The sequence below is a fragment of the Candidatus Bathyarchaeia archaeon genome, from assembly GCA_035935655.1.
Classification (GTDB): domain Archaea; phylum Thermoproteota; class Bathyarchaeia; order 40CM-2-53-6; family 40CM-2-53-6; genus 40CM-2-53-6.
Window position 1 is genome coordinate 171,811 of the sequence record DASYWW010000062.1, and the last position, 165,206, is coordinate 337,016.

182 protein-coding genes and 6 tRNA genes (1 of these 188 running past the window's edge) are annotated in these 165,206 nt (G+C 51.7%); 95 read left to right on the forward strand and 93 right to left on the reverse strand.

Features of this window, described 5'->3' with window-relative positions; all coding sequences use genetic code 11:
* Positions 1-507, forward strand: partial view of a Dyp-type peroxidase gene (locus tag VGS11_12685; protein ID HEV2120945.1) — the 3' portion only. It extends 450 nt beyond the left edge of the window; the window shows 507 of its 957 coding nt (coding positions 451-957); its start codon lies beyond the left edge, outside the window; its stop codon occupies positions 505-507.
* On the opposite strand, the gene VGS11_12690 is transcribed toward VGS11_12685, so the two are convergent.
* From VGS11_12690 to VGS11_12730, 9 genes are all read right to left on the reverse strand, one after another.
* The gene (locus tag VGS11_12690; protein ID HEV2120946.1) at positions 504-785 is read right to left on the reverse strand and encodes a DUF2277 domain-containing protein; all 282 of its coding nucleotides are present in this window, start codon (positions 783-785) and stop codon (positions 504-506) included. The two genes, VGS11_12685 and VGS11_12690, sit on opposite strands and share 4 nt — an antisense overlap.
* A gap of 95 nt (positions 786-880) precedes the next feature.
* Positions 881-1,270, reverse strand: coding sequence for a hypothetical protein (locus VGS11_12695; GenBank protein ID HEV2120947.1), 390 nt, complete (start codon positions 1,268-1,270; stop codon positions 881-883).
* Entirely contained in the window at positions 1,270-1,899 is a 630-nt protein-coding gene (locus VGS11_12700; GenBank protein HEV2120948.1) for a hypothetical protein, read from the reverse strand. The genes VGS11_12695 and VGS11_12700 overlap by 1 nt, the downstream gene beginning before the upstream one ends.
* Before the next feature lie 27 nt (positions 1,900-1,926).
* Entirely contained in the window at positions 1,927-2,706 is a 780-nt protein-coding gene (locus VGS11_12705) for a hypothetical protein (protein HEV2120949.1), read from the reverse strand.
* A gap of 114 nt (positions 2,707-2,820) precedes the next feature.
* Positions 2,821-3,627, reverse strand: a complete 807-nt coding sequence (locus VGS11_12710; protein HEV2120950.1) for an alpha/beta hydrolase — start codon at positions 3,625-3,627, stop codon at positions 2,821-2,823.
* A gap of 174 nt (positions 3,628-3,801) precedes the next feature.
* Entirely contained in the window at positions 3,802-4,659 is an 858-nt protein-coding gene (gene nadC, locus VGS11_12715; GenBank protein HEV2120951.1) for a carboxylating nicotinate-nucleotide diphosphorylase, read from the reverse strand.
* Positions 4,660-4,789: 130 nt separating this feature from the next.
* Positions 4,790-5,200 carry a hypothetical protein gene (locus VGS11_12720; protein ID HEV2120952.1) on the reverse strand — a complete coding sequence of 137 codons (411 nt, stop codon included), beginning with the start codon at positions 5,198-5,200 and terminating at the stop codon, positions 4,790-4,792.
* A 38-nt stretch (positions 5,201-5,238) separates the two neighbouring features.
* Positions 5,239-5,685, reverse strand: coding sequence for a cobalamin B12-binding domain-containing protein (locus tag VGS11_12725; protein ID HEV2120953.1), 447 nt, complete (start codon positions 5,683-5,685; stop codon positions 5,239-5,241).
* Positions 5,686-6,035: 350 nt separating this feature from the next.
* Complete coding sequence (locus VGS11_12730; protein ID HEV2120954.1) at positions 6,036-7,094, reverse strand: HoxN/HupN/NixA family nickel/cobalt transporter; 1,059 nt, start codon at positions 7,092-7,094, stop codon at positions 6,036-6,038.
* A 150-nt stretch (positions 7,095-7,244) separates the two neighbouring features.
* Between VGS11_12730 and VGS11_12735 the strand changes: the two genes are divergently transcribed.
* Both VGS11_12735 and VGS11_12740 read left to right on the forward strand, forming a co-directional pair.
* Positions 7,245-7,664: a CopG family ribbon-helix-helix protein gene (locus VGS11_12735; GenBank protein ID HEV2120955.1), complete on the forward strand. Its 420-nt coding sequence runs from the start codon at positions 7,245-7,247 to the stop codon at positions 7,662-7,664.
* 89 nt (positions 7,665-7,753) lie between these two features.
* Entirely contained in the window at positions 7,754-8,299 is a 546-nt protein-coding gene (locus VGS11_12740; GenBank protein HEV2120956.1) for a dihydrofolate reductase family protein, read from the forward strand.
* Positions 8,300-8,333: 34 nt separating this feature from the next.
* Here the strand turns inward: VGS11_12740 and VGS11_12745 are convergent, their stop codons facing one another.
* Both VGS11_12745 and VGS11_12750 read right to left on the reverse strand, forming a co-directional pair.
* Positions 8,334-9,113: a PHP domain-containing protein gene (locus VGS11_12745; GenBank protein HEV2120957.1), complete on the reverse strand. Its 780-nt coding sequence runs from the start codon at positions 9,111-9,113 to the stop codon at positions 8,334-8,336.
* A 53-nt stretch (positions 9,114-9,166) separates the two neighbouring features.
* Positions 9,167-9,823, reverse strand: a complete 657-nt coding sequence (locus tag VGS11_12750) for a class I SAM-dependent methyltransferase (GenBank protein ID HEV2120958.1) — start codon at positions 9,821-9,823, stop codon at positions 9,167-9,169.
* A 66-nt stretch (positions 9,824-9,889) separates the two neighbouring features.
* Between VGS11_12750 and VGS11_12755 the strand changes: the two genes are divergently transcribed.
* From VGS11_12755 to VGS11_12775, 5 genes are all read left to right on the forward strand, one after another.
* Positions 9,890-10,945, forward strand: coding sequence for a hypothetical protein (locus VGS11_12755; protein HEV2120959.1), 1,056 nt, complete (start codon positions 9,890-9,892; stop codon positions 10,943-10,945).
* Positions 10,946-11,071: 126 nt separating this feature from the next.
* Positions 11,072-11,995 carry an ABC transporter ATP-binding protein gene (locus VGS11_12760; GenBank protein ID HEV2120960.1) on the forward strand — a complete coding sequence of 308 codons (924 nt, stop codon included), beginning with the start codon at positions 11,072-11,074 and terminating at the stop codon, positions 11,993-11,995.
* Positions 11,992-13,449: an ABC transporter permease subunit gene (locus tag VGS11_12765; protein ID HEV2120961.1), complete on the forward strand. Its 1,458-nt coding sequence runs from the start codon at positions 11,992-11,994 to the stop codon at positions 13,447-13,449. Before VGS11_12760 ends, VGS11_12765 begins: the two co-directional genes overlap by 4 nt.
* Before the next feature lie 144 nt (positions 13,450-13,593).
* Positions 13,594-13,800 (forward strand): metal-sensing transcriptional repressor, encoded by a 207-nt coding sequence (locus VGS11_12770; GenBank protein HEV2120962.1) that lies wholly within the window; start codon positions 13,594-13,596, stop codon positions 13,798-13,800.
* A complete protein-coding gene (locus VGS11_12775) occupies positions 13,797-15,689 on the forward strand; it encodes a cation-translocating P-type ATPase (protein HEV2120963.1) in 1,893 nt (630 codons plus the stop codon). Before VGS11_12770 ends, VGS11_12775 begins: the two co-directional genes overlap by 4 nt.
* 47 nt (positions 15,690-15,736) lie before the next feature.
* Here VGS11_12775 and VGS11_12780 read toward each other — a convergent pair whose 3' ends face one another.
* Positions 15,737-16,531 (reverse strand): SDR family oxidoreductase, encoded by a 795-nt coding sequence (locus tag VGS11_12780; protein ID HEV2120964.1) that lies wholly within the window; start codon positions 16,529-16,531, stop codon positions 15,737-15,739.
* Between the two features lie 58 nt (positions 16,532-16,589).
* Here VGS11_12780 and VGS11_12785 point away from each other — a divergent pair, with 58 nt between their 5' ends.
* A complete protein-coding gene (locus tag VGS11_12785) occupies positions 16,590-17,345 on the forward strand; it encodes an arylamine N-acetyltransferase (protein ID HEV2120965.1) in 756 nt (251 codons plus the stop codon).
* Positions 17,346-17,351: 6 nt separating this feature from the next.
* On the opposite strand, the gene VGS11_12790 is transcribed toward VGS11_12785, so the two are convergent.
* Positions 17,352-18,842, reverse strand: a complete 1,491-nt coding sequence (locus VGS11_12790) for a carboxypeptidase M32 (protein ID HEV2120966.1) — start codon at positions 18,840-18,842, stop codon at positions 17,352-17,354.
* Positions 18,843-19,027: 185 nt separating this feature from the next.
* Here VGS11_12790 and VGS11_12795 point away from each other — a divergent pair, with 185 nt between their 5' ends.
* A complete protein-coding gene (locus tag VGS11_12795) occupies positions 19,028-19,342 on the forward strand; it encodes a non-heme iron oxygenase ferredoxin subunit (GenBank protein ID HEV2120967.1) in 315 nt (104 codons plus the stop codon).
* Positions 19,343-19,369: 27 nt separating this feature from the next.
* Here VGS11_12795 and VGS11_12800 read toward each other — a convergent pair whose 3' ends face one another.
* The 4 genes from VGS11_12800 to VGS11_12815 all read right to left on the reverse strand — a co-directional run bounded on the left by VGS11_12800 (position 19,370) and on the right by VGS11_12815 (position 23,307).
* Complete coding sequence (locus tag VGS11_12800) at positions 19,370-20,041, reverse strand: DUF996 domain-containing protein (protein ID HEV2120968.1); 672 nt, start codon at positions 20,039-20,041, stop codon at positions 19,370-19,372.
* A gap of 61 nt (positions 20,042-20,102) precedes the next feature.
* Positions 20,103-21,221 carry an ABC transporter permease gene (locus VGS11_12805; protein ID HEV2120969.1) on the reverse strand — a complete coding sequence of 373 codons (1,119 nt, stop codon included), beginning with the start codon at positions 21,219-21,221 and terminating at the stop codon, positions 20,103-20,105.
* Between the two features lie 2 nt (positions 21,222-21,223).
* On the reverse strand, positions 21,224-22,183 hold the full coding sequence (locus tag VGS11_12810; GenBank protein HEV2120970.1) for an ABC transporter ATP-binding protein: 960 nt from the start codon (positions 22,181-22,183) through the stop codon (positions 21,224-21,226).
* Between the two features lie 254 nt (positions 22,184-22,437).
* Positions 22,438-23,307 (reverse strand): SDR family oxidoreductase, encoded by an 870-nt coding sequence (locus VGS11_12815; protein HEV2120971.1) that lies wholly within the window; start codon positions 23,305-23,307, stop codon positions 22,438-22,440.
* Positions 23,308-23,394: 87 nt separating this feature from the next.
* Here VGS11_12815 and VGS11_12820 point away from each other — a divergent pair, with 87 nt between their 5' ends.
* Positions 23,395-24,000, forward strand: coding sequence for a TetR/AcrR family transcriptional regulator (locus tag VGS11_12820; GenBank protein HEV2120972.1), 606 nt, complete (start codon positions 23,395-23,397; stop codon positions 23,998-24,000).
* 7 nt (positions 24,001-24,007) lie between these two features.
* Here the strand turns inward: VGS11_12820 and VGS11_12825 are convergent, their stop codons facing one another.
* Positions 24,008-24,412: a hypothetical protein gene (locus VGS11_12825; protein ID HEV2120973.1), complete on the reverse strand. Its 405-nt coding sequence runs from the start codon at positions 24,410-24,412 to the stop codon at positions 24,008-24,010.
* Between the two features lie 135 nt (positions 24,413-24,547).
* On the opposite strand from VGS11_12825, the gene VGS11_12830 reads away from it, so the two are divergent.
* Both VGS11_12830 and VGS11_12835 read left to right on the forward strand, forming a co-directional pair.
* Entirely contained in the window at positions 24,548-25,552 is a 1,005-nt protein-coding gene (locus VGS11_12830; GenBank protein HEV2120974.1) for an alkaline phosphatase family protein, read from the forward strand.
* Between the two features lie 77 nt (positions 25,553-25,629).
* On the forward strand, positions 25,630-26,259 hold the full coding sequence (locus tag VGS11_12835; protein HEV2120975.1) for a DUF1326 domain-containing protein: 630 nt from the start codon (positions 25,630-25,632) through the stop codon (positions 26,257-26,259).
* A gap of 48 nt (positions 26,260-26,307) precedes the next feature.
* Here the strand turns inward: VGS11_12835 and VGS11_12840 are convergent, their stop codons facing one another.
* On the reverse strand, positions 26,308-26,913 hold the full coding sequence (locus tag VGS11_12840; GenBank protein HEV2120976.1) for a DUF1326 domain-containing protein: 606 nt from the start codon (positions 26,911-26,913) through the stop codon (positions 26,308-26,310).
* A gap of 172 nt (positions 26,914-27,085) precedes the next feature.
* Between VGS11_12840 and VGS11_12845 the strand changes: the two genes are divergently transcribed.
* Positions 27,086-27,772, forward strand: coding sequence for a DUF2182 domain-containing protein (locus VGS11_12845; protein ID HEV2120977.1), 687 nt, complete (start codon positions 27,086-27,088; stop codon positions 27,770-27,772).
* A 67-nt stretch (positions 27,773-27,839) separates the two neighbouring features.
* Here VGS11_12845 and VGS11_12850 read toward each other — a convergent pair whose 3' ends face one another.
* Positions 27,840-28,280: a cupredoxin domain-containing protein gene (locus tag VGS11_12850; protein HEV2120978.1), complete on the reverse strand. Its 441-nt coding sequence runs from the start codon at positions 28,278-28,280 to the stop codon at positions 27,840-27,842.
* Positions 28,281-28,437: 157 nt separating this feature from the next.
* Between VGS11_12850 and VGS11_12855 the strand changes: the two genes are divergently transcribed.
* Entirely contained in the window at positions 28,438-29,061 is a 624-nt protein-coding gene (locus VGS11_12855; protein ID HEV2120979.1) for a glycosyltransferase family A protein, read from the forward strand.
* A gap of 20 nt (positions 29,062-29,081) precedes the next feature.
* Positions 29,082-30,755: an acetolactate synthase large subunit gene (locus tag VGS11_12860; protein ID HEV2120980.1), complete on the forward strand. Its 1,674-nt coding sequence runs from the start codon at positions 29,082-29,084 to the stop codon at positions 30,753-30,755.
* Between the two features lie 53 nt (positions 30,756-30,808).
* Here VGS11_12860 and VGS11_12865 read toward each other — a convergent pair whose 3' ends face one another.
* Entirely contained in the window at positions 30,809-31,003 is a 195-nt protein-coding gene (locus tag VGS11_12865; GenBank protein ID HEV2120981.1) for a hypothetical protein, read from the reverse strand.
* A 171-nt stretch (positions 31,004-31,174) separates the two neighbouring features.
* On the opposite strand from VGS11_12865, the gene VGS11_12870 reads away from it, so the two are divergent.
* Positions 31,175-32,359, forward strand: a complete 1,185-nt coding sequence (locus tag VGS11_12870; GenBank protein HEV2120982.1) for a PLP-dependent aspartate aminotransferase family protein — start codon at positions 31,175-31,177, stop codon at positions 32,357-32,359.
* A gap of 12 nt (positions 32,360-32,371) precedes the next feature.
* On the opposite strand, the gene VGS11_12875 is transcribed toward VGS11_12870, so the two are convergent.
* Together VGS11_12875 and VGS11_12880 are read right to left on the reverse strand one after the other, a co-directional pair.
* On the reverse strand, positions 32,372-32,854 hold the full coding sequence (locus tag VGS11_12875; protein HEV2120983.1) for a GNAT family N-acetyltransferase: 483 nt from the start codon (positions 32,852-32,854) through the stop codon (positions 32,372-32,374).
* Positions 32,855-32,977: 123 nt separating this feature from the next.
* On the reverse strand, positions 32,978-33,145 hold the full coding sequence (locus VGS11_12880) for a hypothetical protein (GenBank protein HEV2120984.1): 168 nt from the start codon (positions 33,143-33,145) through the stop codon (positions 32,978-32,980).
* Between the two features lie 126 nt (positions 33,146-33,271).
* On the opposite strand from VGS11_12880, the gene VGS11_12885 reads away from it, so the two are divergent.
* Together VGS11_12885 and VGS11_12890 are read left to right on the forward strand one after the other, a co-directional pair.
* Positions 33,272-33,973 (forward strand): AsnC family transcriptional regulator, encoded by a 702-nt coding sequence (locus VGS11_12885; protein HEV2120985.1) that lies wholly within the window; start codon positions 33,272-33,274, stop codon positions 33,971-33,973.
* 15 nt (positions 33,974-33,988) lie between these two features.
* Complete coding sequence (locus tag VGS11_12890) at positions 33,989-34,177, forward strand: hypothetical protein (protein HEV2120986.1); 189 nt, start codon at positions 33,989-33,991, stop codon at positions 34,175-34,177.
* Positions 34,178-34,283: 106 nt separating this feature from the next.
* Here VGS11_12890 and VGS11_12895 read toward each other — a convergent pair whose 3' ends face one another.
* Together VGS11_12895 and VGS11_12900 are read right to left on the reverse strand one after the other, a co-directional pair.
* A complete protein-coding gene (locus VGS11_12895) occupies positions 34,284-35,540 on the reverse strand; it encodes an MFS transporter (GenBank protein ID HEV2120987.1) in 1,257 nt (418 codons plus the stop codon).
* Positions 35,541-35,764: 224 nt separating this feature from the next.
* Positions 35,765-36,748 (reverse strand): hypothetical protein, encoded by a 984-nt coding sequence (locus VGS11_12900; protein HEV2120988.1) that lies wholly within the window; start codon positions 36,746-36,748, stop codon positions 35,765-35,767.
* A 203-nt stretch (positions 36,749-36,951) separates the two neighbouring features.
* Between VGS11_12900 and VGS11_12905 the strand changes: the two genes are divergently transcribed.
* A complete protein-coding gene (locus VGS11_12905; GenBank protein HEV2120989.1) occupies positions 36,952-37,977 on the forward strand; it encodes a winged helix DNA-binding domain-containing protein in 1,026 nt (341 codons plus the stop codon).
* 52 nt (positions 37,978-38,029) lie between these two features.
* On the opposite strand, the gene VGS11_12910 is transcribed toward VGS11_12905, so the two are convergent.
* Complete coding sequence (locus VGS11_12910) at positions 38,030-40,822, reverse strand: AAA family ATPase (protein HEV2120990.1); 2,793 nt, start codon at positions 40,820-40,822, stop codon at positions 38,030-38,032.
* A gap of 166 nt (positions 40,823-40,988) precedes the next feature.
* On the opposite strand from VGS11_12910, the gene VGS11_12915 reads away from it, so the two are divergent.
* Both VGS11_12915 and VGS11_12920 read left to right on the forward strand, forming a co-directional pair.
* Complete coding sequence (locus VGS11_12915) at positions 40,989-42,266, forward strand: aconitase/3-isopropylmalate dehydratase large subunit family protein (GenBank protein ID HEV2120991.1); 1,278 nt, start codon at positions 40,989-40,991, stop codon at positions 42,264-42,266.
* Positions 42,263-42,814, forward strand: a complete 552-nt coding sequence (locus VGS11_12920; GenBank protein ID HEV2120992.1) for a 3-isopropylmalate dehydratase small subunit — start codon at positions 42,263-42,265, stop codon at positions 42,812-42,814. The genes VGS11_12915 and VGS11_12920 overlap by 4 nt, the downstream gene beginning before the upstream one ends.
* 25 nt (positions 42,815-42,839) lie before the next feature.
* On the opposite strand, the gene VGS11_12925 is transcribed toward VGS11_12920, so the two are convergent.
* Positions 42,840-43,433 carry an isochorismatase family protein gene (locus tag VGS11_12925; protein ID HEV2120993.1) on the reverse strand — a complete coding sequence of 198 codons (594 nt, stop codon included), beginning with the start codon at positions 43,431-43,433 and terminating at the stop codon, positions 42,840-42,842.
* A gap of 69 nt (positions 43,434-43,502) precedes the next feature.
* Here VGS11_12925 and VGS11_12930 point away from each other — a divergent pair, with 69 nt between their 5' ends.
* The 3 genes from VGS11_12930 (at position 43,503) to VGS11_12940 (ending at position 47,507) form a co-directional block, all read left to right on the forward strand.
* Complete coding sequence (locus tag VGS11_12930) at positions 43,503-44,453, forward strand: site-specific DNA-methyltransferase (protein ID HEV2120994.1); 951 nt, start codon at positions 43,503-43,505, stop codon at positions 44,451-44,453.
* A gap of 53 nt (positions 44,454-44,506) precedes the next feature.
* A complete protein-coding gene (locus VGS11_12935; protein HEV2120995.1) occupies positions 44,507-45,796 on the forward strand; it encodes an MFS transporter in 1,290 nt (429 codons plus the stop codon).
* Positions 45,797-45,974: 178 nt separating this feature from the next.
* Positions 45,975-47,507, forward strand: a complete 1,533-nt coding sequence (locus VGS11_12940) for an LPXTG cell wall anchor domain-containing protein (GenBank protein ID HEV2120996.1) — start codon at positions 45,975-45,977, stop codon at positions 47,505-47,507.
* Positions 47,508-47,522: 15 nt separating this feature from the next.
* On the opposite strand, the gene VGS11_12945 is transcribed toward VGS11_12940, so the two are convergent.
* On the reverse strand, positions 47,523-48,749 hold the full coding sequence (locus VGS11_12945; protein HEV2120997.1) for an NAD(P)/FAD-dependent oxidoreductase: 1,227 nt from the start codon (positions 48,747-48,749) through the stop codon (positions 47,523-47,525).
* Between the two features lie 76 nt (positions 48,750-48,825).
* Here VGS11_12945 and VGS11_12950 point away from each other — a divergent pair, with 76 nt between their 5' ends.
* From VGS11_12950 to VGS11_12980, 7 genes are all read left to right on the forward strand, one after another.
* Positions 48,826-49,464 (forward strand): isochorismatase family cysteine hydrolase, encoded by a 639-nt coding sequence (locus VGS11_12950; GenBank protein HEV2120998.1) that lies wholly within the window; start codon positions 48,826-48,828, stop codon positions 49,462-49,464.
* Positions 49,433-50,440 carry a nucleoside hydrolase gene (locus tag VGS11_12955; protein ID HEV2120999.1) on the forward strand — a complete coding sequence of 336 codons (1,008 nt, stop codon included), beginning with the start codon at positions 49,433-49,435 and terminating at the stop codon, positions 50,438-50,440. The genes VGS11_12950 and VGS11_12955 overlap by 32 nt, the downstream gene beginning before the upstream one ends.
* A 72-nt stretch (positions 50,441-50,512) precedes the next feature.
* Positions 50,513-50,863: a VOC family protein gene (locus VGS11_12960; protein HEV2121000.1), complete on the forward strand. Its 351-nt coding sequence runs from the start codon at positions 50,513-50,515 to the stop codon at positions 50,861-50,863.
* 223 nt (positions 50,864-51,086) lie between these two features.
* Complete coding sequence (locus tag VGS11_12965) at positions 51,087-51,980, forward strand: hypothetical protein (GenBank protein HEV2121001.1); 894 nt, start codon at positions 51,087-51,089, stop codon at positions 51,978-51,980.
* A gap of 268 nt (positions 51,981-52,248) precedes the next feature.
* Positions 52,249-52,650 (forward strand): DUF4064 domain-containing protein, encoded by a 402-nt coding sequence (locus VGS11_12970; protein ID HEV2121002.1) that lies wholly within the window; start codon positions 52,249-52,251, stop codon positions 52,648-52,650.
* A gap of 144 nt (positions 52,651-52,794) precedes the next feature.
* Entirely contained in the window at positions 52,795-53,301 is a 507-nt protein-coding gene (locus tag VGS11_12975) for a zinc ribbon domain-containing protein (GenBank protein HEV2121003.1), read from the forward strand.
* A gap of 138 nt (positions 53,302-53,439) precedes the next feature.
* Positions 53,440-54,075 carry a zinc ribbon domain-containing protein gene (locus tag VGS11_12980; GenBank protein ID HEV2121004.1) on the forward strand — a complete coding sequence of 212 codons (636 nt, stop codon included), beginning with the start codon at positions 53,440-53,442 and terminating at the stop codon, positions 54,073-54,075.
* Here VGS11_12980 and VGS11_12985 read toward each other — a convergent pair.
* From VGS11_12985 to VGS11_12995, 3 genes are read right to left on the reverse strand one after another with little or no spacing between them, the layout of a single operon-like run.
* Positions 54,053-54,652: an NUDIX hydrolase gene (locus VGS11_12985; protein HEV2121005.1), complete on the reverse strand. Its 600-nt coding sequence runs from the start codon at positions 54,650-54,652 to the stop codon at positions 54,053-54,055. The two genes, VGS11_12980 and VGS11_12985, sit on opposite strands and share 23 nt — an antisense overlap.
* 10 nt (positions 54,653-54,662) lie before the next feature.
* Positions 54,663-55,301 carry a GNAT family N-acetyltransferase gene (locus VGS11_12990; protein ID HEV2121006.1) on the reverse strand — a complete coding sequence of 213 codons (639 nt, stop codon included), beginning with the start codon at positions 55,299-55,301 and terminating at the stop codon, positions 54,663-54,665.
* 2 nt (positions 55,302-55,303) lie between these two features.
* Entirely contained in the window at positions 55,304-57,082 is a 1,779-nt protein-coding gene (locus VGS11_12995; GenBank protein ID HEV2121007.1) for a methylmalonyl-CoA mutase family protein, read from the reverse strand.
* Between the two features lie 90 nt (positions 57,083-57,172).
* Here VGS11_12995 and meaB point away from each other — a divergent pair, with 90 nt between their 5' ends.
* Together meaB and VGS11_13005 are read left to right on the forward strand one after the other, a co-directional pair.
* A complete protein-coding gene (gene meaB / locus VGS11_13000; GenBank protein ID HEV2121008.1) occupies positions 57,173-58,123 on the forward strand; it encodes a methylmalonyl Co-A mutase-associated GTPase MeaB in 951 nt (316 codons plus the stop codon).
* Entirely contained in the window at positions 58,120-59,700 is a 1,581-nt protein-coding gene (locus tag VGS11_13005; GenBank protein HEV2121009.1) for a methylmalonyl-CoA mutase family protein, read from the forward strand. Before meaB ends, VGS11_13005 begins: the two co-directional genes overlap by 4 nt.
* A 284-nt stretch (positions 59,701-59,984) precedes the next feature.
* Here VGS11_13005 and VGS11_13010 read toward each other — a convergent pair whose 3' ends face one another.
* The 3 genes from VGS11_13010 to VGS11_13020 all read right to left on the reverse strand — a co-directional run bounded on the left by VGS11_13010 (position 59,985) and on the right by VGS11_13020 (position 62,219).
* A complete protein-coding gene (locus VGS11_13010) occupies positions 59,985-60,254 on the reverse strand; it encodes a hypothetical protein (GenBank protein ID HEV2121010.1) in 270 nt (89 codons plus the stop codon).
* Positions 60,255-60,401: 147 nt separating this feature from the next.
* Entirely contained in the window at positions 60,402-61,382 is a 981-nt protein-coding gene (locus VGS11_13015; GenBank protein HEV2121011.1) for a GNAT family N-acetyltransferase, read from the reverse strand.
* Between the two features lie 54 nt (positions 61,383-61,436).
* On the reverse strand, positions 61,437-62,219 hold the full coding sequence (locus VGS11_13020; GenBank protein HEV2121012.1) for an MBL fold metallo-hydrolase: 783 nt from the start codon (positions 62,217-62,219) through the stop codon (positions 61,437-61,439).
* 240 nt (positions 62,220-62,459) lie between these two features.
* Here VGS11_13020 and VGS11_13025 point away from each other — a divergent pair, with 240 nt between their 5' ends.
* On the forward strand, positions 62,460-62,996 hold the full coding sequence (locus tag VGS11_13025; protein ID HEV2121013.1) for a hypothetical protein: 537 nt from the start codon (positions 62,460-62,462) through the stop codon (positions 62,994-62,996).
* 44 nt (positions 62,997-63,040) lie between these two features.
* Here VGS11_13025 and VGS11_13030 read toward each other — a convergent pair whose 3' ends face one another.
* The 3 genes from VGS11_13030 to VGS11_13040 form a co-directional block, all read right to left on the reverse strand.
* Positions 63,041-63,262: a hypothetical protein gene (locus VGS11_13030; GenBank protein ID HEV2121014.1), complete on the reverse strand. Its 222-nt coding sequence runs from the start codon at positions 63,260-63,262 to the stop codon at positions 63,041-63,043.
* A gap of 181 nt (positions 63,263-63,443) precedes the next feature.
* Positions 63,444-64,271: a hypothetical protein gene (locus VGS11_13035; GenBank protein HEV2121015.1), complete on the reverse strand. Its 828-nt coding sequence runs from the start codon at positions 64,269-64,271 to the stop codon at positions 63,444-63,446.
* A 12-nt stretch (positions 64,272-64,283) separates the two neighbouring features.
* Positions 64,284-64,703, reverse strand: a complete 420-nt coding sequence (locus tag VGS11_13040) for a PaaI family thioesterase (GenBank protein ID HEV2121016.1) — start codon at positions 64,701-64,703, stop codon at positions 64,284-64,286.
* Between the two features lie 95 nt (positions 64,704-64,798).
* Here VGS11_13040 and VGS11_13045 point away from each other — a divergent pair, with 95 nt between their 5' ends.
* Positions 64,799-65,122 carry a hypothetical protein gene (locus tag VGS11_13045; GenBank protein ID HEV2121017.1) on the forward strand — a complete coding sequence of 108 codons (324 nt, stop codon included), beginning with the start codon at positions 64,799-64,801 and terminating at the stop codon, positions 65,120-65,122.
* On the opposite strand, the gene VGS11_13050 is transcribed toward VGS11_13045, so the two are convergent.
* From VGS11_13050 to VGS11_13065, 4 genes are all read right to left on the reverse strand, one after another.
* Positions 65,106-66,605, reverse strand: a complete 1,500-nt coding sequence (locus tag VGS11_13050; protein ID HEV2121018.1) for an APC family permease — start codon at positions 66,603-66,605, stop codon at positions 65,106-65,108. The two genes, VGS11_13045 and VGS11_13050, sit on opposite strands and share 17 nt — an antisense overlap.
* A gap of 81 nt (positions 66,606-66,686) precedes the next feature.
* Positions 66,687-67,454: a mechanosensitive ion channel domain-containing protein gene (locus VGS11_13055; GenBank protein HEV2121019.1), complete on the reverse strand. Its 768-nt coding sequence runs from the start codon at positions 67,452-67,454 to the stop codon at positions 66,687-66,689.
* Positions 67,455-67,487: 33 nt separating this feature from the next.
* Complete coding sequence (locus VGS11_13060) at positions 67,488-68,159, reverse strand: TrkA family potassium uptake protein (GenBank protein HEV2121020.1); 672 nt, start codon at positions 68,157-68,159, stop codon at positions 67,488-67,490.
* A gap of 349 nt (positions 68,160-68,508) precedes the next feature.
* Positions 68,509-68,862 carry a hypothetical protein gene (locus VGS11_13065; GenBank protein ID HEV2121021.1) on the reverse strand — a complete coding sequence of 118 codons (354 nt, stop codon included), beginning with the start codon at positions 68,860-68,862 and terminating at the stop codon, positions 68,509-68,511.
* A gap of 271 nt (positions 68,863-69,133) precedes the next feature.
* On the opposite strand from VGS11_13065, the gene VGS11_13070 reads away from it, so the two are divergent.
* Complete coding sequence (locus VGS11_13070; protein HEV2121022.1) at positions 69,134-69,547, forward strand: GNAT family N-acetyltransferase; 414 nt, start codon at positions 69,134-69,136, stop codon at positions 69,545-69,547.
* A gap of 2 nt (positions 69,548-69,549) precedes the next feature.
* On the opposite strand, the gene VGS11_13075 is transcribed toward VGS11_13070, so the two are convergent.
* On the reverse strand, positions 69,550-70,713 hold the full coding sequence (locus VGS11_13075; GenBank protein HEV2121023.1) for an acyl-CoA dehydrogenase family protein: 1,164 nt from the start codon (positions 70,711-70,713) through the stop codon (positions 69,550-69,552).
* A gap of 146 nt (positions 70,714-70,859) precedes the next feature.
* On the opposite strand from VGS11_13075, the gene VGS11_13080 reads away from it, so the two are divergent.
* The 5 genes from VGS11_13080 to VGS11_13100 all read left to right on the forward strand — a co-directional run bounded on the left by VGS11_13080 (position 70,860) and on the right by VGS11_13100 (position 76,185).
* The gene (locus VGS11_13080) at positions 70,860-72,494 is read left to right on the forward strand and encodes a carboxypeptidase-like regulatory domain-containing protein (GenBank protein HEV2121024.1); all 1,635 of its coding nucleotides are present in this window, start codon (positions 70,860-70,862) and stop codon (positions 72,492-72,494) included.
* A 69-nt stretch (positions 72,495-72,563) separates the two neighbouring features.
* Positions 72,564-73,715 carry an acetyl-CoA acetyltransferase gene (locus VGS11_13085; GenBank protein HEV2121025.1) on the forward strand — a complete coding sequence of 384 codons (1,152 nt, stop codon included), beginning with the start codon at positions 72,564-72,566 and terminating at the stop codon, positions 73,713-73,715.
* A gap of 7 nt (positions 73,716-73,722) precedes the next feature.
* A complete protein-coding gene (locus VGS11_13090) occupies positions 73,723-74,889 on the forward strand; it encodes a thiolase domain-containing protein (GenBank protein ID HEV2121026.1) in 1,167 nt (388 codons plus the stop codon).
* Between the two features lie 15 nt (positions 74,890-74,904).
* Complete coding sequence (locus VGS11_13095) at positions 74,905-75,420, forward strand: Zn-ribbon domain-containing OB-fold protein (GenBank protein HEV2121027.1); 516 nt, start codon at positions 74,905-74,907, stop codon at positions 75,418-75,420.
* A 3-nt stretch (positions 75,421-75,423) separates the two neighbouring features.
* The gene (locus VGS11_13100) at positions 75,424-76,185 is read left to right on the forward strand and encodes a Zn-ribbon domain-containing OB-fold protein (protein ID HEV2121028.1); all 762 of its coding nucleotides are present in this window, start codon (positions 75,424-75,426) and stop codon (positions 76,183-76,185) included.
* A gap of 87 nt (positions 76,186-76,272) precedes the next feature.
* Here VGS11_13100 and VGS11_13105 read toward each other — a convergent pair whose 3' ends face one another.
* Together VGS11_13105 and VGS11_13110 are read right to left on the reverse strand one after the other, a co-directional pair.
* Positions 76,273-77,418, reverse strand: a complete 1,146-nt coding sequence (locus VGS11_13105; protein ID HEV2121029.1) for an FAD/NAD(P)-binding oxidoreductase — start codon at positions 77,416-77,418, stop codon at positions 76,273-76,275.
* 126 nt (positions 77,419-77,544) lie between these two features.
* Positions 77,545-77,757 carry a hypothetical protein gene (locus VGS11_13110; protein ID HEV2121030.1) on the reverse strand — a complete coding sequence of 71 codons (213 nt, stop codon included), beginning with the start codon at positions 77,755-77,757 and terminating at the stop codon, positions 77,545-77,547.
* 147 nt (positions 77,758-77,904) lie between these two features.
* On the opposite strand from VGS11_13110, the gene VGS11_13115 reads away from it, so the two are divergent.
* A complete protein-coding gene (locus tag VGS11_13115) occupies positions 77,905-78,750 on the forward strand; it encodes a DMT family transporter (protein HEV2121031.1) in 846 nt (281 codons plus the stop codon).
* 10 nt (positions 78,751-78,760) lie between these two features.
* Here VGS11_13115 and VGS11_13120 read toward each other — a convergent pair whose 3' ends face one another.
* Positions 78,761-79,459 (reverse strand): hypothetical protein, encoded by a 699-nt coding sequence (locus VGS11_13120; GenBank protein HEV2121032.1) that lies wholly within the window; start codon positions 79,457-79,459, stop codon positions 78,761-78,763.
* A 249-nt stretch (positions 79,460-79,708) separates the two neighbouring features.
* Between VGS11_13120 and VGS11_13125 the strand changes: the two genes are divergently transcribed.
* The 3 genes from VGS11_13125 to dnaJ are packed head-to-tail and all read left to right on the forward strand — an operon-like array spanning position 79,709 to position 83,332.
* Complete coding sequence (locus tag VGS11_13125) at positions 79,709-80,323, forward strand: nucleotide exchange factor GrpE (protein ID HEV2121033.1); 615 nt, start codon at positions 79,709-79,711, stop codon at positions 80,321-80,323.
* Positions 80,316-82,196, forward strand: coding sequence for a molecular chaperone DnaK (dnaK, locus tag VGS11_13130; GenBank protein HEV2121034.1), 1,881 nt, complete (start codon positions 80,316-80,318; stop codon positions 82,194-82,196). Before VGS11_13125 ends, dnaK begins: the two co-directional genes overlap by 8 nt.
* A gap of 20 nt (positions 82,197-82,216) precedes the next feature.
* Positions 82,217-83,332 (forward strand): molecular chaperone DnaJ, encoded by a 1,116-nt coding sequence (dnaJ, locus tag VGS11_13135; GenBank protein ID HEV2121035.1) that lies wholly within the window; start codon positions 82,217-82,219, stop codon positions 83,330-83,332.
* A gap of 6 nt (positions 83,333-83,338) precedes the next feature.
* On the opposite strand, the gene VGS11_13140 is transcribed toward dnaJ, so the two are convergent.
* From VGS11_13140 to ileS, 4 genes are all read right to left on the reverse strand, one after another.
* Complete coding sequence (locus VGS11_13140) at positions 83,339-83,839, reverse strand: hypothetical protein (GenBank protein ID HEV2121036.1); 501 nt, start codon at positions 83,837-83,839, stop codon at positions 83,339-83,341.
* A 322-nt stretch (positions 83,840-84,161) separates the two neighbouring features.
* On the reverse strand, positions 84,162-84,533 hold the full coding sequence (locus VGS11_13145; GenBank protein ID HEV2121037.1) for a hypothetical protein: 372 nt from the start codon (positions 84,531-84,533) through the stop codon (positions 84,162-84,164).
* Between the two features lie 104 nt (positions 84,534-84,637).
* Complete coding sequence (locus VGS11_13150; GenBank protein HEV2121038.1) at positions 84,638-85,747, reverse strand: ATP-NAD kinase family protein; 1,110 nt, start codon at positions 85,745-85,747, stop codon at positions 84,638-84,640.
* Between the two features lie 11 nt (positions 85,748-85,758).
* A complete protein-coding gene (gene ileS, locus VGS11_13155) occupies positions 85,759-88,968 on the reverse strand; it encodes an isoleucine--tRNA ligase (protein HEV2121039.1) in 3,210 nt (1,069 codons plus the stop codon).
* Positions 88,969-89,080: 112 nt separating this feature from the next.
* On the opposite strand from ileS, the gene VGS11_13160 reads away from it, so the two are divergent.
* From VGS11_13160 to VGS11_13190, 7 genes are all read left to right on the forward strand, one after another.
* Complete coding sequence (locus tag VGS11_13160; GenBank protein HEV2121040.1) at positions 89,081-89,536, forward strand: HIT family protein; 456 nt, start codon at positions 89,081-89,083, stop codon at positions 89,534-89,536.
* Positions 89,537-89,638: 102 nt separating this feature from the next.
* Positions 89,639-91,426, forward strand: coding sequence for a hypothetical protein (locus VGS11_13165; GenBank protein HEV2121041.1), 1,788 nt, complete (start codon positions 89,639-89,641; stop codon positions 91,424-91,426).
* 113 nt (positions 91,427-91,539) lie between these two features.
* Positions 91,540-93,252 carry a succinate dehydrogenase/fumarate reductase flavoprotein subunit gene (locus tag VGS11_13170; GenBank protein HEV2121042.1) on the forward strand — a complete coding sequence of 571 codons (1,713 nt, stop codon included), beginning with the start codon at positions 91,540-91,542 and terminating at the stop codon, positions 93,250-93,252.
* Complete coding sequence (sdhB, locus tag VGS11_13175; protein ID HEV2121043.1) at positions 93,252-94,001, forward strand: succinate dehydrogenase iron-sulfur subunit; 750 nt, start codon at positions 93,252-93,254, stop codon at positions 93,999-94,001. Before VGS11_13170 ends, sdhB begins: the two co-directional genes overlap by 1 nt.
* Before the next feature lie 2 nt (positions 94,002-94,003).
* Positions 94,004-94,399 (forward strand): fumarate reductase subunit C, encoded by a 396-nt coding sequence (locus tag VGS11_13180; GenBank protein HEV2121044.1) that lies wholly within the window; start codon positions 94,004-94,006, stop codon positions 94,397-94,399.
* A gap of 8 nt (positions 94,400-94,407) precedes the next feature.
* Positions 94,408-94,785 carry a hypothetical protein gene (locus VGS11_13185; protein ID HEV2121045.1) on the forward strand — a complete coding sequence of 126 codons (378 nt, stop codon included), beginning with the start codon at positions 94,408-94,410 and terminating at the stop codon, positions 94,783-94,785.
* 60 nt (positions 94,786-94,845) lie between these two features.
* Positions 94,846-95,208, forward strand: coding sequence for a carboxymuconolactone decarboxylase family protein (locus VGS11_13190; protein HEV2121046.1), 363 nt, complete (start codon positions 94,846-94,848; stop codon positions 95,206-95,208).
* Between the two features lie 10 nt (positions 95,209-95,218).
* On the opposite strand, the gene VGS11_13195 is transcribed toward VGS11_13190, so the two are convergent.
* Positions 95,219-95,689, reverse strand: coding sequence for a DNA polymerase ligase N-terminal domain-containing protein (locus VGS11_13195; protein ID HEV2121047.1), 471 nt, complete (start codon positions 95,687-95,689; stop codon positions 95,219-95,221).
* A 40-nt stretch (positions 95,690-95,729) separates the two neighbouring features.
* Between VGS11_13195 and VGS11_13200 the strand changes: the two genes are divergently transcribed.
* Positions 95,730-96,917: a cupredoxin domain-containing protein gene (locus tag VGS11_13200; GenBank protein HEV2121048.1), complete on the forward strand. Its 1,188-nt coding sequence runs from the start codon at positions 95,730-95,732 to the stop codon at positions 96,915-96,917.
* 6 nt (positions 96,918-96,923) lie between these two features.
* On the opposite strand, the gene VGS11_13205 is transcribed toward VGS11_13200, so the two are convergent.
* Both VGS11_13205 and VGS11_13210 read right to left on the reverse strand, forming a co-directional pair.
* Complete coding sequence (locus VGS11_13205) at positions 96,924-97,553, reverse strand: DUF5658 family protein (protein HEV2121049.1); 630 nt, start codon at positions 97,551-97,553, stop codon at positions 96,924-96,926.
* A complete protein-coding gene (locus VGS11_13210) occupies positions 97,550-98,794 on the reverse strand; it encodes a cation:proton antiporter (GenBank protein ID HEV2121050.1) in 1,245 nt (414 codons plus the stop codon). Before VGS11_13210 ends, VGS11_13205 begins: the two co-directional genes overlap by 4 nt.
* Before the next feature lie 570 nt (positions 98,795-99,364).
* On the opposite strand from VGS11_13210, the gene VGS11_13215 reads away from it, so the two are divergent.
* Complete coding sequence (locus VGS11_13215; protein HEV2121051.1) at positions 99,365-100,306, forward strand: hypothetical protein; 942 nt, start codon at positions 99,365-99,367, stop codon at positions 100,304-100,306.
* Positions 100,307-100,350: 44 nt separating this feature from the next.
* On the opposite strand, the gene VGS11_13220 is transcribed toward VGS11_13215, so the two are convergent.
* Both VGS11_13220 and VGS11_13225 read right to left on the reverse strand, forming a co-directional pair.
* Positions 100,351-102,183, reverse strand: a complete 1,833-nt coding sequence (locus tag VGS11_13220) for an MEDS domain-containing protein (protein HEV2121052.1) — start codon at positions 102,181-102,183, stop codon at positions 100,351-100,353.
* 190 nt (positions 102,184-102,373) lie between these two features.
* On the reverse strand, positions 102,374-103,315 hold the full coding sequence (locus VGS11_13225; protein ID HEV2121053.1) for a TFIIB-type zinc ribbon-containing protein: 942 nt from the start codon (positions 103,313-103,315) through the stop codon (positions 102,374-102,376).
* Positions 103,316-103,438: 123 nt separating this feature from the next.
* Between VGS11_13225 and VGS11_13230 the strand changes: the two genes are divergently transcribed.
* Positions 103,439-103,810: a hypothetical protein gene (locus VGS11_13230; GenBank protein ID HEV2121054.1), complete on the forward strand. Its 372-nt coding sequence runs from the start codon at positions 103,439-103,441 to the stop codon at positions 103,808-103,810.
* Between the two features lie 38 nt (positions 103,811-103,848).
* On the opposite strand, the gene solA is transcribed toward VGS11_13230, so the two are convergent.
* Together solA and VGS11_13240 are read right to left on the reverse strand one after the other, a co-directional pair.
* Positions 103,849-105,012: an N-methyl-L-tryptophan oxidase gene (gene solA, locus VGS11_13235; GenBank protein ID HEV2121055.1), complete on the reverse strand. Its 1,164-nt coding sequence runs from the start codon at positions 105,010-105,012 to the stop codon at positions 103,849-103,851.
* Between the two features lie 84 nt (positions 105,013-105,096).
* The gene (locus tag VGS11_13240) at positions 105,097-105,459 is read right to left on the reverse strand and encodes a DUF1428 family protein (GenBank protein ID HEV2121056.1); all 363 of its coding nucleotides are present in this window, start codon (positions 105,457-105,459) and stop codon (positions 105,097-105,099) included.
* A gap of 79 nt (positions 105,460-105,538) precedes the next feature.
* Between VGS11_13240 and VGS11_13245 the strand changes: the two genes are divergently transcribed.
* Positions 105,539-106,771: an aminotransferase class I/II-fold pyridoxal phosphate-dependent enzyme gene (locus tag VGS11_13245; protein HEV2121057.1), complete on the forward strand. Its 1,233-nt coding sequence runs from the start codon at positions 105,539-105,541 to the stop codon at positions 106,769-106,771.
* A gap of 80 nt (positions 106,772-106,851) precedes the next feature.
* Positions 106,852-107,250: a VOC family protein gene (locus VGS11_13250; protein HEV2121058.1), complete on the forward strand. Its 399-nt coding sequence runs from the start codon at positions 106,852-106,854 to the stop codon at positions 107,248-107,250.
* An 8-nt stretch (positions 107,251-107,258) separates the two neighbouring features.
* Here the strand turns inward: VGS11_13250 and VGS11_13255 are convergent.
* Positions 107,259-107,377 (reverse strand) — tRNA-Val (locus VGS11_13255).
* A 123-nt stretch (positions 107,378-107,500) separates the two neighbouring features.
* Between VGS11_13255 and ilvE the strand changes: the two genes are divergently transcribed.
* The 4 genes from ilvE to VGS11_13275 all read left to right on the forward strand — a co-directional run bounded on the left by ilvE (position 107,501) and on the right by VGS11_13275 (position 111,153).
* On the forward strand, positions 107,501-108,427 hold the full coding sequence (gene ilvE / locus VGS11_13260) for a branched-chain-amino-acid transaminase (protein HEV2121059.1): 927 nt from the start codon (positions 107,501-107,503) through the stop codon (positions 108,425-108,427).
* 87 nt (positions 108,428-108,514) lie between these two features.
* Positions 108,515-109,510 carry an ATP-binding cassette domain-containing protein gene (locus VGS11_13265; protein ID HEV2121060.1) on the forward strand — a complete coding sequence of 332 codons (996 nt, stop codon included), beginning with the start codon at positions 108,515-108,517 and terminating at the stop codon, positions 109,508-109,510.
* Positions 109,503-110,333 (forward strand): ABC transporter permease, encoded by an 831-nt coding sequence (locus VGS11_13270; GenBank protein ID HEV2121061.1) that lies wholly within the window; start codon positions 109,503-109,505, stop codon positions 110,331-110,333. Before VGS11_13265 ends, VGS11_13270 begins: the two co-directional genes overlap by 8 nt.
* Complete coding sequence (locus VGS11_13275) at positions 110,311-111,153, forward strand: ABC transporter permease (protein ID HEV2121062.1); 843 nt, start codon at positions 110,311-110,313, stop codon at positions 111,151-111,153. Before VGS11_13270 ends, VGS11_13275 begins: the two co-directional genes overlap by 23 nt.
* On the opposite strand, the gene VGS11_13280 is transcribed toward VGS11_13275, so the two are convergent.
* Both VGS11_13280 and VGS11_13285 read right to left on the reverse strand, forming a co-directional pair.
* Positions 111,101-111,571, reverse strand: a complete 471-nt coding sequence (locus tag VGS11_13280) for a hypothetical protein (GenBank protein ID HEV2121063.1) — start codon at positions 111,569-111,571, stop codon at positions 111,101-111,103. The genes VGS11_13275 and VGS11_13280 overlap by 53 nt on opposite strands.
* A 3-nt stretch (positions 111,572-111,574) precedes the next feature.
* Positions 111,575-112,045 carry a hypothetical protein gene (locus VGS11_13285; protein HEV2121064.1) on the reverse strand — a complete coding sequence of 157 codons (471 nt, stop codon included), beginning with the start codon at positions 112,043-112,045 and terminating at the stop codon, positions 111,575-111,577.
* Positions 112,046-112,159: 114 nt separating this feature from the next.
* Between VGS11_13285 and VGS11_13290 the strand changes: the two genes are divergently transcribed.
* On the forward strand, positions 112,160-112,870 hold the full coding sequence (locus tag VGS11_13290; GenBank protein HEV2121065.1) for an HAD family hydrolase: 711 nt from the start codon (positions 112,160-112,162) through the stop codon (positions 112,868-112,870).
* Here VGS11_13290 and VGS11_13295 read toward each other — a convergent pair.
* The 3 genes from VGS11_13295 to VGS11_13305 are packed head-to-tail and all read right to left on the reverse strand — an operon-like array spanning position 112,865 to position 115,595.
* Positions 112,865-113,311 (reverse strand): NUDIX domain-containing protein, encoded by a 447-nt coding sequence (locus VGS11_13295; protein ID HEV2121066.1) that lies wholly within the window; start codon positions 113,309-113,311, stop codon positions 112,865-112,867. The genes VGS11_13290 and VGS11_13295 overlap by 6 nt on opposite strands.
* A gap of 35 nt (positions 113,312-113,346) precedes the next feature.
* Positions 113,347-114,156 (reverse strand): hypothetical protein, encoded by an 810-nt coding sequence (locus tag VGS11_13300; GenBank protein ID HEV2121067.1) that lies wholly within the window; start codon positions 114,154-114,156, stop codon positions 113,347-113,349.
* Between the two features lie 32 nt (positions 114,157-114,188).
* Positions 114,189-115,595, reverse strand: a complete 1,407-nt coding sequence (locus VGS11_13305) for a class II fumarate hydratase (protein ID HEV2121068.1) — start codon at positions 115,593-115,595, stop codon at positions 114,189-114,191.
* Positions 115,596-115,977: 382 nt separating this feature from the next.
* On the opposite strand from VGS11_13305, the gene VGS11_13310 reads away from it, so the two are divergent.
* Both VGS11_13310 and VGS11_13315 read left to right on the forward strand, forming a co-directional pair.
* Positions 115,978-116,889, forward strand: a complete 912-nt coding sequence (locus VGS11_13310; protein HEV2121069.1) for a fumarylacetoacetate hydrolase family protein — start codon at positions 115,978-115,980, stop codon at positions 116,887-116,889.
* A gap of 73 nt (positions 116,890-116,962) precedes the next feature.
* Positions 116,963-117,080 (forward strand) — tRNA-Lys (locus tag VGS11_13315).
* Positions 117,081-117,112: 32 nt separating this feature from the next.
* Here the strand turns inward: VGS11_13315 and VGS11_13320 are convergent.
* From VGS11_13320 to VGS11_13335, 4 genes are all read right to left on the reverse strand, one after another.
* On the reverse strand, positions 117,113-117,721 hold the full coding sequence (locus VGS11_13320) for a TATA-box-binding protein (protein ID HEV2121070.1): 609 nt from the start codon (positions 117,719-117,721) through the stop codon (positions 117,113-117,115).
* 177 nt (positions 117,722-117,898) lie between these two features.
* Positions 117,899-118,231: a Rieske 2Fe-2S domain-containing protein gene (locus tag VGS11_13325; protein HEV2121071.1), complete on the reverse strand. Its 333-nt coding sequence runs from the start codon at positions 118,229-118,231 to the stop codon at positions 117,899-117,901.
* Entirely contained in the window at positions 118,224-118,886 is a 663-nt protein-coding gene (locus VGS11_13330; GenBank protein HEV2121072.1) for a hypothetical protein, read from the reverse strand. Before VGS11_13330 ends, VGS11_13325 begins: the two co-directional genes overlap by 8 nt.
* Positions 118,887-118,990: 104 nt before the next feature.
* Positions 118,991-120,721: a M3 family oligoendopeptidase gene (locus VGS11_13335; protein HEV2121073.1), complete on the reverse strand. Its 1,731-nt coding sequence runs from the start codon at positions 120,719-120,721 to the stop codon at positions 118,991-118,993.
* A gap of 157 nt (positions 120,722-120,878) precedes the next feature.
* On the opposite strand from VGS11_13335, the gene VGS11_13340 reads away from it, so the two are divergent.
* Together VGS11_13340 and VGS11_13345 are read left to right on the forward strand one after the other, a co-directional pair.
* On the forward strand, positions 120,879-121,202 hold the full coding sequence (locus tag VGS11_13340) for a cupin domain-containing protein (GenBank protein ID HEV2121074.1): 324 nt from the start codon (positions 120,879-120,881) through the stop codon (positions 121,200-121,202).
* Between the two features lie 22 nt (positions 121,203-121,224).
* Positions 121,225-121,923: an alpha/beta family hydrolase gene (locus VGS11_13345; protein HEV2121075.1), complete on the forward strand. Its 699-nt coding sequence runs from the start codon at positions 121,225-121,227 to the stop codon at positions 121,921-121,923.
* Between the two features lie 228 nt (positions 121,924-122,151).
* Here VGS11_13345 and VGS11_13350 read toward each other — a convergent pair whose 3' ends face one another.
* Entirely contained in the window at positions 122,152-122,535 is a 384-nt protein-coding gene (locus VGS11_13350; protein HEV2121076.1) for a hypothetical protein, read from the reverse strand.
* Positions 122,536-122,731: 196 nt separating this feature from the next.
* Between VGS11_13350 and VGS11_13355 the strand changes: the two genes are divergently transcribed.
* The 3 genes from VGS11_13355 (at position 122,732) to VGS11_13365 (ending at position 123,853) form a co-directional block, all read left to right on the forward strand.
* Positions 122,732-122,854 (forward strand) — tRNA-Asp (locus VGS11_13355).
* A gap of 291 nt (positions 122,855-123,145) precedes the next feature.
* Positions 123,146-123,610, forward strand: a complete 465-nt coding sequence (locus tag VGS11_13360) for a hypothetical protein (GenBank protein ID HEV2121077.1) — start codon at positions 123,146-123,148, stop codon at positions 123,608-123,610.
* 30 nt (positions 123,611-123,640) lie between these two features.
* Positions 123,641-123,853, forward strand: a tRNA-Tyr gene (locus VGS11_13365).
* Positions 123,854-123,877: 24 nt separating this feature from the next.
* On the opposite strand, the gene VGS11_13370 is transcribed toward VGS11_13365, so the two are convergent.
* Both VGS11_13370 and VGS11_13375 read right to left on the reverse strand, forming a co-directional pair.
* Positions 123,878-124,228 (reverse strand): hypothetical protein, encoded by a 351-nt coding sequence (locus tag VGS11_13370; GenBank protein HEV2121078.1) that lies wholly within the window; start codon positions 124,226-124,228, stop codon positions 123,878-123,880.
* Positions 124,229-124,388: 160 nt separating this feature from the next.
* Positions 124,389-124,805: a pyridoxamine 5'-phosphate oxidase family protein gene (locus tag VGS11_13375; protein ID HEV2121079.1), complete on the reverse strand. Its 417-nt coding sequence runs from the start codon at positions 124,803-124,805 to the stop codon at positions 124,389-124,391.
* A 227-nt stretch (positions 124,806-125,032) separates the two neighbouring features.
* On the opposite strand from VGS11_13375, the gene VGS11_13380 reads away from it, so the two are divergent.
* Positions 125,033-126,682, forward strand: coding sequence for a hypothetical protein (locus tag VGS11_13380; protein ID HEV2121080.1), 1,650 nt, complete (start codon positions 125,033-125,035; stop codon positions 126,680-126,682).
* Between the two features lie 122 nt (positions 126,683-126,804).
* On the opposite strand, the gene VGS11_13385 is transcribed toward VGS11_13380, so the two are convergent.
* Both VGS11_13385 and VGS11_13390 read right to left on the reverse strand, forming a co-directional pair.
* Positions 126,805-126,895: transfer RNA gene (locus VGS11_13385), tRNA-Arg, on the reverse strand.
* A 190-nt stretch (positions 126,896-127,085) separates the two neighbouring features.
* On the reverse strand, positions 127,086-127,310 hold the full coding sequence (locus VGS11_13390) for a hypothetical protein (GenBank protein ID HEV2121081.1): 225 nt from the start codon (positions 127,308-127,310) through the stop codon (positions 127,086-127,088).
* A gap of 79 nt (positions 127,311-127,389) precedes the next feature.
* Between VGS11_13390 and VGS11_13395 the strand changes: the two genes are divergently transcribed.
* The gene (locus VGS11_13395) at positions 127,390-127,818 is read left to right on the forward strand and encodes a hypothetical protein (protein HEV2121082.1); all 429 of its coding nucleotides are present in this window, start codon (positions 127,390-127,392) and stop codon (positions 127,816-127,818) included.
* A gap of 299 nt (positions 127,819-128,117) precedes the next feature.
* Here the strand turns inward: VGS11_13395 and hisS are convergent, their stop codons facing one another.
* Together hisS and VGS11_13405 are read right to left on the reverse strand one after the other, a co-directional pair.
* Positions 128,118-129,434: a histidine--tRNA ligase gene (hisS, locus tag VGS11_13400; protein HEV2121083.1), complete on the reverse strand. Its 1,317-nt coding sequence runs from the start codon at positions 129,432-129,434 to the stop codon at positions 128,118-128,120.
* Between the two features lie 25 nt (positions 129,435-129,459).
* Positions 129,460-129,978 (reverse strand): hypothetical protein, encoded by a 519-nt coding sequence (locus tag VGS11_13405; protein HEV2121084.1) that lies wholly within the window; start codon positions 129,976-129,978, stop codon positions 129,460-129,462.
* A gap of 100 nt (positions 129,979-130,078) precedes the next feature.
* On the opposite strand from VGS11_13405, the gene mtnA reads away from it, so the two are divergent.
* Positions 130,079-131,125: an S-methyl-5-thioribose-1-phosphate isomerase gene (gene mtnA, locus VGS11_13410; GenBank protein HEV2121085.1), complete on the forward strand. Its 1,047-nt coding sequence runs from the start codon at positions 130,079-130,081 to the stop codon at positions 131,123-131,125.
* A 253-nt stretch (positions 131,126-131,378) separates the two neighbouring features.
* Here mtnA and VGS11_13415 read toward each other — a convergent pair whose 3' ends face one another.
* Both VGS11_13415 and dcd read right to left on the reverse strand, forming a co-directional pair.
* Entirely contained in the window at positions 131,379-132,188 is an 810-nt protein-coding gene (locus VGS11_13415; protein ID HEV2121086.1) for a phosphoribosyltransferase family protein, read from the reverse strand.
* A gap of 1 nt (position 132,189) precedes the next feature.
* Complete coding sequence (dcd, locus tag VGS11_13420; GenBank protein ID HEV2121087.1) at positions 132,190-132,672, reverse strand: dCTP deaminase; 483 nt, start codon at positions 132,670-132,672, stop codon at positions 132,190-132,192.
* Between the two features lie 54 nt (positions 132,673-132,726).
* Between dcd and VGS11_13425 the strand changes: the two genes are divergently transcribed.
* Positions 132,727-133,386 carry a DNA-3-methyladenine glycosylase 2 family protein gene (locus VGS11_13425; protein HEV2121088.1) on the forward strand — a complete coding sequence of 220 codons (660 nt, stop codon included), beginning with the start codon at positions 132,727-132,729 and terminating at the stop codon, positions 133,384-133,386.
* 39 nt (positions 133,387-133,425) lie between these two features.
* Here the strand turns inward: VGS11_13425 and VGS11_13430 are convergent, their stop codons facing one another.
* The 3 genes from VGS11_13430 to VGS11_13440 form a co-directional block, all read right to left on the reverse strand.
* The gene (locus VGS11_13430; GenBank protein HEV2121089.1) at positions 133,426-134,010 is read right to left on the reverse strand and encodes a GNAT family protein; all 585 of its coding nucleotides are present in this window, start codon (positions 134,008-134,010) and stop codon (positions 133,426-133,428) included.
* Positions 134,011-134,023: 13 nt separating this feature from the next.
* Entirely contained in the window at positions 134,024-134,575 is a 552-nt protein-coding gene (locus VGS11_13435; protein ID HEV2121090.1) for a thioredoxin family protein, read from the reverse strand.
* Between the two features lie 64 nt (positions 134,576-134,639).
* On the reverse strand, positions 134,640-135,179 hold the full coding sequence (locus VGS11_13440; GenBank protein HEV2121091.1) for a glycosyltransferase: 540 nt from the start codon (positions 135,177-135,179) through the stop codon (positions 134,640-134,642).
* 112 nt (positions 135,180-135,291) lie between these two features.
* Here VGS11_13440 and VGS11_13445 point away from each other — a divergent pair, with 112 nt between their 5' ends.
* Together VGS11_13445 and VGS11_13450 are read left to right on the forward strand one after the other, a co-directional pair.
* Positions 135,292-136,008 carry an alpha/beta family hydrolase gene (locus VGS11_13445; GenBank protein ID HEV2121092.1) on the forward strand — a complete coding sequence of 239 codons (717 nt, stop codon included), beginning with the start codon at positions 135,292-135,294 and terminating at the stop codon, positions 136,006-136,008.
* A gap of 95 nt (positions 136,009-136,103) precedes the next feature.
* On the forward strand, positions 136,104-136,658 hold the full coding sequence (locus tag VGS11_13450) for an Lrp/AsnC ligand binding domain-containing protein (GenBank protein ID HEV2121093.1): 555 nt from the start codon (positions 136,104-136,106) through the stop codon (positions 136,656-136,658).
* Between the two features lie 57 nt (positions 136,659-136,715).
* Here VGS11_13450 and VGS11_13455 read toward each other — a convergent pair whose 3' ends face one another.
* The 3 genes from VGS11_13455 to VGS11_13465 form a co-directional block, all read right to left on the reverse strand.
* The gene (locus VGS11_13455; protein ID HEV2121094.1) at positions 136,716-137,729 is read right to left on the reverse strand and encodes a hypothetical protein; all 1,014 of its coding nucleotides are present in this window, start codon (positions 137,727-137,729) and stop codon (positions 136,716-136,718) included.
* A 64-nt stretch (positions 137,730-137,793) separates the two neighbouring features.
* Positions 137,794-138,258: a hypothetical protein gene (locus tag VGS11_13460; protein HEV2121095.1), complete on the reverse strand. Its 465-nt coding sequence runs from the start codon at positions 138,256-138,258 to the stop codon at positions 137,794-137,796.
* A 56-nt stretch (positions 138,259-138,314) separates the two neighbouring features.
* Complete coding sequence (locus VGS11_13465; GenBank protein ID HEV2121096.1) at positions 138,315-138,827, reverse strand: DUF3237 family protein; 513 nt, start codon at positions 138,825-138,827, stop codon at positions 138,315-138,317.
* A 143-nt stretch (positions 138,828-138,970) separates the two neighbouring features.
* Between VGS11_13465 and VGS11_13470 the strand changes: the two genes are divergently transcribed.
* On the forward strand, positions 138,971-139,861 hold the full coding sequence (locus VGS11_13470) for a hypothetical protein (GenBank protein ID HEV2121097.1): 891 nt from the start codon (positions 138,971-138,973) through the stop codon (positions 139,859-139,861).
* A 14-nt stretch (positions 139,862-139,875) separates the two neighbouring features.
* On the opposite strand, the gene VGS11_13475 is transcribed toward VGS11_13470, so the two are convergent.
* Positions 139,876-139,978, reverse strand: a tRNA-Arg gene (locus VGS11_13475).
* A gap of 132 nt (positions 139,979-140,110) precedes the next feature.
* Between VGS11_13475 and VGS11_13480 the strand changes: the two genes are divergently transcribed.
* Positions 140,111-141,259: a cation:proton antiporter gene (locus tag VGS11_13480; GenBank protein HEV2121098.1), complete on the forward strand. Its 1,149-nt coding sequence runs from the start codon at positions 140,111-140,113 to the stop codon at positions 141,257-141,259.
* A gap of 63 nt (positions 141,260-141,322) precedes the next feature.
* On the opposite strand, the gene VGS11_13485 is transcribed toward VGS11_13480, so the two are convergent.
* Complete coding sequence (locus tag VGS11_13485; protein ID HEV2121099.1) at positions 141,323-142,708, reverse strand: hydroxymethylglutaryl-CoA synthase; 1,386 nt, start codon at positions 142,706-142,708, stop codon at positions 141,323-141,325.
* A 239-nt stretch (positions 142,709-142,947) separates the two neighbouring features.
* Here VGS11_13485 and VGS11_13490 point away from each other — a divergent pair, with 239 nt between their 5' ends.
* The 3 genes from VGS11_13490 to VGS11_13500 are packed head-to-tail and all read left to right on the forward strand — an operon-like array spanning position 142,948 to position 144,488.
* Positions 142,948-143,349 carry a DoxX family protein gene (locus VGS11_13490; GenBank protein HEV2121100.1) on the forward strand — a complete coding sequence of 134 codons (402 nt, stop codon included), beginning with the start codon at positions 142,948-142,950 and terminating at the stop codon, positions 143,347-143,349.
* Between the two features lie 12 nt (positions 143,350-143,361).
* The gene (locus tag VGS11_13495; protein ID HEV2121101.1) at positions 143,362-144,165 is read left to right on the forward strand and encodes a DUF5781 family protein; all 804 of its coding nucleotides are present in this window, start codon (positions 143,362-143,364) and stop codon (positions 144,163-144,165) included.
* 32 nt (positions 144,166-144,197) lie between these two features.
* Positions 144,198-144,488 carry a stress response translation initiation inhibitor YciH gene (locus VGS11_13500; protein ID HEV2121102.1) on the forward strand — a complete coding sequence of 97 codons (291 nt, stop codon included), beginning with the start codon at positions 144,198-144,200 and terminating at the stop codon, positions 144,486-144,488.
* Positions 144,489-144,540: 52 nt separating this feature from the next.
* Here VGS11_13500 and VGS11_13505 read toward each other — a convergent pair whose 3' ends face one another.
* Positions 144,541-144,993 carry a plastocyanin/azurin family copper-binding protein gene (locus VGS11_13505; GenBank protein ID HEV2121103.1) on the reverse strand — a complete coding sequence of 151 codons (453 nt, stop codon included), beginning with the start codon at positions 144,991-144,993 and terminating at the stop codon, positions 144,541-144,543.
* Between the two features lie 113 nt (positions 144,994-145,106).
* Positions 145,107-145,559 (reverse strand): plastocyanin/azurin family copper-binding protein, encoded by a 453-nt coding sequence (locus VGS11_13510; GenBank protein ID HEV2121104.1) that lies wholly within the window; start codon positions 145,557-145,559, stop codon positions 145,107-145,109.
* 124 nt (positions 145,560-145,683) lie between these two features.
* Here VGS11_13510 and VGS11_13515 point away from each other — a divergent pair, with 124 nt between their 5' ends.
* The 7 genes from VGS11_13515 to VGS11_13545 all read left to right on the forward strand — a co-directional run bounded on the left by VGS11_13515 (position 145,684) and on the right by VGS11_13545 (position 154,414).
* A complete protein-coding gene (locus tag VGS11_13515) occupies positions 145,684-146,517 on the forward strand; it encodes a gluconate 2-dehydrogenase subunit 3 family protein (GenBank protein HEV2121105.1) in 834 nt (277 codons plus the stop codon).
* Between the two features lie 2 nt (positions 146,518-146,519).
* Positions 146,520-148,412, forward strand: a complete 1,893-nt coding sequence (locus VGS11_13520; GenBank protein ID HEV2121106.1) for a GMC oxidoreductase — start codon at positions 146,520-146,522, stop codon at positions 148,410-148,412.
* A gap of 34 nt (positions 148,413-148,446) precedes the next feature.
* Complete coding sequence (locus VGS11_13525; GenBank protein ID HEV2121107.1) at positions 148,447-149,055, forward strand: hypothetical protein; 609 nt, start codon at positions 148,447-148,449, stop codon at positions 149,053-149,055.
* An 11-nt stretch (positions 149,056-149,066) separates the two neighbouring features.
* The gene (locus VGS11_13530) at positions 149,067-150,659 is read left to right on the forward strand and encodes a TCP-1/cpn60 chaperonin family protein (GenBank protein HEV2121108.1); all 1,593 of its coding nucleotides are present in this window, start codon (positions 149,067-149,069) and stop codon (positions 150,657-150,659) included.
* Positions 150,660-150,724: 65 nt separating this feature from the next.
* A complete protein-coding gene (locus tag VGS11_13535) occupies positions 150,725-151,210 on the forward strand; it encodes a DUF488 domain-containing protein (protein HEV2121109.1) in 486 nt (161 codons plus the stop codon).
* A 290-nt stretch (positions 151,211-151,500) separates the two neighbouring features.
* Positions 151,501-153,432 carry a 2-oxoacid:ferredoxin oxidoreductase subunit alpha gene (locus VGS11_13540; protein HEV2121110.1) on the forward strand — a complete coding sequence of 644 codons (1,932 nt, stop codon included), beginning with the start codon at positions 151,501-151,503 and terminating at the stop codon, positions 153,430-153,432.
* Positions 153,422-154,414, forward strand: coding sequence for a 2-oxoacid:ferredoxin oxidoreductase subunit beta (locus tag VGS11_13545; GenBank protein ID HEV2121111.1), 993 nt, complete (start codon positions 153,422-153,424; stop codon positions 154,412-154,414). Before VGS11_13540 ends, VGS11_13545 begins: the two co-directional genes overlap by 11 nt.
* A gap of 91 nt (positions 154,415-154,505) precedes the next feature.
* Here VGS11_13545 and VGS11_13550 read toward each other — a convergent pair whose 3' ends face one another.
* Positions 154,506-154,688, reverse strand: coding sequence for a hypothetical protein (locus tag VGS11_13550; protein HEV2121112.1), 183 nt, complete (start codon positions 154,686-154,688; stop codon positions 154,506-154,508).
* Positions 154,689-154,724: 36 nt separating this feature from the next.
* On the reverse strand, positions 154,725-155,042 hold the full coding sequence (locus VGS11_13555; GenBank protein ID HEV2121113.1) for a hypothetical protein: 318 nt from the start codon (positions 155,040-155,042) through the stop codon (positions 154,725-154,727).
* A 533-nt stretch (positions 155,043-155,575) separates the two neighbouring features.
* Between VGS11_13555 and VGS11_13560 the strand changes: the two genes are divergently transcribed.
* Positions 155,576-156,358: an ATPase domain-containing protein gene (locus VGS11_13560; protein ID HEV2121114.1), complete on the forward strand. Its 783-nt coding sequence runs from the start codon at positions 155,576-155,578 to the stop codon at positions 156,356-156,358.
* Positions 156,355-157,137 carry a pyridoxamine 5'-phosphate oxidase family protein gene (locus tag VGS11_13565; protein HEV2121115.1) on the forward strand — a complete coding sequence of 261 codons (783 nt, stop codon included), beginning with the start codon at positions 156,355-156,357 and terminating at the stop codon, positions 157,135-157,137. Before VGS11_13560 ends, VGS11_13565 begins: the two co-directional genes overlap by 4 nt.
* Here VGS11_13565 and VGS11_13570 read toward each other — a convergent pair.
* Genes VGS11_13570 through VGS11_13580 form a run of 3 tightly spaced genes read right to left on the reverse strand, consistent with a single transcriptional unit; the run spans position 157,118 to position 159,095 of the window.
* Positions 157,118-157,870, reverse strand: a complete 753-nt coding sequence (locus VGS11_13570) for a hypothetical protein (GenBank protein ID HEV2121116.1) — start codon at positions 157,868-157,870, stop codon at positions 157,118-157,120. The two genes, VGS11_13565 and VGS11_13570, sit on opposite strands and share 20 nt — an antisense overlap.
* Positions 157,860-158,588, reverse strand: a complete 729-nt coding sequence (locus VGS11_13575) for an RAD55 family ATPase (protein ID HEV2121117.1) — start codon at positions 158,586-158,588, stop codon at positions 157,860-157,862. Before VGS11_13575 ends, VGS11_13570 begins: the two co-directional genes overlap by 11 nt.
* A 21-nt stretch (positions 158,589-158,609) precedes the next feature.
* The gene (locus VGS11_13580) at positions 158,610-159,095 is read right to left on the reverse strand and encodes a helix-turn-helix domain-containing protein (GenBank protein ID HEV2121118.1); all 486 of its coding nucleotides are present in this window, start codon (positions 159,093-159,095) and stop codon (positions 158,610-158,612) included.
* A 70-nt stretch (positions 159,096-159,165) separates the two neighbouring features.
* On the opposite strand from VGS11_13580, the gene VGS11_13585 reads away from it, so the two are divergent.
* Complete coding sequence (locus VGS11_13585) at positions 159,166-160,767, forward strand: MFS transporter (GenBank protein ID HEV2121119.1); 1,602 nt, start codon at positions 159,166-159,168, stop codon at positions 160,765-160,767.
* A 231-nt stretch (positions 160,768-160,998) separates the two neighbouring features.
* On the opposite strand, the gene VGS11_13590 is transcribed toward VGS11_13585, so the two are convergent.
* Complete coding sequence (locus VGS11_13590; protein ID HEV2121120.1) at positions 160,999-161,649, reverse strand: lactate utilization protein; 651 nt, start codon at positions 161,647-161,649, stop codon at positions 160,999-161,001.
* Between the two features lie 248 nt (positions 161,650-161,897).
* Here VGS11_13590 and VGS11_13595 point away from each other — a divergent pair, with 248 nt between their 5' ends.
* Positions 161,898-162,404, forward strand: a complete 507-nt coding sequence (locus VGS11_13595; protein HEV2121121.1) for a nuclear transport factor 2 family protein — start codon at positions 161,898-161,900, stop codon at positions 162,402-162,404.
* Between the two features lie 39 nt (positions 162,405-162,443).
* On the opposite strand, the gene VGS11_13600 is transcribed toward VGS11_13595, so the two are convergent.
* Positions 162,444-162,860, reverse strand: coding sequence for a helix-turn-helix domain-containing protein (locus tag VGS11_13600; protein ID HEV2121122.1), 417 nt, complete (start codon positions 162,858-162,860; stop codon positions 162,444-162,446).
* Between the two features lie 65 nt (positions 162,861-162,925).
* On the opposite strand from VGS11_13600, the gene VGS11_13605 reads away from it, so the two are divergent.
* From VGS11_13605 to VGS11_13615, 3 genes are read left to right on the forward strand one after another with little or no spacing between them, the layout of a single operon-like run.
* Complete coding sequence (locus VGS11_13605; protein HEV2121123.1) at positions 162,926-163,387, forward strand: ester cyclase; 462 nt, start codon at positions 162,926-162,928, stop codon at positions 163,385-163,387.
* Positions 163,388-163,429: 42 nt separating this feature from the next.
* Positions 163,430-164,086: a hydrolase gene (locus VGS11_13610; GenBank protein HEV2121124.1), complete on the forward strand. Its 657-nt coding sequence runs from the start codon at positions 163,430-163,432 to the stop codon at positions 164,084-164,086.
* A 39-nt stretch (positions 164,087-164,125) separates the two neighbouring features.
* A complete protein-coding gene (locus VGS11_13615) occupies positions 164,126-164,518 on the forward strand; it encodes a nuclear transport factor 2 family protein (protein ID HEV2121125.1) in 393 nt (130 codons plus the stop codon).
* A 6-nt stretch (positions 164,519-164,524) separates the two neighbouring features.
* On the opposite strand, the gene VGS11_13620 is transcribed toward VGS11_13615, so the two are convergent.
* On the reverse strand, positions 164,525-165,206 hold a 682-nt coding region (locus tag VGS11_13620; GenBank protein ID HEV2121126.1), incomplete at its 5' end, for a CDGSH iron-sulfur domain-containing protein.

Consider the following 165,206-nt stretch of genomic DNA (forward strand, 5'->3'; position numbering starts at 1 on the left):
CTCATCGGCTTCGTCGACGGGACAGAGAATCCTAAGGGCCAAGAAGCTATTGATGCGACCCTGATCACAAGCGAGGATCCTGGATTCGCCGGGGGAAGCTATGTGATCATTCAGAAGTATCTCCATGATCTGGCCCGCTGGAACGCATTACCGACAGAAAAACAGGAAAACATTGTTGGACGCACAAAGCTGAATGACGTGGAATTGGACGATAAGACCAAGCCAACCTACGCGCACAACGCGCTGACCAAGATAGTTGTGGATGGGAAGGAGGTTAAGATTCTGCGGGACAACATGCCCTTTGGTCATGCCGGTCAGAAAGAATTTGGGACCTATTTCATAGGCTACAGCCGTTCACCTCGGACGATAGAGGAGATGCTTCAGAACATGTTCGTCGGCAAGCCGCAAGGCAACTATGATCGATTATTGGATTTTAGCCGGGCGGTCACGGGGAACCTCTTCTTCGTTCCATCAGCGACATTTCTAGAGAATGTCGAGTCCGACTAGGCTGGCGCGTTCGTAGCAAACCTGGTTGCATAGCGAGCTTTTGCTTTGGCAATCTCCAGTTCTCTGTTTCTCGGTTGTGCGTTCGTTTCAAGCGATCTAAGAAGTTGGTTTGATGCGTGCGCGATCTCGTCGACCGCGGCACGAAATGAGCGCTCATTTGCTTTTGACGGTTGTCTAAACCCGCTGATTTTTCGGACGAACTGTAAGGAAGCATCCCGAATCTCCGCGTCTGTTGCGGGAGGTTTGAAGTTGAAGAGCGGTCTGATATTTCTGCACATTCTCAAAGCCTCAAGGATCTAGTAGGTTCTAGCCGTGTTTTTAGCATAGCTATCCGTTCGATGTCGATTTTCTCCCCAAGACACGGTAGGGATGTTTAGTGCTTCTTGAGGGAACCGGCCGGTTCAAAGAGCTCGCACAGTCGCTCGCTGCCACATCCGCTGATGATGAGGCGCTCCTTCGCATTGTTTAGGAGCTTCTGGGTCCAGTTCACATCTCCACCGTCTACAAGCTCATGCTCCCCACCCTTGGAAGGAGTTGCGAAGATCTTGAAACACAACTGACCATAATACCCGCTGCCTTGCTTCCGATCCTGGTCGATTCCAATTCTGACTCTCTTGTTAACAGCCTGAAGCTTCACAACCACTTCTGATTGAACCATCGGTCGCGGCACCTTGGACCCGAAGTCAGAAACAGCAACCCGGAGAACAGTCTTTGTGCCCAAAACCCGTCTCAGTGCCCTAAGATAGAATCCAATATGGAGCACTAGAGTCTCGGTCTCGAACCCGAGATTCCCTGAATCGCGACCCGCACTGCAAAGGGTGAAGACTCTGAAGTGTTGTCTAGTACCGGGCCAACGCCAAATTTCTGGCCTCTCAAGAGGCGATGGCTCGACGCCAGATGAACTGAATCGGCTTTACCTGAAGAAAAGTTCCTGCGCTCGCGGCGTCGGACCGCACACTCAAGCGCGAGCACGTTTGTCGAATCAGCAACAACCTCAGTATTCCGAATCGTCGAAACGGTCCAGTCCTGGCTGATATGGGATAGCACGGAGACTGTTCCCAGTGGGCATACCGGTGAGAGTTCGATGGGCTGGAAAGACTTCGGCAGCAGTGAGAACGCAACGCGATCCCATTCCAGAAGGCGTGGTGGACTAGTAGCAGACGGCCGTGTGAACCTGTTTGAAACATGATCCTCAAGCACTGCCCTGGCCTCTCGCTTCTTCGCCCTGCGGCCGTGGACCTCCAGAAGCAGCGATTGAAGGTCGGTAGGAGCTATACGATTTGCGAGAATGTTCGCTAAGTTAGGGACCCCTGCTTCCCTCTCGATCCTCTCTATGATCAGGCTTTTCCGAGCAGGGTCAGGAGACGACGGATCCTCAGGCGAAGTTGGCATAGCTGAGATCGGGGAACTGCTAGGTCATTAATTGTTGACACCACGAACCCGAGATGAGACGAGGTAGGGCCCGGCCCTCACAAAGGCTTCATCTCGCAACGATTCTTCCTTGATCATTTCCATATCGGCACTCCACTGGAACCATTTGCCGATTTGATCCTCACGGGCGAGAACGCACGCATCGATCGTCTTCTCGAGGAGTCTCGCCAGCGCTTCGTTGTACGGGAGGCTGGCGCGACTTATTTTCCTACCAGTTCTCTTCTCCCATGTCTGCCAGATGTTCGCGTGCAGGTGTGTCTCTGGTTGAGGATCTTCAACGCCGATTATCATTGCATAGCTCTCTAGGTTGCTAAGTGATCGATGAAATCTTGAATTGTTCTGTTTTCCTTCCAGTCTTAGCTTCTTTCTCAATTGGTCAGTCCGGATAGACCCTTCGGCTCCGATCGCTTCTAGAAGTTTTAGTTCGAGCTCTGAGAATGTCTTCTGCTTTACTGCGGGATCCTGGTAGTGCGTCACTATTGGACTAAGAATCGGCCACAGCTCATCATTTACGAAGGTCTTGGTTCCCCTGAAAATCCTGGTAGCAAGAAAATCCTCTCTACCTTCAATCTCCCTAGAAACCCGGGCTACAGGTTCGCCGGATATCTTGATTGACCACCAATCATTCCATCCGGTGAATCCTTTCGCGGAGGGTTTCCAGGGTCTGCCTAGTATCGCGCCGATGAAGCTTGGAAGCTCGTTTCCTCCAAGCGCCGAGACAAGGCCCCTATTGTGGATGAACTCGTAGATGTCATCTTTGGTTTTCAATCTGAGAGATGGTTTTAGCCGGTGTTCTCGATTCCGGATTTTCTCTGCTTTCTCTATCAGCTGTTTCGCGTTCGATTCAGAAACACTATCCTAGAACGATTTTCTTCAGGTCTGCTATTTCTTTGGTCCTCTGAGCCAGCCTTTGACGCCTAACTCCTTCGCTTTCGAAGACCGTTCGGGTCCTGTCTCTTTCACCCCTAGAAATCGTCGGGTCTCGATTAGAAAGTCCTTCCACGCTGGCTCGTCCTCCAGCAACAGGTGATTCTTGCTCTCCAACGGGATGAAGTGGGCTCCGCGAATCAATGTTGCTAGGTCTCTTCCATCCTCGAACCGGTTTACCAGGTCGCCTCGCGTGTGGACGACTAGTGTTGGGGTTGACACTTTGTCGAGCTGGTCGAGGACGTCGATCTGGGCGAACTCTATCAGGTAGCGCACTGCGTTTTCTGGCGACGTGGATTTTCGCTGCAACTCGTTGAACCAGTTTGCCTGCTCGGCCGTCCCTCCTGGAACGAATAAAGATGTAAACAGTTGACGGTAGGTCGGGTCGTCCTTTCCCCAACCCATCTTCATCAGCGTCACCATGGCCTTTCCCTCTTCCTGTTCGGCAGGCGACGTATGGATTTTCGACCAGCCCAACGCACTCGCACCGTATAGAATCAGATGACTCACCCTCTGAGGATGGCGTGCAGCGTAGGCGATGCTGACAGCGCCTCCCTGAGACATCCCCAGCAATGCGAATTTGTCAAGGCCCGCGGAATCCACAACCGTTTCCAGGTCATGCACCCAATCCTGAAAGTTAGAACTCTTGACCTCGCGGTCGGATAGCCCACACCCCCGATCATCATAACGGACCAATTCACTGTATTTTGACAGCTCCCTGATCCAGTGACGAAATATTGGACTTTCCAAGTCGAACTGCAAGTGCCCGAGCCAGTTCGCAGCCTTGACCAGCGGAGGCCCATGACCTATTGTGGAGTATGCAAGTCTGACACCGTCCCTTGTAGTGCAGAATCTAATCTTCTGTTCCAGACGAACTATCCCGTTCCGGTATTATTTGTCCAGACGGTTTAAGATTGCTAATCGATGTGTCCCAGGCTATCTCTTGACCGAGTGAAGCTCCATACTCATATCAATCGCCTCCGCGGAATTTGTTATCGATCCAACCGAAATCACATCCACGCCCGTCTTCACATAGCCAGCAAGATTCTCTCGAGTAATGCCCCCAGACACTTCGACCAGAATCTGTTCTCGCAGCTTCTTCATCTCTAACAAATCCACTGATTTCTTCACCTCCTGCGGTGTCATGTTGTCCAGCAGGACAATGTCAGCTCCGGCTGAAGCTGCTTCAACTGCCTGCCGAGGGCTGGTTGCCTCAACTTCTATTTTCTTGGTGAAACTCACCTTCGCCTTAGCTTTCTTGACAGACTCGGTTATAGAACCAGCCAGCGCCAGATGGTTGTCCTTGATCAAGACAGCGTCGTCAAGCCTTAGGCGATGAGTATCGCCGCCCCCAAGCTCGACCGCTCTCTTCTCAAAGTACCTTAGACCTGGGAGGGTCTTTCGGGTACAAGCTATTCTAGCAGACCGACGATTCATCTTGACAATTCTCACGAGTTCTTCGGTTGCGGTTGCAACTCCAGACATGTGACATAGCAGGTTCACCATGGTCCGCTCTACCTTTAGCAAGTCGACTCCACGACCACTAGTTTCTAGGACAACAGTCCCGATGGGCACTTCCTGGCCATCGCGTACCTTTGGTTTGCCTTCGCAGCCCACAAGTTTCAGCAAGGTGACGGATTCGGCGAGTCCAGCCACAATGGCTCGTTCCTTACAAACCACCTGTCCAATCGCCATCGTCGCTGGATCAACGACAGAGTCTGTGGTGATGTCCCCGTAGCCAACATCCTCATCGAGAAACTCTCGGAGCTTGCGTTCAACTATCAAGTCGGACAAGTCTCACGTTGAGCGGTCAGGTTTCTCCCTAACTTAAGCATGCAAGGTCCCGTGATCGCAGGTTCTGGAATATTCCGCTCGATAATTACCAGCCTGGCTGTCTGAGTCGTAGACTCGATTTCCACGTCTGCTACGCCTCGGCCTCTATTTCTCCACGATGGACCTCATGGCCGCACGAACCTAGAAAGAGGTCCAGGCCGTCTGGCAAGGCGTCATTCCGGTACGGGCTCACGTGGACGAACACGACCTCGTGATGGTCGACAGGGCATTCGGCCTTGATGAGATTCTTTGCCTTGCTTCTGGGTCTCTGCCTCGAAACTGGGTCCAGTCTCGCCGAAAGTTTCTCGATTTTTAGGCCAAGCATTCCAGCGTAGAGACCCCCGATGCAAAAAATTCCGCTTCCAGCAAGCAATCCAACTACCCCTACCATACCCAACGCGTCGCTCGATGTCATCGCAAAATAGAGAGCCACCACCGGCGCGATCACTGCAACGCCAATAATGGCCTTGCCCATGACCGAGAGAAAGCCCATTTCTTTCAAGCTCTATCGAGATAGCTTCAGATAGAAAGGTTTTGACCCTATCTCTTCTTTTTCGACTCTCTCTCGCTCACAACTGTCTCAACATGCTCTATGATTGTCTTGAGAGGCGTCCCCGGCCCGAAATTGCCAGTAATACCCTGTTTCTCAAGCAACGGCTTATCCTCGTCAGGAATTATGCCTCCCCCCACCAATAGAATGTCGTCTCCGCCCTTCTCACGTATCAGCTTGGCGACCTTCGGGAAAGCAGTCATATGAGCACCGTTTAGGAGGCTCATCGCGACAACATCAACATCCTCGTCAATCGCCATCTGCGCAACCTGTTCGGGTGTTGCTAGAAAGCCGGTGTAGATGACTTCCATGCCCGCGTCTCGGAACGCTCGCGTTAGAATCAGGGCACCTCTATCGTGGCCGTCTAGTCCCGGCTTTGCCACAAGGATGCGAATCTTCTTGTTAGATGTCGAGGTCGGTTTTTTCTGCGAGGGCATCGGAGCGTTCTGGTTCTTCCGAAAGAGTCCTTTCGCTAATAAGGACTATCGGAATTGGTTTCGGTTGTCAGGGGTGGGAGTAGATGTGTCGCTCAACTCTTCGAACGAATTTGAGAAACCCGATCGCTAGGATTACCGAGCTTATTATGACCGTTAGGGTTCCGGTCAACTGCAGTACTGTTCCAGCGTTTCCGCACATGCCTGATGAACAAGAGAAACTGATAACGGAGACAGCAGTCTGGAAAACCCATCCCACGGCAAGACCGAGGAATCCGATGATTATGATGTTTGAATCACGCGATTAAGTCAAGACGGGCATTTGTAGACTGTCTTAGGGCTCCCTGGAGGCCTTAGTTGTATAGCTCGTCGTATCTCTTGTACTTCCAATACGCCATCGATGCAACCCATGATACTATGAAGATGCCGATTATTCCGAAGCCCATCGTCTCAAAATCAAGCGTCCCCAGCGATTTCCAGAATGGACCGGTCAGCTTCAGCTCGTTGGAGAGGACTTGGAGGAGTTCGACTCCGCCGATCGCAAAGGCAACTGCGACAGATATGATCGTCACGGTAAGATTGTAGTATATTTTGCGAATCGGTCTGAGGAAGGCCCAGCCATACGCGGTGAGCATAGTAATCCCATCGGTCATGTCGACGAGAACCATTCCGCAGGTGAACATGAAGGGAAGAACTAGGATCATCCAGAGAGGAACGGCCGCTGAGACCCCAACACCCACGCTGATCGCTATCAGCGCAATCTCGCTCGCCGTGTCAAAACCAAGCCCGAACAAGACCCCGATAGGGTAGATCTGCCAGGGTTCGCGGACGATTTTGAAGAGTCCTTTGAAGTAGCGGTTTAGGAATCCCCTGTTCTCTAGGAGACTGTCAAGCTCCGACTCGTTCATCTTACCCTGTTTCAGGGTCTTGAAAACTCGGTAGATCCCGAGAACAATAACGACGTTGATTAGTCCGATGAGAAAGAGGAATATTCCGGAGACTGTTGTTCCTATTATTGCGCCACTGGTTCGAAGCGCAGGAATCTGATCTCTCACCGCGTTGGTGGCAAGAATGAGGGAGACGATAAGACCGACGACCACTGTCGAGTGGCCGAGCGAGAACCACATCCCAATTGTAAGGGGACGCTTGCCCTCTTGGAGGAGTTTCCTTGTCGTGTTGTCGATAGCGACAATGTGGTCGGCGTCAACCCCGTGACGTAGGCCGAAGGTGAAGGCGAGGACTCCGAGACCCGCCAGCAATGCTGACAATTGGCCGATGATAATTGAGGCTGCGAGCCCAGCGAGAGTGGCAACGCCTAAGGCGGAGTATATGACGGATATTTTGATCTTCTCGGCTGTTGAGAGTCCGAGCTTTGAGTGATCTAACTGGAGTTCAGTCAATTCAGAAGACATGTCTCCCAAGAGCCTTGTGGCTCTCAGCGGATATTGACAGGATGTCTCGACCTGACCCTTCCGTTTGGTAATATAAAGTCTTAAGTTGGTAATACTTTTAGCCAACGCTGTCCGGTTGAGTAATACTCTGAGGCTGATCGTGAATTGGTATTGAATGATGAGGGAGTTACTAGGATTAGCATGTCTCTTCCGCCTGAGCTTCTCGAAGCCTTCGACAAGGCCTCCGAGCACAGCGGCTACCGGGACAGATCCAAGGCGTTGCAGGCGGCGATGCGGTCTTTCATATCAGATTTTGAGACAGGCGTCCCGGCGGGACACATTGTCGGTTCCATTGTCATGGTGTACAATCATGAGACGCATGGTGCTGACGAGGGTATCACAGAGACGTCCCATCATCATCGACAATCCATCCTCTCTTCACTCCACGCTCACATCGACGCAGCACACTGCCTATGCGCCCTGCTCGTCCGCGGCAAAGCTCAAGACGTCACTCGACTGGAGGGAGAGCTGAAGCGGCAGAAAGGAATCATGCAGGTAAAATCATCCTATCTCAAGACAGAATCAGTCTAGGATCTAGAGTTGCCGTTTGTGCAGCGACGCGAATCAGTGGTTGAAAGCTGCAAAGGGTTATTGAACCAGCTACGACCGGGGCGGTAAATATGAGAAGAGTAATCGTTTCAGAGTTCGTGACTCTTGACGGGGTCGCGGAAGAGCCTGGTAAGTGGTCCTTCCCGTTCTGGAATGACGAAATTGGCAAATTCAAGTTCGATGAGCTTTTTTCGAGCGATGCTCTTCTGCTGGGACGATTGACCTACCAGGGTTTTGCAGCAGCCTGGCCGAAGATGAATGACGAGGCGGGCTACGGTCACAGAATGAACAGCTTTCCGAAGCATGTGGTGTCGAGAACCCTGGAGATGCTTGACTGGAACAATTCACACCTGATTAAGGGAAACATCGAGAAGGAAGTATCCAAGCTGAAGCAACAGCCAGGCCAGGACCTCTTGATCTTCGGCAGCGGTCAGCTAGTAAGTGAGTTGATGCAACATGATCTGATCGACGAGTATCGGTTCCTTGTCTACCCGATCATTCTGGGAAACGGAAAACGGTTCTTCAGGGATGCCAATAAAGCAACCCTCAAACTCGTAGAGACAAAGACGTTCAGTTCCGGAGTCGTTCTGCTCCGCTACCAGGCCAGCAAGAAATAATCTCTCCCTGGGCCATGGATGTTTGAAAGTCGCATTATGTAGATACGCTGCTCGCGAACATTTGCAGCTTGAACTCCTCGACGATGCCTAGAGCGGCTTCCATATTTCTGAACACATCTTTGGGATGATGAGCGTCTGAGCCAAGGCTGACCCTGCAACCAGCCGTCGAACATGCCTGCGCAAGTGTGCGGACGAGTTGCGGAGCGTACCCTATGTCGTTTCCGTTCAGCTCAAGCGCCTTGTTCCTCCTCCTTGCCGTTCTTGCGAGATCTACCAATAGATCATCAATCTCAGGAGGAGGGTTCACTTTTCCCCTTGCCAATCTGACAGGGTGCGAGAGCACATTGAAGGGGACGAAGTCGCTCTCTAACGCCATATTTTCCAGTCTGAGATATTCGCTCCATCGCTTGCGTCCCAGTATCGTATCAAACACGCCCAACGCTCTCTCAATGTCTGTCCGGTCATCGAACTCGTGGACCGAGCAGAGCAGAATGCTCCATTTTTCCTGTCCGACAAAATCTCCCACTTGCTTCTCGAAACGTGGGGAAAAATCGATCTCAAGCCCGCGATTGATCTTCATGTTCCAATCTTCATGGTCATCGACCTTCCTGAACTCATCAGTGTACTCTTTCAGGTCGTTGAACATCCTCCCGGTCGAGTGTATGGACCCGAACTTGATGGATTCTCTGAGCTCTCTGAACTGTGAGACGTGTTCCGTGATAGAATATTCACTAAGGTCCCTCGCCTTTGCGGCCGAAACCATGTCCACTATGTTCGCAAGAAGAATGTGGCTGTGATTGTCGACTCTCGTCATCTACGGCGCCATCGTGATTCGAGTGGGCCCGGTCCTTGAAAGCATAGCTGGGATCAAGCGGGAATTCTTGTAGCGGAAGTTAGGTATGCTTTCCCGCCACTGTTGTGAAATCGCGTGGCGAACAATGCGTCCCGAATGAAGTTGATTTTGAAGAGCGGCGAGAACGTCGCTTCGATCTCCCCTCTCGCAACTCTTCTCGGTCCGCCCCAGTTAGTGGGCTCTTTTTCGCTGAAACAAAGCATGAAGTATCTTCCTCTCGGAGCTAGAACCCTGGCTATCTCCCGGGCGTAAACGGGCCTCTCAATATCGTTGAATGTGTGGAAGAGTCCAGAATCAGTAACGTTGTCGAAGAGACCGTCTTTGAAATCTAGCGAGAGCACGTTCCCCGTTCGAAAGTCGACTTTCAACCCTCTCTCCGTAGCCTTCGCCTTTGCCGCGGCAATCGCGCGGTTTGACAGATCAACTCCGACAACTGAGAACCCGTTCTCCGCCAGATAGAGTGCATTCTCCCCAGTTCCACAACCAACATCGAGAACCCCGCCCTTGTTCAGTTCCCTGACTCGCACAAGTTCTACGAAGGCCGGTTGCGGACGGCCTACGTCCCATGGTGGAACGGTCTTGTAGGCGTCCTCCCAAGAACTCACCGATTTTCGGACTCGTGGATCGATGCCGAATTCAAGAACGTTGCGGAGATGGAGACGAGCCGACATGGGATCGTTAGCTCCGAATTGCAAAAAGGCTCTTTAGATGATATGCAATGCTTTTCATGAGCCCAATTGGAACAGCTTCAGAAAGAGACCCTAGTCTCGCCGACCGTTTCAAAATGGTTGCTGGAGAGCGAACCTTCGAGTCAATACTTCACACTCAGAGAGTTGATGGGACGCGACAAGCAAGACTCCTCCGTTCGAAAGGCTAGAGATAGGATCGGTCGAGAAGGATGGGCTGCGAAGATTTTCGCGAAACAGAAGGAGAACACCTACTGGGAGAACAAGGAAACCTGCTACGTTCCCAAGTTCAGCTCCACAGGATGGCAGCTAGCGGTTCTCGCTGACCTGGGAGTATCATCGGAGGATTCTCGGTTCGCAAATGCTGTGGAGCACTTTTTCGATCTTCACAACGTTGAGACTGGTGGATTCTCTATGCGTCCTAGGAGCCAGAAACCGTTCGAGCCTCATGTCTGCAATACTGGCAACATGGTTTGGGCCCTCGCGAAAGCGGGATATGCAAAGGATGAGAGGGTTCAGAAGGCGATGAGCTGGCTTATGTCCAAGCAGCTATCAGACTCGGCCTGGAACTGTGCCCCATCAGGCAAGCACGGATCCTTCCTCGCCACTGTTGAGCCTATGTGGGCTCTCTCCGAGATGATAAGGCAAGAGCCGAGAGAAGAGTGGAAACAGGCCGCCGTCAAGTCGTCCGAGTTCGTTCTCAAACACAAGATCTACAAGTCCGACAGGGATGATTCCGTTGTCCTCTTCGACTTTCTAAAGATCCACTATCCCACTCACTACTGCTATGACTTTCTTCACGGATTACGAGTCCTTACAGAGTTAGGAGTTCCGAAGGATGAAAGAATGGATGATGCTCTAAGATTATTGCGCGCAAAGCAACTGGTAGATGGGAAATGGCCACTGGAGGCGGTGTACCGTGGCTGGCGTCAATCGCAGCCTATGCATGGAACGGAGACGGTATCAAGACCTGAGGAGCGAGAGCTTGTAACTGAGGGGTGGGGAATTGATCGGACCTTGCAATTGGAAGAGGCAGGTAAGCCTAGCAAGTGGGTGACGCTTCAAGCATTGCTGATTCTGAAACGACTGGGCCTGCTTGAGTCGTGATCATGACCATCCGGTGGTAGAGCTAGCTTAGCCCTAGCTTGGGCTCCCGGTCTTGTTGTGAACGGTGTTTACTGTTATATTGAGACGTAGCGTAACAGAGTTAGGATTGTGTCAAGGTAGAGGACCTTGTTTGAAATAAAAGCGGCCACGAAAATCTTCTCGGCCAAACAGGGTCCAGCCATAGACGCGGTCAGCTTCGACGTTAAGAATGGTGAGATTGTCGGGTTCGTAGGGCTAAACGGGGCCGGAAAGACAACGACCATCAGAATCGCGGTCGGAGTCTCTCTTCCGACTTCCGGGACTGTTCTGATAGATGGTCACGATATTACTCAGGAGAAGCCTGAGGCTTCTAGGAGCATCGGATGGGTCCCGGAGATTCCGAACTTCGAGCCCAACGCGAAGGCGTGGAAACTGATGCGATATTTGGCCGGGTTCTACGGAATGGACGGAAGAGAAGCAACCAAGGAATCGAAGGAACTCCTCGCCTCAGTAGGACTTTCAGGCTTCGAGAACCGTAAGTTTCGAACATATTCTCAGGGGATGAAGAAGAGATTCGCCCTAGCCGCTTCAATGCTATCGAACCCACAGAACTTCCTCTTCGACGAGGTCCTCAACGGTCTCGACCCTGAGGGAATACAATTCTTCCGACAACTCATGATGGGACAAAAGAAGGTCAACAAAGCCATCCTGTTATCTTCCCACATTCTCACCGAGGTTGAGAACCTCGCTGACAGGGTCGTCTTCATCCACAAAGGGAAGATTGCCAAAACCGCAACCCGCGACGAGCTGGCTTCGTACGCTGCGAAGGGCACAATACTCAGAATACAACTCCAAAATGTCACCGACGAGGCCGTTTCCTATCTCAAGACATTAGGAACAGTCCAATTGGATGGCAACGCGATCGTTCTATCAGATTTCCAAGGAGATTCGGCTCAAGTCAATAGTGAGCTGGTCAAGAGGGGCTTCCAAGTTCGGGAGATCAAGCACGAAAGAACTGGGCTGGAGGAGTACTTTTTCGATATCATTCGAGGGACTGACGCAGGAAAATGATGATACGGCCGTTCTTCTACGACTTTAGACGGACGATAACTAGCAAATCAGTATTAATCCTAACTGGAATTATTCTTCTCATAAGTCTCGCGATCATCCCGTTTACCGCTCCCGTTGTATCATCCTTTGGCGGTTCGTCCAGTCCCGACATTCTTTACTATCGCGACCCCGGCGCTTACCACTTCATAGTATTCTCCTCCGATCAGTATGGTCAGCCAGTCCAAGGAACCCAGATATCGATGAAACTCTCCGGCGCGCAGACCTATGCCAATTCAAGCACGACAAACTCCCAGGGTTACGCGTTCATCACTCTTAGTGCTCCAAATGGAACATATTACTGGACAGTGAATGCGAGTAGAGGAGGAGGCTCATCCTCACTTAGCACATACCTGTACTCCTCTCCCGTGGTTGGACAGCCGCAGTTCCAATACACATCCTGGATCTCAACTGTGCAGGACAAGGCGAACGCGTCAAAAGCGGACATTCGGACATTCTACGCAGGGCTCTACGGCGCCAAACCAACAGGCTACAGCATCCGGTACAAAATCCCAACCACACCACCGCCTCTAACATACAAGGACGACAGTCCCTACACCGCGGCTCAAATGGATCTTCTCGGCAACCTGACTGACTACCGTCAGGTCTTCGACCCCACAATCCCTAATGGGCTCCCCCAAAACACCGATGTCTGGTTCGAACTATTTGCTCCAAACGGAACCGCCATCGCTGGAACGCAGATGCCAGTCTTTGAGCTGACACGACAACAATTCCGTCCTCAAGCGACAAACGTTGCATCCTTTTTTTTCTCCACAATCTTGAGCTTCTTCATGCCTCTAGCAGCGATCCTTGGAGCCTACTCTTCCTACGGTAAGGATCGTCTCACTGGCGTGCTGGAATCTGTGTTGGCTCGGCCTATCAGCAGGCGCGGACTCGCAATCTCAAGGTTTCTCTCGACTCTGACCGCGCTCGCAGTCGCGGCCATAGCCTCAGTTGGAATAGTAGACCTCCTGCTAAACCAGGTCTTAGGATCAGCTCTACCCCAAGACTACGCTCTGGCCATAATCTCTGGACTAGTAGTGGAGGTGGCTGCTTTCACCGGTCTGATCTTTCTACTATCCCACCTCGTCAAATCGACAGGGCTTCTGCTAGGGATCAGTATCGTGCTCTTTGTCATCTTGGACTTTTTCTGGAGTCTAATAGTCTTCTTGCTGACGCTTCTCCTCGGAGGAACTTCAGGATCGGCCGTAGCATTGGAAGCGACGCTTATCTCCTATTACGCTAATCCAGCACAATTTCTGCAGCTCATCAACGTGTACGTCTTCCAATCGTCCTCCGGAATCGGGTTCCAATCATCAAACTACGGAGTGACACTCCCGGCTATCGTTCTGGACGGGTTTTTGTGGGCTATCCTGCCCTTCCTAGCGTTCCTCTACCTTGCTGTCAAACGAGACTAGACGAGTCTGTCCATAGGATGTTGTAGACAAGTTTCGGTTGACGCAACGCAAATTGAGTATAAATACATCCCCTCCCAAGGGTCTGGTATGTCGCGACATAAGCGGCCCGAAGTCGAGAGCAGACTCTCATGAATTGAAGGTCATGTGCGAGCCATCAGGAAGATGGTACAGAATGATCGCAGCTATCCCGAGATCGTCCATCAAGTTGCAGCAGTGCGAGCCTCTTTGGATGGAGTTGTCGAAGTTATCGTTGACGACCTCGTAGAAGACTGCGTAGCAAGTGCTCGCAAAGGTGGGTCCGTCAGGGAAACAGTCCTCGAGCTTCAACAAGTAGTCGCAAGCAGCCGATGAGCACCTCCAAACTCGAGCTTCCGGTAGTCAGCGGAGTCCAGGAGTCGAGTTCCATAGAATCTCGCCCGAAGAATAGGAAAGACGAAATCCGTCTCGTTCTGATGGGGATTGCAGCACTCGTCAGCTACCTAGGACTCTTGCACGGTATTACTCCAATCGATATTGTAGCGATCGGAGCGAGTCTGATTGGAGGGTATCCAGTGTTCATGGAAACCTTCCGCACTCTCCGCCATCGTTCCATAAACATGGAAGTATCCATGACCGTGGCGATTGCCGCCTCTCTACTAGTAGGCCAGTTCACGGCCGCGGTTGTAGTGACCTTCTTCGTTCTTCTCTCAGAATTCATAGAATCCTACGCTGTCGACAAGGGAAGAGCAACAATCCTCAAACTGGAAAAGTCCATTCCGAGAAGAGCCCTGGTCAGACGGAACGGAGCCGAAGTCGAAACCGACGTAGAGACAATCCAATCAGGTGAGGTCGTGATTGTTCGAGACGGAGAACGGATCCCGGTCGACGGAGCAATAGTCAGAGGCTCAGGGTTTGTCAATCAATCAGCCATAACTGGAGAAGCTCTATCCGTCGAGAAGACTAATGGCAGTCGAGTGTTCGCAGGCAGCGTTGACGAGTCCGGCGTCCTCGAGGTGCAAACAGACAAAGTCGGAAATGAGACAGTGTTCGGCCAGATTATCAAACTGGTCGAGGAGGCTGAGAGCCGAAAAGCCCCGATCCAAAAACTATCCGACAAGCTCGCGACCTGGCTAGTCGAGTTCACCATCGCCTTCTCAATAATCACGTTCATCGTAACTCGAAATCTGATCTCAGCAATCTCCGTCATCGTAGTTGCAGGTGCCTGCGGTGTCGCAGCCGGAACCCCGCTTGCAATCGTAGCGGCCATGGGGGGACTGGGTAAGAAAGGCGTCATAGTGAAGGGCGGAGCCTACATTCAAGAGATGAGCAAAATCAACGCAGTCGTTGTTGACAAGACCGGCACTCTCACTCTCGGCGATCCAGAAGTAACCGACGTCGTGGGACTTGACGGCTGTTCTCAGAAACAGGTCCTCACCTATGCCGCTGCTGCAGAGAAACTATCCAATCATCCCCTCGCACGAGCAATAACCGCGAAGGCTCAGGAGCTTGGAGCCAATCCAACCGGAAGCCTCTCGTCTGACTATCTAGCCGGAAAAGGCATCATATCCCAATACCAAGGGGAACCCGTCCTCGTTGGAAATTCCGTCCTGATGAGCGAGCAGAACATCCACATATCGAGTGACGCTCAAGCAACCATCACGAACAAGATCTCAGAAGGAAAAACCACGGTAATAGTCGCCCACGGAGGGCACACCTGCGGAATTATCGGAATCTCAGACAAGATCAGAAACGAGAGCCGAGCCGCGGTTCAAGAACTGGAGAAGATGGGAATCTCTACGGTTATGTTGACAGGCGACAACAAGGTCGCTGCTTATCGCGTCGGTGAACAAGCAGGAATCAAACAGGTCTACGCGGAGCTTCTGCCCCCAGACAAAGTCTCGATCATCGAGCGTATGACGGAAACGGGTCAGAAGGTTGCAATGGTGGGAGACGGAATCAACGACGCTCCTGCTCTAGCCAGAGCGAATGTTGGGATTGGTATGGGAGCGGGCACCGATATTGCCATTGAGGAGGCGGATATTGTACTGATGACAAATGACCTGGGCAAGATTCCGGCAATCGTGAGGGCGAGCAAACAGGCTTACGGAGTGATCTTACAGAATTTCTATGGCACTCTGATTGTGGATGGGATTGGATTGGCCTTAGCTTTTGACGGTCTTCTCAATCCATTATTCGCAGCGGGCATTCATGTAGTGTCAGAGCTTGTCTTCATCCTCAATTCCGCGAGACTAATTCGATAACTAGAGTACGCACTATCAACGGGACTTGAGAACATCTAGTGAACCGTTTAGAAGACTGATCTGATCAGTCCTCCGTCAATTGCAAGCATTGTCCCATTGATGTAGCTCGCCTTCTCGCTGGCGAGAAACGCGACGAGATAGCCAACTTCCTCTGACAAGCCATATCTTTGCGCGGGTACATCTTGGAGCATCTGTTTCATAGCCTCTTCAAGGCTTTTTCCGGTTCGTGAGGAAACGTCCTGAGCAACTTGTCTCTGCCTGTCTGTAAGTATGTGTCCTTGCATGATCCCGTTCGAGGTTATTCCTCTCGAAGCATATTCGAGCGCGAGGGACTTCGACAATCCGGCGAGGCTCAATCTCACAGTGTTTGACAAGACCAGATTCGGGACTGGCTGTCGAAGCGCGGAGGATGTGAAGTAGATCAGCCTCCCCCACTTCTTCTGAAGCATCCCTGGAATAACCTGTTTCGTGAGCCAGACGGCACTCATCAGAAGCAGTTTCACCCCATTGTCCCAGTCGGTGTCGCTGAGATCGGCGAAGGTTCCCGGTTTCGGCGGGCCTGTATTGTACGCGAGAATATCCACGGTCCCAAACTTGCTTGTGGCCTGATTAGCGAGAAGGTCAATATCCGATTTGCGAGTGAGATCTGCCTTGACCGGGAACACGTTCTTGTTTCCAGTTTCCCTTGTGATCGTGTCACTGGCCTTCGAGATTGAGTCTTGATTCCTTGAAGAGATTACTACCTTGCAGCCTTCTGCGGCAAGAACTTTAGCCACGCCAAGCCCTATTCCCTTACTCGACGCTGGGACCAGCGCTACCTTGTCCTTGAGTCCAAGTTCCAAGATAGCCTAGGCCCATCCATCTAAGGAGATTAAAGTTGGTACAAGTTGAAAAACGGTAATGGACACCGAGGCCTACCTCCACCGAATCGGCTACCATGGGTCTACTCGACAGAAGGTGAATGATCTGCGCAGACTACACAGGAGACATCTGCTCTCGATCCCGTTTGAGAATCTCGACGTCCACATCGGTCGGCCAATCATTCTGAAAGAGAACACACTCTATGACAAGATCATCAGGCATCACCGAGGAGGATTCTGCTACGAGCTGAACGGTCTGTTTGCCAGTTTGCTAGAGGAATTAGGTTACAAAGTGTCGATGCTCTCAGCACGGGTAGCGAGAAAGAGCGGAGGGTTCAGTCCAGAATTCGATCATATGACCCTGCTCGTGCAGCTCAAGCATCCATGGCTCGTTGACGTGGGGTTCGGTGACTGTTTCACGGAACCAAAACGGCTCGACATTAAAGAACCACAGGCCGATCATGGGAAAGAATATCGCTTCACTCGAAGAGATGGCTGGACCCTTCTGTCCCGGAGGATGAAAAGAGACGGTTTGTGGGAGCCTGCATACATGTTCAGCTTGCGGCCCCGAAAGATGGATGATTTCTTTTCGAGATGTCGCTGGCAACAAACATCTCCAAGGTCTCACTTCAGAAAAAATCGCATATGTACTCTTCTTACCTCCAATGGGAGATTGACGCTTACTGACACGAGGTTCATAGTGACGCAAGGCAGTAAGAAGGTTGAGCGACCGGTCAAGAACCCTGAAGAGTTCGCTGTGTTGCTACGTCGGCATTTTGGTATCGACCTGAACTAACGAGATTCAGTTCATCGCGAGGTACTTGTTCTCTAGATAGCTGACTAGTCCTGATGGATCGTATCCTTTGTTGAAGACGCGGTTGAGCAGCTCTTTCGGCGAGTAGGTTGATCCGGGCTTGTGGATGTTTTCTGCCAGCCATTCCTTCAACAGTACGATGCTTCTGTCTCCTTTGATCGGGAGCAATTTCTTCTTTGTTAGAGTGCTCCACAGCATTCCGGCGATTACGTTTCCGAGAGAATAGCCTGGGAAGGTGGCGAATTGTCCCCAGCTCCAGTGTATGTCCTGAAGAACCCCATCTGCATCGTTCTCAGGTCTCATGCCAAGGTAGTCTTCGATCATATCGTCCCATACGGAGGGTAGTTCGGAGACTTTGATCTTTCCCAGTACGAGTTTCTTCTCGAGTTCGTATCTCATTGCAACATGGAAATTGTATGTCAGCTCGTCCGCTTCCACTCGGATCAAGCTCGGTCTGACAGTGTTGAAGTAAGAGTAGAGTTGTTTCTGGTCGTAACGGGATACGAAGCTCAGATTCGACTTTAGGATTGGGTAGAGCAACGGAACGAACTCTTTGCTCCTTCCAACGATATTCTCCCAAAATCGGGATTGCGACTCGTGGACGCCTGCGGACACTCCAGAAGCTGTAGGCGTGAATTGCAGTTCGTGGTCTACCTGCAGCTCGTATAGGGCGTGGCCGCACTCGTGAATTAGCCCGAACACTGAGGCCTTGAAATTCTTAGGCTCATATCTCGTCGTTATTCTAACGTCGTCACTTGCGATCTTGATGGCGAAGGGATGGGTGGAAACGTCCTGCCGGAATCTCTTCTCCGGCATGCCGAGTAGTTGCAGTAGCTTCTGGCTTACCTGTTTCAGCGAATTAACGTCGTAGTCGAGATCTTCTAGAGGATGTTTCTTCGGAAACGTTCCTTGGGATAGAGTCTTTGCCAAGATCTTCTTAAGTTGCGGGATAAGTTCGGAGAAGATCTTGTCAAGGTCACTGAAGGTCAGTCCTTCCTCGGAAAGATCAAGCAGCGCGTTGTACGGATTCCCGGACGGGTCGAGATGGTTTGCCTCTTCCCGTTTCAGCTCAGTTATCTTCTCCAAGTGGGGCCTGAAGATTCTGAAGTCAGATTTCTTTCTCGCCTCTCTCCACGGGATGTTAGCTTCGATTGTAGCCTTTTGCAGTTCCTCAACCAGTTTCGGTGGGACTTTCTGGAAATAGTTGAGTTCTCTCTTGACGACCCGAACAACTCCCTTTTCGGCATCGTTGAGGTCCTTCAGCTTCTCAGCTTTCTCGACAGGGCCAGCTAGATCTATGGTCATCTCCTGGCGAAGTAGCTCGATCTCGGACTGAGCTTGGCCTCTGGCGCCGGCTCCAGCCTTAGGCATGTTGATCTCGAGGTCCCATCCCAAGAGGGAAGAAGCATGGGTCATCGCGGCAACTGATCTGTATCTGGTGAGAAGGTCGAGGACAACTGGGTTATTGAACGGGGTCAAAGGCGCGACCAGACCTCTCGGCAGATTAACTGCCTAAAAACTTTGAAGGCGAATTACTAGGAGTTGGGCCGGGCGAGTGCTTTTCTTGGATATCTTGCCGATTAGAAGCTTGAAGAATACAGCGTTTCTTCCCCAGCAAGAGCTAATACGCATCAGGGATAATTGCCAGAGTCATGGCGAAGGCCGTGTCTGAATTCGTCCGTGTAGCCTCGACGGGTGAGATTCCTGAAGGAAAAATGAAGAAGGTCATAGTCGGCAGTCAACAGATTCTTGTTTCGAACGTGAACGGCAGGTATTACGCTATTGGAAACGTCTGCACCCACATGGGTGGACCATTGGACCAAGGTTTCCTCGCGGGTCATGAGGTGCAGTGTCCTTGGCACGGTTCCCATTTCGATGTCACCAGTGGCGAAGTAAAGAGAGGTCCTGCCTTTAGGCCGGAGCCGGTCTATGAGGTCAAGATCGAAAGTGGTAATATTCTGATAAGACAGAAGCAATAGAAAACGTAATCCGCGAGATTCTTCCGGCTACTGCTGCTTTGCGCCACAGCTGGTACAGAACGTCGCGGCACCGGGGAGCTTAGCACCACACTTGAAACAGAATTTCGACTCGACCGAAGGCTGTGGTTGCATTCCGGTCGCTGGTTGCGGTGGAGCCGGAGAGGGCGCGAAAGTCTGCGGGGCAGGTTGACCCCAGCCAGGCGATGGGGGCCGGTCATTGATGGAGAAGTATGCGACGATTTGGAAAATTAGAGCAATTAAGATGATCAGGAAGCCTACGAACACGATTGTGAGCGCTGCTCCAATAAGGTACAGCAAGCCGGCGGTTGCGAACGCGCTCACGTTCAGCCGCTGTGATATCTTCTCGTAGGATCGCTTGAGAAAGATCGCAGATATGATCGTGGAGACCCAAAACGCTCCGAGTATGCCAAAGAACAGAAGTCCGGGAAACCCGAAACCAAGCGAAAACAGGCCGCCAATTTCCCCCGAGATGATAAACGCGACAAAAACGACTGCTCCAATAATGGCGGTTATGGCGGCGAGAAGAGCGTCGTCGAAGATACTCTTGTCTTGAACCGCTTCGGATATTTCCTTCGTCGCCAGAAGAATCAGTATCCAGCCGACAAGGCTGACGAAGGGGATGAAGACGAGGATCCCACCCACTCCGCCGAGGGTCTTGGCCGATGACAAAGATCCCATGTTCGAGTAGGTCTAATGTCCCGAATTTAAGGTTGGAATTGGCTGAGTTGTTTTGGTAGGATTATTCTTCTTTCCAGTTCATCAGTATGCTGCCGAGCACGATGAAGAAGGCTGCGAGACCTAGGGCGATGATCGTGTTTGTCAAAGCCTGGGCAGGTTGCGCGTAGATGAGTGCGTCTCTTAGTCCGTCGTTGACATAGGTTAGTGGCATGAAGTTGGCTATGATCTTCATGATATCGGGCAGTGTCTCGCGGGGCCAGAAGGTTCCAGCCAAGAACATCATGGGGAAAGTTATCGCGTTCGCAGCCGCATCCGCGCTCTCAGCCTCCTTCACGAAATTTGCGAGGACCATGCCGATGCCCGGGAAGAGAAGGGCGGCCGCAACTACCAACCCTACCGTGTAGATGTCGATAGTCGCTGTCACGCCAAAGATGGCATAGCCGAAGAAGAGGATAACGACAAGTGATATTGTAGCCAGGATCATCTGGTAGCCAACCATGCCGAGAATCCATTCGATCTTGCTCAGCGGTGTAGTCGCGAGTTTCTTGATAATTTTCAGCTCTCGGTATCTGCCATTGGTGTTCACGGCGCCGAAGACTCCGGTTGTGAGAAGGGTCATCCCGATTACTCCAGGGATGAAGAAGTCGATGTAGCGGACATTCTTCGTTACGATTCCGACTTGTTGGAGAATTAGGTGGTTAGGCGCGTTAGCAATTGCGGCTGCGTACGAAATGGTTACCGAGTGCACTATTCCCGCGAGCGACGCGGACGCTTGATCGCTCTGATCCATGTAGAGCTGAATGGTCGCATTCTTTCCGCTCATCAGGGTGGCATTGAAACCTAGCGGTATGACCAGCAATCTCTGTCCGCGATTATGTTGCTGAGCGTCCTCTTTCACAAATGTCAGCGGGTTTGGTTGCTCAGCTGGGATCACGTGAAGGTTGAACGCTCCGGTTTGGTTCAGCACGTTGACGTAGCCTTGAGAGAGAGCTGTGGGCACATTACCGGTCAGGTCCTGGTTCTGGAGGTATAGGTCGAACTTGGTGCTTCCGTTGCCGAAGATCGCTCCGAAGAGGACGATGAGGAGTAGTGGGAAGGCGATGGTCCAAAATATGTTGCTCTTGCTGCGGTACCCGCTCTTGAAGTGTCCATTGATGATTGTGTAGATTCGGCTCCTCATGGTCAGTTTCCCTCCTCTGAAACTCTGCGCCCTGTTAGATTGAGAAATACGTCATCTAGTGTTGGACGCCTAACTTCGATCTCCTTGTCGTGCAAAGGGGTCTGTCCCAAGCTCATGAGGATGTTTGTAAGTTCTCCATTGTTTAGAGGAATGGCAATGTCTCCTGCGTTTCTGAGCTCAGCTTTAGGCAAGCCAGGAGGTAGTTGTTTGAGTCCCTGCTCGCCAGCTTCTCTGATGATGAGCGTTTTCTTTCCGCCATGGCTGTCTATCAATTGGTCTGGGGTTCCAGACGCGATGATCTGTCCGTGGTCAATTATTGATACGATGTCAGCTAGGAACTCTGCCTCGTCCATATAGTGAGTTGTCAGGAAGACTGTTTTCCCTTGACTCTTTAACCGCTCCACAACTCCCCAGACATCTCTCCGAGCCCTAGGGTCGAGCCCAGTGGTGGGCTCATCAAGGAAGACTACATCAGGGTCGTTTACGAGAGAAACCGCGAGGCCGACTCTCTGCTTGAGGCCTCCAGACAAGCTCTTGAATTGTTCGTCCCGCTTATCCTTGAGATCTACTAACTCGATGAGTTTGTCCGCGTCGAGTTGGTGTTTGAACATCGCTCCGAAGTAGTTGATATTCTCTCGGACAGTAAGACGATCGATCGCATTGAAGTCCTGCGGTAGGACCCCTATTCGTTTTCTGATCTCTGCCTGATCAGAACGTTTGCTTACGTCATATCCAAGCACTCGTGCTTGACCGCCGGTCGGGTTTCGAAGGCATTCTAGGATCTCTACTGTCGTAGTTTTTCCGGCGCCGTTTGGGCCGAGAAATGCGAAGATTTCTCCTTTCGTCAGGCTGAATGATATGTCGTTGACAGCGACATTGTCACCGTATTTCTTGGAAAGCTTGTCCACCTGTACGACCTTGTCAGATTGTCCAGGCGGAGGCGCGGGAAGGTTGTCGCTCATTGGAGCGAGACTCCTACCGCGCGATTCTCAAGAGGTTCGTAATGATTATCGTCGCCGTGATTGATTCCGGCTTCGATCGAGTGCGAGTTTCCATCAGATTTCACCACAATTAACGTATTGACGCCGGTGTCGCTTTTAATGGTCGGGCACATCTCGTAGTCACACAATGTGATTACATCTTGCTGACTCGCGAGATCCGTTTCAACCCGATGAATACCATTCATCTCGAATCTCTCTATCCTTGCGGGAACAAACTAGGAGAGATGGGTTAGTTTTGCGCTTACGTCCCATAGTCTTTGCGCTATCTCCTGATCATAGGACTCGTCTGAGGACTTCTTCACCTTCAACTTCTCCAGATATTCTCCGTTGAGATCCTTTGCGTCTGGTGAGGAAGCGAGATAGACAATTGTCTCCGCTCCTTTCTCGGGACTTGTCATGAACAATTTCGGCAAAGCCATGATGAAGCCTACAGGGCCAAAAGGTCTCGTCCAGATGTTGGTCGCAACAGTTCCCGGATGGACAGAGTTGACTGTCACCCCGGTTCCCTGGAGTTTCTTGGCGAGTTCGTGTGTGAAGAGGACGAGGGCGAGTTTCGATTGTCCATAAGCTTTCCATCCGCCATAATCGGTCTGTAGGTTCAGATCGTCGAAGTTGATGTGTCCATTGTAGTGTCCCACGGATGAAACGTTGATGATTTTGCTTGGAGCGCTTGCCTTCAGCAGGTCTAACTGGAGGTTCGTTAGAAGGAATGGTGCGAGATAGTTTGTTGCGAAGGTATTCTCGTAACCGTCAGGTGTAACGCGACGTCGTTGGTTGAAGAGCCCAGCATTGTTGATCAGGACATGTAGTCTGGAGTATTTCTTCTGGAATTCTGATGCAAGGGTCTTCACCGACTCGAGGGACGATAAGTCGGCGAGTAGGAGATCGATTGAGTTGTTCTGAGTTGTTCTGATTATATCGTCTCTTGCAGCTTCTCCTCTTTCCTTGTTTCGTGCGACCATGACGACAGTCGCGCCCTTCTTGGCAAGAGCGAGGCTGGCTGCTTTACCAATCCCGGAATTGGCTCCGGTAACCATGACCATTTTGTCTTTCATTACCTTGTCCGAGACATTTTCGTTCTGCATTATTCGTCGCTAAACTGACTGGCAAGTCATTATTTAAACGCGTCGGTCATTTTTAAATACGACACGCGCACACTTCATAGAGGAAACATGCCACGTGTTGTCCCCGAATACAAAGAAGAAGCTAGAACACGTATTCTCACAGCCGCAAACCAGGTCTTTGGAGAAAAAGGATACCGCCAGGCAACAATGGACGACGTGGCCAAGAAACTCGGCGTGAGCAAAGGAGCACTCTACCTATACTTCGCCAGCAAGGAAGAACTATTCGAGGCCATCTGCCGAGCAGAACCCTTAGCATTCAAAGAGATCCTATACTCCACCTTTAGCGAAAACAAGAGCCCGCTAGAGAGCGCTGGCGAATTCTTTGACAAGATGCTGAAGCGATCCGGATCTAGCTCAGGACTGAGCTTCGAGATATTCTCAGAGGCATCTCACAACCCTGGTCTCCGAAAAATTCTCAAGAAGACTCGGGACGAATACGCAGCGATCCTGATGAGCTATTTGGAAGAGGGACGAAAGAGAGGCTTTATCGATAGTGACCTGGACCTGCGGTCGATAACCTATGCACTCATTGGTCTCTGGAACGGAATGGAGACATTGGTCCTGACAGGGCTTTCCGTTGCCGAGGCAAGGAACGCATGGCTTGAAGCGTTCAAGGCGATATTCATGCATCAACCAGTTCACAAACGAATCTAGTGATCCACTAGACCGGAACTGAGCTTACTACTTTGTTATCAGCATGCTCCTGGGTTATCTGCAAAGCGCCGTAGATGATGAGACCGAGCATCGATACATACGCAACTGTTCCTATTGCTTCTCCTACCAAACCGGTGAGAGCTATAGTTGCACCGATTTGAGCCACAGATAGCCCGCGCTGATAAAGGACTAGTGCTTGAAAGGGACCTCCAAGGGCGAGCCAATAGTACAAGTCCCAGGAGCCATCGATGATTAGGTTGATCAGGAAACCAAGAGCGATCAGAAAGAGCCCGCGCGATTGTCTCTGACGAGATAGCCAGAAAGAAATCACCGCGGCCGCTGCAAGAATGGTTGTGCTCACAATGTAAGGAGCCATGTTAAGCAAGAACAATCCCGGGGAAACGTCAACCACTCAAGTTCAACCTTCGTGAATATTGTTGCCCAGCTTATTGAACAGTATGGAATAGAAGATTTGCACTTCGATGCACGGCATCCCCCCTATGAGGTAGACATAAAACCAGATTTCTTGGAGCCTTCTGTTGTCCTCATGTCAGTCGCGAAGCCGAGGCCCGGCGGCATCAACTCCAATAAAATCGATCACGTTGTGATCATTTTCAAAGAGAATCACACCTTCGACAACTACTTCGGCACTTTTCCCGGCGCTAACGGGATGATGATGCCGAGATCCCCTAATCCTCCGCCAAGGGACCCAGACCATCGACACAGCGCATGGTTGACACGCCAGACGACCTCAGTCCGCCAACAATTCGTTGAAGCTGACATTCCCGCTTACTTTGCCTACGCGAGAAAATTCACCCTATGCGACCAGTACTTCACGGATGTTGCGGGACCATCCACGCCAAACCACTTGATGGTGTTGGCGGCTGATTCTCCCTTCATCGACAACCCCCACCCGGGCGACCCGTCGAGAATCCCTTCTTCGCTCCCTTTGAGCCTTGAATCGCACAAGTTGTCTTGGGGAAACTATGGCGGGTACGCGTTCCAGTATCTGAGTGGTGTTGGTGGGAGAAACAAATCTACGTCTGACCAGTTCGCCAAGGATGCGGCGGCGGGAAAACTGCCCAATGTCTCGTGGGTCTATGCTACGAGTCAGTTTGATGAGCATCCTCCTGACCCTGGGAAGGGTCCGATGGGGAATGTGACGACGGGTATGCAATGGACCGTGGAACAGGTGAATGCGATTGTGAAGGGAGGACTTTGGGGGAGGACTGCTATTTTTATAACATGGGATGACTGGGGCGGGTGGTTTGATCACGTCGATCCGCCGAATGTTGAGGCGTGGAAACTTGCGACTCCACAGCCATCTTACAAAGGGACACAGTTCCGGTACGGGCCACGGGTCCCATGTCTAGTACTGGGTCCATACGCGAAGAATGGTTATCTTTCAAAGAAGCTGCACTCGCACGTTAGCCTGGTCAAGTTCTGCGAATCATTGTTCGGACTACCTGCCCTAAATCAGCGAGATTCGCAGGCGGACGACATGTCGGACTGTTTCGATTTCACCCAGACTCCATCCCAACCACCTCACTGATACAGTGAACACTGCCCGCCGAACACTCAGCAAACTTTCATATTCGCTATTGTCCAGAGAGCAGACGCTGTTCTAGTATGAAGAAGACCGAGGGATCTCGCTTGGTCAAATGGAACTACAAGGCGGACATAATGACTGCATGTAGCTGCGACTGGGGATGTCCATGTAACTTCAACGCTCCCCCTACTCGAGGGTTCTGTCAGGGAGGGTGGGCTCTCAAAATTGCAGATGGCAAATCTGGTGACATACGACTCGACCGACTAGGTTTCGCTTTGATGGCCAAGTGGCCCAGAGCAATACATGAAGGGGGCGGCACTGCGAGAATATGGATAGACTCGAAGGCTACTAAGGAGCAGGGACACATCCTCGATCAGATCGTCAAAGGAAAGATGGGTGGGAAGCCATGGCCAATCTTCGGTCCAACGATTGATACCTGGCTGGAGACGTCATTTCTCCCCCTAGAGTGGGAGTTCGACGGAGCTAGGAGCCACTTCAAATTTGGCTCAGAGGTCCGTCTATCTATGGAGCCGATGCGAAATCCGGTGACGGGCAAGGACGTCGCGGCAAAGATCGTTCTGCCTGACGGTCTGACTTGTAATGAGCTGAACATGACGTCCTCGCAGGGTTTCTCAGTATTTGCTCCGGGACTGAAATATGCATGGTCCGGGAAAATGGCCTGGTACGGGTCCGTGGAACACGGGTCGTGAGCGAGAGCTCAGGCTTCGTCTTACTGAGCTGTGAGAATCTGCGAGGGCTTAGGGCCCTTTGATATTGAATGGAGAGTAGAATCCATTTTTCTCGGAAATATTCCAGTTCCATCCATGATCATGGAGCGCGAGCTTCTTTGATTTGGCTACAACGGCGGGCTGGTTCGGGACAGCGGAAAGAGGGTGATTCTCTATTATTATGTCTCGGCCACCCGCGCCTTCTACGGCTGTGATCTCCATGTCACCGATGCCTGGCATATGCAGGAAGCGCTGTTTGCCCTTGGCCTGGAAATCGATGTGAACCGGTTTGACACCTAGCACTCTTCCTATGAAGGGCGCGAGGGCCGCTGGTGGACCCCCAGCTTTTCCTGCAAAGATCGTTGTTAGAGCGTCACGCTGCGCCTGCGTGGCCTTCTCATCGATGTAGAGAGCCGCATCCCATTTGACCTTGAGCATATGACCCGCAGAATATATTCCCAGAGCTACGTTTAGACCGTTGAGGGAGGTGTCTGCATACTTTCCACTTTCGATATGCCATGCTATGAGAACGGTACACTCGCCAGTTGTTGGTGCACTAGTGAAGACGCACGGGCAGGCAACGTCGCAGTTGCAAGCCTCAAAATACGACCCGGCCAGATTCCACTTGCTCGCCATATCCCCGGCAAAAAATGGGCTTAACTATTAGAGACTAGGAAGCCTGGGCGCGTTCGCCCCATCTACCTAGAGCTGTCAAAATCTGCCAGTAAACGAGGGTCACACACTGGACTCTGTTCGAAACATCCCAGTCTCTGTAACGGGTATCTTTCTTGCTAGCGTCCTTGGGGCGTTGGCTCTTGGTGCGTGGCTAGTAAGCGCGGAGTCGAATATGCCGATGGCGGGCATGTTTGATCTCGTCTCCTTCGGCTTCTTCACGGCCTTGTGGGCTGTGGGAATGGTTGCGATGATGTTTCCATCGCTTATTCCGATGGTCTATGCGCTCACCAGCTCGGCCCGGAGAGAGCTGGAGGAGAACGGGTCATCGGGAGGTCTCGGCCGCGTACTAGTCTCTGCAAGGGCGGGGCTGTTCGTTCTCGGATACGTTGCCATATGGACACTAGTAGGCGTCATATTCTACCTGGGAATCACTCTCCTGGTGCAGGCAGGATTACCGGCTAGCTTCGGTACCGTTCGTTCTTGGGCCGGACTGATACTGATCGGAACAGGCCTCTACCAATTCACACGGTTCAAGGAAATGTCGCTGTCGAAGTGTCGCAGTCCAATGACGTTTATTCTAACCAGTTGGCGGAACGGATCCACGGGAGCAGGAATCATGGGCGCGAACTACGGCTGGTTCTGTACCAAATGTTGCTGGGTCTTAATGGTAGGCCTCCTCACCGTCGGGGCCATGAGTCTACCATTCATGGGGGTCTTCGCGCTCATCATCTTTGTCGAGAAGGTTGCGCCGTTCGGCAATCTATTCTCTAAGATTGTTGGCGGTGCCTTTCTGGCAGCAGGTCTCTATCTGTTGCTATGATAAGAAAAAAATAGACAGACAAACCATGATTCGTTGAACATGGTCAGATACTTCGGCTCAGGTCAAGTTATCCCTGAACGATGATCGCTCCTATCATCTGTGGTTGATGGAATTTACAGTGGAAATTGAAGCTTCCAGCTTGGTTTGTGGTGATTGTTATGGTTGCGTTCTGGATCGTGCTTGACTGGGCCGCAACAACAGCGTCGTTTGCGTATGGTGCGTTGAGTGTGAACGAGTGAGCCTTGTCAGTCGGGTTGTAGAAGTGAATGGTCACAGTGTCGCCCTTGTTCACAACGATTAGGCTAGATGAGTAGATGTAGTCCGAGGTCAACCCCCTTGTCTGACTGGAGTTGAAGTTCTGATCGACAACGAACAAGTATACGTCTCGTGCTTGCGGCGCGGCACCGGGATGCTCGAGATAACTAGTTGCTAGTCCTGTTACGCTTCCAACGATTGCTGCTAGTAGCACGGTTGCGATGAGGAGGTTGCGATTGCTCCAGGTGACCATACTGCCGTCAAGTAACGACGTTGTTAAAAGGTTTTACCACTGTAGTTTGTAGAATACTTTGCTACGGGCCCCCGACCTCAAAAGCTCTTACCTTTCCGGTCAAGCGAAGCTGTTAACATTCCCCTGTTTCGATTCACGTTATGACGGCGAAACCGGAGTGAGGCTTCAAGACATCGACCTACTTACTCCTACCATCAGGGATTTTTCCCTTCCCGCCGTCAATTCTCATCACTGGAGACTGGACTCAACAAGCCCGCTTAGTTTGGCGCGGGAGAAGCTGATCCAGGACTCGGATACCGACTGGGTATTGTTCGTCGATGACGACATTACGTGGTCTCCCGAAACGCTCGATCGAATGTTTCTAGCGATTGACGCTAAGACTGGAGCTATCGACACTCAGATCCTTGATAGGGGGATAACTCCGCACTTCACAACTTCAAGGGTTACTCGAGGCTGGCTCGGGTTCACGCTAGTGAGGAGGGAGGCTGTTCAGGACTGGCATCCTCCACCTCTGCAAAGATTCGAGGATGAACATCTGAGAAGACACATTCTCAAGAAAGGTTTCCGGTACAAGAGGATTCTAGATATTGCGCCAGTGATTCACGATTATGTTGCTGGGAGACCGACCAAACATGACCATTTTCTCGATGGCCAGGGAGCTAGACGCGTGTTTTCGCGGAGGGAGAAGATCTGGATGGTCGCTAAGACTCCTCTCTTCCTCAGACGAGGAAAAGTTCGTTTCCTAGCTCACTATTATTTCGTGAGTGGAATGATCCACTAACGGATGGTCTTGATAGTTGAATGACTAAGAGATCTCCCGAGCAACTATCAATGAACGCTGCACAGCTTCTTGTTCGATGCCTCGAAAATGAAGGTGTCCAGTACGCATTTGGCATACCCGGGGAGGAGAATATTCACGTCATCGACGCGCTCAATAGGTCATCTATCCGGTTCGTTCTTGTCCGTCACGAGCAGGCCGCTTCTTTCATGGCCGACATCTACGGCCGCCTCACCGACCACGCGGGAGTCTGCATTGCGACCCTCGGACCCGGAGCGATCAACCTCTTGCTAGGAACGGCAGATGCAAACACCGACAGCGTCCCGCTCGTCGCTATAAGCGCACAGGGGGGCTTGAACCGGATTTACAAAGAATCCCACCAGATAATCGATCTTGTCAGCATGTTCAAGCCTGTCACGAAATGGGCCGAAATGATTCCGAGGCCGGATGCTATCCCGGAGATGGTTCGGAAGGCGTTCAAGCTTGCCCAGACTGAGCGTCCAGGCGCCGTCTATCTTGCGCTGCCACAAGATGTCGAGAAAATGACCGTGCCCGCAGATCTTCGTCCGCTCGAGATCAATGTGGTGCGTGATACTTCTCCTTCTCCTGCTCAGATATCGCGTGCTGCGAAAGTTTTGGAGGCTGCGAGGAGTCCTGTGATACTTGCGGGACATGGTGCGGTCCGCAATCACGCTAGTGAAGCTCTCATCCGTTTCTCCGAACGTCTTCACATCCCTGTCGCAACGACTTTCATGGGCAAAGGAGTCTTCCCAGACAACCATCCCAACGCGCTCGGTACAATAGGGTTCATGATTCATGATTACGCGAATTTCGGCTTTGACCAGGCCGATGTGATTCTAAGTGTCGGTTATGACATGCAAGAGTTCGATCCAGTAAAAATCAACCCGAAGGGGGACAAGCAGATTATTCACATCCATCGCTATCCGGCACAGGTTGACGCTCACTACCATTTGGCTGTGGGTATCCAGGGTGACATTTCAGAATCACTCGACGCGCTATCGCGAGAGACTAAGCTCAAAACAGCATCGAATCCAACAGGTCAGAAGATCCGCCATCTGTTAAAGGAGGAGCTTGAGATGGGAGGAGAAGACAATTCCTACCCGGTCAAACCCCAGCGGCTCGTCGCCGATACCCGAGCAGCTATGGGCGACAAAGATATCGTGCTGGTTGACACCGGCGCTGTGAAGATGTGGATGGCGCGGTTGTACTCAACCTATCAACCGAACACTTGCATCGTCTCGAATGGTCTCTCAACAATGGCCTTCGCTCTTCCAGGGGCCATTGCTGCGAAACTCGCCTTTCCCGATCGTAGGGTCCTAGCTGTCACTGGGGACGCTGGTTTCTTGATGAGCTCGATGGAGCTCGAGACCGCTGTGAGAGAGAAGATACCGCTCGTCGTATTGATCTGGGTGGACGGGTCCTATGGGATGATCAAATGGGAGATGGACCTAGAGCTCGGACACCACTCGCACGTTGACTTCGGCAACCCGGACTTCGTCAAGTTCGCCGAGAGCTTCGGCGGCAAAGGATACCTGATCAAGAGAGCAGAAGATCTGCTTCCCATCCTGAAACGCGCACTAGCAGACAACGCGGTCACGGTGATTGCCTGCCCCGTCGATTATGGACAGAACTCGGCGCTAACGAGCAAGTTGGGAGAACTCACAGAACCAATGTAATAGCAGGTTCTTCCTCGCTTTCAAGCCCAAGTCCTAGTAAGCAACTAGGGCGTTCAGACTATCGTATTTGTGATCTTGCCGCAGGCAGTGCACTTCCACTTGCCCCCGACCTTGACCTTCTCATCGCAACCGAATAGGCCGCATTGGGGAGGCTTGACCTCAGCGACTATGGCATTCCATGTTTCCCAGTGCTCGAGCCAGTTCCGCCAGTTCACCTTTTCCGGTTGGGAGGGTGGCCGTTTTTTCAAATCGTTCCGACGAAGTTTATTCTGGGGATTCACGGCAGAGGAACTACTCTCATATGCTAAGGTCTTCCTATCCCTCATCGATGATAAAATTCTTGCTCATCTGGCACTGGCGCAAGGGTCTTAGCCATCCTAGGATGATCGTCTGAGCGATTATCCCATCAGGTTCTTGTCTTGAAGGAAAAAAAGTTCAAGGGCATTGAGACTAAGCTGATTCATTCGGGCGAACCAGACCCGAGGGTTCAGGGGGCGGTGAGTATGCCGATTTTTCAGTCGGCTATGTTCGAAACCCGAAAGGAACCCGGCTACCATGATATCGAGTATATTCGCCTGAACAACACTCCGAATGCGAAGGCACTCCATGGAAAGCTGGCCGCAATCGAAGGTGCGGAAGACGCTCTTGTAACCTCGAGCGGAATGGCGGCAATCTCCACAACAATACTAACCTTCCTCCATAACGGAGACCACCTGCTCATCCAGAATTGCTTGTATGGTGGGACTCATGACTTTGTCACGAAGGATCTCAGCACATTTGGGATATCGTATGATTTCATCGATGGCAATGACCCGGAGTCGTGGGAGAAGAAACGGCGCCCCAATACGAAGGCGATCTATGTTGAGACGATGACGAATCCGTTGCTGGAGGTGGCGGACCATAAGGCAGTTGTCAAGTTTGCGCGGAAGCACGGTCTCGTATCGATGATCGACAATACTTTTGCTAGTCCGATCAACTTCCGTCCCATGGAGCACGGATTCGATCTCTCACTCCACAGCGGCACGAAATATCTGAATGGCCACTCGGATATTGTCGCCGGGGCGGTTATTGGAAGCTCCGAGTTAGTTAGTAAGGTCAAGCATCGGTTGGATCATCTTGGTGGAAGCTTGGACCCGCATGCTTGCTTTCTATTGCATCGTGGTATGAAGACGCTGGCAATCCGGATGAGACATCATAATGAGAGTGCTCTCAAGATCGCGAGATTTCTTGAAGAGCATAACGCGGTCGCGAAGGTGAACTATCCGGGGCTGGTGAGCCATCCTCAGCATAGACGGGCTGGAGAGTTGTTTGACGGGTTCAGCGGCATGCTCAGCTTCGAACCGAAAGGAGGCAAGACAGCGGCGGAACAATTCATGAAAAACGTCTCTATCCCTATAATCGCCCCAAGCCTAGGAGGGGTCGAAAGCCTGCTCACAAGACCGGCCACAACCTCGCACTCCGGAATGTCCACAGAAGACAGGAAGAAACTCGGAATCACTGACGGACTAATTCGAGTGTCGATTGGAATCGAAGCGACAGATGACCTTATCGAGGATTTCGCAACGGCATTTGAATCGATCAGAACTGTGGCCAGCATTCCCTGAGAGAATGCTCGATCACGATTCTGTTTCAGAGAGGCTTTTCAGATCTTCGCCAGTAATCTGCATAACTCGCCAATTCTCTCGGAAACGGGCCCCCAGCTTCTGATACACGTCTATGGCGCTTGTATTCCAATCCAGATCTTCCCATCGCATCCCATAACAATTCTCCGCGATGGCAACCCGTGCAAGATGAACCATTAGGGCGTTGCCAACACCTTTGCGTCGGAACTGTGATCGGACAAAGAAGTCCTCTAGGAAGAGCCCGTGCCTTCCTTGCCATGTTGAATAATTGTGGAAAAAGAAGGCCATACCAGCCGGTTTACCGTCCCACTCTGCAATAATCACTCTGAACTTGGGACTCTTCGAGAAGCCGTCCCTGATCAAGTCGTCTTCTGTCGCCCGAACTGCACTGGGCTCCCGTTCATACTCCGCCAGCTCGTGAATGAAAGACAAAATCAGGGGAACGTCCTCAATGCTTGCGTTACGAATTTTCAACATGGCTTGCAGGCTGTTGTTTTCTCCTCTTCCCTAAGAGTTGCGATCAACCCCTCGCTGAAGGAAATGAGCAGTAATTTCTGCTCAAGCACCGCTTGGCCGGGAAAGCCATGTTGTCCTTATTGTTCAATGTTCTATCGTGGATTTCCTTTCCGGTTGGGCCAGCCCAAAAGCCATTCCAAAGGTCACGACGAACGCGGCCCCGACCGGCGCCACAACTCCGGCTAGTGTCAGCATTGTCACGCCTCCAACCCAGTGGAGTGCCGCCGATAGACCGCCTTGGAGATCCAGCAAGGGGCGATCGCGCCTTGTGCATTTCCCATCGCAACCACCTCGTCGTTCCGTGATAGAGAGGTTTTTTCTAAGTCCAAGCCTAAAGTCCTGCATCGATTCTGGACACTTTCGGAAGAGAATGTCTCGTTGCCTACCCCTCGAACGTTGGACCGGCTCGATGCCAAGATAATCAGGGAGCTCGCAAGCACACCTGATTTCCGTGAATCCTACGCGAGCATGGCTGAGAGGCTTGGAGTAGACGAGGAGACTCTGCGAAAGAGAGTGAAACGTCTGCAGGGGCAGGAGTTTGAGAGTCTGCAGCTCTCTCTCAACCCGAGCGTACTAGGGCGGGAAGTCGTATGCATAGAGCTCCGAGTCGACGACGAGGCGAGAAAGCCCGCAATGATTTCACAAATCAAACTAGTTGACGGAGTAGTCCAGATCGTGGACTTCCACGGCAAAGAAGTGGAGGTAGTCCTCTGGCATGAAGGCGAGCAAGACCTCCTCAGAAAAGTCCAACTCATCAGTTCTATCTGTGGCGACGAAGAAGCATTCTACTGGCCGTTGGAGATCCCCCGCTCCAACCACCGACTGAGAAAGACGGACTGGCAGATCCTGAAGGCGATGCGGAAAGAGCCACGAAAGAGTCTCCTAGAAATCGCCGCGGAGATTCGAGCCTCTGTTCGAACCGTCAAGAGAAGGCTGGCCCTCATGACGAAGGAGAACGTCTCCTTCCTGCCCATCCCTAGTTTCAAGAAATCCCCCACTCTCAGCATCAGCTTCCTTGTCCACTGTCCGGATCACACGAAGAAGAAAGTGCTCGACAATTTGCTGCAGTCAAAGTTCTAGAAGCTCATTTTCTACATGGCATCGAAAGAGTACTCACTATTCGCTACGGTTCTCCAGAACGTAAACGAGGCAGACCAGACCACGCGGTGGATGAGCGAGCTTGATGTCGTTAGCGATGTGAAGATGAGGATAATGAAAGATTTCATCTACGTCGATGACTGGCTTGACAAAGAGATAGAGAAACGATTGTTAGTGTCAGAATAAATCCGATGGCCACTAGATCCCATTCCATGTTGCATTAGGCCAAGAAAAAAAGGGAGATTTATCCCCGGACAACAAAACCGGGGAATTCTCCATCCGTTCGGTGTTGTCAGTTTGACGCTGCAATTGCTTTGCTAAGCCGTAGACTCATGCCGATCGCTGGTATAATCATGACGGTCGAGGCCATAAATGAGAGACTGTAGATCCCGAAGGTAGCGCCGTAGCCAAAGAGCGAGTTGCCTAGGGTCGGACCGATGATCTCTGAGATGCTTTGCGCCGACTGAGTCATACCGAGGGCTCCACCCTGCTGTTGGGCTGATACCCTGAGAGAAACAATCGCACTAGCTGTCGCGAAGATAATTCCGGACCCGAACGCAAGTATGGTTAGGGATCCGAGGAGAACTAGTAGGCTGTAGGCTGTCGTGAAAAACAGGGCAAAGCTGGCCGCCGTCGCAATGATTCCGATGAGGAACAGTTGTTCTGGCTGGAACTTTTTCGAGAGTCTGGGAATCGCTACTCCTTGGGATATTGCTAGGACAATGCCGACGAGGAAGAAGAGCAATCCGACTTGGAACGGACCGAATGAGGCAACTTGCTGCAGCCAAGGCGTCGCGGTGCTTATCGAGACGTTGAAGGCGATCAGCGCGACTAAGTAGGTTACGAACAGTAGTTTCAGATCTGTCCTGGTCGCGATGGTGCGTACAGTCTCTTTTAGCGAGGGTCTTGTTTCTAGGTTCCTCTTAGGCGGCTCGGGGAGTCGGAAGTATCCTAGCGCTAGGTTCGAGAACGCGAGCGCTGCGGCGATGAACGAGGGAACTGCATAGCCGTAGAGGCTGCTCAGTGTTCCGCCGATTGCAGGTCCGATGATGAAGCCGAGGCCGAATGCTGCGCCCATCATTCCCATGTACTTCAGTCGAGTCTCTTTGGATGTGATGTCGGCGATGTACGCATTCGCCACTGGGAATGCTGCTCCTAAGGAGCCTGCGACTATTCTTGCAACGAAGAGTAGCCAGAGGCTGTTCGCGAGGCCGAAGACGAGCAACGATATTCCCGTGCCTGAAAGAGAGAGGAGGAGGATTCGTCGGCGGCCGTGTCGGTCGCTAAGGCTGCCTAGTATTGGGGTGAAGATGAACTGCATGAGACTGTATGAGGTCAAGAGGAGGCCGTAGACCAGAGGCGTGGCGCCTAGACTCTTTGCGTAGAAGAAGATGTACGGGAGGACAATTGAGAAGCCTAGAAAATCAAGGAAGACGGTGAGGAAGAGAACAGAGAAGATTGACCGTTGGACTATTGACTGCGAAGTGTCGAGTTGAGTTACAAGTTTCTGTGCTTCAATGTTTTCCGTGAGTGTTTTTCCACTTTCCATTTTTCCCACCTCAATACTCTATGGTCTGGAGTCGATTTCTATTTCCGCGCCTACTGCCCAAGTGGAATACGGGACAATCTGAAGAGAGAAGTGTCCCTTTTCCCTACGATCCGTTGGGAGAATCGGACGTGAGCCGTATCAGGAAGCTAGTAGTTTGCGAAAAAGAATTCTGGGGCGATGGACCCTATCGGCAAAGCTGGTGTCTCTTGAACCAAACGGACTTGTTAGGTAAGCAGGAAGTTAGTCGACGACTCTAGCCGCCTCTCGAAGTCCGTCGGAAATTCGTGACCTAGGTTCTGCACCACATCAATCTTGCAATTGAGGCCTCGTTCAACCATTCCTTCGAGTAGCTTCTTGATCTTGGGGAGGAAAGGGTCCCTGTCGCCCATTATGATGACACCTTTCAAGCCGCTAACGTTTTTGGTTCTAGTGAACGACGAGAATATTTCACTGGGATGTTCTCGCTGGTTTGCAGGCTTGCTTTCGGGCGCGACCCAGTCCGAGGCTGCCACGGCAATAAACCCTCGACAGGGGAATGTTCGATTCAAGGTCAAGTAGATCGCGAGGGCAGCTCCTTGAGAGAAACCTGCTAGGATCACCTTGGCAGGATCAATGTTGTATTTGTTGTGAATTTGCTTGTAGGCCCACACGACGTCACGCTCTGAACGCTCCGGGTCGTCCCAACAATATTCCTCAGAGGAAAATGGCTGCGAAGAGTGCGGGACAGCAACAAGAAATCCCCTATTTCGAACACTAACCCAATGTTCTGCGAAATCACCGGGATGCCCAACCCTGGGGGTGAGTCCGATAAGGAGAGGGTGCCTTTGTTCCAGAGAAAAGTTTCGAGGAGTCAAGACTATCACTCCAGGTTTGGCTGCTAAAAGGGCTCTCTGTTTGAGGCGCTGGCTCTCCGCAACTATCGCCTTGAATTCGGGTCTGCCTTGAAGAGATTCGAGGTCCGGTTCCATCAGAAGAGCTTGATCCGGCCACCAAATGCCAGCCTTCGAAGCCTTCCCAAGAGTCTGAAGAGCCTCTTCCGGTTCTCCAAGCCTGGACTGAAGACAGCCGATCCAGTAGGAGGCCTTGGCGTTCCTCTCAGGAAACCTCTCCTTGGCTTGAAATGCTACAGCCAAGGCTTCTCGATACTTTTTAGCACTGTACAAGTCGAAAATCTGATCCCGATAATGCGGGAAGTCGTCCGTTCCCATAGGTCCCAAACACCTTAGAAAAGGCAGTATATCGTTCCTGTTCTCCGAACTATCAAGATTGTAGCGGCAACATTGTCGATGTCGAATTCGCGATTCAAGGGTTAGACGGGATGGACGTAAACCTCTCTAGATCTCAGGTGAACTCATGGCGTTTGTCAAAGCATCATCTTGCCAAACGCGCCCGAAAAGGGGAAATCGAAAAAGTGGTCTCAGATCTCTGCGGGGTCCAGGCTCAAGTCCTGTCATATGCGGCATTAGCGATCTGGGCGAGAGTTGAAGGCATCACGATGCAGGATGTCCAGAACGCTCTCTGGAAACAACGTTCTGTTGTGAAGACCTGGTGTATGCGCGGGACCCTTCACCTCATCTCGGCCGCCGACTTGCCATTCTATGTGGCAGCTCGGAAAACGACATCGATAGTCAAACCGGACTGGCTCACCCCTGAAATTGATGTAGAAGAGAGGAAGAGAATCGTAGGCGCGATCTATGAAGCACTGGACGGACAAATCCTCACTAGAGAGCAACTGGCCGACGAAGTAGTCAAGCGTCTACGCATGAGTGCCAGTGTCCGCAAACACTTGCTCTCGGGCTGGGGCAATCTCTTGCACCCGGCAGCGGAACAAGGATACCTTTGCTTCGGCCCAAGTGAGGGATCTAAGGTCAAATTCGTCCGCCCGGATCAATGGCTCGGAAAATGGAATGAACCAACTGGTTCCGAGGCTTGGAGGATGCTTCTTCGACGATTCTTCATCACATATGGCCCGGCCACTCATCGTGATATTGGTCATTGGTGGGGCCTGCGTCCCGAGCCGGCAAGGATGCTGATGGATTACATCGCAGATGAGCTGGAAGAAGTTGAGTTTGAAGGCGAAAAAAGATGGGCTCGAAGTGAAGACGTTGAAGCGATCCTCAATGCTGCGAACGTCCATTCCGTAAAGCTACTGCCGAGCTGGGATTGCTATGCGATGTTCTATCACCCGCGCGAGCTTTTCGTTTCTCAGAAACACCGAACTAGAATCTTCACGAAGGTCCAAGGGAACAAACCTGTTTTGCTCCTCGACGGAGCCGCTGGAGGAATATGGGAGCAACGACGGAAAAGTGGCCGCACCGAGCTCATTGTGCGACCCTTCAGCCACATCAGCTCAGCTCAAAAACAGCTTGTCAATGAGGAAGCCACGAGCCTAGGGGAATTCATGGCATCAAAAGTTGATGTCACTATTCGATCCTAACTTTGAAAAGACGCAATGATTCTTTGATGACGATCGTTTTTATCTCACCCGCTCACAGATTTGCCATGATCCTTTGGCCTTCTTCGATTGTTGTCGCTCTTTCCTTTTCTTCTAGGCGCTCGATCATGACCCGGCCGCAGTCCAGAAGCGTTTGAGCGTAGTTGTACCGATGCTTGAGTTCGTTCCATATTCTGTTGCTCGCTTTCAACGCATCTCTAGCATTGCTGTGTTCCCCTTCTGATTCGGCCATTAGGCCCGTACCCCATAGGTCATATGCGTATCCCCAGGGCTCATCGAGTTCGTTTGCTTCTTCCTTGATCTTGTCGAGGAATGCTCTAGCCTCTTTGCGTTCCTGTTGCATTAGCGAGACCTTCAGAAGCCCGAAGTAGGCCTCGAGAGGTGGGTATGTCCAAACTCCTCCAGGACCTAATGCAGTAGCTTTTAGAAGGTGCTGCTTCGCGGCGACGGGGTCGTCTTTCTTGAGCTGGAGTTCTCCCAGAGCCCAGTGGTATTGGTAAAGGACGAGCGAGTTTCCCGCTTTTTCTGCCTTCACTAGTCCGTCTGCAAGATATTCCTCCGCCTTCCGTAGGTTTCCCCTCCAGAGTTGAACAATCCCCAGGGGGAGAATCGAGTAAGAAGTGAACCAATCGCTTATCTCTGAGCCAATTCTGTGTGCATGATTGGCCGCTTCTGTGGCCAGATCCAGTTCTCCCAGTGGGATCAGGGCGAGAAACGCCAGTTCTGCTTCTATCCATGCTTCATAGGTCAGTTGGCCAGTCTTCTTGGAGTAATCAATTCCTTGTTTGAAGATCTCTACCCCTTTTGGGTATCTAGCCTTTACACGCGCGGTGAAGCCGCCCATGTTTAGAAATGCTCTACACGCTGGCTCGTCGAACCCATTCTTTGTAGCTATCTCGAGCGCATTTTCCAAAAGTTGAGCGCTCTCCGTCTTCGTGCTTCGCGAGGCTCTCAATCCGTAGGAGCGCGATATGAGAGCGTGAGCTAATACTTCCTGGTCGTTTAGTTGCTTGGCAAGCTTGATCGCCTTCTCGCACCATTGGAGGCCTTCTTCGACTTCTCCGCTGTTAAGTAGAAGGCGAGCTATGTTCTGAGATATTGCGGCTTCCTCGTGGGTATCTGGCATTCCCCGCAAGAACATCAGCCCTTGCCTCAGCGTCTCAAGTGCCGTGGCGTTGTCGGCTGCCACGTAGTACGCGTATCCAAGCTTTAGGTAGAGCTGGGCCATCTTTCTATCATCTTTCAGATTTTCTGCAAGTGAGATCGCTTCGCGATAGAACTTGATGCTCTCAACTCGCTCGCCTATTCTGTTGGAAACGTCCGCAATCTTTGTTACGGTTTCCACCCGTTCGAGAATCTGCCCTGGCTCGAGTAGCTCCATTACGTTCCTGAAGTGGTTCTTGGCATCAGTGTGGGCATGAAGCGCAGCTGCACGATCTCCTGCCAGTCGTGAGAACTCGGCCGCTTTTGCCGATTCCCCAGCTTGTATGTAGTGATAGGCGAGTTCCTCGAAGTGTAACTCCGGTTCTTTCACGTGGTACTCTTCAATGGCGTGGGCTAATTTGGCGTGAGTCTTTCTCTTCCGGATAAGGCTCAATTCGTCGTAGAGGAATTCTCGGATCTGCTCGTCTGCGAAGAAGTAGGATATTTTTTTTCCTGAGTGTGTTTCTCTCACGAGTCCAGCCTGAGTTGCCGCCTCAAGTTGCTTGATGAGTTGTTCCTCGTTCGACCCAGCTACTCTGCTGAGGATTTCGTATTCGAATTCCATGCCGATTGCGGCGCATAACATTAGTGTCTGAGTTGTGTCTTCCCCGAGACGTGATATTCTCTGTTTGATGATCGCTCTAATGGTTGAGGGGATTTCGACATCTTGTGTTTCGCGGATGCCCCATCCTTCAGCTGATCTTGCGATTCCCTCGGCTTCGGATAGTGAGCGGATTACTTCTTCTACGAAGAACGGGTTGCCCCCAGTTCTTGAGTATACAAGCTTGGCGAAGTCGTGATCTACGGTGCCGCCTCCCAGCTGGTTGGAGATGAGTTCAGCGATATGTTTGGCAGTCAGCCTGTTGAGATGAATTCGTTTAAGCGATCGCTCTCGGTTGAGTTCGAAGATCAGACGCGATAGCTGATGTTCCTCGGGGAGTTCGGTGTCTCTGTAAGTAGCGGCAACGAGGATTCTTTGGTCTCTCATTCTCCTCGCGAGGTAGTGGAGGAGTTGGAGTGACGCGCCATCGGCCCAGAGGACATCGTCCAAGGATATTACCAGCGGTCTTTCTTGGGACACGTTGACTAGCAGGTCTGTGATTGCCTGGAAGAGCCTGACGCGTTCAGCGTCCGTGGGTGGGCTTGGCATGAAGCTCTCGCGCGGCCCAGAGAGCCATCCCTTGATTCCAAGTTCTGTCGCTCTCGACTCTAGTTCTGGGACTAACCTGCCTACCTCTGCCAGGGTTCGTCCCAGTGCTTTGTCGAAGGTTTTGTTCCGACGTTGCTGGACGATTGACCTGATGGCTTCGGTCCATGGAGAATAGGGGATTGAGCTTTCCTCCTCGTATGACGGTCCAACTGCAAATATCGCGTCTCTGCTACGAGCGTGCTGGCCGAGTTCGTGGATGAGCCTAGTCTTTTCAACGCCTGCTTCTCCCCCGACGAACACGACCTGGCCCTTTCCAGCTAGGGTTTGATCCAGTAGTTCTTTGAGAAAGGCTAGCTCGTCTTCTCGGTCAACAAGGGCAGGTTCTGTCTCGACTAGAGCCTGGGCGCGCAATTGAGGGCTTAGTTGTGTCTCTCGGGCAAGATAAGCGTGTCCGCTCACGACCGCATCGACCATGAGCTCTCTTGGATGGAAAAGCGGTCACGGCATACCAGCGTCAGCTGTCAGCCATTCTGAATTTTTGCTTTGCGGCTTAACAAGTCTACTTGATGATGAAAGATGTTAGGCGTTGGTTGGAACCACGTTTTAATAACGATGGTTTTTCATGATCTTCGTGATCTAGTTGTCCCAGACTATCCTCAGCGACGATTCGCTTACGTTCGCAGAGAAAATTATCAGCGTCAAAGCCGATGGTGGTAGGAAGGTCCACCATGCCGGAGAGATTGCGGTTGTGCCTGCGGACATGGCCATGGCCCAGGATAGCACGGGACCTTTGGCTATCAAGGTCTTCCGTGAGATGGGCGTTCAGAAGGTCTGGGACCCCAAGAGGATCCACCTTGTAATCGATCATAGTTTTCCTGCTCCTGACGAGAAGGTCGCCAATCTCCATATTCTGATACGGGAATTCGTCAAGCAACAGGGCGTCAGGCTTGTCGAGGGCAGTATATCCCACCAGCATCTTCTCGAAAACCATGTCGTCCCTGGTATGGTTCTCTTTGGCGCTGACTCTCACACATGTCAAGCGGGTGCGATAGGCGCTTTCGCGACCGGTATTGGGAGTTCGGAGATGGCTGCTGTCTGGGCGAACGGCAAGCTCTGGGTCCGGGTCCCAGAATCTGTCAGAATCAGCCTCACAGGCCAGTTCAAGAAGGGCGTGTACGCTCGGGATATCATAACTCAGTTCATCGGAATGGTAGGCGAGGATGGCGGGAACTACAAGTCGCTGGAATGGAAGGGTCCAGCAGTCAGGAACCTCTCCATTGCATCACGAGCTTGCATTAGCAATAATTCGATGGAGTGTGGCTGCAAACTCTCCATCTTCGAGGTCGACCCTGTAACACAGGACTATTTCAGAACGGCAAATCGCAAATTCATGTTTGAGATCCATTCTGGACCGAAAGCCCACTACAAAGAAGAATACGACATCGATCTAGGAATTCTTGAGCCACAGGTCTGGGGTCCTGGAAACGAGAGCAAGGTCCGCCCTGCCAGTGAAGTCGGAGCTGCTCATCTCGACGAGGTCTTCATCGGCTCATCTACAAACGGACGATATGAAGACCTACAGGTCGTGGGCAAGATACTGAAAGGTCACAAGGTTAAGGCTGGGACCCGCTGCATAATCACCCCCGCCTCCAAAAACGTCTACGAGAGAGCTATCACGGACGGTCTAGCGGAAACATTTCTCCAATCAGGCGCCGTATTCACCAACGCCACATGCGGCGCATGCGTAGGCACACATCTCGGAGTTCTAGGCGAGAATGAGACATGCCTCTCCACGTCTCCACGAAACTACGTGGGACGAATGGGTGCCACAACCGCCAAAATCTACCTCTCATCACCGGCCACAGCTGCCGCATCAGCTCTGGAAGGACATATCGCCGATCCCAGGAGCCACCTATGAGCCTCCCGGTGCCGTCCACGATTATCCGTGGCAGAACCTGGGTCTGGCCCGACGACGTGAACACGGACATAATCATCCCATTCCGGTTCAAAGCCCGTACCAACGACCCTGTCGAGATGGCAAAATATGCCATGTACGGATTCGACCCAGAATTCTACAAGAAAGTCAAACCAGGCGACCTCTTCGTTGCAGGCCGAAACTTCGGGGGAGGGTCAAGCCGCGAACAGGCACCAGTAGCCATCAAATACTCGGGAGTATCAGCCGTAGTCGCAGAAAGCTTTGCGAGAATATTCTACCGAAACAGCTTCGCAATTGGCCTACCGGCCCTAGAAGTTCCTGGAATAACAAAGCACGTCAAACAGTTCGACGAGATAGTCGTCAACCTCCAAGATTGGTCAGTTGCGACCAAAGACGGGACCGTGTATCATGCTCTGAAGGTTCCCGAGTTTCTCCGGGGCCTAATGCGAGAAGGAGGCCTCGTCGAGTATTACAAGAAACACAAATCCTTCCCGTGGGAAGGGCTACAAGCAACAGCCAGCACGACCTGAGCCTGCTTAGAGTTCAGTTAACCTGCTATTTTTCTCTCAGCTCTTTTTCTAGCTGAGAGACTGTCATGATACGTGCGAATCGGCGTCTCAGTGCGTATTCTGTGCGTTCTCGTATGGCGTCAACTCCGAGTTCTTCGCCCGGTTTGTCCCAGTTCGGGATCGGAAAAGTCATCGTTGCTTCCGTGACAAAATCCACCGCATAGCCGAGGTCAGCTGCGATCCTCGCAGTTGTCTCGCAGCACTGTTCCATCTGGATACCTGTTATGCTGACGCGTCTCACACCTTTCTCTATCAGGTATGGTTGCAGCGTCGTGCTCGTGAAACAGTTCCTGGTGTTCTTGACCATCACAGGCTCATCTTTTCGAGGCCTGAGAAAGTCCATAAGTTTGAACGACGGGCTATCTTTAGCGAAAGCCTCGTCACTATCGGTGTGCAAGAAGAAGACTACAGGCAGATGCGCTGCGCGATAAGCTTCGATGAGAGCGCTAACATTCTTTTCAAAGGCTGGGTTGTTGCGTTTTGCCCATCGCGGGCCAACTTTGAATGAGTCTTGAGCATCAATTACCAGTAGAGCGGATTGTTCGATGGGAACCTGCTTGGGGTCGAGCATGGTTTCCATCGATCGTGAGTCATCGTATATACTCGCCGCTTCCAGACTGAGAGTATCAGATCGGAGTAGGGCATTGTTATGAGTCCGAAGAACGAGAGATCCAAGGACCTTCCCAAGCTCAGGGTTTTCTTCGGCGACCTACGAAAGATGACCTCGAGGGATATCGCCGATGACGCGGTCGCTCTGATTGTCACATCTCCTCCCTACTTCAACGCCCCATTCGACTATCCCGATCTTTTCCCGAACTATGATGACTATCTGGGCTTGATCGAATCCTTCGCTTCTCAAAGCAAGAGAGTGTTGGGAAGAGGAAGAATATGCGCGATTATCACCGACGATATGCTGGTGAAAGAAGAAGGCGGTACCCGTGGGCGGAAGTATCCATTGGTCGCGGACACAACGAGGATCTTCCTCGACGCTGGGTTCTTGTATCGCGACAAGATAACCTGGGTTAAGCCCACTGGCTACACTAGGATCAGCAGACGGAGCGGCGTCGTTCTCCAGCACCCATACCCAATGTACTTCTATCCGGACAATATCCAGGAGTCCATTCTTCTATTCCAGAACGGCGAATTCGACTACAGCCACTTGAAAGACGCGCCAAAGAAAATTCTCGAATCGTCCAAGATAGACACAGCACAACTCAACAAGGAGAGATGGAACCTGACAGTCTGGAACATAACAAACGTCCTCCCAGTGCCCGGTCGGGTCGAAGAGGGGATCGCCGCCTTCCCAGAAGAAATTCCCAGGCGACTGATCAAGTTATTCACGATGATTGGAGAGACTGTTTTCGACCCCTTCGCGGGCTCGGGAACGACACTGAAAGTCGCTAGGGAACTGGGAAGGAAAGGAATCGGGTGCGAAGTCGATCTCGAATTAAAGAAAGTCATGAGGAAGAAACTCGGAAACGAGAGTTTTGTTAGTGAAGAAAGAGAAGGAGCAAGGCGACTTCGAAACTCGCTCCAGACAAAGGTTCACAGGCGGAGAAGCGTCGTGAAACAACCGGCTTCCGCTGGACTAATCCTTTAGAACCACCGTGACCATCTTCCCGTAAAACCGGCTAAAGGGGTAGTTGCTCGTCATTGTTCTCGCGCGTAGGCTCCATTCTCGATGAGTACAAGGGCATACCTCGTGAAGCCAATCTTCTGATCTATTCCAGTTTTTTCAACTGGGCAGCCGAAGGGCTCTTCTTCATCTCCCTCCAAGTCTTCCTAGTTCTGGAAGGCATCCCCTTTAGCACGGGAGGCTACATCCTCGGAACCTTTGGGATCGTTAGCGCCGCTTCGACCCTTCTCTTCGGAGGCCTAGCCGACCGCTACGGCAAGAAGAGGTTCGTAGTCGGAGGCGGAGTACTAGCAGGCCTAGCAATAGCAATCTTCGGCTTAGACGCCAATGTTTCACACTTATTCGGAGCCGCAGTTCTGGCCGGCCTCTCCGAGGCGATGTATGCATCTTCCTGGGGGGCGATGCTAGCTGACAAGGCAGGGAACTCGAAACGGACCAGCGCCTTCGGCCTCTCATTCTTCGTTGCAACCATCAGCGCAGCGCTAGGCGGGTTCAGCACCAGCCTCCTCGCCGTCATGAAATCAGTCTACCAGATCGACCTAGTTACTGGAAACAGATACCTGTTCGTCGGAATTGCTGCCCTCAGCCTGATCGGCCCGCTGATCGTCTACAGCAAAGTATCCGAGTCCGAACCGCACCTGGGCGAGCGGATGGGATTCCATATTATACCTAGAAAAGCCCGTCGCATCGTTCTCCGATACGTGATCTACGCATTCACGATTGCAATTGGAGCTGGCATGGTAATCCCCCTCATCTCCGGCTGGGCCTTTCTCAAATACGGCCTTGCAAACGACATCACTGGACCGATCTTCGGCGGTGTCAACAGCTTAGTAATGGGGGTCGCAAACCTCGCGACCCCTCGACTGGCCCGACGATTCGGAACGGTTCGGACCATAGTCCTAACCCAAGGCTCGTCCACTCTCTTCCTATTTTCCATGCCCTTCTCGCCGAGCTTCGCCATCGCTTCCCCCATCTATATTGTCAGGAGCGCGTTGATGATGATGTCGAACCCGGCGCAGAATTCTCTCCTGATGGGTTTGGTCTCGCCGGAAGAACGGTCAACCGCTGCAGCCCTCGTCGCCGCCCTGTGGAGGCTGCCCAACTCGATCAGCACCGGCATTGGAGCCTCCATCATGGACATGGGAGCGGGGAATCCTAGCTCAACCTATCTAGTTTTACCCTTCCTGATCTGCACTGTACTCTATCTCACAGCGATCAGCTACTTCTGGCGGTCATTCAAAGACGTGAGGCTGCCTGAGGAACGAGTTCTGGAGCCAATTGAGGAACCCGTTCTAGCCACAACCTGAGGCAATACTAGTAAAGCCCAGCCGATGGGTCCCAACCGTGGTTTTTGGACTTTCTTCGATACTTCGACCTAGCGCCGGAAGTTACGACCCACTTTAGTCGCTGACAGAACTATCCTCGTTCACAGTTCACGCTTTACCGAGAGGACATACCACGCGATATTCCAACATCTTTCGATGTATGTTTCTTCTCGTGGTTATCCTTGTCCCAGTCCTCTCGTCTAACATGATTCCGAGGGCCCATGCCGATCCCCCATTCTCTCTAAGCGCCGTGCCCGCCTATGCATCGGAGGGAAGCACCGTCAGCCTTGTTCTATCTGCAATTGGTGCCGTCCCCAATGTCCAGTACAGGTTTAGATTCTCCGTAGCCGATCCCGCCGGCAGCACAGTCCAATCCCTGCAGAACTATACGACCGTCCCGGGCCAGTACAGCTTCAACATCGTTGTGGCATACCCGGGTCCTTCACTCGCTGGAACGAACTCCCTGGTCGGCCAGTACAACGCCAAGGTTGATGAACTCTTTCCCACTGCAGCACCGGGCGTGGCTGGGACCTCTTTCATCTTCAGCATCACTGATAGTTCCTCGTATCAGAGAACGCAGACCATATTCGTACAGGCAAGCGGGTACAGCGTGTCAGAAAGCGTCACCATAACGATCAGGACCCAGACTACCTCCACCCTCGTATTCTCGGCATTAGTAGCAGCCACTAGCACGGGGCTCGCAGCGGCAAGCTGGAAGATTCCAGTGAATGCGACGATCGACAATTACATCGTAACAGTAACCGGGACCAGCACCGTCAAGAATCCGGCTGATCGCCAAACTGTTGGGGTAGGCCGGGCGATCATGATCATCAACTCGATTACATCTGTCAAATCAGTCTACCAGAGGACTGAGACGATGAACTTCTTCTTCCAGCCCACTTATCCAGACGGGTCGATTCCCTCGACCGGAGTCGGTCTTCTGGCCCTCGCCGGGCCCGGCGGCAAGAGTGTCACTCTTACTGCAACATACGACAGTCCATCTCAGACTTTTGAGGCGTCCTACCAGACCTTCTTGGATAATCAGACAGGGACGTGGACGGCAAGCTTGGGGGGACATGCTTACAGTGATGCCTATGGGAACAATGGTCCGGGAACAATAGTCAATACCAGACCGCAGCTGACAACTGTTCCGCTGACTATCAGCGTGACGACCAACACAACCATCGCTGTTGGTCAACAGCTCAAGTTCAATGCGACAGTCACGTATCCCGACGGGACAATTTTCCAGTCGGGCATCGTCAGAGCTTACCTACTCTACAGCGGATCACCAGTGGTTAACAATACTGTGCCTGTTGTTTTCGACACGACCTTGAGCAGATGGATCGGGACATATACAATCCGATCTTCGGACACTGGGGGACTTTGGTCCCTAATCGTTAAGGCATCAGACTTCCCGACACCTCCCAACACTGGCTCTGCATCAAGGGCTATCACTGTCCAGAATTCGACCGGCGGGAATTCATCCTTACCCCTCTTCTATTTCGGAATCATAGCCGCACTGTTAGCCCTCCTACTAGGAGCTCTCTTTCTAGCGTTCAGAAGACGCAAAACAACGCACGCTAGGCTGAAAATTGACCTGGAAGCTGTCCGGACAGAAGCAGGACGAATAGAGAGTTCAGACTTCTTCCAGTCTGTAAAGGATCAAGTCAAGAAGGAAAAGGATGACAAATGAAACAATCTCTAGCAGCTAAGGTAGTATTCCGCCGATCTTCGCCAAAGTTGCCAGTCCCGGTTTCTTCTCGAAGATCCCTGCAGTAATCTCCAGCGCTTTCTTTTGCAGCTTCTTGTCCTTGCTCAGTCTCCGCAGCGCCCTTTTGTTCAACCGTTTTATCAGCCAGTTATCGCTCAACGCGTACGTCACAGTATAATTCGCATGTTTTCCGATCACCTCAGCGTGCATTTTCCGATCAGTCTGGTATGCGAGCAAAGCCGTTTGTGAGAAGTCGCCTGCCACCTTACACTTGTCGATCACAGTAGCCAGGCTGACAGCGTCCGCCAATGCGAGATTGACTCCCTGACCCGCGTGCGGATGAATCGTATGCGCAGAGTCACCGAGCAGCGCAACACCGTTTCCAACCCATCTGTCGACCTTAACGAACGAGGGCGTGAAGTACGCCATTTTCGTCCACATCTCTACTCCGGACAGCGCGTCGGCCATTTCTGGAGCGGCCTCAACAATTTCTGACCTGAGAGCTGCTAAACCCTGCTTCTTGACGCTGTCAAAGCTGCGCGAGCCGACGCAGTGGAAGAAGTACGTAGTCTCCGGACCCGAAGGCATGATTCCCAGCATTTTTCCCGGGTGCTGGTACTGACGGGCTCTGCCCTCTAGGCCCGAGATTTGGCCTGCAAGTCCTACAAGAAATGAGTCTGGGTATTTCTTGGTCTTCACTTCTACACCTAGACTAGCGCGTATTCTTGACTGGGGTCCATCGGCCCCTACAACAACCGAAGCGTGGATCTGATCATTCACGCCATCGATCTCGAAGAGAGCGCCGTCCACCCTGCCCTCGGTGGTTGTTAGTTCTTGGAAGGATGTTCCCCAGAGCACCTTCGCTCCAGCCTTCTCGGCGAGATATACCAGCAACCGTTCTACCTCGGTCGCGTTCGCGGTCAAGAGATAATTCTGAGGATGTTCCAACAAGCCATAGTCTGCCTCCAGCAAAACCTCCCCCGCCCAATTCTTCACTTCCAAAATCTGAGAAGCAGAACCAACTTCTTTCGCCCGACCGAGTGCTCCAAGCTTCTCTAGAACAGCCAAACCGTTTGGTTGAAAGGTCAAACCTCGGGGAATGCCCTCCGGGCTTTTCTGCCGTTCGAGAAGGATCGTTGAGATTCCCTTGTTCTGCAATTCTATTGCGAGAGCGAGGGCCGCGATTCCTGCTCCCACAACTACGACATCAGTCTGCCCGGGCAATTTTTTTACCTGGCCTCCCTCCGAGCCGATCAGGTTGATATCTTAAAATCATGCCGGAACCCTTCGACAGGTAGACTTGAGCAGAATTCACGGACAAGGCTCTACCGAGAAGCTAACACTCTACGATCCCGGAATGTCAGTTGCACCCCACGTCTACAACAACGATAGACGATACGCTGTCATAGTCGTCGACATGCTCTACGACTTCGTCTATGGAAAGATCAAGACCGATCGGGCCCTACCGATAATCCCGAAATCTGGAGAACTAACCGATGCGGCGCGTAGTACCGACGTCCCGGTTTTCTATCCTAACGATTCTCACACACGCCGAGACTTTGAGATCCAGCGCTGGGGCGAGCACGCCATGAGAGGGACTAAGGGCGCAAAAGTGATCGGTGCTCTTAGACCGAGAAAGAGGGATGTTGAGATCCCCAAGACAACCTACAGCAGCTTCCACGACACGAGACTCGAGAAGGAACTGAAAAAGGCCTACAATGGCAAGGGCGCAAACACGCTGATACTCGCAGGGCTACACGCGGACTGCTGCGTGAGACATACGTGCGCGGACGCTTTCTTCAAGGGCTACGAGACCATCGTCGCCGAGGACGCCGTCAACTCCTTCACCGAACTACAATACCGAACAGGATTACAATACGTCAAATTTTGGTACCTGACAGACGTGCTTGCGACAAAGAAAATCACGAAGTTATTCTAGGAAGCGATCGGGCTCGAAGAAGCCCACCCGTGTCATCATCGACCAGGACGGAGGAATAGACGACGCTCTCGCCCTCATCCTCGCGCTGCGCTCTCCAGAACTTGAAGTCACTGCCATAACAGCAGTCTCCGGAAACGTAACTGTGGAGCAGGCGACGCTAAACGGACTGCGAGTCGTTGATCTCCTCAACAGAGGAGACGTGCCGGTCGCTCGAGGACAAGGAAACCCGCTTGTACGAAATGCAGTTCGGGCTACAGGCTTCCATGGAAAAGATGGGCTCGGAGATTCCAACCTACCGGTTTCAAAGATTCGTCCCGCGGAAAGGAACGCCATAGATACGATCAAGCAGGAGCTGAGTATCTCAAAGAGTCGCGACATAACAATAATCTGTACTGGCCCTCTAACCAATATCGCCGCCCTACTAACCAGTTTTCCCGGTGCTGCCAAAATGATCAAGGAACTCGTGATTATGGGCGGAGCCTATGGCGTGACAAAATATGGCGTTGGAAATGTGACTCCCCTGGCTGAATTCAACATCTACGCGGACCCTGAGGCGGCAAAGATCGTGTTCGAATCCGGCGTTCCCTTGATCGCGATTGGCCTCGATGTAACAATGATTCCCAAGAACCAGTTGACCCTAACGGAATATGCCCTCATAAAGAAGAGCAGGGGTAGAGTTGCAGCCTTCGCCGTCACGATTCTCAACAAGAACATACACAAACACAGAATCTTCGCGTTACACGATCCGATGACCGTCGCTACCAAGATCAAACCCTCACTCTTCGAGTATGCTAATTACCATACACAGGTTGAGACGAAAGGCGAATTCACAGATGGCATGACCGTCGCAGACAGGCGTGGATGGCTGCCGGAGAACGTGATGAAAGGCGAAAAAACGATAATTTGTAGAAACGTTGATTCCAAGGGCTTCAAAAAACTGTTTCTAGATCGTATGGTCGGTGGCCCGAGTGGCTGATTCATCAAAAAGGGCGTTTTAGAGCCTCGTGTGAGAACTTTTAAACTCAATATTTGGCAATATACAGCTACTATGCCAAAGGAAATCGGCCACATAGAACTGATATCAAAGGATCTCATGGCGACAAAGAAGTTCTACTCCAAACTCTTCGGCTGGAAATTCGAAATGTTCGGCGACGGTTATGCAATGTTCAAGACCAGTAAGAAAGGCGTTGGCGGCGGCTTCATGCTCGGCAAGAAAGTCAAACCGGGCTCAACAACATTCTACGTCAACGTAGACACCATACCAGCAACCCAGCAAAAAGCAAAGAGCCTCGGCGGACGAATCCTAAAGAAGAGAAAGGCTATCGGCGGCGGGATGGGCTACTGGGGAACTATCGGCGATCCCCACGGTAACGTCATCGGCCTCTGGAGCCCCAAGTAACCATCGAACGTGCCACGCGTTCCCAGTAACGCGCTAGCCTAGCGCGCAGTATCAAACTCCCTTTTTTCGCCCATTCAGACCCCTTTCAAAGGGTCCACCACTGGAATCGTCAAACCTGACGAAAGACTATCGAAAACCAATCCTGCTACTCTTCTTTCTCTCTCCGCTGATCGGCGAGGGACTCTCGGGATCAACTCCTCCGCTAGCATTCCTCAACCCGGCCGTGACCCTTCTACTAGCCTGTCTCTACGGAAGTGGCGCCCTCCTGGTTCGGGACTATGCCCGGCGATGGCGGAAGGGTTGGCGGTCCATCCTGATCCTCGGTGCCGCTTACGGAATAATCGAGGAGGGAATAATGGTCCGCAGCTTCTTTAGCCCCACATGGAAAGATCTTGGACTACTAGCAACTTACGGACGCTGGCTAGGGACAAACTGGGTCTGGACCGAATGGCTCTCAATCTACCATGCAATCTTCAGCATCACCATCCCCATCTTCCTTGTCGAACTGACTTATCCGCAATCCAAGACTCGGATATGGCTCTCGTCAAGAATGCGTATCCTTTTTCACGGGCTACTGGTTCTCGCGATAATTCTTGGGTTCTTCGCCTTCCCATATGATCCTGGTGTGCTCGCTACAGCAGGTTGCATCGCAGCAGTTGTTGGACTAGGCTGGCTGGCGAAGAAGATCCCGAATATTTCTCCCACGCAGCGAAATCTCAGAGTATCATGGAAGATACTCATACCGCTCGGATTCTCTGTGCCGACAATTTTCTTCTTCCTCTTCACCAGCGCAATAATCCCCCTTGCCATTGGGACAATGATCGTTGGAGCGATTCTCGTTCTAGGCTACGAGAGATTGTTAACTAGATGGGCGAAGGTGGGATTCAGTGACCTCCAGAAGCTGGGACTAATGACCGGCGCACTCGGCTTCTTCGCAGCCTTCTTCGACTTCATCCTCGAAACTATAGGACGACTGGGAACAAGCGCTCTCGGAGTCGCCTTCATCATCTATCTCCTCTGGATAAGAAAGAAGATCATCCTACAACTTCCGCAGAAACAGTCCTTCGTTCAACTAGGATCTGGAATGCCCGAGCCCCGCGAGCCCGGGCTAAGATAGCTCCGTGAAGAAAGATCTTGAACTTGCTAGCCCATTTTTGACGATCTTTTTTCCAAACATTCTTTTTCATTGGGGCCCCGGGGTGGTCGAATTTCGCGTGCCCGCGCCCTTCATGAAACGCGGATGCGCGGTGCAGAGACCCTAGGTAGGTCTGTAGCCAGATAGCTTCAAAACCCGGAAAACTCCCTAAAACTGGCAGGAATCGCCCAAACTCGGCGAGAATGGAATGTGTTATATAGAGTCCAATCGAGTCAAACCTTGACCAGAAATGGGCGATAAACCAACAGCAGCAATGGTCCTATCTCTCATCGGTGGAATATTCGTAATCCTCGGAGGCGCGTTCATCGCCTTCGTCGGCTCCCTAGTCTCATCCTTCGGCTACCTAGCCAACGGCGGCTCAAGCGGAGGCGCTGCCGTCACCGCCTTCGGAGTCGTCGGAATCATTATGGGGCTCATTATGATCGTCGGCTCATTCATGCTCTACTCTAAGCCAACCAACGCCAAGATGTGGGGAATCATCATCCTCATCCTCTCGATCCTAAGCTGGGTCACAGCCGTCGGGGGGCTCGTCATAGGATTCATCCTTGGTCTAATCGGAGGCATATTGGCAATCATGTACAAGCCGTCTACTGCTTCGGCAACACCTCCTCCCGCCCCAATGGGCTCTTAGATTTTTCAATCCAAGAAACCGTGGAATCTAGCTAGATCGGTTCAAAACCGGAAAAGCCCCGCAAATCTCGCGGGAATCGCTCAAACTCGGCAGGAACGGAATATGTTAAATATACTGTGAACTCGTGGTCGAGCTTGACGAGAAATGAGCGATAAACCGACAGCCGCGATGGTACTTTCACTCATCGGAGGAATATTCGTAATCATAGGTGGAGCCTTCATTGCATTCGTGGGCTCGCTAATTGGCTCGCTCAACATCGCAGGAGCATCATCGGCTAGCAATACAGCACTCGCCTTGGGAGTAGTCGGCATAATCATGGGACTCATCATGATCGTGGGAGCATTCATGATGTACTCCAAACCAACCAGCACCAAGATGTGGGGCGTTATCGTCTTGATACTCTCAATAGTCAGCTGGGTTACAGCAGTCGGAGGACTTTTCATCGGCTTCCTTCTCGGATTAATCGGCGGCATACTCGCCCTAACATTCAAGCCGACAATGGCTCCAGGCGCCATGCCACCGCCAATGATGAGTTCGTCAATGCCGATGGGCTCGGCACCAATGGGATCGATGGGAATGACCTGCAAGAACTGCGGTGCAAGCATTCCTGCTGGAGCAACGCGTTGCCCGAGCTGCGGCGCGAATCTATAATGGAAACCAACCTTTCGTTTCCAGCATTCGAAACAAAACGCACGATTTTCTAGTGCCAACGTCTCTAATTTCACTAGCCGTGCTGGAGAATAGTAACAGTGGGCTTAACACCTCGACGGTAAAGACATCTTTTCTGTCATGATGCAGAAGCCTCCGCGGCCAATCGGCATTACGCTTCTCGCTATTATTGAGATCCTAATCGGCGTTCTCGGACTTTTAGCCAGCATCGCCATAATCGGCGTGTCTGCCCTGTTTGCAACCATCCCCACAATCGGAGCTATCCTCGGCACTGTCGGGCTTGTCATAGGTGGAATATTCCTAGTCTTCAGCTTGATCTGGCTGGCAACCGGCGTGGGGTTTCTCCACGGACGAGGCTGGGCGTGGAACCTCGGAATGTTCTTCACAGTTATCTCCATCCTTGGCGCCGCGTATGTGGCCTACATCGGAATCTACCAAGCCGCCTACGCGCTAGTCTTCTGGATCATCATGATGATCTACCTCACAAGATCACATGTGAAAGTCTTCTTTGGCAAAGGAACCACAACAACCTACATGCCTGCAATGAACATGCAACAGACAATGAGAAACGCCCCAACCCTCCAATCACAAACTCAGTACGCTCCGACCGCGCCGCCAGCACTGCAGTACACATCTGCCGCTTCGATACCATCATCAACGCCACCCGTAGCTATCGCAACCGGAAAGTGTCGGTCCTGCGGCATGCCCCTGACCGCAGGCAACTCGTTCTGCACTAACTGCGGCGCCAAACAGTAGCTCTCTTCATTTTCAAAATCCCAGGCTGAGCTATCCCTAGAGCTGACGCAGTCGGCGAATGAACAATCTCGCCACTCCACAACCGCTTGTAAGCATCCCGCAACCCGAGAGTCTTGACTTCCATGCCAACCTCGTAGGGTTCCCGATGCAAGACGCCCTTCTTCAGATGACGAGCAAGATAGACGTAGGCTCTCTGAGAAGATATTCCTGGAGAGGGGTGGAACCATCCGAGCTTCTTCCACGAACTCGCGGAATATCCTGTCTCTTCCTCTAACTCGCGCCTAGCGCATTCCTCAGGATTTTCACCATTCTCGATGTGGCCTGCTGGCAGCTCTAGCTCCCAGCCCTGAATTGCATGCCGATAGTTCCAGATCATCACAAGCTTATGCCTGCCAAGCACCGGGATGATGATTGAGAAATCGTCGACGAATAGTCGAGGATGCACCATCTCGAACCCGGTCTTCGAGACGATTCGGTCACGGTGAAGCTTCAAGTCGCCCAGCGATGCGATCTTTCTGCTCCCTACCGTCTTCCAGGGTTTCGGTGTTCTCCGAAATTTCAGGTTCTCTCCAGACAAGACTGAATCATCACGCGAGAGTCTTGCGCATTAGCAAATGTTTGTCGCCCAGCTTGGCTTGGGCTTTGAAGCCTTCCCGTTCAAACATGGCAACCGTTCCAAACCAGAGAGCCCAAGATCCTCCTTCCTTGGAAGTCGACGGGTAGGCCTCCACTATTCCTCCGCCCTGCTTACGGATCGAATCGAGCGCCGCCCTCAGTGCAACTCCTGCTACGCCCTTTTTCCGGAAATCCCTGTCTACGAAGAAGCAGGTCAGGCGCCAGAGTTTTGGGTCTTGATTACCCGATAGATCTAGTTTGCTGTAGTTGCGGCCTGAGTCTATTCGGGGTAATTCCTCCTTTGGACCATACTGGCACCATCCAACAGCTTGATCGCCTGCATAGGCGAGGATTCCGTGAGATCGGCCTTTAGCGACGAGAGTCTTCTTTTCCTTTCGATTCAGCTCCATTGCGTCCTGCCGCCCCAAGCCTTCCTTGAGCAAACGCCCCTCGACATGGTGGTAGAAGGTACACCAACAACCGCCCTGAACCCCGTTGTGTTTTGCGAAGAACCGTTCGAAATCAGGCCAAGTGGTCGAGCTTAGCTCCCTGACTTCGTATCTGGTCCGAGCTGGCACAGGTGTTGCGGTCTTCGTTGCTCGACGTTTCATTGTCAGAGAATTGGCGGTTCTTTGTAGTCGCCAAAAATGTTCCTTCCCACGTCCATTATCTCTCCTAGCGTAGCATAAGCTCTGACAGCCTTGACCATCGGATACATACAGTTAGCCTTCTCATCCTTGAACGTCTTCCGTAGCTCATCCAACGCTTGCTCAACCTTGTTGTTGTCCCGCGTTTCCCGGACCATGTGTATCCTTGCTACTTGGCGCCGTTGCGCCTCTTCATTGATCTTCAAAGTGTCGATCGGCTTCTTCTCTTCGATCTGGAACTTGTTCACGCCAACAACGACCCTGTCTCCTCTCTCAAGCTCCTGCTGGTAGCGATAGGAGTTCTCAGCGATCTCTCGTTGAATGAAGCCGGTCTTTATCGCGTCAATCAATCCTCCTGCTCGCTCTATCTTGTCAAAATACTGGAAGGCAAGTTCCTCCATTTCATCAGTCAACCATTCCAGATAATACGACCCAGCCAACGGATCGATTGTATCAGCGACACCGGTCTCTTCTGCGATGATCTGCTGGGTCCTCAAGGCAACCGTCGCCGCCGCCTCCGACGGCAACGCCCACGCTTCATCGTAAGAGTTCGTGTGAAGGGACTGCGTCCCACCGAGCACAGTCGCCAGTGCTTCGATGGTTGTTCGAACAATATTATTGAGAGGCTGCTGCCAGGTTAGTGACGCGCCAGAGTTCTGCGCGTGCGTCCTCAACAATAGTGATCTAGGATCATTGACCTTGTATTTGTCCTTCAACACGCGTGCCCAGATTCGGCGGGCAGCGCGAAACTTTGCGACCTCTTCGAAAAAGTCCATCCCACAGTTGAAGAAGAAGGAAAGGCGGGGCGCGAAATCCTCGACTTTGAGCCCGGCCTCTATTCCGAGGTCAACATATGCAAAGCCGTCGGCGAGCGTGAAAGCAAGTTCCTGGACTGCGCTGGACCCAGCTTCCCGAATGTGATAACCGCTAATACTGATGTAGTTCCACTGCGGCATCTCCTTTGTACAATATACCATCATATCTCGAATGATTCGTAGATGCGCTTCAGGTGGGAAGGCCCATTCTTTCTGAGCGATGTATTCCTTCAGGATATCCGCCTGAACTGTGCCTCGAAGTTCTTTTGGCTTGAGACCTTGTCTCTCAGCAACACCAACATACATCGCGGTCAAAACCGAAGCTGGGGCATTGATCGTCATACTAGTGCTAACTTTCTCCAGCGGTATCCCTTCGAGAATGATCTCCATGTCCTTCAGCGAGCCAACCGACACACCGCAGCGTCCGACCTCTCCCTCGGCCCTGGGGCTATCCGGATCATACCCGTAAAGGGTCGGCATGTCGAATGCTATGCTCAGACCAGTCTCTCCGTGCTCTAGCAGGTAGTGTAGCCGCTTGTTCGTGTCTTCAGGGGTTCCGAAGCCGGAGAACATGCGCATCGTCCACGGTCTTCCCCTGTACATGGTTGGGTATACGCCACGGACATAGGGATACTCGCCTGGAAGCCCGACTTCCTTGGACTGGTCAAAGTGCGAAATATCCTCGGGAGTGTAGACTCTTTTCACCGGAACATTTGACAAGTTTCGAAATTCCTGTTTCTGCTCAGGGCTGTCGCGGGTCCATGGTTTGAGCGTCTTGTTCTCCCATCGGACTCTCTCTTGCTTGATCTTTGCAAGTTGCTTCTTATCGAAGGTAGTCGGTGGAGCTTTCCGTTCCTGCTTGACCTCGTCTAGAACTTTCTTCCAGTAACTCTTTGCCAAAACACTATCACGAAACAATGGAAGATGCATGGAGGTTCCTATTTTTCCATTATCCTGACGCTGTTCATCGCCGAATCTTGAAATACGCTCTAGAGGCGAGAACGGAACCGAGAATCTCACTTGGCACGAGAGCTATCCTCTCAAATCCTCAAAGGAGACCATAGAGCCGTTGCCAAGGCCATCTCAATTGTCGAGGCGGGTGGAGACCCGAGTCGTAAGCTCATTCAAGAATTGTACCCACACACAGGCAAAGCGTTCACCATTGGTGTTACCGGTCCGACCGGGACTGGCAAGAGCACTCTCGTAGACAAGATAATCGAAGAGTATCGCAAAAAAGAAAGTAGCGTTGGAGTTCTAGCAATCGACCCGTCCAGTGCATTCACTGGTGGCGCGTTGCTCGGAGACCGCGTACGCATGATGGATCACAGCCTAGAGAAGAAAGTCTACATTCGTAGCATGGCGTCACGAGGTGATTTGGGCGGTCTCGCTCGAGCCGCGAGAAACACGATCCGAGTGTTGGACGCAGCCGGGATGGATATTGTCATCGTGGAGACCGTTGGAGCGGGTCAAACCGAGGTACAGATCGCATCTGCAGTCGACGCCACGATTGTCGTACTGATGCCTCAACTAGGGGATGAGATCCAGGCGTTCAAAGCCGGCTTCGCCGAAATTGGTGACTTGTTCGTCATCAACAAGTCAGACTTAGTCAATCCAGCTAAGACAATCTACAACATCGCAAGCGGTCTACAAGAGAGAGACGGATGGAGGCCGCCGGTTCTAAAGACTGTGGCAGTCAAGGGAACAGGTGTCCCAGCGGTTGTTGATGCTATCGAAAAATTCCGACAGTATCTGGAGACTGGAAGCCTCGGAGAGAAACGGTTGAGCAAGAGAATCCAGTCCGAACTGATAGATGCCGCCTTTTCAGATTTCTATCATCAAACTGTCAAGCGTCTCGGAGATCAGAGAGAACTCGACTCTCTTGTCTCAAGAGTTGTGAAACGTGAACTGGATCCAGAGACCGCCGCGTCCAAGCTTGTCCAAATCATCTCCAAGATAGGAGAAAGGACTTGACCGACCCCGTAACGACGGACTCTGGAATCCCTGTCAAGAAAGTCTACGAGAACAAGGATGTTCCACCGAGCTGGACAAGGTCGTCGGGGAAACCGGGCCAATACCCATACACGCGTGGCATCTATGATGGAATGTATCGGGATCGGCTGTGGACCATGCGTCAATACACGGGTTTCGGGTCTGCGAAAGAAACCAATCGCCGGTTCAAGTACTTGATTTCTCATGGCGAGACCGGGCTAAGCACAGCATTCGATCTACCAACGCAACTTGGTCTCGACTCAGATCATCCGAGAGCCGCTGGAGAAGTTGGAAGAGTTGGAGTCGCAATCAGCAGCATCAATGACATGAGGCGTCTCTTCGAGGGCATCGACCTTGGAAAGGTCAGTACGAGCATGACAATCAACGCGACTGCACCGATTCTGCTTTCTCTATATGTTGCAGCTGGAATGGAAAGGGGCTTCCCTCAACGCATGTTGAGGGGGACGACACAGAATGATGTTCTGAAGGAGTATATCGCGAGGAACACGTACATCTATCCTCCTGAAGCATCGCTGAAACTCTCAGTTGATCTCATAGAATACTGCGCCCACAAAATGCCTCGCTGGCATCCTATCAGTATCAGCGGTTATCACATTCGGGAGTCTGGCGCAAACGCGGTTCAGGAGCTAGGATTCTGTCTTGCGAACGCAATAGAATACGTGAAAGCCGCTCTTGACAGAGGGCTCAAGGTCGATCAGTTCGCTCCCCAACTCTCTTTTTTCTTCGCCTGCAGGAACGATTTCCTCGAGGAGATCGCGAAATTCAGAGCCGCACGCAGAATCTGGGCCCGCATAATGAAGAACCGCTTCAAAGCCCGAAATCCCGAATCATGCAAATTGCGGTTCCACACTCAGACCAGCGGTGAGACCCTGACCGCACAGCAACCTGACAACAACATCGCGCGGGTCGCAATCCAGGCCCTTGCAGGCGTCCTTGGTGGAACACAGTCTCTCCATACAAATTCAAGAGACGAAGCACTTTCTCTACCCACCGAGGAATCTGTGCAAATCGCGCTACGAACCCAGCAGATCATTGCTCACGAATCAGGAGTGACAAAGACAGCTGATCCGTTAGCCGGAAGCTACTATCTGGAATCCTTGACAAGAAATCTTGAGGCCAACGCGGTTCGTCTCTTAGAGAAAATCGAAGAACTGGGCGGCGCTAGAAAAGCCATAGAGTCTGGATTTGTGCATCGGGAGATACAGGACAGCGCTTACCGCTTCCAGAAATCGGTTGACGAAGGCCGAACGATCATTGTTGGAGTCAACAAGTTTACGGAGGGAAGCAGCGAACCGAAGATCCAGCGCATCGATCCCAAAGTGGAGAGGGCTCAGGTCAGTCAGCTGAAGAAGATGAAGGCATCGAGAAACACAAAGCAGGTTAAGAATGCTCTTGGGCGTCTCTCCCGGTCCGCGATACATCAACAAAACCTTGTCGATGATGTCTTGGGTGCTGTCCGATCCAACTGTACTGTAGGCGAAATCAGTGATGTTCTAAGGGAAGCCTTTGGAGAATACCGCGTAAGAATCGACATGTGACAGGGGACCCGTTAGAAATCAGAGTCTGAATCGCCCATTATCAGCCCTGTTCTCGTTTCCGGGAAGCCTCGGTGGATTGTCGGGAAATTCGTTCGGGTTTGTCGCGATCTTTCCAGTGTCGTCTTAGCCTGGATTGTGCCCGGAATCGCTTGTCTCGCGTATTATCACTGCCAGACAGGAAATGGTTTCTGGAAAATAGGGGGTCTAGCGACCGACCCTCGCGCCGCACAAGTGAGAAAAACAGAGTAGGTCGAGTGTATTCCGGGATCTAATCCGTTGCTTTGTCAGTCCTGGTTGGCTTCTATTCTAAGCTGGTGAAGTTCCCCGTCCGTCTTCATTACCGTAATGATGACGAGTTTCCTTTCAATATCGACTTTAAGAATTCGACCACAACGTAGAATGTGTTTTGCTTCTCTGGGAACTCCCGAGCCTTGCTTTGCCTTCGGTTTCGGATGTTTTTCCAATATTTTCTTGATCCCGTCGTAGAGGCTGATCACAGCCTCATTGTCAGTGTCCAGTTCTCTCGGCTCTTCCCAGGTCGCCAAATCCAACATTCTGCCTTAGTATTCCATACAACGCTGACAGTGTTAGCCAATTTGCCGGTCGTTACCAGAGCCCCCGCCTCAAAGTGACTCATTTCGTCAGAACGTTCGGCCTGCCAGTGGCGACGCGAGGATTTGAGAAGAAACGCTGCACCGATCTTATCGGGTGAGGTCTTTTTCGAGCGTTATCCAGCCGACCTGACGCTTGAACCCCAGCTTCATGTTGACCGCCAGCATAGAGGCATTTTCGGACGCGTTCCATGTCTTCACCTTCACATACCCGTTCCGCCTTGCGTAGTCGATCATTTTCAGTTTCAACGCGACCGCTATCCCCCTGCCACGATATTCACGCCTAACACCCGTGTTACCCTGGGCAAGAGCCCTAGGCTCCTTCTCGATGCGCCAGACAGTGCTGAGTCCAACATACTTGGAACCATCCTTCGCAATCATGTAGCCCTCAGGCAGGATATTCGGATTCTTCAGCTCGAACGCCTCCCACTGTTCATACGAGGTCGGCGTGAAGGGTGCTGGACTTGGCATGTCCGCGGAGATCAACTGCACGAGCTCGTGGAGCTTTCTCAGCGAATGTGGATCTTCGCGCTTCTCCTCAGCGAGACTTGTAAGCATAACCCCCTGCTTTTGCACTCTCTCGGAGTACCCTCGGAATATTTCCATGTCCACTCCTGGAACGTCAAGTCGCGATTCCCAAGCTATCTGCTTCTGCTCGAAACCACGCCGTTGATAGAACCCTGTGAGTCTGGGGAGATCCTCCCTGCTTCCAGCCCAAGCAATAATCGCATTCACCTTCCCAAGCTCTCTGCTCAGTCTCTCATAGACTGCGCCTCCGATCCCTCGGCCCTGAGACTCAGGGTCGACAAGTATATCGATCCAGAATTTGCGCGGATGGAACATGTCAGTAACATGCGCCACGGTCCCGAATCCCACAAGGACCTTATTGTCGAGAAACGCGTATCTTTGCAGATGATACTTTGACCGATCTACACTTTCGTCTCTAGCTCGCCATTCGTTAGAGCTGCGAGAATAGTCCGGATAGTTCGCGTTGTAAATCTCCGATAGCCGAGGATAGTCAGTGGGATCGAACTCCCTCGTCTCAAGCGAGAGAGTCCTCTGTCCGGACACGTCATCCAATTAACTGGCCGGCGTTATGTTAAGGTTCCTTGCGCAGAAATCCTTTCAGACCGGGACTCGAAAGCCATCGTAGGCAAAGCGCAGCCGGTATTTCATGTACTTCTTCTCGAGTGCAAGATAGTCAGCATAGGAGCGCCCGTTCAATTCCTCAATATGGGTTGCAATAGCCAGGCGCGGATTGATCCTCTGAACTAGTTCAAGGGTTTCTTCGAAGGAGGCCTCTGACTGTCGAATCCAGTGTCCCGTTGGGATGATCTGTTCGCCTTGTTTATCGTGTTCAAACCATCCCGTCTCGAGGATAAGCACATCTGGCTCCAACAAATCATTTCCAGGATTCCAATCCTTGATCTCATCTAGGGCAAGTACGACTCGTTTCCCATTCTGTTCAACCAAGTACGATGCGAGACCGGGCTGAGTCATTCGGAATGCCTTGAGAGTAGTATTGCCGAGCTTGATCGCTTCGCCTTCTCCGAACTCGTGAGTCCTCACGATTCCCATCTTCTCGAAGAACTCGAAATGATCCTCTAGACCGAGCCTTTTTCGGAAATCTTCGCGGACCCATGACGGCAGCCAGACGTCGGTGATCGTTTTCGTTCTTTTTCGAAGATTCAGATTGAGCTGCTCAAGAACTCGACGACCCATTGTATGATCAGGGTGCCAGTGACTGTAGGCAAGATGCGACACGTGATGAATGTTCTCCCTCTCTAGGCTGTGGGCGACATCCTCAGGAGTATCAAAGAGCAAGTCAGGACCCGTAAGGAAGACACTTGGCCCGTTACGAGAATATTTTCCAAGTCTTTGACGGGCCTCCGTGCATATTTCACACAAACATCCGACGCGAGGAGTACAGTCTGCACCACCTGTCCCCAAGAATACAAGACTCAAATCGGCTGATCTTTTTGAATGCAAGTTATCAGCGCTTGTCCTGACGAGACTTGTTCAAGTCACGATGCTTTCGCATAAAGTCCTCTATGACATCAAAATTGTTGCCTATGACCAATAGGATGGAGATTCTCAAGCGTTTCCCGCTGTAAATGGGACTCCTACCTTCTCCCAGTCCTGTTCCCGATGACAAGACAGTACGCCCATGCCCAAATCGCGGTTGGGCCCAGAATAGATATTGGGCAAGGACAATTGGGGTCTGACTCGAAGAAACCCCCGAGGCCAAGGCACCGATTCAGTTTTTCAGGCCAGGGTAAGCAACCTGAAGGTTCTTCCACACCTCGCGCGGCCAACGTTACGAAGAATGATATTCTGAACAGCTTGACGAGACAGGCGCATCCTCAGGAACGACCAGTAAGGGCTCCTGAGATAGATGAAGCAACTCAGTTCCAGAACTCTGACCAAGTCCCTATTCACGCCGGATCCCGAGGGCGAGGTTCTGCTCGTGGTGCACTGGTAATCTTTCTAGGAGGATTCCTTGCCGTCTGGCTATACGGATATGTTACAGGAGCCTACGAAATACCATACTTGAGAGGGGTCACAGAAAGTCCAGAAGTTCAAGTGGGTGTTCAGCTGGTATCTTCGAACCCCATCCTGTCAGGGATCGTTTCCGCATCCGTTCTACTTGGAGTCCTCTATCTCCGATATCGAAAGAAGATCTAGTGTCTTTATCCTACTGAAGAACCGGAGCGAATCGTTGATGAATATCAGTCCCACTCGTTTAGAAAGGCCTCGTGCTCGCCCCTAAGCTTAAGGAGACGCGCCTCTTCAGGGGGGATCCCTTTTGAATTCCTGTGCTTCGAGCAAGGGCTGTAGTCTGAAAGAAGGCTGGGTCGTTCTGTCAGGTCGTTCTCTGACTCTCCAAACTCGACTTGGTAGAAGCGGACCTTGCAGCCGCAATTGTATACTTCGATCTCCAGAGTGCTCAATCTCCTTTGAACCTCGCTTTTTTCGATCCAATGAACTATAGGTATTCGGATATTTAGATCAAGGGTTTGTACAGCAAAGCCTCGTCCACGCGACTCTCCACATTGAGCGATCCGGAAATCAGTATTCCGGGATATCCTTGTGGCTCGATTTCAACTTCTAATGATAAGCAATCTCTGGAAGTCACGTCGCTGCCACTTTTCTGGAAGGAAAATAGAGGTAAGCAGATCCTATCGCTACGAAAGCGTAAATGAAAACCCAAACGCCCGTCACCAGTACACTCGGGCTCTCGCTTGAGATGACGTCCCAGTGACTCCCGACGGCCAAGAGAGCAAGGCTTGGAAAGATCACGTCTAGCGGTAGCAGGACCCTGATTCTACCAATATCCGTCTGCAACGAGGCCCACGCAGTGGCGAGACACGTTGCAAGAAACAAACCTGCGAACATCTGCAGAGTGGGTGTTGCTACCCGCCAAGGCCAGAATTCCCGCTGGGCGATGTCAGGCAGCAACAGCATCATGATGCCAAACACCCCGACAACGACAGTTTGGATTCGGAAGAACCAACGGGCAGTCCTCCAGGGATGCCCTCCAACTAATCTGTCCTGAGGCTTCCGAGGCCAACCGTATCGGTTCAACAGGTAGAAATTGCCTAGACTCGCCACGAGGAAATATCCGATCCATATGGCGATGATGTATCCGTCACCTTGCGAGGCCGCAAGGCCGATCGAGACGATTGATGTGATTCCGAAGAACGCTCCACCGACGAGCACGAGAATCTTAGCCCTCTGCCAGAGCTTAGCCCTAAGGGCAGACCAGCAACCGAAGGCTATCGCGAGGAATATTGCGCCGATGAACCGTATCGCCAAAGCTTTCACAGGCCAGAGCCACAGGCTGATCACTAGGCTCGGATAGATGAAGAACAGAGTACCCATTACAAGGTTGACTTCTGAGAGAAAGAGGAGGAACAGCCTCGCGTCTCTACCGAGTTCAACTGGGCGCTTTGACGACATGACAAGGCCAAGCTACGCGGACATGATGAGCCATGTTCCAGTACACTTTGCTATTACTTCCTGTCTCGCGTTTGTCAGAACCGCTTCAGTAAATGCGATCCGTCGGCCTCTCTTGGCAATCGTCCCCTCAGCAACTAATCGTCCCTTAATGTGAGGTCGCATGAAACTCATCTTCAACTCAATGGTAGTCATGTCCTCGTCAGGCTTTAGCGTCGATGCCACCGCGATCCCCATCGCCGCATCCGCGATATCCACCATCACACCGCCGTGCATAGTCCCGGATAAATTGTGAAGGTGCTCGTCCACGTCCATTTCGAGAACCGCTTTGTTTTCTTCTATGTTGTGCACCCTGATCCCAAGCGTTCCAATCGCCGGGCTAGGCGGCTTGCCCGCCTTCCAGGCTGAGTAAACCTTGTCCCGGACTCCCTTCATGCCCGCGTCCCTCCATCTACCGGTCTAATATGAATTCAGATGAGGCTGTTCAAATTCGAAGCTTTATCTTCACTGACTCTACTCTGAGGTCAGAGATGTCAGAAAAGAAAAACATGAGAGACGAGGTGCGCCGCGAGGCCAAGGAAGCCCTTGAGGCCATGCGAAGAGATCTCCAACAATTGAGCAAGGACTTGGTTGTCGCAAGCAAGTCTCTGAAAACTTCAACAGAAAAGTTTGTGCAGGACACGGGTCCTAAGGTATCAGCTGGACTAGAAGAGACTGTGGAGACCTTTCGTCGGACCATGACCACGATCGACAAGCAGACCAAGCCTCAGCAGGCAAAGCTTCTCAGAACGTACAAGAAATTCCTTACAAAACAAGTAGACTTCATAGAGAAAAGGCTCAAGCAGACAGAATAGACCCTTCTCCTTTCTCAGAGCCTGACGTTTCCCTGGGCTCTGGAGGCGCGCGGCCACGGAGAGGTAAGCGATTCTTCCGTCTGAAGTAGATGTACATTCCCATTCCCATTGCGACCCAAACAATTCCTAGTTCCCTGCCTAGCTCGTGCGTCAAGATTACCGCCACCCATATCGCGCTAGTCGCCAACAATCCGAGCAAGGGCAAGATGGGAAGTTCCAGCACCCCCGCTGCTCTCTTGAAACGAAGAGTTAGTGGGACCCGATAGGGCCTGAACCGAGGTCTGTCGGTGTTCCTAGTAACAAGTAGGCTGGCATGCGCTGATACGTACGCAACTAGAGCTCCGACATTGTACAAGCTTCCCAAGAGCACTAGCGGATCCTCAGACCCGGTGAAGCTGCCAAATGAAGCGAAGGCTACCAGAATAATGCTTCCCAATCCAAAGACTAGAATCGCGATCCAGGGCGTTCTAAACTTGGAGTGTATTGCTCCAAATTTTCCTGGAAGCATCTTGTACTTTGATAGTGCGTAAAGAGTCCTCGAAGACCCTATGATTCCGGCGTTTGCTCCGATAATGCTAATCGAGCATCCTAGGAGTGCTATCCATATGGCTATCAGAGATCCTGCCCCAGGGAGACTTCTCGCCACCCCCGATAGAGGGTCATTCTTGAAAGTAGTTGAAAGTGTCATTGGTGGGACAACATTCACGGCTACAATTGAGATCAACAGGTAGAGAACTACTACCGACCCAAGCGTTGCCATAACCGCTCTAGGAACCGTGCGTCCCGCGACCTTGGTCTCCTCCGCCGCTTGAGCGAGTGCTTCTATTCCAAGGTACGAGACCATGGCAAGGGTAATTCCTTGGACAAACTCGGGCAAGGTTGGGTTCGTGAAGAGTTGGAAGCTCGAAGGCCAACTGAACAGGAGACCGCCGGGGATCAGAACTAGAACGAGGCCTAGAATAATCAACGCGACCTCGCTAACTATGTCCAAGAGAGCGAGGCCGAGGGTGAAGTTGACCGATTCTCGAATACCAATGACGTTGAGAAAGACCAACGCTCCCAAGAGAAGAATCGCGCCGATTCCGAGCCAGAACGGTTCGTTTAGAGCAGCATCGAAGTAGGAGAGGTAAGCAATGGCGGGAATAGCGAATATTGCCGCTGTCACGACATAGTCTAGGCAGAGCATCCAGCCGGCGAGAAATCCGATATTGTCCCCGAATGCTGCCTGTGCGAACGTTGCTGAACCTCCAGCTCTCGGATAGGTTGACGATAATTCAGCATAGGTCAATCCGGTAAGGACATACGCGATAGCCGCGGCGCCGATGGCTAGTGGCGTTGCATAGCCTGCATGTATCGATACCAGTCCTAGTGCGAGATAGATTCCTGCTCCGACGTCTGCATACCCGATAGAGAAGAGTCCGCCTATTCCAATAGTCCTCTTCAGTCCCCTTCGTCGAGCTGGTTTCTCGGGAGTCTGGGTCAAAAGAAGAGTTCCTCTAGGATCTCCTGAGGTATAGAAACGGGTTCCCGGATCCCCGCGCTAATATGGCTTAACGTTCGATGGCTACTTTCGAGCATCAAGCTCCGGTAGAAGCTCGTAGAATTTCTCCTGAACGTCTGAGATAAGCTGGTCGCGCTTAGCGGGATTTGTTATCCTGAGCATAAGCACGAGATGAGCCTGTTGGGATGTCACCTGTGTGACCCTTACCTGGGGAGGAGCATCAGGTACAAGGTCGGTCTTCATTTCTTGGCCAATTTCGAGCAGGTTTTTCTCAACACTCTTCAGGTCATACTTGCTGTCGACAGTTACTGGGATCTGGACCCGCAAGCCGCCTGATCGGCTTCTGTTTATGACAGACCTCTTCAATAGGGTGGAATTCGGAACGATCACGATCTCGTTGTCCGGAGTCAGAATCTTCGTTTGTATCAGGTTCCTCTCAAGGACCCTGCCATAGTGGTCCTGGACCTCTATCCATTCTCCGACTTTGAAGGACTGGTAGGTGGAGATGAACTGGGACGCAGCCATGTCCGTGAGAATATTCCTATAGGCCACAATTATCGCCACCCCTCCAAGGAACAATATGAGGAGCAGTACGTTGATCGCTACCGAGAGCTGGCTTAGGACGATGATTATCCCGAGGATCCAGATGGCCCAAGACCCGATCTGCTGAAGGCTGGCTACCAGTCCGGATGGAACCGATCCGGAGGCTCTCTGGATGATGATCCGATAGAAACGAACGATTAGGAAGGTGACGAGAAGGGTCACGACGACTTGGAGGAGATCGATGGCGAAGCTGCTCGTCAAAAGGTCGTAGATGGTTGGAATAGCCATAGTAGCCTTGCAAGACCTTGGTTATGATCGAGCTTAGGCTGATTCACTTGATCTTAAGAGTTCCACGGTTCGTGCCACTGATGACGCGTCGCCTAAAAGCAACACCTTGTCCCCTGATTTCAACTCAAGCTCGGGCTCGGGAAAGACGAAACCATCGTCCCTGCAGACGAGGCCAACCCTGCATTTCTCAGGCAACGGTATTTCGTGAATTTTCTTGCCTATGAGAGACGCGTTCAAAGGAATAACGGCTTCTGCCACCCGCAGGTTTTCCGCAGATCGATACATGAGCGTAATGGAGTGGTCCTTCGAGAGGACGTTCTCAAAGTCGCGAAGGGCTAGATCAACAGGGCAGATTACGACGTCAGCTCCGGCCTGCATAAGCCGTGTCTTGTTCTTGGGGCTGTTTGCAACCGCAATAACGCGGGGAACCCCGAAGTCTTTCTTCGCAGCCCTCGTTGTGGCAAGGTTCACTCGGTCATCATCGGTAGCGGCGAGCAACAAGTCAGCCTGTGAGGCGTCGGCCTTCTTCAGAATGTCTAGCTTCGACCCGTCTTCATTCAGTATGATTGCATCATACTTATCGGCGATATCCTTGCATCGTTCTCCCTTCTTCTCGATTACCGTAAGTTGGTTCTCATCGCTTGAAGATAAGTATCCGATGAGGTGCATTCCAATCCGTCCCGCTCCGACAATAAGTGTTCTCACCGGCTGATTTCCAACTCGTGTTCAGGAATGTAGGTAATCGTTGAAGGTGGCTGGGTCGGACCGAGTAATAAGCTTCCGTTCTCAAGAGAGGTCTGAAGATCGTCATCACGCTCAAGGTCCGTTCAGGATTCGGCTGAAACGATCCCTTTTCCAGGATCGAAGCCGTATTTCGTGTATAACGAAATGACGCGGGAAGCAAACTCGAAGACACCGCCATTTAGGCGATCATAGCCCATGAAAGAGGACATTCGGGCAGAATCCACGCTTTATTTCCCGGATTCGCCTTGAAATATGATGAAGTAGGTCAGTGAAAAAAGAGAGAACGTGGGACGCGGGTCCCACTAGTCACCTACATCTGAACCGGGTTTGGCCCGGAATTGTGGGCAGTTGGACTGTCGTGATCCTTGTGAAGTAAGTCGTAGTGAGTATTGCAGAGGTTCCTGGCGCAAGCGGAGCAGAATTGAGTTGCTCGTTGAGTGCAATGGGTCTCTCGTTCCATTCGCTCCTCGCTGGTGATTCCGAAGCCGCCGATATCTCCCACTTCGATCTCTTCACAAGTCTTGAAATCGGGACTGGGGACTGGCGCTGTAATTGGGGTCGGTCTGATGGCCGCTCTTGTTCGGGGTGTTCGGGCTTTCTTGGGTTTTGCTCTTGTCTTATGTCTCGATTTTGTCTTCGCCTTGGCTTTGTTCTTAGCTTTCATGGTTGGGTCGCTAGGACAGTTGACTGGGCTAATGATAGCCAACGTCTAACCCTAACGATGAGAATCAGGTAACACAACTCCGGTTTCGCTGAGAGCGGGTTCGGGAAGAGCTGCTTATGGTCGGAAGAAGAACTCGTAATACACAAATCTTGCTAAGACGCGATCGAAACAAAGGGTTAGGATTGGTTGGCCTCGATTCAGATGTCAGAATCATCCGAGCAGCGCCTAGCGATCTTGACACAGTTCTAGAGATTCTGGAAGAAGCCTCGCGGTGTTATCTTCGAAAGGGTGTGAAACCCAGTGGCGGTCCAGCCCGACTTTCCGACAGACCATCAAAGACAATATTGAACGCGGCGAAGTATACGTTGCGAAGGACGTCAAAAAGACCGTCGGGACAATCACTCTTCAATGGAGCGACCAGAAGTTCTGGGGCGAACAGCCACTCGATGCTGTATACATCCATAAACTTGCGATAAGGCGCTCCCACGCAGGCAGACGTCTCGGACTCCGAATGATACAATGGGCTGAGTCGAAAGCGCGAACGGAAGGAAAGAGATACCTGCGGCTTGACTGTCTCGCTGGCAACAAGACAATTCGTGAATACTACGAGAAGGAAGGATTTATCCACGTAAGAGACAACGACGCTCCCGGCTGGAATGCTAGCCTCTACGAGAAGAAGCTCTGACTCTACGAGGGATGGAGAACGTTCTTCGAAATGATTAACCTCATAATCTCAGAGGTACCCTCCCCTACTGTCATCAATCTCGCGTCTCGCCAATGACGGTGAACATCAAACTCGTCGGCGTATCCATAGCCCCCGTAGATCTGAATTGCCTCATCGCACACCTTGAGCGCATTCTCGGTGGCGAGTAACTTGCCCTGCGCGGCCTCTGACTCGAACGGTTTTCCCTGACTTTTCAGGTGCGCCGCACGGTAAACCATCATCCGTGAGGCGTTGATCATCGTCAACATGTCCGCAAGTTTCGCTTGAGTCATCTCGAACTCGGATAACGTCTTTCCGAACGCCGTCCTCTCTTTGCTGTACTTTACTGCTTTTTCGAACGCCGCCTGAGCAATTCCGGTCGATAGTGCTCCGATTGTCACTCGTCCACCCCACAGCATTCTCTTAGCGTACTCGAATCCTTCTCCTTCTGTTCCCACCAGATTCTCTCTCGGGACCTTTGCGTTTTCGAACACTACCTCCGACGTGACTGATCCTCTTACCCCGAGTTTCTCAATGTCTTTGCTCGACTTCGCCTTCTTTGAGTCTACCAGAAATGCAGAGGGACCTTTAGCGGTCTTGGCGAAAAGAAAATACAGGTCACAGTAGCCGCCGTTCGTAGTGAACATCTTCGTGCCGTTAACTATCCATTCGTTGCCCTCCATCCGAGCCTGTGTCTGCATGTTCCGCGCGTCCGATCCTGCACCAGGTTCGGTCAGAGAAAACGCGGCGAAAGTTTTACCGTTGATCATTCCAGGAAGGAACTGCTTCTTCTGCTCTGGATTACTGAACTGACGTACACCTTCACAACATGTTCCATGAATCGCTAAGGAAAGAGCCGTGCTAGCGCAGGCCTTGCCGACCATCTCCATGGCCGCAACATATACTGGCCATGGAAGCTCGAGGCCCCCGTATTCTTTAGGAAAACCCATGCTTGTGAAGCCCTGCTCAAACATCTTTGTGATGTTCTCGCGCGGAAACTGAGCGTTCACGTCGATCTCTCGCGCGGTAGGCTCGATCTCTTTCTCGATAAAGTCCCCAAGGGAGTCTAGGAGAAGAAGATGGTCCTCAGCGCTGGATCCGTAAATCATCTGGATGAGTTCTTTCTGCGTGTCACCGAAGAAACCCACACGATTGACCTCTAGGAAACTCCTTTTTTGGAAGCTCCGGTTTATACCTTAGCCAAGAACCGGATCTTGATTGAGAGCGACATACGAGAGTTCCATACTCCTAAAATCGGAACATCGTTAGTCTAACCAATAATGGAGTTCGAGACGTGAAAACCCCTACTCTCAGGGTTCTCTTAGTCATCCTCGGCATCATGCTGGGCCTGCAATCATCTATTGTTCTGGGCCACAACTCTTTGATAATAACCTCCAACTCGGCCCTATTACCTCAACCAATCAGGCAAGGACCCCTTCAAGCCACCTATGCTCTTGGAGGATACTATTGGTTCCAGATCGGAGCCATTGGTGACAGCAACAGCTACAACGTTGACGGCGCAAGCATTACGATTAGAACAGTCTATGACCAAGTTCGGAATGATGCTCATTCTTACTGGGTAGGCACTCTACTAGTGACCGGGGGGTTCGTCCAAGTAGGATATCTCAACGGGCTGAGCACCACCGGCCAACCATATTGTTGCGCGTGGTTTTTCGAAACCTTCTACACACCAAACTGTGACTGTCCCCCCATAATCGGCCCCGAAGGGTCAGCCGGGCCTATTGGGTCCTGGCACACATACTCAATGGTCCATACCAGCAACGGTGTATGGTCTTTCTACATGGATGGCAATCTTCTGGGAAATTCACCTCCCCCTTCGGACAAGAACTACCTTGGAGCCGGAGCAACCAATTCGGGCAACCAGGCCCCAGCAGGAATTGCTGAAGTAGCTCAAGCAACAGACAACAAGGACATAATCGGCCCCACTGAGTTCAAAGATCTAGAAATACGTCAGACAGGTCTCTGGCACCAGATGACAAATGGAGTAAGCCACTGTTGTTATGGCTACAGCAGTCAGACCGGCTTGCCTAACCTGTATGGAGTTGCGGAGGTTGAAGGCCTCAGAGATGATTTCCTCGCTGGAAGCAACATTCGTCAACCATCCTCTGCCACGACCCTCTGGCCGACGTCTGTTCCTTCTTCAATCAAGACTTCTTTCAACTTCATCGATCGCAGCGGAGGCCCTTTTACCCCCGATTGGATTTCCCTGCAAGACCTAGGCAATGGTAATGTCATCTACTACACCGGCTACGCGGCCCAAGACATCCCTCCGTCTAGTAGCGGCACCTACAGGATCATCTTTGCATCATGGCATGGAGTCAATGTCGTGCGCAATTCTCTGGCATCTGACTCGGCGACAAGTCAGACAATTCAGGGAGATGTCTTCTCCATTCCCGTCCATGTGGTCGGTCGATTCTACTCTCTTCCGGTCAGCGGAGCAACCGTTCTCACCTTCCTCCCTGACTCGACCAATGAGACTGTGAGGACGGACTCGGAAGGAAATGCAACTCTAGTGCAATTGCCTCCGGGAAACTATAGTCTGCGAGTAGCAGTCCCCTACGGGGTGCAGTCCCTCTTGAGGACGAGCGTGGCGGGACCCGCGAACATCTCTGTCGCTGTCTTCAGCATCGCAGAACTTCTCACTCTGATCATCCCACCGATCACTGCTGCTGTAGCTGTTGTCTTCGTAGCCGTGAGAAGAGAACATGCTCGCCGGGTCGCCATGCCAACGATGCCGTTTACAACGCCATTTCCCACGACAACCCTGACCGCCTACTGTGGAGCTTGTGGAAAGCTTCTCGGTCCAGCGGAACTATTCTGCATGACCTGTGGAACGCCTAGGGCTGGGTCTCCACAGCCATCTCCCGCTCAGCAATTGCCTCCATCATCTTCGGCCCCGTCCCCATGATCACAACGAGCATCTTCATCGCGGAAGTCTTATAGTAAACACGCTCGTGCGGTCGATTCCGATAGATTCTTGCCTCAACGAATCGGAATAGTAGGCGTCGGATATTCAGGCTTCGATTCGATGACTCCTGGCCTCTCAACCCGGGAGCTTATGTTCGAGGCTGCCACTCGCGCGTATGAGGATGTCGGAATAGACCCTCGGAAAGACGTTCAGAGCTTCGTCTGTTGCACCGAAGATTTCTGGGAAGGAATTAGCATAACTGACGAGTACATGCCCGACCAGTTAGGCGCAGTTCTGAGACCGCTCTGCACGATATCATCTGATGGAATTGTTGGGCTAGCAACGGCGTGTATGCATATTATGTCGGGCATAGCCGACGTTGCGGTTGTAGAGTCTCACAGCAAGATCTCAGACGTTCTGAATCCTAGCGAGATCTCGAGCTTTGCCCTGGACCCGATCTATGATCATCACGTCAACGCGGACCCGAGATTTGTGGCCGGGTTAGAAATGGTTCGCTATCTGAAAGACACGGCTACAAAAAGAGAATATTGTGCTCAGGTCGCCGTCAAGAACAAGAAAAACGCGCTCTTGAACCCTCGCGGAGTTCACGGAGCAAATCTGAACAAGGACGCGGTGCTCAACTCGAAGGTTGCATCTTCACCCCTCACCGAGCTGGAATCGAGCAAAGCTATCGATGGAAGCATCGTTTTCGTACTAGCCTCAGCCCAAAAGGCCAAGAAGCTTGGCGACCATACTGTCTGGATAAACGGGATCGGCTGGAGCTCTGACACGCCATGGATAGAGGATCGAGACATGGCAAAGGCCTCATACGCGGAACAATCGGCGGCCCGTGCGTACAAGATGGCGGGCGTACGGAACCCTCCAACGTACTTTGATCTCGCCGAGGTTGATGATACTTATTCCTACAAGGAGCTTCAGAGCCTCGAAGCCCTCAGACTAGCCGCAAAGGGCAAGGCCGGCAAGATGGCCGAGTCAGGCACTTTCGATAGAGATGGACGGTTGCCAGTGAACGCGTCTGGCGGGTCTCTTGGGGTTGGCCATCTATTAGAGGCGACTGGTCTTCATCGAGTTCTCGAGGCCGTTCTTCAACTCAGGGGACAAGCGGGACGGTTGCAGATTCCAAGAGTGAAGAAAGCTGTGGTCCAGAGCTGGAGAGGAATACCGACCGCGACCGGAGCCGTGGCGGTACTAGGGAACTAGGAGGAATCTGGAAATGAAAAATCGTGTAGCTATCGTTGGAGCAGGCATGACACTATTCAGACGCCGAATGCTCGAAAGCCCGAAAGAACTCTCTTTCGAAGCGACAAGAATGGCGCTCGACTCGGCGGGGCTTGAACTGAAAGACATCCAATCTGTGGTGTCCGGCTCGGCACCTGACGCGTTCGATGGCATACACATGAAAGGAGAATATCTTCTAGACGGGACGGGCGGAATTGGCAAGCCCAACCAGCGAGTCTACGTCGGAGGTGGAACCGGAGTCTTCACACCGATCGGCGGATGGTGGAATGTTGCGTCGGGAATGTACGATACTTGTCTCTGCGTGGCCGAAGAGAAAATGTCGCCCCTGCATCCTCATCCTCAGTATGCGTTCTGGAGCATCTTCGATCAGATTCTGGAAAGGCCTCTCGGAACTACATTGCTTTGGATTTTCTCTTTGGAGATGAGACGATACATGCACAAGTACGGAATCAAGGAGGAAGAGATCGCAAGTGTCGCGGTGAAGAACAAAGGAAACGCCGTCGATCATCCCTGCGCACAACTGGGCGCCAAGATCACCGTTGAAGACGTCATGAACTCTGAGCCGATCTGTTGGCCCGTCAAACGACTGGACGTGAGTCCTCCTAGTGACGGTGCTGCCGCGGTGGTGTTAGCTTCCGAGAAAGTTGCGAAGAAACTAACAGACCAGCCTGTCTGGCTTGACGGAGTTGGCTGGACTCTAGACACGACGCACTGGACGAACCGTGACTTGGCATATCCAGAGTACGTTGAGAAGGCCGCCTGGATGGCCTACAAGATGGCAGGGATCAAGAAGCCGAAGAAGGAGATCGATATCGCCGAAGTCTACGACCCATTCGACTACAAAGAACTCCATCACATGGAGGGACTCCAGCTCGCAGGCAAAGGAGAAGCTCCCAAGATGGCCGTTGACGGTGTAACCCAACGAGACGGTGATCTGCCGGTTTGTCCATCCGGAGGACTCTTAGGGGTTGGCAACCCCATCGCTGCGGCCGGAATGATGAAGATCTGTGAGGTCTTTTGGCAGCTCCGCGGAGAAGCAGGGAAGCGACAGGTGAAGAAGGATGCTCGAACAGGCCTGGCCCAAGCCTGGGGCGACCTAATGCAGGTTGGAACGGTCGCAGTAATGAGGTCCTAAAGGAAACATAAGAAATTGTCCAAGAAAATCACAAGCTACCCAGGCCACGAAATTACACCCGAGGATGTCAAAGAAGGAAAATACCTCGACGTCGTCTACAAGTTCGAGCCCAAATACAGTTGGGCCGCAGGAGTGGCAATCAGCCGGTTCTTGGCCGAGCTGAAAGAAGGAAGAATAATCGCTAGGAAGTGTATGAATTGCAAACGGATTCTTGTACCACCGAGAATGTACTGCGAGCAATGTTTCCGGCCAACCGACGAATGGGTCCAGATCAAGGACACGGGAACCATCAACACCTATTCCATATCGCACGTAGGAACGGACGCTCGACGATTGAAAACACCAATACTAGTTGCTGTGGTTGATCTCGACGGCGCGACTCCTGGAATGGGAATACTGCACAACCTAGGAGAAGTTGAGCCCTCGAAAATCAACGTAGGCATGAAAGTCAAAGCCGTATGGAAATCGTCCAGCGAACGACAAGGAGCGATTACAGACATCCGCTACTTCAAACCGATAGGAGACCAGTAAGACATGCCAATCTTAGAGAAACTCGTTCAACCCGGGCAAGCTCGCCACTGGACAGACAGCATACCTCTCGAATACCACTACACTGCGGGAGTTGCAGGAGAGGAATTTCGGCGTGAACTCAAGGAGAACGGTCGCTTCCTTGTATCGAAGTGCTCCAAATGCAAGAGTACCTACATTCCGGCCAGAACGTACTGTCCTGGCTGTTTCATCGAGATGAAAGACCAGTTCCCAATCGACAAGCCAGGTTACGTGTACAGCTTTACCTCAGTCAACTCGGACAGATCGGCGGCTGACGCCAACCCGCCGATAACAGTGGGCCTTGTGAAGTTCGAGGGCCTCAAGGGGGGAATAGTCCACCTGCTTGACGTAGATCACCCTGATCGAGTGTCTATCGGGATGAAAGTAACGCCATCTCTCAAGAACCCGTCAGAGCGAACAGGCGCTATGACCGATATCCTCGCCTTCAAACCAGTCTCGACGGGGCTAAACGACAAGACAGCTGAAGTCGGGAAAACAGGAAGATGGGAGGTCACTGCGGGAGAGAATCAGGCTCGGTCTCTTCTCCATTCTATCGAAGAGTCGGGATACCCCATTGAGGAGGACGAGATGACAATATCCTCGCTAAGGAGTAAGATAGGAAAAGGAGAACTTCTCACGCGCGAAGAAGACAGGCTGCTACACAGACTTGGGGAGAAAGCGAGAGAATGGCGGAAAGCCGTAAAGAGCTCATCTGATACGGAACCAGCTGACACCCTCTCAGGCTAACCCAGACCAACCACTTCTTCTGCAACCGTCAGGCCCGACTTTACGGCTTAAGTCGTGAGCGCAGCATTTCCTACAGGGGGTAGAGTCTTAGAATCGATAATTCATCCAGTAGTCTTCCAGCTTCGTCTTCTCAACCTGCCACTTTCGACGGGGCGGGTGAAACTCCAGTCTTGGAGGGTTCGAGAGAAATTCTCCCCGAAGCATCGCACTTTCTCCCCTATTCACTTCGAGAAAGCATGATCCAGTTCCGTCCCATATTTTTCGTTCTCCTTTCCCTGTGATCGACATTGCAATGTTATTCGCGACAACCTCAGCGTGGCCAAGCGCGAACGATCCCGACTTCGGCAGAAATGGAACATGTGCATGAGGCGTTTCAATCGCAGTTACATCTCCGATAGCGTAGACCTTCTCAAGCCTAGTAGCCAATGTCTGCGGGCTCACAGGCACCCAGCCAGACGAATCGGTCAGTCCAGCCTCGACCACGGCACCAGGACACTTATGAGGCGGAACAACGATCAGCAGATCGTACGGGAGCTCTGTTTTTCCCTCGAAAACCACCTTGTCCTTGTCCACCTTGGAAAGCTTGACTTTCGGGTGAAATGTTATTCCCTTTGAGGCCAGAAGCCTCTCCACCTGTTTACCGATTACAGGACCCGCGGCAGGAGCTGGATGCGGCTCCGGACTGAAAAACTCCACAGCAACTTTCTTTTTCGCTCTTGCAAAGTTGTCCTGCAAAAGCAAAGCCAAGCCATATGGCGCGACAGGACACTTGATAGGCAATCGTGATATTCCGATCAGCAGCCTTCCCCTCTCAAGATTCTCTATCGCATCTCGCAGCTTCATTGCAGATTCGAAATCGTAAAACTGGTAAGCGTACTTCTCTAAACCCGGAACATCGCCCGGCGAATAATCCACGCCCATGGATATCACAAGGTGATCGTACTGAAACTCTTGCGATTCCGTTCTGATCCTCTTCGAGGAAGTATCAATCGAACTAACCCGATCGTTCACCAACCGGACTCTCCGCTTTTTCGGAATCGAAAGAGCGCGTCGAACTTTTCCAGGCTCGCGTCGACCCATTGCCAGTAGTGAGAAGGAGGGGGGGAATTCGAAGATTTTTTTCTGTTCTACTATCGTAATCGATGCTGATGGAGCCTTCTCGGCCAAGATGCTTGATGTTGCGAGGCCTCCCATTCCGCAACCTAAGACGACGACTTTATCGTTGGTTGACAACTTTGGCGATCAAGGCAGAGGAATTGGAAAGGCAATAACCCTTTGCGGAGCACAAGCTGATAGTTTGACTGCAGGCTATGCTACTAAGGTGTAGCTGGTTTTTCGTCTGAAGGGGTTGTCTTTTCGCTAGGATGCTGCTTCTATTGGATAGTCTCCGCGGTTTCTGACTATCCGGAGGAGGCGGAGTTGTTTCCTCGCTTCCTCGTAGCAGAAGTCGCACAATCGTACTGATTTTTCGCCTGGCTCAGCCATGAACCAGGTCGTCTCTGAAGCTGGTTTGGAATCCTTGCAGTACGCGCACTCGACCTGTTCTCTCTCCAAGAGACTTGTCGCGCTCATATCCAGGGAAGGATTAGGGTTCTGCCAGAAGATAAGCCTAGCTGAATCTCAACATACCCGTCCTTCCCAAGCCGTCACTATACTCTAAAGCAAGAACGCAGGAACGTGCTCGTCTAGAGGTGAGGAAGATCGGCTCCCAGAACTGGAATACTTGCAACAGTTCTCTCGGGGATATTGTTCGGCACCACCGTGCCGATGATCAAGCTTGGGCTAAGTCTCCTTCCCGCGGATCTCTTCGTCGCCCTCCGATTTTCACTAGCTTCTGCTCTCGTTCTATTGTTTCTTCGTCGGAAAGGATGGGTTGACTGGACTCTTCTCCGAGCAAAGCCCATCTGGCTCGTGGGATTTTTCAACGCTTTCGGATATGTGCTGCAGTTTCAGGGACAGAGGTTCACAACGTCCGCTGATGCCGCTCTGATCATAGGTACAGCGGCACTGATGATCCCTGTCTTATCGTGGGCTCGCGGAATCGAGAAGATTGCCGCCAAGAAGGGTGTCGGGGTATTGGCAGGATTCGTCGGAGCGAGTTTAGTAGTGACGCGGGGTGAGGTGGTAAGCTTGGGCCAAGCAGAGTTTCTTGGCGATGTCCTGATACTTGGTACTGCTGTCACTATAGCATTGGTCTTCATTTATTCTAAAGATCTCGTTGTCCGGAAGGGAGGACGAGCGGTCACTGGGGGTATGATCCTGATCACGAGTGTCCTTCTTCTTCTCGCAATTCCCCTGGACCTAGGCAGCTCCGTTAATTTTGGTTGGGAAGCGGTCTTCTATGTTGTGTTCCTTGCTGTGGTTGCAACACTTGGAGCGTACTATTTCCTGATGAAAGGACTAGAAACAGTGTCTCCGACGGTATCCTCGATCATTCTCCCGATCGAGGTGATAGTTGCCGTCGCGTTATCAGTGATGATATTCAATGACCCATTCAACATCTACTCAGGAACGGGCGCCCTATTGATTGTCGCTGGCGTCTTACTAGTCTCGTCTTCTCTTTAGAGCAGGCAGATTACTGGTGGGCGCCGCAGGTAGGACAATTAGTCGCATTCGAATCCATTAGTCCGGTACAGTACTTGCAGCGGACCTTCACTGATGGTGCTTGCTGTTGTTGCGGTGGAACACCGTATCCTGGTTGACCATAGCCTTGGTAGCCTTGATTCATTGGCGGCATTCCATAGCCAGGATTTGGTTGATAGCCGGGGTTTGGTCCATAGCCTGCCGGCATTGGTCCCGGTCCATATCCCACGTTCATGGGCGGTCCATATGTGCTTGCTGGGACGAATGCGATTTGGGTCTCATTGGTGAGGTCGGGTCTGCCATGTGTCTCTAAGACCGCTTTCAATAGGTTCTGAACAGAGGATCCGCCCCGGGTCGGTCTGCACGGAGGAATGCCGACGCTGAAAGGGAATGTTTGTGCTGGCCCCTTTCCGAAATCAGTTGGCCCGGTAACTTGCACATCACGTTGGTAGAGATTATTTGTGCGGCGCTGGTTCTCTTGGACTCTTTGGTTGTTGGGGAGAGTTATCCAGACCATCTCGTTCCAGCTTTCAACCACGCGCGCTTCTACCTTCACTCCTTTGGATTGGATGTATTCTTCTGCTTCGATGTTGATCTTACCCACAACCGGCTCCCCCTCTTGGAAGGTGGCCTTATCAAGGCTGATCCATATCTTACCTTTTGGATGAGTAAGGTGACTCAATAGGCCCATACATGATCCTCCGAATGGATTCTATCACGCCCCTGTGAGCTATCAATCAAGCGTAACCAAACCGACATCTTAGGAGAAACAAAGCGGTCCTTCCCTGAAGACCACAAAAATCGGAATGGTTGACGCTGGCTCGATGTTATTGCTCGATATAGTAGTCGGCGTGTCAGAAGGTTTAATTTTTCCCTGACGCGCCGAGTGACTATAACTCAGCCTAATGGAATTCGGCGAGGGAAGGAAGGAGTGAATTTGGTGGGGGAGAAGAAGAGACACCTAGCGACTGAAACCGTAGAAGCTCAACCACCCTCCAAGAAACCGCGGGAAGGGGAAGACCCGGAGACTGTGTTGGCCGAGCTCAGGGCAGAGTTAGGGAAAGAGAAGGCGAAATCCGAGGATTATCTGCGGCGTCTGCAGTATCTTCAGGCCGATTTCGAAAACTACAGAAAGAGAGTAGAGAAGGAGATGTCCGACAACCGACAGTTCGGAAACCAGCGCCTCCTATCTGACCTCCTAGTGGTCAACGACGAGCTGGAGCTAGCGCTCAGAGAGGCGGAGGAGAGCAAGGAGAACCCGACAATAGTTGAGGGGGTCGAGATGGTCCACAAACGGTTACAGAGCATCCTGTCGAAAGAGGGTGTGGCGAAGATCCCGAGCCTTGGGTCAAAGTTCAACCCCGACCTCCACGACGCCGCGCTTCGAGTCCTGTCTGACAAGGAAGAGGGAACGATAATGGAGGAGATCCGGCAAGGATACACGTTGAAGGGCAAGGTTCTCCGGCCTAGCATTGTCAAGGTGGCGGAGAATTCGGCTGAGCGTGAGTCTAAATCCGAGAAGTCACCTCTAGAGGAGGTCGGGGACCATGAGTAAGCCTGAGATTGAGAAGATCATAGGAATAGACCTTGGAACGACGAATTCGGCTGCCGCGATAATGGAAGCTGGACGCCCAGTCGTCATTCCAAGTGCTGAGGGACAGACTGCTGCTGGGAAGATGTTCCCATCGGTCATCGCGTTCACCAAAGAGGGACAATTGATAGTAGGTGAGCCTGCTAAGAGGCAGGCGGCTACGAACCCTGACGGAACGATTATCGAGATCAAGAGGAAGATGGGCACTGACTACAAAGTCCACATCGCCGGGAAAGACTACACTCCACAACAGCTTTCCGCGTTCATCCTCCAAAAGATACGACAAGACGCGGAGACATTTCTTGGACGTTCGACGAAGAAGGCAGTAATCACCGTCCCTGCCCACTTCAACGATAACCAGCGACAAGCAACCAAGGACGCTGGAGAAATCGCCGGCTTCGAGGTTGCCAGAATAATCAACGAACCCACCGCCGCGTGTCTCGCCTATGGGCTGGACAAGGCAGACAAAGAGATGAAGATCATGGTGTTCAGCTTCGGCGGCGGAACACACGACGTAACTCTCATGGATTTCGGTGGCGGAGTCTTCCAGGTCCTCGCAACCAGCGGAGACACTCAGACAGGCGGGACAGACATTGACAATGCGCTCGTCGAGTACTTGCTCACCGAGTTTCAGCGCCAGACAGGCATAAGCCTCCGAAACGACCGCGTGGCCATGACCCGGCTCAAGGAAGCCGCGGAAAAGGCGAAGATAGAACTCTCCACTCTACTCACAACAGATGTCGATCTGCCCTTCATCTCAACAGACTCCTCCCAACCTAAACATCTCCACACGACCGTGACTAGGGCTAAGCTAGAAGAGCTCGCTAATCCTATTGTACGAAGAGTTGAGACCCCGATCAAGAGGACTCTCGACGATGCGAAACTTACGCCCAAAGACGTGGACAGGATCATACTCATCGGTGGCCAGACCCGCATGCCCCTGGTCCGAAAATTTGTCGAGGACATAATTGGCAAGCAAGCAGAGCGCGGAGTCGACCCGATGGAGTGCGTCGCCGTGGGCGCAGCAATTCAAGGCGCAGTTCTCGCAGGAGAAGTCAAGGACATACTCCTCCTAGACGTCACACCACTGTCGCTCGGCGTCGAAACACTGGGAGGCGTCGCCACAAAGATTATGGAGCGAAACACGACCATCCCAACAAAACGCAGTCAGATATTCTCGACAGCAGCCGACTCCCAAACCACGGTCACTATCCATGTCCTTCAAGGAGAGCGCGCCATGGCCGCGGACAACATCTCCCTAGGAATGTTCAACCTAACAGGAATTCCCCCAGCTCCGAGAGGCATTCCTCAGATCGAAGTGACCTTCGACATCGACGCTAATGGAATCCTGAATGTGTCCGCGAAGGACCTAGCCACGTCCAAAGAGAATAAGATCACAATCGCAGCCTCGACCAAACTCTCGAAAGATCAAAAGGAGAAAATGGTCCATGAAGCCGAGCAGTTCGCGGATCAAGACAAGAAACGAAAGGAAGAGGTAGAGCTCAGAAACACCGCGGAAAGTATGCTGTACACCGCCGACAAGACAAAAGACGAACTGAAAGACAAGATTACGAAAGAACAGGTCGAAACCATCGACAAAGCAGCAGGCGTTCTAAGGGCAGCGTTGTCAGGTAAGGAATTTGACAAGATAAAGTCGGCTAGCGACGATCTTTCACGGATTCTCCAGAAGATAGGCGCCGAGATCTACCAAAAGGTCACGGCCCAGAAGCCGGGAGAACAAGCCCAACAGGCAGCCACTCCTGAAGCCAATCCGTCTAAGGATGATAACGTGGTAGATGCGGAGTTCAGAGAGGTAAAGGACGAAGGCTCTCGGTAGAGCGAGATGAATCGGCGAGAATGGAGAAGCGAGACTATTATGACGTGCTCGGGGTTCCTCGAAACGCGTCTAAAGACGACATAAAGGGCTCCTACCGGAAACTCGCCTTACAATATCACCCAGACAGGAATAAGGCGCCTGAGGCTACTGAGAAGTTCAAAGAAATCTCAGAAGCCTACGCGATATTGTCGGATGAGGAGAAGCGGAAACAGTACGACCAGTTCGGGCGAGAGGGAATCTACCAGAAATACAACACCGAAGATATTTTCCGAGGCGCGGACTTCGATTCCATCTTCAGAGACATGGGTTTCGGAGGTTTCGGAGGCGGGTTCAGCAGTTTTGTGGAACGGATTCTCGGCGGATTCGGAGGGTTCCAGAATTTCGAAAGCCCAACCGCCCCGTCCAGAGGCGAGGACCTGCTTTACGATTTACAGATCACTTTCGACGAGGCCGCGCACGGTGCAACAAGGGAGATAGAGGTTCCGCGGCTGGGAGAGTGCGAGGAATGCAACGGGACCGGAGCCCAGCCCGGAAGCTCAAGGAAGACTTGTAGCACCTGTCACGGTCGAGGCCAAGTCCAGACAGTGCGTCGAGCGGGGTTCGCCCAGCTTGTCCAGATAACTGCCTGCCCCAAATGTAGAGGAGAGGGAAGCATAGTTGACAAACCGTGCAAGAACTGTGGAGGAAACGGACTGTCACGAACTAGAACCAAACTCCAAGTGAAGGTTCCCCCCGGAGCCGACGAAGGCCAGAGCCTCCGCATACGTGGAGAAGGTAATGCTGCTCAGGGAGGTCGGAGTGGAGATCTCTATGTTCGTATAAGATTGAGGCCACACGCAGAGTTCAAGCGTGAAGGAGACAACATTCTCTACGAAACCAGAGTTAGTTTTCCGAAAGCCGCCCTCGGCGGAGAACTACAAGTGCCCTCAATTGATGGAAAGGCACAGCTAAAGATCCCGCCCGGAACAAAACCGGGAACAGTGTTTCGCCTAGAAGGCAAGGGCTTCCCTAGAATTGGAGGATGGGGAAGAGGAGATGAGCTTGTGAGAATCGATGTTGAAATTCCTAGAGATCTCTCTCGTCGTCAGAGAGAACTATTAACTGAGCTCGCCAGAGAACTGGGAGAGAAGCCCTAGATGGAGTCATTTTTTCTCTTCTGAAGCCCGAGGCGGAGAAACGGGAAGAGTAACGATAGCGGTACTCATAGTCTCCTGGGCAGATTGAGCCGTGGTGACTACTGCATCGGCAACTTGCGGAGCAGACGTCTGCGCTTCGATTGAAGGAAGGCTTGCTAACATTTTTCCGACTGAGCCTCTAATCTTTGGAGCAACGGATTCTAGTTTCACTTTTGCCTCTCGTAGGTTCTTGTAGAGTGTCGCCGCGGCAGCAGTCCCTGCCAGCCCGATTCCGAGGCCGAGTGCGATCGTGTAGGTTGTGAAATGCTCGATAAAGATACTGTTCGCGTAGATCCGGAAGTAGACGTTGTAAACGTACTCGTTTGAGAGCCAGAATGCGAAGAAGGCGATGACGATTGCTTCGATGATCATGAAGGCTTTAACAGAATCCGGCGTAACAGACTTCTGAACGGTCTTGCTGGGAGCCATCTTTTCCGCCAGACTCTCCTGCAAGAGGGACGCTGGCACTGCTGGATTTGTGGAGATTGTATCTTAGATTGAAGAACGAGGGGTGTCGATCAAGAGATTTCGAAAACCCCACGCTTGCAGGAGGTCATAGTTGGATTGGCTTTAAGAACGGAGAAAGCCTCGTGAGGCCCAAGCGGGGGTTCCCGAGACCACTATGGGTTCCTGTCCTGTAGGGCGGGATTCAGGTCAAAGGGGCAGGACCGCTCGTGTAGAGCGGTGCTTGACTTAAGATCCGGCTTCAGGAGAGATCCTGTGGCGTAGGCCTTCGTGGGTTCGAATCCCACCCCCCGCACCAGAACAAACCTCTGTCTTGGATTGTTTTCTAGTTCGATCCTATCTCGGAGGCTCTGACTGCGTCGAAATCGACCGGGTTAGTGGGAATCGGAACTTGGAAGCTTTCGGGTAAGTCCCCCTTTCCCAAGCACCGGAACTCTACGTGGTGGCACTTTGGACATTTCAAATCATTGCGTAACTGTCCCGGTTCACTCTTTTCGTCCCGCCAGATCTTGTATCCGCAACCTGGACGAGTGCACTCGTAAACGTATGTGATGTCCTCTTGCTTAGGAGAGGCTCTCTTTTTGGGATGAGAGCCACCCTTCGCCGAAGCCTTGTGGCGATGAGAGATCTTTCGGGGTTTTGTTACGTGTTTGGATTTTGTTCTTCTCTTGGAGCTCGTTCGACGAACTGCGGGCATGATCTATCGCTAGGTTAACACGCCCGTCCAAGTTAGAGGGTAGTGTTACTGTTCCCCTCTGATATGAGGGCACAATAGCTGGCCGGTGGATGAAACTGGTCGTTCTATTCTACTTTGACGACCATTTCCTCTGCGTATCCTGTGATTACTCGCCGGTAACCTCGGAGAAGTCGATCCATCTCCTCATCACCCGAGTCAGTGAGAAGACGTCTCGGATACAGGGCTTCGATCTTGCTTCTCGATCCAACCACCATAATGTTCTCAACACCTGCCCTGCGGATTACTTCTGGGCTAATCTGTTGGTTTCCCCGTCCGAACAAGTAGCCCTGTCCACCAATCGGGGAAATCACGATCTTCGTAGAACTCTGGTTGACTAGGCTCAGCAAGGATGTCTCGTTCATGTCCTGCCCTAATAGCTTCCCATTTCCCCGCGCCGCGTCAACTCCAAGAAGCGTCTTCTTGACTCCCAAACGCCTGGCGATACGTTCCACCGTTGAACCGGGACCTAGAATGTAGGTGCTGTCTGGTTCGATCTCTTCTACGAAGTATTCAGCGATCGCGTCCAATTCGGCATCTTCGGACAATCCCGTAGCCGATTTCGATCCTTGCATCAGAGGCCCCGTGTCGGGAGTTGTAAGATATCCGAACAGTTTGACCGACAACCGATCTTTTCTGAACGCTGCTTCGTCTACATCAACGACTTCACCCAATCTCTTTGGAGTTTTACCTTCAAGGAACGCGACTGTAGATTCCGCGGCGGCGGTAGGATTGATAGCGAAGACTGACGAGTAGATTTTGACCCCGGTTGGAACACCTAGAACCGGAGTGTCTTGGCTGACTCCCTTCAGCACATCTCGCGCTGTTCCGTCACCGCCGCAAAAGACGATCAAGTTTGTTCCTTTCTTTCTCATTTGACGTGTGATTCGAATGCTATCATCGTAGTCAGTTGTTCTTCCAATTTGTCCGATTGGTTTATGCTCGAGTTTCAGTTGGTTTGCGACGGTTTCTCCCATGCTTCCAGGAGCGACCAGGAATTCGATCCGGCTGTTTCGTCGTTGTATCTCTTCCAGGAATCTCAAGCCTTTCTCGGGAGACACGGGTCTGGCGCCTTTTCGTATTGCCTCACGCAGTGTTTTCTTTCCGTCAGTACCCTTGAGCCCTACTGCTCCTCCCATTCCGGCGATCGGGTTGACGAGAAAGCCTACTTTGTGCACGTCGTTCCGGCTCAGGCGTTGCTAACGTTCGTTTTCTTTAACAGTAGGCCCATTTGAAACGTCTGACCTTCTATGTCCCAGTTTTCTTCGGCGTTGGCTTTTGGTTTTTCTTGGTCGGGACGTAAGAGGTGGAGTGCGTCTGCTCTGACTTCTTCCATGAGGTAATCTCGCTCGTCTTCCATCCATTCCAGCTTTTGTGCGTCAGGGATGGTCACGTAGGCTTCGACGAAGGCGTCGACCGGGAGGTCAAGTCGTTTCCTCATTTCTTGTAATCGTCTGACGATTTCCCGAACGAGGCCCTCTCTCATCAGTTCCTTTGGAATGGTTAGATCTATGTAGACCCGGCCATCTTCGAAACTTCCCATTGCAAAGTTCTCTGGCATTTCCTCTTTGAATGAGACCATCTGATCGGTAATTGTGTAGTCTCGATCGTCAACTTTCAACGGGTAGGATTTGTTGTTTTGAAACGCTTGAAAGAGCTGGCGTCCGTCTGCAGATCGTAGTGCTTCCGCGACTTTGTTGGCATCTCCCTTGAAAACGGGTCCGAGTCCTTTGAAGTTCGGTTCAGCTATCAGCCTCTTCAGTTGCTCTTCCTCAGCGTGGCCGACGAGTTGGATGTCTTTCGAGTTTGTCTGTTGTAGGAATAGTGGTCGGAGGCTCTTGACCGCCCGCGTTACCTTGGCGCTATTGGTAACGATAAGGATCTTGGCGACTGGTTGGCGTAATTTTAGCTTCTTCGATTGCCTGGCCGATGATGATGCAGCCGAGACCTGTTGCACTATCTCCATGTTCCCCTCTAGCCTCTTGTTAATCCACCTTGGACTAGAGTTTGGCCAAGAGGACATGTGAATGCTCTCTAGGTCAGACTTAGCAGTTCTGCGAAAGGCTTGCTGGTAGACTTTCTCGGTGAAGAGTGGGATGAACGGGGATGATAGGATTAGCCATGTCTTCAGCGCGTAGTGGAGGGCCGCGTAAGAGGCAAGCTTGTCCTTGTTTTGTTTCTCTTGCCAGAACCTTCGTCTTACGAGGCGAATGTACCAGTGACTCAAGTCGTCTATGGCGAATGCTCTCAGTTTACGCAGGGCAAGATGCAGTTCGAGACCTTGCATGTTGCCCGTCACATCCTTCAGCAAGCTTTCGCTGCGGGAGACCAGCCATTTGTCTTCTGGCCTCAGATTTGTCCAAGCTCTTCTAACAGACCACAAATCCGGCTTGAACTTGTCGAGATGCATGTAGAGAGTTGCGAACGAGAGGACATTCCAGGCAATCTGGAGATCTTTTGCTGCAACTTCAACGGCGTTCCAAGAGAACTGGAAGTCCTCCCAGAGAGTTGACTGAACAGTATAGAATCGAAGGGCATCACGGCCATACTTGGCTACAACATCACCTGGGCTGACGAAGTTACCCTTTGACTTGCTCATTTTTTCCCCCTCTTGATCCAAGGTATGTCCATGCATCAGCACCGTTCGGTATGGGCTTCGGTTGAAAGCAACTATGCTTGGAACTAGCTGGTTGTAGAACCAGCCTCTTGTCTGATCATGTGCTTCGAGGATAAGATCCGCGGGCCACCACCGTTTCAACTCAATAGAGTTCCTTGGATAGCCGAGACTAGCCCAGGATGCGGTGCCCGAGTCCATCCAGACGTCGAGAATGTCCGGTTCTCTTTTTGCATTTCCTCCGCAGGATTTGCACTTGACCTGTATTTTGTCGACTCCGTTCCTGTGTAGCTCGAACTGTTTGGGTGCGTGCAGAGCGAGTTTGACGAGTTCTGCTTTCGACCCAACTACGGTATGCTCCCCGCACTGCTCACAGGTCCAAACTGGAAGTGGGACGCCCCAGTAGCGTTGACGTGATATTACCCAGTCCCTGGCGCCCTCCAACCAGTCGTGGAACCTCTTCGACCCGGCCCATTCGGGCACCCACCGGACTTTCTCGTTCTCAGCGAGCATTTTTTTCTTGATTGAAGTGACTTTGACAAACCACTGGTCGGTCGCTCTGAGGATGAGGGCTGTCTTGCATCTCCAGCAGTGAGGATACGAGTGCTCTATCGTTTCCTCCTTCCAAAGAAGATTCTTCGCCCGGAGATCCTCGATGATCACCCTGTTTGCGTCTCTAACCGATAGCCCTGCGTACTTCCCCGCTTCCTTCGTGAAACGACCCGAGGGGTCTACTGGTGAGAAGGCTGGTAGTCCGTATTTTGTGCCAACTTCGAAGTCCTCTTCTCCGTGCCCTGGGGCAGTGTGGACGGCGCCGGTTCCGTCGGACATTGACACATGTTCCCCGCTGAGTAGGATTTGATGTCGGTCTGCACCGATTTGGACTTGAGTCTCTTCCTGGAGTGGTGGACGATACTGAACGCCTTCCAGTTCTCGTCCCAGATACTCTTCCAGAATCTTGTAGCCTCGCACTCCTAGGACTTGTTCAAGCCTCTCTTTGGCGAGTATGAGCTTGTCTCCCTCAACATCGACTAGGACGTAGGTCTTGTCTGGGTGAACCATCACGCCGAGGTTTGCTGGCAGTGTCCAGGGGGTTGTTGTCCAGATGAGTATGAACGCTCCCGGTTTGTCGACTAGCGGGAGTTTCACATAGATCGAATAGTCTTGAACGGATCTGTACTCGTCTGTGACCTCGTATCCTGCGAGGGCTGTCTCGCAACGCGGGCACCAGTGGACCACTTTCAAAGCCTTGTAGAGAAGACGTTTCTCTTGGGCTCTCTTGATCGTCCACCAGACAGATTCGATGTAGTCATCCCTGTATGTCAAGTAGGGGTTGTCCCAGTCCATCCAGATTCCGAGGTCTTTCAGGACCCCGGTTTGGGCTTGGACGTTTTCTTCCGCGAACTTTTTGCATACGGCGATGAATCGGTCTACTCCCACAACGTTCTCGATGTCCTTTTTCGAGGTTAGCTTCAACGATTTTTCGATGAGCACTTCAACAGGGAGACCGTGGCAGTCATAGCCCGGCTGATCGTGGACATTGTAGCCTCGCATCCTATGGTACCTGATCACGATATCTTTGAGTGTCTTGTTCCACGCAAGTCCTACATGGGGAGCGTTGGTTACGTATGGTGGACCGTCGAGAAAGTAGAATTTGGGCCGTTTGGCGAGTTTCTTCTTGGTCTTTTGATAAGTCCGGTTAGTACTCCACCAGTTGAGCGTTTCCTGCTCGGTCCGGTGAGGATCGTATTCCCTGGTGAGTTTCCCCACAATTCCAGGAGTCATTAGCTGACACCCAAACTAGTTGTCTTCGTTGAATCGAAGGTCTCCGACCTCGAAGCGTCAGTCTCTATCATCATCTTAAAAACAATCGGATTCAGCTCTTCATCAGTCTATCTTGTCGCGTCTGCAGGCTGACTGCTGGATGTGCCAAGGTATCCTCGAGCCCAAGAATCTTGTCTTTTATCAGTCTAGGGTCTCGGTTGCGAAGCTGAATCCGGATCAGGCCTTCGAGGGGTATTCCTTTCTGACACTAAAGTGGCACGAAGAGGAACTCTACAAGCTCGCCAACAAGGATCGTAAGCAGTTTCTGGAAGATATGTCGCTCGTTGCAAACGCGCTCTCGAAGGCTTTCAAGCCTGACAAGATGAATTACGAGCTGCTCGGAAATGCAATGCCACATCTCCACTGGCACCTGATCCCAAGATACACGTCGGACCCTATGTGGGGGCGTCCGATCTGGGCTGGCAGTCGCCGTCGGAAGAGGTTGAGTGGGGAAGAATACGAGTTGTTAACGAAGAGGGTCGAAATGGCTCTTTCGACTCTCAAGAGAAGAACCACGGCAAGTGACTAGTCGAGTAACAATAGCCAACGCCACTCAGTTACGTCATCTTGAAACCTCCGCAATCTCCCAGACACACTCTCACGAACACACGTAGGGCCAAGAAAGGGTAACATGTCCACCCCAGTTTATCTAGACCTCGCTGCGATGGTGGCCCCGGCCCTTTCGTTATGGCTGCTTATCCGACAGAAACACTCCTTTGTCGGAATTGCGCGACACAACCTAGTCCGGCTAAACCTCTATTTCTTCCTAATTCTGGCGGCCGATATCGATAGAATCCTAGCCCAAAGCGTGCTCGCAACCTACCTAATGCTCGTCGGCTTTTTCCTCGTCGCCATGAACTTCGGCCATGCGGCCGCCGTTGTCCAGTTCTGTCCTGAAGCCAGAACATGGAGGGAATCAATGAAGATCATATTCAAGAAAACCATGTTGTTCCCCCTTTTCCTCCTAGTTCTAGGCGCTTGGCTTGCGGTCACGCTCACCTTCGAACCAGTCACCGCCTCACTAACATCCTACGGGAACGAGGCATACGTACTGCCCACATTTCCATCGTGGTACATTGCCCTCACGGCTGCTGTCGCGGTTCCCATCGTCTTGTACCCGTCTCTAACGCTCCTTTCATCTATGCGTCGTGCCCAGACTTCGTATACGAGAAACTCTCTCCTCCTGATGCTGTCCAGCTGGCTCTGTTTTCCCACCGTGGGATTGGTAGTCTTCTTCCTATTGTCTCCCATGATTCCATTCTCCTACGAGTTGGGGCTGATCATAAGTTCCGCGTTCTATTGTCTGCTGGCTGTTTCCATCAGGACCCTTCCAGGAACAACCAGGTTCTTGAAGAGCAGCCTCTTTCCTCAGAGTCTGATAAAATTCGGGAAACGATACCTTGTTCTATACGATACCGGCATGCGATCAATATCATTCCTTTCTTCTGCTTTTCGAAGCACTATCGAGGCAGGCGCCAGGGTGGTGCTCAAATCTCCGGCCGCTTGGCTCGTGGAGGGGCTGTCCCGTAACGATTCTCGATTCCACGAATGGGCGGAGAACGGAAAGTTTGTCACATCTTCAGTTGACTCTGATGACAAACGGTCTGGTAGAGAGGGGCTTTCCGACAAGTTTGGATTGAGCCAGACGGCCACTGTGTTTGTGAAAGAGCTGGAGCGGCAGGATCTTCAGGGATCGATGGGATCCATTGCAACGGATTCAAAGAGTGAACCAGAAGCGGAAGTGCTTCTGCTAGAATCCAGTCAGGCCCCTAGACCTCAAGTTGCTGATTTTCTGCAGAAGAACGCGGACGTTGAGCTTGTGAATCTCTCAGAGGCGTCCGACCCGTTCTCAACTCTCGTTAACTTGAACCATCAGAGAATTGAGGGCTCAAAGATTCTGCTTGAGTACTCCTCTAATAGCAACTTTGAGGACTTGGTGAGAAAATTCTTCGATGAAGGGATCGCTAATGCCGAGATGTGTACTCTATTCACATCGAAGTCTAGCAAGCTGTACAGAGCGTTGAAGGGAAAGAGAATGGTGAGGATAGTCGCGGCTTCTTCTCTCGTGTCTGCTCCGGACGAGTTGCCTGATGGGGAGATTCAGATCCCGGACAAGGAGCTGGGCCTGGTGACCTCACTGGTAACTGATCTGTTTGAGAATAACAAGTCTGTGGCTTTGAGCTTCGTCTTCGATAGTATCACCGAGCTCATTCGAGGCGAAAGGTGGGAACAGGTATACTCTGGCATTAAGCAACTGATCGAGCTTCTTAGCCCATCAACTTTCACGGCCATATTCCTTGTAAATGAGGAGACGACGGAGGCGCGTTTCTTAGGCGCGTTGAGAGGGTTGTTTTCTGTTCAGATGCGACTTGACGAGATAGAGGGTCAAGCCCTTAGAGTCGTGAAGGCAGAGTTCTAGTCAGCTAGAGCATGCCTGACTCATCAGAGGTTTTTTCCGCGATTCCTGACACTATTTAAAATACGGGCCGTTTCGTTAACAGCCCCTCGTCGAACCTGGGAAGCTGAATCGCAGTGGACCATCTCAGCCACGATGTCTTGATCATTGGGGGTGGTGCCGCTGGACTCCGGGCTGCCATTGCTGCAGCCGAGCTCAATCCCAAGCTAGACATCGCGATCGTGTCCAAAGTCTATCCTATGCGCAGCCACACGGTCTCAGCCGAGGGCGGCATGGCCGCGGTGTTGAGGACCGACTATGACAACTTCGACCTTCATGCCTACGACACGATCAAGGGGAGCGACTTTCTTGCAGATCAGGACGCGGTCGAGTTTTTCGTGAAGGAAGCGCCTAGGGAATCGATACGGCTGGAGCATTGGGGCTGTCCTTTCAGCCGGGACCCTGACGGCCGGATTAGCGTGCGAGCCTTCGGAGGAATGAGTGTAAAGAGAACACTGTTCGCGACGGACAAGATAGGATTCCATCTACTCCACACACTATTCCAGACCAGCTTGAAGTTCGAGAATATTCGCAGGTATGATGAGTGGTTCACCACGTCGATCCTTGTGGATAACGGCCGAGTTGACGGGGTTACAGCTATTGACATTCGCTCAGGCGAACTCGTTTCGTTTCTAGCGAAGGCTGTTGTGATCGCGACAGGGGGATGCGGTAGAATCTATCAATTCACAACCAACGGATGGATCAAGACAGGCGACGGAATGGCCATGGCTTACAGAGCCGGGGTCCCACTCAAAGACATGGAAATGGTCCAATATCATCCAACATTGCTTCCGAACACCGGCATACTGATCACCGAGGCTGCCAGGGGAGAGGGAGGTCACCTACTGAACAAGGATGGCGATCGATTCCTGAAAAAATACGTCCCCAACAAGATGGAGCTGGGACCGAGAGACATCCTGTCGCGGGCTGAGATGACTGAGATCAAGGAGGGCCGGGGATTTGAAGGCCCATACGGAAGCTATGTCCACCTAGACCTCACACATTTGGGCGAGGAAACGATCGAGGCAAAACTTCCTTTCGTGAAAGAACTCGCCGAGAAATACCTGGGAATAGACCCAGCTCACGAAATGATACCTGTAAGGCCAGGGCAACATTACATGATGGGAGGCGTTCACACTGACATACATGCCAACACTGGCCTCCCTGGACTGTACGCAGCTGGAGAGATGGCGTGCGTCAGCATGAATGGCGCAAACCGTCTCGGAAGCAACTCACTCACCGAATGTCTCGTGTTTGGTGCCGAGGCCGGAATCGGCGCGGCTCAATTCGCTATGAAGCAGGGGGCACCGAGTTTCGGAAATCCCGTTCAAGGGCTGGCGTTGGAGGAGGAGAAGAGAATCTACGACAAAGTTCTGAAACACGAGAAGGGCGAAGGAATCTCGAACATTCGAACAGAGATGCAGAAGGTCATGGAGGATCACGTCGGCATCTACCGTGACGAGAACACTCTCAAACAGGCCTGCAACCTTATCGGAGGCTTGAAACAGAGAATGAAGAACGCAGTGGTTGAAGACAAGGACCGCGTCTATAACACCGACTTGGTCTCCGCTCTGGAACTAGACTTCATGCTCGATGTCGCTGAGACCATTGCTTACACAGCACTTGCACGAACGGAATCCAGGGGCGCACATTCTCGCACAGATTATCCGAAACGTGACGATGTTCAATTCCTCAAGCACCTAGTGGTCTATGAGACTGGAACTGTTCCGAGGATTGACTCGATGCCGGTAACGATTACGCGTTGGAAACCGGAGGCGCGAGTCTACTAATGAGCCAAGAGATTGCGACCATCAGAGTAACGCGATATCGGCCGGAGAAAGATGGGAAGCCATACTTCCAAGATTACAAAGTACCTTACCGAAAGGACATGGTTGTTCTTGACGCGCTCAACTACATCAAGGCCAATCTAGATGGGACGCTGACTTATCGCTGGTCGTGCAGAATGGGCGTGTGCGGAAGCTGTGGCGCGAATGTAGATGGGGTCCCGAAGCTCACCTGTGCTAGCTTTCTCCACGAATTCAAGGGTCGAACGATCGAAGTGGAACCTCTTTCCCACTTCCCAGTCATCAAAGACTTGGTCGTCAACATGGACGACTTCATGCACAAGCTGGTTGAGATCAAGCCCTGGACGATTCGGGAAAAGGAGTCTCCTCCAGAAGAGGGCGAGTACCGCCAGAGCCCTGAGGAATTGGAGCGCTACGGTCAGTTCTCTTCCTGTATCAATTGCATGCTCTGCTACTCCGCTTGCCCAGTCTATGGGCTTAACGAGAAATTTCTAGGTCCAGCCGCCACGGCGCTGGCTTACAGATACATCGAGGATTCGAGAGACCAGGGCAAGGATGTTCGGTTTCCGATTGTGCATGATATCGAGGGGGTTTGGGAATGCACCCTCGTGGGAGAATGCAGTGTCGTCTGCCCGAAGGGTGTTGACCCTATGCTTGCGATTCAGAAGACAAAGATTCTCGGAGCTACAAATGCTCTGCGGTCGCTGGTGATGCCGCGGGGAGCCGGGAAATAATATTGTCCAAGGAGAAACCGTTTCCCGAATACAGGCGAAAGCTCGGTCCCGGATGGTGGCTCTCAAACGGCCACTTCACCCAATATATGATCCGGGAATGGAGCAGCTTCTTCGTTGCCGTGTTCAGCCTTATCTACATCTACGAGCTATCGCTCTTCGCCTCAGGCGCGAAACAGAGTGCACTCGCTCTAATGAGGAATCCGGGATTGATCGCCTTCAACGTGGTAGCGTTGATATTCACACTGTACCACGCGCTTACCTGGTTCTATCTTATCGGCAAAGTCCAGCCGATCAAGTTCGGAAAAACGACGAGCAAACCCTGGCAAGCCTTACTGGTCAATATTGTTCTATTGCTGATCATATCCTACGCTGTAACCCAGATTCTAGTGTTGAGGTAGCACCACGTATGCCGAAAGTCGCACGATTACACGCAATTCTCTGGGGAGTGTTCTCAATCGGAGGCTTCATCGCTGCCTTCCTCCTCCCAGTATTGATCTATCTGGTCGGAGTCGCTTACCCGCTAGGTCTCTGGCCCCTGGCAACCGGAGATCCGACGAGCGCGATACTTGACCATCACCACATCGGGACTCTTTTCTTGTTCGTGACTGTTGCCGGATCCTTGTACCATGGAATATTCCGATTCCAGTCAACTCTTACAGAGCTTGGCCTAGCGCGTGCAAAAAGGCCATTAGAAGCGATTGGATATCTCATAATAATCATAGGTATGCTAACGGTGGCTTACTATCTGCTGGTGCTGAACCCTAGTGTTCTCACTCTTCCCTGAAATTTTCTGACCTCGGGATTCTAATACCGGGCCAAACGCATTGATTCGAGGGACAACGAGATGAGCCACGGTCACTCTCTCAAGGAATTCAAAGCCTATCGAGAGAAAATGAACGAGAAAATCCTGGAAAAGGGAAACCTTCAGATCAGACGATTCTTCAATCTCGACACCCAAGCCTACAATGATGGCGCTCTTCCCCGAAAGACCAAAGAACTGATGGGACTTGTCGCATCTCTCGTGCTTCGATGCGATGATTGCGTAACGTACCATATCATTCAGTGTGTCGAGCAGAAAGTCTCCGATGCGGAGTTTTTCGAGGCCTTCAACATAGGATTGATAGTAGGCGGGTCCATAGCCATACCACATCTGCGAAGCGCAGTGGAGATGTTGGAAGAATGCAGACGGAAAGAAAAACAAACTTAGCGTTGATCGTCTACGATACTTTGTAGATTAACCAGTTCTTGTCCTTGAAGTTGATCAGACGGTAATCACCCTTTAGCTTTCGACCTTTCAAGACAACGTGGTATTTGCGTGGCTCCCTGAGCTCGAGGATATACAATCCCTTGTCCCAGATTTTCACCTGGCCAGCGCCATATTCTCCTTCAGGAATCGTCCCCTTGAAACCGTAGTAGCTGAGAGGATGATCCGGGACTTGAACTGCGAGCCGCTTTATCCCAGGTTCTGTTGGTGGGCCCTTGGGAACAGCCCAACTCTTCAAAACGCCATCCAGCTCAAGTCTGAAATCCCAGTGCAACCTTCGGGCGTGATGCTCCTGGACTAGAAATCTCAACGAGGAGTTCACAGACGGAGACACCACGTCTGCGCTGGAAGGCTTGGTGCTTTTAGGAGAAATATCAGACCTTGAAGGTGTCAATGGTTTTCTGGGGTCAGAAAGTTCGACCATCGGTTTTAATATCACATCCTACCTCCATAGGAGGTTATACATGTCCCAGCGCAAGTTCATTTCAGGATTCTTCATTGGACTGATCTTCTTGATCTCAGTACCGTTTGCCCAGCATTCAGGCCTTATTCCCAAGGCACAGGCTGCGACCATCAACATCACGCTCTACGCCTATTTCTCTGGGTGGAACAATACCAAACCATCAGGGGCGAATCCCACAATTACTGTCACCCAAGGCGACACAATATCATTCAACCTAATTGAAGGAGACGCAAGTACCCACCGTTTCCTTCTAGATATCGACAATAGTAGCATTACGAATGATTGTGCAAACCCAGGCCCTGACAAATGCTCCGGAGACATTACCACAACCCAAGGCAGTTCGATCTCATCCTTCGCAGTAATGTCCACGCCAGGCACCTACTTCTACTACTGTACCTATCATTCCCCAGCCTACATGGTCGGGAAATTCGTTATCAAAGCATCAACCGCACCCGATTTCACGATTATGGCCAATCCAGCCGCGATAGGTCCAATTAACACTAGGGTCGTAGGGACCTCAACTGTTACAGTGGCTCCCACCAACGGCTTCGGCGGGACCGTAACGCTTACTACGTCTCCATCATCTGGTCTTAACGCAAGCATTTCTCCAGCGTCGATTTCAACCGCTTCAGGCACCGCAACCCTTTCCGTCAATTCGACGACTGCAGGTAGCTATTCGGTTACAGTAACGGGAACAGCTTCGTCAGGGACCCACTCAGTTACGGTTACTGTTACAGTTGTGGCGCCGGACTTCAAGATCACTCTAAGGGCCTCTACCCTTACTGTGGCTCCAGGGTCATCCGGAAATGTTGTGGTCACATTGACAAGTCTAAACGGGTTCTCCGGCACCGTGTCCCTGACCGCTATCATTTCACCTCTCGGACCGCAGGCTACCTTCAGCCCTGCTTCCGTCGCTGTTTCTACAAGCGGCCCTGTAAATTCAACACTCAGTGCGTCTGCGGCTTCTTCAGGGGCTTATTCCAGTACAGTTTCCCAAGGCAACTACAATATCAATGTCACCGGGACAAGTGGTCAATTGGTTCATCCAGTAACGCTAGCATTGACCGTCGGTTCAACATCAAGCGTCCTCTCAAATGTAGCTATCATAGGGGGAGGAATTGCCGCCGCAATCGCGATCATCGCCGGGACCGTCTACGTTATGCGACGCAGATCTAAGACAAAGACGTAGTCAATCTTACGTCTTCGTTCTACTGAAATGCGAGTATATTCCCACAGACAATGTTATCATTCCGACGGCCATCCCGATAAAATAACTGACCCCGCCCGTTTGAGGAAATGCCAAGAGTTCTGCATTGCTGATAGAGCCAAACGATGCTGCTCCGCACACTAAAGCGAAAGGCATGAACTTTGACGGTCGCACGACACCGAACAACCATTTTCCAACGCCAAGCATCGTCAATGCCAACCCTTCTGACAGCGCCATATACGACACAATGAATGGAACGATTGCCCAGGGTCCAATCTGGACTGCAGACGCGACGAATGGATTCAGCTCCCAATTTCCTTGCGACAACCCAATCAGAGTTAGGTAGATGTCCGCTACAACTAGAACAATTGGGATGATGAAGATCCATCCATCATTTCCAAAAAGCAGCACTGAGAGTTCTTCGAAGTCTCTTGGAATAATCCATAGGCCCATGACCAAGCAGGCAATACCCGCAACGAGGATCATGGTCAGTCCCGTTTGCGACAGATAGATTTGCCAAGGATCTATCACGCTGAACCAGCCTATGAGAGGACCTGCCAGGACCCAGTAGAGTCCTGATCCCGTAAGTAGCAGTCCGGCACCGGCCGGGATCTTCAACTCTTCTTTTCCTTGTAGGTATGTCTTGATCGACTGAGTTGACGTAGGCGTTGAGAAATCATGACTTTGTGTCGCTCTGAGGTTGTTTTGGGCTTGAAGATGCGTAGACCGATCGATGATACTATTGAGCTAATCAGAGTTGCCAGCCCTGCAACAGGGTAGAGAATCTGCGCTGCGACACCGAGACCGGTGCCCTCTTGGGCGACGATGAATGAGAACTCTCCTCTAGGGAGCATTGAGAGTCCGACTGCCGTGGCTTCGTCCTTTGCTCCCGATAATCTAGCACCAGCCCAACAGCCGATGAATTTCCCGAAGATAGCCATCCCGAGGACAGCTATTATCGGCAGCGTGACGGTCAGCAGCGCGCCGACGTTGATCAGTGTTCCCATCGAAACGAAGAAGAGGACGATAAACAGGTCTTTGATTGGACCCACCTTCTCTTTCACGAATTGAGCCTGGGGACCCCTGATCATGAGACCCATGAGAAACGCTCCGACCGCGGGGGAGAATCCTAGGTAGGAGGAGAGGATTGCGAAAGCGAAGCCGAATGATAGCGCGAGCAGGAAAGCAGTCTCCTTGTATTCCTGATCTCCCTTGCTAATCCGTTCAATCAGCAGGGGTGCGATTCTCCAGCCGAAGAAAAAGATGATTCCAACTAGCAAAGCTCCCCTCACAGCCAGAAAGACGATCTCAAGCGGGGGAACTTGACTGCTAGCGGCGGCCAGACCTGGCAATAGTAGCAGCATGAATACCGTCGCAAAATCCTCGATCACCGATGCAGTCACCACCGTGTGAGATTCTTTCGCCCGTAGACTTTTTGTCTCAAGTAGAATCTTGCTCATTATTGCCGTGCTTGTGGTGGCAACCACCGCTGCGGCAAAGACTGCCTCAATCTGTGTGAGGCCTACGGCCAATCCTACCAATGTGACTGAAACGAATGTGACCGTCAACTCGACGACCGCGAGTATGAAACTGTCTGGCCCAATCTTTTTGATCTCTAGCGGGTCTAGTTCAAGCCCGACCGTGAACAGGAGGAGTATGATGCCGAGAGACGCCAATAGGTTTATGGTGTTGAGGTTTTGAATGAGCCCGAGTCCAAAGGGTCCGATGATTATCCCGGCTATTAGCTGGCCGACTACAACTGGTTGCTTGATTTTTGAGAACAGATAGCTGAAACCCAGAGCAGCGAACACCGCCAGTCCCAGGTCAAATAGAAAGGTGAAGTCAGCAGAAGCCGTCAATTCGATCTCCCGGAAATGATCGTACTGACCACAATCGTTTCACGTCCAGTTTAACAGTTTGACCCTTCTGGTGTGGGCTCCGAGTTCCAGATCGGTAAGTGGGGCTGGAAGCTACAAGCCCTAGGCCCTTAGGCAAAAGTGAGTCGATAAAGTCGGAGATGGCTTCTCTCCGCGAGAGAGGTTGGAGCTGGAGTTCGGATCTACATTTGTCTCAGCGCAATATTCTCCAGCGTAGGCGTCATCGCATTCCTCATCGGGTTCTTGGCCCAGATTGGATTGCCTGCCGGTTGGGGGTGTGTTACAGACTGTGGGTGCGTCATTTTTCTTCCTTAGACCGAAGAAGAATCCCTTGATGGGTAAGCAAAGACCACTTCGCCTGACCGATTCCTCTACTATTCCCCTCTCTTTGGTAGTAGAACATTTCTTCTAACATGCTGGAAATTTCTATCGAAAGGTAGACTCGACGCATATAACTGCCATAGAGTTTTTTCCGCGAGAAAAGTAGGCGACGATTATATTCAAGAGACATAGCTGAAACTAAACTGGAGCAAAGTCTGGAGGGTTAAGGGTTTGTCGGTTGCGGGAACGATTCTAGAACGAAAGAGAGGCCCCGAAACCTTCTCGCCCGGATCGGTAGAACGGCTTGAGCTGTCCGAAGTGATCGATCTTTACAAGTCCGTGGGTCGGAGAAACATTGACTATTTCGCATGGATTCACGATGTCTACTCTTGGATTACTTTGCCCTGCGTAGCTTTCGATTGGAAGCGCGCTCTGAGCGAAGATAAGACGAAGCTAACGGTCTTTGATATTCTCGCGGATGATCTCGCGGATAATCGTTCGACGAGAAGCTATTCTCTACTCCAAGACCTCACGGAGATTCCGTGGAAGGAGAAGGCTCGGACCGGCGAAACTAGCGAATACCTTGATGTAGGACGAAGGATATGGGAAGATTCGCTTTCTTCGGTATCTTGCTACCCCAGGTTCAAAGAGTTCGAGAGGATCTTCTACTTCGATCTTCGGCAGGTTCTTTCCTCCATGATGTACAGCTATCTCGCGAATACCGAAAGAATTGAGAACCCGATAGAGACGAGCTTCTATTCTTCTTACGGATGTCTCGTGGAGGTTGCTATTGATATGGACCTGATGTGTTCACCGGCCTTCGACATGAAGGAACTTGGGCTAGTCCGAACGGTTGCGTGCCTGGCTCAGAAGGTCGCCCATGTAGGCAATATGATGACAACCTATCCCAGTGAAGTTCTGGAGAGCGATGTCTCATCTCCAATAATCTCTCTCGCTTTGAGGAAAGGGCTCATCCGACAAGAAGAGCTTGGCGACGCGTCAGCTGTTCCTAAGCTCAGCAAGCTGGAATGGGTCTTCAAGAGTCGAGCTCACTCTTACATTCAGAAAGTTGCTGAATGCGAGAAAGAGATTCGCAGCGTTAATCTCCGAGGTTTTTCAGATTTCCTCACTGAGCTTATCAGCAAGTTCGAGGGCAGCAGATCCCTCCGCTAATCCTCCTTCCCGGCGGGAAAGCCCTGGTCGATAAGAAATTGCTATCATGCCGAAAGGGTAAGCTTCCGTCTGACTTCGGGGATTCGAGTACCCTGTCTCGAAATCAACTCTAGGTCGAAGAGATTCTCGAACATCGACACGGCCTTCATGTCGTGTGCTGGGTAGTTTAGCAGAAAGACTCCTGTAATCCTGTTTGAGGCCATTAGCTCTAGGGCTTGGCGAACAAATGAATGTGCTCTCTCGGTTCCAAGTGTAAAGATCTGGTGCGAGACATTATCGAAGATCATGGTGAAGGGTGTTGAGGCGTAGGCTTCGATCGTCTTGTTCATCGAGTCGAGAATAAGTGAGCTGTCGAAAGCCGGTATGAGAACCACGTTTTCGCTCTCCTCCTTCGGATACGACACCCTAGAGGTTAGCACGAACATCTTCAGTCCTGGTTCATCTTCCATAGTTGAATGAATCGGGCTATCCTTTCTCGTGAATAGAATTACGCGCTCGAAATTGGACGCGGCTTCGGTGGCCAACGATTTGAGTATTTTCTCGTAGCCAGAGAGCGGGTCGTATTCTAGTAGGATTTTCCGTCCAGCGATTTCGTCATGAGACAGTCCAACCGTGCGAGAGAATACGTCGCTCGACTCAGTCAGGTCAATGACGGGTAGCTTCGATTTCAAGAGGCTTAGGGTTGACTGCTCATTCTCGAAGGCACTCTCGACAAAGGTCATCATCACTTGAGCATAATGGTCTGGAGTAGCCCATCTGGGGTCTGCGATGTGGTTTACGAACTTCTGTAGCGGACGTTTGATTCTGTCGCCGTAGTCTATGACTATCCTTAGCCCATTCTTGCCCAAAGCTCTAGTCTCAATCGCCAGTTCTTGGCATTGCGCGATTGCTGCTTCTTCATCGAGAAGGTTTTCGCCTTGGTAAAGGCTGTCAAGAGACGGCAATCGGAGGTTTCCTTTGGTCAGGTTGTGCTTTACATCGACCCCGTTTCTTGATAGCTCATCCCGTGCTGCTCCCTCGTCATTGGAGTGAAAGTAGAGGACTCGGTCTTGCTGGTTGACCCCCTCGTTAACAAACCGTGCTATGGGGGTCATTTTCGCCTCGTTTTTTTCGTAGATTAGGACGATTTGGTCACCTCTCATCACACCTGGGTTTGGTCCTAAGGAGGGGACTAGTCCGAGGAATGCTCGCAAGAAAGTCGGTCTCTTGAAGGCTGTTACTGCTGCGAGAAGAAGAATAACGCAGGCAAAATGCACTACGCCTAGCAAGCTGTACCCAAAACTCGCAGAGGCGTATCCAAACAGCAACAATGCTGAGACCGCTGCGAAACATCTCGCGATTACCCTCAACGCACCTCTAACCTCGCGGTCCCTCAGTTGCGATCTAAGTCGAGATAGGACAACGAATGAGTAGAGAGTGAAGGACGAAATTACGATCGCGGCGATGGTCAGTAGGAAAGAACCCAGACCGACCGCTCGATAGGTCGTGTTGTCAAGCACATAGAATGCTTGACGGTTAGCCCTCGGATCTATAGATGGGGCATCTACAATTGTCAGTATGACCAAGAAGACCATCGGAACAAGGTAGAGAAGGAAAGCAAGATGTATTGGCTTTCGAGGGTTGGCAAGTGCCGAACGCAGAGAGAATTTCTCAGGATAGAAGTATAGCTTGGTTACCAATAATCCCCATAATGTGGCGATGATGGCTGCGGCGGCCGCGAAAGATTGAGTGGTAAGTCTAATCAGATCTTCGTTGGGGTAAAATATCAACACTAGTTGTGAAATGGGAAATGCGTTGAAGAAGGAGTAGATAGCTAGGAAGTAGGTCTTGTAGGGTCGGAAGTAAGAAAGAGGCTCTTTGATGATAACGAGAATCATCAGAGCGTCTACTATGATTGTTCCGATGTTTAGGGTCGCGGCTACGTAAGGTTCCGTTTTTTTTCAGCCCTCTAGGCTTGACCTACGCCAGCATGTACGCTGGCTCAACACCCTCCTGTTGCAGATGCCTAGGCGAGGGCCGATCTGGGTTTAGACTCGTGTTACCAGAGAAGAACTTGTGCAGTGACTGTTAGGCAACATCTGGGAGACCGAGAGACTTCGCTGCCGCTTTCAGGTCTCTCATTCTGCTTCTAATGGTCACTTCTGAGACCCCTGCCGCTTTTGCAAGGTCTCTCTGCATCACCATCGAACCGCGTATTCTAGCAGCAAGGTCAAGTGCTGCTGCCGCCAATCCGTCAGGGTCTTTGCCGACGTTCACTCTCAGTCGGATTGCCTCTCGGAGAATCTTTCCTGCCAACATTTCTGTTTGAGAGTCTGCCCCTGCACGAGACGCTATTTTCGAGACCCGTTTCAATGGGTCTTCAATAGCCATGGTCACGTCGAGAGACCGGACTAAAGCTCTGTAATAGTGGGCTAGGAGTTTTCTGCTCATTCCTGATGCTTTTGCGATCTCGCTCAAAGAGCGAGGGACGTCGGTCAATCGACAGGCTGCGTAGGTCGAGGCTGCGACCATTCCGTTTATCGGTCGGCCTCTGACGAGGCCTTTGTTGAGCGCTCTCCTGTACATCAGCGCTGCACGCTCGGTGACTACTTCCGGAAGGTTCAGTCGTCCGGCTAGTCCCCGGAGCTGACTCATCGCCCTGGACAGGTTTCGCGCAGTTGACGATCCGGCGGACGCGCGGAGCTGTGTCCTTCGGAGTCGCCAGAGCTGGAGTCTCTCGTCTGCGCTGAGCGATCGGTTGGAGGCTTGTGCTCTGGAAATGATCGTGGAGAGGTTCTTGTCAAAAGCTGAGAATCTTCCTGGTGGTCCTGACTGGCTTTCAAGGAGTCCCTCCTCGGTTCTCCTAGGAACCGGCGCCGCATACTGTTCTGCGGGGTCGGATAGGACGAAACCGCAGTTGGTGCAAATAACCTCGCCCGTCTCGGCATCTCGGACGAGGCTCGGACTGCCGCAATTGGGACAGACGTAGTGTCCGACTTCGTCTCGGGGTCGTGTCTTCCTCCGGCTCATTACAGAGCCCCCGCCGGGGTAGGTGGTCTGCGGGGTCCGGGCTGGGTTAAGCTGGTTATCCTTTTCCGGTGAGACCGTGGAAGTGCCCGCCAACTGTACTCATATAGGTGTCGGGGGCCACAAATGAAGCTTGTTACTCTTTTCAAAAAGTCGATGAAAATGCCCCCGGAATACGTCCCTGGCAAGTGCAATATTGGTGCCCGGGGACGGGCCATACGACTAGCCACAGGACTTGGGATAATAGCTGTATTCGTAGGCATTGACGCGCTTGCTCTAGGCTCGATGTTCGCCCCTTTTTCGGCTTCCACTGTTCGTACCTTTCTACGTCGGCTTGCTGACAGCTCTATAGGGAACGATGTCGTTCTGTGCACTTCATGCCTTCAGGGCACCTATGACCTCCACGAGCCAATCGGCATGGCCATTGGCAGATCTGAAACCAAATGGAGGTGCGGTCTGACGAGTGGAAGAGGCTGGACCGGCGGAAGGCTAGGGTAATGTATCTAGCGGCACTTGGTGCGTTAGTATTGGCGGTGCTACTCGCCTTTGCCTAGCTGACCACTTGTCAGCCGCGGCTTTCTCTGCGATCTTTGAGCCGAGAATCGAGAAAGGTCGAAGCCGGCGTCTCGGTCTAGAACGAGCTCTGCCAACAGCTTACCGATGAGAGGCGCGAACTTGAATCCGTGTCCTGAGAAGCCGTACCCGTAGACGACGTTCTGATGATCAGGGTCCCTGTCTATTACGAAGTCAGAATTCTCGGTCATATCATAGAGGCACACTTTTGTCTGGACCACGTCTCCTTGGGCTAGTTCGGGGACAAATTCTCGGCAGGCATCCCTGCACTGTTCTATTTGTTCTTGGTCAACCGATCTTCTGACTGTTTCAGGATCGACGCGGTCGATGAGTTCTTTGTTAGAAATCTTGACCCCTTCTATGCCGGCGGCTGGAAGACCATAATGATGATCTGTGAAAAAAACTGGGCAAGAGGACGGCCGGAATCTCTCTAGACCGCGAAACGGCTTGAGATAGATGAGTTGTTGTCTTGTCGGAGTGACCCCTGTGAGCTCATCTCTAAGAAAACTCCTAGTCCATGGTCCGACTGTCACGACTAACTTCTTGGCTCGGATTGTTTGTCCTTCTGACGTCTCTATTTCCAGGCCGGATTTGTCCCGAAACATGGTGACACGCTTTTCCAGAATCTTCACTCCATGGCTGACAGCTTCGGAGGTGAAGGTCTCTAGACTTTTCGACGCTAAGAGAACTCCTCCGTGAGGGTCGAAGATTGCCCTCTCGGCTTGGAACTGAGGAAAGTGCCTCTTCAGCTCAGGTCCCTCGTAGATGTGGGCGCCAAGCCCTTGTTTGGTCAGCATTCTGAAGCTGGATTCATCGAACTTGTTGGCCTGTTCATCGTTTCCCTCCAACATTAGCAAACCAGTAGGAATGAGCAACTCATGACCGGTTTCCTTTTCGAGGTCATTCCACAGTCTCAGGCTTTCAACTGCCATTTTTGTGTAGTATTGGTCATTTCCGTATGCGTAACGGAAAACCCTGTTGACATCGTTGGAGCTGCAATAGTCGTTTCCTACACCGTATCGATCTAGCAGTAGAATCCTATCCTTTGTTATCCGGCTGATTGCGTATGCGGTAGCCGCACCCATGACTCCTCCACCAACAATGCAAACATCAGTTTCTAGCTGCATGACCTAACTTCCGCGATGATACTTTTTGGGAAAGGAGTTTTTGGGAAGAAATCTCTTTTTCCGACGGGGGGAGCGTCGTCCCGGCTATTTTTGTTGGACCGACTCGAACTCTGCATGATACACGTGTTTTCCGGTTATGAGCAGGTCGAACCGAGAATGGAGCTTTTCGAGGTGAGGATTCTTGGCCACGGTTGCATGGACGTCCTTCATGTGGGAAACGTCTTTGAAACGAGCGATCTCGACCCAAAGATCTTCTTCCTCGGACATTCCAATGGCGGGGGGAAGACTCATCGATCCAAACTTTCCCTCCATCTCCTTCGGTTGAAGAAGCTCCTCGGAGAGTGCGCCTGATTCCAGGAACAATTTCATTATCGGTTTCAAGGCCTGGACGAAAGCCTCCGCTTTCCTCTTCGGGACCCGATAGAGAAAGACGGAGCAGTAGACCATCGGCGTCAGCTTCTTCGTGCTGATGGCTTATTTAGACTCCACCCGACACGATCGTGAAGGAACCCTTACTAGTATCTGAATGCAAGTTGGCATCATGAGAAAGGGAGCTTCCACTAGAGCTTCAGGCTTCACCGAATCCGTCATCCGCGAGATGACCCGACTCTGCCAGGCGTATGGGGCAGTAAATCTTGCGCAGGGGTTTCCTGATTTTGACCCTCCTCTCAGCATTAAACGAGCAGCTGCGAACGCGATCTACAATGGATTCAATCAATACTCCACTACTCACGGGACATTGAGCCTGAGGAAAGCCATAGCTCGCAAGATGAAAACGTACAATCACATTCCTTGCAGCGAGGACGAGATCACTGTCACGTGCGGTACGACTGAGGGGATGATCGCCTCAGAACTAGCGCTGCTGAATCGAGGAGATGAGGTGGTGATCTTCGAACCGTTCTACGAGAATTATGGTCCTGACGCCATTCTCTCTGGCGCAAAATGCCGATACGTCACTTTACGTGAGCCAGACTTCAGGATCGAAGAAGAAACCCTCAAACATGCGTTCAATCGCAAGACCAAAGCGGTAATCATCAACACACCTCACAATCCTACAGGGAAAATTCTGACCCGTCAGGAACTAGGCCTGATCAGCGATCTCTGCCAGGACTATGATTCCTACGCCATCACCGACGAAATCTACGAACAGATTCTCTACGATGGACACCAGCACGTGAGCATTGGAAGCCTACCTGCAATGGAGGATCGAACAATCACCATCTCCGGATTTTCCAAGACTTACAGCGTAACGGGTTGGCGCGTAGGGTATGTGGTTGCGCCAAAGCCCCTTACCTCTGCAATTCGAAAAGTTCACGACTTTCTCACAGTTTGCGCCCCCACCCCTCTGCAGGAAGCGTGCACGGCCGCGCTCCAGCTGCCAGAGTCCTACTACGAACAACTACGAGAAAACTATCGAAAGGGCAGAGAGATGTTAGTTGAGTCGTTGAAGAATGCTGGATTCGGGGTTTTCAAGCCAGAAGGCGCATACTACGTCTGGACCACGACAAACAGAACAGGTTTCAAGGACGACCGAAAGTTAGCCTTACATTTGATCACCAAAGTTGGAGTTGGTGGAGTTCCGGGGTCGAGCTTCTTCCACAACCCATCTCGTGGGAGGCTACGATTCAGGTTCTCCTTCTCGAAGAAGCCAGAAACGATCCGACGAGCAATCAAGAGACTGGAAAAATTCTCGCCCAAACACCCTTTCAGGCACCCTGAATACAGGGCGACGCGCAGAATTGCCGCTACTGCTCGCTAGCCAATGCTACGATTTTTATCTGCTTCAGGTCCGAAGATGTCAGAACATATGGAAACGAAGGTAAACAGGAAGCGTCGGAATTGATCAAGGGTCTTCATGCATTACTGTACACGCCTCAGCCCGAAGAGTTGCGAGCGTTCATTCGTGACAAACTGGGATTCCCTTTCACGGACACAGGTGGAGGCTGGCTAATCTTCGACATGCCAGAAGCCGATCTGGGCTGTCATCCATCGGACAGAGTGTTCCATTCAGTATCCTTCTATTGTGATGACATCCACAAGACGGTTCAGGAATTGAAAGCTCGCGGCGTTGAATTCACTTCGGGCATCAGCGATGAGGGGTGGGGTTTGTTGACTCACTTTCGAATGCCTGGCGATGTGCAAGTGGAATTGTACCAGCCCAAGTACAAGAAGCGCCCTCAAAGCAAATCGCCGAAAGCACGTTCGCCTAACAGAGGAAAAAAAACCGGTCGAAAATAATCAATGCTTGGTGGGCCGGGGGAGATTTGAACTCCCGACCCTACGGCCCCATCTACGGGTTTCCGCGTGTAAGGCGGACGTTCTATCCGGAGAGTCATTGCTCCTAACCAGGCTGAACTACCGGCCCAAACCGAGAGCACCCAAACCACGTCCGAGTAGATTACGATTTAGGTAGAGATTACCTCTCCTCGATCATCAAGGGAGCTTGCACTTTTATACCCGGAACACTCATTTCTCTTTCTGGACATTTATGGCGGGGAAGGAACCATTCGTCTATATCGATGGTGAATACCACCCCAAGGGCGAAGCCAAAATCTCGGTCTACGATCACGGGCTTCTATACGGAGACGGTGTCTTCGAAGGCATACGCGCATACAACGGCTCAGTCTTCAGACTGCGCGAACACACAGAACGACTATTCGAGGGCCTACGAGTAATTAGAGTCAACATTTCCCTGACCAAAGAACAAGTTATGAACGCAATTGTCGAAACTCTGCGACGAAACAACCTGACTGACGCCTACATTCGCCTCGTGGTTACTCGGGGCCGCGGAAACCTTGGACTGGACCCGAGGAGCTCCCCGAAGCCCACCATCATCATCATTACTGAGCCAGTGCTGCCCGCCCACGGAAAAGAGGCCCGAGAGAGAGGTGTCACCGCCGTCATCTCCAGCCTGAGACGCGACATGGTCGACGGGACAAGTCACGAAGTCAAGTCCCTTAACTACATACAGAGCGTCCTCTCTAAGTTCCAGGCAATAGATGCAGGTGCTGAGGAGGTGGTGATGCTCGATCATAGAGGAATGGTTTCCGAGTTCCACGGCTCCAACCTCTTCATCATAAAACAAGGAATAATCCATACACCTACCTCAGCAGCCGGAATTCTTCATGGAGTCACTAGAGCACGAGTCATGAAACTCGCCGAGGAGCTAGGATACGAGGTGCGAGAGAGAGATGTTACCCCCTATGAACTCATGACCGCTGACGAAGTCTTCCTGACCGGAACAATGGCTGAAGTCGTTCCAGTAGTCAAGATTCAAGGAGTGCCGATAGCTGAGGGCAAACCGGGACCAGTAACCAAGGAGATAATCAGAGGGTTCCAGAGGATAATCCAAGACCCGAAAGAAGGCGTCCCAATTAGAGAGACAATTTCTATTCCCGCCAAAGCCAGAAACTAATAAGCCTTCAATCCGATCACTTCAAGTGAGTACTCGGCGTGTGCCTGCATTAATAGCAGGCTCGAAGCAAGCCCATAACTGCAGTCTTTGGAACTTCTGGAAGCCGACTCCTTAGCGAAATCCTTCACGGTTAGAGAAGGCCCGGTCTTCCGGAAAAACCCGAAAACGGTAACAGCACTAAGAGATGTTAGCTTCAGAGTCAAGAGAGGCGAGGTCTTCGGCCTACTAGGGCCCAACGGCGCCGGAAAGACAACCACCATCAAGATCCTCTGCACCCTCATCTCGCCTACCGCAGGGGACGCGTTCGTCAACGGACACAGCGTCACGCGGGCACCACAGAAAGCCCGACAAGACCTTGGAGTAATGCTCACGGGGGACAGGACACTTTACTGGAAACTGACGGGAAGAGAGAATTTGGAATATTTCTCTGCCCTTTACCATATGGAGAAAGAGTTCGCGAAGAAACGAATAGAGCAAGTTCTCAAACTGGTCGGTCTCGAGGACCGACAGAACACTCTTGTTGAGAACTATTCCACGGGGATGAGGATCCGGCTTTCCTTCGGCAAGTCGATTTTACACGAGGCTCCAGTGATTCTTCTTGACGAGCCGACCATGAGCCTCGATCCACAGTCGGCCCGTCTCATCCGAGAGATCATACAAGACCTTCGAAAGAAAGGCCATGCGATTGTGTTAACAACTCACTACATGGAGGAAGCGGACCAGCTGAGCGATCGCGTGGCGATTATTGACCAGGGAAGAATAATTGCGCTCGCTCCACCTGCGGAGCTCAAAGAGTCAGTTATGAAAAGCGAAACGGTAGACATCGAAGCTAGAAACATTGACCCGCGAGTCGTTGAGCAGTTGCGGGGATTAGATGGCATTACCGAAGTCGCCTCGTTCGTTGAAGATGCTTCATCGATGAAAGGCGTGATCAAGATACACGCCAAAGATGCGAAAGATGCAATACCAGAAATGCTGGATGTGCTGGTAAAAGGAGGTGTAGAAGTCTCCAATCTGAAAGTCGCTGAGCCTACTTTGGAGGATGTTTTCATCAGCCTTACGGGGAGGGCTCTTCGTGACTAGCCTGCTCGATCTCGCCCCCTTGGGCGCGATATTCAAGAAACAGGTGCGCCACCTCATGCGCTACCCTGGCGAGTTCGTCTTCGTTCTCATCATTCCATATTTCCTCACTGCGATGGTTTTCGCAATGGGGACCGCAGCCGGCGGATCAGGCGCGGTTTCAAACTTCTCAGCCCAAACGGGGTCCACCCTCAACCCGTTCGTCTATCTGATCATTGGGGCTGGGGTTTGGATGATCTCGTGGATGGTCTTGGAAGGAATAGGAACTTCCTTGCGAGACGAGCAGATTAAGGGAACACTGGAACAGAATTTCCTCGCACCGATCAATCGGTTTCTACTGCTAGTCGGAACGGCACTCGCACAGATCGTAATAACGACGATACTCTTCGTCACAGTTATCGCTACCACTGTTCTAGTGCTTGCGCCTGGAAGCGCTGTTGGGCTCATCTGGGCCTTCGGGATCCTTATGGTAGGCCTCATTCCACTTTTCGGAATAGGCTTTGTCTTCGCGGCCCTGGTGGTCAGGTTCAAGGAGCCATACGCGTTCACCCAGGCTGCGAACGTGCTATTTGCAGTCGTGACGGGAACATTCTACAGCGTAGCTGTCCTCCCCGTCTGGGTCCAAGTCATTTCATTTGGAATCCCGCAGACCTTTGTGATACAAGACATGAGACTCGTCGTGGAGTCTGTGAACAGCCTTTTCGGAGCCGCGGGTACAATATTGGTGCTTTTGACGATGGCCGTCATCTACCCGTTTCTGGGGTATTCTTTCTTCAAACTCTTTGAGAAGAGGGCTAAGATTCATGGCGACCTTTCCAAGTTCTAGTGCACTGGGTCGGCTTTTAGCCGAGATGAGGGCAGCCTTCGTCAAGGATATTCGAGTCTACTTCCGGTATCCGTCTCTTATTCTAAGTGAGTTCATCACGTTGCCTGCCTGGTTTGTCCTTTTTGCGGTTGGAGTGGCAGCCAACTTTGTTCGTAAGGGAAATGTGACAAGTACCCTAGGAGCCCCTTCAACTTTCAGCTTCTTCTACTGGGGGTTTGTCTTCCTCATCGTATTTAGTACCAGCATATGGGGAATTGGACAGTACATCAGAACTGAACAGCTCCAGGGAACTATAGAGCAATTGTTTGTTGCTCCCATTAGCAGAGTCAGCATCATCTTTGGAAGATTTGCCCGCACCTTCTTCACTGACTTGGCGATAATCGCCTATACGGCACTGTTGATCGGAGGGCTGGGTCACCAGCAAGTTTCAATCGGGAATCCTCTCTTGTTTGTCCTCACTTTCGCCATACTATATCTTGGGGTCCTGGGCTTCGGCCTCGTATTTGCTGGTATAACATTCAGAATAAAGTCGTTCAACATTCTGTCAAACCTGACTCAGTTCTTGGTGATCGGGCTATGCGGCGTTTTCTTTCCTTTGGAAGTCCTTGGACCGGTTAAGGTGGTCTCTTTCGCGATCCCGTTCACATATTTTGCGGATTTGCTGAGGTATGCAGCCTCAGGCTCGATAACAATAATCGATCCTGCCTTGGAGGTTTTGGTTGCCGTAGTCCTTAGTGTTGGACTGTTTACTGTGGGCCTATTTGTGTTCAAGGCGACGGAGAAGTACGCGCAGACCCGGGGTTTGATTGGGACCCACTAGGCCCGACTTTTCTGCCTAGAATGTTCAGATGGTATAGGATGTAGACCATCAGTCCTCCAACGGCGTCCAAAGCAACTGCTCCAACGACAAGAGTAATGTCGTTGACTATTCCACCCTCGAGATACGCCATCCACTGCTGAAGGGCCCCCCACATTGATCCAACCGCGACCGCAATGCCCATCGCCAAAAGGGCCTTCTTCTCAGGAGGGAGTTTCACCTTCAGGTTGAGCACCCAGCTCGACACGACAATCGCCCAGACGAGATGAAGCAACAATGTGAAGGGAGTGATGTTGAAGGGGTCGAAGAGGTTCAAAACAAACCCGACACCAGATATCAGCAGGGCACTAGAGGTTGAGACGAGGGTTATGCTAAGCCATCTGGGGGTAGTATCCAACAATCGCTGCGCAGTGAAAGTCATTCTCTAGTCCTCACGCTTCTTTGCCGTGATTGTCGTCGATTGGTGAAGATGGAGCGGTAGCGAGAATCGGATCTTGTGTTGCCTGAGAAACAGGCTCAATCGGGGCCAGTGCTGGACTGCAACAACGCTTCCTATTAGCCCGCCCGACAAGGAGAGAATGGCGTAAGTTGCTGTCAAAATCCCAACAGCAGTCTGAAAAGCAACAGACCAAAGCCCGCTTGGAAGACTCAAGAGATTGGTTGCAACCCAAAGTCCAATACTTGCCAGTCCACCCAGCGTCCCTGCAAAGAAGCCCGCGAGCGCCCCCTTCCATGGGCCTTGCTTGATGATGACCCCTGCGACCAGTCCCGACACAAAAGGTCCTATTTGTGGTAGGGCGACTCCGATGATCAGATTGATGAGGAATCCCACCCCAATTGCCAGCAAAAGATCTCCCTTGGTATCAGCAGGGGAGTCGGAGCCTTGTCTACCCATCGCACGCTCGTCCCTAATCTCAAGGACACAGAGGGCGCTTTCGTGATATGCCGCTCGTAACCTCAAGGAAACCCATATGGTTACATTCCCACGCCAATTTCTCGCCTGAGAACATTGAGGGGTGCAATATTCGACTGGGACGGAACTCTCGCCCAGATTGACGACCGCGAGTTCTACTGCATCAACCAAACCCTCACAATGCATCACTCAAAACCGATCGATCGCGAGTTTCTTGTCAAGAACTACTACCAGCGGGCTTACGAGATCGGTACGGGACCGCGTATGGTTCTGGAAACCGCTCTGTCGCGAGAAAGCGGTACGAGGATCGATGAGGCTTATGAGACATATCGACAACTGTTCAGGGACTCAGTGGACAAGGCGAGGCTTCAGAACGGTGCGCTGGAACTCTTGTCCTCTCTGAGAGCCCGCGGGTCCAAGCTTGGGATTGCCACGATGAGATTCACGAGGTCCACAGTAGCAGAAGAGCTGGGCCTGTTGAAAGTTGCCCCCCTAGTCGATGTGCTCTTTACTCGAGAGGATCTTGGCCCTGCAAGGGGACTGGAGTCGTTAGAGGAAGTCGTTGACAAAAGGAAACAGTTGGTGATGAGGGCGTTGGAAAGATTGAAGCTTCGTGTCGAGGATGCGTTTCTTGTGGGCGATTCTTGGTGGGATGTTAGAGCGGGAAGGAAGCTCGGAATACGGACCGTCTTAGTTCGAACGGGGTTCGCGCGCTATAACGACTTTTCGAAGGAGGGTGCCGACGTTACGGTCAGTTCTCTCCTTGAGCTAGAGAAGCGGTTAGAGTCGAAAGCCTGGACCCTATAGAGCACTACTTGGGGACGATACACGGCTACCCCGGTTGAGATACCTGTCAATTGTCTTGCGAGTGAAAGAGTCTAGTTTCAGATTGTAGGCCGCGCCGGGATAGACCCAGACATAATCCTGTATTTCCGTCTGGTCAAGTTTGACCTCTTGGTCTTTGGATTTACAGTAAAAGTCAATAAAGATGAAATGTTTCTTCTTGTAGAACTCAGGCGCGAGAATGGCTTCTTGCACCAGAAGCATCTCCACCACCTCCACGTCCAGTCCAACTTCCTCTCTGACTTCCCTCTTCACCGCATCAACCATACTCTCTCCAACTTCGATATGTCCACCTGGGAGAGTGTACTTGTCGAACCACTTGTGAGATTTCGCTAACAGGATCTTGCCATTCGTGTCGACGATGAGGGCCCCTACCGTTGGTTCAGGAAATACCTGCTTGGCCATAGTATCAGTGAACGATGGTCGCGGGTTTGAGGAGCTCAATGCAGATCAGTGGTCGTGATAGGTTCCATTCCCTTCTTCTCAAGCACGTTTAGGAGCGCGTTTATTCCAAGCCAGTCGCTTGCAATGTGTCCCAGAACGATCAGGTTTCCAGAGTCCTCGTTTGCAAGCCTTGTTAGATCCGGCTCTGCAATGTGAATGTAGGAAAGTGTTCCCACTCCGTTCTGGAAGTACGTCCTTGCAATCTCGTAGCCGCCATTAGTGTAGGCGGCGTGGCTGATCGCAATCTTTCCCGCCCGACTCCTTGGAGAGCCCAGCCTAATCTCAATCTTGGATACGGCTTTTTGATATTCAGGAAAACGCGCAATTCTAGAGACAACATCTTTCACTGTTGAATCTCTATCGAGATCTTTCAGAACCCTTTGAATCATCTTTCGGCCAATCTCGTCGCATGGGCTGTGGATTGAAACTAGAGGAATTCGAAGTTTCTTGGCTGCGCTAGGTACCTGATCATAGTTGTCAGGATGATGCTGAAGTTCCATCACCCGCAGCTTGGGCTGAACGGCCTCCGTTGCAACGCCTTCAGGTACACCTGCCTCTTTCAGCTGGTCGATGTGGCGGAGGAATACCTTGTAGCCATCGATCCTTGCTCTGCCTCCTGCTGGATGGTGTGCGATTACCGCGTCACATCCAAGGTTTCTGGCTAGAAGAAGTTCAGCTACTCCGACATCGATCGCGACGAGGGCTTTGCGAATCCTTCGTCCTTTAACGTGAACTTCGCTGTCAGCAGGGACGTTCTTGAATCCTGCCAGCATCAGCGATGTGCGCATTATCTGCTGAGTATCCATCAAGGGCTTTCACGCCAAAAGGGGCGATGGGGTTATGCTCTTCCGCCCTTGGTCATCTTCTTGAGATCTAGGATTTCGTCAAGTTTCTCTTTCGGGAGGATGTTCTCCTCTAGAATCACTTCTCGGATCGACTTGTTCTCATCTACGGCCTTCTTAGCAACCTTCGCCGCATTGTCATAGCCGATATGCGGTGTTATCGCCGTTACAATCATCAGGCTTCTATCCGCATAGTTGTAGCATTTTTCACGATCAGCCGTTATTCCTGAGACGCACTTCTCAGATAGCACCCTGGAACCGTTCGCTAGAATTTCTATTGACTGGAGGAGGTCATAGGCTATAACAGGCATCATGATGTTGAGTTCCAGTTGTCCGAGCGACCCGCAGACGGTGATGGCGGCATCGTTTCCGATGACCTGAGCCGCGACCAGGTTGACAGCTTCAGGAATTACCGGATTGACTTTTCCCGGCATTATGCTCGATCCAGGCTCGGTAGCTGGCATGTCTATTTCCGCAAGCCCTGTGCGGGGTCCAGAGTTGAGTAGCCGGAAGTCGTTGGCGATTTTCATGAGACTGGCAGCAATGGTCTTCAGCTGCCCGCTCGCCTCGATGCACGCGTCTTTTCCCTGCATCGATTCGAAAATGTTTTCGGCTTTCTTGAAGTTGAAGGCAGTGAGCCTGTTAACCTCTCTTATCGCTAGCTCTGCGTACTTGGGGTGAGCATTCAGGCCTGTACCGGTTGCGGTTCCTCCAAGTGGCAGTTCTAGCAAGGTGTCTCGGGCAAGTTCCGCCCTTCTGATACCGTGTCGTATCATACTCGCATAAGCGCTGAACTCCTGGCCGAGCGTGACAGGTACCGCATCTTGGAGGTGAGTTCGACCAGCTTTTACCACACCGTCAAATTCGACTGTCTTGTTCTCGAGTGCTTTGGCGAGCGATTGTAACGCGGGAATTAGCTTTCTCCCGATCGCTTCCGCCGCGGAGACGTGAATGGCTGTAGGGAAAACGTCGTTGGTCGATTGGCACATGTTCACATGGTCATTTGGGTGAATGACCTTCTTGTCTCCGCGTTTTCCACCAAGAAGCTCGATTGCACGATTTGCGATCACTTCGTTAGCGTTCATGTTGGTCGAGGTGCCGCTACCGGTCTGGAAGACGTCAACTACAAACTGCTCATAGAGTGAGCCGTCCATTACTTCCTTAGCGGCTGAGACAATAGCCTCGCCCTTTTTCGGGTCGAGGAGTCCCAGCTGCATATTCGCCTTCGCTGCGGCCAGTTTGATCAGAGCCATAGCCCGAATGAAATCTTTAGGTAGCCGAACTCCCGAGATCGGGAAGTTTTCGACAGCCCTCTGGGTCTGAGCCCCGTAATACGCGGAGTTCGGGACCTTGACCTCTCCCATTGTATCACTCTCAACCCGATATTCCTCAACCGTTACCATCGTTGGAGTCAACTAACGCTCGATAGGATTTGGCGGATTAAAAAGACTCTCTATCTACGCAAGGAACAACACATGAGAACAGCTTTGGCAAGTTGCCAGAAGCGGAATAGTTTCGCTCTTCTCTACGGTCTAAACAGGCGTACTCTCCTAGCTCAAGCAGGTTGCTCTCGGTAAAGAAGATTCGACAGAATAGCATCGTCTTACGCAAGCAAATCGAAGCGGTCACATCTCTTCTCAAGCAAATAGATTATGACCGCAAGGCTCTCCGTCATAGCAACGACCGCTAGTCTCTGTCGAGTGATCGAGGCGCCGATTTCTCGCGGACAAGTTGTAACATTTACATTCCGATCCGCTTGGCTCCGAACACTCTAGGGACCATGCGGTGAGGCTAGTTAGGTTTCAGCAGAAAACGGGAGAGAACAGAGTCGGCGTCTTGGTAGACGTGAATCATATCGCCGAGATAGCTGGTGCGAAGGCCTCCCCTGAACCACTCCTCGATTTCCTTAAGGACCCCAAGTCGGAATCCAAAGCCCAACTAGCAGCAGAATCTGTAAAGAAGAATTTAGACCGAGGCAAACAGAACGAGAAAGGGGTATGGAGCCTCGACTCCGTTACAGTATTACCACCGATAGCGCACCCAACCAAGATCATCTGTATGGGCGGCAACTTCTCGGATCATCTCGCCGAGGGAAGCAGTTCGCTTCCACCCTTTCCAATATCCTTCCTCAAAGCACCCACATCACTTGTAGGCCATCGGGCATCTGTGATATATCCGAGAAGAGTCAAGCTTCTCGACTATGAGGTCGAACTTGCGACTGTCATCGGAATAAAGTGCAAGGATATTGTCAGAGAAGATGCCCTTCTGTATGTGGCAGGTTTCTCCGTGTTCAACGACATCAGTGCGAGGGATATTCAGTTTGCCGAGATGAAGCGCGGGTTCTGCAACCTCGGTAAGAACTTCGATACTTTCGGTCCAATGGGCCCCTGCCTAGTAACACCGGATCAGGCGGGAAACCCGGACAGCCTTGGAATGGAACTTCGGGTGAACGGTCAAGTCCGTCAGCTGTCGAGCACAAAGAACATGGTATTCAAAGTTCGAGAGCTGGTCGAGTTCTTCTCATCCATGACATTGGAGCCTGGTGACATCATAACATCCGGAACGCCATCGGGCGTCGCGATTTACAGGAAACCCGACAAAGAACCCTATCTCCTCAGACCAGGAGACGGGATAGAGGCGAAGATCGAAAACCTCGGACGCCTCCAGAATACGATAGTGGACGCATCGCAAGCCTAAGACACCAATTACGGATATTCCTATTGTGAGAACCCCCGAATTCTTTTTCAACGCCCGTTCGTAGCGACCCGTAGGGCCCGTAGCTCAGCCAGGTAGAGCACCGGAAGAGCGGCGTTAGTGCTCTGGTGAGGCTTTTAGCCTTCGAAGGGGACACCCGGCTGTCCCGGGTTCAATTCCCGGCGGGCCCGCCAAGAAAATGGGAATGTTGGCTGTCAGGTCTTTGCTAGGATGCTTTTGTGGGCAGGGGTGGAAGGCGAGGTTTTTCGGGACCTTCGTAGCGGATCAGGTTTTTCGCCTCCAGAGTTTCTTGAAGCTTGTTGACTGCGATGTGCACCTGGATCTCTTTCTTTGCTCCCGTGCAAACTAGTTTGCCACTTGCGAATACTAGAATCACCACTTTCGGTTCATCCATTCTGTAGATGAGACCTGGAAATTGTTCTGGTTCATACATGGTTTTCTTCAAACCGTAAACTGCTTTTTCCAGATCAATGTGGCCTCCTAGTCCGCACGATGCGACAATATTTTGTATCATTATTTCCGGCCTACCTAGGATCACGATTCCATCTCTCTTCAGTTCATCGACGACTTTCAATACTGCTTGGCGCGCTTGGCGTTCAGATTTTGCGCCGGTGCATACCATTTTTCCAGAGCTGAAAATTAGAGTCGCAGTTTTTGGCTTCTTTAACCGGTAGACGAGGCCGGGAAATTGTTCTGGGCGATATTCGACCCCAGGGAAGACGCGGACAATTGCGTTGAGGTCTATTCTCTGTTTCAGCGTCGCGGAGGCGACTACGTTTTCAATATTGATGAATGCCCTGTTCTTATCGGACAAACGGTTTCAACACCCGCGTTTTGGAGCCCAAAGTTGTCCCGCCTTTAAAAGGAGGTTCCTTATATAGGGTCGATTGGCCGACGCCGCAATAGCCGGTTGCGCCAATTTGGGCGGGCAAAAAGGGGGGTTGAAGTCGGCGCCGGTTAAGTAGTCGGTCGAGTTGCCGGGCCAGTATTTTTACGGGATTTCTATCATGACTGAGCCATCTTGTTCTTTGACTTTGTATGCTGTGACCTTCAAGGTCGGAATGATTGTGAAGGAGCCTGTGCGAACGTCAAACTTCCATCCATGCCAAGGGCAAGTAACCACGGAGCCGTTGAGATTCCCCTCTCCTAATGGTCCTCCTCGGTGTAGGCAGACATTTGCTAGCGCGAAAAGCTCGTCTTTGACTCGAAACAGGGCTATGCTTCTTCCTTCGGCGCTTACGACCTTGCCGAATCCCTCACGCAGCTCGCTCTTCTCTGCAACCTTCACGAACCTAGCCAAAGTGTGATTCGCTCTCTCAACCAATCTGATGCTTTCCGCTGACCTCCACCATGTCTCGGGGTTCAGGTCCGGCAACTCTAGTTTTCGTATAGCTTGTCAGCCATTCCTCAAGGGCCCGTATCTGGACACTCTCTGTTCCGAGCGCTACCAATTCTTCTTTCGTCAGTTTCACAGTTTTGAGAATCAGGTCTTCAATGTGAGACGCATGGACTCTGGCGAGTGGTTTGGGATAAATCTGCGAGAGATATTCAAAGTCCTCCTGCAAGTGTTCGATGAACAAGATTATGCTACTCGTAAGATGCGTGGTCCTGACATCTATCACGTTGTTGTATACGCCCAGGAGCATTTCTAGGTCAGACTGGGCTCCCTTCAATTTCTCGATGTGAAGAGAAATTACATCCTTTGGTAGGCTCCTTTTTTCTCCAGCAGCGGATGTAATGTCGATCACTAATGTGATGAGAAAGGTGGTGAGAAATCCGACTCCGAGCTTGGATCTCAATCTCTCTTTCGCCAGCTTCTCTACCGGTTCGAGCTTCTTCCTGTCATGCCTAGCTACTACCCGGTCAACTATTAGGTAGGTTACAGGAATTGTTACTGCGAGTCCGATAAGTGCTGAGATCAGACTAAGGTCGATATCGTCAAGAGTTATCGCCAACGGCTGAACAATAAATCCAAGCATCGCTAAGAGAGGCGTTTCCTAGGACTCATTTGTCCTAACTCTGTTTCTTCGCCCTCGTTGCTAGCAGGTGACATTGCGAGTCGCCATCATGTTCATAGATCACATCAGCTCCGCACTAGAACATCGTGTAGCTCTCTTGCATAGGGCTCTATTGTTCTCGGTCCGAAGTCAAATGGCAAATCGGCAGCTTTGAACAATTCGGGCAGGGGTTTCGACCCGCCTAAGGCGAGAGCTCTCTGGTAGGCTGAGATGGCGGCTTTTGGGTCTTTGCGGTATCGCGTCCAAATACCAAGCGCGCCCATGAACGCAATTCCATACTCGATGTAATAGAACGGAACCTCGAAGAGGTGTAGTTGGCGTTGCCACTGAGATCGAAGGAATTTCTCATATCCAGCCCAGCTTTCTGCCCCGCCAAATCTTTTCCTTATCTTGACCCATTGTTCCTCTCGTTCTTCGCGCGTGTGTCTCGGATTAGTGTATATCCAGTGCTGGAAGGAGTCGATAGTGGCGATCCAGGCAAGTAGTTTGATGATCGATGCTAGGTGTTCTCTTTTGGAGCGAGCTGCGTCTTCTTTGGTGTAGAATGTTCCTTCGAGGTGTTCTCCTCCGATGATCTCCATTGCTTGCGATGCCACTTCTGCAATTTCTAGTGGTACGTTCTCGCTTCTGTACTGGTAGGGGAATCCTTTGTCTCGAATCGCGAAGACGTGAAATGCGTGCCCTGATTCGTGTAGTAGTGTCCAAACATCCCCGTCGCGTCCCACAGAGTTCATGAATACGAAGGGGAGTCGGACTTCTGGAAGTTCCATGTTGTATCCGCCTGGCGCTTTTCCTTTCCTGCTGTCAAGATCTAGGAGATTCAGGCTTGTCATCCTTCTGAGTTTGGCGGCGAACTCGGGGTTGACCTTGTCAAACACCTTGATGCATCCCTGAATTAGTTCGGATGAGGTTTTGAAGGGGCGAAGTGCGGGGCGTCCTTTGGGGTCGACCGCGAGGTCCCAGGGGCGTAGCGTTTGGACTTTCAATCCTTGACTTCGTTCTTCGTCAAGTTTGTGAATTAGCGGGACGATGTGTTCTTCCACGGCCTTATGGTAGCGGAGGCAGTCCTCCGGCGTGTAATCGAATCGTTCCTTCTTTCGAAAGATGTAGTCTCGGTAGTTGTCAAAGCCTGCGTTTTTCGCGATTTTTTGGCGCAGGGCAATTAGCTGGTCATAGATCTGGTTTAGGGCGGCTTTGTCTTGTTGTCTGCGAGACTCGGCGAGAAGCCATGTTTTCTCTCGCACGCTGCGGTCGGGTTCTTCCAAGAATCGGCCCATTTGTTGCATTGTCCTCTCTTGGCCATCGTAGAGGACGGTCATCGCTCCGGTGGTTTTCTGAAACGTTTGAGCGAGCTTTGTCTCTTCTTTTTCGAGTTCTACATTTTCTTGTCGGAAGAGAGCGACATTGTTCTCCCTCTTCCTGTCGAGGACAAAGTATTGTTCGTCTGGAAGGCTTTTCCGAGCTGAAGTGTCGAGATATTTGCGGTCTAGCTGGGAGAATCCTATTTTGCCCGCGGGTTCGACGTTTTCTATAAAGAGTAGGTAGTCTTTCTCGCGGGCGGGGTCATCGGTTTGACACGTCATTCTGGCGTATCGAATGGATTGCTCTTCTGCTAGGGCCGATGCAAGTTCGGACTCGTCTTTGAGCCATTTCTCAAGATCTGATGAGGAATGGATCGTGCGGTTCTGCAGATCGGCAAATATTTCGTTTAGTTTGCTGAGGTCTGTGAGGTCTATTTTTGAGGGAAGAAACTGGCGAGGGTATTCACGGGGAAGGTGGGGGTAATCGAAGGACAAGTTTCTCTCCGGTCCAAAGTCTGTGATACTAGCCTAGGTTATCACAGTTTGTCTCATTCACCTTGCCGTCCCCGGAGAAATTGTCCCAGCGAACATCTTTTGATAGCAACCAACTTAAACCCCTAGAAAATGCTACAGTAAAAAGAGTGGATTCTCTATGATAGTGAAGCATCTTTCCGAAATTGTTCCAGAGAGGGTGGGCGACTTCAGACGATGGTATCTATCAAAGGCAGAGCAGGGTCATCAGCTCGCAATGCGCTATGTCGAACTCACTGGAATCGTTACTCCTCATACTCATGATGTTGAAGAGACAATCTTCTACATCGAGGGCAGAGGTTCGGCACGGGTCGGGGAGAAGGAGGTCAAGGTCAAGCCAGGAACAATGATAGTGATACCACCCGGGACAGTTCACAGCTCCATCCGAGAAGGGTTCGAACCCCTGCGCTATCTAGCCATTTTTGTAGGAAATCCAGACCTCTAGGTTTCAAGAGCCATTGAGACCCTTGAGAGCGCCAGAAGGTCAGCTCAAGATTGAGCAATCAAAGATTCTGACACCAAAGGGCGATCATCTGGGAATCGTATATGCTTCGTCTCCGAGCTTGGGAGAGGGTCAGACCTGCCTGATTATCGCCCACGGCGCAGGTGGACCGATGTACTCTCCGTTCATCACATTTTTCCACAAAGCGCTCGCCGAGAAGGGCTACCTGAGTGTGAAATTCAACTTTTCATACATGGAAGCCCGTCGAAAAATCCCCGACAAGAGGGACGTTCTAGAATCGAACTATCGGCAAGTGATAGAGCAGGCTAAGGCAAGCAAGTACCGCCCAAAGCGTATTTTCGTGGGAGGCAAGTCGATGGGAGGTCGCATTGCCTCGCAAGTTGTCGCCTCAGGGATGGATGTTGATGGGTTGTTCTTTCTAGGTTATCCCTTGCACCGACCTGGTCAACCGGAATTGCTCAGGGACGAGCACTTGTATCAGATCGAGAGGCCGATGCTCTTCATTTCCGGAACCAAGGACCAGTTTGCGAAGAGAGAATTGCTCGACCGAGTAGTATCGAGGCTGGGCGACAGGGCGGAGATTCATTGGATAGAAGGTGGTGACCACAGCTTCAACACGGCTAATGGAGAGGAGGCTCTTGTCGAAACCTACGACGAAGCGTTGGAGACCGTTGACACGTGGGTGAAGACCCGTGGCATCTAAGCGTTTGGTGGGTTGAATGTAGTGTTTAAATCGGCGAACATCTCGATCCTGAGCAGCCATGTGCGATACGTGTGGCTGTTCTTCCGAGCAGGAAGATAAGAGCGGCGAGGAAGCCTAGCCCTACGCCTGCCGGGGCGTAAGTTTCCCAAATATCCATAGAAGGGGCTCCGCAGAAGCCTTTTCCATTTTTCGTCCCGTCTCAGACGGGTCTCTAGTCTTGAGGCTGTTCTAGAAGATCTTTGGGAACCCGAAGAGGGCGCCTAGCGCCAGTGCTCCCAGGATGAACGTGAGGACGACTCCTACGATTACAGCCATTATGGCGACGCCGATTGCTCCGATCCAGCCTGTCTTGAAGTAGTGTTTCACGAGCAATAGGAAGATCAGAACCCCGAGCAGGACACCGATCAGGCCTAGAAAGGTAATCGAAGCTCCGACTAGGAAGGTTCCTGTGCCGGCGACGGCTAGTGCCTCTCCAAAGGTGACTCTTTTGCCGACGACAATTTCCCCGGCTAGCCAGAGTACGAAGCCGATGATGAGGAGGTAGATGATGAATAGGACAATGAATCCGAGGAGGGTTGTGCCTATCCCGAGGCTCGGGATTGCGTAAGCCATAGCCCGTTACTTGTCTGACAATATCATGTTGTTCCGAGTTATCCTTATTGCAACTCCGCAGCGCGTCTTGTAGTAATCCGCGATTGTCCTTTCGTTTCTTTTGGGAAGGTTTAAGCTTGCCAGCTTTTCCGGGGTAGCTTTGCCCAGGAGATGTATGCCGGGCTCGCGCCCCATTCCTGGAATACGGGAGTGCGTTGAGGTAGTATAGCCCGGTCCGCGGCTTGCGGGAGCCGGCCGAGAGTATGCACGGCTGTCACCCGTGCGACACTCGAGCATATCCTCGAGCGTGTTGCGGGTTCGAATCCCGCCCTGGGCGCCAAACCGTCAAGGAGTACGCGGATTACGCCGAGCCGCACGACGTGGACTGATCTCCGACTCCGACAAAAGATGATGCGAAGCTGTCCAGTAACCGCCCAATTCTCCATTCACGAGAAAAATGAATCACACAAAAGACGGAAAAACAGATAAATCGAAAACCCCTCTTTCGAGATCACATTTCTGAATTCAGTATCTTGGGGATCATTTCTTGAAGTACGGTCCTATGAAAAACAGGTTGTTCAGAACCTAGCAACAGGGGAAATTTTCTCAACCCACCATGGGGCCTAGTCAAATGTCGCGCCGCGCACTCCACGAAACACGGGTCCGAATACAGGGGCCACCAAGCCTTAACACAGGCGACCCACATATCCCAACGAGAACCATCTTGGTGTCCATAATCCACTCACCACCCCAAGAGATCGTCGTCACCGGGCTCACCAGCTTCACCAGCCAAGCCAACCTCGCCTCCATGGTTGCCTTCGTCATGAATGTCTCCGGCCAACCACTCGCCCTCTACTGGGCCGAGGGCGTAGTCTTTCTCGCGGACTTCGTTGAACCTGAAGCCCTCCCCGAAGAGTACGTCAAGGGCCGAATCTACGCCTCCAACATATCCCACGCGCCCATGACAAAATACAACAATTTCGTCCGCGTCGGAAACATCGAAGTCCCAGTCATCGACGTAACCTCCAATATCGGCCTTCGCGATCTCGCACGGTGGATAAGAGAAAATCACCATCAGGATCCCGAGAAATCTTAACTAGACGCGAACCTCGCGTCTTGTCCGTGTCCCGGGGTAGCTCAGCCTGGAAGAGCTTCCGAGCCGCCCTCTGAACAAGTGGGCGACGAAGACGCTGTAGGTGTGCGCCCAGTGCGCGGCCACGTCAGCCTTACCAGGCTAACAGTAGACACCGGAGTGTCGCCGGAGAACCCCTAAAACCGGTTCGGCGAATTCAAAATAGAGGCCAAACGGCCTCTAATGAGACTCCGGTCCCCGGGACCAGTCTCTCGTAAAGGATAGCGAATTCTACTTCGACTTTACCGCAGGAGTTCGGCTCTCAAGCTCTCTCAGAATCAGCTCATTCTGCTTCATTATGATCTTATTCTGATCTGTGAGAATCCGCAGTGCACTGGCAATCAGCGAGAGAGAAGGATTGTCCCATTTGAACTCGTTCTCCTTCGCCGCAAGTGCTTGCTTGCCCTTGATGATTGAGCCGCGCAGGTTCTCGTCGCTCTCGTCATCAGCGAACGCCGCACGGTTCTTTCGATCCATCTTGTCCGAGATGCTGGCAGCGGCATGTTCTCGTTTGACGTCCGGGTAGCAATCCTCGCAGAACCTCAGCCCTTTGAGCTCCAGGAGGGGGTCGATGAGGCTCAATGTCTTACCGCATCTGGAACAGAAATCTGCCATCTTATTGGGTCAGCTCTAATTGGCACATGCCGTTCCAGCGCTATTAAAGAGTCATGTAACCAGTCCAGGCTACATTCCTCTAATGACGATTCACTGAAGGGTCGAATCAGGGTCTAAGTCACTAGTTTCAACTACCGAGTCCCCATCCAGCTTTGAAGGTCGGGTTGATCCTGACGAAGGGCGCCTCGCCTTCTTTCCAAGGATCGCGCTTCACCCAGTCTAGCTTTCCATGGAAGATTTTGTAGAGTTTCTTGTATTCATCTCCTTTTTCGATTATCGAGACAGGCCCACTGACCAGGAGCAGCTTCTGGGTCCCGGTTGTGTCCACTAGAATAGCCGCGTGAGGGTTCTCGCGTAGGTTCTTGAGCTTTCTTGTCTTATAGTCGGTCACGATGTAAGGGAAACCATTGTGAAACACGTAGGAGACAGGTACAACGTGAGGCTCGCCCTTCTTCGAAGCCGTTGCGAACCTGCACAACTCGTTCTGTTCTAGAAACTGAATCTCCTTTTCCGAGAACTTGACTTTCGAAACCGCGTCCTTCAATCTTGAACGGTCCCTTTTGAGTCCACGTGGGATTTCAAGCTATGTGCTAGGGACTCTCTCGTGACCTTATTTCTTCGAGGGCGAGGATGGCCGCGAGCTATGAAAGGAAATTAGCTCAATAATCTAACAAGCCCTGTCCTGAACTTTGAGTGGGAATAAGCAGGGTCGTCCGATCGCCTTAATAGAAGCCAGCGTTGATCGCGAGTCATTACCGTTCGTGACGCGATTTGCGGCATCTCTCTGCCGTCATTCTCATTTCGCTACTGCTCCCGGGCATGCACGCCTTGCTGCCGCCCTCTTTCGGAGCCAAACCAGGGCTTGCAGGGGAAATTCTTCATCCGATAATTTATTGGCCTGCTAGCCTCTCAAACCCAGGGTCTCCACCGTTCGTGCCTTCTGACGTTCGGAAGGCCTACAATTTTCTCCCGCTTTACTCGAGGGGAATAATGGGGAATGGGACTAGAATTGCCATTATCGACGCTTACGGCGATCCAAGTTTGTCAGCTGATCTGTCAAGTTTCAGCTCATTAACGGGACTTTCTTCTGTTGTACTGAACACCTTCTATCCAGATGGTCGTCCGACGAGAACGAACTCGGGTTGGGCTCTCGAAACAGCGCTTGACGTAGAATGGGTGCACTCCATCGCTCCATCGGCTACAATCGATCTTGTGGTCGCTTTCGATCCTAGCCTTGGTCATATGTTCGATGGGATCGCTTACGTCGCAAACTCGTTGCCGAAAGAGACTGCCTTATCTATGAGCTTCGGACTGCCTGAATCGTCTTACCCGACGACAGGTTCGTTCACGATCGCATCAACACATCAATTGTTAGTTACAATAAGCTCCCATGGGACGACTTCGTTCGCTAGTTCAGGAGACTCTGGAGCCACTTCATGTTGTAACCCTGAGTATCCATCCTCAGACCCGCTAGTAGTTGCGGTTGGGGGAACTAGCCTGACACTCAACCCCGACGGATCTTATGGAAGCGAGACGGCATGGAGCGGCAGCGGTGCAGGGTCCAGTAGCATGTTCCCTAAGCCTACTTGGCAGCAGGGTCTAGGAGATTCTGCAAGGGACACCGCAGACGTGTCCTACAATGGGGACCCAAGCACTGGGTTCCTCGTGGTTCAGGGGGGCGTGCGGTATCAGGTTGGCGGAACTAGCGCTGGTTCGCCTCAATGGGCTGCTCTAGTGGACCTCGCGAGCCAGGCATACTCTCAGACATATGGTTCAATTGGTGCGAAGCTGTACAAGCTGTCATCTTACCAGGATATCACCTCTGGATCCAACGGTTTCTTCGCCGCCGGAACAGGTTGGGATTACCCGACCGGTCTTGGAACCCCAGACGCCAATGCGACTGTGTATGCCTTGTCGCCCACGATTCATGTCCCCTTGAGCAACAGCACCCGCTTTCAAGGAAACAACATTATCATAACCGGTAGCTTGGCTGTCACTCCTGGGAACAATACCTTCTCCGGATACGCCACTGTCAATGCTGCGAACAAAACCACTGGGGTCGTCGTATTCAACAAGACGTACACCATACCGTCGACCAAGCTCGATACTCCCGCACCTGGGGTTCAGAGTTCGATTTTTCTCCTGAACGTAGTCGTAAAACCCTACAACCTCTCATCAATCGCATATCTTCTATTGAGGGGAGTCACGGCCACAGTGTCCTTTGGTGTGACTCGACAGGTTGACATTCACTATACCGGATTCGTGAGTATTATCGATGCGTCTGCTTTAGCCCTGGCCTTCGGGTCAAAGTCTGCGAGCGTTAACTACAACCCACTGGCGGACCTGGACGCCAACGGAATCGTGGACATAGTTGACGCATCAATCCTCGCCCTAAACTTTGGCGCTCCAGACTACTTCTAATCCAAAATCTGATCTTGCATTGCGCAGCTTCTCCCGGCCTTTGATAGAGGAAGCCTGTGAAAGCCGGGAGCAGTTACAGTTTCAACCTCTCGGTTTGCCTCTGACTGTCATTGGACGCTATGCGGGCCCGCGGGGATTCGAACCCCGGACCTACAGCTCAACCCGCTCATAGCTTAGGGGGCTGCCGCTCTGTCCAGACTGAGCTACGGGCCCAAAGATGGCTGGCTCAAAAGGAGCCTAGTTAATTGTTCCTAAAGAGGGAACGCTGAGACCGGGTTGTGGTTTCCTGCAACACGCTGATACCGGCTAGAATCCTCGAATCGCTCATTTCCAAAAGGCGTAAAAGATTATTTCTAGATCAAGATAGCCATCAGTCAACACCGTCAACGCTCACACAGGAGTGTCAGCTTCGCTGAGCGAAAAATTCTTTCGGATCTATGACATGAACCCGTTTTCCCTTTCTCACCAGTTCTTCAGCCACCTTCTCATTGCTAGTGAAGAAGCAACCATCCCCTGTGAAGAACCTCAAGGTCCCGTGAGACGATTCGTTACAGACCATGAAGTTCGCCATTGACTTGTCATCATCAAGGTCTCCTCCACAAATAGGACACTTGAACTCAACCCACATGGATGCCCTTGCCTCTTTCGGGTGAGCTACCCTCACGCCTATAAGGAAAATCCTGATCGAAACTGCCTAGGTCTCAATCATGCCAGATGAGAAGATCGTCATCAAGACAAAACACGGCGAGCTGAGTCTCGAACAGCTAGCCGAGGCTCAACATGGAATGGCCCATTTGATGAAGGAGGTAGGTGAGAGACATCATGTTCTCTACTATGCTGCGAAAGCCTCCAACTGGAAACTGGCGCAATATCAGCTCAACCAGGTCATCGCTCTATTCAGAATAGGGGCTACCCTTAGGCCAAAGTTCACCGAAGACTTGAACAGCTTTGTCAAAACCCACTTTCATTCTATGAGTGAAGCTATTCGCGCGGAAGACTGGAGGAGATTTGAAGAGGCCTTCAAGAAAGCGATTCAGAGTAGCGATCAGTTCCACGAAAAATACGGATACGGTTTCATCCATTTTATTCTGCCGAAGAATCCACCAGAGATGTACGACCTGAACCCTCAGAAATAATGTAACAGACGATTAGGATTCCGGGGACTCTCGATTAGCCGATCTTGCCTTTCTAGTAAAAGATACTATCCCGCTGCTACCGCTACATGAATAAGCCTAGTCCTAATTTCTCTTCTGACGCGTCTCCGCCTCAAGTTCCGTGTCTTCGAACGAAGGCTCATTTGTTTCGCGGTTCCTGACATCATCAGAAGGGCCTAATATAGCAAGCTGATACGTGGATATTTTGGTCTAAGTTTTTTCTGACGATTCCGAAAAAAGCATCGAACGATATTTCTTAGCTCAGTTCGGAGGAATCTAGCTCATTGTAGGGCATTTTGGACCTCATCTATTGCTGATGATAGCTTGACAGTCTTCTCTTCGCCTGTTTTCATGTCCTTCATCCGTACGCTTCCTTCCTTGATCTCTCTAGGACCCAAGACGAGAGATATTCTTACTTTCAAGGAGTCAGCGTATTCCAGTTGTTTGCTGAGTGGGCGTTGTTTGAGGTCGTGGTCAGTTCTGATGTTTTGGCCGCGGAGTCCTTGGGCGAGTCTTACGGCTTCGTTCCAAACGCTTTCGTTCACTGTGGCTACGAAGACCTGCGGGCCTTGTTGGACGTTAGGGAAGAGGTCTTTTCGCTCTAGAGACAGCATGAGTCGTTCGAAGCCCCCTGCGACTCCCGTCGCTGGCATGTCTCGCTTTCCATAGATCTTGCACAATTTGTCGAAACGTCCTCCTCCGAAGATCGCGCCCACATCCTCTCCCTCCTTGTCGTAGGCTTCGAAGACTGTTCCGTCGTAGTAGCTTATTCCACGGACTATTCCGAGGTCGATCTTGATCTTTGTCTTTTTTCCGAGGGATGCCACGCGGTTCACTGTTCCGGAGAGTTCTTTGAAGCCCTGGTGGGTCATCTCGCTTTTGGGCAGTTTGCTCTCCAGCTCCCCCAGGACTTCATCTGGGTTTCCGCCAATGTCGGCGAAGCCGAGGATTCGTTTGACCTTGTCTTTGGAGAGGCCGGCTCCGGTGAATTCTCGCTCTGCCTGTTCGGATCCTATTTTTCCCATCTTGTCGATTATCCTGATCAGTTGGTCGAGTTCATTCTGGGACTGTATTCCTAGACCGCGTAGGAAGCCTTCGACGAGTTTGCGGTTGCTGATCTTGATGATGTGCTCTTTGAGGCCCACTGACTCTAGGATGTCGGAGCCAAGAGAGATGATCTCTGCGTCGGCCGATGGGTCGGCAACTCCGTAGATCTCGGCATCCCATTGCGTGTGGTATCTGTATCGGGCGAATTGTGGTTCGTCGTAACGCCATACGCCGCCGATGCATGAGATCTTGATCGGTTCAGGGAGGTCGAACCGGTTTGCGACCATTCGGGTCATGCCTACTGTGAGGTCGAATCGTAGTCCGAGGTTTCGTTCCGCTTTGTCTTTGAACCAGTAGATTTCGTCCCTGACTGCTTGGCCCGATTTTGCCTCGAGGGTTTCGAGGTTTTCTACAGGGCTGGGCTCGAGCATCTGGAAGCCATAGTTCCAGAGCACCTGCCGTATCTTGTCTGTTAGCCATATCCTGCGGGACATTTCCTCCGGGTCAATGTCCCTCATTCCCCGCGGAAGAGTGAATTGTGTCTCTGACAAGCTCATGTCCCTCTCCGTCTCGGAGCTACTTTCCTTCGAAGCGTTCGGTATTCAATGTGTAATACACGATATCTGTACGCCTGTCGATCACGGCGAGGACCAGATCCTTTCCGTCCTTGTTCGCTTTCGCAGAGAGCCTTGCGAGTTTTTCGAGTGTGGACTCTCCTCCCTCAAAGACAATTGATACTTGTCTTCGGGTGGCTCCTTTTCCGAAGGTTTCGAAGTCGAAGCCTTCTTCGGATTCTCGAACCAGGTAGCCTCGGTCTCGCAGGTCTCGGTACACTAGATACTTGGTCCATATTGTTGCTTTGCCAGTTGATAGTTTTGTGACAAGATTCTGGAGCGTTTTCTCCCTTCCTGTCTTTTCGTCTGTTACATGGGCTCGTCGTTTCTCGACGAGATAGAATGCTTCGTAGGGACTTAGGAAGAGCTTGTTGTCTGCTAGGGTTCCGAAGGCTTTCTCCCGGAGCTCCATGAGTTTCTCTGGTTCTTTCATGTAGACTTTGTTTTTGGAGAAGAAGGCTTCGAGAATTTCTAGCGTCATCAATCATCGCACCAGATTATGATTTGAAACGGTCAAGGCTCGGGCAGGCGTCTATAAAGGCATGCGAACAACTAGGCTCGACACATCGGAGTTTTGAGAAATGCCGGGAAAAGAACGAGACTCTCTTGAGCCCGTGAGATGGAAGAATGGAGTGCTGGAGGCCATTGATACTACGAAACTGCCGGCGAGGCTGGTGTATGTTCGGATGCGGACGGTGGACCAGGTCTGTTTGGCGATCCGTTCTATGAAAGTTAGAGGTGCGCCGTTGATCGGCGTTGTTGGCGCGTACGGTCTCGTGTTAGCCGCGATGGATCTCGGGGGCAAAGATCTGAAGCAGGCAAGGTCACTACTTCGCAAGTCCGCCGATGCTCTGATCTCTACGAGGCCTACGGGGGTGAATCTTCGCTGGGCTGTCGAGCGGACGTTCAAAGCGTCTTTGCGGGCTGACTCGGTCGCATCCCTTGGGGACGAGTTGAAGCGAGAGGCTGACGCGATTCTTCGCGAAGAGCTGGAGTCAGCTCGCAAGATCGGGCGTTTTGGCTCGGCCTTGATTGAAGATGGGGATACTGTGCTGACGCATTGCAATGCGGGGGCTCTAGCGACCGCGGGTTACGGTACGGCGTTGGCGGTGGTCCGGGCTGCGGTTGAGCAGGGGAAGAGGGTGTCGGTGATTGCGACGGAGACGCGGCCGTTGTTGCAGGGGGCGAGGTTGACTGCTTTCGAATTGGCGCGGGACGGGATCCCCGTCCGCGTCATCGCTGATAGTGCGGCTGCACAGTTGATGGCTCAGGGTGTGGTGGACAAGATTGTTGTGGGGGCTGATCGGATCTTGGGGACGGGGCATGTTACTAACAAGATTGGGACGTTGCCGATTGCGTTGGGAGCGAAGTTCTATGGTGTTCCGTTCTATGTTGCGGCGCCTGTCTCAACGCTGGATCTCGTGACGGATGTGTCTCAGGTGGTTATCGAGGAGAGGGATCAGCGAGAGGTATTGTTGATTGGGGGTAGGCGTTTTGCTCCGAGGAATGTTGGGGCTTTGAACCCGGCTTTCGACATCACTCCACCAGAGTTGGTTACAGGGATTGTGACGGATCGCGGCGTGGTCCATCAGCCGTTGGCGGAGAACATCCGGGCTATGTTTGGCTGATTATTAGTGGAGGGAATGGCGCGCGAGACTTGAGTAGGCCCGGGGGGGCCCTAGAAATCATTGATTCCGGTTTGAAAAACAGTTTGAAGAATCGATCTCAAAACCGGTTTCAAAATATGACCAGAAAATTGGTATCAGAAAAGTGCGAGAAAAAATGCATGATTCGGAAAGGGGTCGAATCGAATAGATTCTTTTCTTCCGGGTTTTTTCACGGCTCGGAGTCGTATACCTTTTCTACTGAGAAATAGTAGGTTTAGGCGGATATTTCCCTAACTTCTCTTGTCTCTCTGGACTCTTTTTCCTTCTCCTTAGGCTCCTTCTTGATAACCGGGGTTACCACCTCCACGGGTACGTTTCCAGCAGATTCTATCCGGGCTTTCCAGTCGCTTCCAATGGACACGAGGGCGTAGATTCCTATGACTTCCGCCTTGGCCTTCTGGATGATCTTCATCATCGCCCGCTGCGTTTCTCCACTGTCGATGATATCGTCGACGATCAATACGCAGTCTGTCTTCTTGATCGCGTCCCTCGGAACAAACAAGCTCAATACGACAGCCGTCTTTGGAGGCACGAAAATTTCTTCGATAAACTCTCTCACTCCAACTTCTCTCTGTTTCTTGGCGACAAGTAATCCGACGCCGAGTCGGTGTGCTAGGAGAGTTGCGAGCGGTATTCCGTCGACCGCTGCTGTCATGATCTTCGTGACTCTTTTTCCGGCGAACTTGCCTACTGCGTGTTGGACGGCGCGTTCCATCAACATTGTGTCGCCGATGATCGCGGTGTTGTCAAAATATCCTCCTTCATCAAAATGAATTCTTTCTAGAAGTTCTTTGTCTAAACTCATGTATCTCTGGAGTGTTTTGTTGATCTCTTCTGCTCGTTCCGCGGTTGGTAAGACGTGTCCTTTCACATACCGGCTTAGAACTGTTTCAGGGAGGTGAACCATCGCCGAGAGTTCTCTGTAGGTGAATCGCTGTTTGGCTAGGTTGAGCAGTTCGATCGTCATGAGTTTGTATTTGAGATCTAGAATGCGTGAAGTGTCCTTCATTTCTTGTATCGGCATCTTAGCCACTGCTACCATGTATAACGCTTTCCATTTTTCGCGCGTGTGATTTTTTTCTGCGACGACTCGCGACCACTCCAGTACTATTCTGGTAGCGCCCAGCGTATTTCTTGATCGCGGGCTTTCCAAGTCTTAACAAAGAGAGCTGGATGAATCTCTCACCCTTTGCGAGATTGACAGCGCTGTCTCCAGAATTATAGAGACTGACAGTCAGCTGCCCGCGAAAACCAGGATCGACCAAGGCAAGGCTCGCAAACAAACCTTCGCGCGCCAAAGACGAGCGAAGATGTAAAAATCCGACAATGCCGCTAGAAAGTTCGACCGTCTCGATGCTCGCCACTAGCGAATGTTGTTTTGGTCTGAGCCGGATCTTCCGATCAACACGCAGATCTACTCCGGCTGGATTCAGCCTGAATCCCGAAGGAAGGATTCTCAATTCTCCATTTTTGATCGCTGAAGAGATTTCTTTGTCCGAGAGTGCCATTGACAAGTCCCCTTCAACCAGCGCTCACTATTCAAAGCTTGAAGTGATACTAGATTGACTCAAAAATTGGCAGACGCAAATCTAGCCCAGAAAGAGGTTTGGACTAGGGGAATGAAACATCTCAAGAAAAACGACCTCGCACTCGCAAAAATCATCAAACGCTTAGGACCTTACGAGTTTCATCTAGACGACGATGACTACGAAGCGCTTGTGGGTTCGATAATTTTCCAGCAGTTGGCCGGAGCCGCAGCGCGGGCAATACTCAACCGCTTCAAACAAATCTATGATGGCAAGATTCCTCGGCCTCGCCAATACCTCGAGACCAAGGAGAGATATCTACGCGCTAGCGGATTGTCGCCGCAGAAGATCAGATACATCCGCGACCTATCCGAGAGAATCGAGAATGGCGTCCTAGACCTGAAACGATTGTCCGATCTTCCAAGCGACGAGGTCGTAAAAGAGCTCGACAAGGTAAAAGGGATCGGAAGATGGACGGCGGAAATGTTTCTCATCTTTGTCCTGGGACGAACAGACGTCCTGCCGGTCGACGATCTTGGCTTGAGGAAGGCTGCTCAGAAAATCTACCGGCTGAGAAACCTACCAACAAGAGAAAAATTCGAACAGCTGTCGAAAAAATGGCATCCTTATTGTTCTATTGCCACCCTGTACCTCTGGAGAAGCCAGGAGAAACCGCAAGATCCAATAAAATGGTAGATCGAGAAAAGTCCCGTTTCGCTGAACGGAGAAATCACATCACAACTCTCTGGCCATGATTAGCCCGTCGAAGTATTTTCCATCTCTGAAGACCTTGTCAGGAATCATGCCTGCTTGTTTGAAGCCTGCTTTCTCGTAAGCTCGTCGGGCCATCTTGTTCTCGGCCAGAAACTCTGCGTCAAGAGTCTTTAATCCTATTTTGCGGCTTTCTTGAACGAGAGTCTCAAGGATTCTGTGTCCTATGCCTTGTCCTCTGTATTTGCTGATCATAGTTAGCCCCAGGTGTCCATGGTGATGTGTGTCTTCGTATCTGCCACGTGTTACCTCACCATTTGCGATTATTCTCCCACTTATTTCAGCGATTACGCTAACGACGTCTCCTCTCTCTATTTCCATCAGGGTATGGGCCAGCCATTCCGCTTCTTCCTCTCGAGTCAACCTTCTGTCAAATCCTGCGTATAGTCCTGAATTCGAGTCGCCATGTTTCTCTTGCACCAGGTTATTGATGAACGAGAGAAGACTATCAAGGTCCTCCCAGCGAAGCACGCGCAGAGTTACGTTCGGTACGTTAGCAAGTTTGAACCGTTTGTGGACACGACCTACCTTTAGCGATGGACGAGACAAGTTTCTCGCCGAGTTACCAGACGATGCTGCAGCCGAAGGCTGTTGTCTCCGATACTCGAACGGGTCGATTTGCGAGAAGATCGTCGATCGCGTTTCTCAGGTCGCTGACTGTTACCCTTTCGGGGTTTCTTGAATCGTCTATGCGACCCTTGTAGCGCAGTCGCCGTTCCTCATCCAAGAGAAATACGTGAGGCGTGCAAACTGCCCCGTAAGCTCTTGCAACCGCCCTGTCGTCATCCTTGACATATGGAAAGTTGAAAGCTCTCTCCTCATTTCTTAAGACCATTTCTGCATATGTATCAGCGGGGGACAGGTAGGAGTTGTTTGAGTTAAGAGCCAACAACTGCACGCTCTTCCCTGAGTAGTCTCTTTGGATCTTGAGCATCCTGTCCTGAGAAGCCTTTACGGTCGGGCATCCGTTTGAGACGAACAAGAGAACAAGTAGCTTCTTGTCTTGGAATGACGAAAGAGAATAACGTTCCCCGTCTACGCCGAGGAGATTTCCAAAGTCCGGAGCGCCTGCTCCGATTATGAATGTTTCACTTTTAGCTTGGGGAAGCTCCAACTTCAGCACTCGTCGTACTCATCGGCCGTAGGTAACGGTTGATGAGCGCTAACTCGGGGCTCTGTTAGAACTTGTCGGGGAAATGTTTCATCATGCCCTGCGAGATCGTGTCGGCGACGGCATTGATCTCGGTGAAGACATCGTCGAAAGCTACGACATCATCGTTCCATCTCTTGTCAAGTCGTGCCTCAACTTGCCTCTTCGTCAGGGTCAGATGCTGGTGGAGCAGGTCAAACATGTCGTCCTTGGCCCAATGAGGATTCGTCTGGCTAAGGAGGCCTGCAATTTCGTCAGCGTTCACAGTCCACTTACTATCTTGTGTTTCGAAATTCTTCTGGTCTCCAGCCTTTGCGAACTCGATAAGGTCAACGCCTAGGAGGACGTGTTTCCTCAGGAGCTCGGCGAGTTTTCTGCCTGTTCCCTCGCCATAGAATGGAATGAAAGAGTTGCCGATGCTATCAGGAGTCTTCAAGAGTCTCTCCTTTGCCGCGACCATATCGGGTGCATTCTCGAGTGCGGAGAGGGCATATTGGCGGGTCCAGATCGCGTGATCTGCCCAGAGCTTCCGCATGTTCGTCCTAAGTGAAAGTGTCGTCTCATTCATGGTTGTAGGCGAATAGAATATCTGTTTCTTTTTTAAGCTATCCCCCCTTTTGTTCAAGCCGCCTTTTTCCCGGTAGTCATACTAACCGACGCCGCCTAGTCGGGAAATTGGTTTGAAAGCTCCTCCCAGTTCAGTAGGCCTGGAGACTAAACAGATTCCATTCGGTGCTGAGAGGCAGATCAGCATGACCTACGGTTCTCCTCCGAACAAAGACCCGTCAAACTCTACGACCCTAGTCCTTGCTCACGGCGCAGGAAAATCGATGAGTTCTCCCCTCATCACATTTTTTCATGTCGAGATGGCCCGCCGAGGTTTCCTCACCGTCAAATTCAATTTTCCGTATATGGAAGCTAGATTTCGGTTGACTAGAACTCCCGACCCAAAGGAAGTCCTCGTTGCGTGCTATAGAAAGGTCCTCGACGAGGTCATGTCTAGTCACAGACCAGAGAAGCTAGTCATAGGAGGACTGTCGATGGGAGCTGCTGTTGCATCCCATGTTGTAGCTGATAAACCGGGAAGAAGCGATGTCTGTGCACTCTACTATCTCAGCTATCCCATTCACCGGCCTGGTAGACCAGAGGATCTTGGAGTCAAGCACCTCTCCCAGATTTCGAAACCGATGCTCTTCATATCTGGCACCAGAGACCCTTATGCGGAGCGAGATCAATTAGCGGATCTAGTTTCAAAACTTGGGCCAAACGCCAGGCTACACATTGTCGAGGGAGGAGATCACTCTCTCAACCCTCGCAAGGGACGCGCGATATATTCCAAAAGGCTCGATCAGACCTCGAACGTTCTGGAAGAGTGGCTGAGAACTCAGCTCAACTAATTGCTCGAACCGTGATAGGCATCGAAAAACCGGGCGAATTCTTGACAATAAATTGTGTTGACGTTACCCGTAACTAGCGTTCAGGGTAAGCGTCATTGGAAATAGGCGAGTCATCCGCCATCAACACTCAGTGGAAACGAATGCCGAAAGCAGAACAGACCAGCTGGGTCTTCGCCAACGTCAAAGGAGGAGTAACACGTGTTATCGGTCAACTGCGAAAGATCAAGAATGTTGAAACCGTCATACCTGTGACAGGCAGATTCGATCTCGTAATCAAACTGCGAACAAACGAACCTAACAAGACTTTCAATATCGTCGAGAAGATCAGAAAGATCAGGGGGATTACATCTACTCAGGCAGGGATTTCCCTCCAGAGGATCTCCAACGCGAAAAAGGACGAGTCAGAGGATCCTATCACTTTCGCCCTAGTAAAGGTGAGGGGAGCTTACAAGAACGTCCTGCAAAAGATCAAGACCTTCCCGAGCTTCGTCGAAGCCCACGTGATACCTGGAGAGTTCGACCTGTTCGCCGCATTCCACGGCTACAGTCCGGAAGAGCTCCTTGAAACATCCGTTGAGAAACTGGGCAGTATCAACGGAATAACAGCTATGGAGACTCTGGTCGCTTGGACACCTACATCGCCATATTAGAGGGATAGATTCTACCCGACTCTCAGGCTTCTTCTTTTCCCATATTCCTCGTTGAGTCTACCGGAAGTTCCTAGGAATTTCTAGGTCGCCGGTTTCCGTTAAGACCCTATAGCAATTGAGGGTAATCCATTTGCTAGGCTTTCCAATTTGTTCTATGGTCGCGGGGGCCTTTCTTCCCTTTCCACTCGGATAGAAGAAATCTCCTTCTCTGAACCAGTCCCCTTCCAGATTCCAAGTTCCGTTCGGACTGCGTTTTGAAAGCAAAAGGTGAGTCGCGTCTCTAATTCTCTCGTCATCTGAATATCCCAGTTTTGTCAACACTCGAAGCCCGTGAAGAATGTCATAGAAGTAGTACATTGGAAAATGAAGCGCGGTGAAGAAGGGATAGGTCTCTTTCCAATGATGATTGTCTGACTTGTAGACGCGGTGCATTAAGAGAAACTCCGCTCCTCTTTCGATTGATCGTTTCATTTTTCTCGTCCATTTTTGCCGAGGAATTTCTGAGTAGGCCCACAGTGGCTCGATGGTTGACATGAATGAACTGTGCTTCACTTTCTTTTCGGGATAATCGCAGTTCCATCCGCCGTCTTCCAGTTGTCCCTTGGCCAGCCAGTTGATTGCGTTTTTGAGACGGCGGTCCTCGCCGTATCCAAACTTGATTAGCGTTCGGATCATGTTGCCTGTGAGACATGGTTCGTCCCATCTCCTCCTCTTCTCCTCAATCTTGCTCGGACAAGCAAAAGCGCCTGTATCCACTTGGTGCAATTCGAGAAACCGTTCACATTCACCCTTGATTCTCTGATCCGCAGGAGCTTCCAACTCACCTAGTAAGGCCAGAGGCCAGGCAGCAGCCGTCCACTTTGGACGATAGCAAGTCTCCTTGGGAGGCCAGTAGCCCCCACGGGTTTGCCCCTTCATTATGCGCCTGACAGGCCCAGATTTTTCTATCCTCTCTCGGGTTGCTACAACATCTTTGTCGCTGGTGCGACGACCTAGTAGGTCGGTGAGAGTGTGAAATCTTATGGAAGGATCCTTTGGATCCAGTAGCCATTCAATTGTAGGCTGTTTCATGACGTTTGGCTTCAAACTGGCTCTGTTAATCGTTTCCTCGGGGGTCTAAGCATAGTCGATGAGACTACCGGCGTATCATCTTCTCCGTTTCACGAATCTGACCAGCATAGATCTGTCGGTCCTCTTCATCAATGTTCAAGGAGCCAAGTTGTTTCTTCGCTTTGCTGAGATACTTTCTGGCAACTTTGTAGTTCTTTGCCACCGCGTGAGCTCGCGCAACAGCTTCATAGGCAGTGCCGAGAATCTCTATCAAGTTATTCTTCTTGGCGATCTCCAGTGATGATCTGGCGAATTGAAGCGATAGGTTGGGACGGCCGAGGGCTGCGTATACTCGAGAGATCTGCCAATCCCCAACTGCCTGGTTTCGGGGACTACCGACAAGACTCCAATGATAGCGCGACGAGTGGGCCAAGTGTAGCATCATCGCGTCATCCTCGGCGTTTCTTTTCTTCTTCTCTAGGTAATCCCAAGTTCTGTTGAAAGATTGGGCCCCGGTTTTCCGGTGAAACCTGCGTTCACTTTCTGTCATTCTCATGGTCGGTGTTCATTGAGTATTGTCATATTGTAGCTGGGTGAGTGCACGAATTACTCTGGCGGGGGTTCCCAGATTACTTCCGCTATGCTGAATGCCAGTTTGACGTCCGCTTGTTTCAATTGCTCAGGTGGTATCTCCATTGGAACTCGAACCTCCCCGGCGATAGCGCACACCGCGTCGTTCAACCATCGATATTTCTCGCTCTCCGTCGTGTGTCTGGCAAAACCCACGACCTGTCGACGCCGCTTCGTCGCGGGGTTTGTTGTTGGCCTAAGTTTGTACAGTTCCTGAGATCGGTCGGATGATCGGCCATAGCCTTGGAAGTCGAGCATTATCAACGCGGAATCATCTGTTTCTATGAATCCTTGGATATTCATGGTAAAGGTTTCGTCGGTACGTCGGTGAGGATGATTCGATCCTCGAAATCTTCCGGAGATGCGTCCCTCACATATTCCTTCAGCGAAGTAGAAATGGTCTTCCTCAGTTCCCTTTTTCCCAGTAAGATTAACCTGCCATCCGTCGGGATAGAAGAATCGGACCGTGTAGAGAGGTTCCAGTCGCATAATCCCTCCGCAATCTCGACGATATTAATTCTATTCGAGAAACACTTAGCGAATTCAGCCCGGACCTCATAAAGGGATGGGTGGCGAGCCCGGTGGGATTCGAACCCACGATTTTCGGACCACACTCTGTAAGATAAGACAGTTTGCGGGACGTCCTTGTTCTGAAGCCCCTCATAAGAGAGCAGATTTGTAGGATTCGAGCTCTTCGGCGGAGCGGGCAGTCGTACAAGGAGGTAGCTCGCCGCGCAGGATTTTCAGTAAGCACTGTGCACAAGTATGCTTTCAAAGTTAGACTCGACAAGAGAAGCAAGGCGCGAATCCAAGAAGGGGTTTTTCGAACACAGCGTAATTTTGTCAGCAAGTTTGCTCGCGTTAAAACCGTAGCGGTAACGTCCCAAGAGTTGACCCGTGACAAGGCTCGCCTGCTAGGGCACATATTATTCGACGGAATCGCTACACGCTACGTTATCAGCTATACAACCGCATCGTCAGCTTTGGCTCGGCAGTTTCTGAATGACCTCGAAATTAGCTATCGAGGGCTTAAGCCGCGAATTCGAAAATATGCATCCAAGAACATGGATGTGTATGATGTAACCGGGGCCTCAATCATCGCCTGCAATGACATTCGCAGGTTTCTTTGCAAACCAGACGTGCGGACTCTGCAGCATCTCCAGTCAGCAGTTATGAACTCAGACACGGGGCTGTTAGTACAGATTGTACGGGCGTTTTGGGAAGATGAAGGAAGCACTTCGAGAGAAGGAAACGTAACCGGAGCTATCAAGAACATAAGATTGCGCAACCAAATCCTTCTAATTCACCAAAAACTCGGAATAGGCGTTAGCCCGTACAAGGATGGAGCCAACCAAATGTTTGGCATCTATGTCAGAAGAGGGCACAGAAATCTGCAAAGATTCGATCACCTTGTTGGTTTCCGCAAAGCCATCGTAACTCGAGGTTTGAACATCGGGATCCTCAAAAGGTCAGTACTCTCGGAACATCTCGGCCGAGAAAAAAATTGGAAAAGCTGTCGCTAACATCTGTGAAGCGTTGGCGGGCCCGGTGGGATTCGAACCCACGATTTTGGGCTCTCTTCACTCCGAAATAGATAGCTCCGAAGGCCCACGTCTTGGTCCTGGCTCGACTACGGGCCCTTGAAACAAAACGGAATGAAACATCTAGTTAACTATTCGGCAGGAGAGAGCTGCAACCTTGTAGGCTGATTGTGACCAAGGCTTCCTAGAAAACGCTTTAGCCATTCATGTGCGATTGATCAAGGCTAGTTCTTGCAGACAACTTTTCTGTTAGATGTAGGAATTGCCGTGGCTGCGGCTCTTCTTGTCAGTCTTCTCTTCTATCGACTGGGCCTTCCCATGATCGTCGGCCAACTGGTCGCGGGAATGCTCGTTGGACCCTACGGTCTCGGTCTGATCCGTGACACGACAGCTATTGACTTTCTGGCGACTCTCGGAATAATACTGCTACTGTTCGTCGTCGGGCTCGAACTCGACCCTCGCAAATTTGGCAAGGTCGGGTCCAAGGTCTTCGTTCTAAGCACAGTAGAGTTTTTTGTCGCGTTTCTGGTCAGCGTGCTCTCAGCTCTGTCTGCAGGATGGGATCTGGGGACCGCGCTCTTTCTCGGGTCAGTTCTTGGTCTCAGCAGCACAGCGATAGTTGCGAAACTGATTCTAGATCGTTTTCCAGAACATGATCAAAATTTCACTGCGCTGATGATGGTGATGGTTGTGGAGGATGTGATTGCCGTTTTCTTGCTGTTCCTTACGCCCGAGCTTGCAGGGGGACGCCAACTTCAGGCGTCAGGCCTTTTGATCATCGCCTCGAAGGGATTTTTCCTGTTCATAGCGAGCTTCGGATTTGGCAGGTATCTTGGCCCATGGCTAATCAACAAGGTGAGCCAGTACGAGCTGGAAATCGGTGAAGTCGCGTTCCTGCTTGCTTTGTCATTCGGGTTCTTATTCGGCGTACTTTCAGATTATCTTGGTTTCTCGCCTGCTATCGGAGCCTTGCTGGTCGGATTCTTTCTTCCCGTCAAGCAATCGAGGTATGTCCGAGAGAAAATTCTACCCCTCAAGGACGCTTTCATCGTGTTCTTCTTCTTATCGATGGGGACCCTGATCGACACGTCCACTGCCCTATCCCTCGGCTTACCACTCATGATCATCTTGGCTGGAGCTATTCTCGGCAAGCTTGCTGGAGGCGTCCTGGGAGCGCGTTTGGCTCGGATCGGACGCCCCATTCTAGTTGGTTCGATCCTGGTTCCACGTGGAGAGTTCTCGCTGGTACTCGCTAAGACGGGAGTTGATGCTGGACTAGTAGGCCCGCAGCTCTATCCTGTAGCCGGTCTAGCAGTTCTAGTAACTGCGCTCGCGTCCCCACTGATCGATAGATTGACGCGTCCGTCGAATGAACCCTGATGAGTGGTTAGTTGAGATGGCTTAGACAGATTCTCAGAAGGACTTTCTCCTCGGCTGCGACAGCTAGTCAGCAAACTTGTAGTGTCGATAGCCTTGAGAGGTCACGTCTATCAACACGAACTCGTTTTCAGGCTCTGCGACAAATTTTCTTCCATCAGGAAATGCTTTCCCCTCGTGCAGGATTTCGTATTCGGCGAGAGACACTGGTCTGCGATTGCGTAATTTCTCGGCATGGCCAAATCTCTTGGCGATAGCAGCCCATTCTTCCTGAACAGTCCAGCTTGATGCCTTGGCCTTGCAGCCGCTTCCATAATTTCCAGATCCACCTCTTTTTCCTGCCAGATCGATTCCCCTCATTGCCTTGGTCTCCAGGAGCATTGAGAGGCAGCTTTTTTCAGAGGCAGAATAGCTGTTGCCGCTCTCTCTTGCGTGTACTAGTCCGTCAGCCACTTTGTCTTGGTAGTCGGCTTGGAATTGTTTGGTCTCCATGAAGTGTCTCATGTAATCGGCCTCCGCTTTCTCGAACTCCTCTCTTTTCTTGTAGCTGTCTGCTTGAGGCTCGTCGCCAATCACGCGCAGGACTTCCTTCCAGCGGGGGAGGCCTCGCCAGAAATGTCTCAACAGGTACGCGAAAGCTTTCTCCGCCATCTTCGGGTACGGGACGTGGAAAGAGATGGGACCTATGTGATCTACTAACGACTCGCCTTGTCCAGCCCTAACGATGCCAGAGGCAACCGCTTGCTCTGCCCAGTTGTCGACCGCACCTTCCATGGCTCTGAGATAACATCTCTCAGAATGTTTTCCGTGGACGACTGCCGTCGTCGAGAAAAGCGGTCTCCAAAAATCATCCTCATCCTCCATGTGAGTGCCGATGATCGGGTCGATCACCAGCAAACGAGGATTCTCCTTGACTAGGAGGGCGACGGCCCCTGCTCCCTGGGTCGATTCTCCGGGACTGGTAAGCGGATATCTAGCTATGTCGGTTGCACAGATGATGCTACTTTTCCCATTGCTTCTGCCTGCCCATGCCCAGTCGAGTGAACTTTCCAGAGCATCTGCGGTGCTTACGCATGCGAACTTGTACTCGACGCCTGAGGTTCTCTTCAGAGATCCCTTACCATACTTCTGTTCTAACATTCCGTGAACATATGCGGCGACAGGTTTGGATTCGTCCACGCCGGTCTCGGTCGCAATGTCAATTCTTGCGAGACTCGCCGGTTGAACACTGTTTCTTTCCATCAGCTCGAAGATTGCATTCGCAGCCAAGACCGAGCTGTCTTGGTAGGTGTCCGGAATCGACATTTTGGCGATTCCGATGCCATGAAGATACTTCGAAGGGTCAGATTTTCTTGCAGCAGAAAATTCCGTCGGTTTCTCTAGCCTCTTCTCATCTGCTAGCTCCAAGTACAATCGCGGAATGTAGACTGCGATGTCATCGATGCCAACCATGGTCCTCACGGGGTGTCCTCCTGAGCAGGCTTGTGAGCTAAGGAGTCCGTTTCAGTTCACTTACGCAAATAGGGGGGTTACGAGAAGATAGGCGAGATGTTCTATTGTCATGGGAGTTTGCAGTTACGATTCCTTGCGTTTCTCTTAGTCAAGACAGCTTGACTTGATATGCTTACAATAACCTACTTGGTAGTAGTTGACTACCTACTTTATAATAAAGACCAAAGTGTTGATGGGATATGATTCAAACCCTCTTCGGAAGCTCCGTAGACCTGCCATCGCTTATCCTAAGACTGGCTGTCGGAACCCTGTTCATCATACACGGATACCCTAAGCTAACTACTCAAAGAAAGCAAGGTGAAGCCTGGATGAAGAGCGTAGGAATGCCCGCGGCCATGGTTCCACTCGGGGGCGTTTTCGAGTTCTTCGGCGGAGCAGCGTTGATTCTCGGACTACTAACCCCGATTGTTGCGGTCTTGGCGGCGCTCTGGATGCTATCGACTACGTGGTTCTCAAAAAGCAAACTGAAGAAGAAATATGCCAGTGGCTACGAGATCGATGTCACATTGTTCTTGGCCGCGCTCGCACTGGCTCTACTTGGCAGCGGAATCTATTCAATAGATCACCTACTAGCACTATAGGAGGAACACAAGGTGTCGGCTAGAAGAAACACGACCGTCGCAAAGACGGCTTCTCCCACCACCGATAATGCGAATAATGAACTTGTAAAGAAAGCATACCAGAATGCGTCTCGCATGATGAAGGAGCAAGGCTTCGGCATCAAGAGCCAGGTGGAGGTCGCCGTTGATCCTCAGCTTCCATTCATGGGGTACACCATGCCGCAGGCTAGAGGCTACAGAATAGTAGTATCAGGCGGCTCTGTTGATTCAGGAATGTTAGAAGGCTTGCTTGTTCACGAAATGTCTCACATATACAGGATGGAAAACAATCACCCATCCCACGACGCTGAAGTAATCGAGGAAGCGATAGACAAATTCGGGAAAGAACACTTGTTGCATGACTATCAGCAGAAGATCGTCCATGATCTACTGAATGATATTCAGGACTTGTACGCTGACGACATCTCGATGAAGGTCATCAAGAAAAGCCCGATATTCAAATCAGGCGAGATAAGCAGCTTCCTTCAAGACTGGATAAAAGATGAAACTGTCGAATCCGGCAATCCCAAAATGGATCGTTGGATGAACGCGTCAATCATGGTCCATAACGCTCGTGCAATCGGTCAGATGACGAGGCACGGCATAGAAGATACCGGTGGAAAGGCCGAGGCCTCAAACCGGAGATTTCTCTCACAAATGCCGCCCACAGTCGCGAGCAAGTTCCCATACTTCAAAGACCTGATGATCAATCTGAAAGAAAACATGACCCGGGATCAGTATCGAAAGCTTCTCGCAGATTATTTGAACCGGTTCTTGGAACTAGCCGAAAAGAACTAATGCGTGGTTGAAACGGTCCTAGGGTGACCGGATTGAGTGAAGGATTCGACTTCAACAGCGCCCTGAAAGAACTCGACAAGAGCGAAACCCACCTCACCGTGAGAGTTGAGTTTCGCAGATGGGGAAAACCCGTAACTGTCGTCCAAGGACTACCCAAGACGGGACGATCCCTTGCAGAGGTCGCTCACAAACTGAAAGAGCGCCTAGCAACCGGTGGAACAGCGAAGGATGGTGTGATAATGTTGCAAGGCGACCACCGCGCAAGAATCAAAGCTGAACTAGTCAAACTGGGCTTTCCTGACGATCACATAGAAATATTCTAGACATTTTCACGGCTATGCCGCAACTCTTGTCATACAGATCGGCCGCTAGTTATCATGAGGGAGGTTTGACGATTATCTGCCCGGCGAGCCATTGATGCCACGCACAGGTGTATCTGTAAACCCCTGCAACGGTTAAGGTCACAGAGAACGTTTTTCCTGAGAAGATTATTCCTGAATTAAACCTCGGCCCCCCCGATGGAGCGACAAGAGCTGTGACCGTGTGACCGACCACATCGTCGTTTACCCATTCTATCGTGTTGTTGACTCCAATTGTGACCGAGATGTTAACGGGAAAAGGGTACGTGCCATTCACGAAGTTCGCCTGGAAATAATTTACGTTAAACCCCGTTGGTTCCGCTGAGGAGTCCTTCGGTATCCTGACAACTGTCACTATCGGATTGGCTGAAGACAATGAACCGACATAGATGTAGCCGACCGTCGCCGTCACGACAATAGCTGTGACAACAACTGCTAGGATCAGGACCCGTTGCTGAATTTCTTTCATACGGATCTCTTCCTCGTAGCTGAAGTTAGTCCTCTGGCCACCACAAGGCCTCTTTTCGAAATCGATCCAGACGTTCGCGAAATCTAACGCACGTTATGGAACGGTATCGTTTCTCATCCCGTGACAACAACTGTTCCGTGCATCCACGGGTGGTAGGAACACACGTACTGGTAGGTGCCCGCTACAGTGAACTTGTGACTGAACGTGGCATTCGCGTTCATGTTTCCAGAATCAAAAGAGCTAGCTCCAGACGGAACGTTGGTTGAAGTCACGGTGTGCGGAACCGGGTCATTGTTCGTCCAAACCACCGTGCCACCGTTCGCGACCGTTACACTTGCAGGGACATAGTTGAGAGCTTGAGTATTTCCAACCCCTTTCGGGATCGAGACGCTCACTGAGCTCGACACCCCAAGACTGCCAGCTGAGGCGGTGAAGATTGGAGAGCCTGTAGCGAGTTGATAGATTCCCGCCGAGGCTAGACCGATTCCTGCTCCTATGGCAAGGACGATCAGGACAGGAACAACGAGCTCGACATACTTCATTTTCTTTGGTGGAGCTGTTTGCAAACTAGAACACAGGGACGAATTGTGAAGCGCTGAGAAAATAAGCGTTTTCCAAGGAAAAATACACCTCTTTTTTTCTGGTCATGCAGGCTAAAATAGGAGTGGGCAGAGGCTCGTCTGAGCTCGAATGGTCAATCAGACCAGACGTGAATTTCTCAAGCTCGGTTTGGCCGCTGCCGGCAGCGCGCTCGTAGCTTCAGGGATCGAAATCCCGCTTTTCGGAAATCAGAACTCTGCCTTAACGACTCAGCTTACTAGCCTGAAAAATAGGGTCAGTACTGTGGTCGGTTTCATCAGCCTTAGCGTAGCCGAGCAATCCCTCGTGGAAAAGATCGTTGAGACAATCATACCTACGGATAGCGATCCGGGGGCGAAAGAAGCTGGGGTGATTTATTTCATCGATAGACAGTTGGCGGGCGATTATGGACAGAGCGCCAACATGTTCATGGATGGACCGTTTGTGCCGCCGGGCCAGGCTGGCCCAATCACGGTGGGAACGCAGACTTACTCTGCGGGTTCTCCCAAGGTTAGAGTCGGTGCGGGCACGAATTACCAGTACCCTCTGAATCTAAGGGAATTCTGGAGAGTCGGCTTACTAGCGCTTCAGGCTTATGCTAAGAGCGCCTACGGAGGAAACTTCGAGACGCTCTCTTCAGCGAACCAGCTACAGCTCCTACAAGATTTGTGGGCAAACAAGCCAACAAGCTTCAGCAATATTCTCCCATCCGATTTCGCCTATGAACTTGTATTCATGACATGGGCCGGATTCCTAATGGACCCGATCTACGGTGGAAACCAGAACATGGTTGGATGGACATACACAGGGTTCAACGGAGTAAACTTCGGGAACTTCTACGGGGAAGGCCTGGACCAGAAAACTCTCATGGTCGCAACTTCTCCAACTAGGCTCAAGCCAGCAAGCCTCGCACAATATCAGCAACAAGCGTCCGGGAGATCCTAAAAATGCCAACCACAATTACCGAGCCAGCAGCAGACGTAGTTATCCTGGGGGTCGGCTATATGAGCGGCGTAATAGCAGCCGAGCTTTCTATCGCCAGCCTAAACGGCGGCAAAAATTACAAAGTCGTCGCGATAACAAAGGGTCCATACTGGGACTACGTCAACGACTTCTCGACAACAAAGTACGACGAATGGGGAGTTGGACTAGGACGGAAATATGACAGTCCCCTTCCACTCCAATCGGCCACAATCAGGAACAACAGCAACCAGTTCGCACTGCCCGTCCGCAGATACACTATGCCCATCCAGTACCATGCGCTCGGACATGGAGTAGGCGGAGCCGCCCAACACTATGGCGGCACAATGGGACGCCAAGGCCCATGGGGATACACTCAATATTCATCAACTATCAGCAGGTACGGCTCGCCCTTTCTGAATACCGTAAACCCACATAACGATCTTGAGGACTGGCCACTGACCTACGCCCAGTATGAGCCATATTATGTGGAGTGGGAAAAAGCCCACGGACTTTGCGGAAACTACAACGGAAGTAAAACCAATTCATCGTCCGACATGGGTTATCCTTGGATGAGTCAAAACTATCCACTGCCACCCTCGCCTATCACGCCCATCGGAACGTTATTCCAAAACGCAACTCAATCGCTCGGATACAATCCCTTTCCTCACGTCAGCGCTCTCGCGTCGCAACCATACACAAACCAATACGGTGTACCAGTCAATCCCTGCGTTTATGACGGGTACTGTGGAGGTCCTTGCGACTATGCTTGCGAGACTGGTGCCAAGGCGAACGCTGCATACAGAACCATCCCCGCGGCCGTGAGCAGCGGGAACTTCACACTTGTAGTGAATAGCTTCATCTTCCGTCTCGACACTGATCCAACAACAGGACTAGTTACCGCGGCGCGCTACTACGATCCACAAGGAAACGTGCACATTCAGCCAGGCACGGTCTTCTTCAACGGAATGTGGGGGTACAACATGATCAGAATAATGCTCCTCTCCGGAATCGGCGCACCCTACGTATGGAATTCAAACCCAACCTTGGTTACCGGCGCTGTTGGAAGAGGTCTTACCAACGGCTATCTTCCGTACAAGGGAACGAACGTGTCCGGAACACTCCCTAACACTGGCGGCAACTCTTATCCTGCGGGCAATGGGAGCGGGGGCAGTGTGGACATTTACGATCTGATGGACGACAACTTCGATCATAGCGTCTCCGCATTAAACGGAAGTCCTCCCTTCATCGGTGGAGCCGAGGTCGGCGCTGGAGGATATCCTGGAGGGGGACCTGGAAATATTACGTTCGCGGGCAGCGTCTCGTCAGCCAGCATGGGAGGCACGTTCAAAACCACTCAAAAGGACAAGTATCTGCCAACCAAAACAACCCTGAGCTCGACACCACTGGCTCATGACCTTCCGACAACCGACAACTACGTCGATCTGGACCCGCACTACACCGACATCTACGGCGACCCACTCGCTAGGCTTACCTACGACTGGACACCGAACACCTACAATGGAGCTACCTACCTGGTGAACAAGGTCAAGGACATTTTCACCAAGATGGGAGCGTCAAATGTGACTGTCGGCGCAACAGTGGCGCCTGGGGCAGCACACAACGACTGGTGGGGTCATCACCTAAGAGGAGGATGCCGAATCGGAGCCAACCAGAGCACCTCCGTCTGGAACAAATGGAACCAATGTTGGTCACCCGCATCGAAACCAGTGTTCAACATCTTCGGCGCAGGCGAGATTACCAATACTTCCGGAGATAATGTTCCCTCGGGGACACATATCGCGGGTCCGCAGTCTTATCGCGCCGCTGAGGGCATCAAACAATATCTCGCGCTCGCAACCCCCGGTATTTTGCCCTAACAGCGCAATCTCTAGTCGCTCAAGGAGTAGGCATTTGCCAGCCCTAAGACTATCCGGCAAGCCAAAGCCGATGCCTATTCCTCACTTCGAGAGCAGAATCCCAAAACCGGAAGAACTTGTAGTCCTCAACAAGAAATTACTCGATGCGACTATCCTGATAGGAAATGCTCTCACGGGCTGCGTGAACAAATGGGCGCTTGGAGGGGATGTTGCCGAGGTAATATCAGGCGTCAACGTAAGACCAGATCACATCTCAATACTAACTACCAAGTCAGGCTGCGATGAGATAACAGGAAAGCTCGCAAATTATCAGATTGAATTCGGTGGCACTGATGAGAGAGAGATAGTGAGGGAAGCGATAGTCGACCTGAAACCCTACAAAGTTCGTATCCAAAGCTACATGGCCCGATTTGATGTTGAAGGTTCACGGCTCGATGTACACGGTGACTTACAAATCAAGGTGGGAGCCTGGGAGTGGGGAGACCCGCTCGACTTCGAACCGGATTACGTATACGTCGTGGGCGTGAAGGTTCCAATTGTCCCGCTTAAGATGAAGAGCGAATTGTATACCGGTCTGGGCTGGCTGGATCGTGCGTCGAAGATACACGAGGCCGTGATGAGGAGCCGTCACATGTTCGGCTAGGCGAGTAACCTTTGGCCCAACAAGTCCTGGCTGCAACTCCGAATGTCCTCCGGAAAAACCGCGGAAGGCTAGTTGGAAAAGAGGCTTGGAGACGAAATCTGAACCTTGCGTCCTTGGCCGCGTTCAAGATCGGTAGCAGCCTCGGAACCAAAGGAGCGTACAAGCTTGTGACGTATCAGAGGGGTCCTGAAATGGTGATGAAGGTCACCAAGGACGCGATCGATGTTGTCGACGAGCTGGGTATCGAACATCCGGCAATGATGACCCTGGCTGAGGCAGCCAAGATCCAGCGTCAGCATACTGGAGACGGAATCGCCACTCTTCTCGTTCTAGTCTCAGCACTCCTAACCGAGGCCGACAAGCTAATCGAGATGGGCTTCCACGCGAACACGATCCTTGAGGGCTATCTGAAAGCGACCAAGAAATCGATCGCGATTATCAACGAAACGGGAGAGAATGTCGGGAAAGACCTTGACGAGCACCTCTTGGAGGGCATTGATTGCGGAAGGGAACTCCTCAGTAGAAACCTGCGAAGGAATCTTTCCGAGGCTATTAGCTGCGTCACGGAAAATGGAGCTATCGACATCAGCAGAATACGAATTGTGACAAAGCACGGGGGTCAGACGTACGATTCCGAGCTAGTGCGCGGAGTCGTCCTCAAGCAAGGCAAAGCCCATCCAAGCATGCCGGACTGGATCGACGCCCCTAGAATCGCATTCGTAACTAAGCTCGAGATCAAACGCCTAGAGCTGAAGTCGAAAGATGAAGGGCCGTTCTCAGTCAAGTTGAACATAACAAGCCGAGAACATATCCAGCAATTCAGATCTGAAGAGAATCGACTAAGAAGTCTCTTGGTCGAAAGAGTGAAAACGGCGGGAGCTAACGTTCTGATCTCCCGATCGAAGATCGACGATAGACTCTCCGACCAATTTAGCAGGCAAGGAGTCTTTGTCGTGCAACTCGTTGACTACCAGGAATTCGAAGCCGCCGCAAAAGCGACCGGCGGGACTATTGTCAGTAATGTTGACCAGCTTGAGAAACGGGACGTAGGAATTGCGAAGAGGCTGGAGGCTGACAAGATCAGGCCCAATGATATCGTCATCGTTCACTGCGAAGGAGGGGCCACACTTCTGCTTCGAGGCAGTAGTCCCGAGCTCGTGTCGGAGCTGGAAAAGACGGTGAAAAGAGCGCTCCTCATACTGAAACATTCGCGGTCGAACCCCAAAGTGGTCCCTGGGGGAGCGGCGATCCATATTGAACTAGCCTTGCAGCTCAGAAGATATGCGCTAACATTTGAGGGAAGAGAGCAGTTCGTAATTGGCTCCTTCGCCGACGCGTTAGAAAAAATTCCTGAGTGCCTCTCCACGAACTATGGCCTCGATCCAATTGATACGATGATCCAGCTTCGCAATCATCACGCTAATGGGAGGCAGGCAATGGGTGTGGGAGAGAATGGAGGCATTGACATGTATGAAGCGAACGTGATCGAGCTCGCCTCGGTAAACAAGGCCAACATTCACAGAGCCTTTGAGCTCGTTTCCCTGTTGCTAAGAATCGATGACTGCTTCTACGTGAAAGATATTCCAAAGTTCCACAAACAGTAGCATATTCCGACTGATCCGGGGCATCTTCGACGCTAATTCTCACAATCGGACACTCGACAAGAACAATAGAGAATTTTCTGGACATCCTCCACGCTCAAACAATCACGCGACTCGTCGATATCCGGACAATACCTCGATCTAGGCACAACCCACAATTCAACCAACAATCACTCTCCGAGAAATTGAAAGAATCCACGATAGACTACGTCCCAATGAAGAGCTTGGGCGGTCTGCGCCACCCCGACCATACCTCGTCGAATATGGGTTGGAGGAACCGGTCATTCAGAGGGTTCGCAGACTACATGCAATCTCAAGAGTTCACAGAAGGTCTTGAAGAACTAGTAGAGCTTGCTCGGAAAGCTCAGGTTGTCATTATGTGTGCCGAGGTCCTGCCATGGCGGTGTCACCGGTGGTTGATCTCTGACGCCCTGACTATCCGAGGGGTACAGGTGGAACACATTATGACGATCAAAAAGCGCACAACACACACGCTGACAAGATGGGCCCATGTTGAAGATACACAGATTACCTACCCTGAGAATATTGCCTGATCTATCTCTTCTAAGCTATCGAGGAGGACACTTTTTTTCCCTGATGAATCGCCCATCTGAAGCCTTATGTCGAACCAGAGGCGTAGTCACTGTAATCGGGAGATTGTTTAGACGCCGGAAGACGAGCCCTACGCTTGCCCAAACTGCGATTACGAAATTGATAGTTGTAGGTGCGCTTGCCTGTACTGCGCCGAGAATGAAGTATGTGAATGCGCAATTGGATACAATAAGGCGACAGGAGGCTAAGAACCACGAGTCGTACCCCTGTTAAGGTCAACGATCTGTCATGGATGACAGGTGGTCCGCAGGGTAGCGGAGTAGATTCATCCGCCAACATTTTCGCGAGGGCGTGCGTGCTCGGTGGGCTCTGGACCTTCGGGCTCCGAGAATACTACTCCAGCATCAAAGGGCCGCACAGCTACTTCGAAGTCAGGGTAAACAGCGACAAGATCCGGTCCCACGTAAACAACGTGGATGTCCTAGCTACCTTCGATGCCGAGACCCTGATCCGCCATGCGGACGAAGTAACTCCGGGAGGAGGAATCCTCTACGATCCGACATTCGCCAACATCGAGATCGACAAGATCGATTCGATCGAGACCCCGGTCGTGTTGAGGATCAAGGCAAGACTGGCAAAGCAGGGTCTGCCTGGAAGCGTCAGCGGGATACTCGACGAGGCGAGGAAGAGAGGAGTCAACCTATTCCCGATGCCGTACAATGACATCATTGCAAAGACGGCGGCCCAGATCGGAGAACACCAGCTAAGCAAACTCTCAAGAATCGTCAACGTTCTGTCCGTCGCGGCCTCCTTCGCAATCCTCGGTTTCGACGAGGCGTACCTCAACCAGTCCATTGAGAGAGCGTTCGCCAGCAAGAGGAAGGTCGTTGACATGAACGAGATAGGCGCAAAGCTCGCCTACGATGCTGCGAAGTCCCAGTTGAAGCAACAGTTTCCATTCCAGCTCCACCCTATCCAGAACCAACCGAGGCTATTGTTGATGGGTGTTGAGGCAGTTGCACTTGGGAAGCTGGTGGGCGGTTGCAGGGTCCAGACCTATTACCCGATAACCCCTGCGGCTGACGAGAGCGAGTTCTTAGAATCGCACGGAAACTTCGACATCTCGGTTGGCAACAATCCGGGCCAAAAAGGCTCGATTCTAGTGACACAGACAGAGGATGAGATCGCGGCCATAACCATGGCGACGGGAGCTGCGCTGACGGGAGCGAGAGCCGCAACGTCCACGTCGGGTCCGGGCTTTTCCTTGATGGTCGAGGGATTGGGATGGGCGGGAATGAACGAGGTTCCGCTCGTCATAACCCACTACCAGAGAGGCGGTCCAGCGACGGGACAACCGACGAGACATGAGCAGGGAGATCTGAAGTTCGTCCTCAGCGCCGCCCACGGGGAGTTCCCGAGAATCGTCTTGTGCTCAGGGGACATGGAAGAAAGCTTCTACGACGCGATCAGGATTTTCAACTATGCAGAACGATTCCAGATGCCCAGCATCCACTTGATCGACAAGGGACTAGCGAACAACAGCATGACCATTACCCCACCAAAAGGCGATCTAGTCCCAATTCAAAGGGGAAAACTGATCCAAGGAGACCATCAGGGAAATGGCGATGCGGAACCATACAGACGATTTGCTTTCACCGAGGACGGCGTCTCGCCGAGAGCAGTTCTAGGAACGCCAGGCTATCGCTTCTGGAACACTGGAGACGAGCATGATGAGATGGGACACATCGAGGAAGACCCGGACAACAGGGTGAAAATGATGACGAAGAGGATGACGAAGCTCGAGACGGCGGCGAAGGAGATTCCAGAAGAGGAGAAAGTGAACTTCTTCCGCTCCTCCAAGAAACAAGCAGACGTCACGATTGTAAGCTGGGGATCCACCAAAGGACCCATACTCGACGCGATGAAACTACTAGAGAAAGACGGGATCGGGGTAGAATTTCTACAGATAAGACTCGTAAGCCCCTTCCCAACCGAGACAGTCAAACAAAAACTAGAGGGAGCCAAACTGTTGGTAGATATTGAACAGAACTATTCAGGCCAGATGGCGGCAGTAATAGCGGAAAAGACAATGATAGATATCAAGAACAAGATCGTGAAATTCAATGGTAGACCAATGTCACAAGACGAGATCTATCAATCAGTCAAACAAGTAATGTCCAACCCATCGCAAAACAGGAGAATCGTGCTAACACATGGCGCTTAGGCTCACCGACCTCAAGACAGAGGTCCACAACGACTGGTGCCCCGGATGCGGAGACTTTGGTATCGAAGCCTCGCTGAAAATGGCCCTAACAGAGATGCCTGTTGACATCAACAAGGTCGCACTATTCTCCGGAATCGGATGCTCCAGCAAACTCGTCCACTTCACCAACGCCTTCGGTATCCATACGCTGCACGGAAGAGTGCTAGGTTATGCGCAAGGCGCCAAGCTAGCTAATCCCGATCTCGAGGTTATCGCTGTGGGAGGAGACGGTGACGGGCTGGGGATTGGTGCAGGCCATTTCGTTCATGCTGGAAGACGGAACATCGATATGGCCTACATTATCCACGACAACGGCGTCTACGGCCTGACCAAAGGACAGGCTTCTCCGACACTACATCTCGGAATGCAGACGAAATCTCTTCCAGAGCCGAACATTAACAGCAATATCAATCCGATAATGCTCGCTTTAGCGTCAGGAATTACTTTCATCGCGCGAAGCTACGCCTACAATACGAGACATCTCAAAGAGATGATCAAGAAAGCCGTCGCCCACAAGGGCTTCGCACTAATAGACGCTCTCCAGCCATGTCCAACGTACAACGACATCAACACAAAAGAATGGTATGGTGGCGAAGATAGAATCGACTCTGCGACAAAGCGAGCGATGCCGCGAACGTACGATCTGGAGGCGACAGGCTACAATGGAAGGGTCACGGCAGATATGAGCGATGAAGAAATTGACAAACATCTTGTCCAGGTTATAGAGAAGTCGAGAGAATGGGGCGACAAGATCCCAATCGGGATCTTTTACCAAAACGAGACCGTGCCAACGTATGAGGAACGGATCAACGCGCGAAGCCCAAGTTACCTGAAAGAGCCACCTGCAAGTCAACGACTTGCGAAGATCGATGGAAAATCAATCGTGAATCTTGCGAATCTCTCAAGAGAACTCCTACTCGAAAGCTTGGCAGTAACGCAATAAAGCGTCACGAATCTAAGCAGATTCCTAGATTAACTTGGAGGATTGGGGCAGCATCAAGGTCAGCGGCTGACTCTCGCCGACAAGGATTACCCTAACTTATTGGCCACTCCAATAAGCCATAGCGAATTCTGACGGGGGTGAAGCCTAGAGTGTTCTTTGAGAAATCCAGAATGTCGAGGTTTGTTAGAGGAATATGTCTAGTCTCTTTTCGCACATCGTCCTCGACCATCCGGTCGTACTCGCGCTCGATCCGTCCCTTGACGGAGGCTGACATCCTCTATGGTCCTCCTTGGACGTTTTGCTGCCCCATTCAACCTTGATAGGCTTCCCCGGTCTGGCCAGCCGCGTCCTTCTCCAGTTTGCTGATCGAACCCTGCAGTTTGCGCTTTCGTGTCTCCATCTCCTTCAACCGTCTCTCCCAATCCTTGAACTGCATGTCCCGCAGAACCTGGTTCAACACCTGAGCCGTGTTTGTGGGGACCTGCGTCCAACGTTCGCGAACCTTCAGATCGACCTTCTCATCGAGCATCATCTCGCTCGACTTTGCTATGCTCTTTCGAAGCTGGACGACTAAGTCCGACCGGAGGCTGTCAGTTTCGTTTCCATCGACTCCATCGCTACTTTCCACCAAATTCGAACACTCAATTTCTTACAACCAACCGGCTTCGCGACGCGTCTTCTCTCGTAGTCCAAGCATTCTCCAGAACACACATGGTGTCAGGCGATTGTCGAAGCTACCAAGAAGCTACGTTACGAGCCGATTGCTAACCGAGATAGTAGATATCCTTCGAGACTATTAGGTGGGACCCCGCCGAATCACGCGGCCATTGGTACTCGTTAGAGATGAAGGCGATAGTCTCCCCTTTTACCGTCCAGAGTATTGAGTCCTTTTGTCACATGCTCCCGAAAGAGGGTGGCTGCCTGGCTCATCAAGTGGTCTTCAAATGGACTTGATCATTCCTTCCGATAAACCAATGGCTCTGGAGATGATATCACGTGTATCCCTGTTTCACGAGCTTCTTGATCTGTCAGACGAGGTACCCCCAACCGTTGGAGCAGGCCTCGTAGCATTCACACTCCGGCGCTAATCCAAGGGGCACGTCGGGGAGTAGTGGAGCCAATATAGAGAATCCATAAAGGTAAACCCAGAGACCGCCCGTCATGCCTCAGCTCCCACTACAGCCCAGTACTCAGAATATTGGCCGTAGGGTCAGTTCGGGAATTTCAGGTCTCGACGCGCTTCTCGATGGCGGCTTCCCAGAGGGCAAAGTAATCCTAGTTCTAGGCGAACCGGGAACAGGCAAGACGATTCTAGTGTCCCAATTCCTTCACAATGGGGTAACTCGGCAGGGAGACAAGGCAGTCTATGTAGGAATGAACGAACCCAAGACCCGGTTCATAGCCGAGATGATGAGCCTCAGCATGGACTTTACCAATCTCGAGAGCCAGGGCAAGTTTGGATATGTTGACGCGACAGAGGTCCGACGCATCCCAGAACAAGCAAAGGTTGGAAGAATCCCCGTCGGTGGAAGAGAGCTAGGTCTGGTCAATCTTATCGATCTCGTCCAAGAGGGAATCGACAAGGTCTCGCCTAAGAGGGTGGTTGTAGATTCAATATCGGACCTTGTCTTTCGTTTTCCGCAGATAGAAGAGCGACGACCGGCGGTTCTCGACATCGTTGAGGTGTTGCAGTCGACCGGAACAACGTGTCTCTTGACAAGCGAGCTTCCGACAACAGGAGAGGATAGGGTGTTGCAACCGGAAGAGTATCTTGCCGAAGGCGTCATTCTTCTACGTATTCTCAGGAAAGGAGTCCGGACCCTTCAGGTCTTGAAGATGCGAGGATCCAAAGTTGACACCACTCCGCGTCCTTATGTGATTAAGAACACTGGTCTCGAGGTCTATTCGACCGAGGAAGTTTACGGGCAGTCAACGGAGAAATGAGCCAAGCCAAGAGAGAGTCAACACCCGTTCCAGACCAAGTCATCGAAGTACTCAAGAACGCCAAGATCGGATACCTCTCCGTCCTGTCCAAGAGCGAAGAGCTCTACAGCTACCCCGTAGCCTTCCACTATTCAGATCAAAAACTCTACTTTATGACGCCTATCAGTGCGGCTAAGTTCAAGATTCTCAAGGCTAACCCGACAGTTTCGTTCATCGTCGACAATGGAAAGGTGACCACTGAAGCCTGTGGCGCGATGGTCCAAGGAAAGTCAAAGATCTTCACGATCGGCCGAACCCTAGTCTCCATCCTCTCTGTCGGACCGAAAATGATCGGCTTCACCAAAAAGTATCCGGGAATGTTATCTTTCTATGCACGTGGAAAGGAGCTTCCGGACGAGCGGAAGCTGTACAAGTACCGATTGATCAGAATAGATCCTTCGAAGATTATCTATTGGCTCGGCTACAAGTTCGGCAGGTTCGTCCCAAGGACCCAGCCAAGCAAAACGGGTCATTCGCTCAGACTTTCCAAAGACGAATCTGGTCTGGAGTTGTCGGCAAAACTTCTCGAATCATCAAATGATGAAGACGTCCTGGTCGGCCCCGTGGGCCTGGGGCATGATTGGATAGCCGGATTAGACTCAAGCGTCTCCGAAGGAACACTATCCGACCAAGAGAGAAAGATGCTTGGCAGTTTCAGAGGCCAAGTCTCTCCAGTAGCGGTTGCAGGTGCAGCCGTCAGTGGAGAGGAGAAGAACCTGCTTAGGATGTCGAAACGCTAGCTCCAATCTGTAACGCCCCAGCATCTTCCACTGCGGATATGTGTCCCAATAGGATTAGCGACTTGGCGCTTTTGTAAAGAGAAAACGCGCCGACGGCCACGATCGCAAAGGTGAGCACCTGTGAAAGATTCAATTGCGTGAGCAGTTGGATCTCGGATAGAGGCATTTCCGCCTGGCTGGCAAGCCAGAGGAAGAAGGTGCAGAGTCCTGTCCAAACAAGATGCTTCCTTAGGGTAGCGTCTCCTGATCTTCTTGCGCTGATCAGCAGCCCCAATGCCCCGATGAACAGAGCACCCCCATACGGAGCCACTTGCGAGAATCCCGAACTTATGGCCTGAATGACGGATGCAAGGGCACCACCGAGAGTTACAAGACCGAGAAAATATCTCAACTTGCTCCAGTGTAGGGTGTCCCTAGAAAGAGGATCCGATCGACGAGCCACCCGAATCGTCGTGTCCATCCATGCGAAGATGATTATGAAGCCTGACCCGATGATCGCTCCCCCTAGGATATTTACGGCGAGAGTGTTGAGGTTGAAGTATATCGCAAGGGTTAGGAACGATGATAATGCGACGAAGTAGATTCCCATCGCTACGACCCAGGATGCCTGTCTTCTGTATAGGCCGCGAACTAGAGCCCTTCTGATAATGAAAGCCCAATAGGCGGCGTACGAAAAGAGCACAGAGACTAGGAGCCAAGATGCAAAGAAAATCGTTGAAAGCTCACTTGGCATATGCTGTAATCTCCATTCTCTGATGTGTGAATGCAAAGTTGTAAAATCCAGGCAGAGGAGGCAGTCCCCGCATCTTCAGTATTCTCAGAAGGGGACGAATTCTCAACCCCTCTTCGTATAGACGAAGTTCGAGGACGCCATCGAAGAGCTGTTCCATCGCGGCTAGAACTTGCGGTTGGTGCATTCGATCCTCAAGGGTCGCCAACACCACTGAGTTGTACTGTTTCATTTCCGACAACAGTTGTGTTAGAAAGCGATAGATGGTCTCTGGCGAGTTCAGCATTAGCAGCGGGGATAGGACATCGGTTACGATCCGGGCTGGCTTCTCGCCGTTTTTCTTCAGAATCTCCTTGATGCTGAACGACAATCCCGGGAGGTCGTTAATGTCGACCTTTGTCTGGCCGCCCTCTCTTGCAAACCAGACTGTTGGTCCTTTGATCTCTGCACCGAACGCCTTCACGTCCTGAATTATCTCTGAAACAGCTAACCTAGTGACATAGAGGCAAAAGTCGCCCTGTGAGAGCCCGGCTTGAGTAAACCAGTAGCCCAGGGCCTCTTTCCCGATGCCCGGCGGTCCGACCACCAGGATGGCCGACTTTGGAGGGTAGCCATCTTTGAGAAGATGATCCAGCTCCCCGACCCCGGTTGAGACCAAGCGACAGCAAGCTGGAAGATGGGTCGGCGAGACTATGAAAGTTGCGCTTTCCAAAAGACCCAATACGGGGCCGAGATCGTTAGATCAGCTCGGTACAGCTAGGTTCAATTCGGGATATTGTTCCTGTAGCTCTTCGAGGGCTCCAGGCTTGAATATTTCTTTGAATGTTCGACGCTTGCCATCTTCGAACGTCTCCTCTGGATACCACTTCGATCCGAAAGCTATCAAGCGCAACAATATCGGCAATGTATCCACACCTTTCTCGGTAATTGACCAGCGAACAATGCCCTGTGACCCATCCTTCTCTACATGTTTCCCGATGAGCCCCTCCTCCTCAAGCTCTTTCAGCCGCACAGACAAGACCCTGGGCGTAATTCCGGGAATTGACTCAAGCAGCCGGTTGAACCGACCAATGCGACGAAATCCTATGTCCCGTAACAGTAGCATGGTCCACTTTTTGCCGAGAACTCCAAGACTCGTCTTAATGGGACATTTCGCAAATTTTACCTGCAATAGGACCAGGCGAGAGGGGTCCTGGATCTCATCGTGTTTCTGGACAGATTGTTCCATCCGCATGTGACCAAGTATACTGTTGATCCCTTACGTGTTTATTAAGCTATACTAAGTATAGCTGTCTATCATGAGTTCCACATCAGCCTCATCTCAACGTGCAATTCTTGCGCCCACCCAGCTGGTACCTCCAATCCAGACGACGAGAACCGCCCTATTCGTCATCGGTGGCGCACTACTCGCGTTGGTTCTCGGAGTGATGGATCAAAGCATCGTGGTCACGGCGGGACCTGCAATAATTCACGCGCTGCCAGGCGGTCTAGGCCTCTACCCGTGGGTCTTCACCGCGTTCATTCTAGCCCAGACAGTGTCCATGCCGATCCTCGGCAAACTCTCCGACATGTACGGACGCAAGCGATTCTTCCTAGCGGGGCTCGTCCTGTTCATGGCGGGCTCCATCCTTTCTGGCGCTTCACAAACCATTCAGCAGCTCGTCATCTTCCGAGCCATACAAGGAGTTGGAAGTGGCGCTTTCTTCTCGATCGGGCTTGCGATCATTGGAACCAGCGTCACGCCCGAGCGACGTGCGAGAGTCCTAGGACTCAGCGGAAGCGTCCTCGGTTCGGGCGCCATATTCGGTCCCACCGCCGGTTCATACCTCGTCCAATCAGTTGGCTGGCGTTGGATATTCTACGTCAACATACCACTTGGACTCGCCGCGCTCGCGATCATCGGGATAGCTCTCCGAGAGACTCGGCTACAAGTCATGGATCGTTCGATTGACTCGTTCGGAGTTGCAACCCTAAGCGGCTGGGTCTCTCTCCTCTTACTCGGACTTCTAAATGGCGGGACAACCTATCCGTGGTTTTCCTGGCAGGAGGCTGTCTTCTTAGCTGGCTTCGCCATTTTGCTTCCGCTTTTTGTCTGGGTCGAGTCAAGGGCTAGAAACCCAATTCTTCCACTCAGTCTCTTCCGGAACCGAACGATCTCTGCTAGTGTTGCAACTCAACTGGTCCGTGGCATGGTGTTCTACGGTGGAGTCGTCTACGTGTCACTGTTCATTCAGGGCGCTCTCGGTGGCACAATCGATGATGTGCGTAACATTGTCTATAGCTTCGTGGTTCCATTCATCATCGGCAGCATCGTAAGCGGCCGTGTCGTCAACCGGTTCGGCTACCGCGCGGTCACAATGTCCGGACTACTAATCGTGACTTTAGGCGCCCTGCTGCGGGTTCTCGTGGGAATCTCTCCATCGCTCGTTGAAGTCGCAATCGCCTCTCTGCCTCTAGGACTGGGGCTTGGCGTCACGCTTGCATCCGTCCTGAGTGCTTTCCAGAACTCGGTTGACCAGACGAGAATCGGCACGGCCTCTTCGCTGTCAACGTTCAGCCAGAATCTAGGCGGCGCCGTCGGGGTAGGAATCATAGGCACGATCCAACTGAACTCTTTGTCGTCAAGACTAGCCGCACTGGTTCAGCAGGCGCCTTTTCAGTATCAGGGAAAGCTCGCGGAGCTATTTGCGAATCCGAACCAAGTAGGGTTCGTTCTCAGCTCTTCCACGGGCCTCAGCGGGTCACCTTTAGCCTCGTTCCTGCCCCAGATCAGGACAGCGCTCGCCGGCTCCGTCCTCGACGCCAGCATCGGACTCCTTGTAATGAGCATTATCGCAGTGGTTGCAAGCAGCTTCGTACCAGGACGACCAAAGAAGCCATCCCTATCGCACGCACGGTGAGAAGCACCGCACACCATACCTAGGGGAGTCCAGGTTTTCACCGAAGACGATCCTTCGTGGAAGGCCAGGGGACCAATCGGCGAAATATCACCTATCCTTCAAGCAACAGGCGCTGAAGGAACATGGACAGGTTTCGGTCGGGCACGAGTTTCAGGCCTCCGCTGCATACATCTCCGCGGGCTCATAAATCACAGGGGAAGCTCGCGACCCAATCTATGAATGCGGTCCTCTTTAGAAGCCGAGTTTTTCGTTTACAAGAATCATTGTAAGGTTTCGCCCGAATTGGGGTGGCTCCCTCTCGAGAATCAATATCTTTCCGATCATGCTTCCAGGGTATCCTTGGCTCTTCATTCTAGCGGTCTCAAGGGGCAATGCGTGCTCTCGCACTCTTCTCAGAGCTTCCTCGAGGCTTCGGACAATTTTGTGAGCGCCGACAACCCATACTACGTTTCTCGCATTGAACGCGTAGGCTGGTATCTGGCTACCGCTCGCGCTGGCGACTACGATCTCTCCGGTTTCAGCAACCGCTTGGACGCTTCCGATGAAGTATTCTGCCCCTGTCGCCTTGACTCGGAGGCTTCTCTGCTTCGAGGGGTCCTTTTCGGCCATTAGTTCTTGTTTCAGGTTTTTCCACTTGGGTGCTCCTGACTTGAGAAGTTCGGTGAAGCCGATCTGGTCGAGACTGGTGGACGCGCCTGTCATTACTTCGGCGCCCTCAGGGATTCTCGCTGTGATTAGCTTGAGAGCGTCACTGTCAGTGTTGACGAGTTCGGCGTTGATTCCTCTGTTCTTCAACGCGTCGATGGTTCGAGTGATGGTCTGCTTGTCGGGTAACCTGTCCCATTTCACGTTGCTAGGAGTTACTGTTTCGATTGTGCTCATTCAATCGCACCTTGCCCCTACTGGCGTTTGATTCAACATATATGGTTAGTAGTTAATCCTGACCAAGTAGGTCAAGCCAACTTAACCGCATGAACTCGTCGGTCCCGACTTCGACCCCCATACAATACCAAATCATCACTACACCGGCGGATGGGCCTGATGCTCAAACTCCGAGACGATGAAAGATTCCACATGGTGTAACTTTTGTCGGAATCATCGCCATTTTCTTCTCTTATTTTCTGTCAGTCTTGGGGTATCCGGGGGCGACCCACGAAAAGGTTAGGAAGAAGAATCATCTCGGGTACCAGCGCGCTGAGAAGTGCTACAAGATGAGAGACAAGTATGCAGAATTTGAAGCCCTCAACCCCTTCTTCGACATCGTTCTGAAAGGACTCAAGGGGCTGGTCGACGGTAACCATTTTTTTGAGACATTCACTGACGACGCTATTTTGGAGTTCCGCTACGAGTTTCCCGGATGGCCAGCAAAGATTCGAGGCGGGAAGGGGTACATGAAGGCATTAACCGGATACGGTGACAACATTAGGCTCCACTCTGCGAATCATCTTGTTGTGCATCGCAGCCAGGACAGCCGCGTCATCATCATCGAATATCAAACCCACGGGAAGGTCCTTGCCACCGGCGCTTCCTACGACAACCGGTTCATCTCGGTCATCACGATCGAAAACAGAAAGATCGTCCACTGGGTCGACTACATGGATTCTCTCGCAGCCTGGAAAGCGCTGGGCGGCGAGTAAGATTGATTTCGACGCCGCTTATTCCGGCATTGTCTCTGGCTAGTGAGAGAGTCTCGCTGGGCTACTCGCAACGATCTCTTGTGGCGGCGTTATCCATCTCTCTCCCCACACCCTAAGCGCTTCTACAACGGGCTCCAATTGCCTACCTTTCTCTGTAAGAGAATACTGCACAGCAACTGGCTGAGTACCCAAAACCTCTCTACGAATAATGTCTTCTGACGCGAGATATTTCAGGACGCGGGAAAGACTCTTTGGATCGAGGCCCACAGCGACATCGAGTATTCCACTGAATCTCAAGGGCCCCTGGATCAGCGAGCTGACTACGGCCAGCCGCAATTCGTTTCCCACCTTCGTAATTGATTCAATTGCCGGACAAGCACTATGATTTCTGGACACGCGATTCATCGCTGCTCTCTCGCTTACAGTCTTCCGTCTTCTTCTGATAGCCAGTGACATATGAGCCACTCACTACCACCCCAGCCAGCGCCAAGTTATTAGTTTGTCTCTTACCAGGTACTGTTATGTCGATATTAGAAAGTCAATCCAAGATTGAAGAAGCCAACAAACAACTTGTGAGGGGGTTCATGCGAACAGTCTTCAACGATCATCGCCCGGATCGGGCTGTGGAATTCTTTGCACCCCAAGGAAAATGGCACGGGGGCAATTTCGGAACCGTTGAAGGGTCGCAAAACATTGCCGGACTCCTTACAGCGGTTGTGGGCGGTTTGCCGGACATTAGCGCGACAGAACAGGACATCCTTGCTAAGGATGACACCGTTGTAGTTCGCCTAGTAGTTGAGGGCACCCATAAGGGCAATCTCTTGGGATTCCCAGCAACCAACCGCAGAGTCCGATGGGACGCGATCGACATGTACAAGATAAAGAACGGCAAGATCGAGCATGACTATGCCAGCGAGGACGGAGTAAAGATTCTCGCAGATATCGGAGCCTACACTCCACCCTGGATGAAGAGTGGAAATTAGATTCAGCGAACTCCTCCCACTCGCGAAGATAGGATGCTCGAGATGACGAGCGCTCCGATAAGGGACCAGGTAAACGACCATCTTCTGACATCAAAGAATGCGGCGATGATCTTCATTGATTACCAGTCCCCTCAGATTGCTGTAATCGCCTCCATGGATCGCCAGCTCTTGGTAGACAATGTCGTTCGTGTCGCCAGACTGGGGAAGGCCTTCGCCTTGCCAATTGTCTTGTCGACCGTTAACGTGAAGGGTGGTCAGAAGCCGACCGTTCCTCCTTTGAAGCAAGTCCTCTCGAATGAGAAAGAGCTCGACCGGACGACAATCAATGCTTGGGAGGACGAGGAGTTCCTGGAGGCAGTCGAGGCGACGGGGAGAAAGAAGCTGATAATGTGCGCACTTTGGACAGAAGCGTGTCTGATCTTTCCATCTCTGGATGCCCTCAGGGACGGCTACGAGGTATATCTTGTGGTCGACGCGGTTGGCGGCACATCGCTCGAGGCTCACCAGTACGCATTGCAAAGGATCGCCCTCGCTGGTGGGAAGTTCGAGAGCTGGACGCAGTTGGCATGCGAGCTTCAAAGAGACTGGAGCAGGGCCGACACAATCCAACCGGTGCGGGAGATTGCTTTCGGTCCCGGGTCTCCACTGGCCAAGAGCGCACAGCGACCTTGGGACGTAAGAGGAGTACCTGCTCCTTAGTTTAGTCGGGAGGTTAACGAGGACGTAGTGCACATCACGATGGGAGTCCGTCATCCGAAGCCCAGCGTGGAAAAGTCTCTCGTATCGACCTTACTGACCCGCAATCTTATGGACGTCTTCGGTGAAAACGATTCCGCGCGTCGGCGGGTAGCCATCAATGAGATTTTTACGGAAGACTGCGTATTCTACGAGCCCGGAGGCGTTCATCGCGGTCGTGACGAGATCGACCGCGTCGCAGGCGAGATCAGAGCTACTCATCCTGACTTTCGATACAAGTCAATTGGCCCTCCCGAGGAATTGGGAAATGGTGGACGCGTTCAGTGGGTAGAAGGTCGCCCAGGTGAGGCTCCGGTTGTCGCTGGAACTGATTTCATCATTGCACGTGATGGACGAATTGCAGCGGTCTATCTCTTTTTCGACAGACTGCATTGACAATGGTTAGCGTTTCGACTTTTTGAAATCGTAAAGTCCGTCTTTGAACTTGATGCTCGCGTGGCTCCCGTTGCAGAAGGGTTTGTTGACCGAGACCCCACATCGGCAGAGTGTCACCTTGTTCCTTATCTCATAGGGTGTTCCGTCGGCTGATTCTATGGGTATGCCGCCTTGGATCCAGAGTGGTCCGCTGACCCCGAGGGCTGGATCCTCGACCAATCCGATGGCAGGGTCTAGACGGTCCTCGATCTCGTTGCCGGTCCTCTTGTCGTGGGCGACCAGTCGGCCGGCCGGGCAATGGTTTGCTTCTCTAATGACTAGTATCTTGGCGTCGGGGTTGTCTGTTTGTCCTGTTAGTCCCCAAATTCTTCCCCCAGCGTCACAGAATCGTGCGAAGGCGCAGAGGTCTTCCGCATCGCTGAGCTGGAGTGTGGGTCCATCAAACACTTCCGCCCGTCTTACATAGGGTCGTCGGGTCGCGGTCTCTTTGCCGTCAAATTTGACTTTCAAATGGCTATTGTCGCAGAAAGGCTTGTTCTTCGACTGCCCGCACTGGCAGAGATTGTACTCTTTTCCCGCCTGGAACTTTTCTCCGTCTTTCCAGTCCCACGAGAAGCCTTCACTGTTCGGAGTTATGACCTGTACCTTTAGTGGAATGTTTCCCGAGACGAGATAGGGCCCGTCTTTC

Coding starts and splice junctions, on each gene's coding strand:
- VGS11_12690 (HEV2120946.1), bottom strand. CDS start 785: ATGTGCAGAAATATCAGACCGCTCTTCAACTTCAAACCTCCCGCAACA.
- VGS11_12700 (HEV2120948.1), bottom strand. CDS start 1,899: ATGCCAACTTCGCCTGAGGATCCGTCGTCTCCTGACCCTGCTCGGAAA.
- VGS11_12725 (HEV2120953.1), bottom strand. CDS start 5,685: ATGCCCTCGCAGAAAAAACCGACCTCGACATCTAACAAGAAGATTCGC.
- VGS11_12730 (HEV2120954.1), bottom strand. CDS start 7,094: ATGTCTTCTGAATTGACTGAACTCCAGTTAGATCACTCAAAGCTCGGA.
- VGS11_12740 (HEV2120956.1), top strand. CDS start 7,754: ATGAGAAGAGTAATCGTTTCAGAGTTCGTGACTCTTGACGGGGTCGCG.
- VGS11_12745 (HEV2120957.1), bottom strand. CDS start 9,113: ATGACGAGAGTCGACAATCACAGCCACATTCTTCTTGCGAACATAGTG.
- VGS11_12750 (HEV2120958.1), bottom strand. CDS start 9,823: ATGTCGGCTCGTCTCCATCTCCGCAACGTTCTTGAATTCGGCATCGAT.
- VGS11_12765 (HEV2120961.1), top strand. CDS start 11,992: ATGATGATACGGCCGTTCTTCTACGACTTTAGACGGACGATAACTAGC.
- VGS11_12775 (HEV2120963.1), top strand. CDS start 13,797: ATGAGCACCTCCAAACTCGAGCTTCCGGTAGTCAGCGGAGTCCAGGAG.
- VGS11_12785 (HEV2120965.1), top strand. CDS start 16,590: ATGGACACCGAGGCCTACCTCCACCGAATCGGCTACCATGGGTCTACT.
- VGS11_12800 (HEV2120968.1), bottom strand. CDS start 20,041: ATGGGATCTTTGTCATCGGCCAAGACCCTCGGCGGAGTGGGTGGGATC.
- VGS11_12805 (HEV2120969.1), bottom strand. CDS start 21,221: ATGAGGAGCCGAATCTACACAATCATCAATGGACACTTCAAGAGCGGG.
- VGS11_12810 (HEV2120970.1), bottom strand. CDS start 22,183: ATGAGCGACAACCTTCCCGCGCCTCCGCCTGGACAATCTGACAAGGTC.
- VGS11_12815 (HEV2120971.1), bottom strand. CDS start 23,307: ATGCAGAACGAAAATGTCTCGGACAAGGTAATGAAAGACAAAATGGTC.
- VGS11_12820 (HEV2120972.1), top strand. CDS start 23,395: ATGCCACGTGTTGTCCCCGAATACAAAGAAGAAGCTAGAACACGTATT.
- VGS11_12830 (HEV2120974.1), top strand. CDS start 24,548: ATGTCAGTCGCGAAGCCGAGGCCCGGCGGCATCAACTCCAATAAAATC.
- VGS11_12835 (HEV2120975.1), top strand. CDS start 25,630: ATGAAGAAGACCGAGGGATCTCGCTTGGTCAAATGGAACTACAAGGCG.
- VGS11_12840 (HEV2120976.1), bottom strand. CDS start 26,913: ATGGCGAGCAAGTGGAATCTGGCCGGGTCGTATTTTGAGGCTTGCAAC.
- VGS11_12850 (HEV2120978.1), bottom strand. CDS start 28,280: ATGGTCACCTGGAGCAATCGCAACCTCCTCATCGCAACCGTGCTACTA.
- VGS11_12860 (HEV2120980.1), top strand. CDS start 29,082: ATGACTAAGAGATCTCCCGAGCAACTATCAATGAACGCTGCACAGCTT.
- VGS11_12875 (HEV2120983.1), bottom strand. CDS start 32,854: ATGTTGAAAATTCGTAACGCAAGCATTGAGGACGTTCCCCTGATTTTG.
- VGS11_12890 (HEV2120986.1), top strand. CDS start 33,989: ATGGCATCGAAAGAGTACTCACTATTCGCTACGGTTCTCCAGAACGTA.
- VGS11_12895 (HEV2120987.1), bottom strand. CDS start 35,540: ATGGAAAGTGGAAAAACACTCACGGAAAACATTGAAGCACAGAAACTT.
- VGS11_12900 (HEV2120988.1), bottom strand. CDS start 36,748: ATGGGAACGGACGACTTCCCGCATTATCGGGATCAGATTTTCGACTTG.
- VGS11_12910 (HEV2120990.1), bottom strand. CDS start 40,822: ATGGTCGATGCGGTCGTGAGCGGACACGCTTATCTTGCCCGAGAGACA.
- VGS11_12920 (HEV2120992.1), top strand. CDS start 42,263: ATGAGCCTCCCGGTGCCGTCCACGATTATCCGTGGCAGAACCTGGGTC.
- VGS11_12925 (HEV2120993.1), bottom strand. CDS start 43,433: ATGGAAACCATGCTCGACCCCAAGCAGGTTCCCATCGAACAATCCGCT.
- VGS11_12930 (HEV2120994.1), top strand. CDS start 43,503: ATGAGTCCGAAGAACGAGAGATCCAAGGACCTTCCCAAGCTCAGGGTT.
- VGS11_12940 (HEV2120996.1), top strand. CDS start 45,975: ATGTTTCTTCTCGTGGTTATCCTTGTCCCAGTCCTCTCGTCTAACATG.
- VGS11_12960 (HEV2121000.1), top strand. CDS start 50,513: ATGCCAAAGGAAATCGGCCACATAGAACTGATATCAAAGGATCTCATG.
- VGS11_12970 (HEV2121002.1), top strand. CDS start 52,249: ATGGGCGATAAACCAACAGCAGCAATGGTCCTATCTCTCATCGGTGGA.
- VGS11_12975 (HEV2121003.1), top strand. CDS start 52,795: ATGAGCGATAAACCGACAGCCGCGATGGTACTTTCACTCATCGGAGGA.
- VGS11_12980 (HEV2121004.1), top strand. CDS start 53,440: ATGATGCAGAAGCCTCCGCGGCCAATCGGCATTACGCTTCTCGCTATT.
- VGS11_12990 (HEV2121006.1), bottom strand. CDS start 55,301: ATGAAACGTCGAGCAACGAAGACCGCAACACCTGTGCCAGCTCGGACC.
- VGS11_12995 (HEV2121007.1), bottom strand. CDS start 57,082: ATGCATCTTCCATTGTTTCGTGATAGTGTTTTGGCAAAGAGTTACTGG.
- VGS11_13010 (HEV2121010.1), bottom strand. CDS start 60,254: ATGTTGGATTTGGCGACCTGGGAAGAGCCGAGAGAACTGGACACTGAC.
- VGS11_13025 (HEV2121013.1), top strand. CDS start 62,460: ATGACAAGACAGTACGCCCATGCCCAAATCGCGGTTGGGCCCAGAATA.
- VGS11_13035 (HEV2121015.1), bottom strand. CDS start 64,271: ATGTCGTCAAAGCGCCCAGTTGAACTCGGTAGAGACGCGAGGCTGTTC.
- VGS11_13040 (HEV2121016.1), bottom strand. CDS start 64,703: ATGAAGGGAGTCCGGGACAAGGTTTACTCAGCCTGGAAGGCGGGCAAG.
- VGS11_13045 (HEV2121017.1), top strand. CDS start 64,799: ATGTCAGAAAAGAAAAACATGAGAGACGAGGTGCGCCGCGAGGCCAAG.
- VGS11_13055 (HEV2121019.1), bottom strand. CDS start 67,454: ATGGCTATTCCAACCATCTACGACCTTTTGACGAGCAGCTTCGCCATC.
- VGS11_13065 (HEV2121021.1), bottom strand. CDS start 68,862: ATGAAAGCTAAGAACAAAGCCAAGGCGAAGACAAAATCGAGACATAAG.
- VGS11_13100 (HEV2121028.1), top strand. CDS start 75,424: ATGCCAATCTTAGAGAAACTCGTTCAACCCGGGCAAGCTCGCCACTGG.
- VGS11_13110 (HEV2121030.1), bottom strand. CDS start 77,757: ATGAGCGCGACAAGTCTCTTGGAGAGAGAACAGGTCGAGTGCGCGTAC.
- VGS11_13120 (HEV2121032.1), bottom strand. CDS start 79,459: ATGGGCCTATTGAGTCACCTTACTCATCCAAAAGGTAAGATATGGATC.
- dnaK (HEV2121034.1), top strand. CDS start 80,316: ATGAGTAAGCCTGAGATTGAGAAGATCATAGGAATAGACCTTGGAACG.
- dnaJ (HEV2121035.1), top strand. CDS start 82,217: ATGGAGAAGCGAGACTATTATGACGTGCTCGGGGTTCCTCGAAACGCG.
- VGS11_13145 (HEV2121037.1), bottom strand. CDS start 84,533: ATGCCCGCAGTTCGTCGAACGAGCTCCAAGAGAAGAACAAAATCCAAA.
- ileS (HEV2121039.1), bottom strand. CDS start 88,968: ATGACTCCTGGAATTGTGGGGAAACTCACCAGGGAATACGATCCTCAC.
- VGS11_13165 (HEV2121041.1), top strand. CDS start 89,639: ATGTCCACCCCAGTTTATCTAGACCTCGCTGCGATGGTGGCCCCGGCC.
- sdhB (HEV2121043.1), top strand. CDS start 93,252: ATGAGCCAAGAGATTGCGACCATCAGAGTAACGCGATATCGGCCGGAG.
- VGS11_13185 (HEV2121045.1), top strand. CDS start 94,408: ATGCCGAAAGTCGCACGATTACACGCAATTCTCTGGGGAGTGTTCTCA.
- VGS11_13190 (HEV2121046.1), top strand. CDS start 94,846: ATGAGCCACGGTCACTCTCTCAAGGAATTCAAAGCCTATCGAGAGAAA.
- VGS11_13195 (HEV2121047.1), bottom strand. CDS start 95,689: ATGGTCGAACTTTCTGACCCCAGAAAACCATTGACACCTTCAAGGTCT.
- VGS11_13200 (HEV2121048.1), top strand. CDS start 95,730: ATGTCCCAGCGCAAGTTCATTTCAGGATTCTTCATTGGACTGATCTTC.
- VGS11_13220 (HEV2121052.1), bottom strand. CDS start 102,183: ATGATTCTCGTTATCATCAAAGAGCCTCTTTCTTACTTCCGACCCTAC.
- VGS11_13225 (HEV2121053.1), bottom strand. CDS start 103,315: ATGAGCCGGAGGAAGACACGACCCCGAGACGAAGTCGGACACTACGTC.
- VGS11_13230 (HEV2121054.1), top strand. CDS start 103,439: ATGAAGCTTGTTACTCTTTTCAAAAAGTCGATGAAAATGCCCCCGGAA.
- solA (HEV2121055.1), bottom strand. CDS start 105,012: ATGCAGCTAGAAACTGATGTTTGCATTGTTGGTGGAGGAGTCATGGGT.
- VGS11_13240 (HEV2121056.1), bottom strand. CDS start 105,459: ATGGTCTACTGCTCCGTCTTTCTCTATCGGGTCCCGAAGAGGAAAGCG.
- VGS11_13245 (HEV2121057.1), top strand. CDS start 105,539: ATGCAAGTTGGCATCATGAGAAAGGGAGCTTCCACTAGAGCTTCAGGC.
- ilvE (HEV2121059.1), top strand. CDS start 107,501: ATGGCGGGGAAGGAACCATTCGTCTATATCGATGGTGAATACCACCCC.
- VGS11_13275 (HEV2121062.1), top strand. CDS start 110,311: ATGGCGACCTTTCCAAGTTCTAGTGCACTGGGTCGGCTTTTAGCCGAG.
- VGS11_13280 (HEV2121063.1), bottom strand. CDS start 111,571: ATGACTTTCACTGCGCAGCGATTGTTGGATACTACCCCCAGATGGCTT.
- VGS11_13285 (HEV2121064.1), bottom strand. CDS start 112,045: ATGGGTAGACAAGGCTCCGACTCCCCTGCTGATACCAAGGGAGATCTT.
- VGS11_13295 (HEV2121066.1), bottom strand. CDS start 113,311: ATGGCCAAGCAGGTATTTCCTGAACCAACGGTAGGGGCCCTCATCGTC.
- VGS11_13300 (HEV2121067.1), bottom strand. CDS start 114,156: ATGGATACTCAGCAGATAATGCGCACATCGCTGATGCTGGCAGGATTC.
- VGS11_13305 (HEV2121068.1), bottom strand. CDS start 115,595: ATGGTAACGGTTGAGGAATATCGGGTTGAGAGTGATACAATGGGAGAG.
- VGS11_13330 (HEV2121072.1), bottom strand. CDS start 118,886: ATGCTTGGATTTATTGTTCAGCCGTTGGCGATAACTCTTGACGATATC.
- VGS11_13340 (HEV2121074.1), top strand. CDS start 120,879: ATGATAGTGAAGCATCTTTCCGAAATTGTTCCAGAGAGGGTGGGCGAC.
- VGS11_13350 (HEV2121076.1), bottom strand. CDS start 122,535: ATGGCTTACGCAATCCCGAGCCTCGGGATAGGCACAACCCTCCTCGGA.
- VGS11_13360 (HEV2121077.1), top strand. CDS start 123,146: ATGTCGCGCCGCGCACTCCACGAAACACGGGTCCGAATACAGGGGCCA.
- VGS11_13390 (HEV2121081.1), bottom strand. CDS start 127,310: ATGTGGGTTGAGTTCAAGTGTCCTATTTGTGGAGGAGACCTTGATGAT.
- VGS11_13395 (HEV2121082.1), top strand. CDS start 127,390: ATGCCAGATGAGAAGATCGTCATCAAGACAAAACACGGCGAGCTGAGT.
- VGS11_13405 (HEV2121084.1), bottom strand. CDS start 129,978: ATGACGCTAGAAATTCTCGAAGCCTTCTTCTCCAAAAACAAAGTCTAC.
- mtnA (HEV2121085.1), top strand. CDS start 130,079: ATGCCGGGAAAAGAACGAGACTCTCTTGAGCCCGTGAGATGGAAGAAT.
- VGS11_13415 (HEV2121086.1), bottom strand. CDS start 132,188: ATGCCGATACAAGAAATGAAGGACACTTCACGCATTCTAGATCTCAAA.
- dcd (HEV2121087.1), bottom strand. CDS start 132,672: ATGGCACTCTCGGACAAAGAAATCTCTTCAGCGATCAAAAATGGAGAA.
- VGS11_13440 (HEV2121091.1), bottom strand. CDS start 135,179: ATGAATGAGACGACACTTTCACTTAGGACGAACATGCGGAAGCTCTGG.
- VGS11_13455 (HEV2121094.1), bottom strand. CDS start 137,729: ATGAAACAGCCTACAATTGAATGGCTACTGGATCCAAAGGATCCTTCC.
- VGS11_13460 (HEV2121095.1), bottom strand. CDS start 138,258: ATGACAGAAAGTGAACGCAGGTTTCACCGGAAAACCGGGGCCCAATCT.
- VGS11_13465 (HEV2121096.1), bottom strand. CDS start 138,827: ATGCGACTGGAACCTCTCTACACGGTCCGATTCTTCTATCCCGACGGA.
- VGS11_13485 (HEV2121099.1), bottom strand. CDS start 142,708: ATGGTTGGCATCGATGACATCGCAGTCTACATTCCGCGATTGTACTTG.
- VGS11_13490 (HEV2121100.1), top strand. CDS start 142,948: ATGATTCAAACCCTCTTCGGAAGCTCCGTAGACCTGCCATCGCTTATC.
- VGS11_13505 (HEV2121103.1), bottom strand. CDS start 144,993: ATGAAAGAAATTCAGCAACGGGTCCTGATCCTAGCAGTTGTTGTCACA.
- VGS11_13515 (HEV2121105.1), top strand. CDS start 145,684: ATGGTCAATCAGACCAGACGTGAATTTCTCAAGCTCGGTTTGGCCGCT.
- VGS11_13520 (HEV2121106.1), top strand. CDS start 146,520: ATGCCAACCACAATTACCGAGCCAGCAGCAGACGTAGTTATCCTGGGG.
- VGS11_13540 (HEV2121110.1), top strand. CDS start 151,501: ATGACAGGTGGTCCGCAGGGTAGCGGAGTAGATTCATCCGCCAACATT.
- VGS11_13545 (HEV2121111.1), top strand. CDS start 153,422: ATGGCGCTTAGGCTCACCGACCTCAAGACAGAGGTCCACAACGACTGG.
- VGS11_13550 (HEV2121112.1), bottom strand. CDS start 154,688: ATGTCAGCCTCCGTCAAGGGACGGATCGAGCGCGAGTACGACCGGATG.
- VGS11_13560 (HEV2121114.1), top strand. CDS start 155,576: ATGCCTCAGCTCCCACTACAGCCCAGTACTCAGAATATTGGCCGTAGG.
- VGS11_13565 (HEV2121115.1), top strand. CDS start 156,355: ATGAGCCAAGCCAAGAGAGAGTCAACACCCGTTCCAGACCAAGTCATC.
- VGS11_13570 (HEV2121116.1), bottom strand. CDS start 157,870: ATGCCAAGTGAGCTTTCAACGATTTTCTTTGCATCTTGGCTCCTAGTC.
- VGS11_13580 (HEV2121118.1), bottom strand. CDS start 159,095: ATGGAACAATCTGTCCAGAAACACGATGAGATCCAGGACCCCTCTCGC.
- VGS11_13585 (HEV2121119.1), top strand. CDS start 159,166: ATGAGTTCCACATCAGCCTCATCTCAACGTGCAATTCTTGCGCCCACC.
- VGS11_13590 (HEV2121120.1), bottom strand. CDS start 161,649: ATGAGCACAATCGAAACAGTAACTCCTAGCAACGTGAAATGGGACAGG.
- VGS11_13600 (HEV2121122.1), bottom strand. CDS start 162,860: ATGTCACTGGCTATCAGAAGAAGACGGAAGACTGTAAGCGAGAGAGCA.
- VGS11_13605 (HEV2121123.1), top strand. CDS start 162,926: ATGTCGATATTAGAAAGTCAATCCAAGATTGAAGAAGCCAACAAACAA.
- VGS11_13610 (HEV2121124.1), top strand. CDS start 163,430: ATGACGAGCGCTCCGATAAGGGACCAGGTAAACGACCATCTTCTGACA.
- VGS11_13615 (HEV2121125.1), top strand. CDS start 164,126: ATGGGAGTCCGTCATCCGAAGCCCAGCGTGGAAAAGTCTCTCGTATCG.